We start from the raw sequence: 227,749 nt of genomic DNA, 5'->3' as shown, positions 1-227,749 counted from the left end.
GCGAGAACATACCCTCGCTTGGCGCTTCCTCTTCCTTGACGTGGTGCTCGATTTCTTCGCTCAGCACCGTAACCTTGGCATCATAGAATTCGTCATCAGAGCCCCCGGCCATGATGTCGTTGATCAGCACTTTGGCGCCATCGTGCTCGACATAGGCTTCGTCGAGCAAGTCATCCTCGATCTTTCCACGGAGGGCCGGGTAGAAAATCTCTTCCTCGATCAAGGTATGAATCTTGAGTTCATCGCAGATTTGCTCGGCAATCTGCTGCTTCTTGCCATTGCCGCTGGCATTCTCAAATTTCGAAAACAGCTCTTCAACAACGCGATGGTCGGCTTTGAGCAATGCGATCGCGTCGGAAAACTCTTGTTGCGCCATGCTAAACTCCTCTGCTTCGAACCCGAAGTCTTCCACTGCCCAATCCGCCACCTGCGCGGCTGTTCCCCTTTAAAGGCAAGTTAAGCCGCAGCCTTTCGAGTGGCGCGGAATGCGAATAGAGAAGGCGGACCATGCGCCCAGAAATGCTCAACCCCTTGTTTGCCGAAACCGAGAGCCTCGAGGGCGTTGGGCCCAAGCTGAAGAAACCGCTCGAAAAGCTCGGGCTGACGCGGGTGAGGGACCTCGCCTATCATCTGCCCGACCGCTTCGTGCAAAGGCACGCGGTTGCCGATCTCGACGAGGCGCAGGTGGGCGAACAGATCGTTGTGCCGCTTACTGTCGTCGAGCATCGTGCCAGCCCTAACAGCCGGGCGCCCCATCGGGTCATGGCCCGCGACGCAAAGGGTAATGTCTGTGCGCTGGTCTACTTCGGAAAGGCCTCCTACACCGCCAGGAAACTCTTTCCGCCGGGCGAGAAGCGATGGATCGCCGGGAAGCTTGAGCAGTACGATCAGTGGCTGCAGATCGTTCATCCCGATCACGTTTCCGAGAACAGCGCAGGGCTCCTCGGGCACCTTGTCGAGCCGGTCTATCCGCTCGCCGAGGGACTGACCCAGCCCAAGGTCGCCCATCTCGCCCAACAGGCGCTTCAGCGTGCCCCGGAACTGCCGGAGTGGATAGAGCCAGGCTTGCTTGAGCGCGAGAAGTGGCCGGCCTGGCGCGATGCCCTGGCGCTGGCTCATCGCGGTGAAAACCCCGCGGCGCGAGATCGGCTCGCCTACGACGAACTCCTGGCCAATAGCCTGGCACTGATGCTGGTTCGAGCCGACAACCGCAAGCGTCGGGGGCAGCCACTTACCGGTGATGGACGGTTGCGCGACAAACTGTCGCTGCCGTTCCCGCTGACGGGCGCCCAACGGCGCTCGATCAGCGAGATCGAAGGCGACCTGGGACAGACATCCCCGATGCTGCGCCTGCTGCAGGGTGATGTCGGCGCGGGCAAGACGGTCGTCGCACTGGAAGCCATGTTGATCGCGGTCGAAGGGGGAGCCCAGGCCGCGATGCTGGCACCCACCGAAATTCTCGCGCGCCAGCACTTCGATACGTTGAGGAAGATGGCAGGGCCGACCGGCGTGAACATCGCTCTGTTGACGGGGCGCGACAAAGGCCGGGCGCGGGAATCCCTCCTGATGGGGCTGGTCGATGGGAGCATCGACATCGTCGTCGGCACCCACGCCATCTTCCAGGAGACAGTGTCCTACAAGAACCTGGCGCTTGTAGTGATCGACGAGCAACATCGTTTCGGCGTCGGCCAGCGACTGATGTTGACGCAGAAGGGACGCGTAACTCCCCACTGCCTCGCCATGACGGCGACTCCCATTCCCCGCACGCTCACGCTGGCCCAGTATGGCGAGATGGATGTCAGCCGGCTCGACGAGATGCCGCCCGGTCGGCAGGCCATCGACACTCGGGTGATTGCGATTGATCGGCTGTCCGATGTCGCCGACGGCATCGCTCGGCACCTCGAGACCGGGCAGCAGGCCTATTGGGTCTGCCCAATGGTTCGAGGAAGCGAGCACGAAACGGAAGACCTTGCCGCGGCTGAGGCCCGATTTACGTCGTTGAAGGCGCGTTTCGGTGATGCGGTGGTGCTCGTCCACGGACAACTCAAGCCCGAACTCAAGGACGCCGCTATGGAGCGGTTCGCGTGCGGCGAGGCACGGTTGCTGGTCGCAACGACAGTAATCGAAGTTGGGGTGGACGTTCCGAACGCCACGCTCATGGTAATCGAACAGGCCGAGCGCTTCGGTCTTGCCCAGTTGCACCAGCTTCGCGGCCGGGTAGGCAGAGGGAGCGCAAAGTCGGTTTGCCTGCTTCTTCGGGGCGAGCAATTGAGCGATGTGGGCCGCGAACGACTCGCCCTGATGCGTGAAACGCAGGACGGTTTCCGGCTTGCCGAAGAAGATTTGCGCTTGCGTGGCGGTGGTGAGTTGCTGGGAACGCGTCAGTCCGGGGACACGCCCTTTCGCGTTGCCGATCTCGAACAGATCGAGCGCTTGCTGCCAATGGCCAGCGACGATGCCCGCTTGCTTGTGGAGCGCGACCGTGGCCTCGCCTCGGTGCGTGGTGAGGCGGCGCGGGTGCTGCTCTATCTGTTCGAGCGAGACTGGGGTGTCCAGCTCCTACGCGGAGGCTGAGGCCGAGGTCAGGGGCTGGTAGGAGTGTCGCTGCCGCTGTCGATGAGCAGAAGGCCAAACAGCAGCCCGGCGATGACGACAACCGCAACAAGCATCGTGCTACCGGCGAAGGCGTGGCTGTCCGCAACTTCGGAACCAGTGCGAGCCATCGCAGTCGGGGCGGTCTTGGCCTGCGCCAGGACGGGCGTGCTCGTCATCGAGACTGCCATGAGTGATGTAAGAATGATTCTACCAAGTTTCACGGTCAGTTCCTCTTCCGGGCAGTAATAGAAATCACACCATATTCCGAAACACTTGTTCACCAGATCGCATAGACTTCTTAACAGTTGGTAATTCGTCCTGCTGCACCCCGACGAACCGTGCCAAGTGGAAATCTTCAAACCGGCACGATGGCGCTGAAAGGCAACCAGCGCGCGAACGCCCACGCTTTGTCGTCCAAACCTCTCGGGGAGGCCGATCGGGGTGGCGAAACCGGACCTGCTCCCCATATCGGGACGCGCCAGGAAATTCCGGAATCGAGAGGGTTCACCATGCACGAATATCTCAAGCACTACATCGGCGGCCAATGGGTGCCGAGCACCGGCTCCGAAACCAAGGTGGTAGTAAATCCCGCAACCGAAGAACCGGTCAGTGAAGTCGTGCTCGGAACTCCCGAGGACGTCGATAAAGCCGTGGCCGCGGCGAAGAAGGCGTTTCCGGCCTGGTCCCAAAGCAGCAAGGAAGAACGGCTTGAGCTTCTCGGCAAGATTCAGGCCGAATATGCCAAGCGCGTTCCCGAGATTGCCAAGGCAATCAGCGAAGAGATGGGCGCTCCGATTTCAATCGCGAGCACGGCGCAGTCGGGGTCCGGCCTGGGGCATCTTGGGGCCACCATCGAGGCGCTAAAGAACTTCGAGTTTGTCGAGAACACCGGCAAGAACCACGTGCTGTACGAAGCGGCCGGTATCGTTGCGCTGATCACGCCGTGGAACTGGCCGATGAACCAGATCGTTGCCAAGGTCGCTCCGGCCCTGGCAGCAGGCAATTGCGTGATCCTCAAGCCGAGCGAACAGACCCCCGGCAGTGCGCAGATCTTTGCCGAGATTCTTGACGCGGCCGGCGTTCCGGTAGGCGTGTTCAATCTCGTCCAGGGTGATGGCCCGGGCGTCGGCACGGCACTTGCCAAACATCCCGACATCGACATGATCAGCTTCACCGGCTCCACCCGGGCGGGCATTCAGGTGGCCAAGAACGCGGCCGACACGGTGAAGCGGGTACACCAGGAACTGGGCGGGAAGTCGCCCTTCATCGTTCTCCCCGGCACACCACTCGACGTGGCACTGCCCGGCGGGGCGGGGGGCATTCTGCTCAACTCTGGCCAGTCCTGCGTCGCGCCGACGCGATTCCTGGTCCACAAGGACCAGTACGACGAAGCGATCGACAAGCTCGCCGACATCTTCGGCGCCAAGAGCGTGGACGACCCGGCCAAGGAGGGCGATCACATCGGCCCGGTGGTCAACAAGTCCCAGTTCGAGAAGATTCAGGGCCTGATCGACAAGGGTATCGCCGAAGGCGCCAAGGTTGCCGTCGGCGGCCCGGGCCGTCCGCAGGGCAAGGACAAGGGCTTCTACGTTCAGCCGACGGTGCTGCGAGACGTGACCAACGACATGACTGTCGCTCGCGAAGAGATCTTCGGGCCGGTCCTGGTCGTGATCCCCTACAATGATGTGGACGAGGCGGTCGAGATCGCCAACGACACGCCCTATGGCCTAGGGGCCTATATCGCCGGCAACCCGGCGGATGCAGCTCCGGTCGCGCGCAAAATCCGAGCGGGCTCGGTGTTCGTGAATTCGGGCGGGCTCGACTTCAACAGCCCGTTCGGCGGCTACAAGCAGTCGGGCAACGGCCGCGAGTTCGGCAAGTTTGGGCTCGAAGAGTTCATGGAGAAGAAGTCGCTGATCGGGGAAATTCCGGGTATCGGTTGACCTTCAAGGGGCCAGCCAAGCGCGGATGACGAAGGCGACGAAGCCGAGCACCGCGACGCTGGCCCCCCAGATGGCCGCCATCCACAGGAGCCTTTGCCACAGGGGGGCTTCCTTGGGCCCCGCGGGGTCCATCAGTGGTAGCCCGCCTCGTCCACCTTGCCGCGAAACACCCAGTAGGCCCAACCGGTGTACGCCAGGATCAGCGGCATGGTCAGACCCACGCCGATCAGCATGAACACTTGGCTCCGATGCGGCGCAGCGGCGTCCCAGATCGTAAGGGAGTCGGGCACGACGTAGGGCCACATCGAGATTGCCAGGCCGATCATGCCGAGCAGGAAGATCGCCAGTGACAGCAGGAACGGCATGGCTTCCTGGCGTTTCAGCAGGCCCCGGAACAGCAAGAAGGAAATGATGGCGGTCAGCAAGGGCACTTGGCTGGCAAAGAGAATGTTCGGCATGGTGAACCAGCGCCGGAAATACTGCGCCTCGACGAAGGGGGTATAAAGGCTGATGGCCACGAGGAGCACCAGCGTAGCCACCGCGGCTCCAATGGCGAGGCGATAGGCATGGTCCTGGCCGCTGCCACGGATTTTCCATACCAGCCAACAGGCACCGAGCAAAGCGTAGCCTGCCGTCACCCCGAGGCCGGCCAAAAGGGTGTAGGGCGTGAGCCAGTCCCACCAGCTTCCCGCGTAGGCGCGGTCGACAACTTCGATGCCCTGGAGCAAGGCACCCAGCGTCATCCCCTGTGCCATCGCCGCAACGAGCGAGCCCCCGAAGAAAGCCATGTCCCAGAACGGCCGATGCGCTGGATCGCGCCAGCGGAACTCGAACGCCACGCCGCGGAAGACCAGGGCGAGCAGCATGGCGATTATCAGCGGATAGGTCGCAGGGAGGATTACGGCATAGGCGAGGGGAAACGCGGCCAGCAGTCCGCCTCCGCCGAGTACCAGCCAGGTCTCGTTGCCGTCCCACACCGGCGCGATCGAGTTCATGGCCTGATCGCGTTCGGTGCCCGGCTTGAAGCTGGGGAAGAGGATGCCAATGCCTAGGTCGAAGCCGTCCATCACCACGTAAGCGAAGACCGCGAAAGCGATGATGATCGCCCAGATCACCGTGAGATCCATCATGCGCCCTCCCTGTCGTCAGCTGTAAGCTGTCCCGCGGCGGGCGTGATGCCGGCGGTGCGCACGGGGGCGGGTTCGTGTTCGAGCCCTTCCTCATGCGAATGGGGAGCAGCGTTCATCAGGCGCAGTATGTACCAGGTCCCAACCCCGAAAACGGTGAAATAGACCACGACGAACGCCAGCAGCGATAGGCCGACGGCAGGCGCGTCGAGCGGCGAAACCGAATCGGCCGTGCGAAGCAAGCCGTAGACCGTCCAGGGCTGGCGGCCGACTTCGGTCGTGACCCATCCAGCGATCACGGCGACGAACCCGCTCGGACCCATCACTAGTGCGGCGCGATGGAGCCATGGCCAATCATAGAGCTTGCCTCGCCAACGGGCGAGCAGGCTCCACAGCCCAAGTCCGAGCATCCCAAGTCCGATCCCCACCATGATCCGGAACGACCAGAAGACGATTCCCACAGACGGGTGTAAGTCTTCCGGCACCGTATCGAGCCCTGCCAAAGGGGCATCGAGGGAGTGCTTGAGGATCAGCGAAGAAGCCTTGGGTATCTCGATCGCATAGTGGATCACGTTTGCCTGGCTGTCGGGAATACCGAACAGGATCAGGGGTGCACCGTCAGGATGGCTCTGGAAGTGTCCTTCCATAGCCATGACCTTTACCGGTTGATGCTCCAGCGTGTTGAGCCCGTGCATGTCTCCCGCGAAGATCTGTACCGGCGCCACAAGCGCGGCCATCCACATCGCCATCGAGAACATCTTTCGGGCATGGGCATTGCTCCGGTCGCGGAGCAGGTGCCAGGCGCCGACAGCGCCGACCACCATCGCCGTCGTCAGGTAGGCAGCAATCACGGTGTGAACCAGACGGTAGGGGAAGCTGGGATTGAACACGATCGTCCACCAGCTTGGGCCCGGCAAGAACTGACCGTTGGCCCCAAACTCATGGCCCACGGGCGTCTGCATCCAGCTGTTGACGCTAAGGATCCAGAAGGCCGAGACCGCCGTGCCGAGCGCGACCATGCAGGTCGCGGCGAAGTGCAGCTTCTTGCCGACTTTCTCCATTCCGAACAGCATCACGCCAAGGAAGCCCGCTTCGAGGAAGAAGGCCGTCAGGACTTCGTAAGCCATCAACGGGCCGATCACCGGGCCGGCCCTGTCGGAGAATACCGCCCAGTTGGTGCCGAACTGGTAAGACATGACGATGCCAGACACGACGCCCATCGCGAAGGTAATGGCGAAGATCTTGAGCCAGTATTTGAACAGGTCGAGGTAAAGCGGCTTCCCGGTTTTCAGCCAAAGACCTTCGAGCACTGCCAGATAGCTGGCCAGCCCGATCGAAAATGCCGGAAAGATGAAATGAAAGCTCACCGTGAAGGCGAACTGGAACCGCGCGAGCAGCAGGGCGTCTGCGTTCTCGAACATGAGCGGCTCCATAGCCCCGATGTCGTAGATGGGCAAATTCCGCGAACGCAACGGGTGTTGCAGGAAACGCCTCGGAAATTACCTACCTCGATGGTGGTTGCCTCCTTGGGCGGAGACTCCTACACCGCCCGCAGACCTAACAAGGCAAAGCGCGCTCCTTGATCCTCTCCCCCTTCGAATGGACCATCGCCAAGCGTTACATGTTGCCCGGGCGTGGCGAGGCGGTGATCGCGCTCGTGGCCTCGATCAGCATCGGCGTCGTCATGCTGTCGGTCGCCATGCTGGTGATCGTGATGAGCGTGATGAACGGCTTCCGCGCAGAGTTGCTGGATAAGATCGTCGGCCTCAATGGACATGCCATCATTCAGGCCTACGGCGGTCGGCTTGAGAACTGGGAACAGGTGCTCGAGGACGTGCGCAAGACGCCTGGCGTCACGTCGGCCTCTCCGCTGGTCGACCAACCCTTGATGGTGACCTTCAATGGCCGGGTCGAAGGCGTGCTCTTGCGCGGAAACACGCCCGAAGACATCGCCAAGTTCAAGCCGAACGTGTTGATGGGCGACATCTCTTCGCTGCAGCGGGGCAACGACAAGGTGGCGATTGGTTCGCGTCTGGCGATGAATCTCGGTGCGCGGGTTGGCGACGTCATCACGTTGATCAATCCGCAAGGCCGATCGACCCCGTTTGGCACCATGCCACGGCAGGTTGGTTACACCGTCGGCGCGATTTTCGAGATCGGCGTCTACGATTACGACGAATCCTATGTCGTCATGCCGATACCCAACGCACAAACATTACTGCTGACCGGAAATTCCATCGAGCTGATCGAGGTCAAGACAAGCGATGCCGATCGCGTCGGTGAGATCCTCGCGCCGATCGCGCAAAAGTTGCAGGGCCAAGCCGTGGTGACCGACTGGAAGACGATCAACGCGCAGTTGTTCGAAGCCTTGCAGGTGGAGCGTGTGGCGATGTTCTTCGCGCTCTCGATCATCGTGCTCGTCGCGGCATTTAACATTCTCTCCTCGCTGGTCATGTTGGTCCGCTCCAAGACGCGCGACATCGCGATCCTGCGCACGATGGGGGCGACGCGGAAGAGCCTGCTCAAAATCTTCGTGACGACAGGCTCGGTTATCGGCGCGGTCGGCACTTTGGCGGGTCTCGTCCTGGGCTTCATCGTGCTGTTGTTCCGCCAACCGATCGTAAAGGGGATCGAGCTCGTGACGGGCCAAAACCTTTGGGATCCCTCAATCCGTTTCCTCAGCGAACTGCCTGCCAAGACCGATCCGTTCGAGGTGCTGCTGATTTGCCTCATGGCGATGGGCCTCAGTTTCCTCGCCACGCTCTATCCGGCCTATCGCGCGGCCGGCACCGATCCCGTACAGGTGCTTCGTTATGAGTGAGCCGGTGGTCCGTCTGACTGGTCTGACTCGCTCCTTCGAGCAGGGCGGAGTGCGCATCGACGTGCTTCGCGGCGTGAACCTCACCATCATGCCGGGTGAGATTGTCGCCTTGCTCGGTCCTTCTGGAACCGGAAAATCGACTCTGTTGCAGGCGGTGGGCCTTCTGGAAGGAGGTTTTGGCGGCAAGATCGAACTCGCCGGGGTCGACGCGACTGGCCTTGCATCCGGAGATCGGACAGCGTTGCGTCGCAACCATCTTGGGTTCGTCTATCAGTTCCATCATCTCCTGCCGGACTTTTCGGCGCAGGAAAATGTGATGCTGCCCCAGCTGGTCCGCGGCATTGAGCGCTCGGAGACGGTCGTTCGCGCCCAGGCCTTGCTCAGCGCTCTCGGCCTTGAACACCGTATGACCCATCGGCCGAGCCAGCTGTCCGGCGGAGAGCAGCAACGCGTTGCCGTGGCTCGCGCCTTAGCCAACCGGCCGCTACTGGTGCTCGCCGACGAGCCCACGGGCAATCTCGACGAAGTGACCAGCGATAAGGTTCTCCACGAGTTCCTGGAGCTTGTTCGCGGGCAAGGCAGTGCGGCACTCGTTGCAACCCATAACGAGCGGCTCGCTCAACGCATGGACAGGGTAGTGAGGATCCACGAGGGCGTCCTCGAATAGAAACCAATCGCCCCGGATCGTCGTTGATCTTAAAAGGGAGCGTATCATGACCGATCATCCGAGCACGTTCCGCGCCTTCACCACGAAGGGCGAGGGTGTCGACTGGGAAAGCCGTGCCTCGATCCATTTTAAGGATGACGGCGGAGGGGTGCTCGACGGTATGAAGGCGCTCTATCGCGGCGGCCTGGGTGAAATGGTGGGTCTAATCCGCCGGATGCCGGCTGACCAGCAGGGCCGATACGTGATTCAGATCATGGGCGATCATCGGATTGGCATCGGTGAAATCTTGTCTCTCGCCGCGAGGCCCGATTTTCCCGGCTAGGATCGGTGCATACCGGGGGACAGCCAAAGGATCGCTCTTCCGATTTTCGGTCTGAAGCCTAAATCTCAAAGCATGCCGTTTGCTCCGTTCGTTCCGCTGCGCGTCCTATCCAGTTATTCGATGCTCGAAGGGGCCATCGATCCCAAGGCGATTGCCAAGCTGGCGAAGGAGCGCGGCTTCCCGGCGATTGCGATCTGCGACCGGAACGGCCTTTACGGCACTACGGCCTTTGCATCGGCCTGCAAGGGTGAAGGCATACAGCCTATCGTCGGCACCTTGCTCGGCGTTTCGAGAGATTTGGAGGGGCCAATCGACTACCTCCCCCTCTATGCGCAGGACGAGGCGGGCTGGAACAATCTGTGTCACCTGGTCAGCCGCGCGCATCTCGATCGACCGCTCGAACAAGATCCTCATGTCGTTCTCAGCGATCTTGAAGGCTACACCGATGGCCTGATCGCACTGACTGGCGCGGGTGAGGGTGCGGTTACGCGGCTTCTCGCTGATGGAAAGTCAGAGCGGGCAAAAGGCCATTTGCAGCGGCTTTCCGCGCTTTTCCCCGGGCGGTTGTACATTGAGTTGGCGCGGCGGGGTATGGCGGCGGAGGATGAAGCGGAGGATGCCTTGGTCGATCTCGCCTACGAGCTCGACCTGCCCCTTGTGGCGACGAACCCCGCCAACTTCGGCGAGCCCCACATGCACTCGGCGCACGATGCCATGCTGTGCATCGCAAATTCGACCCATCTCGACAGTGCCGAACGCCCTCGATCGAGCCCGGAGGCTTTCATCAAGTCGGCGGCCATGATGGAGGAGCTTTTCGGCGACTTGCCCGAAGCTACCGCAAACACACTAGTGGTGGCCCAGCGGTGTGCCTTCGCGCCGCCGAAGCGCAAGCCAATCCTGCCCAGCCTTGCGGGAGACCTCGAAGGTGAGGCTCGCATGCTCGCGGCGGATGCAAAGGCGGGGCTTATCGCCCGGCTCGAGCCTTACGAAGGCCTGACTGCCGAAGAGCGGCAGATCTATTTCGATCGCCTCGACTTCGAGGTCGATGTTATCACTCGCATGGGTTTTCCCGGTTACTTCCTGATCGTTGCCGACTTCATCAAGTGGGCCAAGGGACAAGGCATTCCGGTTGGTCCGGGGCGCGGTTCGGGTGCCGGGTCGCTCGTAGCATGGTCGCTGACGATCACCGATCTCGATCCCATTCGCCTGGGTCTGCTGTTCGAACGCTTCCTCAACCCGGAGCGCGTTTCGATGCCGGACTTCGATATCGACTTTTGCGAAACGCGCCGCGGAGAAGTCATCCGTTACGTACAGGAGCGTTACGGGTACGATAAGGTCGCGCAGATCATCACCTTCGGCAAGCTCAAGGCGCGCGCGGTGCTGCGCGACACCGGCCGAATTCTGCAGATGAGTTACGGCCACGTCGACCGGCTGTGCAAAATGGTGCCGAACCATCCAACCGATCCCTGGACGCTGCCTCGCGCGCTCAACGGGGTGAGTGAATTCCGGCGGGAGTACGAGAACGACAACGAAGTGAAGCGCCTCGTCGACCTCGCGATGCAACTCGAGGGTTTCCCCCGCAACTCCTCGACCCACGCGGCGGGCGTTGTGATCGGCGACAGGCCGCTGGCACAGCTCGTGCCGTTATACCGCGATCCCCGGTCAGACATGCCGGTCACGCAGTTCGACATGAAGTTCGTCGAGGATGCGGGCCTGGTGAAGTTCGACTTCCTCGGCCTCAAGACGCTGTCCGTTCTTCGCAAGGCGGTCGACCTGTTGGCGCGGCGTGGGATCGAGGTCGATCTGAGCGCGCTGCCGTGGGACGATGCCCAAGTCTACGATTTGCTCAAACGCGGGGACACAGTCGGCGTGTTCCAGCTCGAATCCGAAGGGATGCGGCGCACACTTTCGGCTGTGAAGCCGACCATGTTCGAAGACATCATCGCGCTGGTTTCACTGTATCGACCTGGCCCGATGGATAACATCCCCCTGTTCGGCAAGCGCAAGAACGGTGAGGTGGCGATCGAATATCCGCATCCGAAACTCGAAGGGATCTTGGCCGAGACCTACGGTATCTTCGTCTACCAGGAACAGGTGATGCAAGCCGCGCAGATCCTGGCGGGTTATTCACTCGGCGACGCGGACTTGCTGCGTCGCGCCATGGGCAAAAAGATTCAGTCCGAGATGGACGCGCAGCGAGCGCGGTTCGTCGAGGGGTGCAAGGAAGTGTCCGGGATCGAGAAGGGCAAGGCTAACGAACTGTTCGATTTGATCGACAAGTTCGCCGGCTACGGCTTCAACAAGAGTCACGCTGCAGCCTACGCATTACTTGCCTATCAGACAGCCTGGCTGAAAACCCACTATCCCGAAGAGTTCTATGCGGGCTCGATGTGCTTCGACATGCACCAGTCCGAAAAGCTGGCGGTGTTCGTCGATGACTTGCGGCGGAACGGGTTCGTGTTGCTGGGCCCGGACATGAATCATTCCGAGGCGGAGTTTACCGTCGAGCAAACCGATATTGGCTACGCAGTCCGCTATGCCCTGGCAGGCATCCGCAATGTCGGCGAGAAGGCCATGGAGCAAGTCGTTGCCGAGCGCGAGGCGAACGGACCATTCAAAAGCCTGGAAGACCTCTTCCGCCGGATGCCCCCAGGCGCGATGAACAGGCGTCAAATCGAAGGGTTGGCCGGGGCCGGTGCCTTCGATGGTCTCGAACCCAACCGGGCCAAGGTCCTCGCCAATGCCGACCGGCTATTGGCAGTCGCAGATGCCGCGGTTCGCGAGCGGACGAGCGGTCAGGGCGGATTATTCGGGGGAGCCGATCATGCCGAACCATCGCTTTTGCTTGCCGATGTCGAGCCCTGGAGCCGTTCGGACCAGATGTCGACCGAACGAGAAAACTTCGGGTTCTACTTCGCTGCTCATCCGGTCCAGCAATTTCGCGCGGTCGCCTCGGCAAACGGGGCGCGAAGCTATGCCGGCCTCATGGAGTCCGGGATCGCGGGAGGTCGCCAATCCGCCGTGATGGCCGCTTTGGTCGAAGGTGTAAGCAAGGGACGTACCCGGAAGGGCAGTGAATTCATTCGGGCCGACTTCTCGGATTCCTCGGGACAATTCACCGCAGCGTGTTTCGAGGAGGGACTCGTCGAGAGTTTCCAGCGATGGGCGGCGGATTCGGTGTGCGTGCTTCTCAACGTCGAGTTGGATTCACCTAGCCCCGACGAACCCCCCAGGATCACTGTCAGGGGAGCTAGACCCTTGGCAGAAGTGAGCAATTCGGCACGGATGCTGTTGATGCTCGATGTCCATAACCTGGAGGCGCTGGGGGAACTTCGCCTCGCGTTGAGCGAGGATAAGGCCGGGAACGGCGAGGGGGGCAGAGGTGAGGTCGTGGCACGATTGCATATCGGCGAGGGCCAAGATGTCTCCATGCGACTAGGCCGCAACTTCCGGCTCGATGGAGAACTGGCAGAGCGGCTAGCGCACGTCGAAGGCCTTGCGAACGTGTCCTTAACCACGCGTCGGGCACAAGCGAGTCTGAGATTAGTCGCCTGAAACCAGGGAGGGAGAAGCGGTGTTCGCCTTATTGAAAGCCATTGTGCTCGGCGCCTTCCTGGCGGGGATCGTGTCACTTTTTATCGGGTCGAGTGGGGCGACGGGCGGAATGCTCAACGTTCGTCAGGTCGTGGTGGCTGATTTCCAGTTCTTCTGGTCGTGGGCCGTCTTTCTGATCGGTGCAGGGCTCTCGTTCGGCATATTCCTGCTGATGGATTGACCGATCGCGAGTTTACGACGGGCGTTCACGCGTTTCCGAAGACCAAAAAGGAAAAGGCCCGGGAAGCAGTGCTTCCCGGGCCAATTTCTTTGCCTTGGATGGTGATTACCGACCCGAACCCGGACCGTAAGTAATCTCCACACGGCGGTTCTGCAGCTCACGCACACCGTCAGCAGTCGGCACGCGAGGCATGGTTTCACCGAACGCCTGGCTGGAGATCCGGGCTGCGGGGATGCCGCGACCGGTCAGATAGTTCTGAACGCTGGTGTTGCGGCGTGCCGAAAGAGCCATGTTGTACTCTTCGGTGCCCGAACGGTCGGTGTGACCGGCCAGCATGATCGAGGCCGTGCCGCAGTTGCTGTACGCGGTGATGGCGTTGTTCAGGATCGTCGCCGCTTCCGGCGTGATGTCATACTTGTCCCAATCGAAGAACACGATGAACGGACCCTGGTTGCAGCGCGCTACCGGCGGCGGAGGCGGCGGAGGCGGCGGCGGGGGAGGTGGCGGGGGAGGCGGCGGCGGCGGGGCCGGCGGCGGCGGCGGCGGCGGTCCACCCCAGTTGTACTTCAGCGTCGCCAGCAGCGAGTGGCTGCTCAGGCCGCTCTTAACCGGAACGTCGGCGAACTGACCCGCGTTCTGCTTGATGCCTTCGACGTTGAAGAACTTGTACTTCAGGCCAAGGTCGATGGTGCTGCTGACCGGCACGCGCAGTTCGGCAACGCCCTGCCAGGCAAAGCCGATATCTTCCGCGTTGATAAAGCCCGGATCGTTAATCTCGGCGTCGACACCGGCGATGCCGAGGCCGGGGCCGAACGAGAACCCGACGTCGTCATTACCGCCAATGTCGATCAGCGTATTGAGCATCGCGCTCATCACGGTGACGTTGCCGTCGGCGACGTCGAGAGTGCCCACCGGCAGCGGGGCAGAAAGCGTCTCAATGTCGAACTTCTTGTAGGCGGCTTCGGTTTCGACCCGCAGGAGGCCGAAGTCGTGACCGATCACGCCCTCGAATTCGAGGTTCCAGTTGTTGCCCGGATCGGCGGTGACGACATCGTCAGTGCCGACAACTTCGTAATCGATCTCGTTTGGAAAGACCACGCCGATACCAATACCGCCGTAGCTGAAGTCGTCTCTCGCGAGAGCCGGCGATGCAATGATCGTCGACGCTGACGCGAGCGCGAGTGCTAATTTGCGCATGTTTTTTATTCCCCTTCGTCGGGCCGTGTGCGGACGGATCCCTATTTCAAGTCTTGAAACAAGCGGCACGACCCTGGCAAGCCCATTATGATGATTGGGTGTGCTCCGAACTCCGTTTATTCCCCTATTGTTGTGAAAAAGCTGCACTTCCGGCGCGTTACCGCAGTGTTGCTAGAGAAGTTGCAACTGACCGTCCAAAGAGGGGGTAACAAATTTGCCGATGTCGAGTTGGAAGCGGTTCATTTCGATACCCGCCCGTTTTTTCGCAATCCGAAAGCGCGCGCGGAATAGGTCCGCCCAGACGCCACTAGGCTTCATCCTGGTGAAAAAATCGGGATCGTTGTCTCGCCCTCCTCGCATCGATCGCACGATCGCCATCACCTTGTCGCCCCGGTCGGGGAAGTGGACCGAAAGCCACTCGCGAAACAGCGGGGCGACCTCGTGGGGAAGACGCAGGGGAATCCAGCCGACCGAGCGCACGCCGATAGCCCCGATCCGGGAGACGATGTCTTCCATGAACTCGTCCGTGATCGCAGGTATGATCGGGGCGATCGAGCAATGAGCGGGGACCTTGGCCTCGACCAGAGATTTCAAAGCTGCCAATCGCTTGCCAGGCGCGGGCGCCCTTGGCTCGAGCAGTCCGGAGAGCCTCGTGTCCAAGGTGGTTACCGAGATCGCCACCGCTATGAGATCGAGCCGCGCCAGTTCGGTTAGGAGATCAAGGTCCTTGAGGACTCGGTCGGACTTGGTCGTAATGGTCACTGGATGACGGGTTGCCAGGCACACCTCGAGCAGAGAGCGGGTAATCCGATATCTTCCCTCGATGGGTTGATAGGGATCCGTGTTGGTTCCCATCGCGATGGGCTTCGGTTTGTATCGTGGCCGTGCCAGGGTCTCGCACAGCAGCTGCGCGGCATTGGGTTTGGCGAACAGCCGGGTCTCAAAATCCAGTCCGGGCGACAGGTCGTGGAACGCATGTGTCGGTCTGGCAAAGCAGTAGATGCAACCGTGCTCGCATCCCCGATAGGCGTTGATCGAGCGATCGAAGCCAATGTCAGGTGATTGGTTGAAGGTGAGAATGGTCTTCGGATGCTCTTCGGTAACTGTGGTGCGGAGCTTCACAGGGGGTCCGTCCAGAATTTCCATGTAGTCCCGCCAATCGCCGTCCTGCTCCCTTTGGGCCAGGCCGAAACGATCGGGAACTGACCCGGATTGGGCACCACGGCCCGGTACGGCAGGATCCAGGCGACGTTCCATAGATGGGAACATACAGGGAACATGAGGGGAGGGCAATTGAAGATCGCAAGGGTGGCCATGTTCTTGCGTTCGGATGACTACGCGCCATATTCACGCGATGGTCTGGGATCTTCGCCGTGCCATGCTGAAGAAGGAGGAATTCGAGTCCGCTCGCCTGATGGACTTCGACTTCCGCCAGCGCATCAGGGCGACGCGCTTGCTCGCCCGGGATCTCAGCCTCGAAGAAAGCGATCTTGTCCGCGATACCGCGGCTCTTGAGGAGAAAGGTCTAATCGACCTTGCCACCGCGCTGACCGGCCGCGATCGCCAGGACATTTCCGAGCGGTACGCGCAGTGCTTCGCCAAGGCCCGGCAGGAGCTCGTTGCCGAGATTGGTGATCCTACGCCTTATCGCCTGGGCTAATGTCTTTTGTCACATATCGAGCCAGAAGACCGGCGTGGCTGCGGCGACGATCGCTAGTGCCTGCATCGCGATCACCTTCATCGTGCCCTTGGGGTCTTGCTCGAACCATCGGATCGCGTGCCAACCGATCAACGGCAACTGCAGGAGCATGAGCAGTTGCCAGAGACGAGCAGTGGAACTCTCGTCGGGGCGGGCAATCCCGTTCTCGACGACCATGTACGGTTCGTGCGGGCCTGTTGTCAGATAGACGAGCAGGAGGCCGGTCGCCGCTCCTGACATCAGCAGTGGCAGCCATGCGCTGGCGGATCGCAAGCTTGAACGTTTCGTCGTATCGCCTTTCGAGGTCATTGCCTTCGCTCCATCTCCATTGCGGGTGATGGCGCGGATGATGCGCACGCATCGGGATGAGCATCATGACGGGGCGATGAGCTTTCGCTGAAATCAGCGAAGGCAGTGCGCTATTTCTCGCGCAAGCGGGGCATCAGCTCGACGAAATTGCAGGGGCGGTTGCGACTGTCGAGTTGCTCGGCGAGAATGCCGTCCCACCCGTCCTTCACTGCGCCGTTCGAACCGGGGAGGGCAAAGAGATAGGTCCCGCGCGCAACTGCGGCGCAGGCGCGCGACTGAACTGTGCTGGTGCCGATGGACTGGTAGCTGATCCAGCGGAACAGCTCTCCAAATCCCTCGATATCCTTTTCCTTGATCCGGTCGATCGCCTCTGGCGTCACGTCGCGGCCGGTCAGACCGGTCCCGCCGGTCGAGACGATGGCATCGATTTGAGGGTCGTCGATCCAGTTGTTGAAGCGGCGAACGATCGCATCGGCGTCATCCTTTTCGATCGCGCGCGCCGCCAGCTTATGACCGGCTGATTGGATGCGCTCCGCCAGGATGTCGCCCGAGGTGTCTTCAGCGGGCCCGCGCGTATCGGAAACGGTGAGAAGAGCGATATTTATCGGCTTGAATTGACGTTCTAAATCTATCGCCATCAGTTGGCCCCGGCAGATAGATAAACGCGACCGCCTCCAGTCTCGTGGCTTCCCGGAAATGCCGGCCAGGCGTTCTGAGCCAGGGAGATGCGGCTTCCTGACAAGGCCTCCGCCTGCCGTTCATACATCCAGTAATTCTTCATCACGATGGAGACGTAGCTGCGGGTTTCCCAATAGGGAATTGATTCCATGTAAAGCAGCGGATCGCCTTGATCGCGAACTTCGTAATTCCAGCGCGTCACCGGTGTGAGGCCGGCGTTGTAAGCCGCGATGATCTTGGGGAGCGCTCCACCGGTTGCCGGACTGTCGCGCAGCATCTCGAGGTTCTGCTGGCCGAAGGCGAGGTTGACGCTCGGGTTGAAGATGTCGACCTGATTGACGCTCATTCCCAGACCTGGAGCGTGTTGGCGCACGGTGATCGGGGTGATTTGCATCAATCCTTGGGCCTTTGCCGGGCTCACCGCTTCTGAACGGAAACTAGATTCCTGCAAGGCGTGAGCATATGCGAGTGCGGGATCGACCCGCCAACCGGTCATGGGCGCCCATTTCGGTGAAGGATACTGAGACGCCGGATGGGCCTGCGCGCCGTTTGGGGCGTTGTTGGCCATGTAGAGCTGTGTCGACGGCAAGCTGAGATCCCGGGCAAGTCGGGAGAGGGCGCCATAGTCACCTGGGTCGCCGATTTGCGCCTGGTGCAACAGGACCTGGCTGCACAACTTGTCGCGACCGATTTCGGCCAGCGCGATCGCGACGCGGACATTGTTGATACCGCCAATGCGCCGCCAATCCTCGTCGGAGAAATCGGCCTTTGCCTGCCGATCGGGCAGCACAGTCCCCAACTGCTCCACCGCCAGCATGCCATAGAGTGTCTCGTCAGCCCCGGCGGAGAGGCGCAGGAATTCCGCGCTGCGTTCTGGCTGGCGGCAGCGCAACGCCGCGCGCCCGGCCCAGTAATAGGCCGCAGCGCGAAGTTCTGTGTTGGAAGCACCGTACGCCGCTCGCTCGAAGGCTTGCCCGGCCTGCTCGCAATCGCCAAGCCGCCAGGCCGCAAGACCCATGGTCCAGTCGCCTTCCGCCACCCACGGGCCGGTACCGGCCCCGACCGTCGCGGCCTGGGCGAAGGCCTGGGTGTCCATGTTCTCGATGTAATAGCTCCACGCGACCTTCTGGCGCCATTCGGCTCGGGCTTCGGGGCTCAGTTGGGCGTCGATGCCATCAAGCAAGAGCCGCGCACCATCCGGGTCATCGTTGGTGATGCGATCCTGGATGGCGGTGCGGATGTCGACGGGCATGGTCCCGTCTTCGATTGAGCGAGGCCGCGTACGCTTGGTCGCGCCGCCCGTCGCATAAAAGCGCTGCTCATAGGGCAACTCGGGCATGGCGGTGGCCCCCCGCGTATAAGCGAGACGTGCAAGACGATCCGCCTGGGGCAAGTCGCGGCCGGTGGCGAACCAGGCTTCGATCCGGGGCAAGTCTACCTTGGGCGAATTGGCCGCGAGATAGATCTCCGCCCGGGCAACCGGATGGAGGATTCCTTCGCGCTGTGACAGCAAGGTTTCGGCGCCAGCCCAATCCTGCTTATCGATTGCCGCGAATACGGCCGCGTAATAGTCGCGAGACTTCTGGTCGAGTTGCCGGGGTGCCTCGCTGCGCGAAACCCGGCCCGAAAAATACTCCCTAGTGGGCTGTGCAGCGGCGGGCACGGCGCACATCACAGTTGCCGCGCCCATGGCGAGCATCAGTTTCCTCATCGCGTGTCCCCGTCCGTCCATTCAAGCCATCGCCGCCAGAGCGAGGCGCGCAGTAAGGGGTGATCAAGCAATCGCCCGGGCGCGTAGCTCGCTAAAAGCGGCAGCGAGCCGCCTTGAATCGCGAATTTGCCGATCGCGGGAGTGCCTTGCGCTGGATCGTGCCCCACGAGCGGTAGAATGCCGGTCCCGAAAACGATCAGTCGGCCAGGATTTACCATTTGGACGTGGTGAGTGATTATCTCACCAAGGCCTTGAGAAGACAGCCGTTCCCAGTCGGGCATATCTATGTGTTGAGGCAGAGCCGAAGCAAAGTAGGCCCGGTCCGGAGACAGTCCCATCGCCTTTACGAAAGAGCCCAGCAGCCTGCCCTGGGGGCCTGCGAGCAGACTGTCGGTGTCGCCAGCTTCGGGCATCGGCACGATTATCATGACGGAGGCGGAGTGATCGCCACGGGGCGGTACCCGCGGCGTAGAGCTGGCTTGGCCAAGGCTTGGCTCCGCTAGCCACCATTGATTGAAGGCCGCGAGTTCGTCCGGCCACGCGCTTCGCTCACCGCCGATGGGTGGAATGGTGGGCTCCGGCGGGGGGACGGGACGGACGGGCACTGCCGCCACGGCTTTTGCAGGTGCCTTCTCGGCGAGCCAAGAAACCGGCTCGTCCCCGAACACCATGTCGACGCCCGCATCGCGCCACCAGGCCTGGGCGGCGGCAATACTGTCTGCGAGTGTCTGGGCGGGGCGGCTGTTCATGTGGTGCGCTCGGGTCTTGACCTGCCGGCATGCGGCGATCAAGTCCCCAAGCCATGCTAACCCCCCAAACAGAATACCGCCGATGAACGCCGAGCATCCAGAACGCGAGGCCATGCCGGTCGACGTGGTGATCGCTGGTGCCGGACCCGCGGGTCTCGCCGCGGCGATCCGCCTGAAGCAGCTCAACGAGGATCTTGAGATCGTCGTGCTCGAGAAGGGGTCCGAAGTCGGTGCTCACATTCTCAGTGGCGCGGTGATCGATCCTCGGGCTCTCGACGAATTGTTGCCCGACTGGCGCGAGAATTGCGATCTTGCCGAAGTGCCCGTGGTCGAGAACCACCATTGGTTCCTGACCAGGAACGGCAAATGGGGCATGCCGCATTTCCTGCTGCCGCCGCTCATGTCGAACGACGGCTGTTTCACCGGCTCGCTTGGCAACCTCTGCCGCTGGTTGGCGGAACGGGCGGAAGCTCTTGGCGTCCAGGTATTTCCCGGCTTCCCGGCCTCCGAAGTGCTGTTCGACGAGAATGGCGCGGTCATGGGCCTGGCGACACAGGACATGGGCGTCGCCGCCGATGGTTCGCACAAGGTGGATTATCAACCGGGAATGGAACTCCACGCCAAATATACTTTGCTGGCGGAAGGTGCGCGGGGTCATCTGACCAAGCGGCTCAAGGCTCATTTTGCGCTAGAGGCGGACAGTGAGCCGCAGGTTTATGGGTTGGGTATCAAGGAGTTGTGGGACATACCCGCGGACCGACATGAACCGGGGCGGGTGATTCACACTCAGGGTTGGCCGCTTTCGGAGAATGACACCTGGGGCGGCGGTTTTCTCTATCACCAAGCCAACGGCCAGGTAGCGCTCGGCTTCGTAACAGCGCTCGATTACGCCAATCCCTACATCAGCCCGTACGAAGAATTCCAGCGCTGGAAGCATCATCCCGCCATTCGAGCGGTCATCGAGGGTGGACGACGCGTCGCCTACGGAGCTCGTGCAATCAACGAGGGCGGGTGGCAGTCAGTGCCCAAACTGGTGTTCCCGGGCGGGGCTTTGATCGGATGCGCTGCCGGGTTTGTGAATGTCCCGCGCATCAAAGGCAGCCACACGGCGATGAAGAGCGGCATACTCGCCGCCGAAGCGATTGCAGAAGCGATCGCCTCCGAACGTGAGAAGGACGAACTGGCCGAGTACGAGAGTGCCGTTCGAACAAGCTGGATAGCCGACGAGCTCAAGCAGGTGCGCAACGCTCAGCCGCTGGTCTCGCGCTTCGGGGATGTACTCGGTACTTTGCTGGCCGGTGCCGACATGTGGTTACGGACGGTGGGCATCCGCCTGCCGTTCTCGCTTGGTCATCATACGGACGCGGGAGAAACTCGGCGCGCCGATCTATATCGGCCGATCGCCTATCCTAAACCCGACGGGAAGGTTTCCTTCGACAGGCTATCATCCGTATTCTTATCCGGCACCAACCACGAGGAAGATCAGCCCTGCCACCTCAAGCTGAAGGATCCGACGATACCCGAACGGGTGGACTGGCCCGTCTATGCCGGGCCTGAGACCCGCTACTGTCCCGCAGGCGTGTACGAGTACGTCGGCGTAGAGGAGGGGGAACCGAGGCTGGTCATCAACGCCCAGAACTGCGTCCACTGCAAGACTTGCGATATCAAAGATCCGCCACAGAACATCGAATGGGTCACGCCGGAAGGCGGCGGTGGTCCCAATTATCCCAATATGTGAGCAGCGGGTTTGCAGCTCTCCGAAACAGCCTACGCCAAGATCAACCTCGCTCTCCATGTCCGGAGGCGGCGAGAGGACGGTTACCACGAACTGGAGACGCTCTTCGCTTTCGTGGACAGCGGCGATCGACTGAGTGCGGCCTCCGCTTCGCGAGATGAGCTGAGGGTGGTTGGTGAGTTCGCCGAGCAACTCACTGATCCTTTGAATAATATTGCGGCAAAGGCCCTGTCGCTCCTTCCGCGCGCGGAGGGGCTTTCGGTGCTCCTGGAAAAGAACCTGCCAGTAGCGGCAGGACTTGGTGGCGGTTCGGCCGATGCTGGCGCGATCTTTCGCCTCGTGCGCCACGCTTACGGTTTGCCTGAGGACTGGGCCGCGCGCGCGGCGAAGCTCGGGGCAGACGTCCCCGCATGTGTAGAAAGCAAAGCCTGCATCGGTCGCGGTACGGGTACCCAGCTCGCACCGGTAGGCAACGATCTCGAAGGAACGACCGTCCTCCTCGTCAATCCCCGCGTGCCGTTATCGACAGGGCCGGTCTTCGCCGCCTGGGACGGTGTGGATCGGGGCGCGCTCCCTTCCGGCTCGGCATCCCAGATAGCCCGTGAGGGGAGAAACGACCTCGAAGCGCCTGCGATCGCGCTGTGTCCGCCGGTTGCCGAGGTTCTCGGCGAACTCCGCGCGGGACCGGCCGACCTAGTTCGCATGAGCGGCTCAGGTGCGACTTGCTTTGCGCTCTACAGCAGTCATGACGTCATGCTCAAAGCCGCGGAAACGCTGGCTTTACGCCGTCCCGACTGGTGGCAGTTGAGAGGAAGTCTGAAGTGACCGAGGAAGCTTACCGTATCCTGGGCACCCCGGTCACCGGCGGCATCCTGGTCGTATCCGATCACGCTTCTAACAGGGTGCCGGAGGATATCGATCTTGGGATCGATCGCGCGCTGCTCGATCAACATGTGGCGATCGACATCGGCGTGGCTCAGGTGGCGGAGCGCCTGGCCGAAACTCCGGGAATTGGAGCCTTCCTTGGGAATGTCAGTCGGCTCGTCTGCGACTTCAACCGTGAAGAAGAGGCATCGGCGGTCATTCCCCACGCCAGCGACGGACATGACATCCCTGGCAACCTGTTCGATATCGCAGGGCGGGAAGAGCGCCTAGCGCGCTTTCATCGCCCCTATCACTCAGCACTGGCCGAGCTGATCAGGCAGGCACCGCCCAGCCTGATCGTCTCGCTGCACAGCTTCACGCCACAACTTACGACGCGTCCCGAGGAGCGACGCCCATGGCAAGTCGGTGTGCTCTACAACGAGCACGATTGGGCCTCCCGCCTGACCATTCCGCTGCTTGAGGCCGAAGGACTCGTCGTCGGTGACCAGCAGCCCTATTCGGGCAAGCTGCTCAACGCGACGATGAACATCCATGCCGAGGCGAACGGCGTGCCATATGTCGGGATCGAGGTTCGCCAAGATCAGATCGCGGACACTGTTGGTCAGATCGCTTGGGCAGAGCGGCTTGGCCGTATCGCCACGTTGGTCAGGCAGGAGCTCGCGAGATAGCCGGGCTTTGCCCGCCGATTGCCGATTTGTTCTTCGACTGCCCCGCCATCTGATATAATGCGCCGCCACTTGTGTTAGCGCCTGTTCCGGAAAGCCAAGCCAATGCCCGCGTATCGTTCCCGTACTTCGACCCATGGCCGCAATATGGCGGGTGCTCGCGGACTGTGGCGCGCCACGGGCATGAAGGACGATGACTTCGGCAAGCCGATCATCGCGGTGGTGAACAGCTTCACCCAGTTTGTGCCGGGACACGTGCACCTCAAGGACCTTGGCCAGCTCGTCGCGCGGGAGATCGAAGCCGCAGGCGGCGTGGCCAAGGAATTCAACACCATCGCGGTCGATGACGGCATCGCCATGGGGCATGACGGGATGCTCTATTCGCTGCCGAGCCGCGACCTCATCGCCGATAGCGTCGAATATATGGTCAACGCTCATTGTGCTGACGCGATGGTGTGCATCTCCAATTGCGACAAGATCACACCCGGCATGTTGATGGCGGCGCTTCGCCTGAATGTCCCGGCCGTGTTTGTCTCTGGCGGCCCGATGGAGGCCGGCAAGGTCATCTTGCGGGGCAAGGAGCATGCGCTCGACCTGGTCGACGCCATGGTCGCCGCTGCCGATGAGCATATGACCGACGAGGAAGTGGCCGCGATCGAGCGTTCGGCCTGCCCGACTTGCGGGTCGTGCTCGGGGATGTTTACCGCCAACTCGATGAATTGCCTCACCGAGGCTCTGGGCCTCTCGTTGCCCGGCAACGGTTCGCAGCTCGCGACACATTCCGACCGGAAGCAGCTGTTTGAGAGGGCCGGCCGGCTCGTGGTGACGCTGGCCCGCCGTTATTACGAGGAGGATGATACGAGCGTCCTGCCGCGTTCTATCGCCAGCTTCTCCGCTTTCGAGAACGCCATGTCGCTCGATATCGCGATGGGCGGATCGACCAATACCGTACTCCACCTGCTCGCGGCCGCGCACGAAGCCGGGGTCGACTTTACGATGACCGACATCGACCGCCTCTCCCGTAAGGTGCCGGTGTTATGCAAGGTCGCGCCAGCCAAGTCCGACGTGCACATGGAAGACGTCCACCGGGCGGGAGGGATCATGTCGATCCTTGGCGAGATGGAGAAGGGCGGCCTGCTCAATACCGCACTGCCGACCGTGCACAGCCCGACGCTGGGCGATGCGTTGGAAGATTGGGACGTGGGCCGCACGCGCAATAACAAGGTCCATGAGTTCTATGCCGCCGCTCCGGGCGGCGTGCCGACGCAGACCGCCTTTAGCCAGTCGCGCCGCTGGGATGCACTCGATCTCGACCGCGAGGGCGGCGTGATCCGTTCGGTCGAGCATGCCTTCAGCAAGGACGGCGGGCTGGCTGTACTTTCGGGCAACATTGCGCTCGACGGTTGCATCGTGAAGACCGCGGGCGTCGATGAGGCGATCCTCAAGTTCTCCGGGCCGGCCAAGGTTTATGAGAGCCAGGACGCGGCCGTGGCCGGGATTCTCGCCGGGCATGTCGTCGCCGGTGATGTGGTGGTGATCCGTTACGAAGGACCTCGCGGCGGACCGGGCATGCAAGAAATGCTCTACCCGACAAGCTACCTCAAGTCGAAGGGGCTGGGCGCGGCTTGCGCGCTGATCACCGATGGGCGCTTTTCGGGAGGCACTTCGGGGCTTTCCATCGGTCATGTCTCACCTGAGGCGGCCGAAGGGGGAGCGATCGGACTGGTGGAAGAGGGCGATCTTATCGAGATCGACATCCCTAACCGCACCATCAACTTGGCCGTTTCCGAAGAGGTCCTTGCCGATCGCCGGGCCGCGATGGAAGCAAAGGGCGATGCCGCCTGGCACCCCCTCAAGCCGCGCCCCCGGCAAGTTTCCCAGGCACTCCAGGCCTACGCCGCGATGACGACGAGCGCCGCGCGCGGTGCCGTGCGAGACGTGAGCCAGATCCAAGGCCGCCGCTGATGCGCAAGGCCGTGAGCGCCGCATTGCTGCTGCTCACGGCCTGCTCTCAGGGAAACAGCGCTCCTCAGTCGGATCCAGAGAGCCTGATCGAGTGCGCCCTTGCCGGCGCGGGCACTTTTGACTGGACATGCGCCATCGAACGTAGCGAAAGTGCCGATGGCCTGATCCTAACGGTCCTCCATCCCGAAGGCGGCTTTCGCCGTTTCACTGTAGCGAACGATGGACGGACTCTCACCGTCGCTGACGGGGCGCAGGTCGCATCGGTCGTACCGGCTGATGACGCGATCGAAGTCGCCGTGGGCCTCGATCGTTATCGCATTCCCCCCAAGGCCCTGAGCCATGACGCGCAGTGACCAGATATTCACTGTCGCCCAGATGCGAGCGGCCGAACAGGCGCTGATAGACCGGGGTGAGAGTGTGGGCTCCTTGATGGAGCGCGCGGGAAAGGGCGTTGCGGATTGGATCTGGCGGATCGCTCATGGAAGGTCCGTTACGGTCCTGTGCGGACCTGGCAACAATGGCGGCGATGGTTATGTAATTGCACAGGAACTTGCTCGTCGCGGAACGCACGTAGTCGTTGTCGCGCCCTCTGAACCTGCGACAGACGCAGCCAGGGCCGCGCGCGAGCGTTATCGGGGAACTTTCGACACGGCGGGGAACGGAGGCGTCCTGGTGGATTGCCTGTTCGGCAGCGGGCTGACTCGGCCGCTCTCGCCGGAGCTAGTCGCGCTCTTGTCGCGGGAAGCGGTTCGCCACTCCGCCCTCTTGGCCGTAGACGTGCCTAGCGGGATAGACAGCGACACCGGCCGGCCTCTCAATGAGGGGTTGCCCGCCAATGACGTCACTGTCGCTTTGGGCGCCTGGAAGTTCGCGCACTGGCTGATGCCGGCCATGGCGGCAATGGGTCAGCGGCGCCTTGTACCGATCGGGGTGGAACCCATCGCGGGAGCTGCCACGCTCCTCACGCGACCGCACCTCTCTGCGCCTGCGATCGACGCGCACAAGTACACTCGCGGGCTGGTGTTGGTGATCGGCGGGGTCATGCCGGGAGCCGCGCAATTGGCCAGCGAAGCGGCCTTGCGCGGGGGAGCCGGCTGCGTGCGCCTCGCCGCACAAGGGCTGCATCCTTCCGCCACGCCCGACCTGGTCCTCAAGCGCGGCCCGCTGGTAGATCTCCTCGCTGATGAGCGCACCACGGCAGTCCTTGCCGGACCGGGCCTCGGGCTCGACGAAACGGCTCGGGTTAAGCTCGGCGAAGTTCTCGCGGCCGACCGGCCCACCGTACTCGATGCCGATGCGTTGACCTTGCTGCGCCCCCGGCACTGCGAGAGCCGCTCAGCCGCCTTGATCCTCACGCCGCACCTAGGCGAAATGGCGCGGCTTTGCGAGAGCTTCGGGATCGACGAGGGTAACAGGATCGATCGTGCCACCAAACTCGCGCAAGCGGCCCAAGCTGTGGTCGTCGCGAAAGGTCCCGATACGCTCATCGCCGCGCCCGATGGACGGCTCGCTTTGGCCCCGCCTGCGACGAGCTGGCTCTCGGTCGCCGGAAGCGGGGACGTTCTCTCGGGCATAGCCGTCAGCCGGCTCGCAGCGGGAGCTGACGGCTTTACCGCAGCCTGCGAGGCGGTTTGGCTCCACGGTGAGGCCGCACGTCTCGCCGGACCCGCATTCACTGCCTCAGGGCTGGCGCGCAACGTTTCGGAAGCCTACGCGGCGACGTTGTGAGTACATCAGAAGAGATCGTTCGCGTCGCGGCCAAAGGGGATGGCGTCACCGCGTCGGGCCGCCACGTCGCCTTGAGTGCGCCGGGAGACCGGGTGCTACCCGATGGCACGCTTGAATTCGGACCGCATCACGCCGAGCCGCCGTGCCGCCACTTCGGTCGCTGCGGAGGTTGCCAGTTGCAGCATCTGGACGAGGAAGTGCTGGCGGGGTTCGTTCGGGACCGAGTGCTTAACGCCGCCGAGGGGCAGGGACTGATCCCCGAACATGTAGCGCCTGTTCACCTGTCGCCGCCGAGCACCAGGCGCCGCGCGACGCTTCGCGCCATCAACGGAGGGGGCAAGCCGTTGATCGGCTTCAACGAAGGCGCTTCGCACCGTGTGGTCGACATGCGCGAATGTCACGTCCTTCACCCGGACCTGTTCGACCTCATTGCTCCCTTGCGCGACATGCTGGCGCCGCGGCGGGACAAGTACGCTGTCGAGATCTCGCTAACGCTCGTGAACCAGGGTGTCGATTGCGCCATCAAGGGGCTGACGCTCGAAGGGCTGGTCCAAACCGAGGCCCTGCTCGACTTCTGTCGCGATCACGGCCTCGCCCGATTGACCTTGGATCAGGGTTATGGCGCGGAGACCTTTTGGGAGCCGGTGCCGGTGACCATCTCCTTCACCGGTTCCGATGTGGCCATGCCGGCCGGTGCGTTCCTGCAGGCGACGGCTGACGGCGAAGCGGCGCTGGTGGGAGCGGCGCGTGAGTGGCTCGCCGAATGCCGCAAGGTGGCCGATCTCTTTGCTGGCCTTGGCACCTTTGCCTTCGCCCTGGCGGGGTCCGCTCGTGTCACTGCCGCGGAGGCTTCGCGCGAGGCGCTGCTCGCCTGCCGCGCTGCCGCAGGGCGCGCCGGCTTGCCGGTTGAGGTTCAGCATCGCGATCTTTTCCGCAATCCTCTGCGTCCTGAGGAGCTCTCCCCGTTCGACGGAGTCGTCCTCGATCCCCCGCGGGCGGGAGCGCGCGAACAAGTGATGCAGCTCGCCGCAAGCGCGGTGCCGCGGATCGTCTATGTGAGCTGCAATCCCTCGAGCTGGGCACGTGATGGACGTGTCCTTGTCGACGCCGGGTATCGCCTGGCCGACCTGAAGCCCGTGGGCCAGTTTCGTTGGTCCAACCACGTCGAACTGGTGAGTTTGTTCGTCCGGTAGTTCCGCTTCCGAACATGATTTTTCGGTTCGCGACTGGGTTCAGCAGAAAAGCGGGGAAAGCGATAGAATGAGGAGCATGAGTGAAGCGCATGCCCATTCAAGAGCTTGTAGGAAAACGGTTTTTTGGGGCTAGGTGCTCAGAGCGGTAACAAGCCGCTGGAACAGCCATTCCCGCGCGTCGGGTTCGACAAACGCATGGCTGGCGCAGTCGCAAGTCGAGAGACGAGGGTCGTGACGGTCCCAATCGGCCAGGAAGGCCTGGGCCGTCCGGTCGCGATCCGCGATGAGGATTCGCACGGGTCCAGCGAAGGCTTCGAGCCCGGCTTTCATCTCCTGGGCAAGTCCTGATGGCGCCGCGGTCGCGGCCGTTGCGCGCTTAAGGCCCGAGGCCAGTTTGCGCAGAGAGACCCCACCGGTGACCAGGCGCAGGACTTCCTTCGGATCGCGCAGCTTCTGCGCATAGCGTGACCGGATGACTTCGGGTGGAGGCGCGCCGTCGTCCTCCTCGATAGTCCAGGGGTTGGCCAGCACCAGAGCGTCACAGCCCGAGCCCGAATTGAGCATCAAGGCGCTCGCCGCATCGCAATTGCCGAAGCCGACGACGCGGGTCAGATCCGGTTTTTCGGTCCTGAACGCGGCGATCGCGGCCGCAAGGTCGGCGCCGCTGTCACGAAACTCCCGGTTAGCGCCACTGCTGTCGCCGATTCCACGGCGATCGTAGCGGAACACCGGGAACCCCGCCGCCGCCAGGCGGGCCGCCAAGTGCGCTTGACCGGCAAAGGCGCCCGAGCGGATCTCGTTGCCTCCACTGACAAGCAGTAAACCTGCCGTTCCCTCGGCATCATCGAGTGTGCCGACGAGGGTGTCATCCTCACAGGAGAAGGTGACATGCCGCCGACTCATGCCAGTAGCTCCGCCACGACGAGTGCGGCGAGAGCGTCGGCCTGGGACGGGTCGTGGTCGGGTTCAGCCCGAAGCCACAGGCCTGCTCCACCGAGATCGCCCTGGGCTATGTTGGTTAGCGCGGCACCGTCAGCGGGTTCCGCCGTTTCTAGTTCCCTGATCATCCGAGGGCCAAGCCGATATCCGGCCAGTTCCAGGCCTTGATGGCGGCCAAGTTCCAGCAGGGCTTCACGGTTTTCCTCGATTCCCGCTTCTTTGCTGGAGATCATACGGGCGCGCACCATGGCCCGCAGGATCGAGGATCCCGTGGCCGGGGCGTAGCGGAGCACCGGCAAGCGGAATGGCGCTACGAGGGCCCCACCACGCAGGGTCAGAACGTGAGTGACGCCGAAGAATGAGGCGGCATCGGTTGCCGCCTCGCGCCAGGTCTCGATCGATTGATATGCGAGCGGGGCCCGGCTCTCGTTGCAACCGGGAAGGTCCGGCAGGACAGAGGCGATGCCCGCCCGTTCAAGCTGGCGCATGACCTCTACGGTGAAATGGCGCAGCTTATTGGCTTCGTCGAACAGCGCGGGCAGGACAAGAATCCGGGTTCCGCCGCTGGCGCCAATCGTCAGCGCGTACTCGTCTTCGCCGGCAGAGCTGGGCCAGGCGGCGAGCACTGGAAGAGATCAGCCGCCGCGGCGCTTGGTCTCGACGAAGCCGAGCAGCGCCCCATAACTCTCGAGCATTTCGCCATCGACCTCGTCATCTTCGATGATGATGTGAAGACGATCCTCGATTTCGGTCAGCAGACCCGCCACAGCCATCGAGTCGAGTTCGGGCAGGTGGCCGAACAGACCCGTGTCGAGGGTGAAGGCCTCGACCCGCTCCGGGCTCAGCCCGAGCACATCGCGCAGCACTTCGCGCAGGATCAGGTCGGTCTCGGAAAACTCGCCCATGGAAACCGGCTCACTCGACATGCACATGGCCCCTTCTTGCGCGGCCCCTACAGAGGGCTTGGCCGCGAAACAAGCTGGCGTAGCAGCGATTTGCCGATTGCCGGCCAGTTGCGGGGATGGCCGACGCGCCAGCAGGTAAGGCGATAGCGAGGGCGAACCTCTTCCATCCAATCGCGTTTGTAAGGGTCATCGCCGGTGCCGAAATCGACCCATTCGACACCATCGCAGTCTATCACGTGCTCGAACAGGGCGGCCGTCAGCGTAGTGCCCGCAGACAGCGGCTTGGCGCTTTCGAGATGGGCGAGCTTATGGATGTAAGCGGTGCCGTGATCGACGGTCCACATCTGCGCGGCAACCACCTCGCCCTCGTAAGATGCGAGACCGAGTCTCAGTCGGCCGGCCTTGCTTTCAGCTTCGGCGAAGCGGCGCAGAAGCGCGGGGTCGCCTTCGATTGGCTTCCAGCTATGAGCGTAAACGGCCTCATAGGAATTCCAGATATCGTCCTGAAATAACGTAGAAAGACTTACCTCAACCCTTTTTGCCTTACGCTTCAAGGTGGTTCGCAAGTGCCCGGGGCGCTCGGCAAGATACTGAGCGTAGGAGCGGCCATTCACCGGCAACCCGTGATTCCAATCGCATCGTTCGCGCTTCACGAACCATCCAGCATTCCGGAACGCGCGCTCGAGGCGAGTGGCGGTGCCGTCCTCGTCCGCTAGCTTCGAGAGAATCACACAGCGGGCTTTTGGCGCGAGGTCGCGGGCGAGCCTTTCGAGCAGGGGCGCCCGCGATGTTCCGTCGGCGGCGAGTTCCGACCACGTAAAGGCGTACCAGTTGCTCAAGTTCTCAAGGCCGTGCGAGCCACGGGTGAGGGCGAGGGCTACGGCATCACGACCATCGCGGGCGAGCGCGATCAAGGGCCTGGCTCCCCCGCGTTCGAGCAGGGTGAACCATTCCGGGCGAGCGAACGGATCGCGGCTCGTCAAAGCTAAGCCTTGCAGATCGTTAACCGTGTCGTGATAGCTGACCGCCGTCACACTTCCGCACTCCAGGAAACCATGAATTCCGCGCCCGATCCAAAGCCCCGGCCCCTCGATCATCTCACCGAATTCGGGCAGGATGAGGCGGCGGCTCTGGTGTTGCGCGGGGCCGTGCTTAGCTGGAAGGACTTAAGAACCCGTGTCGGCCGGATGGCGGCCTGGCTGGCCGAGCGGGTGCCGGAGAAGGGCGCCCGGGTTGCCACCTGGGCGGCCAAGGGCGAACTCACGTGCCTGATGCCACTGGCCGCGGCCCGCGCGGGCCTGGTTCACGTACCGATCAATCCGCTGCTCAAACGCGCGCAGGTCGCTCACATACTGGCCGATAGCGGAGCGGTTCTGCTACTCGCGACCTCTGCAAGGCTGGCGACACTGCAAGACGGTGATCTGGCGAACGCCTGTGACGCGATTGCCGAGGATGCCGCCTTCGTCGCTATCGACGAGTTCGAAGGATGTCTTCGCCCTTCGCAATGGGATGCCGAGGAGTTAGCCGCGCTGCTTTACACGAGCGGCTCAACGGGCCGGCCAAAGGGTGTGATGCTCAGTCATGCCAACATGTGGCTCGGGGCGGTGAGCGTGGCGCATTATCTCGAATTGTCGGCGGACGACGTGACTCTCGCAGTCCTGCCACTGAGCTTCGACTATGGGCAGAACCAGCTGCTCTCCACGTGGTATGAGGGCGGCTGTGTGGTCCCCCTCGACTATCTCACTCCGCGTGACGTCATCAAAGCTTGCGCCCGTCACGGCGTCACGACGCTGGCTGCCGTACCGCCCCTCTGGGTTCAGCTCGTCGAGCAGGACTGGCCCATCGACGCGGTGACGCCAATGCGCCGGCTAACCAATAGCGGGGGGGCGCTCACTCTCGATCTGGTCCGCGCGCTTCGGGGCAAATTCCCTGGGGCCAAGCTGTTCCCGATGTACGGATTAACTGAGGCGTTCCGTTCGACCTACCTCGCTCCGAGCCTGGTCGACAGCCATCCGACTTCGATGGGCAAGGCGATTCCCTTCGCTGAGATCCTCGTCATAGGCGAAGAGGGTGACGTCACGGCGTCAAATGAGGAAGGCGAGCTGGTGCATTGCGGACCTCTGGTCGCTCACGGATATTGGAACGATCCCGCTCGAACGGCCGAGCGGTTCAAGCCGGCTCCGTCGGCGTCGCACTATGGCGGCACGGCAGTATGGTCGGGTGACCGCGTGACGCGCGACGAGAACGGGTTGCTCTATTTCGTCGGCCGCCGCGACGCGATGATCAAGAGTGCGGGGAACCGGATCAGTCCTCAAGAGATCGAAGAGGCGGCCCTAACGAGTGGTTTCGTCGCCGAGGCTGTAGCTCTGGGGGTTCCCGACGAGCGGTTAGGGCAAGCGGTCCATCTCGTGGTCCGCGGGACCCGAGACGAGGAAGGCTTGCGCGCGTCGCTCCGTCGCGATCTTCCCAATTTCATGCAACCGCAGGTCATTCATTGGGTGGAGACCATGCCGCTAAATCCGAACGGCAAGATTGATCGAGCCACCCTTCAGGCGGAGCTGGCGGCATGAAGCCGCTTGGTCCGATCCCAGCGGGGTTCGAGCCGATCGACGGCGAACTCAGCATCGGCGGGCGCACCGTGGGCGCCTGGGTTGAGGAGGCCGGCGGCACGCCGCTGTTCCTGTATTCCCATGATCTCATTCGCCGTCGAGTTGACCTTCTGCGGCGAACGATGCCGGACCGGCTTCGTATTCATTATGCCATAAAAGCAAACTCATATAGGCCTATCCTCGAATTGATGAGAGCCTTGGTCGATGGTTTCGACATAGCCTCGGCCGGGGAACTCCGCATGGCGCTGGAGGCCGGTCAGAATCCAGCACTGATCAGCTTTGCGGGCCCCGGAAAACGCGACGAAGAGCTCGAACTGGCCATCCGGCACGGGGTCACCCTGAACCTCGAGTCCGAGGGCGAAGCTCACCGGGCGCTGGATATCGCGGAGAAACTCGGCGCAACGCCCCGCCTGGCGATCCGAGTGAATCCGAGCTTTGAACTGCGCGGGTCGGGGATGAAGATGGGCGGCGGGGCCAAGCCGTTCGGCATCGATCAGGATCGAGTTGCGCAACTCGCGCGGTCGCTGATCGCCACCGGCGCCGAGTGGCGCGGGTTGCACATCTTCACCGGCAGCCAGGCGCTCGACGCATCGGCGATAATCGAAACGCAGGCCAATGTGCTTGGGCTCGCCGCGCGCCTGACCGGAGAGATCGGTTCGCCGCTACCCCATCTCAACATGGGGGGCGGTTTTGGCATCCCCTATTTCCACGGTGACCAGCCGCTGGACGTCGACGTGGTAGGCGGTGCCCTGGCCGCACGGATCGCGTCGCTTCCCGCTGAGCTCTCCAATACCGAACTGGCTATCGAACTCGGTCGCTACCTCGTCGGAGAGGCTGGCGTTTACCTGGCGCGCATCGTTGACCGTAAGGAGAGCCACGGGCAGGTGTTCCTCGTCACCGACGGGGGCCTGCACCATCAACTGGCGGCCTCAGGCAACTTCGGGACCGTGGTCCGCCGCAACTATCCCGCCGCCATCGCCACGCGCTTTGACGCTGAACCGGTCGAAGAAGCCAACATCGTGGGCTGCCTGTGCACCCCGCTAGACAGGCTTGCCGACCAGGCTCTCGTCCCTCGCGCTGAGGTCGGCGATCTTGTGGCGATCTTCTGTGCGGGGGCCTATGGGGCCAGTGCCAGCCCCTTCACTTTCCTTGGCCAAGGCCCCGCGCACGAGAAGCTCGTTTAGAGTTTCGCCCGCCGCTGTCCCGAACCGGGACGGCGTTTCCGTAACCTGCGAAATCGCGGGCTTTTCGGGTTTAAGACTAACGCAATGTTCACGCTTTCCGGCGATGAGGGGCCTTATCCCCCGGAACGCCGCCAGGCCGGCCGTTCGCCCGACACTGCAAGGACGCAAGGCATGCGCAAGTCATTCGTTGGCCAGTCCCTCGCCATAGCTGCGAGTGCGACGCTTTTTCTGACCGGCTGTGCAAGCAGCGGAGGCGCCCAGTTGGCGCCCGCCAGCTTCGTTTCGGCAGAGGAAGGCCCGGGTGACGAGTACGTCATCGGCCCTCTCGATCAGCTGACCATTCACGTCTGGCGCAATGACGAACTGGGGGCCAAGGTGCAGGTTCGGCCTGACGGGCGGATAACCACGCCGCTGGTCGCTGACATGACGGCGGTCGGCAAGACCCCGACCATGCTGGCCGAGGACATCCGCGTAAAGCTGTCGCAGTATATCTCCGAGCCGTTGGTGACCGTGATCGTCAATGAGTTCGCCGGCACGTTCAGCCAGCAGGTCCGCGTTGTCGGGGCAACGGAAAAGCCGGCTTCGCTGCCCTATCGCGCCAACATGACCCTGCTCGACGCGATGATCGCGGTGGGTGGGCTTAGCGAATTCGCGGCGGGTAACCGGGCGAAGCTCGTCCGCTTCGACAAGGCCAGTGGCAACCAGCAGGAATACAAGCTTCGCCTCGGCGACCTGCTCAAGCAGGGCGACAGCAAGGCCAACGTCATGCTGAAGCCGGGTGACGTGATCATCATCCCCGAGAGCATGTTCTAAGCGGGTTCAGGGGAGGGGTCGGTTGAACGTCATACTCGAAGAATTCCGGGCGGCCCTCTGGACCGTCTGGAACCGTCGCTGGCTGGCGCTGGCGGTGGCCTGGGGCGTGTGCGTCCTGGGATGGTTGGCGATTGCCCTGATCCCGAACAGTTATTCCTCTGAGGCCAAGCTGTTTCTCCAGCTCGATGACGCCCTGGCCGAGCAGATCGGAATAGGCGCTGCCACTCGGCAAAAGGATATCGACCGCGTGCGCGAGACGGTGACGAGCGCGGCCAACCTCGAGAAGATCGTGCGCTCGACCCGCTTGGGCGACAACGTAACCGGCGCGAGCCAGATGGAGAAGGCGGTCAAGGACCTGTCCGAGGACATCAAGATCGTCGCCAACGATAAAAACGTTTTCCAGATCACGGCTACCAGCGGCCGCAGAAGCCTGTCGGACGCGGCCAACGCGCAACTCGCTCACGAGATGGCGCAGCGTCTGGTCGACATTTTCCGCGAGGAGAACCTTGGCGGCAGTCGGGGCGAAATGCGCGAGACTATCGACTTCCTCGACCGGCAGTTGGCCGACCGCCAGCGTGAACTCGAAGAAGCCGAGCAGCGCCGTCTGGCGTTCGAGGCCGAGCATCCCGACCTGATCGGCGGAGCGGCGTCGATTTCGGCTCAGCTCAGTGCCTCGCGCTCGGAGCTCCGCAGCGTCGACGCCGACCTCGCCGCCGCGCAATCCGCCCTGGCGGCTATTGAAGGGCAGCTCGCGGGCACCCCGCGCACGCTGGTGACCAGTGGAACCGGTGGCCCTCGGGCGGCTCTCGCCCAGGCAGAGGCGAACCTTGCGGCACTCGAGAGCCGCGGACTCACTGACAATCATCCTGACGTCGTTGCCGTGAAAAAGCAGATCGCGGCCTTGCGGCCTCAGGCGCAGGGAGCGGCGGCGGATCTAGGCGGAACGCCAAACCCGGCTTTCTCCTCGCTCCAGGCCATGAAAGTCGAACGGCAGGCTAACGTCCAGGCGCTGCAATCCCGGGCTGCGGCGCTGAATTCGGAGATCGCCTCAATTCTAGCGAGCCAGGCCCAGGAACCCGGTGCCGCAGCTGAAGCCCAGCGGATCAGCCGCGACTACGAAGTGCTGCGCGCGCAGTACGACAAACTGCTCCAGGACCGCGAAGAGCTCCGCCTGCGCGGACAAGTCGAGACCGAGCGCAGCGCGATCAAGTTTGAGATCATCGATCCGCCGAGCAGTCCTCGGGTGCCTTCGGCTCCCAACCGTCCGCTGTTGCTGTTCGCGGTGCTGGTGATCGCAATCGGCGCCGGTGGCGGGGCGGCTTTTGCGATGGGACAGGTCAACGGCACTTTCGCTACCGCGGCCAAACTGGAACGCACGTTCGAGCTGCCCGTGATCGGCACGATCTCGCACACGATGACCGACGCGGCCCGCCTGCTGCAACGGCGCAAGCTGAAACGCTTCGTCATGGCTTCCGGGGCGCTCGGCGGCCTGTTCGTGGTTCTCGTGGGTGTCGAGTTCATCCAGCGCAGCATGGTGGCTTGAGGAGCGTCGGATGACTGAACACAGCAAGATCCCGCTTCCCGGACAGCGCGACAGCGGCGGTTCGTTGTTCGAGCGGGCCGAAGGCCTGTTTGGTGCGCCAGGAGAACTCAAGGCGGCGCCGGTTCCGACAGTCCTCGCCCCGCCAGCCAATCGCCCTCGGCGGGCGGTGCCGCCCGGGGTGCCACCCGAGGCGACCGAGATCGTGCCCGAAACACCCGTAGCGGCCACCTCGGCGCCGCGGGCGCTTGCCCAGCGCGTGGAGTTCTCAGGCGGGCAACAGACCATCGACCGTGGTCGACTGCTTGAACAGGGTTTCGTTGTGCCCGATGGGCCGGTGACGGCGCTGGTGGAGGAATTCCGCATCGTGAAGCGCCAACTCCTGCTCGCGATGCGGGCGGAAGGGGCCGGATCGCCTGACAGGCAACGGGTCCTGGTCAGCTCTCCGTTGCCCGGTGAGGGCAAGACCTTCTGTGCCATGAACCTGGCGCTGACCATGGCCGCAGAGAAGGACGCTGAGGTCGTTCTCGTGGATGCCGACTTCGCAAAACCGTCGATCCTCTCGCTGCTGGGCCTTTCGGGCGGTAAGGGACTGATGGACGCGTTGGCCGACCCCTCGGTGCGCGTCGAAGACTGCGTTATCGCCACCGACATTCCAGGGTTCTTCGTCCTTCCCGCTGGGAACCGGACCTCGTCGGACAGTGAGTACCTAGCGAGCGGTAATACGCGTGATTTGCTCGACCGGCTGACAGCCGGGGCTCCCAATCGCGTCGTCATATTCGACTCTCCGCCCGCTCTCGCGGCCTCTCCGGCTGCGGAGCTGGCCAAGTACGTGGGCCAGGCGCTGGTGATCTGCCGTGCGGATCATACTGGGCAGAGAGCGCTGGAAGATGCGCTTTCGCTGCTGTCGATCTGCCCCGACATCAAGCTGCTGTTGAATTCGGCCAATTTCAGCCCGAGCGGACGCCGCTTCGGTGCTTATTATGGATACGGTGGGGATGGGGAGTGAAGCAGTGCGCGCTTCGCCTTGTCCTCGCGCTGGCCGCGCTCGGCCTGTCGGGCGCCGCTGAGGCGGCGGGCAATGGCGCGCTGTCCACCAATGCGGACGGCTACCACACCGAAGTCGTCCCCTACATCGAAGCCGCCCAAGTCGTCAGTGCGCAGATCGATCCGGTGAACGACGTGGTTACCTGGACCAATCTGGCAGTTGGACTGGACGCTTCGATCGTCGGGAAGCGGAGCGCGGCTTCGGTCTCGCTTCGCTATGAACGCCGGATCGGTTGGGACGATGATGATGTCGGAGGTGATACCGTGAGTGGTGTCGCCCGGGCCGGGGTAGCCTTGGCAGAAGGGCTGACGATGGAAGCCGGTGGCTTTGCCGCCCGCACCCGCGTGGAGGCGGACGGATCGACTTCGCTCGGTGGCTTCGTAAGCGACGATTCCACGAGCCAGATCTACTCGGCTTATGCCGGCCCCTCGGTGCATACCATGGTCGATCAGGTGGAGGTGGAGGGGCACTACCGCTTTGGCTACACCAAGGTCGAAGAGCCGGACGCCATTGTCGTCGCGCCCGGTCAGCGGCCCGCCGATATTTTCGACGAGAGCACGATCCATATGGCCCAGGCTCGCGCGGGCATCGGTCCGGACGTGGTCGCCCCTTTCGGATTCGGTGCTGGCGGTGGGTTCACGCAGCAAGATATCTCTAACTTCGATCAGCGTATCCGCGACGCCTATGCCCGCGCCGACGCTATCCTGCCGATTAGCCCCACAGTCGCCCTGGCGGGAGGGGTGGGGCTCGAAAACGTCGAGGTTTCGAGCCGCGATGTCGTTCGCGATGCGTCGGGCAACCCCCTGGCTGGACCGGATGGTCGCTTCGTGACCGATCAAAGCTCGCCTCGTCGGATCGACTACCAGACCGACGGTCTCATCTGGGATGCGGGCGTCATGTGGCGGCCGAGCCGGCGCACGGCGCTCGAGGCCTATGTCGGTCACCGCTATGGCTCAATGAATTACCACGGTACCTTCTCCTATGCGCCCAATTCGCGGGAGAGCTACAACGTCGCGGTTTATGACAACCTGACCAGCTTCGGCGGCGCACTGGTGAACCAGCTCGCGGGCCTTCCGGCCAATTTCGAAGCCTTCGTCAATCCCATCAACGGCCAGGTCGGCGGTTGCGTCGCAAGCCTGGACAACGGGAACTGTCTCGCCAGCGCCCTGGGTTCGCTCCGTTCGTCGGTGTTCAAGAGCCGCGGTGTCATGGCCAGCCATTCGCTCGACCTGGGTCGTACGCGGGTGAGCACGGGCGTGGGCTACGACCAGCGAAAGTACATTCCCGCCGCCGGCAGCGGGATCGACGTCAGCGGGGCGACCGACGAGATGGTCTGGGCCGCGGTCTACGGCACGACCGAACTCGATCTCTATTCGTCGTTCTCGGCAGGCGCGTCGATAAACTGGTTCGACAGTGGCTTTGCAGGCGACGGCAAGTCGACCGGTTATTCTATGTCGATGGCCTACAACCGCGACCTCCTGCGCGGCCTGAGCGGCGTTGCTGCCGTCGGGCTCGATGGTGTGGTCCGCGACAACGTACCCGATTTCCTCGCCGCATCGGCCCTCCTCGGCCTGCGCTATTCCTTTTTTGACCGGTGAACCGGAGGTATCGCAATGTTTGCAGAATTCTACGGCCTGACAGGAAAGCCCTTCCAGCTTACCCCTGACCCAGCCTTCTATTTCCGCAGCGTTACCCATCGCAAGGCGCTGTCATACCTCGGCTATGGCCTGGCACAGGGCGAAGGCTTCATGGTCATCACGGGCGAGGTCGGTGCGGGCAAATCCACGCTGGTCGCGCATCTGATGGGCTCGGTCGATCCGGCACAACTGAGTGTGGCGCAAGTCGTTACGAGCAAGCTCGACGAGAAGGAGATTGTCCACGTCGTCGCCCAGAGCTTCGGTCTCGAAATTCAGGGTCACGACAAAGCGAGCGCGCTCGGCGCCATCGAAGGTTTCCTGCACGACGAGGCGCGGGCGGGCCGCCGCTGTCTCCTGATCGTCGACGAATCCCAGAATCTCTCGGTCTCCGCCCTGGAAGAGCTGCGCATGCTGTCGAACTTCCAGCTAGGCAATCATCCGCTCCTGCAGACCCTTTTGCTTGGCCAGCCCGAGTTCCGTTCGACACTGCAGGGCCATGATGCCCTCGAGCAATTGCGCCAGCGCGTCATCGCTGCGCACCACCTCGAGGCGATGGAGGTTGGCGAGGTCGAGCCTTACATCGCCCATCGCCTGAAGCTCGTGGGCTGGAACGGCAATCCGCAGTTCGAAGAAGCAGTGTTTGCCCAATTGCACGAGGCGAGCGGAGGCATCCCGCGTCGCATCAACCAGATCACCAACCGGCTGTTGCTGCTTGGTGCCGTCGAGCAGTGCAACCTCATCGACACGACAATGCTGCAGGCTGTGGTCAGCGAGATGGAAAGCGAGCGCACGTTCGTCGAAATTCCCGCGCAAGAGGTCACCTGCCCCAAGCCTCTGACCGAGCCTTCCGCGGCGATGGGCGAGCCCGAGCAGTTGGACAGGAGCGAGTTCGAAACCCTGTTGGCAGTGCGGGACGCGCAGATCGTCGAACTGCAGGACGCAGTGATCGAGTTGGCGACCCATCTCAAATCGGCCACCGAAGCTTCCTCTACCCCTGAGGTCACCGCCTTGCGGGATCAAGTGGCGCGCATGGAGGCTCGTCTCTTGGAACAAGAGCAAGCCGTACGACAGACGCTCGGCATGCTCATCGAATGGATGGAAACCGAGATGGATCAGGCGAGGGCGGCCTAAGGGCCGCTCCGGCGCAGGCGACGAACGTGGATGCAGTCACTTCTCCCGACCGACCGATGGAGGTCCCTGTTGAGAGGGCCACCATCGTCAATGGTCTGTCCGTGGATGTCGAGGACTGGTTCCAGGTCGGCGCGTTCGAAAGTGTCATCGAGCGCGGGGATTGGGGGAACCTTGCCGATCGTGTCGATCGCAACGTGCGCGAAATCCTCGACCTGTTCGACGAGGTAGAGGCCAAGGCGACGTTCTTCACTCTGGGCTGGGTGGCGCAGCGCCACGGGGCGCTTCTGCGGGAAGTCGCACAGCGCGGACATGAGATCGCCAGCCACGGGTGGGATCACCGGCGCGTCTTCACCATGGATCGGACCGAGTTCGGGGAAGATATCTCACGGGCTCGTCAGGTCCTGGAGGACGTGACGGGCCTGCGCGTCACCGGCTATCGCGCGCCGAGCTTCTCTCTGGACCGGCGCACGCCCTGGGCGTTCATGGAACTGGCCGAGCAAGGTTACGTCTATTCGTCAAGCGTGGCTCCGGTCCATCATGACCACTATGGCTGGCCCGATGCGCCGCGCTTCGCCTTCCGGCCGCTGCCGTGGAAGCCGTTGATCGAGATTCCGGTAACCACCGCCCTGTTTGGTGGAAAGCGGCTCGCGGCGGGTGGCGGAGGGTTCTTTCGGGTTCTTCCCTATGCCTTCAGCCGCTGGGCGATCCGCCAGGTCAATCGCCGCGACGAGCGTCCGGCAATCTTCTACTTTCATCCGTGGGAAATCGATCCGGGCCAGCCTCGGGTCGCAGGGGCCCCGCTGAAATCGCGACTGCGGCATTATACCAAGCTCGACCAGATGGCGCCCAAGCTCCGCCAGTTGGTGCGGGAGTTTCAATGGGGCCGGATGGATCTCCTCGCCCATAGGGAAAGCGCAAGGCTCGACGCCGATCGGGTCGCGGCGGAGGCGGAATGAACGCACCGTTCGCCTTGACCACAGAACGGGTTCGTCTTGCTGACTTGCGTCAGCCGGATGAGGTCGCGCGGATTGAGGGGTTCGTGGCAGACCTGGGAGGTTGCGTGTTCCACCGCCCTGCGTGGTTGCGAGCGATCGAGCGCGGGACGGGACAGCGCGGGCTTGGGCTCGTGGCAGAGAAGGGCGGCCTTTTGACCGGATGGCTGCCCATGAGCGAAGTTCACTCGCCGGTGTTCGGCCGAATGCTGGCGTCGAGCGGATTTGCGGTCGGGGGTGGTCCTCTTGCCCAGCGGGACGCCACTTCACTCCAATTATGCCGCGCAGCCGAGGAGCTCGCGGCGCGGCGGTCGTGTTCGACGATCGAACTGCGGGGCGGGCTTTCTCCTGACGCCTGGACCCGGCGCAGCGACAGTCACTGTGGTTTCGTGAAAGCACTGGCGTGGGACGACGAAGCCGAGCTCGCCGCGATCCCCCGAAAACAGCGGGCCGAGGTTCGCAAGGGTCTGGAAAACGATCTTGAGATCACCGTCGGCACGCGTCAGGCCGAGTTGACTGCATTCTATTCCACCTTTTCCGAGAGCGTACGCAACCTCGGAACTCCGGTGTTCCCTCGAAAACTATTCGAGGCGGTACTCGATGAACTAGACGCCGACATACTCACGGTTCGCCATCGGAGCGAACCGGTCGCGGGGGTGTTGACCATCTATCATGGCGAGACCGCCATGCCCTATTGGGGCGGCGGCACACGGTCAGCGCGCGGCCTCAGGGCCAACGACCGGATGTATTTCGAACTTATGCTGCATGCCCGAACCCAGGGCTTCATGCAGTTCGACTTTGGGCGCAGCAAGACCGGTAGCGGCAATCACGCCTACAAAAAAAATTGGGGCTTCGAGGCCGAACCTCTGACCTACTCGGCCTGGACCGCGCCCGGCCAGAAGGCGCGCGACGCCGATCCTACCAGCAGCAAGCACGCTGCCCGCATCGCGCTGTGGCGCAAGCTGCCGCTGCCGGTCGCGAACAGCCTCGGCCCAATAATCGCCAGGGGGCTTGGATGAGCGGAGTGCTGTTCCTGGCCCATCGCGTGCCGTTTCCGCCAGACCGCGGAGACAAGATCCGATCGCACCACATCCTCAAGGCGCTATCGAACCTCGGGCCTGTCTACGTCGGCTGCCTTGCGGATACCGCGGCTGAGAGAGCCGGCGAGATGGAGCTGGCCCGAGTCAGCACCAGCTATTGCATGCCGGCGAGGACCAAGCCGCTAGCGCTGGCAGGCCTGGAAGCGCTTTGCTCAGGAAAACCGGTGAGCCTCAAAGCCTTCGAGCACCGCGAACTGGCGCGGTGGGTCCGGTTCATGCTGGCTACCACCGATATCGACACGGTCTACGTCTTCTCGGGCCAGATGGGCCAATATGTCCCCAAAGACTGGACCGGCCGGCTCGTGGTCGATCTTGTCGACGTCGATTCCGCGAAGTTCGAAGCCTATTCCGCCGAGAAGCCCATGCCGATGCGGTGGGTTAACGCTCGCGAGGCCCGGCTGTTGCGCGCCGAAGAGACCCGACTGGCGGCAAGGGCTACGCACACCCTGCTGGTTAGCGATGCGGAAGCGGCTTTGCTGGCGTCGCGCCTACCTGCAGGCGTGAAGGCCAACATTTCGGCGCTCGGCAATGGCATCGACGCGACCACGTTCAATCCCGGCAGGGTGCGAACCCATCCCGCGCTGGTCGAGGGCGCGGCGAATATCGTCTTCACCGGGCAAATGGATTACCCGCCCAACGTCGAAGCGGCCTTGCGCATGATCGATTGCATCATGCCCCGGGTCCTTGCCTCGATGCCTGAAGCAAGGCTGCACATAGTCGGTCGGTCGCCGGCGCCCGAATTGGTCGCCCGGGATGGCGTGTGCCGCTCGCGCGTATGGGGCGAAGTTCCGGACGTGCGCCCGTTCCTGTCCGGAGCCGACCTGGTGCTCGCCCCCCTTTCCATCGCGCGTGGGGTACAGAACAAGGTGTTGGAGGCCATGGCGATGGCGCGGCCCGTGGTACTCACGACCGCCGCGGCCACGGGGGTGCCCGGAGTCGACGGAACGCACTTCGCTGTCGCCGACACCGATCAGGAAATCGCCAGCCGCGCGCTGGGCCTCTTGTCCGATCGAGAGCGGGCGTCACGCATGGGAACGGCCGCACGCGATATCGTGGTGGAGCAACGGAGCTGGCGCGCGATGCTCGAGCCGTTGCCCGCCATCGTTGGTCGCCCGCGAGACCGCAACAGGCGGCGCCATGCCGCGTGAGGTCACGATATCGGATGTGAATGTCTGGGGTGTCTTACCCAGGGCATGGCGCATTCCCCTGCTGCAGTTGACCCTTGCTTGGGTAGGACTGATCGCGCTCACTTGGCCGGACTGGGCGGAGATGGCGCACCAGTGGTGGGATGTCTCGACTTACAATCACATCCTTCTGGTTCCCGCGATCCTGGCTTGGCTGGTTGCAGGACGTTGGCCGGAACTATCGAGCCTCGATCCGAAAGCCTGGTGGCCGGGCTTGGGCTTGCTCGGCGCGGGATTGCTGGCGTGGTCAAGCGGAGTGGCAGCGGACATAAACCTTGTCAGCCAGCTCGGGGCGGTGGTTCTCCTCCAGTCGGCGGTGGTGACGGTGCTGGGCGCCCGGGTAAGCGCCGGGCTGGTCTTCCCGCTCGGCTACATGCTGTTTCTGGTGCCCTTCGGCGATGAGATCGTACCCATCCTTCAGACCATCACGGCCAAGCTTGCGATCGCCCTCACACACGCCAGCGACGTACCGGCGACGATCGAAGGGGTGTTCATCGACACACCCGCGGGTCTGTTCGAAGTGGCCGAGGCTTGCTCGGGCGTGAAGTTTCTCGTTGCGATGATAGCGCTTGGAACGCTCGTGGCTCACCTGTGCTTCGCCAGCCGCAAGCGCCGCTTGGCCTGGCTGGCGGCCGCGGCCGTGGTTCCCGTGCTTGCCAACGGGGTCCGCGCCTGGGGGACGATCTACGTCGCGCAAAGCCGGGGTGTGGAGTTTGCCGCGGGGTTCGACCACATCGTCTACGGCTGGTTCTTCTTTGCAATCGTCATGGGGGTTTTGCTCGCCGCATCCTGGCGGTTCTTTGACCGATCGCCGGAGGATCAACTGGTGGATGCCAAGGCGATCCAGGCTTCACCCTTGCTTTCGGCCTTGGCGAGGCTTGAAATTGGCGGATGGCGGGCGCTGTCGTTCCTGCTGTTTGCCACGGCGGTCACCGTCGCGGCGATGGACCGCGTCGGTCAACTGACCTAACGGTCACGCCTCATGTGCGGGATCGCGGGGATTTTTCATTGCGGCACGATCAAGCCGGTCGATCCAGCGCGGGTCGAAAGGATGTGCGACGCGCTTGTCCACCGTGGGCCTGACGGCGCGGGGGTCTGGACCGCACCTGGCGTAGGGCTCGGCCACCGTCGCCTGTCGATCATCGACCTTGCGGGTTCTCCGCAACCGATGCTCTCCGCCGACGGTCGTTCGGTCATCGTCTTCAACGGCGAGATCTACAATTTTCGCGAACTGCGGACCGAACTCGAAGGCCTGGGTGCGCAGTTTCGGACCAGCGGCGATACTGAAGTGATCTTGGCGGCATACGAACGTTGGGGTGCCGAGTGTCTTTCGCGCCTCCACGGCATGTTCGCCTTTGCGCTTTACGATCTGCGCCAGCAGACGTTGCTCCTTGCCCGCGATCGCCTGGGCGTGAAACCGCTGTTCATGGCACCTCTTTCCGATGGCAGCCTCGCTTTTGCTTCGGAATTGAAGGGCTTGTTGGCGCACCCCTTGCTGCGCCGTGACGTCGACCCTCTTGCGATCGAGGACTACCTGACCTGGGGCTACGTGCCCGATCACCGCTCTATCCTCGCGGGGGTCGAAAAATTGCCCGCGGGCCACTTCCGCTTGCTCAGGCATGACAGGCCCGCCACGCCGCCGGTCAAATGGTGGGACATTAGTTTCGCCCAACGCCACCGCGGTTCGGAGCGAGACCTCGAGGCAGAGCTGCTGCATCACCTGCGCGAGGCCGTCACAAGCCGAATGGCGGCCGACGTTCCCCTCGGCGCGTTCCTGTCAGGGGGAGTGGATTCTTCGAGTGTGGTCGCCCTGATGGCCGAGGCCAGCCGCGATCCGGTGCGCACCTGTTCGATCGGTTTCGATGTGGCGGCGGTCGATGAGACCTCCTATGCGTCGCAGATCGCAGAGCGGTTCGGCACGGATCACCGCGTGCGACGGGTCAGCTCGGAGGACTTCGATGCCCTCGAAACGCTTTCAACCATGTTCGATGAGCCCTTCGCCGACGCTTCGGCTCTGCCGACTTGGCGCGTGTGCCAGCTGGCGCGAGAGAGCGTGACGGTCGCGCTGTCCGGCGACGGGGCCGACGAGGCGATGGCCGGTTATCGCCGACAGGTATTCCATTTCCACGAAGAGAGGATGCGCGGCCTGCTTCCGGCGGGATTTCGCCGGAATGTACTCGGCCCGCTCGGGAGGGCCTATCCTAAAGCGGACTGGGCTCCGCGACCATTACGAGCCAAGGCGACGCTGCTATCCTTGGCGGGTGACGGTTCGTCCGGTTACGCGCTTGGCCTCTCCGTCGTGCCGGCCAAGCTTCGGGAGGGCCTTTACGCTCCGGCGTTAAGGCGATTGCTGGGTGATTACCGCGCCGAGCAGCCGCTGATCGACATGATGAACCAGGCCCCGTCGCAAAGCGGGCTCGACCGCGCGCAATATGCCGATCTCAAGTTCTGGCTGCCTGGAGACATTCTCACCAAGGTCGACCGCACGAGCATGGCGGTCAGCCTCGAGGCGCGTGAGCCGTTGCTCGACCACCGCCTCATCGAATTCGCTGCCGCTCTGCCCGACCGAATGCGAGTGCGGGGAGGGCAGGGCAAGTGGCTGCTGAAGAAGGCCATGCGTCGGTACTTGCCCGATGACATCCTCTATCGTCCCAAGCAGGGCTTCGTGACGCCGATCAAGGAGTGGTTGCGTGGTCCGCTAGCCAACGAGGCCAGGGCGCTTACCGCCAATAGCCCGCTGGCGCGTTCGGAGTGGTTCGACAAGACCCTGTTGGGCGGCCTGGTAGCCGCGCATTCCTCTGGATTGGCCGACAATTCTCGACTGCTTTGGCAGTTGCTGATGCTTGAACGATCGCTCGTTCGTTTGGGCATTTTCGCCTGAAAATACGTAAGACTACGTATTCTCCGTCATGTGCCATTTTAGGAACATGGACTGGGCGGCCCCTGATCCGGCAAATAATTCGTTGCCAATGAGACAAGTGATGATAGCATCCCCTCACATTAAAACGAACAAAAGCGCTGGCACTCCAGTGGGTTGCATGGGGGTATTTTATGGATCGGCTGTCGAGCCAGCTAGATCGTTTGAACGAAAGCCTGTCGGATTCCGACGATAGTGTGATTGGCTTCGGGCCGGGCGAAGAACGTCTTGTCCAGGAAAGCAGCAGGCATCTTCGTATTGACCGGCAACTGTTCGAGTTGTCGGAACTCGATGTACTTTACCAAGGCAATCACGCTGCGCTCTGGACTTTCATGCGTCCGGAGGGGAGGCCCAGCTTTACGCCTTCGATGCTGCATGATTTCGAAGATTGGCAGCGGCTGATCGTTGAGAATTTCGGTTCCGGTCAGGTGCCGTTGCGCTACCTGATCCTCGGCAGCCGTGCTCCGGGCGTGTATTGTTTCGGCGGCGACCTTGAGCTGTTCGAGCGGCTAATCCGCAATCGCGACCGCGACGGCCTGGCCCGCTACGGTTATCGCTGCGTCGAAATCCTTCATCGCAACATGAACGCGCTCGATCTGCCGATGCTGACCATTGGCCTTGTGCAAGGCGCGGCGCTCGGGGGCGGGTTCGAAGCCTTGCTGTCGTTCGACCACATCATTGCCGAACGCAGCGCCACGTTCGGCATGCCGGAAATTTTGTTCGGACTCTTCCCTGGGATGGGAGCGCACGCGATCCTGTCACGCAAGCTTGGTAGCGCGATGGCTGATCGGCTCATTCTTTCGAACCGCACTTACACAGCCGAAGAGATGTACGACCTCGGGGTGGTCCATTACCTGGCCGAAGACGGCGAAGGCGTGGCCGTCTGCGAAGACTTCATTCAGAAATCCGAACGTCGCCATCCGGGCCTCGTGAACGCGCGCAAGGCCATGCGCGTGGCCAGTCCCATCGATCTCCTGGAGCTGAAGCGCATTGTCGACCTTTGGGCCGATGCCGCGCTCCAGCTCACCGATGGAGATCTAAAGGTCATGGGTCGACTGACCCGGGCTCAGCAACGGGTCGGCAACAAAGCCGCCGCCTAACGCCGTCTTCGCCCCTCAGCGGGCGTCGACCATGACCAATTCCACGTCCTCGATCGCTTCGACGGTGATCGCTTCCTCTCCGGTAATGGCGATGCCATCCCGCGGGTTGGCTTCGAGACCGTTGATACGAATCTGCCCCCCGGTCGCTACGAGGTATTGGTGGCGCCAGGGTGACGCTTCGTAAGTCACGGTTTCACCGGCAGGCACTGTGGCGGCGAGGATTTTCGCGTCACTGCGGATCGGCAGGGAGCCATCACCCTCCGGATCACCGCTTGCCAGCACTTCCCAGCGTCCTGCCCGATCGCCTCGCGGAAACTCGCGCTGACCCCAGTCGGGAGCTTCTCCCGCACGGTCGGGCATGATCCAGATCTGGAATAGCGAGGTATCTTCGTCCTCGAGGTTGAACTCGGCGTGGGTAACGCCCGTTCCCGCGCTCATGACCTGTACGTCACCAGCGCCCGTTCGGCCGGTGTTGCCCATGCTGTCCTTGTGGGTGATTGCTCCGTTCCTGACGAACGTGATGATCTCCATGTCGCGGTGCGGATGCGGCGGGAAGCCGCTCTTGGGCGCGATCAGGTCGTCATTCCAGACGCGGATGCGCCCCCAGCCCATTCGCTCAGGATCGTGATAGTCCGCGAAGCTGAAGTGAAAGCGAGTGTCGAGCCAGCCGTGGTTGCGATGCGCCAGCTCGGCGAACGGACGGATTTCGATCATGCCTGGTAATCCACCTCGGCGGGGAGTTATCGCCGGAATGTCAGCTAGGTGGGGGGATCAAAGCCGGTTTCAAGCCCTTGGTCAGGGCAGGCGAGGATCGGCGCTGACCGGCTCATAACGACGCTCTCCCGTCAGAGGATCGATCCAGACTTCGAGCAATTGGCCGGTCTCATCGTCGACAAAGCGCTCGTTGGTCAGTTGCCATGCCGAGGGCGGTACATCGGTCGGCGCCCCGGGCCGCCCGTAACGGCCCTCGAGAGCCAGGCTGGCTATCACGATTGCACCGGTGATTAGCAACCAGAGCCCAGCCCCGCCGCCAGCCAACATCGTCATGAGAGTTCCACCAGCAACAGCCAGTGCTCCCAGGACGAACGCGACGAGGCGAGCGGTGGGGCTCATGCTGGCGCCAGCTTCACAGCGGTACCGTAGGCCACCACCTCGTTCATTGTTTGACCAATCGATCCTGAATCGAAGCGCATCATGACCACCGCGTCAGCCCCCATGAGCTGAGCATTCATGACCAGCCGGTCAATGGCATGACGCCGAGTGTCCTCGACCAGCGCGGTGTATTCCTTGATCTCGCCGCCGACGAGCGAGCGCAATCCGGCGACGACGTTTCCGCTAAGGCCGCGACTGCGGACGACCACGCCAAACACTTGGCCGATCGTCTCTACGGTGCGATGACCCGCGACATTCTCGGTAGTTACGACAAGCCCTTCAATCTCCCCCACAAATGTCTTGCGGGAGCCTATACCTCGCCGTGGCCTTCGGCCATATAGTCGGCACTCTGCATTTCCATGAGCCGGCTCACCGTCCGATCGAATTCGAAGCGTCCGTCCCCGGTCGGATATAGCGCCTCGGGTTTGGCCGCTGCCGAAGCGAGCAGCTTGACCTTGTTCTCGTAGAGCGCGTCGATCAGCGTGACGAAGCGCGCGGCTTCGTTGCGCATTTCCGGACCCATGATCGGGATGCCGACCACGATCACCGTGTGATAGGTCCTCGCCACAGCTAGGTAGTCCGCCGCCCCGCGGGCTTCCCCGCACAATCGCTTGAAGCTGAACACGGCGACGCCCTTGAGGCTCTTTGGGACTCGAAGCGTCCTTCCCCCGCCAACGTCGAGTTCGGCCGAGGGCACGTGCTCCGCATCTTCGGGTGGATAGTCGGTCAGTCGAAAGAAGGCTTCCCGCAAATGCGCGGTGGCGTGCCCGTCGGCCGGAGAATACCAAGTGGCCATCCCACCGAGGCGCTCGAGCCGATAGTCGACGGGCCCATTGAGCTCAATCACGTCGAGCTGCTGCTCAATCAGGGAAATGAAGGGCAGGAAATGTTCGCGGTTGAGGCCGTCCTTGTAGAGGTCCCGGGGAGGGCGGTTCGAGGTCGTGACCACTGTGACGCCCTTGTCACAGATCAGGGCTCGGAACAGGCGGCTCATGATCATCGCGTCGGCGCTGTTGTTGACGACCATCTCGTCGAAAGCGAGGCAGCGCAGGTCCCGTGCCAGCGCTTCCGCGACTTGCGGAATTGGATCGCCGCTTTCGGCCTTCCGCGCTTCGCGCAAGCGCTGGTGGACCTCGATCATGAAGGCGTGGAAGTGAACTCGTCGCTTATCCTCGATCTCCAGGGTTTCGTGGAACAAGTCCATCAGCATGGACTTCCCGCGACCCACGCCGCCCCAGAGGTAAAGGCCCTTCGCTTGGTTCGGCCGGCCAAACAGCCGGCCGAGCAAGCCGCCGCGTTGCACCGCCTCAAGGGCGTGCTGCAGCGCCTCCAGCCGTTCGGCCGCAGCCTTTTGTGCGGGATCCGGCCGAAGTTCGCCCGCAGCTACGAGCGCGCGATAACGTTCAAGCAGTCCGCTCAGGCGTGCCGCTCCGCCAGCATCTTCTTGGTTTCGGCAATCGCCTTGGCAGGGTTGAGGCCCTTGGGGCAGACGTTGGCGCAATTCATGATCGTGTGGCAGCGGTAGAGGCGGAACGGATCCTCCAGCGCGTCGAGGCGCTCACCCGTCATCTCGTCGCGGCTGTCGGCCAACCAGCGATAGGCCTGGAGCAGGATAGCGGGGCCGAGGAACACGTCCGAATTCCACCAGTAACTCGGGCAAGCGGTCGAGCAACAGGCGCAGAGAATGCACTCGTAAAGCCCGTCGAGTTTTTCTCGCTCTTCAGGGCTTTGCAGGCGTTCCTTCCCACTTGGAGTGGTCGAGACGGTCTGCAGCCATGGGCGGATCGATGCATATTGAGCGTAGAACTGGCTGAAGTCGGGGACGAGGTCCTTCACCACTTCCATGTGAGGCAGCGGAGTGACGCGGATTTCGCCAGAGAGATCTTCCATCGAAGTAGTGCAGGCGAGGCCGTTGCGGCCGTTCATGTTCATGGAACAGGATCCGCAGATCCCCTCGCGGCAAGAGCGACGGAAGGTCAGCGTGGGGTCAATCTCGTTCTTTATCTTGATCAGCGCGTCGAGGACCATGGGGCCACATTGGTCGAGGTCGATCTCGAAGGTATCGTAGCGGGGATTCTCACCGCTTTCGGGATCCCACCGATAGATCTTGAACTTGCGCACACGAGCCGCGCCCGGGGCTTTGTGGTCGCGGCCTTTGCCGGTGATCTTGCTGTTTGTCGGAAGCGTGAAGGTGGCCATCGGGAAATCCTGCTGCGTCGCGGCCTATCTAGCCGCTGTTGCGGGCAGGGCAAGCGCTTGGGGCGAAACAGCTGTTGCAAGGAATGCACACTGCCCCTTGCCGGAACCGATGTGGGAAGGACCTCGTTGACGCCTGGACCACAAAGGGATGCATGACGATGTCGAGAATTCCGAATTCCGCCATGCCGCACACCTGGGCCCAGAAACAGGTAGACGAGCGCAAGAGTCCGCACGGCAGCCGAGCCCTGCGGATTGCGGCGCTGGCAGGGGCTGCCTGGCTCGGACTGCGACTTTTGCGGAGCCGGCGTGGCCACGCCTGATTTTGAGCGCTGTTTCCAGCAGTGCGCCGCAGGCGCCGCCCGGCTGACCGACTAGTCGGCCGAGCAGCGCCTGCGATCCTTAAGGGCTATTCCCCAAAAGTGCGCTGCCACCACCCGCGACGCGGCGTTCCGGTGGCTTCTGCTTCCGCTTCACCGCCGTTCGCGTCGTTGGCCGCCTCAGGGGCCGGAGCCGGTTCGGCAGTCGCTTCCGCCTCGGCGGTAGGTTCGGCTTTCTTGCGGCGTGTGCGCTTGGGCTTAGCAGGCTCCTCCGCGACCGGTTCCGGTGCCACTTCGGCGATCTCCGCAGGAGCGGCCTCGACGTCGGCCTGGGCTTCAGCGTCGACCTTCTTGCGGCGCGTGCGCTTGGGCTTGGGCGCCGGTTCCTCGGCGGCTTCCACTGGCGCTTCAGCCAAGGCTTCCACGTCCTCCGCCTTGGGCTCGGCTTTCCGGCGGCGTCCACGCGGCTTGGGAGCCGGGGCTTCGATCTCTTCCGCCGTAGTTTCGGCCGGAAGCGCCTCGGTTACGGCTGCAACCTCTTCCGTTTCCGTTACTTCGCCCTCGGCAGCTTCGCCCTCGGCCTCGGTCCCAGCCTCGCCATCACCGCCACGGCGCCGGCGACGGCCACCGCGACGACGACGCTTGCGGGGACGATCCTCTCCGTCGGGTGTACCTTCGTCGACCGGATGCTGGCTTTCCTCGCCGGCTTCCTCGCCCTCGGTGTCGGGCTGCTGCTCCTCACCTTCCGCCTGGCGATCGTCGAGACGGCTGCGTCCGCGTCCGCCACGGCGACGCCGGCGGCGCTTGCCGCGACCTTCACCATCCGAATCGCGTTCGGGGCGAGCTTCGAAAGCTTCCTCGTCTTCTTCTTCGTATTCTTCAGGTAGGCTGTCGTCCGGCTCCTCGACGATCGGCTCGAAACGAGGCACTGTCGTCGGGCGCGGGCCGGAACTGCCGACCCGCATCTTGGCGCCTTCGTCCTCGCCCTCGGGAATGACTTCCACCGTTACGCCGTAGCGCTCTTCGATCTCGGCAAGATCGGCGCGCTTGGCGTTGAGCAGGTAGATCGCCGCTTCGGTCGAAGCGAAGAGCGAGATCGTGGTGCCCTTGCCCTTGGCCGCTTCGTCCTCGATCAGGCGCAGGGCCGAGAGGCCGGCGCTCGAAGCGGTACGAACGAGGCCGGTGCCGTCGCAGTGCGGGCAGGCCCGCGTAGTGGCTTCGAGCACGCCGGTGCGCAGGCGCTGGCGGCTCATCTCCATCAAGCCGAAGCCCGAAATGCGGCCGACCTGGATGCGGGCACGGTCGTTCTTCAGCGCCTCCTTCATCGCCTTCTCGACCTTACGGATGTTCGATCCGTACTCCATGTCGATGAAGTCGATGACCACGAGGCCAGCCATATCACGCAGGCGCAGCTGGCGGGCGATCTCGCGCGCGGCCTCGAGGTTGGTGTTAAGCGCGGTCGCTTCGATCCCGTGCTCCTTGGTGGAGCGGCCGGAGTTGATGTCGATCGATACCAACGCCTCGGTCGGGTTGATCACGAGGTAGCCGCCGCTCTTCAGCTGCACGACCGGATCGTACATGGCCGAAAGCTGATCTTCCGCTCCGTAACGCTGGAATAGCGGGACAGGGTCGGCGTACTGCTTCACGCGCCGGGCATGGCTCGGCATCAGCAGCTTCATGAACTCCTTGGCCGCGCGATAGCCGCCTTCGCCCTCGACGACGACTTCCTCGATCTCCTTGTTATAGATGTCGCGGATCGCCCGCTTCACCAGGTCTGAGTCCGAATGGATCATCATCGGCGCGCTTGAGGCGAGAGTCTTCTCGCGAATCTCGTCCCACAGGCGCGCAAGGTAGTCGAAGTCGCGCTTGATCTCGGTCTTCGTGCGCTGCAGGCCCGCGGTACGGACGATCAGGCCCATGGACTTGGGCAGGCTGAGTTCGCCCACGATCTGTTTCAGGCGCTTGCGATCAGCCGCGCTCGAGATCTTGCGGCTGATGCCGCCGCCGTGGCCCGAATTGGGCATGAGCACGCAATAGCGGCCAGCGAGGCTGAGGTAAGTGGTGAGGGCTGCACCCTTGTTGCCACGTTCTTCCTTGACCACCTGAACCAGCAGGACCTGGCGGCGCTGGATCACGTCCTGGATCTTGTAGCGACGGCGCAGCGCCTGGCGCTTGGCCCGCAACTCGTCCATTTCTTTGGCGCGCGAGCGTCCCTGACGGCGGCCACGCCCCCGGCGACCGCGCTGGGCATCGCCATCGGATCTCTCGTCATCGCCTTCGTAACGGGCGGCATCGTCAGAGTCTTCGTCGACGTCGTTATCGCCGTTTTCGAGGTGCCCGTCTTCGATCGTCGCGACATCGTCCTTCTCGCTCGTGTCGATTTCCTCGACATGCGAGTGTTCGAGATCGCGGTCGTCACCTTCGGCCTCATCGTCGAACTCGTCCTCGTCGGCACGAAGAGCAGCCTCTTCTTCCGCATGGGCGCGTTCTTCCGCCAGCAGAGCTTCCCGGTCCGCGTGGGGAATTTGATAGTAGTCGGGGTGGATCTCGCTGAAAGCGAGGAACCCGTGGCGATTTCCGCCGAAATCCACAAAGGCCGCCTGTAGAGACGGCTCTACGCGAGTAACCTTGGCTAGATAGATGTTACCTTTGATCTGCTTGTGTTCGGCAGATTCGAAATCGAATTCTTCAATCCGGTTTCCTTTGAGCACCGCCACCCGCGTTTCTTCCGGGTGGCGCGCATCGATCAGCATGCGCGTTGCCATTAAATAGTCTCCAGGCGCGCCCGGCTGCCATGTCCATAGTCCCGCTGGGAATGGCATGGGCCGAAGCGCGCCGATCTGTGTGAATTCCGTCACTTGCCGGACGATAACCGGTTACTTGGACGGAGATAGGATTGGCGCCCTTAGCCAACTTGCGTGCAATGTTGCGGGGGGCGCTGTCGAACGTGTCTGCCGAAATGCGAAGGCGCGGGGGTATTGGCTGCGCCAGAGCGACCGCCATGGCGCAACCTTGCGGCTGCGGACTGGCAATATGGCTCTTGCTTCTCATTATGGCATCAACCTGTAGGCATTGCCGAGACCGCAGAACGGCGGACCGGCGTGGCCGGAAGGCTCAGCTCCCGGTCTCACGTTTGCTAGCATTGGGGGAAAGGCTCGGCAACCTTATTGCGCGCTCGCGCAAATTTCCCTGTTCTCGGAATCAGGGTTTGACTAACGACGGCTTCGGGAATGTCACATCGCCTGCAGATAGCGTTGATCTTCATCGCCCCGCTTCTCGTGCTGGCCGGGCTGCTTGGCGTGGGCGCGTTACTCGGCATGAAAGCGCCTCTCTTGGGGCGCAACTACGTCGTGCGCATGATCCTGCCTGAGCCGGGTGGTGCCGTAGGCTTGCCGGAGATACTCGGCCCTGAGGACGCCAGCCGACCCCTGGTCGTGATCGATGCCGGCCACGGTGGTCATGATCCGGGCGCTAGTGCGGAAGGCCTGCAGGAGAAAGCGATCGCGCTAGGTCTGGCCCGCGCGCTGCGGGACAAGCTATTGCGGGAGGGCGGCATTCGAGTGGCGATGACCCGCGACGACGATAGCTATCTGGTGCTGGAGGAGCGGGCCGAGATTGCCCGACGTCTTGGTGCGGACCTCTTCCTTTCGATCCACGCCGATTCCGCCGGCGACAAGTCCGCGGTAACTGGTGCCAGCGTCTATACTCTTTCCGAACGGGCCTCGAGCGAGGCGGCGGCGCGCTTCGCCGCGAGGGAGAACAGCGTCGACACGGTGAACGGCGTCGAACTCGCGAACCAGGATGCCAGGGTCAACGCTATCCTCATCGACCTCGCCCAGCGGCGTTCGCAGCAAGGGTCCGACGAATTCGCCCGGTTGATCGTCCGGGAAGGGGCGGAGAAACTGAAGTTCAACCCCCAACCCCTCCGCTCGGCAGCGCTCGTCGTGCTCAAATCGCCAGATGTGCCTTCGGCGCTGTTCGAGGCCGGCTTCGTATCCAATCCCGAGGACGCGGGTCGCCTGGCATCTCCCGAAGGTCAGGCACGCTTCGCCGAGGCTATGGCGCAGGCGATCCGCATCTATTTTGCTCGCGAGGCCGGGGCGTAGTCGCGCACAAGCTGTCGCATCGTTCTGGCGCACGACAGAATCCCCATGCTAAGGGGCCGCGCAATGGCCGAGACCGATCAGACCGCAGAACCGTTCCACTACCGCATCCGCCGTGAAGCCGGCGGAGTGATCACGTGGTTTCGCGAGAACTGGCGCGAGAAGCGCTGGTTTCGCCTAGCCGGTTATGGCCTCATCGGACTCGCTGTTCTCTGGTTCGCCGCTTGGCTGATCATTGCTCGTAACCTCCCTGATGCCGAAACCCTGCTCGACTACGAACCGCCGCTGCCTTCCGTAGTGCGCGGCATTGATGGCGAAGTTGTCCACTCGTTCGCGCGCGAACGCAGGGTGCAACTCCAGTACAAGGATTTTCCGGCGCAGTTGGTCAACGCCTACACTTCGGCGGAGGACGAGACCTTCTGGACCCACGGCGGTATCGACTACCCGGGCTTTGCCGGCGCGGTGTTCGACTATGTCAGCAAGATGGGCAGCGGAGAGCGCGCCAAGGGTGGTTCGACGATTACCCAGCAGGTCGCCAAGAACATCCTGATCGGCAACGAATATTCGATCACCCGCAAGCTCAAGGAGATGATTCTCGCCCGGCGCATCGAATCGGTGCTGACCAAGCGCGAGATCATGGAGCTCTATCTCAACGAAATCCCGCTCGGTCGCCGCAGCTTCGGTGTGCAGGCCGCGAGCCGGGCCTATTTCGACAAGGACGTCGGCGATCTCGACCTGCACGAAATGGCCTTCCTCGCCATCCTTCCCAAAGCGCCAGAGCAATACGGCCGCGAGAAGTATCGAGAGCAGGCCATCCAGCGGCGCAACTTCGTCCTCGATGTCATGGCCGAGAACGGCCACATCACCGCTGCTCAGGCCGCCGCGGCCAAGGCGCAACCCCTCGGACTCATCCGCCAGCGACCGGAAGCCAAGTCGGCCGATGCCGGCTATTTCCTCGAGGAAGTCCGGCGCCAGTTGATCGAGCGCTACGGTGAGAAGGCTGAGGACGGGCCGCATAGCGTCTATGCTGGTGGGCTTTGGGTGCGGACTTCGCTCGATACCGAGATGCAGGGCGCGGCGAGTGACGCCTTACGCAAGGGCCTGATGCGTTTCGGTGGCGGGCGTGCATGGCATGGTCCGGTCGCCAAGCTGAACCCCGACGACGGCGACTTGACCGAGCAGCTCGCCAGCAGCAACCTCGGGATCAATTATCAGAATTGGCGGGTCGGCGTTGTGACCGCTCCGGGTCGGATCGGCTTTGCCAACGGAGAAGAAGCTCCGCTGGTGGGGACGCCCGACGCGATCAAGGTCGGCGACGTGACGGCCGTTTCTCCAAGCGGCAATGCCTGGGCTGTCAGGACGGTCCCTGAAGTTTCGGGCGGTTTTCTCGCCCAGGATCCGAACACCGGCCGGATCATGGCCATGCAGGGCGGATTCGACTTCCGGTTGAGCGACTTCAACCGTTCGACCCAGGCGCAACGGCAGCCCGGTTCAACGATCAAGCCCTTCGTATACGCGACAGGCCTCGACAACGGCATGACTCCGGCGACGATGATCCCGGACCAGACCTATTGCTATTACCAGGGCGCGAATTTGGGCGAAAAGTGCTTTCGCAACTTCGGCGGCGAGGGCGGTGGCGAGCACACGATGCGCTGGGGCCTCGAGCAATCGCGCAACCTGATGACCGTCCACATCGCGATGGATGCGGGCATGGAGAATGTCACCCGCACTTTCGAGCGTGTCGGCATCGGAAAATACGGGAACTACCCCTCGTTCGCGCTGGGCGCGGGCGAAACGACCGTCGAGAAGATGGTCAATGCCTATTCAGCGCTGGTCAATCACGGGTTGCAGCACAGCGCCTCGGTGATCGACTACGTGCAGGACAGGAACGGCAAGGTCATCTGGCGTGCGGACGAGCGCGAGTGCGTCGGATGCAACATGGCGAAATGGGACGGCAAGGCGATGCCCCGCATTCGTGAGCAGGGCCGCCAGGTTCTCGACGCGCGCACAGCCTACCAGGTCGTACACATGCTCGAAGGCGTGGTTCAGCGCGGCACGGCGACTGTGCTGCGCGATCTGAAGATGCCGTTGTTCGGAAAGACCGGCACCACCAGCGGCCCGACCGATGTTTGGTTCGTCGGAGGTTCGCCGGACATCGTGGCGGGCGTCTACATTGGTTACGACAAGCCGCGCAGTTTGGGCGGATGGGCGCAGGGTGGCCGCGTGGCCGCGCCGATCTTCAAGGACTTCGTGCTTGAAACCCGAGACAAGTGGCAGGGCCGACCGTTCCTTGCCCCGGCGGGCGTACGCATGGTGAGGATCGACCGCCAGAGCGGGAAGCGCGTTTTCGCTGGATGGCCGACCTCCGAAGATCCCAAAGCTTCGGTGATATGGGAAGCCTTCAAGCCTGACACCGAACCGCGCCGGTCGAGCCGTCAGGACGATGCCGACGCCTTGCGCGAGATGATCCTGGCACAGCTTCGTCGCGGAAATGGTTCGGCGCATGGAGTTGGGGATGACGCAGGCCGATCGCAGAACCAGGAACAAAGCGATTTCGTTGAGGACAGCGGCGGGCTTTATTGACCCGTGCGTGGACTTTGTCCGCGTGGTAATATTCGGTTGCTTCGGCATAACCTTAGGGGCAGCATGAGGCTATTGAGAAGTTCGATGGATTTAGTCCGGCAGAGGAGGCCAATTTAGCCATGACCAAGCGACCCATGCTTTTCGCCGCCGTAGCCGCCGCAATCTTCGCAACGGCGCCCGTGTCCGCGGCCTTGCCGGAAGGATCACGGGTCCCATCGCTGATCACCCAGGGCGCGCTGGACGGGAAGGCGTTCTCGTTCAATTTGCAGCAGGAGCTGCGCAAGGGGCCGGTCGTGCTCTACTTCTTCCCGAAGGCGTTCACGCCGGGGTGCAGCCAGGAAGCTCAGGCCTTCGCTGCCGCCATCGGCGACTTCAAGGCGGCCGGCGCGCAGGTCTTCGGCATGTCGGGCGATTCGGTTGAGGACTTGGCCAAGTTTTCGGAGAAAGAATGTGCCGGCGCGTTCCCCGTCGCGCGGGCTACTCCGTCAAGCATTCAAGCGTTCGACGTGGCGCTGACCATGAACGGCCAGAAGAACGACAATTTGACCAGCCGCACGTCCTACGTGATCGCGCCGGATGGCAAGATCGTCATGGTCCATTCGGACATGGATTGGCGCGAACACGTCAACAAAACCCTCGCCGCGGTTCGCGCGCTGAAAGGTTAGGTGTCCCAAAGCCGATCCGGCTTTGCCGGGCTGAACCGAGGCGTCTCCGGGTCGCTTCCGGGGAAGGGTTCGCATCGCGCCCTTTCCCTGAGCGCCTGCCTCGGCTAGGCGGGCCGCTTTCTGATGGAGACCAAGTGAAATGCGTGCCGAAGGGCAGGCCAACATCGATCGGATCGAAGCGGCGCTGGCGCTCGTCAGACGCTCGCTTGACTGGGATCGCGCGGTTCGCCGCCTCGACGAGCTCAACGCCCGTGTCGAAGACCCGTCGCTGTGGGACAATCCCAAGCGGGCGGAAGAAGTGATGCGCGAGCGCCGGCGGCTCGATGCGGCTATCGGTACCGTCAAGGAAATCACCTCGGAGATGGCCGACGCGGTCGAGTTCGTCGAACTCGGCGAAATGGAAGGCGACGAGGCGGTGGTGTCCGAAGGACTTGCGTCGCTCCAGCGCCTCGCCGACCGGGCCGATGCCGATAAAGTTCAGGCGCTCCTCGCAGGCGAGGCGGACAGCAACGACACTTATCTCGAAATCCACGCTGGCGCGGGCGGGACCGAGAGCCAGGACTGGGCCGAGATGCTGTTGCGCATGTACAGCCGGTGGGCCGAGCGCAAAGGCTACAAGGTCGAGGTCGTCGAATACGGCGCGGGCGAGCAGGCAGGCATCAAGTCCGCCACGCTACAGATCAAGGGTGAGAACGCCTACGGCTATGCCAAGACCGAAAGCGGCGTCCATCGCCTGGTCCGCATCAGCCCTTACGACAGCTCGGCCCGGCGGCACACCTCATTCAGTTCGGTCTGGGTCTATCCGGTGATCGACGACGACATCGAAATCGAAATCAACGACGGCGACCTCAGGATCGATACCTATCGTTCCAGCGGTGCCGGCGGGCAGCACATCAACACCACGGACAGCGCGGTGCGCATCACCCACATTCCGACCGGGATCGTGGTGGCGAGCCAGAACGACCGAAGCCAGCACAAGAACCGCGCAACGGCGATGAACATGCTGAAGGCGCGTCTCTACGAGGCAGAACTAGCCAAGCGCGAGGCCGAAGCTTTGGGCCAGTACCAGGCCAAGACCGAAATTGGCTGGGGCCACCAGATTCGCAGCTATGTGCTTCAGCCGTACCAGATGGTGAAGGACTTGCGCACGGGTGTGACGTCGACTGCGCCCGGGGATGTGCTTGACGGTGAGATCGACGACTTCATTGCCGCCGCGTTGGCGCAGCGGGTTACCGGCGAAGCTGTCGAAGTGGAGGACGTCGACTGACGCCACACGGGATGGGTAGTGCATTCGCCCGATTGGCTTTGGCCACCCTTTTGCTCGTAGGCAATGCTGCTTGCGACAGCTCTCCAGACGACAGCGACAGGCCGGAGACATCACGCGAGTTTCCGCGCGCTTACCGACCGGTATCGCAAGCGGGCAAGCCGGCGGTCACTCCTGAGGAGGCGCGGGACAATCGGAACGAGGCCGCTACGGTCATGGACCTGGCGCATATCGAACCCGGTATGACCGTGGCCGATATCGGCGCAGGTGACGGCTATTACACGGTACGTCTGGCAGAGAGGGTCGGACCGGAAGGGCGCGTTCTGGCGCAGGATATCGATCGTGACGCTCTGGCCCGCCTAGGGCGGCGCGTGGAGGATGAGCGTCTCGACAATGTTTCGATCAAGCTTGGCGCGCCGGACGATCCAAGGCTCCCGCCCAACAGCTTTGACCGTATCTTCCTGGTCGACATGTACCACGAGGTGGAAGAGCCCTATGCGTTCCTTTGGCGCTTGCGGCCGGCTCTAGCCGAAGGTGGGCAGGTGATCGTGGTGGACGTAGGTCGCCAGCACGGAATAAGCCCGGAACTGTTGTTCTGCGAATTCCAGCAGGTTGGCTTTCGATTGGTGGAATTTGTTCGCAAGCCGGAACTTGCCGGGTATTATGCCCGATTTGAAGCCGTGGGCCCGCGGCCGGAACCGGGCGAAATTCAGCCTTGCAAGGGGCAAGGCAACAACAGGGAAGCATCGTCCTGACGGACGACGGTAGGATTTGACAATGAGTTTTAAGGGTTTGAAACCCATCATGTACGCTGGCCGGGAAGTCTGGCCGCTCGTTGAGGGCGGCAAGGGCGTTTCCGCGACCAATCATATGAGCTCCGGCGCTTGGGCGGCCGCGGGCGGAATCGGTACCGTGAGCGCGGTCAACGCCGATAGCTACGACGCGGAAGGCCGGATCATACCGCAGATCTACGATCAGCTCACCCGGACCGAACGGCACGACCAGCTGATCCGCTATGCGATCGACGGTGCGGTAGAGCAGGTTCGTCGTGCCTACGATCTGGCCGGTGGCAAGGGCGCGATCAATATCAACGTGCTGTGGGAAATGGGTGGCGCCCAGCAAGTGCTGGAAGGCGTTCTCGAGCGGACCAAGGGCCTCGTTGCCGGCGTCACCTGCGGCGCGGGCATGCCCTACAAGCTGTCCGAGATCGCCGCGCGCTACAACGTCAACTACTTGCCGATTATCAGCTCAGCCCGTGCGTTCCGCGCGCTGTGGAAGCGCGCCTACCACAAGGTCAGCGAGTTGATGGGGGCCGTGGTTTACGAGGATCCGTGGCTCGCGGGCGGACACAACGGTCTCTCAAACGCCGAAGATCCGCTTAAGCCGGAAGATCCGTTTCCGCGGGTGAAGGCAGTTCGCGAAACCATGCGTGCTGAGGGAATCTCCGACGACGTGCCCATCATCATGGCTGGTGGCGTGTGGTTCTTGCGCGAGTGGGAGCACTGGATCGACAACCCTGAACTCGGCCAGATCGCGTTTCAGTACGGCACGCGGCCGCTGCTGACCGAAGAGAGCCCGATCCCGCAAGGCTGGAAGGACCGCCTGCGCACGCTCGACGAAGGCGACGTGTTGCTGCATCGTTTTTCGCCGACGGGCTTTTATAGCTCGGCCGTGCGCAACCCGTTCCTGCGCTCGCTCGAGGCGCGCAGCGCTCGGCAAATACCCTACTCGCGTGTCCAGGCCGGTGAACACACCGTGCAGCTTGACGCAGGCGTCAAGGGGAAGAACTTCTGGGTTGCTCCCCAGGATCTGGCCCATGCTCGGGAATGGGTTGCCCAGGGTTACACCGAAGCGCTCAAGACGCCCGACGATACGGTCGTCTTCGTGACACCCGCGGAACGGGCCGTTATCCGTGAGGATCAGGCCGCTTGCATGGGCTGCCTGTCGCACTGCGGGTTCTCTTCGTGGAAGGACCACGACGATTACACCACCGGCCGCCTTGCCGACCCGCGCAGCTTCTGCATTCAGAAGACCCTGCAGGACATCGCGCACGGTGGAGATACCGAACAGAACCTGATGTTCGCGGGCCACGCCGCGTTCCGGTTCAAGCAGGACCCGTTCTACTCCAACAACTTCACCCCCACGGTGAAGCAACTGGTCGATCGTATCCTGACCGGGGATTGATTTGGGGAAGGGCGGCCTGACCGGGAGCTATTAAGGATAGTCCCCGGTTGAAGGCCGCCCCTCGTCCCTGTTAGGGAGGCTCGATGCGTCCCTTCGCCGTCTCGGCTATCTCTCTGTTGCTTGCCTCGATCGCCGTTCCTGTGTCCGCGCAGGATCGGGAGGTGCCCTATTGGGCGACGCTCCGTTCCGAAGAAGTGAACATGCGGGTTGGGCCGAGCGAGGCCTTTCCCATCGAATGGGTATATCAACGCGAAGGTCTGCCGGTGAAAGTCATCCGCCTGCGGGAAGGCTGGCGCCTGGTGGAAGATCCGGACGGTGAACGCGGATGGATAGTGGCTCGCCTGCTCAATCCGAAACGCGGAGCCATTGTCGTAGGCAATGGGCTGGCGGACATTCGCGCGAGTGGCGATTCCGACGCCAAGCTGCTTTGGAAGGTAGAGCCCGGCAATGTCGGTTCACTGGGCGATTGCGATTCGGGTTGGTGCCGAATTGACATTGCCGGTCACAAGGGCTGGATCCGCGAGGATCGCTTGTGGGGCGACGGCGAACCCTGAGGCCGGGACTTCCGCCTCGCGTCCCGCAACGCTTTAACTGACCTTTTTCACCGTCACCGGGTCGCCCGTGTCCGGGGTGGCGACGAACGTGCCGTCAGCTGCCGTTTCACCAAGGACGTAGCAGCGTGTTATCGCGCCTCCCTCGTCAGGATCGAAGCAGGTTTTGCCGTCTACCTCGGCCCAGTTACCCTCTTCAGTCTGCCCACCGAAACGGTCCACATAGCGCCCGTCTTCAGCAAGAGTTGAAGTCCCCTTCGTCCCATCCGCAAGCGTGACCTGGTACGTCCCGGCTGTCGACGTTTCGGAGGGTGGGATGTCCGCGGCCGTAATGGTTTCCGGTTCGTCGGATTCTTCGGCAGCCTGATCGCAAGCTGCGAGAGTTCCGCCCAGGAGGATGGCTGCGAAAACGAGTCGCTTCATGTTTGTCCTTACCTAAGCGCCCAACCCACGGCGTTCTGCACTGCTATCCGGAGGGCGGGAAACGAGCAGTCACCGGCCCGGTCAGGTGACCTTGCGCACTTCAACCGTCAGACCGTCTGCCATGACGCCAGTGAACAGGCCTTTGCTGTCTGGTCGACTGAACCGGTAGCAGCGCTTCGCCGTGCCATCGTCGGGGACAAGGCAGCCCAGTTCACCTTCCTGCCCCCACTTGCCGGTTTCAACCTCGCCGCCGGTCACAGCATTGGAGAAGGTGCCATCAGCGGCGAGCGTATTGACGCCGGACACCCCATCGGAGCGCGTATATGAGTAAGTGCCTGCCTCAAGCTGATAGGGCCCGATTGGCGCTGCCGCAGCTTCCGCCGCCTCTCGCTCCGCCGGTGTTTCGCTTCGGGAGCAAGCGGCCAAGGCAGCCAGTACGCAAACAAGTGCGATCGTTTTCATGGCTTGCCTCCATCTTGGAGAGCCGCGCTCTTATCATGAATCGGCGCGCAAAATGAGTGTTTTCGTAAATCTTTATTGCGCACGTAGTGCGGTCAGAAGGCAATCGCCCAGGCGGTGCTCATAGGCACCGTAAAGGTTAGGCGAGCAATTATGGTCGCACCGGACGAGGGTTATCAGCTGATCTTGCGAACCTCGATAGTTACGCCATCGGCCATTGTTCCGGTGAACTTCCCTTCGGCATCCGGTCGCGTGAAGGTATAGCAGCGCTTGGCCCTGCCTTCGCCGTCCGGGGTCAGGCAGCTAAGGTCGCCTTCCTGGGCCCACTTGCCGGTTTCCACTTCGCCGGTTGATCTGGCGTTTGAGAACGTACCGTCGGCATTGACGGTATTGATACCCGTCAGGCCATCGGAGCGCTTGTAGTCATAGACTCCCGGCTGCAGCGAGAAGGCGGCGGCCGTCCCGGTGGGCGCGGAGGCCACATCGGCCGCCTCGGATTTCGCGGGTGTATTGGATTGTGAGCAGGCGGCTAGGGCAGCGAGCACGCCGATGAACACGAGCTTTTTCATGGCACCCCTCCTGTTTGGAGGGAGCCACGATTAACATGGTTTAGGTTTGCGAAAGAGCGATTTCGCATCACGCGGAGGCGAGGGGCTAAAGCAGCTCGACCGCCACCGCTGTGCCTTCACCCCCGCCAATGCACAGGCTCGCCACGCCACGCTTGAGGCCCTTCTGCCTGAGGGCGTTGAGGAGGGTGACGATGATACGAGTGCCGCTGGCTCCGATCGGATGGCCCAGCGCCGTGGCGCCGCCGTGGATATTGATCTTTTCGTGCGGGATGCCGATGTCGCGCATCGCGAACATGGCGACGCAGGCAAAGGCCTCGTTCACTTCCCACAAGTCGACATCGTCTACCGACCACCCGGCCTCGTCGAGCACCTTGCGGATCGCGCCAACCGGGGCGGTGGTGAAGTCCTTGGGAGCTTGCGCGTGCGCGCCCATGGCGACGATGCGGGCGACCGGCGTCTTGCCTTCGGCTTTCGCCACGCTCTCACGCGTGATGACCACGGCCGCGGCGCCGTCCGATATCGAACTCGAGGTCGCGGCGGTAATGGTACCGTCCTTGGCGAAGGCCGCGCGAAGCTCCGGAATCTTGGCAGGATTGCCCTTGCCGGGCTGTTCATCGGTAGCGACCGTTACATCACCCTTTCGGGTCTTGACCGTGACGGGGACGACCTCATCGGCGAAGGCGCCGCTCTGAATGGCATTGTTAGCCCGGGCCAGCGACTCGATGGCGTATTCGTCCATGTCCTGGCGAGTGAGCTGGTATTCGTCGGCCGTGCATTGAGCGAAGGAGCCCATGGCCTTGCCGGGCTCGTAAGCGTCTTCCAGACCGTCGAGCGCCATGTGATCGTAGACGGTATCATGGCCAAAGCGCGCGCCGGAACGGTGCTTTTTGAGGAGATACGGGGCGTTGGTCATACTCTCCATGCCACCTGCGACGACAAGGTCGACAGTGCCGGAGGCGAGCGCTTCGGCGCCCATGATGACAGTCTGCATGCCGCTGCCGCAGACCTTGTTGACCGTCGTAGCCTCGACCGAATTGGGCAATCCGGCCTTGAGTGCGGCCTGGCGGGCGGGCGCCTGGCCCAGTCCGGCGGGAAGGACGCATCCCATGTAGATCCGATCAATGTCCTCACCGCTTACGCCGGCACGTTCTACCGCGGCCTTCACCGCCGTAGCGCCGAGCTCGGTGGCCTGCACGTCGGCCAACACGCCCTGCATTCCGCCCATCGGGGTGCGGGCATAGGAAAGAATGACGATCGGATCGGAATCATTGAATGAGGGCATGAACGAGGCCTTCTGCTGATGATGTCTCGATAGGTAGTGACGGCCCCGGTGCATGGCAATTGGGGCTTTGCTCAAGCTGACACAAAGGCCCCAAATGACGCCATGATGTCTGCTAGTGAGAGGCATTCGCAGATTAAGAAAATGACTGGCCTTTCGAACCGGTGGCAAGCGTCGGGAACGAACGAATTTTCGCGGAGTCCGGGCCTTGCAGTATCATGGGGCTAGGCCTAGAGGCCCAACCGAATTCCGCCCTTCGATTCATCTTCAGAGGCGTTTGTGGTCGACCTCGAACAATATCTGCCGATTCTGATCTTCCTCCTCATCGCGGGAGGCTTGTCGGCCGCCTTCGTATTCCTCCCGATGGGAGTTGCGCGCCTTACCGGCACGCATAATCCCTCGGCGGAGAAGCTCAGCGAATACGAATGCGGCTTCCCCGCGTTCGAAGATCCGCGCAGCCAGTTCGATGTCAGGTTTTACCTGATTGCGATCCTCTTCATCATTTTCGACCTCGAAGCAGCGTTCTTGTTTCCCTGGGCGGTCAGTCTCGACCTCACCGGATGGCCGGGCTGGATCACTATGATGGTGTTCCTGTTCGAACTGGCGGTGGGCCTTGCTTATGCGTGGAAGAAGGGAGCTCTGGAATGGGAGTGAACCAGCCCGTACCAGCGGCGCAGCCCGGCGATATCCGCACACCCGATGCGGATTTCTTCAATGCGCTTCAGGGAGAGGTCAACGACAAGGGTTTCCTCGTCACCTCGACCGAAGAGTTGTTTCAGTGGGCCCGCACCGGCTCGCTATGGTGGATGACTTTCGGTCTCGCGTGTTGCGCGGTCGAGATGATCCACGTGAACATGCCGCGCTACGACATGGAGCGTTTCGGCGTCGCCCCACGCGCGTCGCCGCGTCAGTCGGACGTCATGATCGTGGCCGGAACGCTGTGCAACAAGATGGCTCCGGCACTGCGCAAGGTCTACGACCAGATGTCGGACCCCAAGTACGTGATCTCCATGGGTAGCTGCGCCAACGGTGGCGGCTATTACCATTACAGCTACAGCGTTGTACGCGGCTGCGACAGGATCGTGCCGGTGGACATCTACGTCCCCGGTTGCCCGCCGACCGCCGAGGCGCTGCTTTACGGCGTGATGCAATTGCAGCGGAAGATCCGCCGCGAAGGAACGATCGAGCGGTAATATGGCGACTGTTCTGCATTCGGCCCCGCGCTTCGCTTCCAACGAAGGCGTGAAGGATACTCTCGGCGCCGCCCTGGGCGACATGCTGCTGGCGTCTAAGGAAGAGCACGGAGAGATCGTGCTCGGCGTCCAGCGTGAGCGGGTCGAGGACGCGCTACGCCTGCTACGGGACGAGCACGACTATCAGCAGCTGATGGAAATCGCCGGCGTCGACTATCCGCAGCGCGAAGAGCGTTTCGAAGTGGTCTACATGCTGCTCTCGCTGACGAAGAACCACCGCATCCTCGTAAAGGTGCGCGCGGCCGAGAATACTCCGGTGCCGACCGTGACCACACTCTGGCCCAACGCCGGTTGGCTCGAGCGCGAGGTGTTCGACCTCTACGGCGTGATCTTTGAAGGCAACACCGACCTTCGCCGGATCCTGACCGACTATGGGTTTGAAGGGCATCCGTTCCGCAAGGACTTCCCGCTCACCGGCTACCAGGAACTACGCTACTCCGAAGAGGAGAAGCGCGTGGTCTACGAGCCGGTCGAGCTGGCGCAGGACTTCCGCAAGTTCGAGTTCATGAGCCCGTGGGAAGGTGCTGACTACGTGCTGCCGGGTGATGAGAAGGCTGCGGTGGCGCCTCCGCCGCCGCCCATCGCTCAGCCGAAAACGACGGACAAGCCGGCTGATACCGGCGCCGGCAAGGCGGCAGACGAAAAGGCCGCGGAGAAGGTGGACAACGGCGCGCCGGTCCAGAAGCGCACGCGCAAGCAGGAGCCTGCCGCCCCCGCAACGACGTCGGATCGCCCCGCGAAGCCCAAGGCGCCGGCCAAGCCGCGCGCCCGCAAGCCGAAGAAGGATGCCGAATGAGCAAGCCGCTCTTCCTCGCTGCGATCGCTGCGCTGGCCCTGGCCGGCTGCTCGCAGAAGAACGACAACGACGACGACTTCGCCTCACGGGTTGGCGCGAACGGTCAGGCTGCTCCGGCCGCGCCGGTTGAGACCACCGCGGTCGTCGGGCCTCCTCCGGTCGGGACCGATGTGCGCACGTTGGACCAGCTAGGTAACATCAGCGGCGTGGACCTGGGCCAGCGGGACGGCGCTTGCACTTTCACCAGCGATGGCACCGAAACCCTCATTGCCGCCGCGCTGTCCAATCCGGCCAGCACCGGACGAGCCGTGGTGCGGGTTGACGGCAAACTCTATCAGTTGGCTTCCAGCGGGGGCCTTCCGGCCATCCGCCAGGGCACTCGCTTCAGCGGGGAAGGGATCACGGTTGACGTCGCAGGGAACGATCAATCGGCGATCCTGACCGTAACCGACACTGCCGGTCAGGTGAGGACCATCGGCGGCAAATGGATTTGCGCATGATGAGCGGTCTGACTTTCGACCAGTCGCCCACCACGGGTGACGAGGTCATCACGAACTACACGATCAATTTCGGTCCGCAGCACCCGGCCGCGCACGGGGTGTTGCGCATGGTCATGGAACTCGACGGGGAGATTATCGAACGTATCGATCCGCACGTGGGCCTGCTCCATCGCGGCACCGAGAAGTTGATCGAATACAAAACCTACCTGCAGGCGCTGCCGTATTTCGATCGGCTCGACTACTGCAGTCCGCTGGCAATGGAGCACAGCTACGTGCTCGCCATCGAGAAGTTGCTCAACCTCGAAGTACCACTGCGCGCGCAGTACCTGCGTGTGCTGTTTGCCGAGCTTACCCGCATCTGCAACCACATGCTCAACATCGGCTCCCACGTGATGGACGTGGGCGCGATGACACCGAACCTGTGGCTGTTCGAGATCCGCGAGGACTGCCTCAATTTCTTCGAGCGGGCCTCCGGCGCACGCATGCACATGGCATGGTATCGCCCCGGCGGCGTGCACCAGGATGTGCCGCTCAAGCTGTTGACCGACATCGCCGACTGGCTCGATACGCGCCTGCCGCGCTTGTTCGAGGACGCGATGAGCCTGGTTATGGACAACCGCATCTTCAAGCAGCGCAACGTCGATATCGCCGTTGTGAGCAAGGAAGATGCCGTGGCCTGGGGCTTTTCCGGCCCGATGATCCGCGCCGCGGGCATTCCGTGGGATTTGCGCAAGAGCCAACCCTACGATGTCTATGACCGGATGGATTTCGAAGTGCCGGTGGGCACCAATTCCGACTGCTACGACCGTTTCATGGTCCGCGTTGAAGAAGTCCGCCAATCGGCCAAGATCATGAAGCAGTGCCTGCGCGAAATGCCCGAAGGCCCAATCGCCAGCAGCGACCGTAAAGTGGTGCCGCCCAAGCGCGCCGAGATGAAGCAGTCGATGGAAGCGCTAATCCACCACTTCAAGCTCTACACCGAAGGCTTCCACGTGCCGGCCGGCGAAGTCTATGTGGCAACCGAGAGCCCCAAGGGGGAATTTGGTGTCTACCTGGTTAGCGACGGAAGCAACAAGCCGTACCGCTGCAAGATCCGCCCGACCGCTTTCAGCCATCTCCAGGCAATGGATTTCATGAGCAAAGGCCACATGCTGCCCGACGCAACCGCCATCCTCGGCGCCATCGACGTAGTGTTCGGGGAGTGCGATCGGTGAACCTCACTCAACTCGAACGCTTGTCCGTGCTCGCCTGCATTTCGGGCCTCGCGCTCGTGGCGATCTTCTTTGCCGCCGAATGGCTCGGCGCGCCCCCGCCTGAATGGCTCCCGATGGTTGTAGCCTCGATCGCCGGGTTCGAGATGTTCATGGTCTTCCAGGCCGTCCGCGACCGCCGCGCTGGAGGTGGCTCGAATGGCTGAGCGTCACATCGAAGCCGATAGCCCGGAACTCCGCGCGCGCTGGGGCAACTTTGCCTGGACGGCCGAGAACGCCGCCAAGGCCAAGGAAGTGGTCTCGCGCTATCCCGAGGGGCGTCAGCGCTCGGCTGTCATGCCGTTGCTCGACCTGGCCCAGCGGCAGGTGGGTGCTGAAACCCAGACCCAGGGTTGGCTGCCGATCCCGGTGATTGAGTTCATCGCACGCGAACTCGACATGCCCGTCGTCCGCGTCCTCGAAGTCGCCACCTTCTACACGATGTATAACCTCGTACCGGTTGGCCGCTATCATGTGCAGGTCTGCGGTACGACGCCCTGCATGCTGCGCGGATCGGACGATATCCTCGCCGCCTGCAAAAAGCGCGGCATGAAGAAGGGCCACACGACCGAGGACGGCCTGTGGACGCTGACCGAGGTCGAATGCATGGGCAACTGCTCAAGCGCGCCGATGGTCCAGATCAACGACGGCAACTACGAAGACCTGACGGTCGAGCGGTTCGATGCCGTACTCGATGCCCTGGCTCGAGGCGAAACGCCGCAGGAAGGCACGCAGGATCCGGCGCGTCATACTGTGGAACCCGTAGGCGCTCTGAGCACGCTCACTGAAATGGCCAAATCCAACCACGATTACCGGAGCGAATGGTGATGGAACTGTTCATCCCGATCGCCGTCGCGCTTGTGGCCGTCGTTGCCGTCTGGAAGCTGTTCAAGGGTCTGATGAAGACGGTTGCTCTCCTGGCGATCCTGACGTTCGCCGGGTTCTACGCCTTTGGTGGAGGGTTCGCCTGATGCTTGCCGACAAGGACCGCATCTTCACCAATCTGTATGGCTATCAGGACTGGCGCCTGAAGGCCGCACAGGCGCGTGGTGACTGGGACGCGACCAAGAGGTTGATGGAAGTCGGTCAGGACGCGATTATCGAAGAGGTGAAGGCCTCCGGCCTGCGCGGACGCGGCGGCGCGGGATTCCCGACTGGCATGAAGTGGTCCTTCATGCCCAAGGAGAGCAAGGACGGCCGTCCGAGCTTTCTCGTCATCAACGCCGACGAATCCGAGCCTGGCTCGTGCAAGGACCGCGAGATCATTCGCCACGATCCGCACAAGCTCATCGAAGGCGCGCTGATCGCCGGTTACGCGATGCGGGCGAGGGCGGCGTACATCTACATTCGCGGTGAATATATCCGGGAGGCCGAGACGCTGTTTTCCGCCGTGGCCGAGGCTTATGCCGCCGGCCTCCTGGGCAAGAACGCAGCCGGTTCGGGTTATGACTTCGACGTCTTCGTCCACCGCGGCGCGGGGGCGTACATCTGCGGCGAAGAGACCGCGATGATCGAGAGCCTGGAAGGCAAGAAGGGCCAGCCCCGCCTCAAGCCGCCGTTCCCGGCCGGTGCCGGCCTTTATGGTTGCCCGACCACGGTCAACAACGTGGAGTCGATTGCGGTCGTGCCGACGATCCTGCGGCGCGGCGCCTCGTGGTTCTCGAGCTTCGGGCGCGAAAACAACAAGGGCACCAAGCTGTTCCAGATCAGCGGCCACGTGGAAAAGCCCTGCGTGGTGGAAGAGGCGATGAGCATTCCCTTCCGCGAGCTGATCGAAAAGCATTGTGGCGGCATTCGTGGCGGTTGGGACAACCTGCTAGCCGTCATCCCCGGCGGTTCGTCGGTGCCGTTGGTTCCCGGCGAGCAAATCATGGACTGCCCGATGGATTTCGACGGCCTGCGCGAGGTCGGCTCCGGCCTTGGAACCGCGGCAGTGATCGTGATGGACAAGTCCACCGACATCGTTCGCGCGATCAGCCGTATTTCCTACTTCTACAAGCATGAGTCATGCGGTCAGTGCACACCCTGCCGTGAAGGTACGGGGTGGATGTGGCGCGTGATGGAGCGTTTGCGCACCGGTGATGCCGATATCGGCGAGATCGACATGCTGCAGCAGGTGACCAAGCAGGTCGAAGGCCACACCATTTGCGCCTTGGGTGATGCGGCCGCGTGGCCGATCCAGGGCCTGATCCGCCACTTCCGCCCAGAGCTGGAACGCCGGATTGCCGAGAACGCGCGGGAGGCCGCAGAGTAATGCCTAAAGTTACCGTAGACGGCATCGAGATCGAGGTCCCCAACGGGGCGACCGTGCTGCAGGCTTGCGAGCTTGCCGGCAAGGAGATCCCGCGCTTCTGCTATCACGAACGCCTGTCGATCGCCGGCAACTGTCGGATGTGCCTGGTCGAGGTCAAACCCGGGCCGCCGAAACCGCAGGCGAGCTGCGCGCTCCCGGCCGCGGAGGGCCAGGAGATCCGCACTGACAGCCAGATGGTCAAGACGGCGCGCGAAGGGGTGATGGAGTTCCTGCTCATCAATCACCCCCTCGATTGTCCGATCTGCGACCAGGGCGGCGAGTGCGACCTGCAAGACCAGTCGATCGCTTATGGCCGCGGTGCCTCTCGCTATGACGAGAACAAGCGGGCGGTGACCGAGAAGTACATGGGGCCCCTGATCAAGACGATCATGACCCGTTGCATCCACTGCACACGCTGCGTGCGGTTCTCGGAAGAGATCGCCGGGGTGGATGAAATCGGCGCGCTCTATCGCGGCGAGGACATGCAGATCACCACCTACCTCGAACAGGCGGCCAAGCATGAGCTTTCGGCCAATGTGATCGACTTGTGCCCGGTCGGCGCGTTGACGAGCCGGCCTTACGCCTACGAAGCGCGGCCGTGGGAACTGACCAAGACACTGTCGATCGACGTGTCGGACGCGGTCGGTTCGAACATCCGCGTCGACAGCCGAGGGCGTGAAGTTCTCCGCGTCCTTCCGCGCACCAATGACGACGTCAACGAGGAATGGATCAGCGACAAGACTCGCTACCAGGTCGAAGGCCTGACCCGCCGTCGCCTCGACAAGGTGTGGATCCGCCGTAAGGGCAAGCTGGAGCAGGCTAGCTGGGACGAGGCCTTCTCGACCATCGCCAAGGCCAAGGCGGGCAGCAGCATTGCCGCGATCGCCGGTGACCTGCTCGATTGTGAGACCATGTTCGCGGCCAAGACATTGCTTGGCGCGCTCGGCTCGACCCTGATCGAAAGCCGACAAGGCGGAATGGCCTATCCGGCCGACAATCTCGCCGCGGTCAATTTCAATTCGACCTTCGCCGGGATCGAGGAAGCCGATGCCGTCCTGATCGTTGGCAGCCAGGTCCGCTGGGAAGCCCCGCTGGTCAATGTTCGCCTGCGCAAGGCCGCCAAACGCGGGGCCAAGGTGTTCATTGTCGGCCCGCATTGGGAAACGACTTACGCGGCTGAGTTCCTGGGAGACAGCCTCGACCAGTTGCAGCAGCTTCCCGCGCACGTCGCTGAGGCGATGCAGCAGGCTTCCAAACCGGCGATCATTATCGGCGGCGGGGGACTGGTTGCGGGTGCGTTGGCTCCGGCCCTGGCGCTTGCCGAGCAGTGGAAGCTGGTCCGCGAGGGCTGGAACGGCTTCAACGTCCTTCATATGGCCGCTGCCCGCATGGGCGCCCTGATGCTCGGCTTCGCGCAGAAGGGCGGGATGGCCGACATCGCCGCAGCCAACCCCAAGGTGGTGCTGGCACTTGGCGCTGACGAGGTCGATTTCAGCCAGTTCCAAAGTTCGCTCAAGGTCTACATCGGCCATCACGGCGACAAGGGTGCGCACGCGGCGGACATCATCCTGCCGGGTAGCGCCTACACCGAAAAGGCGGGCACTTACGTCAACACCGAGGGACGCGTTCAGTTCGCCGACAAGGCCGTGTTCGCTCCCGGTGATGCGCGCGAAGACTGGACGATTCTGCGGGCGCTGGCGGATGCGCTCGGGGTCAGCGTCGGCTTCGACAGCTTCGGTGAACTACGCGCCGCAATGACGGCTGAAGTCCCGGCGCTTGGCGTCGAAGGGCTGGCTGACTATGGCGCCTTGCCGAAGGGCGATGCCAAAGCGAAAGCGACGGGCCAAATCGTCTATCCGATCAAGGACTTCTACATGACCAACGCCATCGCCCGGTCGAGTCCGACCATGCAGCGTTGCTCGGCCGAGCTGTTGCACGGCGAGGACTTCGCGGAGGCGGCGGAATGACCGCTTTCTTCGAATCCCTCGGCATGACTTACGGGTGGGCGTGGTTCGTCGCGACTGTCGCGGGCATTCTGCTCATTGCCCTGCCGCTGATGCTGGCGGTGGCCATGATCATCTACGTCGACCGCAAAATCTGGGCCGCAATGGCCTTGCGCAAGGGCCCGAACGTCGTCGGACCCTTCGGCCTGCTGCAGAGTTTTGCCGACGGTCTCAAGGTGTTCCTGCAGGAAACCATCGTTCCCTCGGCGGCGAACAAGGGCCTGTTCCTGATCGCACCGATCATTACCTTCACCGTTGCTCTGATGGCCTGGGCGGTGATCCCGTTCAACTCGGGCGCAGTGCTGGCGGATATCAACGTCGGCCTGCTCTATATCCTCGCGATCAGTTCGCTGGGAGTTTACGGGGTTGTGATCTCGGGCTGGGCGTCCAACTCGAAATACCCGTTCTTCAGCGCCATGCGCGCCGCTGCTCAGATGATTTCTTATGAAGTCTCGATCGGTTTCGTGTTGATCTGCGTGGTGCTGTGGGCCGGGAGCTTCAACCTCAACGCCATCATCGAAGCACAGCGTGGCCATGGCCTTGGAATCGTGAACGGGTTCTTTTTCAACCTGCTGCTATTTCCGATGTGGGTGGTGTTCCTGATCTCCTCGCTGGCCGAGACCGCCCGTGCGCCGTTCGACCTGACCGAGGCGGAAAGCGAACTCGTCGCCGGCTATCAGACCGAATACTCCTCGATGAGCTTCGCGCTGTTCTGGCTCGGCGAGTACGCCAACGTGTTGCTGATGTGCGCGCTCAACGCCATCCTGTTCTTCGGAGGCTGGCTGCCGCCGCTCGACTGGGCTCCGCTCTACATCATCCCGGGATGGCTTTGGCTTTTCGCCAAGATCTTCTTCTTTTTCTTCGTCTTCTCATGGGTGAAGGCCACTGTCCCACGCTTCCGCTACGATCAGCTGATGCGCCTGGGGTGGAAGGTTTTCCTGCCGCTCAGCCTCATCTTCGTGGTGCTGATCTCCGGCTATCTCATGGCTACCGGACATTTCGCATGACCGTCGCGCAACTCATCAAGTCGTTCACCCTGTGGGAGTTCGTGAAGGCGCATGCCCTCACGCTGAAGTATTTCTTCAAGCCCAAGGCGACGATCAATTATCCGTTCGAAAAGAACCCGCTGAGCCCGCGATTCCGCGGCGAGCATGCGTTGCGGCGCTATCCCAACGGGGAAGAGCGCTGCATCGCCTGCAAGCTGTGCGAGGCCGTCTGCCCGGCGCAGGCGATCACGATCGAGGCGGAACCGCGCGAGGACGGCAGCCGTCGCACCACGCGCTACGACATCGACATGACCAAGTGCATTTACTGCGGCTTCTGTCAGGAAGCCTGCCCGGTTGATGCGATCGTCGAAGGGCCGAACTTCGAATACGCGACCGAAACGCGCGAAGAACTGCTCTACGACAAGGCTAAACTGCTGGCGAACGGGGACAAGTGGGAGCGGGCCATTGCCGCGAACCTTGAAGCCGACGCGCCCTATCGCTAGGCGGCCCGCGATCCATGATCCAGACAATCGCCTTTTATCTCTTCGCCGCCATGGTGATCGCCTCTGGCGCCTTCACCATCCTCGCGCGCAACCCGGTCCATTCGGTGCTGTGGCTGATCCTGGCGTTCTTCAACGCCGCGGGTCTGATGGTCATCGCTGGGGCCGAGTTCATCGCCATGCTGCTGATCATCGTCTACGTAGGGGCGATCGCGGTGTTGTTCCTGTTCGTCGTGATGATGCTCGACATCGATTTCGCCGAACTTCGTGCCGGGTTCATGAAGAACTTCCCGCTCGGTATCCTGATCGCTCTGGTTCTCCTCGCGGAGCTGGTGCTCGGTGTCGGCGCCTATCGCGCGGGCGCGCTACATCTCGGAACCCCTGACGGCAGCGCAGCGCCGCTGCTTGGGCGGAGCAATATCGAGAGCATCGGCGCGTTGCTTTACGGCCGTTACCTGTTCCTGTTCGAAAGCGCCGGCATCATCCTGCTGGTGGCGATGATCGGTGCGATCGTGCTGACTCACCGCGGAGCCCGTGCGGTCCGCGGACAGCAGAATATCTCGAAGCAGATCGCTCGGAAGCCGAGCGAGGCAACCGTCAATACGCGGCCCGAAGTTGGCCAGGGGGTGGAGCTGTGATCGGCATCGAACATTTCGTAGTCGTGAGCTCGATCCTGTTCGTGCTCGGCGTCCTCGGTATCTTCCTCAACCGCAAGAACGTCATCGTCATTCTCATGGCGATCGAACTGATCCTGCTGTCGGTGAACATCAACTTCGTGGCTTTCAGCGCCTTCCTTGGCGACCTGACGGGTCAGATCTTCGCGATGTTCGTGCTGACCGTGGCCGCTGGTGAAGCGGCGATCGGTCTGGCGATCCTCGTCATCTACTTCCGCGGCCGCGGCACGATTGCCGTCGATAGCGTCGACCGGCTGAAGGGCTAAGACGTGCACCCCATTCTGGTTATCGTATTCCTGCCGCTGCTGGCCGCGATTGTTGCCGGTCTCGGCAATCGCATGCTCGGCAATGTAGTTGCCAAGTCGATCACGACGGGCGCCTTGTTCGTTTCCGCGGCGCTCAGCTGGCCGATCTTCATCAGCTACCTCGGCCACGGTGCCGAAGCGACCGTGGTCCCGGTGATGAAGTGGGTCGCCTCGGGCGCGCTGACTTTCGACTGGGCGCTGCGCGTAGATGCTCTGACTGCGGTGATGCTGGTGGTGATCACCAGCGTCTCCGCGCTCGTGCACCTCTATTCCTGGGGTTACATGGCCGAGGACACGGATCAGCCGCGCTTCTTCGCCTATCTCAGCCTGTTCACTTTCGCGATGCTGATGCTCGTGACGGCGGACAACCTGGTGCAGATGTTCTTCGGTTGGGAAGGCGTCGGCCTTGCCAGCTACCTGTTGATCGGTTTCTGGTTCAAGAAGCCGAGCGCCAACGCCGCGGCGATCAAGGCCTTCGTGGTCAACCGCGTGGGCGACCTGGGGTTCATGCTCGGCATCTTTGGGACATTCCTGGTTTTCCAGACGACATCGATCCCAGAAATCCTAGCAGCCGCCCCGGCGATGAAGGGTGTCTCGCACATCACTTTCCTCGGCATGCGGCTCGACACGATGACGATCCTGTGCCTGCTGCTGTTCGTCGGGGCGATGGGCAAGTCGGCCCAGCTCGGCCTGCATACCTGGTTGCCGGACGCGATGGAGGGCCCGACCCCGGTTTCCGCGTTGATCCACGCCGCAACCATGGTCACGGCGGGTGTGTTCATGGTCTGCCGCCTGTCGCCGATGTTCGAGGCCGCGCCGGTGGCGCTGAGCTTCGTGACCTTCATCGGCGCGGCGACCTGCTTGTTTGCGGCCACGGTCGGTACGACTCAGTGGGATATCAAGCGCGTGATCGCCTATTCGACCTGTTCGCAGCTCGGCTACATGTTCTTCGCAGCGGGCGTCGGCGCCTACGGCGCGGCGATGTTCCACCTGTTCACGCACGCTTTCTTCAAGGCCCTTCTGTTCCTTGGAGCGGGTTCGGTGATCCATGCCATGCACCACGAACAGGATATGCGGTATTACGGCGATCTCCGTAAGCACATCCCGATCACCTTCTGGGCGATGTTGGCGGGTACGCTGGCTATCACCGGTGTGGGCATTGCGGGCGTCTTCGGCTTCGCGGGGTTCTATTCGAAGGACGCCATCATCGAGGCGGCGTTCGCCAGTGGTAGCGAGTTTGGTCGCACAGCTTTCTGGCTAGGTGCCTTCGCTGCGCTCCTGACGAGCTTCTATTCCTGGCGCCTGATGTTCCTGACGTTCTGGGGCAAAGCGCGCTGGGCCGACAGCGAGCATATCCAGCACGCCGTGCATGGACAGCATGAGAGCCCGGACGAAGAGCACGGTGACACCACCCATGCCAACGTCCATCCGCACGAAGGAACGGCGGGCTACCATCCGCACGAAAGCCCGTGGTCGATGCTCGTGCCGCTGGTGCTGCTGTCGATCGGCGCGATTTTCGCGGGATACGTGTTCCACCACGCGTTCCTGGAAGATCCCGAATTTTGGAACGGTGCAATCGCCTGGAACGAACACATCATGCATGCGATGCATGAGGTCCCGACCTGGGTGAAGCTCACGGCTACGGTGGTGATGCTGATCGGTCTTGGGCTCGCCTGGCTGGCCTATGGCCGCCAGAGCTCGCTCCCCGGCAAGACCGCCGAACAGCTGGGCCCGGTCTACCGGTTCCTGTACAACAAGTGGTATTTCGACGAGCTCTACAACTTCCTGTTCGTGCGCCCGGCCTTTTGGCTCGGCCGCCAGTTCTGGAAGCGCGGTGACGAAGGGCTGATCGATCGCTTCGGCCCCGATGGTGCGGCCTGGGCGGTGGAAAAGGGTGCCGTGGGTGCTCGCCTGGCCCAATCCGGCAACCTGACCACGTATGCGCTGGTCATGCTGCTCGGCCTTGTCGCCGCGATCAGCTGGGTGCTCGTCTGATGGAGGGCCTTCCGATTCTTTCGCTGATGTTGCTCGTCCCGATGGTTGGGGCGGCTGCGTGCCTGTTCTCTGGCGACAAGGCTGCGCGTGCGATCGCGCTGGCCGCGACGCTGATTAACCTGGCGCTCGGCATCGCGCTCTGGGTCAATTTCGATATCGGCGGTCCGCAGTGGCAGTTCACCGAGCGGGCGCCGATCTTCGCTGGCTTCAGCTGGGCGCTGGGCATCGACGGCATTGCCTTGATGCTAATCGTTCTGAGCGTCTTTTTGATGCCGATCTGCATCCTGGCGAGCGCTTCGATCGACAAGCGGGTCGGCGAATACATGGCCGCCTTCCTGTTCATGGAAACGCTGATGATCGGCGTGTTCGCGGCGCAGGACCTGTACCTGTTCTATATCTTCTTCGAAGCCGGCCTGATCCCGATGTACCTGATCATCGGCATCTGGGGCGGTCAGAACCGGATTTACGCGGCCTACAAGTTCTTCCTCTACACGCTGCTCGGCTCGGTGCTGATGCTGATCGCGATGCTGTGGATGGTGAACGAGGCGGGCACCACCGACATTCCGACGCTGATGGCCTACGACTTCCCGGTGAAGGCGCAGACCTGGCTCTGGCTGGCTTTCTTTGCCAGCTTCGCGGTGAAGATGCCGATGTGGCCCGTCCACACCTGGTTGCCCGACGCCCACGTGCAGGCGCCGACCGCCGGGTCGGTGATCCTGGCAGGCGTTCTGTTGAAGATGGGCGGCTACGGTTTCATCCGTTTCAGCCTGCCGATGTTCCCGGAAGCCAGCTCGCAGTTGATGTGGGTGATCTTCGCGCTGTCGATGATCGCCGTCGTCGTCACCAGCCTGATCGCACTGGTCCAGCACGACATGAAGAAGCTCATCGCCTATTCGTCCGTCGCGCACATGGCTATCGTGACCGTGGGCCTGTTCTCCTTCAACGTGCAGGGCCTTGAAGGCTCGATGATCGTGATGCTGAGCCACGGCCTCGTCTCGGGCGCGCTGTTCCTCTGCGTGGGCGTTATTTACGATCGTCTGCACACTCGCGAGATCGACCGTTACGGCGGCCTCGCGATCAACATGCCGAAGTACGCGCTGTTCTTCATGCTGTTCACGATGGCCAGCATCGGCCTGCCGGGCACCAGCGGCTTCGTCGGCGAGTTCCTGAGCCTTGCCGGGATCTACCAGGTGTCGAGCTGGGTGGCGTTCGTCTGCACAACAGGCATCATCCTCGGTGCGGCCTATATGCTCTATCTCTACAGGCGCATCGCTTTCGGAGAGCAGAAAAACGCCGATGCGGCGGCCATGCCGGACCTGTCGTGGCGCGAATGGCTGATGTTGGGACCGATCGCCGCAGCGGTGCTGTGGATGGGCGTCTATCCCGAGAGCTTCCTGGCTCCGATGCGAGCCGACATCCAGGCACTCGATGCTCGCCTGGCACGCGCTGCGCCCGAAGGCGACGCTCGCCTGACCATAAACAAGACCGCTCCGGCCAAGGCCGCAGCTGAACCTGCCGCGCACGAGGGGGCGCACTGATGGACTTCGTGGCCTCTCTTGGATTGATCCTTCCCGAGCTGATCCTGTCGCTCACGGGCCTCGTGCTGCTGTTGGTGGCGGCGTGGGCCGGTGACAAGGCATCGAGCGCAATCAGCGTTGCCGGTTGCGTGGCGTTGGGCGCGTGCTTCTTCCTCGTGGCTCGGACGGTTTGCGCCGGGGCTTCGGGCCCCGATACCGTGGCGTTCTTCGGGCAGTTCCGGGCGGATGCTTTCGCCGGTTTCGCCAAGCTCATGATCTATGCCGCGAGCGGCGCCGCGTTGGTCGTTGCGCCGGCGTTCTTCGGCCGGACCGGGCAGATGAAAGCCGAGTATCCGGTACTCATCCTGTTCGCGACCGTCGGCATGAGCCTGATGGTTTCGGCGGGCGACTTGCTGACGCTCTACATCGGGCTCGAGATGAACTCGCTCTCGGCCTATGTGCTCGCCGCATTCCTGCGCAACGACAGCCGATCGTCTGAGGCCGGTCTGAAATATTTTGTGCTTGGTGCGCTTGCCAGCGGTATCCTGCTGTTCGGCATGAGCCTGACATACGGCTTCACCGGCACGACCAGCTTCGAAGGCATTCGGGCCGCCGTCGGCGATGGCCTTAATGGCGGTACGCTGTTCGGCCTGGTGTTTGTCTTCGCGGGCCTCGCGTTCAAGATCAGCGCCGTTCCGTTCCACATGTGGACGCCGGACGTCTACGAGGGCGCCCCGACGCCAGTGACCGCCTTTTTTGCGAGCGCCCCGAAGGTTGCAGCCGTCGCGCTTGCGACCCGTGTGGCTATCGAAGCTTTCGGCTCACAGGCCGACGCCTGGCGGCAGGTGGTCATCTTCGCCGCGCTAGCCTCGATCGTGGTCGGTGCTCTGGGCGCTATTGGTCAGTCCAACATCAAGCGCCTGCTCGCCTATTCCTCGATCAACAATGTCGGCTTCATCCTCATCGGCTTGGCTTGCGCTACGCCGAAGGGCGTCAGCGCCTTGCTCGTCTACCTTGCGATCTACGTCGCCATGACGGTGGGCAGCTTCGTCGCGGTCCTGATGATGCGCGCCGAAGACGGTACGCCGATCGAAGGGATTGCGGACTTGGCTGGCCTTTCGCGGACCCGTCCAGCGCTCGCCTGGTGTCTTGCAATGTTGATGTTCAGCCTAGCGGGCATTCCGCCGCTGTTCGGTTTCTGGGGCAAGTTCGTGGTGTTCCAGGCCGCAGTCCAGGCAAACCTAGTTGCCCTGGCGGCCATCGGCATTGCGGCCTCGGTGATCGGTGCGTTCTACTACATCAAGATCGTCAAGATCATGTTCTTCGACGAACCGGCCGACACGATCCGTGGCAAGAGCGACTGGGCCCACTGGGCACTGCTGGCGATCAGCGCGATCGTGGTATCGCCTCTGGGCTACCTTTTGACGGCCTGGCTTGGCAAGTTGGCCGATGGCGCCGCCGCGGCGCTGTTCCTCCTTGCCTGACAAACCTATCCGCATCGAGCTCATCGAACAGACGGGCTCGACCAGCGCCGACCTCCTCCAGCGCCTCGCGGCCCTGGAGCCTGTCGAGGAAGGCATGTGGCTGGTAGCGGAACGGCAGATTGCGGGAAGAGGTCGGCAGGGGCGAAGCTGGCTGGATGGTCCGGGCAACTTCATGGGGTCGACCACGGTTCACATCTACCCTCAGGACCCGCCAGCCCCGACCCTGTCGTTCGCGGCCGCTCTGGCAACCTACGAAGCGGTCCTCACCCATCTGGCGACCCCGCAGGCATTGCAGCTCAAGTGGCCCAATGACTTGCTCCTCGGAGGCGCCAAGATCGCGGGCATTCTACTCGAGAGGTCTGGCAACGTCGCCGTGGTCGGGATCGGCGTGAACCTAACGGCCTCCCCGCAACTGGGTGATCGCAAGACGGGTCATTTGGCCGAACGGGGACCCGCGCCCGACAGGGATGCCTTTGCCCGCGATCTCGCTGCTTCGTTCGACCGTGAGCTCGACCGCTGGCGCCAGTATGGAACCGAACCGCTGTTGAAGCGCTGGCTGGCCGCGGCCCATCCGCTCGGGTCGTCGTTGGCCGTCCATAACGCCGAGGGTGTTCGGGAGACCGGGGAATTCGCCGGCCTTGAACCCGACGGGGCACTTCGCTTGCGGCTTGCCGACGGCGCTGTCCGTGTGGTTCATGCCGGTGATGTGACGATCGAGGGAGGCTGAGCGATGCTGCTCGCGGTCGATGTCGGTAATACCAATGTAGTTTTCGCTTTGTTCGAGGGGCGAGACATACGCACGCGCTGGCGGATCGCGACGGATCCCCGCCGGACGGGCGACGAATACGCGGTGTGGCTGCTTCAGCTTATGGCCATCGAAGGGATCGACCGGAGCGCGATCACGCAGATGATCGTGTCCACCGTGGTGCCTCGGGCGCGGCACAACCTGGAGGTCTTGGGCGAAAAGTACTTTGGCCTCGAACCGCTGATCGCGGGCGAAGGCCGGGCCGCGTGGGATTTCCAGATCGATGTAGACGATCCACGGACGCTCGGGGCGGACCGAGCGGTCAATGCCATAGCTGCCCACGCGGGCTGGCAAGGTGACCTTCTGGTGATCGACTTCGGTACCGCGACGACCTTCGACGTCATCGATTTCAATGGTACCTACAAGGGCGGGATCATCGCCCCCGGCATCAATCTTTCGCTCGATGCCTTGGTGAACAACACCGCCAAGCTGCCCCGGATCGCCATGGAAGCGCCGCGCGGCGAGTCCGTCATCGGGCGCAACACCGAGGACCAGATGTTGATCGGAGTCTTCTGGGGTTACGTCGCGCTGATGGAAGGGTTGATCGCGCGCCTCAAGGCGGAGATCGGCCGTCCCACCAAAGTGATCGCCACCGGGGGCCTGGCGCTTCTGTTCGATGAGCACACTCAGATTTTTGAAGCCGTTGACCCCGACCTGACACTCAAGGGCATGGCCATTCTCGCCGAAAGGGCCACATTGCGTTGAAGAAGAATTTTGCACCTGAAGACGAACTGCTGTTCCTTGCCCTGGGCGGGTCGGGCGAGATCGGCATGAACGTCAATCTTTATGGCTGTCGCGGTAAGTGGCTGATGGTCGACCTCGGCATGAGCTTCGGCGCGGCCGAGTATCCGGGGACCGAGCTGATCTTCGCCGATCCCGAGTTCATCGAGGAACGGACCGAGGATCTGTTGGGCATCGTCCTGACCCACGCTCACGAAGACCATATCGGGGCGGTACCCTATTTCGCCGCCGATCTCGGCGTTCCGCTTTACGCAACGCCGTTCACCGCCGAGTTGGTGCGCCGCAAGCTCGATGAGGCGGGCATTACGGACGAAGTGGAGCTAATCGTGGTCGAGGAAGACCACGGATCGATCAATCTCGGGCCCTTTCAGATCACGTATATCCCGCTCGCCCACTCGATTGCCGAGGGAAATGCCTTGCTGATCGAGACGCCGTTCGGGCGCGTGTTCCACACGGGGGACTGGAAGCTCGATGAGGAACCCCTGATCGGGCAGCCCGCCACGGAAGAGGAACTGACAGCGCTCGGCGACGAGGGCATCCTGGCAATGGTGTGCGATTCCACCAACGTCTTCAATCCATTACCATCAGGTTCCGAAGGCGCAGTTTATCGCGGGCTGTTGGAAGAGGTTCAACGTCACGCGGGCAAGCGAGTGCTGGTCACGACGTTCGCCTCCAACGTCGCGCGATTGCAGACGCTAGGACGGGTCGCGCGCGAGACGGGACGCCAATTGTGCGTGGCCGGGCGATCGCTCGACCGGATGATCGAAGTCTCGCAAGCCAATGGCTATCTGGGCGACCTGCCGGAACCCATAGACTTCGACGCGGCGATGGACCTGCCGCGCGGCAAGGTGCTTATCATCGCCACCGGAGGGCAGGGAGAGCCGAGAGCTGCACTCGCCCGAATTGCCGATGACAGCCACCCGATCAGCCTGACCGAAGGGGACGTGGTGCTGTTCTCGAGCCGGCAGATCCCGGGCAACGAGCTCGCTATCGGCAAGGTCCAGAACCAGCTTGCCGAACGGGGCATCCAGATGGTTTCAGATCGCCAGAGCATGATCCATGTCTCCGGCCACCCGGGTCGTCCCGAGCTGGAGGCGCTATACGGTTGGCTTAAGCCGAAAATTCTGGTGCCGGTCCATGGCGAGATCCGTCACATGCACGAACAGGCGCGCCTCGGCAGTGCCAGCGGAATTCCTGATACGGTGTTTCAGAAGAACGGGGACATCGTCCGCCTGGCTCCGGGAAGACCGGGCAAGCTTGCGTCGGTGCACACGGGCCGGCTCGTACTCGACGGCGAAATAATCGTTCCGGCAGACGGGGAGGCGATCACCACCCGCCGACGCCTGGCGCGCGACGGTCTTGTCATCGTGGCTCTCGACCGGAAGGGCGGGGCGCAGGTCCATGGCCTCGGTTTGCCGCTGGATGAGGACTACGCAGAGTTCGTCGCCGAAGCTGAGGCCGATGTGGCCGAGGCGCTCAAGCGGCTGAAGGGTGCCGCCGCCCGCGATCCTGAAGCGATCTCGGAGGCCGCCCGCCTCGCGGCGAGACGCGCAGCCCAGCGCTGGTCGGGCAAGAAACCGCAGACCAAAGTCCTGCTGCCGTCGGAGTGAATCGATGAACTGGACGTCTGTCGTCGCAATCTACGCGCTGTTTTGGGTCATGAGCGCCTTTCTCCTGCTTCCGTTCGGGATAAGGACCCATGACGAAATCGGGGCCGAAAAAATCCCTGGGCAAGCTGACAGCGCGCCGGCCAACTTCCGCCCCGGCAAGCTGGCGCTGCGGGCGACCGTCCTCGCGGCGGCCTTGTGCGGTCTCTATGTCGCCAACTACGTCTATGGCTGGATCGAGCCCACGGACCTGGACTTCTTCGGAGACTGGGTCGGCTACCCGGAAGAGCAGCGACCCACCGAATAAAGCCGGCCGTCAGGTCCTCAAGCGTTCGATCGCCTGGGCCAAGGCCACGTAGAGCTTGCCCATGTCTGATGACAGCAGGGTGACCGCCATGGCGTGTCCGTCGCGCGTAGAGAGCACGTTGCGCAACATGGCTTCGAAGTCGTGGATGTAGCGATTGACCGTTTCGCGGAAGTCCCCGTCTTCCTGATAGATGTCCGCGATGGCGCGGACTTCCTGAGTATTGAGCAGGCGGACCGCGCGGCGGGTAAAGATCCCGCGGTCGCCGCGCAGATAGCTCGCCCAGGCCGTATCGGTGACATCGGTGTCGAGCGACTTGGTTATGTCGATTGCGCTCGAATTCAGGCTCTCGGTGATCAGCGCCATGCGTCGGGCGAAGTCGTTATCGATCTGCTCTTCGGCACGCTGACGGGCATGAGCGACCCGGCGCTCGAGATTGCCGGCGAGTTCGTTGACGGCCGCGAGCTGATCGCGAAGCTGAACCGTCGTGGCCCGACCGGATTCGCTTGCTTGCCTGGCCGCGGCTTGCAGCTCTTCGATCGCCTCTGACGCGTGGGCGCGCAGGGCCTCGTCGATGGCCGCGCTACTTTCGCTGCCAATGCGCTCAGCCAGAGCGCGAATGGCCTCGGAGTGCTGACCTTGCAGGTTGGCAATCACACCGCCCGTCGCTTGCTCCAGCGCAGCGATCGCCGCCACCAGTTCTTCCCGCGCGTGGTCGGCGAGGCTTTCGGTTGCTCCAGCGAGGTCGGACAGGCGAGATTCGAGGGTCGACAACTGAACCAGGGTGGCCGACCCCTGTTCCTGGGCAGTCGCCACGTGGTCCACCAGCGCGGCACCCTTGTCACCGGCTTCGTTGATCAGTGTCGTCAGCGCCGTAGCCTGCTTCTCGAACGCCTGCAGTCGCCGTTCGGCCTCGCCGAGCGACTGTGGGAGTTTTTCGCCACTATGTTCGGCACTCGAACGGATCAATTCGAGCAAGCGAACACTGTCGTCGGTCAGGCGGATCAGCTCCTTCCCGCTGCTCGCGATCAGGCTCTGGCTTTCGACCAGTCGTTCCACCAATCCGGCGGCGGCCTCGCTCAAGCCATCTTGGGTAAAGCGGCCTTGGCGTTCGAGCCGCTCCATTTCGGCACTCAGACCCGCGAGGCGCTCTGCCAGCGCGTCGCCACGCTCTGCCAGTCCCGCGACATGGGCAAGGTGTTCTTCCTGCCGCTCTGAGATCTGCATGTCGAAAGCTGCCAGGCGTTCCTGCATCGATGCCAGAGCCGCCGCCTCGCGCGCCGATGCTTCGGCGTGACGTTGTTCGAGATGCTGTTGGAAAGCCTGAACTCGATCCACGATCGTGGCATCGATCCGCTCGGCCTCCTCGCTGAGTGCCGCGAGGCGGCTCTGGGCATTTTCCATCGCCTTGGTATCGACCTCGCGCACGCGCTGGATCGCCTCGATCATGCGTTGCTCGAGTTCGGACACGGCGTTCGACCAGGCGGAGGCGGCCTCAGCTTCGCCATTGCGCAAGGATTCCGCGACACGAGCGCCTTCGTCTCGCAACAAGTTCATCCGTTCGCGCAAGGCGGTCAGGGTCGCGTCTTCCGCCAAGTCGTAGTCGTCGCGACGGGCTTGCAGCTCATCGCGTAGAGTATCGGCACGACGGCGGATCGCGGCGAATGCTTCGACCTCGCGGCTGTCCAGCTCGCCGCGGAAGGCTGCGCTGCGCTCGGCCAGGATGGCGAAGCGGTTCGTCGCAATCTCGTCGAGCTGGGCCGCCTGGGCCGTAAAGGCCTGCAGCGCTTCGTCCACCTTCCCGCGCAAGTTCGAGACCTGGCGGCTGCTCGCCTCACCGAATTCGTTCAGACGGTTGAAGCCGGCGACCAGCTCGTCGAGTTGTTCCTTCGCTACCCCACCGGCATGGCCGATCTGGCTGGCAACGTCTCGGGCGGAGTTGGAGATGACCGGCAGATCGTCGCGCAGACGGTCCATATTCTCCAACGCCGTAGTGCTCACCCGGCCGATCGCTTCGACCTGCGCGCCATTGTCCTGGATCAGCGTTTGAAGCCGGTCGGCATTCTGGGACAGGCGATCACTTGCCACGCGGCCAAGGGACTCGAGATCCCGCGACTGGGCGGCGATGAAATCACGCGCCAGGCTGAGTTCCCGATTGACGGTGACGAGGCGGCGTTCGAGCAACGCAGATTCCTGCGACAAGGCCTGCGCGGCTTGGCCAAAGCGAACGGCCTCACGCCGGCTGTTGCGCATGGCCAGGAGCCAAACCCCGATGACAAGCAACACCGGAACCGACCAATCGACGATCCAGTCGGCCCACTGCGCCGGGCTCGCGCCGGTCAGCAGCGCCTCGCGATGAACCCAACCAAAGAAGGCGGTCCAGCCCACGACGGCAAGGCCGGCAACGGCAGGGAGTAGCCGGCCCAGGCGGTCGAAATGCCGGGGCTGTTCATCTTCAACCCACTGCTCGTCAAACGCCTCGGCAATATCGTCGGCGGGAGGATCCTCCGCGGGCTGCGCGATTTGTGCCGCTTCCGCCGCGTTCTCGAGTTGGGTTTCCGGGCCGAACGCCACGAGGTTCTTCCTGCTTGCCATTTTGGTAAACTACCACAGTGCCCTAAGTGATAAACCCCGCCTTAACTATCTTCCACCATGTAGGACAGATGGCTTACGCATCCGGAGATTTTGACTCGAACCTGGCGGCCGCCGCCGGCGACGACCTTGCCTTGCGTGAGGAGCTGCGAAATGCGTTCTTCGAAAGCCTTGGGCAGCAGATCGATTTGCTCGGCCGTTCACGTTGCGACGGGAACTGGGAAGTCGCCGCCATGCGGATCAAAGGGCTCGGCACCAGTTTCCATGTGTCGGAGCTGGTGGACCTTGCCGAGGAAGCGCTCAGTGGTGCACCGGGCGACCCGGCCGCCGTTCGCAAGCTCAGCGCGCTATACAACCACTTCGCCGCCGAACGCTTTAGCTGATATTCTCCTCGCTTGGCAGGCTCGTGGCGACCGCGTAGGTCGGGAGGGCCTGTAGCGGGGAGGTGGAGGGTGCGCGCTGCCCTGATTTCAATTACCGGACAGCCGCGCGACCGGGGCGGTTCTGCCTTGCATGTTGCCGGCAAATCCGTGGCCGAGCGTCAGCTCGAGTTTGCGCTTGCCGCCGGCTGTGAGCGAATAATCGCGCTCGGCAGCCTGCCGGACGTGATCTCGCTTCGCCACGCCGCGGAAGACGCTGGCGCCCAGTTTCTGGCGGTCGGCAACAGTCATGGGCTGCTCGGCACAATTCGAGCGGCCGATGAGCTGATGGTCATCGCACCTGGACTGTTGCCTGACGAGCGGGCCGCGTTGCCGGCCTTGGCCAAAAGCAACGTCGTGCTTGTTCTGCCCGCATCTTCCGGCGTTCCGGCTGGGTTCGAGCGGATCGATCTGGAACGCGCCTGGGCAGGAGCCGCGGTCGTTCCGGGGGGATTGGTCGAACGACTGGCCGAATTGCCCGCTGACGTCGAGGCGACCTCGGCACTCTTGCGAGTGGCCCTTCAGGCACGGGTGCCAGATGCCAAGCTTTCAGATCAGGCACTTACCGATGGGTCCTGGGTGATGGTGGGAGATGGCGGTGACACCGAGACGGTAGGACAGGCTTGGTTGGACCGGCGGCTTAAGGCCAGCGTGTCGCAAGGCTTGTCGGCCCTCCTTGCTGGCAAGGTACTTCGCCCTCTGGCTCCCTGGTTTCTGGCGCGAAAACAGTCGTTTACGAGCCTTTCCGCAGGCGCTTTGGCGCTTCTTTTCGGGGCCGCGGCCGCAAGCTGGTTCGGCTTCTCATCGGCCGGGCTCGCACTCGTGGTTCTCGGAGCGCTGGTCATCCAGTTGGCGTTGGGACTGCTGCCCCTGCTCGACGGCCGCTTCCGTCCTCCGCAGCGGCGGGCAAGCCTGTTCCTTCCTGCCTTCGTCGACGCGGCCCTTCTGGTCTGTTCGGTGCTCGCCATCGATGGGAGCTGGCTGCATCGCCTGTTTCCCCCGGTGGTACTTCTGGCGTCGCTCTATTTGCGACCTCCCGAGGGGACGCCGGGAATTGTCCAAGCGATGGGCGATCGCGCGCTCTTGGCGGGGGTTTTCGCGATTGCCGCAGCGTTTGGCTATGCCGAGGCGGCCATCATGGTGGCGGGATTGACGGTGATTGCACTGAAAACCGCGCGTTTGGGCGCAGTGCACGGATAACGCGGGCTTAACCCTATGCGGATAAGGCGAGCCCATGAACGATGCTCCCATCGCAGGGCATGCCGATGACTCGGTCCAGCACGCGTTGCGTGACGAACTCGTGCGCGGCGATGCGACGCTCGTGCGGGCGCGATCGGTGTTGTTGAATCTGCTGCACATCGAGGGACAAGATCTTTTCAGTGACGAAGTCGTCGCGCGAATCCGGGGAATGTCGCTCGATGTCGCCGGGCAGGTCCTGGCGGCTGAGCAAGATGAGGCGCTTGAACCCATGCATGACGCTGCCCGGCAGGACACCCTGGCCTTGGCGCTCGTGGAAGACCCGGCGTTCCTGGCGCACATCCATACTCTGGTTCTCGAAGCCCAATTGGCCGAACGCCTGCAGTTCCGAATAGGTCTGGATCCGGTTACTCCCGCGCTAATTCAGGACCTTATGGCCTCCGGCAACCCGGAGAAAGCGGCGCTGGCCATGGCCGTGCTCGCCGCGCAAGCTCGCTTCCTGCAGCACTATCGGCGGATGGAGCTGCCAATCGGAGAATTGCCCGGCGATCTGTTTCACCGGGCGCTCATGTTGGGTCGGGTCGATCCCGACGTCGCTGGAGACGGTGAACGAAAGCTCCGCGCAGCTTACGACGAAGGGGCCGCTCGCCTCAGTCTGCTGACGCGCCTCCTTGTGGGGCTGGGGGAGCAGGCAGATCGAGCGCTGGACGTGGACCACGCCGGCGTAGCGATCTTTGCCACAGCTCTGGCCTATCGCTCGGAGCAGGATCGCAGTCTGGCGGTCGTTTCCATGGTCGACAGGCAGCCTGCCCGTCTTAGCCTCGCCTTGCGCGTTGCGGGGCTCGGGGCTCGGGAAGTTCGCATCCAGCTGCTGTCATTGCACCCTGAGGCGGCCATGCCGGCGGGCGTAGAAACCATGCCTGCCGAGATCGCTGCTCTTCTGCTTTCGGCACCCAGGGCCAGCGCGGCTTTCTGAGATGACGGTACGGCGATCGTCTTTCGTAGCTCGCGCAAGAACCGACGGGCGGGACTGGTTGCTCGAAGCAGAAGAACCCTTGGCCACCTTGCAGCTACGCAGTGGCGGAGAGCTTCCGGGCATCATCGCCACGCCTGCCTTGCTGGAGCTGGTACGAAAGTCGCGCCTCTATGGCTTGCGACTTGCACGGCCGATCCGCGCGCAGGACGACCACGAGCAAGTGACAGCCTGGGTGGAGATTTCGCCGGATCCCGAAGGGGAGGGCTGCGTCATCGGCGTGTCGAACTGGCAGATCCTTCCGCTGCAGGATTCCGACGGCCGAGAGGCGTCGCAGCGGCGGAACGGCATCGCGCGTCAGATAGCCGAACTTTCCGCCCGCTTGGGGCCGCGGCAGGACTTGCTGTCGGTCGAAAGCCAGTCTCCCGAGTTGGGCGCGGTCGTCGCAAAAATGCGCGAGGGTCTAGGGCGACCCTGGACTGAATTTGTGGACCTCGAGGGCAATTCGCACGAGCAACCGCTTCACTGGCGCTTGCTGGACGGGGCCCGCCTGCGGATTCCGGGCTCGGTGCGCCATTGGAAGGCGCACCTGATTCCCCTCGGCGCACCCGAGCCGGGAAGCACCGGTTTCGAACTCTATTTCGTAGCCGAAGAGCGGGATGAGGAAGCTTTCGCTTCGGTCCAGGGGCCCGCCGTCGAGGGTCCTGCGCCCGCCTTCAGTGCGGCGATGGGCGGAGAGATAGCGCCCGTTCTGCGGCAGCCGATCGCCCGTATCATCGCCAATGCCGAGACCATTCGCTCGCAACTCGCCGGTCCGCTCGCCGAAGAATACAGCAACTACGCGGCCGACATAACTTCGGCCGGAGAGCATCTGCTAGCCTTGATCGATGACCTGACCGATCTGGAGGTGGTGGAGGACGAGCAGTTCACTACCGCTCCGGATCATGTCGATCTCTCCGATCTCGCTCGCAGAGCCGCCGGAATCCTCGGCATGCGCGCGCGCGAGCGCGGCATTCGTATCGATGCGCCGCAGAAAGGCGAAAAGGTACCGGCGATCGGGGAGTTCAGGCGAGTCTTGCAGATTCTGCTGAATCTGATCGGCAACGCGATCCGCTATTCACCGGAAGGCTCGGTGGTATGGCTACGGGTCGAGACCGAGGGCGAGATCGCGCGCATCGTGGTGGCAGACCAGGGAGAAGGTTTGGCGGAAGCTCAACAGGCCCGGGTGTTCAATAAGTTCGAACGCCTTGGCCGCAGCGGCGATGGCGGGACGGGTCTTGGCCTCTACATTTCACGCAAGCTGGCTCGGGCGATGGGCGGGGAACTGAGCGTCGAAAGCGCGCCCGGACAAGGGGCGCGCTTCGTGCTCGATTTGCCCGCGGACACGCCGATAGCCGCCGACTGAACTCTAAGCCCTCTCCCATTGGGGAGAGGGCTTAGGGAGCTCAGCGCTTTTCGATGGGAATGTAGTCACGCTCCGTCGGGCCAGTGTAGAGCTGGCGCGGGCGGCCGATCTTCTGGCCCGGGTCGGAAATCATCTCATTCCACTGCGCTACCCAGCCCACGGTGCGGGCGAGGGCGAACAGCGCGGTGAACATCGTCGTCGGGAAGCCCATCGCCGATAGGATGATGCCCGAATAGAAGTCGACGTTCGGGAACAGCTTTTTCTCGTGGAAATAGTCGTCGTTGAGGGCGATTTCCTCGAGCTGAAGGGCCGTTTCGAACACCGGATCGGTGACCTTCAAAGCTTCGAATACCTCGCGCACGGTCTTTTGCATGACCGTCGCGCGGGGATCGTAGTTCTTGTAGACGCGGTGGCCGAAGCCCATCAGGCGGAATGGGTCGTTCTTGTCTTTGGCGCGCTCAATATAGTGCTTGATGCGGTCAGGCGTCCCGATCTCGCGCAGCATGTTGAGCGCCGCTTCGTTCGCGCCGCCGTGCGCCGGACCCCACAGACAGGCGATGCCCGCCGCGATGCAGGCGAACGGATTGGCGCCAGATGAACCGGCCAGGCGCACTGTCGAGGTCGAGGCATTCTGTTCGTGGTCTGCGTGAAGGATGAAGATCCGATCCATCGCGCGTTCCACCGCTGGATGCACCTCATAGGGCTCTGCCGGTACGCCGAAAGTCATGCGCAGGAAGTTGGCGGTGTAGCTGAGCGAGTTGTCCGGGTAGAGGAACGGCTGCCCCACCGAATACTTGTACGCCATCGCCGCGATCGTCGGCATCTTGGCGATCAGGCGGTGCGAGCTGACCTTGCGATGGTGCGGATCCGAGATGTCGGTGCTGTCGTGGTAGAAGGCGCTCAGAGCGCCAACCACGCCGCACATGATCGCCATCGGGTGGGCGTCGCGCCGGAACCCTCGGTAGAACGTGGCCAGCTGCTCGTGCAGCATGGTGTGACGGGTGATCGTGCGGGAAAATTCATCGAGTTCCTGGCTGTTCGGCAGTTCGCCGTTGAGCATCAGGTAGGACACTTCCATGAAGCTCGAATGCTCGGCGAGTTGCCCGATCGGATAGCCGCGGTGAAGCAGAATGCCCTCTTCGCCGTCGATATAGGTCAGCGAACTTTCGCAGCTGGCAGTCGAGGTGAAGCCCGGGTCATAGGTGAACATCCCGGTCTGGCCGTAAAGCTTGCGAATATCGAGCACGTCCGGACCGGTAGTGCCCTTCAGTACCGGCAGATCGAAATCCTGGTTCCCGACCGCCAACTTTGCCTGGGTGTCCGCCAAATCTAATCTCCTTGCGATCGCTTGTCTGTCAGCCGGCAGCCTGCGCGTCGATCCGCGCGAGACTTTCCTCTTTGCCGAGGAGGGCCAGCACATCGAAAATTCCGGGCGAAGTGGTTTGCCCCGTCAACGCCGCGCGAAGCGGTTGCGCGAGCTTGCCTAAGCCAAGTCCCTGCGCCTCCGCGTAAGCCTTGAGATTGGCTTCCAAAGCTTCTGTTGTCCAGCCTTCTTCAGCGCGGAGACTCGCCGAAATCCGAGCCAAAAGCGCCCGCGCCTCGTCGGTCAGCAAGGCCTGCGCCTGCTCGTTCATCGTCAGCGGGAGGCTTTTGAACAGGAAGCCGGCTCCGTCGGCCAGCTCGTTCATGTCCCGCGCCCGGGTCTTGAGTACCGGCATCGCTTCGGTCAGCAATGCGACATCGGCCTGCGGCCCGATTTTCGCCGCGACGATTTCGGCCAGGCGCCGATCGTCGGCATGGCGGATGTAATGCCCGTTGAGGCTGAGCAGCTTCTTGATGTCGAAGCGGGACGGCGCCTTGCCCACGCCGCTGAGGTCGAACACCTGCGTCGCTTCCTCGACCGTGAATTCTTCCTGGTCGCCGTGGCCCCACCCGAGCCGCAACAGGTAATTGAACATGGCCTCGGGAAGGATGCCCAGTTCGTCGCGATAGGCATCGACGCCAAGTGCGCCGTGGCGCTTGGATAATTTCGCGCCGTCCTGGCCATGAATAAGCGGAACATGGGAATAGATCGGCTCAGGCCAGCCCATGCCCTTGATTATCGCCAGCTGGCGGAAAGCGTTGTTGAGGTGGTCGTCTCCCCGGACCACGTGGGTAACGCCCATGTCGTGATCGTCCACCACCACGGCGAGCATGTAGGTCGGTGTGCCGTCGGAACGTAGCAGAATGAAGTCGTCCAGCTCGGCGTTCTGCACCGCGACGCGGCCCTGCACGAGGTCCTCAATAACCGTTTCGCCTTCTCGCGGAGCTTTCAGGCGGACGACGAACGCGCCTTCACCTTCGCTCTTGCCGGCATCACGCCAAGGGCTTTCGATACGGAACGGGCGGCGCTCTGCCTGAGCCCGCTCGCGCTGCGCCGCCAGGTCTTCTTGAGACATCCAGCAGCGATAGGCGTGACCCCGCGCGAGCAGCTCGTGCGCCACTTCGGCGTGGCGAGCCCAGAATTGAGATTGGTAGTATTCGTGCCCGTCCCAATCGAGGCCGAGCCAGTGCATGCCGTCGAGAATCGCGGCGATGGCGGCTTCGGTTGAGCGAACGCGGTCGGTGTCTTCGATGCGCAGGAGGAACTTGCCACCGTTACGTCGGGCATAGAGCCAGTTGAACAGGGCAGTCCGCGCGCCGCCGATATGCAGGAATCCAGTCGGCGAGGGCGCGAAGCGGGTGACGATCGGCCGTTCCGGCTGCGTCCCGTTGTCGCTACCGCTTGCCATGATCCACCGCTTCCTCTTCAATAAAATCAATGGGTTCGCCACAGCCATCGCCATGGGTGCCGTTAGAGAACGGCCATGAAGATGCTGCGTTGCAGCGGTCGCCTTGGCGAATACGCGCAAACTTGTCCAGCGCGGGCGATGCGGCAGAGGCTATTCTCGCCCGCGCCGGGTTCGATCGGGGGCCCTGGCTTGCCGTTGCTTTCGGTACGGGAATAGCCTCGTGGTTTGTACTGGACCAGCCGATTGAATGGCTGTCGGCTCTCTTCCTGAGCCTGATCGTCACCCTCGGAGCGGTCGCACTTTGGCGGCTGAACGAGCGGCGTACTCGCCTGCTTGCGGCTCTTATCGGCATGGCGGTGCTCTTCTCGCTGGGCCTTTCGGTGGCTTGGGCGCGGTCGGCGGTGATCGGCGCCGAGGCCCTGCCGCGCCCGGTCTCCACGACCATCGAGGGCCGGGTGCTTGAGCGGATGGAGCAACCCGCAGAACAGCGGATTCGTCTCGTTCTGGCTACTCGCGAACCGGGAGGGACGCGGGCGATAAAGGTGCGGCTCAATGTTCCGCTCGATCGCGATTTGACGGGACTGCATGAGGGAGCACGGCTGCGGGTCCGAGCCAGGCTCATGCCGCCGCAATCGCCCTTGTTGCCCGGAAGCTATGACTTTGCTCGCGTCGCCTGGTTCCAGGGATTAGCCGCTACGGGCAGCATACAGGGAGAAATTGAACTGCTTGAGAAGGCGGATGGCGGCGCGCCGCTGGCGTCTTTGCAGCGGTCCCTTTCGGCGCATGTCCGGTCCCGCCTCGACGGTTCCGTGGGGGCGATCGCGGCTGCCTTCGCCAGCGGGGACCGGGGTGCTATCGCAGCGTCCGATGACGAGGCCATGCGTGACGCCGGGCTTACACACTTACTGTCGATCAGCGGCTTGCACGTCAGTGCGGTGATAGCGGCGGCTTACTTCCTTGCCATCAAGCTGTTCGCCTTGTGGCCCTGGCTGGCGCTGCGAGTGCGTCTGCCGCTGGTGGCCGCGGGAACGGGGGCCTTGGCCGGAGTGGGGTATACCCTCCTGACTGGCGCCGAAGTACCGACGGTGCGCAGTTGTGTCGGTGCCGTTCTTGTGCTCGTTGCCCTGGCGCTTGGACGCGAACCCCTCTCGATGCGAATGGTGGCCGTGACGGCGATCGCGGTGCTGCTGGTATGGCCCGAAGCCTTGGCCGGGCCGAGTTTCCAGATGAGCTTTGCCGCCGTGGTTGCGATCGTAGCCCTTCACAGCGCCGCGCCGGTGCGCGCCTTTCTGGCTCCGCGCGAGGAAAGCTGGCTCGCCTGGAGTCTGCGTCGCGCCCTGATGCTGTTGGTAACCGGCCTGGTAATCGAAATAGCCCTGACGCCCATCGTTCTGTTCCATTTCCACAGGGCTGGCCTTTACGGCGCACTGGCCAACGTGATCGCAATCCCGCTCGTGACCTTCGTGTCGATGCCGCTGATTGCCTTGGCGCTTGTCCTGGATCTTGTGGAAGCAGGCGCGCCCGCCTGGTGGCTTGCCGGACAATCGCTCGAATTGTTGCTGCACGTCGCGCATTTCACGGCCAAGCAACCGGGTGCGGTCAAGCTGATGCCGCAGATGAGTGGTCTGGCCTTCGCGCTCTTCGTGGGCGGAGGATTATGGCTGGCGCTGTGGCGAGGTCGAGCAAGGCTATTGAGCCTGCTCCCAACGTTCGCCGCAATTGGACTGCTGATGGCGACACCCATTCCTGACCTGCTTATCTCGGGCGACGGGCGGCATGTCGGGATAACGGGGGAGGGCGATCAACTGCTCATACTGCGCGAATCCCGGAGCGATTTCGCCCGCGAGAACCTGCTGGAATTGGCGGGAGTAGCAGGCCGGACGGTTTCGCTAGATCAGTGGCCGGGAGCCCAGTGCAGTCGGGACTTCTGCGTTGTCACCCTTCGGCGAGGGCGGCGAGAGTGGCATATCCTCATGAGCCGAAGCCGAGAGGTCGTGACCGAGCGGGCACTCGCCGCGGCCTGTGAGCGGGCCGACGTAGTTGTTTCGGACCGCCGGCTTCCGGCAAGCTGCCGGCCTCGTTGGCTGAAGGCCGACAGGCGACTGCTTGGCGAAACGGGCGGGCTGGCCATCATCTTGGACGGGAAGCAAGTCACTAGCGTCGCCGACAGCCAAGGAGGCCATGGATGGTGGCGGGGAAGCGCTCCTGACCGCAGATAGGTTCAGCGCCGCCTCAACTCAGTGATAACGGCGCAGCAGCCCGGCCAGCTTGCCTTGAACCTGAACCTCGTGGGCCGGATAGACTTGCGGATCATAGGCGCCATTGGCCGGATCGAGGCGGATCATGCCGTTCTCGCGACGCAGATACTTGAGCGTCGCTTCCTCATTGCGAACCAACGCCACGACAATGTCACCGTCCCGCGCAACGTCAGTGCGCTTCACCAAGGCAAAGTCGCCATCGAATATGCCGGCCTCGATCATCGAGTCGCCCGACACCTCGAGCGCATAGTGCTCTCCTGCACCTAGAAGTGCGGCCGGGACGGGCAGGGTCGCCTGACCTTCGAGCGCTTCGATTGGAACACCCGCGGCAATTCGGCCGTGAAGGGGAATCTCGATCACGTCGTTGGCCGGCTTGGGCCGGGAAGCTGGGGGAGGAACTCGGCCGATTACGTCGTTCGCGGACGCGCTTCGAGTCGTCGCGGAGCTCACGTTTTCCGGCTGACGCAAAACTTCGAGCGCACGGGCCCGGTTCGGAAGCCGCCTGATAAAGCCCCGCTCTTCAAGCGCGGATATCAGGCGATGGACCCCCGACTTGCTCTTCAGGTCCAGGGCTTCCTTCATTTCCTCGAACGAGGGAGAGATACCGGTCTCCTCCAGCTTTACCTGGATGTAACGAAGAAGCTCGTGCTGCTTGGCCGTCAACATGGAGGCGCTCTCCCTCAAATGTTCCACTTCGGAACGAACAAGGAACAATTAAGCAACTCTTGCGAACGCGTCAACCCATCCCTCCATTTTGGAGCCAATAGACTGATACGTCATCTCCTGCAGCGGCGGCCGGCGCATCGATCGGTCGCTCTATCAGGGCGTTGGCCGTGGCCAGGGCGCGTAATCCGCTCGAATCTTGTTGGCCCAGTGGGGTGACAAGGCTCCCGACGAGTTGCGCCCTGATGAGTTCGAGTCGAGGACCTCCCGGCGGTAGTGGCGCGGCGGTTCGTGCCTGAAACCGCACTGGCAAGGAGTGGGAGTGGCGCGCCCCCGCGAGTCGTCGCAGGAGCGGCAGGAGGAACAGGAAGGCGGTGACGTAGCTCGACACCGGGTTGCCCGGCAGCCCGAGGACGAAGGCGTCACCCTTGCGCGCGACAAGCAGCGGCTTTCCAGGCTTCATCGCCACGCGCCAGAAGTCGATCGAGGCCCCCCATTCCTCAAGCGCGGGCCTCACCAGATCGTGGTCCCCGATCGAAGCGCCGCCCGACGTAACGATCACGTCGGCACCCTTCGCCGCTGCCAGCGCCTCGGCTAGCGCCTCCCTGCGGTCGGGCACGGGCCCGAGCCGATCGACCGAAACGGATATTGATTGCGCCATGGCGGCTATCATTGCGCCATTGCTGGCGGGCAGGCGATGGTCATCCCACTTGCCCGCTTCCACCGCCAGTTCGTCACCGTTGTCGATCACGGCGACACGGGGCAGGCGGCCCACCTCCAGGCCATCGCCGCCATGTCCCGCCGAAACCGCGAGCGCGAGTTGCGCCGGGCCAATGCGCGTACCGGCTTCAAGGACCGTATCACCGTTCAAAAAGTCGAAACCCTTGCGGCGGATATGCCGGGCCGAGGCCTCGCCATCTGGTGACACGGCAAGGCTGGTGCCATCCCGGTGCGCTTCCTCCTGCAACAGGACGGCGATGGCGCTCCGGGGCATCAGAGCGCCGGTGCTGATCCTCACGGCTTCCCCGGTCTGCAGAGAGCCTTCGAACGGGCGGCCCGCGGCGCTTTCGCCAACAAGGCGCCAGGGACCTACGAGAGGTTCCTGGACGGCATAGCCATCCATGGCGGAAAGGTCGGCCGCCGGCTGCGTTCGCCGGGCACTCAGATCATCCCAGAGGTATCGTCCCAGCGCCTGTTCCGCCGGAACCGTCTCCGGTCCAAGCGGCACGGCAAGCGCGAGGAGCTGGCGTTGCGCCTCAAGCAAGGGCAGCGGCGGGGTCATTCGCCCGCGCCTTCGGCCCTCCACGCGCCGCTCTTGCCGCCGGTCTTTTCGAGGAGGCGAACTTCCCCGATAACCATGCCTTTGTCGATTGCCTTGGCCATGTCGTAGATCGTGAGCAAGGCGATTGCGGCGGCCGTCATGGCTTCCATCTCGACGCCGGTCTTGCCGGTCAGCGAGGCCTGCGCGGTAACACGAATGCCGTCACCTTCGAACGTGAAGTCGACCGTGACCGCGTCGAGCGCCAGTGGGTGGCACAGCGGGATGAGCTCGCCGGTCTTCTTGGCGGCCATGATTCCGGCGATGCGCGCCGCGGCCAGCACGTCGCCCTTGGGCCCGCTGCCCTCCCGGATCGCCGTGAGAGCCTCTGCCGACATAAGAATGCGTCCGGCCGCAATTGCGCTGCGGGCGGTCTGCGGCTTGCCGCCAACGTCGACCATGCGGGCTTGGCCTTGCGAATCCAGATGGGTGAGCTTGTTCATCCGGTCCCGCCCATGACAGAACTGGGACGAGTAGGACAGACCCGCTCGTCAACGAGGGCGAGTAGCACTCCAGTACACCTGCCCGACACCGAACAGCGCGAGGATCGCGCCATAAACGGCCCATTGCGGATCGTTCGCCATGAAGCTGTCGAGGAAGGCGATGTTGAGGCCTTGCAGGACCCAGATGCCACCCATGCAAATCATCAGGACGCCCAACAGCGTGCTGACGGTCTTCATGACCAGATGAAAGATGCCGCCCATTACCATTCTCCCCCGATAACCCGTGAGGATGTTTACGCCACTCGGTGGACAAACGCCAATCGTGTGAATGCCTATATCCGCCGGCTGTCATAAGCCCACTGCAAGAGGGCCTGGCGTTGGCGAGGGCGGCAGAACGGATCTCCGGGCTCGCAGTGTGTTTCGACTTGCCGCACGTGCCGACGGAAGGCGCGCCAACGGGCGATTTGCCGCTCGTCCTCGCCGTCAAGTCTGCGTCCGGAGTAATAGCGGCAATACCACTGGAACCATCCGCGCGGATCGTCGGCGTGGAGCCAACCCTTTTCGCGCCAGACTCTGAGTGAGCTACCCGCTCTGACGCCGAAGTAGTTCAGTGAGCAATCGGGCAGGGCATCCGCGAGCTTGGCCTTGGTGAACCAGGCTGCTGGGAACTCAGCCCGGCAATCGGTCATGTATTTGCCGCAGAACACCCCAAGTTCGAGCATCTCGGCAGGGGTCAGATCTGGCTGGAAATCGGAATCGAAGTCTTCGCCCATCGGGCGCGTGCGGACGTAGCGATACCCGCGTTGCATCAGGTCGTTGACGACGACCTCGGCGGCCAAGTCAGGTCCCCAGCAGCTCTCGGGTGGCCGCGGTCACGTCGGGCTGGCGCATGAGGCTTTCGCCCACGAGGAAGCACCGGACGCTGCTATGCGCGAGCCGTTCCAGGTCGGAGTGGTGGTTGATGCCACTCTCGGCGACGAGGAGCGTACCCTCAGGAGCGAGCGTTGCCAGACGCTCGGTAGTGCCCAGGTCAGTCCGGAAAGTCCGCAGGTCGCGATTATTGACGCCGATAAGCCGCGACCGCAGGCTTGCGGCCCGCTCCATTTCGACCTCGTCATGGACTTCGACCAGTACGTCCATGCCACGCTCCCGAGCCGCGGCTTCGATCTCCGCCATTACGGCATCTTCCAAGGCTGCAACGATGATGAGGATCGCGTCGGCGCCGATCGCACGAGCTTCGGCGACTTGCCAGGGATCGACCATGAAGTCCTTGCGCAGCACGGGCAGGGTACAGGCCGCGCGAGCGTCCATCAGGTAGTCTTCGTGGCCCTGAAAATAGGGCGCATCAGTCAGCACCGACAGGCACGCGGCCCCGCCTTGTTCGTAAGCGACCGCATGTTCGGCGGGGCGAAAATCGGCGCGAATCAGACCCTTCGACGGCGAAGCTTTCTTGATCTCTGCGATCAAGCCGAAACCCGCTGCTGCCTTGGAAGCTAGCGCGGCGTAAAACCCGCGCGGAGCCGATGCGGAGGCGGCGGCGCGGTCCAGGTCGTCCAAAGTCGCCAGCGTCTTGCGCACGGCCACTTCGTCGCGCTTGGTGGCACAGATCTCGGTTAGCTTGTCGGTCATTTCGTGTGGGCCACCCAGCAATCGAGCAGAGTTTTGGCCAGGCCTTTGTCGATCGCCTCGGCCGCTTCTTCGACACCTTCGGTCCAGGTATTCACCTCGCCAGCGACGATTAACGCCCCGGCCGCGTTGAACAAGACCGCGTCGCGATAGGGGCCGGGCTCGCCCGAGAGAAGCTTGCCGAGCTCTGCAGCGTTATGAGCGGGATCACCGCCACGAATGGCATCGATAGGTGCCAGCGCCAGGCCAGCTTCCAAGGGTTCTACCCGCTTCATCCGCACTTCGCCCCCTCGCACCTCAGCCACTTCGTTGCCGCCGGCGAGGCTGAGCTCGTCGAGGCCCTCGTCGCCGGAGATGACCATCGAGTGCTCGGTGCCAAGCCGGGCCAACGCCTCTGCATAGATTGGCACGTAAGCGGGCCGGGCGATGCCGACCAGTTGGCGGCCGACGTTGGCCGGGTTGGCCAGCGGACCCATGAGGTTGAAGATCGTACGACGACCGAGCTTCCGGCGGATCGGCATGATCCGGCCCATCGAAGGATGGTGCTTGCCGGCAAAGAGGAAGCAGATTCCGAGGTCTGCCAGTGTTTCCTCGGCCGTTTCCATCGCCCGGTCTAGGTTCAGCCCGAGCGCTTCGAGCGTGTCTGCCGCGCCAGCTTTCGAGCTGGCCGCGCGGTTGCCATGCTTCGCCACCGGCACGCCGCAAGCCGCGACGACCAGCGAGACAGCGGTGGAGACATTGAGCGTGTGGTGACCATCGCCGCCCGTGCCGCAGACGTCGATCGCGTTCGCCGGGGCCACAACCGGTACGAGACGCGCCCGCATGGCGCGCGCGGCGCCGGCGATCTCTGCCGCTGTCTCACCACGGTCGGAGAGCGCGATCAGGAACTGTGCGATGTCCTCGTCCGACAGCTTGCCGTCGAGCATGGCGCCGAACGCCGCTTCGGCCTCGCTCTCATCGAGCGGGCTATCGACAGGGGGCAAGGCGTTCACGCCGGGACTTTCGCCCTGATGCCGCAAATCTCGAGGAAATTGGCCAGTAGCGCGTGGCCGTGTTCGGTGGCGATGCTCTCCGGATGGAACTGCACGCCGTGGATCGGCAGGTCGCGATGGCGGAAGCCCATGACGGCCGAACCGTCGAGCCCCGGGGTTTCGCTATGAGCATTGACCACCAGGGTCTCAGGAATGTCTTCCACGATCAGCGAGTGGTAGCGTGTGGCGATGAAGGGCGAGGGCAGACCGGCGAAGAGGCCCGTCCCGTCGTGAGTAACGGGCGAGGTCTTTCCATGCATGAGGCCACCGCGAGTCACGCGTCCGCCGAAGTGTTGGCCGATCGCCTGGTGGCCGAGGCACACGCCCAACAAGGGCCGACCCGCATCGGCGCAGGCAGCCACGAGTTCGAGGCTGATGCCCGCTTCGTTGGGGGTGCAGGGGCCGGGCGAGATCAGGAAGCCCTTGGCTCCGCTCGACAACGCCTGGCCCGTGCTAAGCGCGTCGTTGCGGACGACTTCAACCTCGGCGCCCAACTCCATCAGGTAGTGGACCAGGTTGAACGTGAAGCTGTCGTAGTTGTCGATGACCAGGATCATGGCGTCGCCATAGAGCCTGTCCCGCCGCGATGGAAGTGCCGTGACGGAGACGATTTTCCTCGCCGACGCAGGGTCGAAATCTAGGGTCGCTGGTGGATTACGGTGGTGACCCCTACGGGAATCGAACCCGTGTTTCAGCCGTGAGAGGGCCGCGTCCTGACCGCTAGACGAAGGGGCCATGCCTGTCGGCATCGCACCTTCGGTGGTGACCCCTACGGGAATCGAACCCGTGTTTCAGCCGTGAAAGGGCCGCGTCCTAACCGCTAGACGAAGGGGCCACGCCCGAAGGCGAGGCGCGCACTTAGTTGGGGCTGCGGGCGCGGTCAAGCCCGCTCCGAAGCAAAAAACAACTCTTGCGATTAATCCGCCCAGGCGGCGTCCTCGAGATGCAGTTCCGCCTGGCGGCGGCTGCCCCAATCGTCGATCTTGGCGCGCCCTGCCAACCACAGGCGACGGCCCTTGGCGCCGTGGAGCAGCGCTTGACCGAGTTCGCTGCTCGCCATGCGGAAGGCGATCGCCTTGAAGGAGCCGCCATCCTGGCCGCCAGCGACGAGGCGCAGATGATCGTCGCCCACAACGTCTGCCTTGATGAGGTGCACCGGCCCGACTGCGACACGCGGGCCGGGCCACCCCACTCCGAAAGGCCCTGCGCTATCCAGCGTTTCGACCAGCTCAGGCGTGAGCCCGCGCGGCGTTACCGAAATGTCGAGCAGAGTGGAACGGTCGAGCGACGCAGCTGCAACCGCGGCCGAGAGTCGCTCGTCGAGCCATTCGCCCAGAGCCTCGACCTTATCCGCCTCTACCGTCAGACCCGCCGCCATGGCGTGGCCGCCGCCGGCGACCAGCAGACCGCTGTCGCGCGCCCCGATAATTGCCGCACCAAGGTCGACACCGGAAATCGAACGGCCCGAGCCCTTGCCCTGGCCGGTGTCGGGATCGAGTGCGATGACCACAGCGGGCTTGCCGGTCTTTTCCTTGATTCGGCCGGCAACGATGCCAATGACTCCCGGATGCCAGCCTTGACCCGAGAGGGTCAGCACCGCACGGTTATGCTGCGCATCGATGGCCGCTTCCGCCGCCTCCTGCACCGCGAACTCGATGCCTCGCCGCTCGTCGTTCAGTTGCGAAAGCTGGTTGGAGATTTCGCGGGCCTCATCGGGGTCTTCCGTGGTCAGCAACCGAACGCCGAGCGTGGCTTCTCCTACGCGGCCGCCAGCGTTGATTCGCGGCCCGAGGGCGAAACCGCAGTCGCTGCAACTCGGGGCCCGATTGAGCCGGCTTGCGTCGATCAGGGCGGACAGCCCGACATTGGCACGCCGGGCCATGACCTTGAGGCCCTGCGCGACGAAGGCACGGTTGAGACCGTGGATCGCCGCCACGTCGGCCACGGTACCCAGGGCGACGAGATCGAGCAGCGACATGAGGTCAGGTTCCCCCCGACGCGCGAAGAAACCCTGTCGGCGCAAAGTCCGCACGACGGCTACTGCCAGGACGAATGCAACACCCACCGCCGCCAGGTGGCCATGCGCCGCTGCCGTGTCGTTTTCGTCCAGGCGGTTGGGATTGACCAGGGCTAGCGCTCTCGGGAGTTCCGCGGCGCATTTGTGGTGATCGACCACGATGACGTCGATCCCGGCCGCATGGGCCGCGGCAAGAGCGTCGAAGGCCATCGCGCCGCAGTCGACGGTAACCACCAGGCTCGATCCCTCCGCGCCGAGCCGCACCAACGCCTCACCGCTCGGACCGTAGCCTTCGAGCAGGCGATCGGGGATATAGTGCCGCGCTTGGTGGCCGAGCATGCGGAACAGTCGGATCAGCAAAGCGGCGCTGGTGGCGCCGTCGACATCGTAGTCGCCGTAAACCGTAACCGATTCTTTCGCGAGCACCGCCTCGGCAATCCTGTCCGCGGCGATATCCATGTCGTTGAAAATCGATGGATCGGGGAGGAAACTGCGGAGATTCGGGCTCCTGTGCCGCGCAAGGTCATCGCGCGGGACCCCGCGGGCCAGCAGTAGCTGAGTGACGATGTCGTCTTCCAACCCGGCCGCGCCCCCGCCGAGCTCCATGTTGCCGCCGCGCCAGCGCCAGGCTTTGCCAGTGAGGGAGCGTTCGACGCCGAAGACTGCGGGACGGGTTGCCATAAGAGATGCCTAGACCACGGACCCGCCGCTATAAAGCGCCGCACCGAGGCAATCGACAGGCGCTTCGCGCATGGATCCGCGACGTCGTCGGGCAAATGATCCGATCCCGAGACATCTCCTCGCGGCAGACTCGATCTTCGCGAGGTTTCCCGCCACAGTGGCGTTGAAGATATTGAGATGAGACACTTTGATTACGACCCTGCAAAAAGCCGACGTCCCAAGCCCGGTAAGCGCGGCTTCGCTGCTGTTTACTCCAGGAGAGCGACCAGACGCAGCCGCAGTCGCGGAGCTGTCTCGTGGTTGCAGAGAGTTCTCGATAAGCTTTAATCCGACGGAGAGTGGAGGAGTCACCGAACTCCTTTCGGTTGAAGCGCCGGGGACTCCTCCAGCCGACTGGCTGGAGTTGCTCGCCAACGGTCTGACTTTCGATCTCACGGGCCTGAAACCGGGTGCTCCTTCAACAACCCCTGCCAAACGCCATTGTTATGGTTTGCCCCCTCAGATGGCGACCGAGGAACTCGAAGCGATAACTTTGCTGCCGGGACCTCATCTTGCCGGGGGCGAAGCGATGCTCCCGATCGTGCGCTCGCTCGCTTGGCTTACGGGACGCTTGGCGGGGCTTCCCGGTGTGCGGGCGGTCGCCTGGCACCCGGCGGGCTGTTGGTCTGCCCCAGAGCAATTTCGGAGTTCTGTGCAGAGCTGGACCGATGGGGGCCCTTTTCCGATGTTCAGCCTGGCGGGACTCGTTTCCGCACCGGACGGCGGTTTTTTGAGCGATGGCTTGGCCCTGTTCACCGGCCAGGAACTGAGCCTGAGAGAGGCGGAGGTGGGGCAGGCCACTCGTCAGCCCAAAGCCGCACTGCGTTTGGCCCACTGGCTGGTGGAGCATGGTCGTCTAACACAGCCGCAAACGGTTACCGGGCCCGATGGCGACGTCTTGCGCCTCACGCCTTCCCCTGATCATCGCCTTGTTAACGTGGAGAAAAGCTAACCAATCTACCAACGCAAAAAACAGTGAGAGGAGGGAACGATGCTTCGCCATCGCCTGCCATTCAGGGCAGTCAATCGCCGGGGCCATCCAGGCTATGCATCAGGCATGCAGCGACACCATCTGCTCCCCTGTCAACTCCTGTCACGTCGCACTTTCGAGAGGTTCTTCGATGCCATTGGCCGGATACGGCCCTCCTTCGATGATTTTCGGCGGAACGGATTGCTCCTTCCGGCAACGCATGAATCCGCTTTGCGCCTCGGGTTGCCGCTCCATCGCGGGCCGCATCGCAGCTACAATTCGATGGTCATGGATCGCGTCGGCCAGATCGAGGCGGATTGGTCCCGATTGCGGCCCCGTTCTCCGGAGACGGCACGAAGCCAGGCGTTGATGCGGATCGACCTACTTCAGCGAGCGCTCCGGCGGCGATTGCTTCAGGACAGGCGGCCGGCGGTACGACTTAATCGGCTCGATCCGGTGCAGAGCTGGCCCGATTTCACCGCGCTGGATACTCTGGCTGAAGAATTATGGTCGGGAAGTGCCCTGGTGGTTGCGGAGGCTTAGGAAACGATGTCGCGGATAATCGCGGTTGCCCGAGATTCCGAGCATCGCTTCGCCAAGCGGTCAAGCATGTCCATTACCTTGTTGCCGGGTTTGGGGGTTGCCGGAGATGCTCACTGCGGAACGACGGTGCAGCATCGCTCGCGAATCCGTTCGACGCCCGGCGCGCCGAATCTGCGCCAGGTTCATCTCATCCATGCCGAATTGTTCAGCGAACTGACCGCGAGCGGGTTCGAGGTGACCGCGGGCATGTTGGGCGAGAACGTCACCACGACCGGCATCGATCTGCTGTCCCTATCGACAGGCACCCAGTTGCTCCTGGGCGGGCAGGCGATCATCGAACTCACGGGCTTGCGGAATCCTTGCCGCCAGATCGACGACAACATCGCGCCCGGCGCCATGGCCGCCGTCCTCGGGCGGGCGACGGACGGTGCGCTGGTGCGCAAGGCCGGGGTCATGGCGATCGTGTTGGGGGGCGGCCAAGTCCGTCCCGGCGACGCGATCGCCATTCACCACTTGCCGGACCATCACGTTCCGTTGGTTCCGGTCTAGGCCTCGGCGGCGACAGCGGCGTTGGCCGCGCTGAGAATGGCCCTAACGCTTGCCGTCGCCACGTCTTGGTCGATACCGACGCCCCAAACTACGTTGCCGTTGGGAAGCGCGCACTCGAGATAGGCTGCAGCCCGCGCATCGGTACCCTTACCGAGCGCATGTTCGGTGTAGTCGAGCACCTCGATGTTGAGCCCAAAGGTTTGCTGCAGCGTTGCGAGGACCGATGAGACCAGCCCCTTGCCGCGACCGCTGACGCTTTGCTTTTTGCCGGCGACGGTGATCGTGCCGCTGAACAGACGCGTTCCGTCATGCCCGCGAGATTCTTCGTAGTCGACGAGTTCAAACGTCGCGCCTTGATCGGTGAGGAAATAGGCGTCCTGGAAGCTCGCCCAGATATCGTCCGAGTTGAGCTCTCGCCCCAACTCGTCGGCCATGCGCTGAACGTGGCGCGAGAAATCGACCTGCAGGCGCTTGGGCAGCTTCAGCCCCTGGCCCTGCTCCAGCACCCAGGCAAAGCCGCCTTTGCCCGACTGCGAATTCACCCGGATGACCGCCTCGTAATTGCGGCCCAGATCAGCCGGATCGATCGGCAGGTAGGGCACCCGCCAAAGTTCGTCGTTGCGCTGGTCCTGCGCTTCGAAGCCCTTCTTGATCGCGTCCTGGTGGCTGCCGGAAAAGGCCGTGAAGACCAGTTCGCCGCCATAGGGATGGCGCGGGTGGACGGGGAGTTGGTTGCAGTATTCGACAGTCTCGATGATCTCGTCGATGTTCGAGAAGTCCAACCCTGGGTCGATGCCCTGCGTGTACATGTTGAGCCCGACCGTCACCAGGCAGCAGTTGCCGGTGCGCTCGCCATTGCCGAACAGGCAGCCTTCGACGCGGTCGGCGCCCGCCATCAGGCCGAGTTCGGCCGCGGCGACACCGGTGCCGCGGTCGTTGTGGGTGTGCAGACTGATCGCCGCCGCTTGGCGATTGGGCAGGTTGCGGCAGAAGTATTCGATCTGGTCGGCGTAGATGTTGGGTGTCGCCGCTTCGACCGTTGCCGGCAGGTTGAGGATGAGCGGACGTTCGCTGGTCGGCTGCAGCACGTCCATTACCGCCTCGCAGACCTCGAGGCTGAAATCGATTTCGGCAGTCGAAAAGGTCTCCGGCGAGTATTCGAAGTGCCAGTCGGTGTTGGGACGCTTGGCCGCTTCGTCGCGCAGCAGTTTGGCGGCGTTGATAGCGATCTGCTTCACCTCGTCCCGACTCATGCGGAAGACGATCTCGCGCCAGGCGGGGCTCACGGCATTGTAGACGTGGACGATTGCCGTGCGTGCGCCCTCGAGGCTTTCGAACGAGCGCTTGATCAGGTCCTCACGGGCCTGGGTCAGGACCTGGACGGTCACGTCGTCAGGGACGCGGCCCGAACGGACCAGTTCCTGGATGAAATCAAATTCGGTCTGTCCGGCAGCGGGGAAGCCGATCTCGATTTCCTTCACCCCGACCTGGACCAGAAGGTCGAAGAAGCGGTTCTTCTTCACCGCGTCCATCGGGTCGACGATCGCCTGGTTGCCGTCTCGCAAGTCTGTCGAGAGCCAGCGCGGCGGGTGCGTGATGGTACGGTTCGGCCATTGCCGGTCCGGCAGGTTGATGGGGGGGAAGGGCCTGTATTTCCGGCCCGGTTCCTTAAGCATGCTCATGTTCGTGCCTTATCGCGTGAACGCCGCTGGGCAAGAGCCGCGGCGCCGTTTCGACCATTGGTGGTTCGAAAAACCCTTAGGCGTGTGCCCGCGCTAGACGCGCAGGCCAAAGACGCGCCTAAGGGCGCGTAAGTCGAAGCAGCGAAAGGAGCTCGCGACGTTTCATCGTGGCGAGCCTATGCGCGAATGGTTACCAAATGTCCACCCTCAGTCCTCCGGCAGATCCGGGAAAGGCGCCTGCCGCCCGCCCGAACCCGCCGAAGTATCTGCGAAGGCCTACTGCTTTTCGAAGGCGACAGTGATGTCGAGTTCGACTTCGTCCGACACGATCGGAATACCGTACGAGACACCGAAGTCGGAGCGCTTGATCGTGGTTTCGCCTTCGAAGCCGACAGTCAGCTTGTTCGGCGGCATCATCGCGTTGCCGGCACCGGTAAACTTGGCGTCGAGCACGACGGGCTTGGTTACGCCGTTGAGGGTCAGGTCACCGGTAATCTTGGCGTCGGTGCCATTCACTTCGACCTTGGTCGATACGAAGCGCGCCGGCGCCGGCGCCGCACCGAAGAAATCGGCTTTGCCATTATCGCCAGCCGGCTTGAGCAGGTGCTGGGTCAGACCCGCGCTGGCGGTGGTCACCTGCGCAACCGGAATCGTTACGTCGACCTTGGCATTCTGCAGGGCCGCCGGATCGATCGACAATGTGCCGGAGACCGATCCGAAAATACCGAAATAATCGTTGAATCCGAGGTGGTTGACACGCCAACCCACCAGCGAGTGGTTGGGGTCGGCCGCATAAGTTCCGGCCTGAACCAGGCTCGGATCCATCTTTCCAGGCGGCTGCATCGCGCCACCCTGGGCCTGCAAGGTGCCAATGGTCAGCGCCGCGACGCCGGCGGCGGCGAGGGTAAGTGTCAGTTTACGCATGAAGAGTCTCCCCGGGGGTTGTTTGCGCGCAATCTGACGCGACTGCTTCGCAATGTCCACCGGGAACCGAAGCGTAACGGACGCTCCTCGAGAGAAGACACCTAGCCGCAGTGAAAGTGCTTGATCCGCCCGTCTTCGCCAAGTTCGGCGTTCAGCCGTTCCTCGCTGAAATCCATCGTAAGAGCATCGCCCGGCCCGTAGTATCGGATCACCCGCTCACCCACTGCCTTGACGATCTCTGCTTTGACCGTGTCGGTCGGCAGGACATTCAACCAGCGATCGAGCTTTCCGGCACCGCACTTGTCCTCCTCGGGTTCGATGTTTGGCCTCGCGTCGACGGGAGACACCATCGGAGAAGGGGTATCGGTCGAGGCCGTCGGGGCCGACGTTGCCCCCGCGGTGGCTAGGGCTTCGGACGGAGCCTTCTCCCCCTGGCAGCCCGCAAGCGCGGTCAGCAGGCTTATCGCAAGCAATGATCTCATGAAGCACCCTCGTATGTCGGAACCATCCAACCGCGGCGGCGCGCTCGGGTTCCGGCGCGGAACCAGTCGGGGGGTCAAGGCTTAAGGCTTCGATGGGGATCACGCGCTTTGCTCGCACGGGAAGCGCTCGCACGGGATAATTCATGGGTCTGACTCAGTTTTCGAGCCATTTGTTCGAGGCGGGCCTTATTTCCACCCTCCTCCTGTCATCCGCTATTCCGGCCGCGGCCTGTACGCGGATTGTCTATCACGGCGCCAACGACATCGTGATCACGGCCCGGTCGATGGACTGGAAGAGCGACATCCTCAGCAACTTGTGGATCCTCCCTCGCGGAATTGAGCGGAGCGGCCAGGCTGGCCCCAATTCGATCCGCTGGAAGGCGAAATACGGCAGCGTGATCGTCAGCGGCTACGATGTCTCGACCACCGACGGCGTCAACGAGGCCGGGCTGGAGGCCAACCTCCTATGGCTGGTCGAATCCGAATATCCCCACTTCGATGGCACGGGCAAACCCGGACTCACCATCGCCGCCTGGGCTCAGTACGCGCTCGACAACTTCGCCAGTGTTGCCGAAGCCGTCGCGGCGTTGGAGAAGGAGCCGTTTACCATCGTCACCGACAACATTCCCGGCGAGGAGCGGCTGACGACGGTTCACCTGTCGCTATCCGACGCCTCTGGCGACAGCGCTATTGTCGAATACATCGACGGCAAGCAGGTCATTCATCACGGCCGGCAGTATCAGGTGATGACCAATTCCCCGACGTTCGACGATCAACTCGCGATCAACCGCTACTGGGAGACGATCGGCGGAACGGTAATGCTTCCGGGGACCAACCGGGCGGCGGATCGGTTCGCCCGGGCCTCGTTCTATGTGAACGCCATTCCGAAGGACGAAGACCCGAACCGTGCGCTGGCGAGCGTGTTCAGCGTCATTCGCAACACGTCGGTGCCCTATGGCTTGACCACCCCGGAGGAGCCAAACATCTCCTCCACGCGCTGGCGGACGGTGTTCGACCACAAACGCAAGCTCTACTTCTTCGAGTCCGCGTTGACGCCGAACACGTTCTGGGTCGACTTGAAGGGGATAGACTTTTCGGAAGCAACCGGCCGGGTGAAGACGCTCGACCTCGGACCGAACCAGGATCACACCTTTTCGGGTAACGCGACGGCTGAGTTCAAGGAGAGCAAGCCGTTCGAGTTTCTGGGACTGCAGTAGATTGGGAAAATCTTCCCTGTCGCAAGGCGATGGGGAGGGAGACCAGGCGAAGCATGGGGGAGGGGCGAGCGATGCGCCGCTTGCCCCTCCGTCAGTCACCTAGGGTGCCTGCCACCTCCCCATCGGCTACGCCGACAGGGAGGGTTTTCGATACTTAGTTCTTTTCTTGGTCGACCAGCTTGTTGGCGCCGATCCAGGGCATCATCGCGCGCAGCTGGGCACCGGTCTTCTCGATCGGGTGAGCCGCAGCAGCCTTGCGGGCGGCCTTGAGCTCGGGCTGACCGGCGCGATTATCGAGCACGAAGTTCTTCACGAAGCGGCCCGAGGTAATGTCGGCCAGAACGCGCTTCATTTCGGCCTTGGTCTCATCGGTGATGATGCGCGGGCCGGTGGTGATGTCGCCGTATTCGGCGGTGTTCGAGATCGAGTAGCGCATGTTGGCAATGCCGCCCTCATAGAGCAGGTCGACGATCAACTTGGTTTCGTGGAGGCACTCGAAGTAGGCCATCTCCGGCGCGTAGCCGGCTTCGACCAGGGTTTCGAACCCGGCCTGGATCAGATGGGTGATGCCGCCGCACAGAACGGCCTGCTCGCCGAACAGGTCGGTCTCGCACTCTTCCTTGAAGTTGGTCTCGATCACGCCCGAGCGGCCGCCACCGACGCCCGAGGCATAGGCGAGGGCGATGTCATGCGCATTGCCGCTGGCGTCCTGGTGAACCGCGATAAGGCAAGGCACACCGCCGCCCTTCTTGTATTCGCCGCGCACGGTGTGGCCCGGCCCCTTCGGCGCGATCATGATCACGTCGATGTCTTCCGGCGCCTCGATCAGGCCGAAGTGGATGTTGAGGCCGTGGGCGAAGGCGAGAGCCGCGCCCTTCTTCATGTTGCCCTTGAGATCGTTCTCCCAGATCGCCGCCTGGTGCTCGTCAGGGGCGAGGATCATGAGGATGTCGGCCCAGCCAGCGGCTTCCTGGTTGGTCAGCACCTTGAAGCCGGCAGCTTCGGCCTTCTTCGCCGTGGCCGAACCCGGGCGGAGCGCGATGGCGACTTCCTTAACGCCGCTGTCGCGCAGGTTCTGCGCGTGGGCGTGGCCCTGGCTGCCATAACCGATGATGGCGATCTTCTTGTCCGTGACCAGGTTCAGGTCGGCGTCGGCGTCGTAATAAACCTTCATTTTCGTTCCCTCGTCACCCCGGCATACGCGGGGCCAAATAAGCGATGCGTCCGATGGGACGGCGGATAGGCTCCCACTGACGCGGGAGCGACGGAAATTTTCTACGGCCGGCTCAAGCGCCTTCGGCACCCCGCATCATGCCCACAATGCCGGTGCGGCCGACCTCGACCAGGCCGAGCTCGCGCATAAGCGAAACGAACGTGTCGATCTTGCTCGGATCGCCGGTCAGCTCGAAGATGAAGCTCGAGGTCGTGGTGTCGACCACCTTGGCGCGGAACACGTCGGCAAGGCGCAGCGCCTCGACGCGGTTGTCTCCCTTGCCGGCGACCTTCACCAGCGCCAGCTCGCGTTCCACGTGGGCGCCAGATTCAGTCAGGTCGACGACCTTGTGGACGGGCACCAGGCGCTCAAGCTGGGCGGTGATCTGGTCGATCACCGGCGGCGGACCGTTGGTGACGATGGTGATGCGGCTGAGCGCGTGGTCTTCGCTGATGTCGGCCACGGTCAGACTGTCGATATTGTAGCCGCGCGCGGTGAACAGCCCGGCGATCTTGGCCAGGATGCCGGCCTCGTTATCGACGGTGATGGTGAGGACGTGACGCTCGGTATCGCGGTGGTGGATTTTCATTCGTCTCTCTCGGACGCGTCCTTCGACAGGCTTAGGACGAACGGGATTGGGTTGGCGCGGCTGAAGCCGATCATGCTGAGCTTGTCGAAGCGCATCAAACGAGCGCCTTCGCTTCATCGTCCATCGTGCCGGCGACCATGTCGCCATAGAGCAGCATTTCAGTGTGGGCCGCACCGCTCGGGATCATCGGGAAGCAGTTGGCCCCCTTCGACACCTGGCAGTCGACCATGACCGGACCATCGTGGGCCATCATGGCCTTGATGCCTTCGTCGAGCTCGCTCTCCTGCGTAATGCGAATGCCCTTCCAGCCGTAGCTTTCGGCGAGCTTCACGAAGTCGGGCAGGCTGTCCGAATACGAGTTCGAATAGCGACTTTCGTACGTCAGTTCCTGCCACTGGCGGACCATGCCCATGTACTCATTGTTGAGGATGAACACCTTGACCGGCAGCCGGAACTGGCTGGCGGTGCCGAGCTCCTGGATGTTCATCTGGATCGAAGCTTCGCCCGCGATGTCGATCACCAGCGAGTCTGGATTACCGAGCTGCGCGCCGATCGCCGCCGGCAGGCCATAACCCATCGTGCCGAGGCCGCCGCTGGTCAGCCACTTGTTCGGTCCGAAGAAACCGAAGTACTGTGCTGCCCACATCTGGTGCTGGCCGACCTCGGTGGTGATGATCGGATCCTTGTCGCGGGTGAGGGCGAACAGCCGCTCGATGGCATGCTGCGGCATGATCTCGTCGACGCGCTTGGGATAGGCGAGGCTGTCGCGGCCACGCCAGCCGTCGATGCGCGCCTTCCATTCGCCGAGGTCTCGCGACTTGCGATTGCCCCAGGCGGTGATGAGTTGCTCCAGCACCGTCGCGCAATCGCCGACAATGCCGAGGTCGACCGGGATCACCTTGTTGATCGAGGCGCGGTCGATGTCGATGTGGATCTTCTTCGAGCCCGGCGAAAACGCGTCGAGCCGTCCGGTGACTCGGTCATCGAAGCGGGCGCCGATGTTCACCATCACGTCGCACTCGTTCATCGCCAGGTTGGCTTCGTAAGTGCCATGCATCCCGAGCATGCCGAGCCAGTCTGCGTGATCGGCCGGGAAGGCGCCGAGACCCATCAGGGTCGACGTGACCGGCGCGCCGGTGAGCTTCTGGAACTCGCGCAGCAGCTGGGTGGCGCGCGGACCGGAATTGATCACGCCGCCGCCGGTATAGAGTACGGGGCGTTCCGCCTTCGCGATCAGTTCGATGGCCTCGGCGATCTCGTCTGCCGCGGCAACGGTGCGCGGCGAATAGCGCTTCGGGCGCTGCGGCGGCGCGTCGCTGAGCGTGGCGGTGGCGACCTGGACGTTTTTGGGGATGTCGATCACGACCGGGCCGGGACGGCCGGTGGTGGCGATCTCAAACGCCTCGTCGATCGTCGCGGCGAGTTCCGACGGATCCTTAACCAGGTAGTTGTGCTTGGTGCAGTGGCGCGTGAGGCCGATGGTGTCGGCCTCCTGGAACGCGTCGGTGCCGATCAGGTTGGTGGCGACCTGTCCGGTGATGACGACCAGGGGGATCGAATCCATGAACGCGTCGGCGATGCCGGTGATTGCGTTGGTCGCGCCCGGACCCGAGGTGACGAGTACGACGCCCGGCTTACCCGTCGAACGGGCATAGCCCTCGGCCGCATGCGCTGCTCCGGCTTCATGCCGCACGAGAATGTGGCGAATGCGGTTGTCGGAGAATAGCTCGTCATAGATCGGCAGGACGGCGCCGCCCGGGTAGCCGAACACGAATTCGACGCCCTGACGGACCAGGCTTTCGATCAATATCGCAGCGCCGCTGCGTTCTTCGGACACGGTAACTTCCTTCCATTGGCCGCCTATCGGCCTTCCTCAAAAAACGGACCCGGCGCGATTGCCTCGCGCCGGGCCGCTCCTCTCGAGATTGGTGAGGATACGATCCTCTTCGAGAGGGGCTGCTAAGGGACATGAAATGTCATGTCAACCCCAAATATCGGAATAATATTTCAAACAAGGGCGGAGTGGGGGAATTTTCATTCGCCACCCTTCGCCAATCTTCCGGAGGCTGGTTGCGGAACCAGGTGTATTGGCGTTTCGCGTAGTTGCGCGTCGCCTGACGCCCCTGCGCGATGGCTTCGTCCAGCGAGTGTTCCCTGCGCAAATACCCCGCGATCTCGGGCACCCCGATAGCCCGCATGACCGGGCTCAGGGGATGGAGGGAGCGGGCGAGAAGCGCCTCGACCTCTTCGATCGCTCCGTTTTCGAGCATGCGGGTGAACCGCTGGTCGCAGCGCTCGTACAAGCGCTCCCGTTCCGGCAGCAGGATCAGGGGAAAGAGCTCGATCGCCGCAGCGATGCCGCCCTCGCGCCGGGTCTGCCAGTGCAAAAGAGGCCGTCCAGTCGAGCGGACAACCTCCAACGCGCGGGCAATGCGCGTGGTGTCGCCGGGATTGAGGACTGCGGCGCGTTCGGGATCTTCCTGCTGCAGCGCCCCATAGGCCTCGCCGACAGGAAGGGACCGGACGGCTTCGCGCACCGCCGGGTCGATTGGCGGAACCGGCGCGATGCCGTCCAGCAGGGTACGGATATAGAGACCAGTGCCTCCGACGAGGATCGGCAAGGCTCCCACCCCGTGGGCCGCCTCTATTTCGCGTTTCGCATCGTGGGCCCAGTCCGCCGCCGAACAGGGCTCGGTTCCCTCCCTGGTTCCGAACAGTCGGTGCTCGACACCGCGCATCTCTTCGGGGGAGGGGCGGGCACTCAGGACACGGAGGTCACGATAAACTTGCGCGCTGTCGGCATTGATCACGACGGCGCGATTGCCCCGTTTCTCGAGATCGAGCGCCAGCTCCACCGCCAGATCGCTCTTGCCGCTGGCGGTCGGCCCTGCAATGAGCGCGACCGCTTTTCTAACCGGAGATTGCCCGTTGCTCATCGCGAGGCTGATAGCAGACCACGCCACCCTTGAAGCAAGCCTCGATGCAGCCACCGCTGCATTGGCGACTCAGGGGCAAGCCTTGGCAGAGGCGCGCATGCTTGATGCTTGCAGCGACGTGCTGGAATTGATGCTGCCTGGCAATGATGCGACCGGCCTGCGCAGCGTGCTCGATGCTCACTTCCCGAAGTCCGATGCCGTGATCGCCCGCGACGAGTTCCGTATCCCACATCTCTTCGTGTCCGACATGGATTCGACCATGATCGGCCAGGAATGCATCGATGAACTGGCCGACTTCGCCGGCATCAAGGAAAAGATCGCCGCTATCACCGAGCGGGCGATGCAAGGCGAACTCGATTTCGAGAGCGCGCTACGCGAGCGGGTCGGATTGCTTTCTGGGCTGGAAGAATCGGCGATTTCCAGGTGTCTGGTTGAACGGATCGTCCCCATGCCCGGCGCACGGACATTGGTGGCGACGCTCAAGCACCATGGTTGCCGGACAGTTCTCGTGACGGGCGGGTTTCATCACTTCGCTGATCCGGTGGCCGAAGACCTCGGATTCGAACGCGTGGTCGCGAACCGTCTGGCGGTGTCGCAGGACAGGCTGTCCGGGCAACTGGTTGGCGGGATCACCGACTCGTCGGTGAAGGCACGCGTTCTGCAGGAGGAGATGTCGCTACTTGGCGCCAGCGCGGTCAGCCTGGCCACGGGCGACGGCGCCAACGACATCCCGATGCTTGAAGCGGCGACCTACGGCGTGGCCTATCACGCCAAGCCCAAGGCCCGCGAAGCCGCCAATGGCTGGATCGACCGCGGCGACCTGACGAGCCTTCTTAAGCTCCTGGATATCCACGAACGCGACTGGGTAATGGGCTGAGGCCTCCCCGCGAGGGGAGGGGCAGCGTTCACTGCTCCATCCACTCCCGGAAGAAACTCTCGTTCGCGTCGCGCAATTTCGCCAGCGGCACGCCAAACAGGCTGTCGCCGGTCACCGTGCCGATGTGGCGAACCCCCGAGGAAGCGGTATCCGCATCGCGGGTGCCCTTGGCGAGCTGTTCCTGGAAAGCGGTCACGTCAGGCACGGTGAGGAGATACCGCCCTTGATCCTCGCCAAACCACCAGGCGGTGGGTGAATAGTCAGGGTGCGCTTCGACTTCGGCACCAAAGCCTCCGGCCAGCGCCATCTCGGCGAGGGCCACGGCAATGCCGCCATCGGAAATGTCGTGCACCGCGCTGACTAATCCGGCCTCGATCAATTCACGGATGAACTCGCCCGAGTTCTTCTCCAGCGTCAGATCGACCGGCGGAGCATCGCCGTCCTCGCGGCCGTGGATCTCACGCAGCCACAGCGATTGTCCGAGATGGCCGCGCACGGGATTCGGAGCAGCCCAGAATTCCCGGCCCATGAGGTAGATGGACTCGCCTTCGGCCTTGAAGGCGATGGTTGCCGACTTGTCGTAATCGGCCAGCAGCCCCACGCCACCAATCGCAGGAGTCGGCAAGATGGCGCTACCGCCGCCCGTTGCCTTGCTCTCGTTGTAGAGCGAGACGTTGCCGCTCACGATCGGATAATCGAGCACCTGGCAGGCTGCGGCCATACCTTCGAGGCAACCGACGATCTGAGCCATGATCTCCGGACGCTGCGGGTTGGCGAAATTCAGGCAGTTGGTGATCGCCAGCGGCTTGCCGCCGACGGCTGAAATGTTGCGATAGGTCTCCGCCACCGCCTGCTTACCGCCTTCGTAAGGATCGGCATAGCAATAGCGCGGAGTGCAATCGGTGCTGATCGCGAGCGCCTTCTTCGTGTCGTGCACACGCACGACCGCCGCATCGCCGCCTGACTTCTGCAGCGTGTCGGCACCTACCTGGCTATCGTACTGTTCGTAAATCCAGCGCCGGCTGGCGAGGTCGGGGCAGGCCATGAGCTTGAGCAGGTCCGCGCCGATGTCGGTGCTTTCCGGAACGTCGCCAAGCGGCTTCACCTTGGCCCAGGCCTTGTATTCCTCGGCGCTAACGTAGGGCCGTTCGTAGAGCGGAGCTTCGTCGGCGAGCGGAGCGAGCGGTATGTCGCACACGACCTCGCCATTCCACTCGAGCACCATGTGGCCGGTGTCGGTCACCTCGCCGATCACCGCGAAGTCGAGCTCCCACTTATGGAAGATCGCCTCGGCCTCGGCTTCGCGGCCCGGCTTGAGTACCATGAGCATGCGCTCCTGGCTCTCGCTCAACATCATCTCGTAGGGCGTCATGCCGGTTTCGCGGCAGGGCACCTTGTTCATGTCGAGCCGGATGCCCGCGCCGCCCTTACTGGCCATCTCGACCGACGAGGAGGTGAGTCCGGCAGCGCCCATGTCCTGGATGGCGACGATCGCATCGGTCGCCATGAGTTCGAGGCAGGCCTCGATCAACAGTTTCTCGGTGAAGGGATCGCCCACCTGCACGGTTGGGCGCTTGGCATCCGAGTCTTCCCCGAAGTCCGCGCTGGCCATGGTCGCGCCGTGGATGCCGTCACGGCCGGTCTTTGAACCGACATAGACGATCGGATTGCCGACGCCGGTCGCGGCCGAATAGAAAATCTTATCGGTATCGGCGACGCCCACCGTCATCGCGTTGACCAGGATGTTGCCGTCATAGGCCGAGTGGAAGTTGGTCTCTCCACCGACGGTCGGCACACCGACGCAGTTGCCATATCCGCCAATGCCCGCGACCACGCCCTGGACGAGATGCTTCATCTTCGGGTGATCCGGGCGCCCGAAACGCAACGCGTTCAAGTTGGCGACCGGGCGGGCGCCCATGGTGAACACGTCGCGCAGGATCCCGCCGACACCCGTCGCGGCGCCCTGGTAGGGCTCGATATAGCTCGGGTGGTTGTGGCTCTCCATCTTGAAGATCGCCGCCTGGCCATCGCCGATATCGATGATGCCGGCGTTCTCGCCTGGACCGCATATCACCCACGGCGCGGAGGTCGGGAGCTTCTTCAAGTGGAAGCGCGAGCTCTTGTAGGAGCAGTGCTCGCTCCACATGACAGAGAAGATTCCGAGCTCGACCAGGTTGGGCTCGCGGCCCAATGCCTTCAGGACGTGCTCGTACTCTTCGGAGTTGAGGCCATGCTGTTCGACGATTTCGGGGGTGATCTGAGACATGGTTGCCGCCCTTAGCGAGCGCGGGAGAGTCGCGCTAGACCGACTCTGGTGCGGAGAGTGCAATCCCGTTCAGACCTGTTGGCAGTGCGCTTGACCCCCGGCCCTATCACCGCCAAACCACGAAGCATGGAGGAGCAGGGACCCGAAATCGGCGCAATGAGCTTCGAAGAAGCGTTGCGTGCGCTCGAAGACGTCGTGCGCAGGCTTGAGACGGGCGATGTCCCGCTCGAAGAATCGATCAGCCTCTACGAGCGCGGAGAGCAGTTGCGCCGACATTGCCAGGCACGGCTCGACGCAGCTCAGGCGCGGATCGAGAAGATCGTGGCGGGTCCGGACGGCAAGGCCACCGGGACCGTGCCCTTCGACGCCGGTTGAGGCGGAGCGGACCATGGGACTGGTTCTCGCAGACAGCTTGCTCAAACAGGAGCTCGAGCGTGTTCAGGCGGACGTCGACGGGGCGTTCGACGGCTTGCTCCCGACGCCCGAGGACAGTCGCGCCCGACTGGTCGAGGCAATGCGCTATGCTGTGATTGGCGGCGGTAAGCGCGTGCGGCCTTTCCTGCTGATAACGACGGCAGGGATGTACGGCGTCTCGAGGACGGCCGCCGTGCGCGCGGGTTGTGCGATCGAGGCAATTCACGCTTACTCGTTGGTCCACGACGATTTGCCCTGCATGGACAACGACGATGTGCGCCACGGCAAGCCCACGGTGCACAAGGCCTACGACGTGGCGACGGCGGTGCTAGCCGGTGACGCCCTCCATGCTCTCGCGTTCGAGATCCTCGGCGATCCGGTCACCAGCAATGATCCCTTCACCAGGGCCGAGCTGGTCCACGCTCTCGCCGCTGCCAGCGGGCACAACGGCATGGCGGGCGGACAGATGATGGACATGCTGGCCGAAGGCGCCGATTTCGATTTGCGCACGGTCACCCGACTGCAACAGCTCAAGACCGGCGCCTTGCTGAGCGCGGCGGTTGAGATGGGGGCGATTCTCGGCAAAGTTCCGGAGGAGGGCAGGGGATACCTTCGCGCTTATGCCCGCGACATTGGCTTGGCCTTCCAGATCGCAGACGACTTGCTCGACCACGAAGGTGACGAGGCCAAGGCCGGCAAGACACTGCGCAAGGATGAAGGACAGGGCAAGGCGACGTTCGTTTCGTTGATGGGAGCGGAGCAAGCCCGCCACCAGGCCAAGGCGCTGAGCGAGCAGGCCGTGGGCCATCTTGCCAGCCATGGCCAGGAAGCCGATTTGCTGCGCGAACTGGCCCGCTTCGTGGTGGAGCGCGATCGTTGAGCAGCCGAGTCGGACTTTATCCCGGGACGTTCGATCCGGTTACGCTCGGCCACACGGACATTATCCGCCGCGGCGCCAAGCTGGTCGACAGGCTGATCATCGGCGTCACCACCAATCCGAGCAAGGACCCGATGTTCACGCCCGAGGAACGGATCGAGATGGTCCGGGCCGAAGTGGCGGGGCAGGGCCTCGCCAATGTTGAGGTCAAGGGCTTCAACGCCTTGCTGATGAAGTTCGCCGAGAAAGAAGAGGCGGACCTGATCATCCGCGGCCTGCGGGCGGTCGCGGACTTCGAGTACGAGTACCAGATGGCCGGTATGAACCAGCAGCTCAACGACCGGATCGAGACCGTCTTCCTGATGGCCGATGTGTCGCTGCAGCCGATCGCGTCCAGGCTGGTCAAGGAAATCGCGCTGTTCGGCGGGGACATCGCCCCGTTCGTCAGCCCCCCGGTGCGCGAGCTGGTCAATGCGCGGGTCGCGAAGCTCGGCCGCAGGGGTGAGATTTAGGCTGTAGACCCCAGCCGTTCATTGAACTGTCAGCGGCTTATGGCTAGACGCTGCCCAATCTTCAGGAATTGTCGGACCCAATGACAAATCGCCTTCTTGCCGCGGCGCTCGCTTTCATGGCGGCCTCCACTTCCGTTCCAGTGTTTGCCCAGGATGCAGCCGCGCCCGCCGCGCCGGCTCCTGTCCAGGCGATTCCGCTGACGGTGAACCTCGACCAGTCGGTGGATAAGGAGAACATCCTCTATCTGGACCTGTCGAACAACCAGCGCGTGGCGATCCGCTTGATGCCGCAGTGGGCACCCCATCACGTCGAGCGCATCAAGCAACTGACGCGCCAGGGCTTCTACGATGGAATCATCTTCCACCGCGTGATCGACGGCTTCATGGCGCAGACCGGCGATCCCACGGGAACGGGCCAGGGCGGTTCCGACCTTCCGAACCTATCGGCCGAATTCAACCGGTTGCCGCATGTCCGCGGAACCGTATCAATGGCGCGTGCTCAGGATAAGGACAGCGCCAACAGCCAGTTCTTCATCGTGTTCTATCCGCGCTTTTCGCTCGACAAGAACTACACCAACTTCGGCCGTGTGATCGCCGGGATGGACGCGGTTGACGCGATCGAGCGTGGCGAGCCGCCCGAGCATCCCACATACATCGTCCAGGCGTCGATTGCGGCCGACAACAAGCCCCCGAAGTATGCTCCGGCGCCGCAAGTCGAACCGCTGGCCCCAGACTTGAACCAGATCGATCTGCGCAACCCGGCGTCGAACTAAGTCTCGACGCTCCACGGTGGCCCGGTTAGGGCGCCCGGCATGCGTGTTGACCTGTTCGATTTCGAGCTTCCCCCGGAGCGGATCGCTTTGCGTCCGGCTCGGCCGCGTGACGCCGCGCGATTGCTGCTCATCCCTGGAAAAGGCGAGCTCGGCAACCTGGCCGTGCGCGATCTTCCGGGCCTGCTACGCGCGGGCGATGTACTCGTCTTCAACGACACGCGGGTCATCCCGGCGCAACTTGAAGGCCGAAGAGGAGAAGCCCGGATCGGCGCAACGCTGCACAAACGCCTCGACCTGCGACGCTGGCAAGCTTTCATCCGCAATGCCAAAAGGCTGCGCGAGGGCGATGTCGTGGAGTTCGCCGCGGGAGTGACGGCGACGGCCGAGGAGCGCCACCCCGACGGTAGCTGGACCTTGGCCTTCGGAGGCGCGGAACCGGTCGAAGTCCTGCTGGAGCGAGCCGGGCAACTGCCGCTCCCGCCCTACATCGCAGGCAAGCGACCGACCGACGAGGCAGACCTCGAGGATTATCAGACGATCTTTGCCCGCGAGGCCGGGGCGGTAGCGGCGCCGACCGCGGCGCTCCACTTCACCCCCGAGCTCCTGGCGGCACTCGATGAGGCCGGAGTGGTGCGCGAGACGCTGACACTCCATGTCGGTGCCGGCACCTTTCTGCCCGTAAAGGCTGACGATACCGAGGCCCATGCCATGCATGCGGAATGGGGACGCATAGATGCCCCCACCGCGGAACGTCTTAACACCACGCGTCGAGCGGGCGGGCGCTTGATCGCGGTCGGTACGACGAGCCTGCGTCTGATCGAGAGCGCAGCGTCGGAAGACGGGACGATAGAGCCTTTCGAAGGCGACACCTCTATCTTCATCACGCCGGGCTACCGCTTCCGCGCAATCGACGGTCTCATGACAAACTTCCACTTGCCGCGCTCGACGCTGTTCATGCTGGTCAGCGCCCTGATGGGGCTGGAACGAATGCAAGCGGCCTATGCCCACGCCATCGCGGAATCGTACCGGTTTTACAGCTACGGCGATGCAAGCTTGCTACTGCCCGGTGAAGAATAGGAAGACTGGGTTGTAAAAAGTAACCGGCGCGCCATCTTCGCCGGGCTTTGGACAACCCGATTCTCGATATCCGGAACCTATCCAAGACCTACAAGGGCGGAACCACCGCGCTTGCGGGCGTCGACCTGCAGATCCGCAAGGGCGAAATCTTCGCGCTCCTCGGGCCCAACGGCGCGGGCAAGACCACGCTGATCGGCGCCGTCTGCGGCTTGCTTCGGCCGAGCAGCGGAACCATCGAGGCGTTCGGCAAGGATGCGATGCGCCAGTGGCGCGACGTGCGGCGCCGCATCGGGCTGGTGCCGCAGGAACTGGCCTTCGACATGTTCGCCCAGGTCGATCACTCGGTGCAATATTCCCAGGGCCTGTTCGGATCGGCCCGGAACGACGCACACATCGAAGAGGTTCTGCGTTCGCTTAGCTTGTGGGACAAGCGCACGGCAAAGATCCGCGAACTCTCTGGCGGCATGAAGCGCCGCGTGATGATCGCGAAGGCCTTGAGTCACGATCCGGAACTCCTCTTCCTCGACGAGCCAACCGCCGGTGTCGATGTCGAACTGCGGCGCGATATGTGGCGCCAGATCGGCACCCTGCGTGACCGCGGCACAACCATCATTCTGACAACCCACTACATCGAGGAAGCCCAGGAAATGGCCGATCGTGTGGGGGTCATCAACAAGGGGCGCTTGCTGCTGGTGGACGAAAAGGCCGCGATCATGGCCAAGCTCGGGAGCACAGAGGCGCGCGTAAGTCTGTCTCAGGCAGTCGATATCATTCCCCCCGCGCTCGCCGCCTATCCGCTCTCGCTCGAAAATGGAGGTAGAACGCTGGTCTACCGCGGCGGCGACGGCACCGGGAAGGGTAAGCGCGAGGTGGCCGAACTGGTCCGCGCGTTGGTAACCCAGGGCATCGCCTTCGAAGGTATCGAAACGCGCGAATCCAGTCTGGAGGATATTTTCGTCGACTTGGTCGAGCGCGGTGAGGTGCCCGCATGAACGCGCGGGGGGCCTTCGCGATCTTTCATAATGAGCTGCTGCGGTTCTTCCGCACGGCCTTCGGCTCGATCGTCTCTCCGGTCCTGACCACTTCGCTCTATTTCATCGTCTTCGGCGCGGCGATGGGCAGCCAGATCAAGGAAATCAATGGAGTGCCCTACGGGGCGTTCATTGTCCCTGGGTTGCTCATGCTCACCCTGCTGAGCGAGAGCACGTCTAACGCCAGCTTTGGCATTTACATGCCGCGCTTCACGGGGGCGATTTACGAGTTGCTCAGCGCACCCGTGGGGGTGGCGGAGACCCTTCTGGGCTTCGTCGGCGCCGCCGCGATGAAATCGCTGATCATCGCGGGGATCATCCTGCTGACGGCCCTGCTCTTCGTCGACTATACGATCGCTCATCCTGTCTACGCTGTTGGTTACGTGATCCTGGTCGCGGCGGCCTTTTCCTTGTTTGGCTTCATTCTCGGGATCTGGGCCGACGGGTTCGAGCGACTGCAGATCGTGCCGATGTTGATCTTGACGCCCCTGACGTTCCTTGGCGGCACCTTCTACTCAATCGAGATGCTGAGCGAGCCGTGGCGTACGGTCGCGCAATTCAATCCGATCTTCTACCTGATCAACGGCTTGCGCTGGACCTTTACCGGCGCATCCGACGTCCCAATCGGACTGGCCCTTACGGCAACCCTCGGCTTTGTGACGCTATGCATCGCCGTCATCGCTTTCATCTTCCGGACGGGCTGGCGCCTGCGCGGTTGAGGCACGCTCTACTGATTTTCAGCTAGCCGGGTTCGGGTTCCGCCTGATGTCCCCAGGCGGTCGTCCCGCTTAGCAGAGAGGGCATGGGCTGCAGGGGGACCCTTTTTCACGCCACACTCGCTGCGGTCCTGCTGGCAGCCGGCGGAACCGCGCGTGCAGAAATCCCTGAAGCCGTCGTCAAGGTGATCGCTGCTGCGGAAGCGACCGGTGACCCGGCCAAGACCAAGACGGTCTACGACATGGTCCGCGCTGCTTATCCGGATCTCAAGGATGAGCTCGACCTGATGGAGCAGCAGGGCAAGGCCAGGGTCGCCTCCGCGGCGGAGGCGAAGAAGGTCCAGGCGAGACAGGAAACTTCCGAGTCCGGGTTTTTTACTCACTGGGATGGCCGCGGTGAGATCGGGGCGAAGCACTCGACCGGCAATAGCGACGAGATCGGTCTCACCGCTTCGCTGCTCCTTCGCCGCACGGGTGTCATCTGGCGCCATAAGCTGACGGCGCGGGCCGAGTTCGAGAGCACCGATGGCGATACGACCACCGAAAACTACTTCTTGGCCTATCAGCCCAGCTACGAAATAGGTGACGACCTTTTCATCTACGCGCTCGCCCAATACGAACGAGATCCGATCCAGAGTTTCTCAGCAAGATATTCGGTGTCGGGCGGGTTGGGGTACCGGCCGTTCGAACGGCCCGACTTGCGCGTCGAAGTGAAAGCGGGGCCGGCCTGGCGAGAGATCCACTACATTCCCGAAGGTGGCAACTCGCACTTTGCGATTCACGTGGCGGCCGATTTCGAATGGCGGATCGCGACCAATCTCAAGTTCACGGAAACGACGGGCGCCTACATTCAGGCCGGAAACCAGACGTTCTATTCGCACACCGGGTTGGAGAGTGGAGTGGGCAAAGGGCTGAAGGCGCGCCTATCATACAGCTTCGAGTACGACACCGCGTTGCCCAACAACGTGAAGGACGTCGACACGCTGTCGCGCTTTACCTTGCTCTACGATTTCTGACCGCGCTTCGTCGAACTGGCGCGCGCTTTTGTCCTTGTGGGCTAGCGGCTGCGCGATTGAGGCGTTAGCAGGCAGGGCATGAGCAGGCGTGCGTCACTTCCCCTTGCCCTAGTTCTTGTCTGTGCTGCATCCCCGGCTCTGGCCGAATTGCCGCCGTCCGTTCGGGCCATGATCGATGCGGCGATAGCATCGGGCAATGAACAGACCGCGTCCGCGGTCATAGCCCTGGCAAAGCAGACTAATCCAGACGACGTGGCTGAGATCGACGTGATCGAGGCTGCCTACAAGGAACAGCTCGCGGCCGCCCGTGCAACCAAGGCGGAAGCGCAACAGGCGGCGATCCGCAAGGCGGGTCCGTTGGACATGTGGAAAGGCCGGGGCGAGGTCGGAGCCTTCCGTTCGACCGGCAACACGGACAACCTCGGCTTGTCGCTTGCCGTCACTCTCGATCGCAAGGGCGTGGACTGGACGCACAGGCTGCGTGGCACCGCCGACTATCAGCAGTCGAATGGATCGACGACGCGTGAGCAGTATTTTGCCTCTTATGAACCCCGGTACCAGATCAACGATGGCCTCTTCGCTTATGGACTGGCCCAGTATGAGCGGGACGAGTTCCAGGGATACTACGGACGTTATGCGCTCTCGGGAGGCTTGGGCTATCGTGTGGTGGCCAATGGAGCGGTTAACTTGTCTGTAAAGGCGGGCCCCGCCTATCGACGCACCGACTATGTCATCGGCGGTGCCGAAGACAGCCTCGCAGCGCTCGCCGGTATAGATTTCAACTGGAAGATCAACGACCGCCTCAGCCTGACTCACGATGCAAATGCCGTCGCCGAGAGCGGTGGCGAGGCTACGGTGTTCTTGGATTCATCGAACACCAGCCTCAACTTCGTGACGGGGCTCGATGCCAAGATCAGCAATCGGTTAAGCACCCGCCTGTCCTATTCGCTCGACTATAACAGCAATCCTCCACTCAATTCGGTTTCGACCGATACCCTCTCTCGCTTCACGCTCGTCTATGGCTTCTGAACCTTCGCGTTTCGCATTCACCGTCGAGGCGCGCGACGGAAAGGCTCGTACTGGGCGTATCATAATGCGCCGTGGTGAGATCCGGACACCGGCGTTCATGCCGGTCGGCACGGCGGCGACGGTCAAGGCGATGAAGCCCGAAGCCGTCCGCGCGACCGGGGCCGACGTGATCCTCGGCAACACCTACCATCTCATGCTTCGGCCCGGGGCCGAGCGCGTGGCCAAACTCGGCGGGTTGCACAAGTTCATGAATTGGCATCGGCCCATTCTGACGGATAGCGGTGGTTACCAGGTCATGAGCCTGTCGGACTTGCGCAAGCTGACCGAAGAAGGCGTCGAGTTTCGCAGTCATCTCGACGGTTCAAAGCATATGCTGAGCCCCGAACGGTCGATGGAGATTCAGCGCTTGCTTGGATCCGATATCGTCATGTGCTTCGACGAATGTCCGAAGACGGAGCGTCCGCGCGATGAGATCGCCGCTTCGATGGAACTCTCGATGCGTTGGGCGCAGCGCAGCCGCGATGCTTTTGACGCTGGTGGGGAGCATGCTGCGGGCGCCGCGCTTTTCGGCATCCAGCAAGGTGCGCTTGACGAGGAACTGCGGCAACGAAGTGCTGAGGCGCTCCAGGCCATCGGCTTTGACGGCTACGCCATCGGCGGGCTTGCGGTGGGCGAGGGGCAGGAAGCCATGTTCGCGACGCTCGACTTCGCTCCGGGGCAACTGCCCGAGAACGCGCCTCGATATCTCATGGGGGTCGGCAAGCCGGATGACCTGGTCGGCGCCGTGGAGCGCGGGGTGGACATGTTCGACTGTGTCCTGCCCACGCGTTCGGGCCGTAACGGCCAAGCCTTTACCTGGTCCGGGCCGCTCAACCTACGCAACGCGAAGCACGCGGAAGACACAGGACCGCTCGACGAACGCTGCACCTGTCCGACCTGCGCGACATACTCGCGAGCCTACCTACACCATTTACAGAAGTCCGGTGAGATCCTGGGCGCCATGCTCGTGACCGAGCACAATCTCAGCTTCTATCAGCAGTTGATGTCAGGGATGCGGGAAGCGATCAGGGAAGGGCGGTTCGCCGACTTCGCGGCCGATTTCCGGCGCCACTACCTCTCAAGCTGAGAGGCGGACGCCGTTTCCAGGCGCGTGCCAGGATAGGCGACAAATCGGCCGCTTCGTGGGTCGAGAAATCCGGCGCCGATCGCACTCGCGAAACGCTGTGCGAGACGGAGGTCGTTGTACCATTTGCCGATGCGGTGGGGGGTTACAAAACGGAACTTGGTCATTGTGCCTTCACAACGGACGGCCCGGAGTCCGGTTCCAAACCTGATTAAGATCAACCAGATACAAAAAGGGCGGCCCCGGAGGGCCGCCCTTCAGGTGTTTCGTATGTGAAAACCGATTAGCGCGAGTAGAACTCGACGACCAGGTTCGGTTCCATCGTGACCGGATAGGGCACTTCGTCGAGCTTCGGCACGCGGGTGAAGGTCACCTTGTCGGTGCCGTCAGTCGCGACGTAGTCGGGAATATCACGTTCCGGCAGGCTCTGCGCTTCGATGATCAGCGCCATTTCCTTGGCCTTGGAGCCCAGGCTGACGACGTCGCCCGGCAAGACCTTGCGGCTGGCGATGTTGCACTTCACGCCGTTCACGCGGATGTGGCCGTGGCTCACGATCTGGCGGGCGGCGAAAATGGTCGGCGCGAACTTGGCGCGGTACACAACCATGTCCAGACGCTGCTCGAGCAGGCCAATCAGGTTCTGGCCGGTGTCGCCCTTCATCGCAGCGGCCTTTTTGTAGGTCGCCTTGAACTGCTTTTCGGTGACGTCGCCGTAGTAGCCCTTGAGCTTCTGCTTGGCCCGCAGCTGCAGGCCGAAATCGCTCATCTTGCCCTTGCGGCGCTGGCCGTGCTGACCCGGGCCATACGAGCGGCGGTTCACCGGGGACGAAGGACGGCCCCAGATGTTCTCGCCCATGCGACGGTCAAGTTTATGCTTGGCGCTTTTGCGCTTCGACATTCAGTCGTACTCCAATTTGCAATCGCCGCCACAGCGGCAGCGCTTCAACCCGGTATCGCACCGGCAGACCAGTTGCCTGCCGCGGCCGCCGCTTCACCGGGATGCGGGGCCAATCGCGAGCGGCGCCCTTGGCCGCTCGATCACCAAAAGTCAATCGTTGCGAACGATCCGGGCGCTAGTATCCACTTCAGGCCCCGGGGTTGTCGTAGATACGCTGGCCGCCGCTGGCGCTACCCTGCATTTCGTCCAGGCCTTTCTTGGTCCTGTTGGTCAGCTCACGCCATTGCGCAGCGGTCAGGCAAATTCGTGTCGTTCGCGTGAGCGAGCCGGTCATCTTTTCGCTCCGGCAGATCTTCTTTTCTTCCTTGGCCTGTTCGGCCTGCTGCTCTTGCGCAGACACGGAAACGGTCGTCAGCGCCGCAAGCGCCGCCGCGGATATCCAAAAGCCCTTCATTCAAAATCCTATCCCGAAAAAGCGTTGTTTTCCCTTCGAGGACAGGGATAGCGATTTTGCGACCACTGGCAACGCGCGTCATCCGGCCGGGCCGGAATTCAATCTCTCGGGGTCGACTTTTCGATCGCCGAAAGTACCCCGCGCAAGGTTCGCACTTCGAGGTGGTTCCAGCCGGGTTTGGTGAGCACGTTGCGCAAGGTGCGGCGAGTGGCCGCGGCACGGCTTTTGGGAAAGAAATAGCCGCGAGGTTCCAGCAAGGCCTCAAAATGGCCGATGAGCCCCTCGAGCTCGTCTTGTGGAGCGGGTGGAAGCAGCTCTTCCATCGTAGGCTGAACGAGTTCGCGGCCCCTCGACCACTCGTACGCGCAGAGAATTACGGCCTGGGCCAGGTTCAAAGAGCCAAATTCGGGGTTGATCGGCACGGTTATGATCGCCCGTGCGACCGCGACATCGTCGGTTTCCAATCCCGATCGCTCGGGACCGAAAAGAATCGCACTACGCCCTTCATTGACGTGGATTTCGCCAGCGGCCTCATGGGGCGTTAACACGGGTTTGGTGACACCCCGCTTGCGCACGGTCGTCGCGTAGACGTGGGCACAATCAGACACCGCCTCTGCCACGCTCTCGAAAACCCGGGCGCCCGCCAGCACCACGTCCGCGCCGGACGCTGCCGGGCCCGCGGCAGGATTCGGCCAACCATCCCGCGGCGTGACGAGACGCATTTCGGTCAACCCGAAGTTGAGCATCGCTCGTGCCGCCTTGCCGATGTTCTCGCCCAATTGCGGCCTGACGAGGACGATGACCGGCGGTTCAGGAGTTCCCGACATCACGCACGCTACTGGCAAATTCCTCGAAATCACGAGCCTCGGAGAAGTCGCGGTAGACTGAGGCGAAACGGATGTAGGCAACAGAGTCGAGTTGCCGCAAACCCTCCATGACCATTTCGCCGATAAGCGACGAAGGGATCTCGGTCTCACCCGCCGTTTCGACTTGCCGCTGGATGCCCGATACGAGCTGGTCGATCCGCTCCTGTTCGACGCTGCGCTTGCGGCAGGCGAGGGCTACCGACTGCTCCACCTTGCTGCGGTTGAACGGCTCGCGCTTGCCTTCGCTCTTGATGACTATGACTTCGCGCAACTGCACACGCTCGAAAGTCGTGAATCGGCCACCGCAGCTGTCACACTGACGGCGTCGGCGGATGGCCGTGTTGTCTTCGGTCGGGCGCGAATCCTTTACCTGGCTGTCTTCATGCGCGCAGAAGGGACAACGCAATTACGGTCGAAGCCTCTTGTAGAGCATGAATCCGGCACCAGCGATGAGCCCGAGCGGCCAGGTGACCACGGGGAGGAGACCGCCCGCAACGGCGCCGATCGCCGCGCCAACGACGACCGGCTTGGTCGAGGGATGTGCCGCCCCTTCCTTGGCCATGGCCTTTATCTCGGCAGTTGCGTCAGCAATCAGGTCTTCACCGCGGCGTGGCTCGTTAGGGTCGGACATCGCTTACCTCCCGGGATAGACTGGGAACGCTTCACAAAGTTCATTCACACGGCGGCGGACGCTTTCTTCCACCTGTGCGTCGCCTACATCGCCATTCCGGCGCATACCTTCAAGGACTTCGGCGATCAGACCGCCGACCTTGCGGAACTCGGCCGGGCCGAAACCGCGAGTGGTGCCGGCCGGCGTGCCCAGGCGGACGCCCGAGGTTTTAGTCGGCGGCAGCGGATCGAACGGGATAGCGTTCTTGTTGCAAGTGAGGAAAGCGCGGTCGAGGCCGGTTTCGGCCGCCTTGCCGGTCACTTCCTTGGGGCTCAGGTCCACCAGCATCAGGTGGTTGTCCGTGCCGCCCGAAACGATATTCAGACCATGCTCCTCGAGGCTCGCGGCGAGCGCCTTGGCGTTCTCGACCACCGAGCGGGCGTAGATCTTGAACTCGGGACGCAACGCCTCTCCGAAGGCAACCGCCTTGGCCGCGATCACGTGGACCAGCGGGCCGCCCTGCATGCCCGGGAAGACCGCGGTGTTGAACTTCTTGGCCAGCGCCTCGTCGTTCGTGAGAATGACGCCCGAACGCGGGCCGCGCAGGCTCTTGTGCGTGGTGGTGGTCACGACATGCGCGTGAGGGAAGGGCGTGGGGTGCGCGCCGCCGGCAACGAGGCCGGAGAAGTGCGACATGTCGACCAGCAGGTAAGCACCCACTTCGTCGGCGATCTCGCGGAAGGCGGCAAAGTCCCAGTGGCGCGGATACGCCGTCGCACCGGCAATGATCAGCTTCGGCTTGTGCTCGTGGGCCAGGCGGCGAACCTCGTCCATGTCGAGGCGCTGATCCTCGCGGCGGACGCCATAGGGCACTGCGTTGAACCACTTGCCGCTCATATTGACGGGCGAACCGTGGGTGAGATGGCCGCCCGCGGCGAGGTCCAGACCCATGAAGGTGTCGCCCGGCGTGAGCAGGGCGAGGAACACCGCCTGGTTCATCTGGCTGCCCGAGTTGGGCTGCACGTTGGCGAAATCGCATCCGAACAGCGCCTTCGCGCGCTCGATCGCCAAGGTTTCGACTTGATCGGCGTACTCACAACCGCCGTAATAGCGACGGCCGGGATAACCCTCTGCGTATTTGTTGGTGAAGACCGAACCTGTCGCCTCCAGCACGGCCGGGCTGGCGATGTTCTCGCTCGCGATCAGTTCGATCCGGTCGCGCTGGCGGCCGAGTTCGCGGCCGATGATCGCGGCGACTTCGGGGTCGGCATCATCAAGGCTGTCATGCCAGAACCGGTACAGCGGATCGGCACTGGCGGCGTTGGTAGCGGAACTCATAGGTCAGGCGTCCTGCGGCAATTGCGAGAGTTTTTCGACACGCCGGACATGGCGGTCGCCGGCGAAGGGGGCGGTGAGGAAGGCGGTGACGCAAGCCTTGGCCATCTCGATCCCGATCAGGCGGGCGCCGAGGGCGATCACGTTGGCGTCGTTATGCGTGCGGGAAAAGCCGGCCGATACCGGCTCCGAAACCAGCGCGCAGCGGATGGCCGGATGGCGGTTGGCCGCAATCGAGATGCCGATGCCGCTGCCGCAGAGGGCAATGCCACGCTCCGAATTACCGGCCGCGACGTGTTCGGCCAGCTTGTATCCGTAGTCCGGATAGTCGACCGAATCCGCGCTGTTGGTACCGAGGTCGGCCACCTCGTGGCCCTGTTCGGCCAGCCAGGCAGCGAGTTCCGCCTTCAGTTCGAAAGCGGCGTGGTCAGAGGCGAGGGCGATTTTCATGCGTGGCACATAGTGCGTGCCTGCCCGCCGTTCCACCGCAAATCCGCTTTCTCCCCATCCAGCGCTGCTATAGTCACTCGCGGATGACCGAAGACGACTACCACCGCTACATCAAGGCCTTCAACGCGCGGGATTATTCCTCCCTTGAAACGTTTTTCACTGATGACTTCGCCCTTGAGAACGCCGGGTTCCGAGTCGAGGGCAAGAAGGCCTTCCGGGAGTTCTACGCCTTCTTCCACGAGTTTTGCCGGGAGGAAGTGATCTTCAAGGGCTTCTATCCCGGCAAGGAGGGATTCGTTTCGAACGTGATCATTCGTTTTACCGGCCTGAAGGATCTTTCGCCGGACGTGCTGGCCGAGAAGGGCTATTCCGGAATGACCCCGGTGCCGGCCGGAATCTCGGTCGATGTCGAGTTCCTGATCCTTTACCTGCTCGATCCCTCGGGCCTGATCCGCTTCATCAAGGGAGCGGTGTGGGTACCGGCAGTCTGAGTGGAAGCGGGAAAATCAAAGCCCCGGCGCCTTGTGGGCGTCGGGGCTCCTGATGGCTTCTTCAACTTAATGAAGGAGCTTCATCATCATCAGTTGATTTCACATCAACTGGTAAGACATTTAACGGCCGTTCCACGGGACGGTTCCCACCCCTGACAAATTTTTTTGCCGAGGGATTTCAATGGCTCAAATCACCGAATATCGCAGCGAGCACTTCGATGGTGTGCGGGACTTGTGGGAAGAAGTGTTCCCCAACGACCCCCCGTGGAACCGGGCCGAGCGCGCACTTCCCGAGAAGCTCGCCTTGCAGCCGGAGCTCCTGTTGGTCGCCCTCCTGGATCGGGCGGTGATCGGCACGGTCATGGCCGGTTACGACGGTCACCGCGGGTGGCTCTACTCGGTTGCGGTCAAACCGTCTCACCAGCGCCAGGGCGTCGGCTCGCAGTTGGTCAGGGAGGCTGAGCGGCGGCTTACAGCCCTGGGCTGTGGGAAGATCAACCTGCAGGTGAGGGCAGACAACGAGGCCGTCACTGCATTCTACCGACGGCATGGCTACGAAGTGGAAGAGCGCGTCAGCATGGGCAAGCGCCTCACGTCCTGATCCCGGCTCGGCAGCAAAAGAAAACCCCGCCGAAGCGGGGCTTTCGATCTTACTGGTCCAGGAACGAACGCATCTTGCGCGACCGGCTCGGGTGCTTGAGCTTCCTCAACGCCTTTGCCTCGATCTGACGGATACGTTCGCGGGTGACCGAGAACTGCTGGCCGACTTCCTCGAGCGTATGATCGGTATTCATGCCGATACCGAAGCGCATGCGCAGCACTCGCTCTTCGCGCGGCGTGAGCGACGCCAGCACGCGGGTGACCGTTTCCTTGAGGTTCGCCTGGATCGCGGCATCGACCGGGATAACCGCATTCTTGTCCTCAATGAAATCGCCCAGGTGGCTGTCTTCCTCGTCGCCGATCGGGGTTTCGAGAGAGATGGGCTCCTTGGCGATCTTCATCACCTTGCGAACCTTTTCGAGCGGCATCGAAAGACGCTCGGCCATTTCTTCCGGAGTGGGCTCTCGGCCCTGCTCGTGGAGGAACTGACGTGAGGTGCGCACCAGCTTGTTGATCGTCTCGATCATGTGGACCGGGATACGAATCGTGCGGGCCTGGTCGGCGATCGAGCGGGTGATCGCCTGCCGAATCCACCAGGTGGCGTAAGTGCTGAACTTGTAGCCCCGGCGGTACTCGAACTTGTCGACCGCCTTCATCAGACCGATGTTCCCTTCCTGGATCAGGTCGAGGAACTGCAGGCCACGGTTGGTGTATTTCTTGGCGATCGAGATCACGAGACGGAGGTTGGCCTCGACCATCTCCTTCTTCGCGATGCGAGCCTCGCGCTCGCCCTTCTGGACCATGTTCACGATCCGGCGGAACTCGTTCAGGCTCATGCCGGTCTGGCTGGCGATGTCGGCGATCTCAGCGCGAATGCGTTCGACCGGCTCGGCTTCCTCATCGGCGAAGGCGGCCCACTTCTTGTCCTTCTTGGACATCGCCTGCAGCCAGCCCTCGTCGAGCTCGTGACCCACATATTCGCCCAGGAAGTCGGCCCGCTTGACCTTGTGCCGCTCCGCCAGGCGGAGCATCTGCCCGCCAAGCGTCGTCAGTCGGCGATTGAAGGCATAGAGGTTATCGACCAGGAATTCGATCTTGGTCGCGTGGAACTGCACGCTCTCGACCTCGGCCGTAAGCTGCTCGCGAAGCTCCTCGTATTTCTTTTCCTTGGCCTTCGGGAATTCCTCCCCGCGTCCCAGCACGTCGACTCGCTCGGCCTGGATCTTCTCGAACTTCTTGAACAGGTCGGTGATCCGGCCGAACCGCTCGAGCGCTTCGGGCTTGAGGGCCGCTTCCATCTGCGCGAGGCTGAGGGTGTTGTCTTCCTCGTCTTCCTCTTCGCGACGGCGCTGGCGGGGCTCGCCGTTCTCGTCCTCGTCGCCTTCTTCCTCTTCTTCCTCGACCTCTTCTTCTTCCTTGTAGGTCGGGCCGGCGGTCTCTTCGCTGATCTCGCCGCTATCGTCCTCGTTCTCTTCCTCCATCTTCTCGACGGGGGGTTCTTTCGACAACATGGCATCGAGATCGAGGATCTCGCGCAGCTGCATCTCGCCGTTGTTCAGCGCTTCGGACCAGGTGATGATGGCGTGGAAGGTGATCGGGCTCTCGCACAGGCCCATGATCATCGTGTCGCGACCGGCCTCGATCCGCTTGGCAATGGCGATCTCGCCTTCGCGGCTGAGCAGCTCGACCGCGCCCATTTCGCGCAAATACATGCGCACCGGGTCGTCGGTGCGCTCGGTCGTTTCCTTCTTCTTCTTTTCGGGAACGTGGCCGGAGGCATCCTCTTCGGCGTCGTCCTCGTCCTCGGCGGCATTGGCATCGTCCGAACCGCCTTCTTCCTCGGCCGCGTCATCGTCATTCTCGACGATGTTCACGCCCATTTCGGAGATCGCGGACATAACGTCCTCGATCTGCTCGCTGGACATCTGGTCCTGCGGCAAGGCCTCGTTCAGCTCGTCGACGGTTATATAGCCACGACGCTTCGCCTTCGCGATGAGCTTCTTGATCGAAGCCTCGTTGAGGTCGATCAGCGGAGCGTCTTCGGTGTTCGCGGAGGTGTCTTCGGACGACATAGTATCCAACTTAACCCATTTCCTTTTCGTCGGACTCGGTAGAATCCGGGCCGGCCGCCTGATCTTGTAACGCCGCTGCGGCGGCGCGTTTCCGGGCCATGTGCCCGAGTCGCGATTCGATTTCCAGCTTTCGTTCACGTAGCCGCTGCTGCTCGGCAAAGGCGCCTTCGGGATCGGTCTCGAATCGGGCCGTCGCTGCGACGATCGCAGCTTCGAGCGCCGGCTTCTCCACCAGCAGGGCAACAGCTTCGGCGAGTTCCTCGCGCGCGGCCTGCGGATCGGTGCCTTCCACGAGGAAGGAATAGGGTGCATTATCCGGCGGCGGCGTTTGGATGCCAGGGGCGGATATAGTGCGGTTGCGCCCCGCTTCAAGCGTGTCCGACAGTTCGAGCAGAGTCTCGACCGCGCCGGCAAGTTTCGGCTCGTGCGCGGTAAGTCCCAGCAGAGCCTCTGCATGTCGGGCGATTTGGTCTGGATGCCGGACGAGCCCGGCGACCACGGCCTGGGCGAGAGTGTCGCGCCGGTTGGCCTTGGCGGTGCGGCGCAGTTCCTCGGACGCGCCCTCTCGCATAGGGAAGGCAGAGTTCTTCCCAAAGGGCCTCGCGCGATTGCCGCTCTCGCGTCTGGCCGGCTCGCGCCGGGGAAAAGCGAACGCGGAGAACCTGTCGAGCAAGTCACGCCGATAGAGCGAGCGGATATCGGTGTCCTGGATGGCTTCGGTGTGTTCGACCAGTCGCGCCTTAAGGCCCGCCTTGTCCTCCGGGGACGAGAGGGGGGCGGCCTCGCGTTCGTGTGTCCACAGGGTATCGAGCAGGCTGGCGGGCTCGGCAAGAAGGCGATCCATGGCGTCCCGGCCCCGGGCACGGATTAGGTCGTCGGGGTCCATCCCTCCCGGCAGGCTGACGAACTGCAGCGAATGACCGGGGCGCAACATGGGCAGGGCGCGGGTGGCAGCCCGCATCGCCGCGCGCTTGCCGGCTGCATCGCCATCGAAGCAAAGGACGGGTTTCTCCTCGAGCCGCCACAGCAGTTCGATCTGTTGCTCGGTCAGCGCGGTGCCCATCGGCGCGACCGCATCCTCGATCCCGGCGGCGGCAAGGGCGATCACGTCCATGTAGCCCTCGACGACGACTACCCGTTTGGACTGGCGGGAGGCGGGACCGGCACGGTTCAGGTTGTAGAGGGTGCGCCCCTTGTCGAACAACGGGGTGTCCGGCGAGTTGAGGTACTTCGGCGCGTCCTTCTTCTCCTTGTCGAGAATTCGTCCGCCGAAAGCGATGACCCGCCCACGCGCATCCTGGATCGGCAGCATCAGGCGGGCGCGAAACCGGTCGTAGGGATCTTTGTCGTCCACCAGTATTCGCAAGCCGGCTTCGACCAGCATGGCATCGTCGAACTGCGACAAGGCCTGCTTCATCGCCGTCCGGCTGTCGGGCGCATAACCGAACCCGAAGCGCTCGATCGTCCGCTCGTTGAAGCCGCGCGACTTCAGGTACTCTCTGGCCTTGGCCCCCTCCGTCGAACGCAAGTTCTCCTCAAACCAATTCTGCGCGGCGGCCATGACGTCGTGCAAGCCGGCACGCTCTTCTGCCCGTTGCGCTTCACGCGGGTCGGGGCGCGGGACTTCCATCCCGGCTTGCGACGCGAGCTCCTTGACCGCGTCCATGAAGGAAAGACCGCGCTGGTCGGTCATCCAGCGGATCACATCGCCGTGCGCCCCGCAGCCGAAGCAGTGGTAGAAGCCCTTTTCGTCGCTGACGGTGAAGCTTGGCGACTTCTCGTTATGGAAGGGACAACAGGCCTTCCACTCGCGCCCGGCCTTCTGCAACTTGGTCGTGCGCATGACCACGCTGGACAGCGTGACGCGCGACCGCAGTTCGTCGAGCCATTGGGGTGAGAGCGCCATGAGAGGTGCAGCCTACGCTCCGCCGGCGATTCACGCCAGCGGGCGCTCCCGAAGCGGCTTGTGGATTCGGGGGATTAGGAGAGGCTCTCTTTCACCCAGCCGCTAGCCCGGCCCATGTCGAGCACGGTGCCATGGCGCGCCTTCAGCTCGGCCATCACGCCGCCCATGTCCTTCATGCCTGTCGCGCCAAGCTCGGCCTTGATCGCTTCGATCGCGGCCTTCGTCTCCGCCTCGTCCATCTGCCTGGGGAGGAATTCCTCGATCACCGCCAGTTCGCCACGCTCCACCGCGGCGAGTTCCTCGCGGCCGCCTTGCTCGAACATCTGGATCGATTCGCGGCGCTGCTTGGCCATTTTCTGCAGCGTGTCGATCACCAGGGCGTCGTCCTCCATCGGCTTGGCCGCGGTACGCTGCTCGATGTCGCGGTCCTTGATCTTGGCCAGGATCAGGCGGACGGCGGCAAGGCGGTCCTTCTCACCGGCTTTCATCGCCGAAATCTGGGCCTGCTTGAGATCATCGCGGAGCATGGTGGTGGTCTTTCCGGTGCAAGAAACAATGTTGGGCTCGATTAGCGACATATTTCGTCTCTGCACAGGTTGACGCGGAAGGGGGTGGGGTCTAGCGGCCACGACTTAGCACTTACTGCCGGAACGAACTGAACTCGGAGAGCCCATGGCCCAGTCCGCCCCTTCGCATGCGCAACCGAAAGGCGCGACTGGAGTCCTTGTCCTCGCCGATGGAACGGTGATTTGGGGCAAGGGCTTCGGCGCGTCCGGAATCGCGGTTGGCGAAGTCTGCTTCAACACTGCAATGACCGGATACCAGGAGGTGATGACCGATCCCTCCTATGCGGCGCAGATCGTCACTTTCACTTTCCCGCACATCGGCAACGTCGGCGCCAACCCTGAGGACATCGAATCGATGGTCGATGGGGCGGTCGGCTGCGTGGTGCGCGAGGAAGTCACCCGCCATTCGAACTTCCGCGCCGAGCGTGAATTCGTCGAATGGATGTCCGATCACGGCAAGATCGGCTTGTCGGGCGTCGATACCCGGGCGCTCACTCGCCGCATCCGCCTGCAAGGCGCTCCAAACGCTGTGATCGCGCACGATCCTAAGGGTGAGTTTGACGTTCCCGCGCTGATCAAGCGTGCGCAGGAATGGCCAGGGCTCGAGGGCATGGACCTTGCCAAGATCGTCAGCCGCGAAATCAGCGAAGGCTGGGAAGGCGGATCGTGGGAGTTGGGCAAGGGTTACGGGGCCGTCGCCGATGAGGGGAAGCCCCACGTCGTAGCCATCGACTACGGGTCCAAGGACAACATCTTCCGCAACCTCGTGAAGGCGGGGGCAAGAGTCACTGTGGTGCCGGCGGAGACCGCGCTGGCCAGCATTCTCGAACTCAAGCCCGACGGGGTATTCCTCTCCAATGGCCCCGGCGATCCGGCGGCGACAGGCGAATACGCCGTGCCGACGATCCGGGCACTGCTCGATCAGGATATGCCGATCTTCGGCATTTGCCTCGGTCACCAGATGCTTGGCATTGCGGCGGGTGCTTCGACCAGCAAGATGCACCAGGGCCATCGCGGTGCTAACCATCCGGTGAAGCGGATTGAGGACGGCGTTGTCGAGATCACCAGCATGAACCACGGTTTTGCGGTCGATAACCGGTCGTTGCCGGCGAACGTCGAAGAGACCCATGTCTCGCTGTTCGATGGTTCGAACTGCGGGATCTCGATCAAGGGCAAGAAGGCGTTCGGAGTGCAATATCACCCCGAGGCGAGCCCGGGGCCGCACGACAGCTTCTACCTGTTCGAAAAGTTCGTAGGGATGTTGGAGAGGCGAGCATGATGACGATCGTCGGAAACTCTACCCGTAAAGCCCCCCTGATTGGATCGAAGCAGCCCTAATGCCCAAACGTACTGACATCTCCTCGATCCTCGTCATCGGTGCCGGCCCGATCATCATCGGTCAGGCCTGCGAGTTCGACTATTCCGGCACTCAGGCAATCAAGGCGTTGAAGGAGGAGGGCTACCGCGTGGTCCTCGTCAACTCCAACCCGGCGACGATCATGACCGATCCGGAATTCGCCGACGCGACCTATGTCGAACCGATCACGCCTGAGATCGTAGCCAAGATCATCGAGAAGGAGCGACCCGACGCGTTGCTGCCGACGATGGGTGGCCAGACCGCGCTCAATTGCGCGCTGGCGCTCTACAACGACGGCACGCTCGACAAGTACGGCGTGACCATGATCGGCGCCAACGCCGACGCGATCGACAAGGCCGAGAACCGCCAGCGCTTCCGCGAGGCGATGGACAAGATCGGGCTCGAAAGCGCCCGTTCCGGCCTCGCGCATAGCGTCGACGAGGCTTACCAGGTACTCGAACGGACCGGTCTTCCCTCGATCATTCGCCCCAGCTTTACGCTTGGCGGCACCGGTGGCGGCGTGGCCTACAACCGCGCCGAGTTCGAGGCGATCGTCCGCTCGGGCCTCGACGCCAGCCCCACCACGGAAGTCCTGATCGAGGAATCGTTGCTCGGGTGGAAGGAGTACGAGATGGAGGTCGTGCGCGACAAGCACGACAATGCCATCATCATCTGCTCGATCGAAAACGTCGATCCGATGGGCGTCCACACGGGCGACTCGATCACTGTCGCTCCGGCGCTGACGCTGACCGACAAGGAATACCAAATCATGCGCAGCGCGAGCCTTGCCGTGCTGCGGGAAATCGGCGTTGAAACAGGGGGTTCGAACGTCCAGTTCGCAGTCAATCCCAAGGATGGCCGCCTGATCGTGATCGAGATGAACCCGCGAGTTTCGCGGTCCTCGGCACTGGCTTCGAAGGCCACCGGCTTCCCGATCGCCCGCGTCGCCGCCAAGTTGGCGGTCGGCTACACACTCGACGAGATCACTAACGAGATCACGGGCGCAACGCCCGCGGCATTCGAGCCGACGATTGACTACGTGGTTACCAAGATCCCCCGTTTTGCCTTCGAAAAGTTCAAGGGCGCCAAGGCCGAACTTTCGACGGCGATGAAGTCGGTCGGCGAGGTCATGGCGATCGGCCGTAACTTCAAGGAAAGCCTGCAGAAAGCGCTCCGTGGTCTCGAAACAGGGCTGGACGGCTTTAACCGCGTGCTTGAACTCGAAGGCGCCGGACGCGAGGAAATCGTCGCCGCGCTGGCCCAGCAGACGCCCGATCGCTTGCTCAAGGTAGGCCAGGCATTCCGCGAAGGCTTCACCGTCGAGGAAGTCCAGGCAATCACGCATTACGACCCTTGGTTCCTGCGTCACATTTGCGAGATCGTTGCCGAAGAGGCGATCATTAGCCGCGAAGGCTTGCCGAACGACGCGGACGGCCTCCGCCGCCTCAAGGCCATGGGCTTTTCCGACAAACGCCTCGCCACGCTGGCCGTTCGTTCCGTCGGTGTCGCGGGAGGTCTGGCCGAAACCCAGGCCCGGCGCTCGGGCCTGCTGCACGATGCGCTAGTGGCCATGGCTGGTGCGACTAGCGAGGACGAAGTGCGCGCGCTGCGTCACCGTCTCGGCGTGCTGCCAGTGTTCAAGCGCATCGATAGCTGCGCGGCCGAGTTCGAGGCGATCACGCCCTACATGTATTCGACCTACGAGGCGCCGAGCTTCGGCCAGGCGGAGGACGAGGCTGATCCGAGCGACCGACGCAAGATCGTCATCCTTGGTGGCGGTCCGAACCGGATCGGGCAGGGCATTGAGTTCGACTACTGCTGCGTCCACGCCTGCTTCGCGTTGAGCGAGGCCGGGTTCGAGACGATCATGGTCAACTGCAATCCTGAGACGGTCTCGACCGACTACGACACTTCGGATCGTCTCTATTTTGAGCCGCTAACGGCCGAGGATGTGCTCGAGATTCTACGCGTGGAGCAATCCAGGGGGGAATTGGTCGGGGTGATCGTCCAGTTCGGCGGCCAGACACCTCTCAAGCTGGCGGATACGCTGGAAGCTGCAGGAATTCCGATCCTCGGCACCTCGCCGGACGCCATCGACCTCGCCGAAGACCGCGAGCGTTTCGCCCAGTTGGTCGACAAGCTCGGTCTCAAGCAGCCGATGAACGGCATCGCCCGCAGCCGCGACGAGGCGGCCGCTGTCGCCGCGAGGATTGGTTATCCGGTGCTGCTCCGTCCGAGTTACGTGCTCGGGGGGCGCGCCATGGAGATCGTCGATTCCGAAGCGCAGCTCGATTCGTACATCGCCACGGCGGTCAACGTTTCGGGCGACAGCCCAGTGCTGATCGACCAGTACCTGCGGGACGCGATCGAATGCGATGTCGACGCGCTGTGCGATGGCGAGAAGGTCGTTGTGGCCGGTGTCATGCAACACATCGAGGAAGCCGGCGTCCACTCGGGCGACAGCGCGGCGACTCTGCCGCCATACAGCCTCTCCGACGAAATCGTCGCGGAGATGGAGCGCCAGGCCGAAGCGTTGGCACTGGCGCTGGGCGTCAAGGGCCTGATGAATGTCCAGTTCGCGGTGAAGGATGGCGTGGTCTACCTGATCGAGGTGAACCCCCGCGCGAGCCGCACGGTGCCGTTCGTCGCCAAGGCGATCGGCTTGCCCATTGCCAAGCTGGCATCGCGCGTCATGGCTGGCGAGAAGCTCGCCGATCTGCCGCCGATCGACTGGCGGATAGACTACATGACGGTGAAGGAAGCGGTGTTCCCGTTTGCGCGCTTCCCGGGGTCCGACCCGGTGCTGACGCCGGAAATGAAGTCCACCGGCGAAGTCATGGGAATCGATCGGGATTTCCCGACCGCCTACATCAAGTCGCAGCTTGGCGAAGGGACATGGCTGCCCGAGTCCGGGACGCTGTTTGTATCGGTGAAGGACAGCGACAAGCCGCACATTCTTCCTGCTGTTAAACAGCTGGTGGAGAAGGGTTTCGACATCGTCGCGACGGGTGGGACTGCCCAGTACCTGGCCGAAGCAGGCGTACCGGTTACGCGGGTCAACAAGGTGGCTGAAGGACGGCCGCACATCGTCGACAAGATCATCGACGGTGATGTGGCGCTGATCTTCAACACCACCGAGGGTTGGCAGAGCCACAAGGACAGCCAGTCGATCCGCGCGTCGGCTCTAACCGCCAAGGTTCCCTATTACACGACGGCTGCGGCATCCGCGGCGGTGGCGAAGGCCATTACCTCGGTTAGGGTTAGCGACCTTGAAGTGCGTTCATTGCAAGACTATTATAGCTGAGACGTTTCCCCCGACATTCGAAACCTGGCGAAACCGCCGACCGTGCGGGGATGGGTTTCTTTGACGGGGCAATGAGGACGGACAGGGAAGACCATGGAAAGAGTGCCGATGCTGGCGGAAGGCTACGAAAAGCTTACCGCCGACCTCCAGGTTTTGCGGCAGGAGCGGCCGAAGATCGTTGACGCGATCGAGGAAGCCCGCGCACACGGTGATCTTTCGGAGAACGCCGAATACCACGCCGCCAAAGAACGCCAGGGTCAGGTCGAGGCGCAGATCGCCGAGATCGAAGACCGTGTTTCGCGTGCGCAGATCATCGATCCTTCGACGCTTTCTGGCGACCGGATCGTGTTCGGCGCCACGGTCACGGTGCTGGATGACGACGACAAACCCCAGCGTTACCAGATCGTCGGGCAGACAGAGGCCGATGTGCGCCAGGGCCGCATCTCGTACGATTCCCCGCTCGGCCGCGCGCTGATCGGTAAGCAGGTCGGTGACGAAGTCGAAGTGACGGTGCCCTCGGGCGACCGCTTCTACCAAGTGGAAAAGATCGAGTTCGTCTGATCGAATTTCCCTCCCGCCTGAGCGCCATGTTCAGAAGGGAGGGAAAATTCGGTTAGCTCGCCGGCAGCTCGGGTTCGAGCAGGCGGTGGAGGTGGACGATCACGTACTTCATTTCCGCATCGTCAACTGTTCGCTGGGCACACGCACGCCAGGCTTCTTCGGCCGCGGCGTAGTTGGGATAGATTCCCACGATATCCAGTTCGTTGAGGTTCTGGAACTCGACACCTTGCGGATCGACCACTCGGCCGCCCATGACCAGGTGTAGAAGTTGCTTCCCCATCAAAAATGCCCTTTCGCCCATATGAGTCGGTTTCACCCGTTACTTAGGGCGGGGAGGCATCGCAACCCAACCGATCAGTCTATCTGTCGCGCCATGCTTGGCTGAGCCGCTTGCCGGCATCGCGAGCCGCCAAAGCGGCACTCTCACCTAGCTTGCCTGCCTTTCCGGCCGCGTCCCGACCGAAATCGAGCGCGCCATCGCCTACACCGTCAAACTTGTCCGCCCCAGCCTTGGCGGCCTGGCCCGCTGCCGACATCGCTTGCTGGGCGTAGGCCAGCGCCAACTGGGCTCCGACTACCGCGAGGCCCGAAGCCCGGCTCGCCGCCTTGGTTGCGACCTCGCGTGTTGGCGAGCGCTTGAACAGGGTGCTGATCAGCGCCCCGACGACCACGGCACCGGCGACCGTCGCGATCGGGTGCTCCTTGGCGAAGCTGAATACCTTGTCCTTGGCCTCGATAGCCTTCTCGCCCGCGCGGTCGACGACGGTCGTGGTGTTTTCGCCCTTGGTCCGCTGTTTGACGCGCGCCTGTCCGGTTGCGACCTTCTGCTTGAGGGTCTGGCGCTTGGCATCGGTCATCGTCTGTAACTCCCCGTGAAATCTGGTCTTAGGCGGAACGGCTGTCCGGCTCGACAAGTTCCGCATCTTCCTCTTCGCCGTCGTCAAACAGGCGGCCGAGCGCGTCTATGATGGGGCCGCGGGCAAACCACAGCACCACCGCGGCCACCGCGGCGGCGATTTTGCCTCGGTTTTCCTCGGCATAGTCGACGGCGTCTTCGATCATGTCGGCCGTGCCTTCGCCGATGCGGTCCTTGATCCGCGTGCCGATCCCGCGTTCGGCGATGTCGGCACGGATCAGGGCGAGATCGGCCTTGAACAAGCCGAGCGCCGCGTCACGCAGCATTCGGTCTTCCCCCAGACGGTGCTCGATATCGCTCATCGCCGCTCTCCATCAGGGCCTTCGATCGCGGCCATGACCTTGCTCCAGCGCTTTCCGGCGGTCCTGACGCAAAGTATCGCCGCGATGGCCAGCAACGCCACAACCACGGCGCTAGCTCCCCAGGCGGTAATCAAGGGAGTAAGCGCGATGATGAGGCCGACGGTCAGCCCGATGAGAGCGAGAAAGGCCAGGACCGCGGCAACGGCCCCGAATATCACGGCACCCTTCGCCCGATCCGCGACATAGGCGGCGCGGGTCTTCTGAAAGACCAGCTCGGCTTCGAGGTACGTCTTGCCGTCTTCGATGAGCGCTTCGACATCTTCACGCAGAGACCGGTCGTCCGGTTCCCCTAACGCGCTGTCCTGTGCTTCATCGTCTGACGGCAACGACGCTTCCTCGTCCCGATCGATCGGGACGAGTTCTTCTCCACCCCCCGGCAGATTCACCGCCGAAACAGACGTGCCAGCAGGAAGCCCGCAGCCGCGGCAATGCCGATGGCGACGCCAGGGCTCTTCCGCACGAACTCGCGCGCGTCGTCGCCCAGCTGATCAAGGCTCTTCTGGTCCAGCGCCTGGCCGGTCTCCTGCAACTTCTGGGACGCCGTGCGGGCATAGTCGCCGTACTTGGCTCCCAGGTTCTGCTCGATCGTGCCGGCATTGTCGGCCACCAGACGGCTGAGGCTTGTCAACGCCCCGCTGGCGCCCTTCTTGCCGTCGTTGGCAAGTTCGGCTGCCTTGGTCTTGGCTTCCGCGGCCCAGTCGCCACCGGTCGTTGAGGCCTGGCTGCGATAGGCCGACGCCCGTTCGCGCGCTTCAGCGCCCAGGGCCATAGCCCCGGCGCGGGCTTCTTCAAGCGCGGCGTTGAAGCGTGACTTGGCCTCGGCGGTATTCGAGGTTTCGAGAGCCGTGCCGTTGATCTCGGTCTTCTTGGCCGAGCTCTTGCGTGGCTTGGCGGTGTTGGCAGCAGTCTCGGCCATGATTTCCCTTTCCATTCGCCCAGAAGATCGGGCAACTCTTATCCAATTCTTGGCAGGTTTGCGATCCCCGCCAACTCCGGAATCGAACGCGGCTTGCACCTCTTGGTTCCGCCGCATAGGACGCCTCGACCTCCACGATATTGGGGGTGTCTTACTGAAATGCAACACCCGCCCTGGAGCTTAGAATGACCGCCATCCTCGACATCCACGCTCGCGAAATCCTCGATAGCCGCGGCAATCCGACGGTCGAGGTCGACGTCTGGCTTGAGGACGGCAGTTTCGGGCGTGCCGCGGTTCCTTCCGGCGCGTCGACCGGCGCGCACGAGGCGGTGGAGGTGCGCGATGGCGACAAGGGGCGCTACCTTGGCAAGGGCGTTACCAAGGCGGTTGCCGCGGTGAATGGCGAGATCGCGGAAGCGCTGCTCGGCTTTGATGCGGAGGACCAGCGCGAGGTCGATCTTGCGATGCTTGCACTCGACGGCACGCCGAACAAGGCCCGCCTGGGCGCCAATGCAATCCTCGGGACAAGCCTGGCCGTCGCCAAGGCCGCAGCCAGCGCGCGGGGCATGCCCTTGTGGGCCTATGTCGGCGGAGTGTCAGCGCACGTCCTGCCGGTGCCGATGATGAACATCATCAATGGCGGCGAGCATGCCGACAACCCGATCGACTTCCAGGAATTCATGGTCATGCCGGTGGGCGCACCGACTCTGGCCGAAGCGGTCCGCTGGGGTTCCGAGATATTCCACACGCTGAAGAAGGGCCTGCACCAGAAGGGCCTGGCGACGGCGGTCGGGGACGAAGGTGGCTTCGCGCCGAACCTTGCCAGCACTCGTGACGCGCTCGACTTCATCATGGCTTCCGTAGAGCAGGCGGGGTTCAAGCCCGGCAGCGACGTCGTGCTCGCGCTCGACTGCGCTTCGACCGAATTCTTCAAGAACGGCAAGTACGAGATAAGCGGGGAAGGGCTGAGCCTCTCACCGGCCGAGTTCGCCGACTATCTCGCCGATCTGACCCAAGCCTATCCGATCCGTTCGATCGAGGACGGCATGAGCGAAGACGACTTCGAAGGCTGGAAGGCGTTGACCGACAAGATCGGTGACCGGGTCCAGCTCGTCGGCGACGACCTCTTCGTGACCAACCCGGAACGCCTGCGGATGGGTATCGGGAAGGGGCTGGCGAACTCGCTGCTGGTGAAGGTCAATCAGATCGGCACCCTGACCGAGACCCTCCAGGCAGTCGATATTGCGCACCGCGCCGGATACACCGCCGTGATGAGCCACCGCTCGGGCGAGACCGAGGATTCGACAATTGCCGATCTCGCCGTGGCGACCAACTGCGGGCAGATCAAGACGGGCTCGCTCGCCCGGTCCGACCGGCTCGCCAAGTACAACCAGCTCATCCGTATCGAGGAAGAGCTGGGTGATAGCGCCCACTACGCCGGACTGGGCTGCTTCGGGAGGCTTGCCGTTTAGCTTGCCAAGCCGTCGCGCTTAACGTCTAATCCCCTCGGGACGCGGGGGGATTGACGGATGGCGTCAACTGCTTCGACCGGGTCGGTGCCTCGCACGCGCGGGGACCGCTTTCTCGACACCGTCGAGCGCCTCGGCAACTCGCTGCCCGATCCGGTGGCGATCTTCGCGTTTATCATCGTGGTGCTCGTTGCCATCTCGGCTGCCGGCGCGGGCATGGGCTGGACAGCGGTCAACCCGGCAACCGGCGAGACGCTGGCGGCCAAGAGCTTGCTCTCCGAAGAGCTGGTCCGTCAGTTGCTGACAGAGATGCCGCGGACCTATACCGGCTTCCCGCCGCTCGGCCTGGTACTGACGATCATGCTCGGAGCCGGGGTGGCCGAGAAGTCCGGGCTGCTTTCGGCGCTGATCCGCAAGGCGGTGCGAGGCATTTCGGACCGTCTGTTGTCGCCCGCGGTGATCCTGCTCGGCATGCTCACGGTCCATGCGGTCGACGCAGGGTACCTGGTCTATATCCCCCTCGCGGGAGTTGTTTTCGCCAATGCCGGGCGCAACCCCGTGCTCGGCCTGATCCTGGGCTTCGTCGGCTGCGCCACGGGCCTTGCGGGTAACCTGTTGCCAGGACAGTACGACGTGCTGATCCTCGGGATAACCCAAACCGGGGCCGCGTTGCTTGAGCCGAGCTGGACGATGAATCCGCTCGGCAATTGGTGGTTTCTAATTGCAATCGCGGTGGCTTTCGTAGGCCTTGGCTGGCTTATCGCCGCGAAGATCGTCGGCCCGCGGCTCGAAGCGTGGAGCGGCGAGGAGGGCCAGGTGCAACCCGCGCCGTCTGAACTCACGCCCGAGGAGCGCAAGGGCCTTCGCGCGGCGGGCTTGACCGCGCTGCTCGTGGTCCTGGCCACTGCCGCGCTGATCTTCACGCCGGGTTTCAGGCCGCTCTACGATATGTCGGCCGAGCCGGGAGAGCGCATCGTCCCTTTCTACCGCTCGATCGCCGCGATCCTCTTCGTCCTGCTGCTCGGCTGCGGCTGGGCCTTCGGCAAGGGCGCCGGGACGATCAAAGGTCATCGGGACGTCATCCGGTTCATGGCCGAGGGCCTGGAAGGGATGTTGCCGTACCTGGTTATCGCCTTTTTCGCGGCGCACTTCGTGGCGATGTTTGGCTGGTCCAACCTGGCTCCCATCACCGCGATCAACGGATCGGAGTTCCTGCGCTCGCTCAACGCACCGCCTGCGCTACTGCTGCCGATGCTGACCACGGCATCGGCCTGGCTCGATTTCCTGATCGCTTCGGGTTCTGCCAAATGGACCGCCATGGCGCCGGTTGCGGTGCCGATGCTGATGTTGCTCGACATCTCGCCCGAAATGACCACGGCGGCCTATCGCGTGGGCGACACCGTGACCAACCTGATTTCGCCGCTCAATCCCTACTTCGTGCTGGTGTTGATCTACTGCCAGCGCTGGAACCCGAAAATGCGGCTCGGCACCTTGCTGTCGGCGACCTTGCCCTTTGCGATCGCCTTCTACCTCGCAGGGTCGTTGATCGTGGCGGGCTGGGTGGCGTTCGACTTGCCCCTCGGCCCCGGAACGCGCGTCGGCTTCGAGCTGGCCGCCGCCCGTTGACCATCGACCAAGGACCTATCGGCGTCGACGGACGTTTCTTGCGGCAGTCGCCCCGGGACTCTATGCAGTTCCATTAGAAACTAGAATGCGCCTCGGTTCGCGCCTCACGGGAAAGCACTTCATGAAAACTCGCCTCGCTGCCGCCCTCCTGCTGGGCGTTGCCACCCTCACGCTCGGCCCGGTCGCCTGCAATATGGTTGAAGGCGAGACGGAAGCAGTCACTCCGGGCACCGAGGTTGGCATCAACCTCATGGCCATGAACACCGCCATAAAGCCGGGTGACGATTTCTACGGTTACGCCAACGAAGGCTGGATGAAAGCGAACGAGATCCCCGCGGACCGTTCGAGCATCGGCGCATTTTGGGTCGCGGACCAGCAGACTGAGAAGAACCTCGAGGTCTTGCTGGCGGACCTTGAGAAGTCGGAGCCTGAGGCCGGTACCGACGCGGCTCGGGTCAAGGCGTATTACGACGCGTTCCTCGACACGGCGACGATCGACAAGCTCGGGATGGAGCCCGTCCAGGCCGACCTGCAGCGCATCGCCGCGATCAAGGACAAGACCGCGCTCGCGCGCGAACTGGGCGGCAATGTGCGGGCCGACGTCGACCCGCTCAACGCTACCAACTTCGAGACCGAGAACCTGTTCGGCGTGTTCGTGACGCAGGCGCTCGTTGGCGGGGAGGTCATGCCCTACATCCTCCAGGGCGGGCTAGGCATGCCCGAGCGCGAGTACTACCTCTCGTCCGAGCCTGACATGAAGGCCAACCAGGCGGCTTACCGCAAGTACGTCGCCGACTTGCTCACGGCCGCCGGCATTGCCGATGCAGCGGCAAAGGCGCAGCGGATCTACGACCTTGAGGTCAAGATTGCCCGCGCTCATTCGACGCGAGAGGAAAGCGACGACTGGCAGGTGGCCAAAGCCGTCTGGACCCCGGCGGACTTCGCCAAGAAGGCGCCTGGGCTCGACTGGAAGAGCTTCTTCGACGCCGCCCAGCTAGGCAGCCAACAGAAATTCAACGCTTACCATGCCAACGCCATCCCCAAGATCGCGGCACTTGTCGGCTCCGAGCCGCTCGAGGCCTGGAAGGACTGGCTGACCTTCCATCAGATCAACCAGAACACTGCCGTCCTGCCAAGCAAGCTCGATCAACTGAGCTTCGCCTTCTACGGCACCCAGCTCACCGGAGCGGAGCAAGCGCGGCCACGTGAGAAGCGCGCGCTTTCGGCTGTCAACGCGAACATCGGCGATGCGCTCGGCAAGCTCTACACCGATAAGTATTTCCCGGCCTCCGCCAAGGCGGAAATCCAGTCGATGGTTGAGAACATCAAGGCGGCGTTCTCCAAGCGAATCGACGCGATTGAGTGGATGGCGCCGGAAACCAAGGCCGAGGCCAAGGCCAAGGTGGAGTCGATGGACGTCGGCGTCGGCTATCCGGACACCTGGACCGACTATTCCTCGCTAAAACTCGATCCCGGCACCGCCTATGCCAACAAGCAGGCTGCGGAGAAGCTGCGCTACCAGCAACAGCTCGCCAAGATCGGCAAGCCGCTCGACAAGCGCGAATGGTGGATGAACGCGCAGCTGGTCAACGCAGTGAACCTGCCGGTGCAGAACGCGCTCAACTTCCCGGCGGCCATTTTGCAGCGGCCGTTCTTCGATCCCAAGGCCGACCCGGCGTTCAACTACGGCGCCATCGGTGCAGTCATCGGCCACGAGATCAGCCACAGCTTCGACAACAACGGGGCGGAGTTCGACTCCACCGGCGCGATGCGCAACTGGTGGACCGACGCCGACCGCGCGCAGTTCGATAAGGCAGGCAAGGCGCTTTCGGACCAATACGATCTTTACGAGCCGTTCCCTGGCCTTCACGTTCGCGGCGGCCTCACCCTTGGCGAGAACATTGCCGACGTGGCCGGCCTCGCTGCGGCATTCGACGCCTACCACGCGTCGCTGGGTGGCAAGCCGGCGGCGGATATCGACGGGTTCACGGGCGATCAGCGGTTCTTCATCGCCTATGCCCAGTCCTGGGCGACCAAGATGCGTGAAGCAGCCATGCGCCAGCGTATCGCCACCGACGGCCACGCCCCTGGCCAGTATCGCGCGCTGACCGTCCGCAATCTCGACGCCTGGTACGACGCCTTCGGAGTTAAGCCGGGCGACAAGCTCTACCTTCCGCCCGAGCAGCGCGTGCGCATCTGGTAAGCAGAGTTCCTCCCTGTCCGCAGAGCGGATGGGGAGGGAGACCACGGCGGTGCATCCGTCGTGGTGGCGGGGCTGCAGCGCCTGGCCCCTCCATTAGCGACTTCGTCGTCTGCCACCTCCCCATCGCTTCGCGACAAGGAGGATTTGAGGTTCTCGGTCCTTCTGCTACCCGATGCAGGCTGCAAGGCGGACAGGGCCGTTGAAAGGCAAACCGAAGCGATCGATGCTGTGGTTGATTGCACAATGGGTCGCCGCCAGTGTCGCGGTCTTCGCGCTCGGCGTCCTGATCATTCGTCTCGCCAACCCTCTGCCGCCCCTGGAACCGCGACCGGCCTCGCGCCACTACACCGAGACCGCTGACACACCGCTGGGTCAAGGTGTTGCCGATCTGCGCTCCGGGCATGGCGAGGACTCGGGCATTCACATGCTGATCGACGGGTACGACGCCTTCGCTGCCCGCGTCCTGCTCGCCCGCGCGGCCACGCGCACGCTCGATGTGCAGTATTACATCTGGCACAAGGACCTGTCTGGCACTCTGATGCTCGAAGCCATGCTCGATGCCGCCGAGCGGGGCGTGCGAGTGCGTATGCTGCTCGACGACAACGGCATCGCCGGCATGGACCACGTCCTCGCCGCGCTCGACCGCCATCCGAACATCGAGATCCGGCTGTTCAATCCCTTCGTCATCCGCAAGCCGAAGATGGTCGGTTATGCGACCGACTTCTTCCGGCTCAACAGGCGTATGCACAACAAGGGAATCATCGCCGACAACCAGGCCGCCGTGATCGGCGGGCGGAACGTCGGCGACGAGTACTTCTCCGCGGCCGAAGGCGGGCTGTTCGCCGATCTCGACGTGCTCGCGATCGGCCCGGTGGTAGACCATGTGTCGGCCGATTTCGACCGGTACTGGGCCAGTCAGTCGGCCTATCCGGCCGAGCGCATTCTCTCACCACCCTCCGATTCCGATCCCGACCTCATCCACCGTAACGCCTCGCTGGTCGAAACTAGCGCGGCGGCGCGTGAATACGTGGCGGCGATCAAGGAACTTCCCTTCATCGCGCAAGTCCTCGACGGCACACTCCCGTTCGCCTGGGCTCCGGTGCGCATGCTCAGCGACGACCCCGCCAAAGGCGTGGGCAAGGGCAAGGAGGACGGTCTCCTGATGAATACGCTTCACAAGGCTATCGGCGATCCCAGCAGCGAACTGCGCCTCATCTCCGGTTACTTTGTTCCGACCCAGGCAGGCGTCGATGAATTGGGACGCCTGGCTGAGCGGGGCGTCGACACGGCGGTCTTTACGAACGCCTTCGAGGCCAGCGACGTGTGGATCGTTCATGCAGGCTACGCCCATTACCGGCGCGAGATGCTGGAGAAGGGCGTCCGCGTGTTCGAAATGCGGGCCAGCGCGGTGGACGGCATCGACGACAGAAGGCGTCGCCTCACCTCGATGGGCTCAGGCAGCGGTCGGCGCTCCGACGGCGGGCCCGTGTTACGCTCTTCCGCGACAACCCTCCATGCCAAGACCTTCGCAGTCGACCGGCAGAAATTGTTCATCGGCTCGTTCAACTTCGATCCGCGCTCGATGCATCTCAACACCGAGCAAGGCTTCGTGATCGAAAGCCCGGCGCTGGCCGGCGCCGTGTCGGATTCATTCGACAGCCTGATCCCCGGGAACGCTTACGAGATCGTCCTGACGGACGATGGCGAACTCAACTGGATCGAGCGCCGCGACGGTCTCACTATCGTTCACACGAAGGAACCCGGCACGACGGCGTTCCAGCGTGGCGGGATCTGGCTCCTATCCCGCCTGCCGATCGAATGGTTGCTGTAAGCCCGCTCAGAACAGCCGGGTGATAAGGTAGAACAGCGCTCCGACCAGGCCCGAGGCCGGGATGGTGATGATCCAGGCCATCATGACGTTGCGGGCAATGCCCCAGCGGACCGACGAGGCCCGCCTGGCTACGCCTGCGCCGATGATCGAACCCGTGATGGTGTGCGTGGTCGATACCGGAATACCGAGCGTGGACGCCGAAAACACGACGATCGATCCGGCCAGCGAAGCGCTGAAGCCCTGATGCTGCGAGAGTTTGGTAATGCGCGAGCCCATCGTCTCGATGATCTTCCAGCCACCGGTCATCGTACCCAGCGCGATGGCGAGGTAGCAGGAGATCGCCACCCAGTGTGGTACCTCGAATTCGCCGTGCAGATTGCCCGTCGAATAGAGGAGCACGGTGATGATCCCCATCGTCTTCTGCGCGTCGTTCAGGCCGTGGCTGAGCGAGTAGGCCGCCGACGAAACGAGGTGCAGCCCACGAAACGTTCGTTCCGCGTTGACGGCAGTGGCTTTTTGCAGACCCCAGCTGCTGGCGAGCATGACGAACATCGCCAGGAACATGCCGATTGTCGGCGAGAGCACGATGGCGAGCAGGGTCTTGTTGAGACCCGACCACTGAATCCCCTCGATCCCCGCATGAGCCACGCCGGCGCCGACGAGACCCCCGACGAGCGCATGGCTGCTCGACGAAGGAATGCCTTTGAGCCAGGTAACGACATTCCAGAACATCGCTCCAACCAGTGCGCCGAAGATCACCGCCGGGGTGACGACATCCTTGTCGATCAGGCCCTTGCCGATGGTTTCGGCCACCGCGTGCAAGCTCGGGATGGCGATGGTGAGGAAGTAGGCTGCGAAGTTGAAGAACGCTGCAAACAGCACGGCTCTGACTGGCGACAGCAGCCGCGTGGCCACCACGGTCGCGATCGAGTTGGCGGCGTCGTGAAGGCCATTGAGGAAGTCGAACGCGAGCGCGATGAGGATGAGGCCGACAAGGAGCGGAAAGGCCAGTTCGTGCATGGCGTGTCAGCCTGTCAGGCGTGTTCGATCACGATGCCGTCGATCTCGTCGGCCACGTCCTCAAAGGCGTCGGTGATGCGTTCGAGGTGTTTGTAGACCTCGCGATCGGTCACGAACTGCAGGGTGTTGCTGGCTCCATGCTCGCGCAGGGCGCGCTTCAGGCCGGCAGCATGGATGGCATCGGCGTGGCTCTCCATGCGGACCAGGCGTTCGGTCAGCTCATGCAGGCGGCCCGCATTCCTGCCGACATCGCGCAGCAACGGAATGGCTTCGGCCGTGACGCGGGCGGCGTCGACGATGATGGCCACCATGTCTTTCATTTCCTGCGGGATTGCGGTCACCTCATAGAGGCCAATGGCATTCGCCGTGGCCTGCATTTCATCGACCGTGTCGTCCATGGCGCTAATGAGTGATGCGATCGAGCCGCGGTCGAACGGGGTGAGGAAGGTCTGGCGCACCGTTTGCAGCACCGTGCGATTGAGCTCATCCGCGTCGTGTTCGCGTTCGTTGATTTCGCGGATGTGATCCGGCTCAGTCGGGTTGTCGAGCAATCGCGCCGTGGCATCGGCCGCAGCCAGGATGATTGCCGCATGGGCTTCGAACATTTCGAAGAAATTGCCTGTCTTCGGAAGCAGGCGTTGGAACCAGCCAAACATGGCATCCATCCTTGATTTGCGAACTACGGTATCGAACAAGGTTGCCCGTCGCGCTGCGGCCATGAATTCGGACGGCGCGAACGAGCGGATCAGGTTACGGAGATCTTCTTCCTCGACGGCTTCGGCGGCTTCGCTGAGACTGAACCAGCGCCGTTCGCGCTCCCCCTGTTCCTTCCAGCGCACCAGCTCCTCGGTCACCGCCAACGGAAAGACATCGACGTCGAGCATCAATGTCGCGCCATTCCGCTGGCGCTTGCGATAGCGATAGCTGCCAAGCGGCGTCGGGCAGGCCGCGCCGCGAACGCCGGCTTCGTCTTCGGCTTCCCTGGCCGCGCTGACATGGGGCGGATCGGCGCTGGCGTTGCCTTTGGGTATGACCCATCGACCGCGCGCGCCACGTGTCGTTACCAGCATCAGACGGACAGGCGAGTCCGCCGCCGGTCCCTCGATGAGGTAAGGCAAGGCTGCAATCTGGCGAATGGGCTACGGTCTCCTGTTGTCGCGCGCTTAGTGTCACAAGGCTGTCACATCAACACGGCGACGCGCGCAGGAGCATCATTTCCACTGCTGGGTGACGCTTCATCGCGTCAAAATCTTCGCAGTCGGTGCCTATTTCAGCTTGTAGCGGCGCCAAGACGGTCAAGCTGATCCTCCGTCAGCTCCAGCTCCAGCGCTTCGAACTGAACGTCGAGCTGCCCGGGCTCGCGCGCGCTGGCGATGGGCGCGGCGATGCCGGGTTGCCTGAGCAGCCAGGCGAGGGCGACCGCGCCGTGGCTGGCCCCGGTCTCAGAGACCACGGCGTCGAGGGCCGGGAGGACGGTCAGGCCCTTGTCGAAGAAGCGCTCAATGCTCGATCCGCGGTTGTGCCGTTCGAGGTCCGCGCGGGTGCGATACTTGCCGGTGAGGAACCCGGCGGCGAGGCCGAACCAGGGAAGCATCGCAATTCCACGCTCAAGGCAGAGTTGCTGCAGCTCCTGTGGATATTCGTCGCGCATCACGAGATTGTATTCATTTTGCAGGACGGTGAACCCGGTCATCCCACTGGCATGTGTGATGTCGGTAATGGCCCGGAGACGTTCGGCGTTGAAGTTCGAGGCGCCGAGCTCGCGAACGAGGCCCTGCTTGGCCAGCGCATCGAAACCGGCGGCAACTTGCTCTTGCGGAGTTTCGCTCTCGTCCCGGTGCGCGTAGTATAGATCTACATAGTCGGTTTGGAGCCGTTCAAGCGACTTTTGGAGTTCGTCAGCCACCTTATCCGGCGCCAGGTCACCAGGCTTGCCGAACATGCCGGTCTTGGTGGCGATACGCATTTCCGAGCGCACGCCACGGCTCTTCAGCCAGTTCCCGATCACCGCTTCGCTTTCGCCGCCAACGTGTCCTGGCGCCCAGACCGAATAGCCCTGGGCCGTGTCGACCATGCGCCCGCCAGCTTCGTAGAATCGGTCAAGCACTGCAAAGCTCGTGGCCTCGTCGGAGGTCCAGCCAAAGACGTTACCGCCAAGGACGAGCGGAATTCCGTTAATCGACCAATGACTTGTCATGCAAACTTCTCCCGGATTGCGAGCAGGGCGAGGGCCGCTTCGGCGGCACCGGCTCCCTTGTTGAGCTGGGCAGGATCGGCGCGGACAATCGCCTGCGCTTCGTTCTCGACCGTGAGGATGCCATTGCCGACGGCGAGCCCGTCCATGGTCAACGCCATGATACCGCGCGCACTCTCGCCGGCGACGATCTCGAAGTGGAAAGTCTCGCCCCGGATAACCACCCCGAGCGCGACGAAACCTTCATAGCGGCCGCTCTCAGCGGCGGAAGCGATGGCGCCCGGAACCTCGAGCGCTCCCGGCACGGTCAGAATTTCGACCTGGTGTCCGGCATTTTCGAGCGCCTCGCGCGCACCCGCGATCAGCATGTCGTTGAGGTGCTCGTAGAAGCGGGCTTCGACGATCAGGAAGCGGGCCATCGTTACTCCGGAAATTGCCTTCGACTGCGCCCGCGAGCCGCATCGCGGTTCGGGCGTGACCTCCTTAGTCGTCCACGGCGCGGGCACAAGCGCGGCGACTATCTCGTATCGAACAGATTCTTGCTCGAGAGCTTGTGGACGTGAACGGATCGACGGCTCATTGTGCGGCACACGCGAATGACCGTCCATGCGGCGGCAGGGGGGAAATGAGTTGGAACGCAAGACTCAGATCGTGGTGGTCGGGGGCGGTGCGGGCGGACTTGAACTGGTCCGCCGTCTTGGCGCCCGATACGGCCGCAAACGCCACGACATCATCTTGTTGGAGAAGAACCGGACTCATATCTGGAAGCCCCTGCTTCACGAGGTCGCGGCAGGCTCGCTAGATGCCAACCTGGATGAGGTCGGCTACCGCAGCCACTGCCATCGCTGGGGCTACCGCTATTTCCTCGGCACGCTCGAAAGCGTGGATCGGGCGAGGCAGCAGGTGATCATCGCGCCGCTGCTCGATGAGGATGGCAGTGAAATCATCGCCCGGCACACGATCCGCTACGATTACCTCGTGATTGCCATAGGCTCGATTTCGAATGACTTCGGAACCCCGGGGGTGGCCGAAAACTGTATGCGCCTGGACGATCGGACCGGCGCAGATCGCTTTCGCAACCGGCTTCTGGATCACTGCTTGCGGGTATCCCGGGAGATGACCGAGGATCCCTCATGCGATGCCCATGTACGCATCGTCATCGTAGGTGGCGGGGCGACAGGTGTCGAACTCGCCGCTGAGCTCTACAATGCCGCCGCGGCCCTAAAGTACTATGGCCTGGAAGTCTTCGATGAGAGCCGGCTTCAGATTACCCTGATCGAAGCCGGTCCGCGCATTCTCCCGGCTCTTCCCGAACGTCTCGCCGAAGCGGCGCAGGCCGAACTGGAAGCTCTGGGGGTCCGTGTTCTCACGAACGTGCGGGTAACCGAGGCCGCGCCTCACGTGATTGTGACGGAGAGCGGCGAGCGGATCGAGGGTGATTTGCTGGTCTGGGCCGCCGGCGTAAAAGCATCGCCGGTCCTGGCGAACCTCGATCTCGAAACCAACCGGATCAATCAGCTCGTCGTGAAGGAGACCCTCCAGACCACGCGAGATCCGCGAATCTTCGCCATGGGGGACTGTTGTTCCTGTATGCTTCCGGGCCGAACCGCGCCGGTACCGCCCAGGGCGCAGGCCGCTCACCAAATGGCGCGGACCGTGTTCGACAACCTCGTCCGGGACATGAATGGAAAACCGCTCAAACCCTTCGTCTATCACGATCACGGATCGCTCGTCTCACTGAGCCGCTTCTCGACCGTCGGCAGCCTGATGGGGAGCTTGGTTGGGGGAAGGATGGCCATCGAGGGACGCCTGGCGCGGCTAGTTTATACATCGCTCTATCGGATGCACCTCGTCGCGATCCACGGATGGCTGAAGGGGTCGGCCCTCATCCTTGTGGGGCAGGTCAATCGTATCGTGCGTCCGAGGCTCAAATTGCATTGAGCGCCAGCGTGCGGCCGATCACACCGAGGCGATCGGCCTTTCGCCCACAATCGACAGGTCGTAGCCCTCGAGTCCCACGAGCGAGTGGCGGGTATTGGTCAGCAGGATCATGTCGTGAACCCCCAATTCCGCCAGGATCTGCGCGCCCACGCCGTAATCGCGTTGCTCGGAAGGCATATCGCCATCGTCGATCGGCTCGCTGCGTTCCAGCGCGCGGATGGCGCTGCTAGCATGGCCAGGGGAGGGGCGATTGATCAGCACGACCACACCCGCGCCTTCCTCACCGATGATCCGCATCGCCCCTTCAAGCAGCCCCTGCCGTTCGGTGTCGTGGGCAAAGACGTCGTCGAACACAGACAGGGCATGCATGCGCACCAGGGTCGGCTTCGTGGGATCGATGTGCCCCTTCACCAAGGCCATGGTCTCGCCCTTGGTCGCCTTGTTGTAGAAGCTGATCGCTCGCCAGTCGCCGCCCCACAAGCTCGTGAAACGGCTCTCGGCGCGCTTTTCAACCAGGTGGTCGTGCCGCCGACGATAGGCGATCAGATCGCGGATCGTGCCGATCTTGAGACCATGCATGCGACCGAAGCGGATGAGATCGTCGAGGCGCGCCATCGTGCCGTCCTCGGCCATGATCTCGCAGATCACGCCGGAGGGATTGAGGCCCGCGAGACGCGAGATGTCGACAGCCGCTTCGGTATGTCCCGCGCGGACAAGGACGCCGCCTTCGCGCGCGACGAGCGGAAACACGTGACCAGGACTGACGATGTCGTCCGCACCCTTGCTGGCGTCGATGGCCACGGAGATCGTCCGCGCCCGATCCCCGGCACTGATGCCCGTGGTGACACCCTCGCGCGCCTCTATCGAAGTGGTGAAGGCGGTTTCCATACGGCTGCGGTTGTTACGGCTCATCGGCTGGAGACCCAAAGTCTCGACCCGCGGTTGACCGAGGGCAAGGCAGATGAGGCCGCGGCCGTGGGTTGCCATGAAATTGACGGCATCGGGCGTTGCCATTTGCGCCGGAATGATCAGGTCGCCCTCGTTCTCGCGGTCCTCATCGTCGACCAGGATGAACATGCGGCCGTTACGGGCTTCGTCGATGATCTGTTCGATAGGCACGAGGATCGGCGTGTCGTCGTTCGCGGAGAGAAAGCGGTCCAGCTTCCCCAGAGTGTCGGCCGTCGGGTTCCAGGTTGGCTCGGTGCAGTCACGCAGGGTATTGGCGTGGAGGCCCGCAGCGCGGGCGAGGCCCGCCCGCGTCATGCGTCCGTTGCTGACGAGATCGCGGACTCGATCGATGATTGAAGCGTTCATGGAGTCGGTATATCACATTATGATGTGATGGCAATTGGGCTCATCACATTCACTTGCTGGATCGGAGTTGAACTCTTGAAACACGCCCAGGCGGCGTCGCCGTCACAAAAGCTGTGCAGTGGCCTCGACATGAGTTTCACACAGCCCCGCTTGCGTGATCAAAGTTGCCGCCGCATGGAGTCGTTGTGACCGAGCCTAACCAGAACCGCGAGGACCTTCTCGATTCTTTCCGTTCCGCCATGCGGCACGTCGCCGCGACCGTTTACGCGGTGACAACCGGGCATGGCGGCGATCGCTTTGGGATTCTGGCGACAGCGGTGAGTTCGCTGAGTTTCGATCCGCCTTCCTTGCTGGTGTGCGTCAATCGCACGGCCTCGCTCCATGCTCCGCTCGCGACGGCGGACACGTTTTGCGTCAACGTCCTGGGTCTCGGAAACCGGGACGTGGCGGAGCACTTCATGAAGGATCGTGCGCTGGATCGGTTCGCAGTCGGGGCTTGGGAAGAAGCCTATGGCGTGCCGGTTCTCGCCACGGCGCAGTCAAGCATCATTTGCCGCCGGGTCCACTGCCACGACTTCGGTACGCACTCGATCTTCATCGGGGAGCTGATTGCCGCGACCCATCGTGAAGACGCGACACCGCTGACCTATTATGACCGGCAATACATCGACATCAGCCAGGCGCCTGGTCGGGGTTGCGCGCAGGGTTGAGTTAGTCGAACGGCCGATCACGCCGCGCCAGCAAGTGCCCCGGAAAACTCGGTCCTGCGCCGGCGACGAGATAGTCCGAAATCTCCCGCTCGATCAACACCGCCCGTGCTTCCGCCGAGGGATAGACCCGGCTCCGGGTCAGCCCGCCTGACGTGCGCTGACCCAGGCTGGAGCGCCAGAATTTCGGAGCGATGCGGGGATCGTAACCAGCGTTGGCGAGAAGATGGACCGCCATCCGGTCAGCTTCCACCTCGACTTGCCGGTTGAGCTGCTGATTTCGCCCGAACTCGCCGAAGAACCCCTTGTCGACACCCGCGGCCTTCAACCGGCGACGGTGTTCGAGCACGACGTGAGCGAGTTCGTGGGCAAAGACGACTGCCAGTTCTTCATCGGTCGCGACCGCCGCCAGCCCGTAGTTGACCTGGATGACCCGTCCGTCGGATCGACCGTTGAGCCCGTCGGCGACCCTGATCTCGACCAACACGCGGCATCCGGGTTTCGCATCGAGCGAAACGGCCTGTTCCTGTCCCTGACGTACGATCTCTAGCCGAACCGGGCCTTGGGCCGGTTGTTCGGCCAAAGCCGCGAAGGCCGTATCACGCACCGGTGACTTACCGTCTGCCTTCATTCCCGCTGTCGGGGTTGTGCCGATCGCGGCCAGGCCGTCCGTAGGTCGAAGGGTCGCCTCAGCGGGCGACCCCGGAACAACGGCAGACACGGCAATCGGACCGTTGACGAAGGCGGCGTCCTGTCCGCCCTTCGTGTATTGATCGAGGCTGTGCAGGATCATGCCGGTCAGCGGCATCTGCTGTCGGCATAGCTCATGGTTGGCGCCCATTAGCCGTTCGGCAATTGTCGCCAGGCGGACGTCCTGCTGCAGAAGGGCGTCAAGCGAGGCCGCTTCCTGGGCCGCGGCCTGCGAGCTGCACGCCAGGGCCGTGGCAAGGGCCAGTAATTCACGGAACAAACGCATCAACCGAGCAGTGCCCTGACTTCGCCAAGCGAACGTGCGCCGAGCATGGCCATGGTTCGCGTCGTTTCCGCCCTGAGCAGGTCGAGCGCGCGCGTAACCCCGGCTTCGCCTGCGGCGCTCAGGCCGTAGAGCGGCGCCCGTCCCGCGAGCACAGCGTCGGCGCCGAGAGCCACGGCCTTGATAATGTCGCTACCGCGCCGAACGCCACTGTCCAGAAACACGGTCATCTTGCCTCCGACTGCGGAGACGATTTCCGGCAGCGCCTCGATCGAGGCGATAGAGGAATCGAGCGCTCGGCCGCCATGGTTTGAAACCACAACGCCATCGGCCCCAAGCGCCAATGCCTGCCTGGCGTCGTCGGGATGAAGCACCCCTTTGAGGATGAGCTTCCCTGGCCAGCGGTCGCGCAAGTCCTTCACCCCGTCCCAGTCGAGATCGTCCTGTTTGAACAGCGCTCCGGGAGGCGCGCCCTTGGTTATCTTGGCTCGCAGGCGGTCGGGCAGGTTAGCCTGGGTCGGAATACCGCCGCTAACCGAGTAGCGCCCCATTACGCCGGCCAGCCAACGCGGATGCGTCAATACGTCGAGGGTGTTGCGGGCGTTGAGCTTGAAAGGCGTGCCGAATCCGTTGCGGTGAATATATTCGCGGTTGGGTGGAACCGGCAGGTCGAGCGTGACGAAGAGCGCTTCGCACCCTAGCTCATGCGCGCGCTGGACAACGTCGAAGGACAACGCACGGTCCTCCCACAAGTAGAGCTGGAACCACAACCGTCCGCCCGCGACGGCAATCTGTTCGAGATCCATCGTGCTGGCACTGGAGATGGTGAACGGCAGGCCCGCCTTGGCCGCCGCCCGGGCGAGGGCAAGGTCTCCCTGGTACCACATCAGGCCTGCGGCCCCGGTCGGGGCGAGGGCGAGGGGCAGGGGAGTCGCCTGCCCGAAGATCTGCGCGCTGGTATCGATCGCGTGGACGCCACGCAGGACGCGTGGTCGAAAGGTCACCTGCTCGAACGCGGCGCGGTTGCGGGCCATGCCGGCTTCGTCTTCGACGCCGCGCTCGAGGTATTCCCAGATGCCGTGAGGCAACCGCCGCCGGGCCCGCTCGCGCAAGTCCGCGATGTTGTAGCAGGCGAGGTCGCCCTTCACCTCAGAGTCAGCCCCGTCCGAGGAACGGGAGGTCGATCTGGACGACCATGCCCTCGTAGAAGTTGAGGTGGTCGGGGATGTCGCACATGTGGATGATCACGTCGGCGATATCCTTCGGCGAAGCGGCGAAGTTCTCCGGCAGCTTGACTGCACCTGGCGCGATCTCGGTCGCGACGATGCCGGGGTGGAAGATCGAGGCGGCGATATTGTGCTCGCGCCCGTCGATTGCGAGCGAGCGCGTCAGACCATCGAGACCCCACTTGCTCGCGGCATAGGCCGGGCTGTGGGGCCGCGGCACGCGGGCCGAGATCGAGCCGATGTTGATGATCCGCCCACGGCCCTTGCCTTTCATCACGCGGAAGGCCGCGCGGCTGCAGAGGAAGGCCGAGGTGAGGTTGGTCGTGAGCACCTGCTCCCAGGTTTCGAGCGACATCTCGTCGACCGGTGTGCTGTCGGCAACCCCAGCGTTGTTGATCACCACGTCGACGGTGCCGAAGCGCTCGACCGCCTGGGCGAAGAGGTTGTCGACTGCGCCTTCGCTGGTGACATCGGTAGCGACGGCGAGCGCTTCGCCGCCCATCGCCTCAAGACGCTCGACCAGCGCAGCCAAGCGCTCGACCCGACGAGCTGCGAGCACGACTTTGGCGCCCTTCTCGACAAACGAAACGGCACAGGCTTCACCGATTCCCGAACTGGCGCCGGTCACGACCGCGACCCGGCCCTGCAGAATGCTCAACAGTCATCCCCTTCATGAGTATGTTTCGCCCGACCGCTTAACCAAGCTGGCGCCTCAGCGGAACCATCAATTCGAATCCTGCCAATTTGAATCTGGGGTTGCCTTCCGCGCCGCTTGAGTCAATCTTCCCACCTACGGGATCACCTTGGGCTCCATGACGGGAGGCAACCAAGGAGAGGATCATGGATGCCATCGGCAGCGGTGCGAGAGTCATCGCGCTCGTCGGCCCCGCAGGCGCTGGAAAGACCAGCCTGGCAGAGGCGCTGTTGCATGCAGCCGGCGCGATACCCCGGCTCGGCTCGGTCGAGTCCGGCACGTCGCTAGGCGATGCCAGTGCCGAAGCGCGCGCCCGGGGAGGGTCGACCGAGCTCAATCTCATGCGCTTCAACTGGGCGGGTGACGATTACATCCTGCTCGATGCTCCCGGATCGGTCGGTTTCGCGGCGGAGGCCGATGCGGCTCTCGATATTGCCGACCTGGCACTGGTCGTCCTGCCACCCGAACCCGAACGCGCGGCGCTCGCCGAACCCCTGCTGCGCGACATAGAAGCCCGCGGAGTTCCCCATGCAATTTTCGTCAATAAAATCGACAAAGCTCATGGAACTCTCGAAGACCTCCTCGAATCCCTCGAACCGCTGAGCAAGGCCGCGCTGGTCGCCCGGCAGATCCCCATCAGAAAGGGCGAGGAGGTGGTCGGCTTCGTCGATCTCGCCCTCGACCGCGCCTACAAATACCGCGCCGGACAGGCGTCGGAGCTGGTTCCGTTGCCGCCCGAGTTGGAGGACTCCGAGAGCAAAGCCCGGTTTCATCTGCTCGAACAGTTGGCGGACCATGACGACGCCCTTCTAGAGCAATTGCTCAGCGACGAGACTCCCGACCTCGCGACGGTGTTCGGCGACCTCAAGCGCGAAACGGCAGAGGGGCTCGTCGTCCCGGTCATGTTCGGCTCAGCGGTCAACGGCTTCGGCGTGCGCCGCCTGCTCAAGGCCCTGCGCCACGATACGCCCTCGGCCAGCGCAACCGCGGAACGATTGCTGATCGAGGGGCCCGTGATCGAGGTCTTCAAGGTTTCGAACGAGACCGCCGTGGGGCGCCTTTCGCTCGCCCGGATATTCGGCAAACCCCTCAACGAGGGCACCGAACTGAACTCCTCAACCGGAGACGGTCATCGGGCCGGCGCCTTGTTCGGTCTTCACGGAGGGGGCACGATCAGGCTCAAGCGCGGCGAACCAGGCGATGTCGTCGGAATTGCCAAAGCCGACGCGGTCCACGCGGGTCATCGCCTGTCTGAAGGCGTCACACCTTCGGCGCCGGAACAGCGCGCCAAGCGCACCCCCAACTCCGCCCTTTCGATCGGCGTGAAGGACCATAAGGACGAGGTGCGCCTCTCCACCGCCCTGGCGAAGTTGCTTGAAGAGGATCTGGGGCTAGCCTGCGAAACGAATGAGGAAACTCACGAGACCCTTCTGCGCGGGATCAACGAAGAACACCTCGCCCTCGCGCTCGATCGGTTGAAACGACGCTACGGGTTACCTGTAGAGGCCAGGCAAGCCGCGGTTCTGATCCGGGAGACGATTCGCAAGAGCGCCACCCAGCGCGGGCGGCACAAGAAGCAATCCGGCGGTCACGGACAGTATGGAGACGTGGTGATCGAGGTCCGCCCGTTGCCCAGGGGCGAAGGCTTTCGCTTTGAAGAAAAGATCTCTGGCGGCGTGGTTCCCAAGCAATGGATCCCCGCGGTTGAGCATGGCGTGCGTGACGCCATGTTGAAAGGGCCGCTCGGACACCCCGTCGTCGATGTCGCGGTGACGCTGGTCGACGGTTCGTACCACAGCGTCGACAGCTCGGAGCTCGCCTTCCGCATGGCTGGACGGATCGCGATGTCCGAAGCGCTTGCCGCTTGCGCACCCTACTTGCTCGAACCGATTGATCAGGTGACCATCGCAACGCCCGGCAGCGCAACGTCGCGTATCACCTCGGCCCTGGCGAGCCACAGGGCTCGCGTGCTTGGAATGACCCCCCGCGAGGGATGGTCGCGATGGGACACGATCGAAGCCATGGTGCCCGAGGCGGAGCTAGCCGCCCTGCACAAGGACATTCGCGCCCTGAGCCAGGGCATGGCCACGTATGACGCCCATTTCGATCACCTCGAGGAAGTGAACGGAAGAGTGGCGGAGGCTATCGCCCAGAGAGCCAGCGAGCCGGCCTGACGGAGGGGGTGATTGCTCGGCCGGGACGCAGCCACGCGCTCCCGCTTCTTCGGCTGTTCGACTGTCGGAGGGGAGGGGATGGTGGACGCACTAGGGCTCGAACCTAGGACCCGCTGATTAAGAGTCAGCTGCTCTACCAACTGAGCTATGCGTCCACTCCCAGGGGCCGGGAAACCCGGACCGCGGTGGCCCCGCGAATCGCGGGAGACGCCCATATAGCGATTGTCGTCGCCGTGAAAAGGGCGTGTTTTGCCTTAGTTGAAACTCGTGCTGCGAGAACGCTGACTCCACCGGTCGATCATCATCAAGGTGCCGATGCAGATCATGTTCGTGAGCATCGACGACCCGCCATGGCTCATGAACGGCAGCGGGATTCCGACCACAGGGGCAAGGCCCATGACCATCAGCAGATTGATGGCGACGTAAAAGAAGATCGTCGCCGTCATGCCGCCCGCCAGGAGCTGGGAGAAGCGATCGGGCGCGTTGCGGGCGACCGTGAGGCCCCAGCGCAGAATGACACCGAAGATCAGCAGCACCAGCAGGCCGCCCACCAATCCCCATTCTTCCGCCATCGTGGCGAAGACGAAGTCGGTGTGAGGTTCGGGCAGGTAGTTGAGGTGGCTCTGCGATCCCTCGCCGAAACCCTTGCCCGTTATGCCCCCTGAACCGATGGCAATCTTCGACTGGGTGATGTGGTAGCCTGTTCCGAGGGGGTCGCTTTCCGGGTCGAGGAACGTCGTAACCCGAGCTCGCTGGTAGTCGTGGAGCGCAAAGAAATAGGCAATCGGAGCGATAACCAGGGCCGCGGCGCCCGCGCCCGCAAACCACTTCCAAGGCAATCCGGCGAGGAACAAGAGAACCCCTGCGCCGAAGCCGATCGCCAACGCCGTCCCAAGGTCAGGTTGCAGGAGCACCAGCCCCATCGGCAGGCCGACGAGTACCCCGGCAGGAAGGAGGGCCCGCCAGGAACCAGTCATGCCTGGCGGAAGAGCGCCATAAAATGTCGCCAGTGTCAGCACGATCACCGGCTTCATGAACTCGGACGGCTGCAAGACGATGAACCCGAGGTCGAGCCAACGCTGGCTGCCGCCGCCGATCGCGCCGAGCAATTCGACCAGGATCAGCAATAGCAGAACGCCGACGTAGGCCGGATAGGCCGCCATCACGACCAACTCTCGAGGCATCAGCCGGATGATCAGGGCCATCGTCAGGAACACGCCGAAGCGAACCAGGTGGGAGGTGGCGAACGGGTGAAACGATCCGCCGGCGGCCGAGTGCAGCACGGTGGCGCCAAAGCAGACCAGGATGACGAGCGGCAGGATAACCCGCCACGGAATGCCGGCCAGTGGCTCGGGAAGGACTGCGAGCTTCATCGCGGTTCGGCTCCGTCAAGGACATCGGGCTCGGGCCGGGGAGCCACGGCCTCGGTGGCCACTCCGGCCGGCTGGGCCGCCGCGGCGCGAGCTTCGGCATCGACGAGCCGCGCAATAGTCGCCTGGTCTTCGGGCACCGGCGGCACATCGATGCCCGCCGCTGCCGCCCGGCGGGCATACTCGGCGTCAAAGCGTTCCTTGGCCGTGCCGCCCCACTGCTGCTCCATCGCGTGGAGCGCCTCGAGCCCCTTGGCCGGGTCGAACAGGAAGGTCATGACGTCCCGCGCAATCGGATAGGCCGCGCCGGAGCCGCCGCCGTGCTCGATCACTACCGCCCCGGCATAACGCGGCTTGTCGAACGGGGCGAAGAAGATGAACAAGCCATGGTCGCGGTGTTTCCAAATCCCGCCCTTGCCGCTGCCGATGTTGAGCCCGACCACCTGGGCCGTACCGGTCTTGCCGGCCATCAGGACATTCTCGATCGGCAACCTCGCCCGGCCTGCGGTGCCGGGGCCGTTGACCACGTCGCTCATCGCTTTCTGGATGATCTGCACGTGGTCGCCGTGGAAATCCATGCTGTCGAAGTGCGGGGTCTTACCGTCGAGGATCAGCCGCGGCATGATCTTGTTACCGGTGGCTAGGCGCGAGGCCATGATCGCCAGCTGCAAGGGATTGGCGAGCATGTAGCCTTGGCCGATCGTCGCATTGACCGTGTCGTACGACTGCCAAGGCTTGCCGTATTTCTTGAGCTTCCAGGCCGGGTCGGGAACCGTACCGAAAAACTGGCTGGCGACCGGAAGCTGAAATTCCTGCCCCATGCCCAGGCGCTTGGCCATCGGCGCAATCACGTCCATCCCGAGCCGCTGGGCGAAGTGATAGAAATACACGTCGCACGACTGGTAAATGCCCTTGGACATGTTGACCGAGCCGTGGCCGCGGCGGTTCCAGCAGTGGAACACGCGGTTGCCAACCCGCAAGCCGCCACCACACCCGACGGTCTCGTTAGGGTCCAGGCCCGCTTCAAGGAAGGACATCGCCACCATGGGCTTGACCGTCGAACCAGGTGGATAGAGTCCCTTGAGTACCTTGTTACGCAGCGGAACTCGCTCGTTCTCGCTGAGCATCTGATATTCGACGCGCCCGATACCATCGGAAAAGCTGTTAGGGTCGAAACTTGGCATCGAGGCCATGCACAGCAAGTCGCCGCTCGCGCAGTCGATCACCACGACTGAGCCGCTCTCAAGCCCGAGCCGGCGGGCGGCATAGTCTTGCAAGGGTCCGTCGATCGTAAGCTGGATCGGCTTGCCCTGGACATCCTCGCGCGTGTCGAGATCGCGGACGATCCGGCCTGAGGCGGTGACTTCGACACGGCGAGCACCCGGCTCACCGCGCAGGACCTGTTCGAACTGCTTCTCGAGCCCGTCCTTCCCGAGCTTAAAGCCAGGAGTCACCAGCAGCGGTACCGGCTCCTTTTCGTATTCCTCTTTCGCCGCAGTGCCGACGTATCCTATCAAGTGGCCGACCGAGGGCCCGGTGGGGTAAAAGCGTGAAAAACCCCGCTGGGGGACTACGCCCGGCAGTTCCGGCAGGCGTACGCTGACGGCGGCGAAAGTGTCATAGTCGAGACCGTCGGCCACCTGGACGGGCTGGAAGCCGGCGGCCTTGTCGATCTTGTCGCGCAAATCCTGAAGCTCGACCGGGGTGAAGTTCAGCAGCTCTCCAAGCGTAGTGATCTCCGCGTCGGCGTCCTTGAGCCGGTCCGGGATGATGTCGACCCGAAAGTCGGCGCGATTGGAGGCGAGGGGAGAGCCGTTGCGGTCGAGAATCCAGCCTCTGCGCGGCGGAATCAGGGTCAGGTTCACCCGATTGCTCTCCGCCTCCATCTCGTACTTCTCGTTCTCGGCAACGGCGATGTAGCCCATCCGCGCCGCGAGCAGCAGGCCGACGCCTCCCTGGACCGCGCCGAGGACAAAGGTCCGGCGGTGGAAGGATTCGGCTAGCAATCGTGATGAGAACTTGGGGCGCATACCTCAGGCAATACGCCGCACGCGCATTAGGCGCAGGCGATCCAGCAGGGCGACCAGACGGGCAACGATGGGAAACAGCATGATCGAGATCAGTAGTTGGGGGGCGATGACTGTGAGTTGTACCATCGTCAGCTTGGCTCCGGAAACAAGCGCCGAGATGGCAAGGTATGGCACGATGATGGCCGTCGCGGTTAACCAATCGAGCCAAAAGTTGCGCCACGGGAAGCGGATCTCGACCAGTTCGATGACGAACAAGGCCAGCGAGAAGAGCAGGATGCCGCTGCCGAAAGGCTGACCGGAATAGAGATCGTCGAACAACCCGAGCGGGAAACCGGCCCAAAGCGGTAGCAGACCCGGTCTCAGCAAGCGCCAGGCGAGCATCAGCATCAGCCCGAGCGGCGGCAGGACCGGGGCAGCCGAAATCACCGGAAGCCAGGGCGTTAGCGATCCGAGCAGGATCGAGGCCCATGGCAAGCCGTAAGCCAGCAGCGGCGACTGGTCCCGATTGATGCGGCTTCCGAAAGGATCGCGCCGTGACTTGGGATTGAGGGTTTCCATCAATCCTCCTGCGCCGCCTTTTCCTCCAAGCGGTCCGCAGCTTCGATCGCCTTTTGCTGCCAGACGGGTTCGACCAGCACGACATCGGTCGCCGCCGGATTGCTCAGCAATTGAGCGATAGCACCGTCACGGGTGATCTCGGTCGCCAGAGCGACGGCGATTCCCGGGCGAAACAGACCACCCGCACCCGAGGTGACGAAGACATCGCCCTTCTTGATCGGGTTCACTCCCAGGTTGACCAGGCGAAGGCGCAGAGATCCGTCGGAGCGCCCCTCTGCAAACGCGACGACGTTGTCCGTCGCGCGGCGAACCGGCACCATGCTTTCGCTGTCTGTCAGCAAGAGCACTCGTGAACTCATGGCACCAGCTTCGACGACGCGCCCGACCAGGCCCATCGGCGAGGTGACCGGCATTCCCGGTTTGACGCCATCGCGGGTGCCGGCCGAGATATAGGCGATCCGTCGCGCGCTCGAGGAGGTTGAGCCGATCAAGCGCGCGGTGGCGACGGGCCGGATCTCGCCTTCGGCCATGCGAAGCGCCGCCTTGAGGCGGGCGTTCTCCTGGCGCAGAGCCTCAGCCTCGGCCAGCTTCACCCGAGCGATCTTGGCTTCTTCCTCAAGTTTCGCGTTCCGGCTTCCTGCGCGGTAATACCCGGCAACCGCGTCGAACACGTTCTTGCCGCCCGTGCGTCCCGCCGCGCCGACCTCTCCTATAGGCGCCGCCGCGTCCGAAGCCATCGAGCGCAGGCCGTTAAAGGTTTCGGGACGAAGCAAGGAAATGGCCAGGAGAGCAGCACCCACGAGGATCCCCACTCCGGCCAGGACATAGCCCGTGAACAGGCCGAGCTGGGCCTTCTTATTGCTTCCGGAACGGCGGCTTGAGGGCGGTGCCATTGCCGCCATCCCCCTCTAGTTCGCAGTAACGATCAGGCGGTCATCAGCACGCCGCGATAGACCGGGTCTTCCATCGCCCGGCCGGTACCAAGGGCGACGCAGGATAATGGATCTTCCGCAACGCTGACCGGCAGCCCGGTCTCTTCCCTCAGGTGATCGTCGAGGCCCCGGATCAGTGCGCCACCTCCGGTCAAGACAATACCCTGGTCGACGATGTCTGCCGCGAGTTCGGGCGCGGTGTTCTCAAGCGCGATTCGCACGCCTTCGACGATCGCCCCGATAGGTTCGCTAAGCGCTTCGGCGATGTTTGCCTGATTGATCGTGATTTCCTTCGGAACGCCGTTCACCAGATCGCGGCCCTTGAGCGTGATCTGCTCGCCCACGCCGTCTTCGGGCACGGTCGCGATGCCATAGTCCTTCTTGATCCGTTCGGCCGTGGCTTCGCCGATCAGCAGGTTGTGATGTCGGCGGACGTAAGAGACGATCGCTTCGTCCATCTTGTCGCCACCAGTGCGGACCGAAGTCGTGTAGGCCAGGCCGCGCAGGCTGAGCACCGCCACTTCCGTGGTGCCGCCACCGATGTCGACGACCATGGAGCCGACCGGCTCGGTCACCGGCATGTCGGCACCGATTGCCGCAGCCATCGGTTCGAGGATGAGGAAGACTTCCGAAGCGCCGGCGTTCGAGGCTGCGTCACGGATCGCGCGCCGTTCAACCGAGGTCGAACCCGACGGTACGCAGATCACGATCTCTGGCGGGCTGAACATGCTGGTGCGCTTGCCCGTCACCTTGCGGATGAAGTGCTTGATCATCTCTTCGGCGATTTCGATATCGGCGATGACCCCGTCGCGCAGCGGGCGGATCGCCTCGATGCTGTCGGGGGTCTTGCCCATCATCAGCTTGGCATCGTCGCCGACGGCCTTGACCCGCTTGACGCCGTTGATCGTCTCGATCGCGACCACCGACGGTTCATTCAGGACGATGCCGCGATCCTGCACGTAGACCAGCGTGTTCGCGGTCCCGAGGTCGATTGCCATGTTCTGAGAGCCGAATTTGAACAACCTGGAAAAGAACGATCCCATCGAAAAACCCGTGCCTTGCCGCTGGAGTGGAATGACAGATCCGACGGGCGGGGCGGTGTGCGCCAGCCGGAAGTGCGGGGGTGCTTAGCTTGAAGTCGTAGCAAAGGCCAAAAATTTGTGTCGTTACCCACGCGGTTTTGCACTGCTTGGCTCGAATTGCCTCCAGTTCGGCGTTACTGGCCCGTAAATGCCAATCATTCGCCGCCTGCCTGAAGCGCTGATCAACCGTATCGCCGCCGGCGAGGTGGTCGAGCGGCCGGCCTCCGCGCTGAAAGAGCTGATCGAAAACGCCATCGATGCGGGAGCTACCCGCATATCCATCAGGATCGAAGAAGGCGGGCTCGCGCTGCTGGAAGTGACGGACGATGGCTGCGGCATGGGGCCGGAGGAAATGGCCCTCGCGCTCGAACGTCATGCGACATCCAAGCTTCCCGACGAAGCCATCGAACAAGTCGCAACCCTTGGGTTCCGGGGGGAGGCGCTGCCCTCTATCGCCAGCGTCGCCCGCCTGACGCTCGAGAGCCGGGTCAGGGGAGTCGAGCAGGGCTGGAAGCGCGTGGTCGATCACGGCGCGCTGGTTGAGGAAGGCCCCGCCGCGCTGCCTCCGGGCACTCGCGTTCGTGTTGAGCAACTGTTCGGCAAGGTACCGGCTCGCCGCAAGTTCCTGCGTTCGGCCCGGAGCGAATACGCCGCTTGCCTCGATATCGTCAGGCGGCTGGCGATGGCGCGGCCCGACGTGGGCTTCACGCTCGAACATGGTGGGCGACGTATCCTCGGCCTGCAAGGCGGTGAAGGGCTCGAAGCCCGCGTCGCCCAGATCGTCGACCGCGCGCTCGCCGACAATGGCGTGACGATTGGGCTCGAACGCGGAACCATGCGGCTGAGTGGCCTGGCGGGGTTGCCTACCTTCAATCGCGGCGTGGCCGACCATCAGTATCTGTTCGTCAACGGACGTCCTGTGAAGGACCGGCTGCTGATCGGAGCGGTTCGAGGTGCCTACTCGGGCATGCTGGCTCACGACAGACACGCGGTGCTGGCCCTGTTCCTCGAACTCGATCCTGAAGATCTCGACGTCAACGTGCACCCGGCGAAGACCGAAGTTCGCTTTCGTGACGCACCTTCCGTTCGCGGGTTCATCGTTTCGGGTTTGCGAGACGCTCTGTCGACCGGCGACAAGCGCAGCGCGCAAGCGCCCGACGCTTCTGCGATGGCGCGTTGGCAGGTAGAGCCGTCCGCGCCTGAGCCGGAGCCGCGCCTGAGTTCGATCTTCACTGGCCGTGACTGGTCCTCGCCCGGCTCGTCGGTCCGGCAGCCCTCGAGCCCGTGGAACACGCACGTCGCCGAGATATTCGACGCGCCACAAGGAAGAGCGGAAGTCGCCGAGCCCCTGCCTGAGGAAACCGAGAATTTCCCTCTCGGAATCGCCCGCGGCCAGGTTGCGCAAACTTATATCGTTGCCGAGGCGACCGACGGCCTGGTGATTGTCGATCAGCATGCGGCGCACGAACGTCTGGTTCTCGAACGGCTCCGCGCGGCTCGTGGCACGGGCGAGGGGGCAAGCCAGGCGCTGCTGATGCCCGAGGTCGTCGAGCTGGACGAACCCGCGTGCGACCGGCTCGAAGACAAGGCTGGCGACTTTGCCGAGCTTGGCCTGTCCATCGAGAGGTTCGGCCCCGGAGCCATGCTCGTACGAGCCGTCCCCGCGATCCTGGCCAAGGCCGACCCCGCCGCGTTGCTGCAGGATCTCGCCGACGATCTGGCCCAGCATGGCGAAAGTTTGCTATTAGGGGAGCGGATCGAACATGTGTTGGCCACCATGGCCTGTCATGGTTCGGTTCGGGCAGGCCGTACGCTGTCGGTGCCGGAAATGAACGCACTGCTCCGCGAAATGGAGCGGACGCCGCGGTCCGGGCAGTGCAATCATGGCCGCCCGACTTGGGTCAAGCTGTCGATGGGGGACGTCGAAAAGCTGTTCGGGAGACATTGATGCGGGGCGGATTGGCAATTGGAACGGCAGCAATGCTGCTTGCGGGGTGTGGAAACAGCTCCACGCCTGAAGAACAGGCGCTGAAAGATGCTCGCGATGTCGCGATGGTCGAAGCCGCGAACAAAGCCGAACCACCGCTCGAACTCGTGACGCCTGAGCCGATTCTGCTTCCCGACCTGGAACGCTATGACCTCTACGGCGATGCGTGCAATTACGCTCCTGGCACAAGCCTAGGGACGCGAGTGGTCGCTCGGGAGGCCGACGCCTTCGTCAAGATCGACGGCGAGGTTCAGCGGTTCGCTGCCGACCCGGGCTCGCGCGAGCTGCCTCTGGGCACCCGAACCCTCTACAACGGCAAGGAATTTTCGCTGCAGCTGGAGATCAGAGGCGAGGGAGAAGCCACCCCGGACGGTAAGACGAACTACGAAGGCACAGTGACCTTGCGCGACCCGCACGGCCGGCCCGTTTATGAAGGAACCGGCCTCGCCCAGTGTGGCGGCTAGCGCACGCGTTTGACGTAGACGTGATTGTCGCTCCGCCGCTCAAGCTTGAAGTTGTCGCTGGCCGCCTTCATCAGGTCCGACAGCCGCTTGAACCCATGGTTTCGCACGTCGAAGCTTGAACGGTTACCGGCGATCTGCCCGACTTCCTGCAAGCGGGCAAAGCCGTTCTCGTCCCTGCTCGCGGCCTTCCACGCATCGCCGAGCAATTCGATCAGGTCCTGATCGATCTGCCGGCTCTCCACGGGAGGAATGTCGTCTTCGTGCTCTTGAGTGCGTATCAGCTGGTCGACGTCGATGTAGCGGGTGCAGGCGGTCTTGAACGCTTCGGGCGCCTTGTCGCTGCCGAAGCCATAAACCAGCAAGCCGTCCTGCCGCAGCCGCGTGACCAGAGGCGTGAAGTCGCTGTCGGAACTCATGATGCCGAATCCGTCGACTTTTCCACGATAGAGAAGGTCGATGGCGTCGATGGTCATCGCCATGTCGGTCGCGTTCTTGCCCTTGGTGAGGTCGAACTGCTGCATTGGTTGCAGGCCATAGCGATGGGTGATCTGGTTCCACTTCGCCAGGGCCGGCTTGGCCCAGTTGCCGTAAGCGCGGCGGATGTTCACTTGCCCCAGTTCCGCGAGGACAGTGAGCACCGGGTCGATTCCCGCGTGGCTCGCGTTGTCGGCGTCGATCAGTAGGGCGATATTCTTGAGCGGGGTGTCCAGCATGGCGCGTCTAATGAGCCGCCGTGGCGCGGCGTGCAAGTCAGGCTGGCGAGAACTTGCCGGTACGTTCGTCGAGCAAGTGCAACACGCCGTCCGAAATGGCGAAGAAGGCGCCGCGTAGCGTCAGGTCGTGGCGCTTCTCCTTCTCGCGCACACAGGCGAAGGTGCGTAGATTTTCCAGGCTGACCTTCACCGCGGCCTGTTCCATGGCGCGTTCGGCCTCACGGCCTGTGGTGCCAAATTCCCGAGCGATCGGGTCGCGCGCCTCGTCAAGCAGCTCGATCCAGTCGGCGATGAAGCCGCCCTTGCCGGGCTCGGTGCCGCGCAATTCCTGCGTCAGCGCTACCTTGCAGCCTCCGCACATGCCATGACCCATGACGACGATCTCGCGCACCTTGAGCACCTGGACGGCAAACTCGAGCGCGGCCGAGACGCCGTGGTGACCCGAGGCGGTCTCGAACGGAGGGACCAGCGCGGCGACATTGCGAACGACGAAGATTTCTCCCGGCCGCACGTCGAATATCTGCGACGGATCCACCCGGCTGTCTGAGCAGGCGATCACCATGACCCGAGGGGACTGACTTTCACGCAGCGTCGCCCATCGTTCCCGCTCCGGCTTCCAGCCATGTTCCCGGAAGCGGCGGTAGCCTTGGAGCAGCTCGGCGAGTTCGGTTGTTGGCACGATCATGCTCGCCCCATGCCGCGCGCCATTGCCAGTGGCAAGGCACATGCCTAAGTGCGCACTCTATGAACGACCTTTCCGCCGCTCCCCGCCCGGAACGTCAGCGCAAGCCCGACTGGATCCGGGTCAAGGCCCCAGTCAGCAAGGGCTACCATGAGACGCGCACCCTCATGCGGGAACTCAACCTCAACACGGTATGCGAAGAAGCAGCCTGCCCGAATATCGGTGAGTGCTGGACCAAGAAGCACGCGACGGTGATGATCCTGGGCGACGTCTGCACGCGGGCCTGCGCCTTCTGCAACGTCAAGACCGGTATGCCGCGCAAGGTGGATCCGCTGGAGCCGGAGCATGTCGCAGCAGCGGCGGCAAGACTGGGGCTCGAGCATATTGTTGTCACGTCCGTCGATCGCGACGACCTGCCGGACGGCGGGGCGGGGCAATTCGTCAAAGTGATCGAGGCGCTGCGGCGGAATACACCCTCGACAACGATCGAGATTCTGACACCTGACTTCCGCGGCAAGATGCGCCCTGCCGTCGAAGCGATTTGTGCCGCCGGACCAGATGTTTACAACCACAACCTCGAAACTGTGCCACGCCTCTACCCGACTATTCGGCCTGGCGCGCGCTATTACGCTTCGTTGAGGCTGCTCGAAGAAGTGAAACGTCACGATCCGATGATCTTCACCAAGTCGGGCATCATGCTGGGCCTGGGTGAAGAACGGCTTGAAGTGCACCAGGTGATGGATGACATGCGCAGCGCCGAGGTCGATTTCCTGACCATGGGGCAATACCTCCAACCGACACCGAAGCACGCCAAGGTGGCGGACTTCGTCACCCCTCAGGTGTTCGGAGCCTATGGTGCGATCGCGCGCGCCAAGGGTTTTCTCCAGGTTGCCTCCAGCCCGCTAACCCGATCGAGCTACCATGCGGGCGACGATTTCGCTCAGATGAAGGCGGCCCGCGAGGCCAAGCTGGCCGCTCGAAAAGCCTGATGCCCGGTATCCGTGAAACACGCACGCTGCCCTACAGCGCGGAGCAGATGTTCGACCTCGTGGCCGACGTTGCCCACTATCCAGATTTTCTGCCCTGGGTAGTCGCCACCCGCGTTCGTTCGGACGACGGCAAGGAGATGGTTGCCGACATGCTGGTAGGCTTCAAGGCCTTGCGGGAGAAGTTCACGTCTCGCGTGATCAAGGACCGCCCCGGCCGCCTGGAAGTATTCTACGTCGACGGGCCGATGCGCGACCTCGACAATGTCTGGCACTTCCGCTCAACCCCGGACGGCGGGTGCGAGCTCGATTTCTGCGTGGAGTTCAGCTTCAAGAACAAGATGTTCGAGATGCTGGCCGGGCAGTACTTCGACCGCGCCTTCCGCAAGATGGTGGCCGCGTTCGAAACGCGCGCGGCCGAACTCTACGGCAGCAGCAATTCGAGCGCGCAAAGCGTCGCCTGAAGCCGGACTCCGCCGCGGTCCTGACCCTCGTAAAACTGTGATTCGGCATCGGGCGTATCGTTGCCTCGGATAGCGCGAGCAAAAACGACCGTGCCGACCGGCTTCTGCGCCGTGCCGCCTTCGGGGCCGGCGATACCGCTGATGGCGACCGCAACGTCGGCGTCGCTCCGCTCGAGCGCACCGCGCGCCATCGCGAAGACGCAAGCCACCGAAACGGCGCCGAACGCGTCGATAATGTCGCTGGGAACGCCCAGAGATTGCTGCTTGGCTTCGTTGGAATAGGTTACAAATCCGCGATCGAGCACCTTGGATGACCCCGGAATCTCGGTAATCGCTGCGGCAACCAGGCCACCCGTGCAGCTTTCGGCGACCGCGACGGTACGGCCGAGCGCGGCGTTTTCTTCAACCACCCTGCGGGCAAGAGTGGTGATCTCGTCGGGAAGAAGAAACTCGCTCATGACAATCGCGAGCACACCGGCAGCTGATCGGGATCGACCAGGCCCACCACGGCGCCAAGCACGCTGCCCGCGATTTCGGGATCGATCGGAGCCATCGCCTCTATTACCCACTCGATACGGCTACAGTTCCTGGCTTCGATCTTGGCCGCGACTTCCTGCACGATCAGGGCATCGACCAGCGGACGAACCGCGCTATCGGGGAGGGCGGCTAGCGTACCGAGATTCTGGCGGCTTTGGGTCGCGCCCTGCCTTCCGCCAAGCCATTTGATGATGCCGGACTTCGCCTTCGGCCAGACCCGGGTCTGCAACGCAGAGTAACGCCGGCCGAGCGAATCTCCGCTACGGGCAAGATAGCCCTCCTGCGACAATTCGCTGCCGCATTTGAGGCGCACGGCCTGCAGCACGCCGGGGGTGCTGTAGATCGCGATCGCCCCGATCTCCGCCTGGGTGACGCAGGACTGCTGCGCGCTGGCGAGTACTGGCTGAAACGCCAGCGCGGCCGCAACCGCGACGGCTGCCAGCCTTTGTCCTCCAAACATGGGTCTTAAGTCCTTTCCAGCGGAACCAACGTGGCCACCGCCTGGGCAGCAATGCCTTCGCCGCGACCGGTGAAGCCCAGTCGCTCCGTCGTCGTGGCCTTCACGCTGACCGCCTCTATCCTGACCCCGAGCAGCTCGGCAAGCCGCGTCCGCATGGCGTCACGGTAGGGTCCCACTTTGGGAGCTTCGCAGATAAGCGTGACGTCGACGTTGCCAATCTGGAATCCAGCGCGAAGCGCCAACTCGACCGCGTGCTCCACAAATTGGCTCGACGGAGCGCCCCGCCACTGGGGGTCGTTCGGAGGGAAATGCGTGCCGATGTCCCCGGCACCAACCGCACCGAGGACGGCATCCACCACTGCATGAAGGGCAACATCGGCGTCGCTATGTCCCGCGAGGCCATGGGAATGTTTGATCCGGACGCCGCAGAGCCAGAGTTCTTCGCCCTCCACCAGGCGATGAACGTCAAATCCCGTGCCGGTACGAGGATAGGTTAGGGCGATCATGAAATCCTCGGCAAATGTCAGCTTCCTGAGCCGCTCGTCACCCTCGACAAGGGCAACGGCAAGCCCCGCCGCTCTTGCTACCTGCGCGTCGTCACCAGCAGTCGTTTCGCCCTGCCACGCGCGGTGAGCCGAGAGGATGTCGGGGTAGCGAAAGGCCTGCGGCGTCTGGACCCTGCGCAGTCGCTCGCGAGGGGCGCTGTCGGCCATCAGGCCGTTCGCGTCCATCGCAAGGCTATCGACGACAGGCAGGACCGGAATCGCCCCAGGCCGACCTTCCAGCGCATCGAGAAGGCGATCGATGACAGCCGGGGGACAGTCCGGACGAGCAGCGTCGTGAATCATGACGAGTTCCGGAGGACTGGACACCATCGCTTCCAGCGCCGCCCTGACCGAGTCTTGCCGCGTAATCCCACCGGCGACCAACACTATGTCCGGCAAGCCAGCAAGCGCCTGCGCGGCCATCTCTTCATGCCCGGCCGCAATTGCCACGATGATTGGGCCAGCGCCGGTCGCCAGCAAGGTCTCGGCAGAATGCCGCACAAGGGGCTTGCCCCGCCACAAGGCGAACTGCTTGGGCACCGGCTGTCCGGCGCGAATGCCCTGACCAGCGGCGACTATCACCGCGGCGTAGCGTGCTGTCGTGGGGGTGCCCATCGTAGGGCGGGCCGCTAGCGGGTTGCGGCACCCCTCGCAATCCACTATGCGCTGCCTGATTTTTAGGCACACACTCCCGCAATGACGAACTTACCCCTCCCTCCGGCTCTCAAGCCGATCGATATCGGCCCGGTGCGGATCGATTGTCCGGTGATCCTGGCGCCGATGACGGGCGTCACCGACATGCCATTCCGCACGCTCGTGCGCCGCTACGGCTCGGGCCTCAACGTCACCGAGATGATTGCCAGCCCGGCGATGATCCGCGAGACTCGGCAGAGCCTGCAAAAGGCCGCTTGGCATCCCATCGAGACTCCTGTCTCGCTCCAGCTCGCTGGCTGCAGTCCGACCGAAATGGCCGAGGCGGCCAAGCTCAATGAAGATCGCGGCGCCGCGATCATCGACATCAACATGGGCTGTCCGGTGAAAAAGGTGGTCAACGGCGAAGCTGGCAGCGCGCTGATGCGCGACCTGCCGCTCGCAGCGAGCCTGATCGAGGCGACCGTCAAGGCCGTGTCGGTGCCGGTCACGGTCAAGATGCGGATGGGCTGGGATCACACGAGCCTCAATGCGCCCGAACTGGCCCACATCGCCGAGGATCTTGGTGCGAAATTGATTACGGTGCACGGGCGCACGCGCAATCAGATGTACAAAGGCGAGGCCGACTGGGCTTTCGTGCGCAAGGTGAAGGACGCTGTGTCGTTGCCGGTCATCGTCAACGGCGACATCTGCGGGGTGGAGGACAGCGCCCGCGCACTGGAACAATCGGGTGCCGATGGCGTGATGATCGGCCGCGGCGCCTATGGTAAGCCCTGGCTGCTTGGCCAAGTCATGCACTGGTGGCGGACCGGAGAGGCGGTGCCGACGCCCGGCATCGACGAACAGTACGCGCTGCTGGTCGAACACTACCGGTCCGTGCTCGACCATTATGGGGCCGAGACAGGCGTCAAGATCGCCCGCAAACACCTGGGTTGGTACACCAAGGGCCTTCCGGGCTCAGCCGAGTTCAGAAACTACGTGAACTTCATCGACGATCACGAGCAAGTGCTTGGGGAAATTGCTCGCTTCTACGAACCTTTCCTGCGCCGGGAAGCTGCGTGATCCAAGTCGAGCCGGGCACACCCGATCCCAGAGAACAGATAGCGGGTCTGACCTTCGGCCTCATTCTGCTGGCGCCCGATCTTACCATTGCGCAGGTAAATCCCGGTGGCGAGAACCTGATCGGCCGAAGCGCCCGTCGGCTTGTGGGTGTGCCGTTGCTCGATGTGATCTCGTTTCCCGACAGCCAGATCGCGGAGAGGCTTCGCGGCGAGGAGACCCAGCTGGTGGCTCGGGGTGTGCCGATCACGGTCGAAGGCCGATCCGCGTTGATAAACCTGACGGTATCGGCCTTGCCGGCGCACCCGGGCTGGCGAGTGGTAACCCTTTCCGATGCCGGGCAGGAAGAGCGCATGGGGGAAGAAGATCGCGCCGTGGCCCTGCGTGGCCCGGCGGTGCTTGCGCATGAGATCAAGAACCCGCTCTCGGCCATTCGCGGTGCTGCCCAACTCGTCGCCCGCAAGTTGGAGGAGGGCGACCGAAAGCTCACCGACCTGATCACCGACGAGGTTGACCGCATTGCCCAGCTCATCGACCGGATGCAGCGCCTCGGACGCGAGCAACCAGAGCCCGTGGCGCCGTTCAATCTCCACGCCGCGGTGAGGCGAGCGTGCGACACCGTCAGCGCCGCAAGCGATGACGAAATCCGCATCCGCGAAGAATTCGACCCTTCGCTGCCGCCGGTCCTCGCCAACGAGGGAGCGTTGGTCCAGGTCCTGATCAACCTGATCGGCAATGCCCGCGATGCCTCCCAGGGGCAGAAGGCTCCGGAGATCATCATCCGGACGCGCTTCGTCAGTGGACTGGCGCGAAACGTCATGCGCCTTGGCCGACCGGTCAAGCTGCCGATCGAGATCCAGGTCAGCGACAACGGGCCGGGCATCGATCCGGCACTGCGCGATCACATTTTCGAGCCGTTCGTCTCGAGCAAGAAGAACGGCCAGGGCCTGGGGCTGGCACTAGTCAACAAGCTGGTGCGCGACATGGACGGTCGTATCGGTCACGAACGCGATGCCACCGGCGGGTGGACGCATTTCCGCGTGCATCTGCCCATGGCGAAATAGGAAGGAAAGAGCATGGCGAGACGCGCCCTGCTGGTCGAAGACGACGTATCGATCGCCACGGTCATTACGGCGGCACTCGAGGCCGAGGCTTTCACCGTGGACCGCTGCGACAGCATCGCCGGCCGCGACAAATTGCTGGGCAAGGGTAGCTACGAGGTCATGCTGACCGATGTTGTCCTGACCGATGGCGACGGGATCGAAACGCTGGGTGAAGTTCACCGCGCCTACCCAGAAATGCCCGTCATAATCCTGTCGGCACAGAACACTCTCGATACTGCGGTCCGCGCCACGGATACGGGCGCGTTCGAGTATTTCCCCAAACCGTTCGACCTGGATGAACTGGTCCGCGCCGCCTGCCAGGCCGCTGACGCGCGCGGAAGCAGCGGCCCCAGCGGGGACGAGGCAGGGGAGGGCTTGCCGTTAATAGGCCGCAGCCAGGCGATGCAGGACGTCTATCGCATGATCACCCGCGTGCTGCGGAATGATCTCACCGTGTTGATCCTCGGCGAATCCGGCACTGGCAAGGAACTCGTGGCCGAGGCGATCCACGAGCTTGGTTCCCGACGGACCGGGCCGTTCGTGGCGGTCAACACCGCAGCAATTCCGCGCGAACTGATCGAGAGCGAGCTCTTCGGGCACGAGAAGGGTGCCTTCACCGGCGCCGTCAATCGGTCCATCGGCAAATTCGAGCAGGCCAACGGCGGGACGCTGTTCCTTGACGAAATCGGCGACATGCCCCCCGAAGCACAGACTCGGCTGTTGCGCGCGCTGCAGTCGGGCAGAATCCGCCGCGTCGGTGGGCGCGAAGAGATCGCTATCGACGTGCGCATTATCTCGGCGACCAATCGCGACCTCGTGCCGATGATCTCTGCAGGCAGCTTCCGCGAGGATCTCTACTATCGCCTCAATGTGGTGCCGATCGACCTACCGCCGTTGCGAGAGCGCAAGGGCGACGTCGAACCCCTGGCGCGCCACTTTCTCCGCCAGGCCGCGGAGGAGGGACTCCCGGCGCGTCGCCTGTCAAAAGAAGCGGCCAACCTGCTCGAGGCGCAACCTTGGCGAGGCAATGTAAGGGAATTGCGCAACTTCGTGTTTCGCGCGGCGCTCCTTTCGCGTGAAGAGGAGCTGGACACGGCTATCGTTCGTCAACTGCTGGCAGATCGGCCCACGGCCGAGCCCACTCGGGAGGCTAGCTTCGACAGCGCGCTCGCGTCTTGGCTGACGCGCGGCAAGCCGGCACCCGGGGCGCTCTATCACGAGGCCCTCGCAGCGTTCGAGGTCCCCTTGTTCGAACACGCGCTGCTGGAAACGGGTGGCAACCAGCTACGGGCGGCACAATTGCTGGGAATCAACCGCAACACGCTCCGAAAGCGGCTCGACGACCTGCAAATCGATCCGGAACGCTTCTCACGCCGGGGATAGGCTCTCGGTTCGGCGAAAAACCCCTTGCATTTTTGCAACAGGACCGTTGTAACTCTGCAACGATGGACGACCCCCCCGGTCCTGTAGCGGGCTCAGATAGGCCCATTCGCGTACCCCGTTGGTGGCGGCGTGGAATGGTTCACGCCCGGCGGGTGAACGTTTATCTTTGGCTTGAGGTCGTTTTCGGGGCGACATTGGTTGTCATGCTGGCGAGCTCCTGGCTGGCGCTCAATAGTTCTAACCAGGATCGACTCGTCCCCTCCGCTCAGGCCGCAGCGATGCTGGTTGGGTCGCTGATCCCGGCGATGGCGCTGCTGGTGCTGCTCGGGCGGCGCCTGGCGATCCGCAGGGCGGGCGACACCACCGCACGGCTTCACGTCAATCTGGTGTTCTTCTTTTCGCTGGTGGCGGCCGTCCCGACGCTGTTTGTCGCGGTCTTTGCCAGCGTGTTGTTCCAGTCCGGCGTGGGCTTCTGGTTCTCCGACGATTCACGGGGAATGCTCGAGAACGCCAATCGGCTGGCTCGCGGCTATTACGAGCAAAACCAGGAAGAAATCGGCAAGACCACGGTCGCCATGACCGAGGACCTGCGATACGTCCTGGGCAGGGTCGCCTTCAGCAGCGACGATTTTGTCGAGCAGTTCTATCTTCAGGTTCTGGCGCGCGAACTCAACGAAAGCGCGATCCTGCGGCTTCAGCCGAACGGCGAGTTGATCACCGAAGTGATCGCCGACCCAGACGAAGACAGCGCCCGGCAACGCATCTCGCCTGAGACACTGAAGCGCCTGTCGAGCGGCGAGCCCGTGGTGGTCACGGCTCGCCAGGACAGCATTGAGGCGGTTGCCCCCGTCGACTTAAAAGCCGGAATCTTTCTCTATGCAGAAAGGAACTTACGCGCCGATGCGATGAGCCAGTGGCAACAGGCAAGAACGGTTCTGAGGAATTACGAGGACTTCACCCGGCGCGCACGAGTGCTCCAGGTTCAGTTCAATCTCGCTCTGTTCGGCATGTCTCTGGCGCTTGTTGGCCTGGCGGTATGGTTCGCGCTTCGCTTTGCGGATCGGCAGGTCAAGCCGCTCACCCAGCTTGTGACAGCCGCCCGCGAGGTAGGTGCGGGCAACTATTCCCTAAGGGTCGCCGGGCGCACGGGTCCCGACGAGATCGGCCTGCTCAACCGCGCGTTCAATCGCATGACCGAACAGATCGAACGGCAGACCACAGCCCTGATGGGCGTCAATCGCCAGTTGGCCGAGCGCCGCGCCTTTACCGAGGCGGTCATCCAGTCGATCACGGCGGGAATTGTCTCGGTCGATACCGAAGGGCAAGTCGCCCTGATGAACAATTCGGCGCAAACCCTCTTGCTCGACCGCGTCGGCCCGATGCCGCTCGGCGTCAATCTCGCAGAAGTTGCGCCGCAGATCGCCACACTCCTGCGCAGTGGAGCCAGCAGTGGTGTCGTGCAGTACCGCAAGGGCGGCGAATTGCTGACGCTCGCGGTCAACATCGCCCCGACCTCAGATGGCCACGTGATCACCTTCGAGGACATTACGCGCCAATTGATCGATCAGCGCCAAGCCGCATGGTCGGATGTCGCGCGGCGTATCGCGCACGAAATCAAGAACCCGCTAACCCCGATCCAGCTCGCGACCGAACGCATCAAGCGTCGCTATCGCAAGCAGATAGAGCAGGACGGCGAGCTGTTCGAGGAACTGACCGGCACGATTATCCGTCAGGTCGGCGAGTTGCGCCGCATGGTGGACGAATTTTCCTCCTTTGCGCGCCTGCCCAAGCCGGTATTCCGACAGGAAGACGCTGTCGATCTCGTCCGCCAGGCTCTGTTTCTGCAAGAAGTCGGGCACCCGGAGATCGATTACGGGTTCTCGATGTCCGGTGAAATTCCTCCAATCGCTTGCGACAGGCACCAGTTCGGCCAGGCGATGACCAACGTACTCAAGAATGCCGCCGAAGCGATTGAGGCAAGAGCTCGCGATGCCGGGCCGGACTACCGCGGCCGGATTGCCGTCGCGGTAGAAGACGGCGAGCAGCAGGTGACGATCCGCGTCAGCGATAACGGTATCGGGCTCCCGCAAGGTGGCGAGCGCATCATGGAGCCCTACGTCACGACGCGCGAGAAAGGTACCGGCTTGGGCCTCGCGATCGTCAAGAAGATCGTCGAAGAGCATGGCGGTGAGTTGAACTTCTCCTCCGCTTCCGACGGAGGCACTTGCGCGACGCTTCGCTTCGCGCGCGACCCTATGGCGGCCGGCGCCAGAACCGAGGCGGCCGAGTGAGCCTGCAAATGGAGATGAACTGATGGCCCTCGACATCCTCGTAGTGGATGACGAACAGGATATTCGCGAACTGGTCGCGGGCGTATTGACCGACGAGGGATACGGATGCCGAACGGCCGGCGACAGCACCACCGCGCTGCGCATGGTCGACGAGTTGCGACCGAGCTTGGTTCTGCTCGACGTCTGGCTTCATGGCAGCCCGATGGACGGCCTCGAAGTTCTCGACGCGATCAAGGCGCGAGAGCCGCAGTTGCCGGTCATCATCTTTTCCGGCCATGGCAACATCGACACAGCCGTATCGGCTATCGGCCGGGGAGCGGTGGACTTCATCGAAAAGCCGTTCGAGGCCGAGCGCCTTCTACTTCTCGTCGCCCGGGCCACCGAAACCGAACGGTTGCAACGCGAAAACGCCCGGCTGCGGGAAGGGATAGCGCTGGCCGAAGAGTTCACTGGCAATTCCAGCGCGATCAACCAGGTTCGCGCTACGCTCAAGCGCGTCGCCAACACCGGCAGCCGCGTTCTGATCACTGGCCCTGCCGGCTCGGGCAAGGAAGTGGCCGCGCGCCTGCTCCATGCCTGGAGTCCCCGAGCCGATAAGGCCTTCGTCACCGTGAATTCGGCACGGATCACGCCTGAACGATTCGAACAGGAATTGTTCGGCGAAGAGGCCGACGGCAAGCTGGTCCGTGCCGGTCTTCTGGAGATGGCGGACGGTGGCACTCTCTACCTGGATGAAGTGGCTGACATGCCGATGAGCACGCAGGCCCGCATCCTTCGCGTGCTGACCGAACAGAGCTTCGTCAGAGCTGGCGGCAATCGTCAGATCAGGGTCGATGTGCGCGTTGTCTCATCGACCGCCCGCGACTTGGAAAAGGAGATCGGCGAGAAGCGGTTTAGGGAAGACCTGTTCTATCGCCTGAACGTAGTTCCAGTTGCCGTACCCTCGCTTTCGGAGCGGCGGGAAGACATTCCTGTCCTCGCGGAGCATTTCTTCACCCGGTACGCTCGCGAACAAGGACTCCCGGTTCCGGCGATATCGACCGAAGCGATGGCAGCCCTTCAGGCTTACGATTGGCCAGGCAACGTTCGCCAGCTTCGCAACGTCGTCGAACGCACCGTCATCCTGGCACCCCGCGACCGGATGGAGCGGATCGAGCCGGACATGCTTCCCGGAGAGATAACCGGCGGCTCGGCGGACAATGGCTCAGGTATCTCCACGCTGATGGGGGTCCCCTTGCGCGAGGCGCGAGAGAGTTTCGAGCGTGAATACCTGCGCATCCAGATCCGCCGATTTTCGGGGAACATCTCGAAGACCGCGGGTTTCATCGGGATGGAGCGCTCGGCGCTTCACCGCAAGCTGAAGCTCCTGGGAATGAGCGAGCGTCATGAAATTGAAAACGAGTGATAATACCTGTCACTAGGTGAAAGTTGGTATTTACGGGACGCCAAGCTCCCGCCTAGATTGAGTGAAACTTGTCGGCAGCGCTTCGTGCGAAGGCCAGAACGTGGACCGCAAAGCGGCCACCAACAAAAGGAGTCAGTTGAATGGCCAAGGAAAAGCTGAGTGCGCGACCGCGACCTGTACCGGAACCGGCGCCCGCCCCAGCAGCAACCGGAATGAGGCCGGCCAATCTCCAGGACCAGTTCCTCAACAACCTCCGGCGGGAAAAGACACCCGTGACCATGTTCCTGGTCAAGGGCGTCAAGCTCCAGGGCATCGTCACTTGGTTCGACAACTTTTCTATCCTGCTCCGCCGGGATGGCCAGTCGCAGCTGGTATACAAGCATGCCATTTCGACCATCATGCCCGGCCAGCCCGTCGACGCATCCCAATTCGAGGCGTCGGGTGACGGAGGGCGCAAACAGCGCCTGCTGCAAGACGTTTTCCTGTCGCGCGTCCGCGATGCCGGCGTCCAGGTCACGATGTTCCTGGTCAACGGGGTGATGTTGCAGGGACGGATCGCCGCTTACGATTTGTTCTGCATGTTGCTCGAACGCGAAGGTTATGTGCAACTCGCCTACAAGCACGCGGTTTCCACCATTCAGCCAGCGGCGCCGGTCGACCTTACGACCGATTTTGACGGCGACGAAGATTCGGAGGCCTAGGCCAGACGGCCTGGGACACACTCACTGATTGTCGATGACGAGTTCGAAGGCGAAGTAACCCGCGGGGCGCGGGCCTTGGTTGTATGTCCGGACATTCGCCGCCGAGGACGCCAGGCGGAGGATCCGGAGGCCCGCCTCGAAGAGGCCAGAGGGCTGGCGATGGCGATCGGAATCGTCGTCGTCGAGGCTTTCACCGTTCCCGTGCGCGATGTGCGGGCTGGAACGTTGTTCGGCGAAGGCCAGATCGATCGCATCGCCACCGCGTGCGAGCAGGATCAGGCCGAACTGGTGATTATCGACGGGGCGCTCTCGGCCATCCAGCAACGCAACCTCGAGGAACGGCTCAAGCGCAAGGTCATCGACAGAACCGGCTTGATCCTCGAAATCTTCGGAGAGCGCGCGGCTACTGCCGAAGGTCGACTGCAAGTCGAGTTGGCGCATCTCGACTATCAGCAAAGCCGTCTGGTTCGCAGTTGGACTCACCTAGAACGGCAACGCGGCGGTTTCGGATTCCTGGGCGGTCCGGGTGAAACGCAGATCGAGGCCGATCGACGCTTGATCCGCGCTCGCATGGGCAAACTGCGCCGGGACCTTGAGCAGGTTCGCAAGACCCGCGCCCTCCATCGCGAACGAAGGGGTAGGGCACCCTGGCCGGTGATCGCGCTTGTAGGCTATACCAACGCCGGAAAGTCGACACTTTTCAATCGGATGACCGGGGCTGACGTCATGGCGGAGGATTTGCTCTTCGCCACTTTGGACCCAGCCATGCGCGCGGTTCGACTGCCCGGTATCGACAAGGCAATTCTGTCGGACACAGTGGGCTTTATCTCCGACCTTCCAACGCAGCTCGTTGCCGCATTTCGCGCCACGCTTGAGGAGGTCACCGCCGCAGACTTGATTGTTCATGTGCGCGACATGGCCAATCCGGACAACTCGGCCCAAAAGGGACAGGTGCTCCATGTCCTCGAGGAATTGGGCGTCATCGGCGCCGAGGAAAACGGGGAAGGGGGCGGCATCCCCATTCTCGAGGCGTGGAACAAGCTCGACCTGCTTGACGCGCACCAGCGCGACGACTTGCTGGATGCGGCCGAGGAAAACCCCGATGTGGTGTTGATCTCGGCGCACACAGGGGAAGGGGTTGAAGCCCTTGAAGCGCGCGTGGCCTCGCTCTTGACCGAAGGTCACCGCAGGTACCGCGTCGAACTGCCCTTGTCCGATGGGGCCGGTGCGGCCTGGCTGCATCAAAACGGCGAAGTCCTCGAACACGGTATCGAAGGCGATCAAGCCTGGTACGAGGTCCGGCTTTCACCGGGTGACATGGACCGCTTCAGAGCGCGCGAGCGGGCGTGACAGCCTCAGACAGCGGATACGAGGCCTAGTGTAATTTTTCCGCGAGGCCAGGAAGGCGGGGCCAAACCTGGGCCGAGCGGCATCCAGCAGTCAGTCGCGCTTTTCCTCCCGCTTCACCTGTTGCCAGAGCGCTTCCTGCCGATCGAGATCGAGTTCGGCGAACCTGCCATTGGCCAACAATTCCATGGCCCGATATCGCCGCTCGAACTTCGCATTGGCCGAACGCAGAGCTTCCTCGGCCGAGATTCCATAGGCACGTACCAGGTTGACCGCGGCGAAGAGCAAATCACCCGCTTCTTCAACCTGTGTCTCGGCCGATGCGTCGCGCAGTTCTTCGATCTCCTCGTTCAGTTTCCCTGCAGGACCTTCCGGATCCGGCCAGTCGAAGCCTTGGGAAGCGGCGCGCTTCTGTAGCTTCTCGGCCCGAAGCAAGGCGGGCAAGGCCAGTGCCACCCCATCAAGCGCGCTGTCCGCGCCCTTGTGCGCGCGTTCTGCGGCCTTCAGCGCCTCCCAACCAGGGCGCTTCGCGTCCGCGGACGCCACCTCAAATATATGCGGATGGCGCGCTTCCATCTTGTCGGAGATCGCGCGAGCTACATCCTCGAACGCAAACAGACCGGCTTCCTCTGCAATGCGCGCATGGAATACGACCTGCAGCAGCAAGTCACCGAGCTCACCCGGCAGTTCCTCTATATCGTCTCGCGCAATCACATCGGCAACTTCATAGGCCTCTTCAATCGTATAAGGTGCGATTGTCGAAAAGGTCTGAGCGACGTCCCATTCACAGCCGTGCTCCGGATCGCGGAGCTGGGCCATAATGGAGAGTAGGCGGTTGAGCTGGTCTGACATGTTGGGATGATAATATATATTATGTTAAATAGGAATTGCGGCGGTCACGGGGTCAGCGCCCTATCGCCGAAAAGAACGCCGCGACCAGCAGGACGATCGAACCCCAAGCCAAAGCCATGACTATGGTTTTCTTCGCGCCTATGCGATGCGCGCGATAGGAACCGGCGGCAAGCACGAGCCAGCCAACTAGCGCGATCATGGAAACCCAGGCGTACGCGTTCATGCGACAAGCTCCATGCCATCGTATCCCACCAGCACGCCTGGCGGGACTTCCCGGGAGAGTTCGGCATAGTCCATGCTCTTATCGAGATGAGTCAAAACGGCCGTTTTGGCTCCGGACAATTCCACAAGCTTTAGCGCGGTGCCCAAGCCCGCATGGGTCGGATGGGGTTCACGGCGAAGGCAGTCGGTTACCAGGATGTCGATACCGTAAAACAGGTCCACCATCTCGCTGGTAATCTCCGCGAAGTCCGTCGCATAACCGATTGATTTACCGTCAGCTTCGAACCGAAATCCGGTACTCGTAATGGGACCGTGCGGCATTTCTACCGAGCCGACAGCAAAACCCTGGTGGATCTTTACCAGCTCGAGTGTCTCCAGTTGGACTATGGTCGGATACCCGTCGCGACCGGAAAAGACGTAACCAAATCGCTGGCGCAGACGACGAGCGGTATCGCCAGAGGCGAAGCCCGGCAACGGCGCGCTCCGGTGAAAACGCATCGGGCGCAAGTCATCGATACCGTGGCAATGGTCTGCGTGGTCGTGAGTCCAGAAAACGGCGTCGACCTTGTCGATATTGTTGCTCAACAACTGCTGACGGAGATCCGGCGAAGTATCGACGAGCAACCGCGCGCCCTCGTTGCTTTCCACCACGATGGAAACGCGGGTCCGCCGGTTTTTCGGCTCGTTGGGGTCGCATTCACCCCAATCGTTGCCAATGCGCGGAACGCCGGTCGAGGTTCCGGATCCGAGCACCAGGAGCTTCACGGCGCAGCCTTGCTGAACAGGGCGTAAAAGTTGCGAGTCGTGTTGCTCGCAAGCTCCTCAAGGCTTTCGCCACGCAGTCGCGCCACGAACTCGGCTGTATCGCGAACATAGGCGGGCTCGCACGGCCTCCCCCGATGGGGCACAGGCGCAAGGAAGGGACTGTCGGTTTCGACCAAGATCCTGTCCGAGGGAATTTCAGCTGCAAATTCCTGCAGTTCGCGAGCGTTCTTGAACGTCACTATACCTGAGATTGAGATCGTCAGTCCCAGCTCCAACACCTTGCGCCCGAATTCGGCCGACGCCGTGAAGCAGTGGATCAGAGCGGGGAAGGAGCCCTTCCCCAATTCGTCGGCCAGAATTGCCAGCGTGTCGGCTTCGGCATCGCGCGTATGAATGATGATGGGCAGACCTGTCTTCCGGGCCACCGCTATGTGGGTGCGGAACAGCTGTTGCTGCACAGCGCGGTCCGACTTGTCGTAATAGTAGTCGAGCCCGCTTTCCCCGATTCCGATGACTCGCGGATGGTTGGCTGCCTCAAGCAAGGCCCCCTCGCCAAGGTCGGAATGCTGATCGGCCTCATGCGGATGAATGCCGATGCTGGCCCACACGTCGGGCTCGCGCTCCGCAGTGGCAACGATCGCCTCCCATTCCCGCTGCCGGGTCGAGATATTGAGAAAGGCCCCAACTCCAGCCTCACGGGCCCTCTTGAGCGCGTCGGCCTGGTCTTCCACCAAGCCTTTGTAGTTGAGGTGGCAATGGCTATCGACCAACATCAGGCCGCAGCCTCTTCCGGGAGTTCGAGCCGCGGGAACACGGGAGTCGGATTGACTACGCGGATCGGCCCCATGGCAGGGTCGTTGGCAAGTGCCGCAAAGTTGCGTGCGTCTGCTGGAACAGACAATGCGTCCAGCATCTTGGCAGATGCTCTTGGGGTCACCGGCGAGATGGCGACGGCAAGATCGCGAATGCAGCCACATAGCGTGGCCAGAACCCGTTCCATGCGTGCCGGGTCAGTTTTGCGAAGTGCCCAGGGCGCCTGTTCGTCGACATAGGCATTGCAGGCGAAGACTGCCTGCATCCATGCCTCCAGCCCGGACGCGAAGGCCAAGGCTTCAAAGGCTGCGGGCAATTCTACCGAACAGGCGCGCGCAACCTTGTCTCGCAAAGCCCGGTCGGCCTCGATCACCGGGGCTTCGGCCGTGAAACCCCCGCCGCAGTTCTTGGCGATAAAGCTCATCACTCGTTGGGCCAGGTTACCGAAACTATTGGCGAGCTCGGCATTGTTACGGCTCACGATCGCCTCGTGCGACCAGGATCCGTCCTGTCCAAAGCTGAATTCGCGTAGCAGGAAATAGCGCAGAGTATCGACGCCGTAACGATCCGCCAGTTCGCCGGGATCGGTCACATTGCCGAGTGTCTTCGACTCCTTCACGCCCCGGTTGAGCAGGAATCCGTGAGCAAACACCGCCTTGGGCAACGGCAGGCCGGCGCTCATGAGGAACGCCGGCCAATAGACCGCGTGAAAACGGACGATGTCCTTGCCGATCAGGTGGAGGTTCGCCGGCCAGAACTTGCGGAACTCAGCCGTATCGTCTGGATAGCCAACGCCTGTCAGGTAATTGGTCAGCGCGTCGACCCAGACGTACATCACATGGTTTTCGTGTCCCGGAACCTTGACGCCCCAATCGAAGCTGGTGCGGCTGACCGAGAGGTCGCGCAGCCCCCCCTCGACGAAACGCTGAACCTCGTTACGGCGGGTTTCCGGCCGTACAAACTCAGGATCGGAGCGGTAGAGCTCCAGCAGGGGTTCCTGGTAACGCGAGAGTCGGAAGAACCAACTTTCTTCTACGGTCCATTCGACTGGCGTGCCTTGGGGTGAGAGTTTCTCACCTCCCTCCCCTTCGACCAGTTCGCTTTCGTCATAGTACGCCTCGTCACGGACCGAGTACCAACCTTCGTAACGATCTAGATAAAGGTCGCCACTGGCTTCCATCGCTTGCCAGAGCGCCTGGCTCGCGCGGTGGTGATCGGCTTCGCTCGTACGGAAGAATCGATCGTAAGTGATATCAAGCTTGTCGAACAGATCTCGGAAATAACTCGACATTTCGTCCGCAAGCTCACGCGGCGTGACACCCAGATCGCGAGCCTTCTGCGCCATCTTGAGGCCATGCTCGTCGGTGCCCGTCTGAAACCGGACCTCACGGCCGCGCAGCCGCTGGAAGCGGGCCATGACATCGGCCGCAATCGTTTCGTAGGCGTGCCCGATGTGCGGACGGCCGTTGGGATAATGGATTGCGGTAGTAAGATAGTAGGGCTCAACCATAGGCTGGCTCACTAGGGACGGCGACCGAGGCGAGCAAGGTGCCGATTTCCATCACCAGCAGTCCAGGATCGTAATTGTAGGTCGGAGCCTGGGCTCCGAGACGGACCAGTTCAGCGTGGACATCCGTCAACAGCGGGATCGAGTGTCGGGTCGCGCCGGCCATGCCCTCCGCAACGACCGCGCGGGCCAGGTCGATCACGGCCAACTGGCGCTTGCGGTCAGGGCGGGCCCCCAAAGTCTCCGCCAACTTGCCACGGCGCTCGAAGTTGGCGTCACCTTTCTCGGCAATCTCTCGCATAATGCGGTACATCGCGCCCAGATCGAGCTGCACGAATTCGAGTGCCGCCCCCGGCGAGCCAGCGGAGGCCGCGAGGGCCGCATCCCTCGTCGACTGGTCCGCCTCTGGCGCCTCGCGGGCAAGGATCGAATTTACTTGCTCGTTCGCGAGTTTGGGGAAAAGCAAAGTCCTGCATCGCGAGCGGATGGTCGGCAGAAGCCGACCGGGCCGATGCGCGATAAGCATGAAGAAGCTTCCGACTGGCGGTTCCTCCAAGCTTTTGAGCAAGGCGTTGGCAGCCCCCTTTTCAAGCTCGTCCGCAGGGTCGATTATAATGACCCTTCTGCTGCCCAGCGTTGGGCGAGTGGTGAGCCGCTGCTGCATCCCGCGGACTTGTTCGACCGAGATGTTGCGCTTGGTTTGGTAGGGCTTCCCCTCCTCTCGCTTCTTCTCGTCGTCGGAGGTTGCGGGGAGCGGTTCGAGCTGGATGATGTCGGGATGGCTACCGACTGGCTGAGCGGTTCCAGGCTCGGCTACCAGTTCGCGTGCGGCCTGAAGAGCAAAGGTGGCCTTCCCGAGCCCTCGAGGGCCCGCCAAAATCCACCCGTGGTGAAGACGCGGTCCCGCGGTCGCCGAACGCCATTCGCGCCACGGCTCCTCGTGCCCGGCCAAAGTCACCGGCTGCGATCCAGGAGCGGGGAAAGAGCCTGCATGACTTGCCGATGGGTCTCCTCAAGCGTGCCGTTCCCGTCGATCCGCGCAAATCTTCCAGATTCCGCGTCCGCGATACGAGCAAAGGCGGCACCGACATCGTCGTGGAAACTGGCGTCACGCCCTCCGATAGCATCAGCCATTCCGCGATCTCGCCTGTCCAAGCGAGCGGCCACTTCTTCAGGCAGGACTTCGATAAGATAGGTGAGGTCTGGCAGAAGGCCGCCCGATCCGATCCGGTGAAGGGTGAGGATGTCCTCGTCAGGCAGGCCCCCTCCCCCGCCCTGATAGGCGCGCGAGGAATCGAGAAACCGGTCGCACACGACCCAGGTACCAACCTCAAGCGCCGGACGGATCACCTGCTCGACATGATCGGCCCGCGCAGCCGCGAACAAGAGCGCTTCGGCTCGGGCCTGCCATCCACCCCCTGGAGGATGCAATAGCATCTCGCGAATGGCCTCGGCACCGGCGGTGCCGCCAGGTTCGCGCGTCTGGATCACTTCGAGGCCTTGTTCGCGCAGAGCATTGGCTAAAAGCTTCGCCTGGGTCGATTTGCCGGCCCCTTCACCGCCCTCGAATGCAATGAAGCGACCCCGCTTCACGTCGCCAGTCCCGCTATGCCGTTCACCAGGCGGCGAAACACACCAGCCTGTTCAACGTCCTCGGCGGCGACAAGCGGCACGTCGTGCGGTTGCTGCCCAGGCAACGTCACGCGCAGCCAGGCGACCTCCTGCCCAGCCTTGATCGGCGCTTCGATAGGCCCGCGATAGCGCACTGAGAGGGTCGCGGTCGCCTTGCTGCCATTCGGAACGCTGGCGAGTACCGGACCCTTTGTCTTAAGCTTGACCGCGTTGCTCGATCCGTTCTGAACCCGAGCTTCGCCCACGGTGACGTCGTCTGCAAGGATCTTGCGGCTCTCGAAAGCGCCGAAACCCCAGTTCATCAGATTTCGCGCGGTCGTATTGCGGATGTTGGGTGTCGGCGCCCCGGCGATGACCATGACCAGTCGTCGCCCGTCGCGCTGTGCGGAGCCGAGAAAGTTGTAGCCGGCCTGCCGAGTGAAACCCGTCTTGATGCCGTCCGCACCATCGACCACCCCGGTTATCGGATCGTGATTGGCTTGGGTAATGTCACGGTAGCTCATGCCGCGGTGACCGATATATTGATGATAAAGCCCAGGATAACGCGTGATCATCGCTTCGGCCAGAAGCGCAAGGTCGTGAGCGCTGGTATAGGTGCGTCCTTCGTCCGGCCACCCGTTGGGAGTGCCGAAATGCGTATCGCGCATGCCCAGTTCGGCAGCGTTCGCGTTCATCATCTTGAGCCAGGCGTCCTGCGTGCCTGCAGCAGCAAGCGACAGGACGACGGCTCCATCGTTTGCCGAAACCGTTGTCACGCCTAGCAGTAGCTGCCCCACAGTGACGACGTCGCCAGCCCTGAGGAACATCGACGAGCCTTCGCCGGACCACAATTCGGCCACTTCCTTGCTCACCGTGACCGGCATGTCCGACTTGAGCTTACCCTGCGCGAGCAGGCCAAAAGCCGTGTAGGCCGTCATCACCTTCGTGACCGAGGCCGGGACAAAGCGACGGTTCGGCTCGCGCGAATAGAGCGTTTGGCCGCTCGACATGTCGAACAGTAGGACGACCGGTATATCTTCATGCACCGGAGCCGCCACCGACGAAGTCAGCACCAAGGGAGAAGCGGGCTCGTCGAGCGAGGCCGCCGGGAACGCGGTGCAGACAAGCGCCGCACTTGCGATCAGTCGTAGAGTCGAGAGTTTCAAATGCGCTCCAACCGCCGGAACGGCAGGCGCCTTGCGCAATCAGCCGCTCATCTAGATTCGGGCGTTGCTATAACCCGCGGTCTCACCCTTGACGAGCGAGGCTTCGGCTTCTCCACGAAAGGTGACTGCATAACGCCCTCAATGCGACATCAGCGGGCAATCTCATCAGCTAGCAGCCCCACACTCATCGCGTAGTAGTTCGAGCAGTTGTATTCGAGGATCACGCGATAGTTCTGAGTGATGAGGTAGCTCGGCGCTGCCGGCCCATCGGGCTCGAACAGTGACGCCATGACGTCATCGCCTATCGGCGCCTGCGGAATGACGCCCAGTTCGCGCCACTCTCCCACGGTCTTCCATTGGCTGTGGCGAATATGGACGCGGGGGCAGATCGGCGAGACCATCCGGGTCTGGATCGAGGACCGATCCACGCTGTTCGGCGCATAGGCGCGCACGGCCCAGGGCTGTCCCCGCCGCCAACCGGCGTCACGGAAATAGTTAGCGATCGAGTGGAGTGTGTCTACTTCACTGGTCCAGATGTCCCGATCGCCATCGCCGTCGCCGTCGACTGCGAGCCGCAAATAGACACTAGGCAGGAACTGCGGATTCCCAAATGCCCCGGCCCAACTGCCGACCAAGGTCGACCGCGGAACTCCGGTGTCGGCAATTTTGAGGACGTCGATCAACTCGCGCTCGAAAAGCTCGCGCCTCCGCCCTTCCCAGGCCAGCGTGGCCAACGAGCGCACCAGGTCGAAGCTGCCGCGCACTGCACCGTAGCTGGTTTCATGGCCCCAAATGGCGATCACGATCGGCTCGGGAACGCCGTATCGTGCGGTTACGTCGGCAGCGTAAGGATACAGCCGCGCGTAAGCCCGTCGGCCCCCTTCGATCCGGGCGGTCGAGTTGTGGTCGCGGATATAAGGCGCGAGTGGCGGGAACGTGTTGCTCGTGGTCCCGCCTGAAACGTTGTCACGATCAAGGGCAATGACCCGCTCGTTCGGTGTCAGGCCATAGAGCATACTGATCGAACGCTCGCTCACCCCTTCCGCTCGCGCCTTGGCGGCGACTTGCTGCATGTAGCCTTCGAACGAGCTGTCCTGCGCACAGGCCGGCAAGGCCGCGATCAGGAGAGCCAGTGAGGCGGAAAGGACGGGGAGAAAACGACGCAGCACCATGGACCCATCTTGGCATGAGCCGGCCCACAAGGGAATCCCCAAAGGCGCGGCGCCGCGATGGAATGTTCCACCACGGCGCCGCGTTACGTCGTTGGCTTACTTGGATTTCACTACCGGCAGGTGATCGAGGTTCGGCCACATGTTGGGATTGCTCTTCACCATTTCAGCGAAGGGAGTGAACCCACAGTTATTGTCACCCTTGCAGTTGGTGATCGTGTGGATGAAGCGGATCTTTCCGTCCTCGATGCGGAATACGTGCGCATCGGGGCGCTTGTTCGGTCCCATCTTCAGGAATACCGCGACAGTGCCGTAGACGGGATCGATCACATACCGGCGTTCTGTCATATCGATGTTGTCGGGAACCCCGACATTGCAAGTGTCCTCGGCCGTTCCCTTGCCGGTGTAGACGCTGCCTTCCAGGCGGGCGCAAGGCGTTCCCCAAGGCACCTGCACGCTCTTGTCCTTGAACAGGTCGAGATAGGCGTCAGCGGCCGCCTTGATTTCCTCGCGCGTGTTGCGTCGGGCTTCGGGAATTTCGCTCCAATCTTCGCGCTGGGCATAATAGAGCGTCTTCTCCGCGTTGAAGAGCCAGTCGTCCTGATCAGCGACGATAACGTCGAAGCCGTTGATCGTCCCCCCACGGGAGTTGACGATTGTGGCCAACACGTAAGGGTGCTCGGGATTGGTGATGATGCTTTCCACATACACCGAGCAGCTCGCGGTGTCGTAGAACGCCCGGTCCCAGTCGACTTTTTGCGGCGTCGCGATCACGCCACCGTAGGTCATCGACGAGAGCTCGAAGTTCTCGTTGTAGTTCACCCACTCGCCCATCGGCCGCATGTGCATGATCGCCTGCCCGCTGGCCTGCGCGGCGCGGTACTGTTCGGCGACTTCCGTGAGACGTTCGCGGGTGCAGCCCGCCTGGGCTAATGCCGGGCTAGCGACGGTTACAGCAACTAGCGCTCCGAGCGCACCAACGACCAAACGCTTCATGATGATCTGGCTCCCCTCAATCCCTGCCACGGCGCGAGGCGTGGCTACTTCTCTCTTTTTCCCAGCCTATCGCATGGCCGCAGTGGAGTCACGGGGTGACAGATCGAACAATCGACGCTAGCCGGGCGCAGTTGGACAGGTGGCCGAGTGGTTTAAGGCAGCGGTCTTGAAAACCGCCGTGGGTGCAAGCCCACCGTGGGTTCGAATCCCACCCTGTCCGCCACTTCGCGCCGAACAAGATGACTTTGTCGCCCGCGTAAGCGGAGTTCCATGGTCGCTGTCCAACAGACCTTGTCTTAGGCGGGACGCAAGGGTCTCGAGCCAACACGGGACTATATGCGCGATGGGTGGCGAGCGAACTGTCTGCCAACGGCCCAAAGCGAGACGCTCGAGAAGGCAAGGCCGTTGGATCACCCGTTCTCAGGTTCTGCCGAGGCACAAGCTGTCGCGGCGCAAAATGCAGGGACGCGCACGGTGAAAGTGCTTCCCTGACCTTCGCCCTTGCTGTCGACCGAGATTGTCCCTCCGTGAAGCTCTACGAGTTGCTTTACGAGAGCTAGCCCGATGCCAAGTCCCCCTTCGGACTGCTGACGATGGGCTTCGATTTGGCCAAAAATCTCGAAGATCCGCAGCTGCAGCTCAGCAGGAATGCCTAGCCCGTCGTCTTCGACTGCAATCTCCGCCCATTTATCATCACAAGACGCTTTAAGAACAATCGATCCACCGGAAGGTGTGTATTTTATGGCATTGCTGAGTAAGTTCGAAACAACCTGCGTCATTCGAACAAAATCGGCATCTAGGACGATAGGATACTCGGGGATTTCCAGAGAAAACCCGTGGCCGCTTGACTTCAAGTTCTCTTGATTGAGATCGATCGCTTGTTGTAACAGGGGGCGGAGTTCGATCCGCTCCTTTTGCAGGGAAATCTTCCCCTCTGTTATCCGCGAAATGTCCAGCAGATCTTCGACCAGGCGCGACAGATGGTGAACCCGGCGACGCATCTCGTCGCGAATTCCGACCGTTCTTTGGGTACCTTCGTGCCGTTCGAGCAGAGTTAGTCCGCCGTGCAGCGCCGCCACCGGATTACGCAGTTCGTGAGCTAGTACCGCCAGAAATTCATTCTTCCGCCGGTCTGCGGCGAGAAGACCCTGCGACGCCGTCTCGAGCTTGTCGCGCTGGTTGGCTACTATCTGTCGTTGACGATGCAGGTCAAAGAAGACCTCTGCCTTGCTCCGCAAGACGTCAGCTTCGATGGGTTTCTGAATGAAGTCGACCGCTCCCGCCTCATACCCGCGAAACCGGCGCTGGGCATCGGCAGTGCCTGCGGTCACGAAGATGATCGGGATGTGCTTGGTGCGTTCGTTCCCGCGCATGAATTCCGCGAGCTCGAAGCCATCCATGTTCGGCATGTGGACGTCTAGCAGGGCGAGCGCAACGTCATGGCGCAGCAGTAGCTCCAGGGCTTCTTCTCCGGAGCGGGCTTTCAGCAAAACAACGTCGTCGCCCTTGAGTATCGCTCCTAGCGAAAGCAGGTTTTCCTCAAGATCATCGACCAACAGAAAATGGACGGGGGGCATCTGGTTCATGATCTTCCAAGCTCACGAAGGAGAAATGGCGCGATGGCGTCGAGCGCCATGACATGCGCCTCGGGGCATTTGCGTATGGCCGCCCGAGGCATGGTCTCGGCATAGGCGCCCGCAGGATCTTCAACGATCACGGTGCCGTGGGCTGACGCGATGGCCTGGGCTCCGCTGGAACCGTCTTCGTTCGCGCCCGTCAGCACTACCCCGACGAGGCCCGCGCCATAGGCTTCGGCCGCGCTCTCGAAGAGAACGTCGATCGAAGGCCGTGAGTGCTGTACCGGTTCGTCGGCAGACAGTGCGAGCGTACCGCCCTCTTCCACTAGCAAGTGGTAATTTGATGGTGCGAAGTACACGATACCGCGCTCAGCCGGCTCCTTATCCTCGACCTCGCGAACCGACATCTGGCATTTTGCGGCAAAAAGCGGGCTCAAGAAGTTGCTGCGGTCGGACGGAATGTGGACCACGATCAGGATCGGGGCGGGAAAATCAGCCGGTAGCGCGGGAAGGATCACGGACAGGGCCTCAATTGCCCCCGCGGAAGCCCCGATCACGATCGCTCTTTCGGGCGCGTCATTCATGGTTCACGCCTCTGGTAGATCTTCTCAGTTCGGGCGAAATCGGAAAACGAACTCGCGTGGTCCGAGAACCGGATGCTCTCTTTCGCGCCCAGACCCAGAAATCCGTTGCGCACTAGCGAGTCACGAAAGAGACCCAGAGCGCGATCCTGCAGCGTCCTGTCGAAGTAGATGAGCACGTTTCGGCATGAGATGAGATGCATTTCAGCAAAGACCGCGTCGGTAACCAGACTGTGGTCCGAAAAAACCACACGCTCACGCAAGGTTTTGTCGAAGACGGCTCCACCGTATCCAGTCGAGTAATAGTCAGAGAGGGAGGTTTTGCCTCCTGCTGCGCGATGGTTTTCGGTGAAACCTGCTATCCGGTCCAGCGAGTAAATTCCGCGTGCCGCGGTCTCCAACGCATCCGGACTTATGTCTGTGGCATAGAAGATCGTTCGGTCTTCCAAGCCCTCTTCACGGAACAAGATGGCGTAAGAGTGCAGTTCCTCTCCTCCGCTGCAGCCCGCAATCCAGACCTTAAGCGACGGATAAGTTCGTAAGTGCGGGACCACCTTTTCACGGATCGCGAGGAAAAATGATGGGTCGCGAAACATCTCGCTCACTTGCACGGTCAAATAGCCGAGGATCCGCGACAGCATGGTCTCGTCGTGCAGGAGCGCTTCCTGCATGGCTGAAAAGGTGTCGAACTGAAGTTGCTTTTTCGCCTGGCGAAGGCGCCTGCGCACGGAGGCCTGCGCATAATGACGAAAGTCATAATGATAGCGCAGGTGGATGGCCTCTAGCAGCAGGCGCATCTCGATATCTTCGATGGAATCCGACACGATGTTGTCTTCTACCGCGGCATCCAGACCCGCACGAGCGACAGCAACCGGTCAACATCGAGCGGCTTGGCCATGTAGTCACTCGCGCCGGCCTCGATGCAACGCTGTTGATCGTCGGGCATCGCCTTTGCCGTTAGCATGATGATCGGAAGCTTCTTCCAGCGTCCGTCCTGACGAATTTCACGGGTCGCGGTCAGGCCGTCCATCACCGGCATCATCACATCCATGAGCACAAGGTCGATCTCATTTCCATTGCTCCGCGCCGCGTTATCAAGCGCTTCGATCGCCTCACGCCCATTTCGTGCAATAGCGATGCTCGCCCCTCGAGGTTCCAGGATATTGGTCAGCGAATAGACATTTCTCACGTCATCCTCGACGATCAGGATACGCCGCCCTTCCAGAATCGCGTCGCGATTGCGCGCCTGCTGGATCATCTTCTGTTGCTCGGGCGGCAGGTCCGTCACGACCTGGTGAAGGAAGAGCGATACTTCGTCGAGCAGCCGCTCGGGCGAACGGGCGCCCTTGATAATAATGGAATCGGAATAACGGCGAAGGCGCTGCTCCTCTTCGCTTGAGAGATCGCGCCCTGTGTAGACGATTACCGGCGGAAAACTGAAATCGGCGTCTTCTCGCAACCGCTCCAGCAACGCGAAACCCGACGCGTCCGGCAATGTCAGGTCGAGCACCAGGCAGTCGAAAGTCTCGGTGCGCAGTCTTTCCAGACATTCGCTCGCGGTCCCGACGCCGACCGTTTCCACGTCCCCGCTTGCAAGGAGTTGCGCCACGGCATCGCGCTGCACAGAGTCGTCCTCCACGATCAGGATCCGCCTCGCGTTCCTGGCTAGCTTCGACGAGAGCGCCTCCAGAACCGCCGAAAGCTTCTCTCTGCTAACCGGCTTCACCAGATAGCCGATGGCGCCCAGCGATAGCGCGGTTTGCGTATGATCGCTGGCGGAGACGACATGTACAGGGATGTGACGGGTGCTCACGTCGCGCTTGAGCCGGTCGAGAACCGCCAGGCCGGATTGATCGGGTAGCCCGACGTCAAGGACAACCGCGCTCGGTTTGAACTGCCTGGCAAGCCCCAAGGCCTCTTCGGCAGTCCCGGCAATCAGACATTGAAAGCTCATTTCATGCGCGAGGTCACGCACGATGGCGGCAAAACTACTGTCGTCTTCCACAACGAGCAGGATGCGGCGGTCGCTGCTCAAACTTTCGCGGTCGTCGTCCAGTCGGCGGGGAAGAACCTTCGGCACCTGAACCGGCTCCCCCTGCGGCGGCGCCTCGGCAGCTAAAGGCTGGACAGGGGACATCGCCGACGACGGTGCCAGTGCCGGATCGTATGCCAGCGGTATCGAAAGGGTGAACCGGCTTCCCTCACCGTACGTACTTGTCAACTCGATGCTGCCCCCAAGCAGTCGGGCGAGCTCTCTCGAAATCGCGAGGCCCAGCCCGGTTCCACCGTACTTGCGACTGATCGTTCCATCGGCTTGGCGGAAGGCCTCGAAGATCTCGCGCTGCTGGTCTTCGGGAATGCCGATGCCCGTATCGGAGACGGCCAACGTGAGCCTCTCTTCTCCCGCGCGACCGATTTCCAATCGGACCCCTCCGGCCTCGGTAAACTTGAAAGCGTTTGAAAGAAGGTTTTTGAGTATCTGCTCAAGGCGTTGGCGGTCGGTATCAATGGTCGCTGGGGCATTCTCGGCGATACTCACGCCAAATGTCAGCTGGCCCTCGTCTGCCACGGGCTCGAACAGCTGGCGCATGTCGGTCGCAAGCCGCTCGAGCGACACAGTTTCGGGGTGCACTTCAACGTGACCGGCCTCGATCTTGGAGAGATCGAGAATATCGTTGATCAGGGACAGCAGATCATTGCCTGACGCGTGAATCGTGCGAGCATATTTGACCTGCTCGTCATTCAAATTACCCGCGGAATTGTCGCCGAGCAGCTTAGAGAGGATCAGCAGCGAATTGAGCGGCGTGCGCAGTTCGTGGGACATGTTCGCCAGGAAGTCGGACTTGTAGCGGCTGGCTTGCTCGAGTTCGCGGGCCTTGAGCTCGACCGCCGCATTCGCGCGGACCAGATCATCACGCTGGCCTTCCAATTGTTGCGTCTGCTCCTCGAGCTGGGAGTTGGTTTGCTCAAGCTCGACCTGTTGCTGCTCAAGCCGTGCCTGTGATTCCTTGAGCGCTCGGCCCTGCTCTTCCAGCTCCTCGTTCGATACTCGAAGCTCTTCGCTTTGGGTCTGGAGTTCTTCCGACTGCCGCTGCGTTTCCTCCAGCAGCTTTTGAAGGTCGGCCCGAAAGCGCGCAGAACGAAGCGCGGTTCCGATCGACGATGAGGCTTGTTCCAAGAAGCCCAGCACACGAGAATCCGGAGCCTGGAGGAAGCCGAGTTCGAGCACTCCTTCCACGGCGTCGTCGGCGATGGCTGGAAAAATGACGAGGTATCGCGGTTTGTCGCGTCCCAGCGCCGACCCGATCGTGAGATATCCGTCAGGAATGTCGCTCAGCTGCACGACGTTGCGATCGGCCGCAACTTGTCCGAGCAGCCCTTCGCCGATCGAAAACTGTTCGACCACCTGCGCGTCGCCGGGAACCCCTCTCAGCGCGAGGCGCCTATACGCGCCGTCATCGCCTGCAAAAATGACACCGCCCTGGGCATTGAGATATTCGGACAGCGTCTGGAGGACAGCCTCGCCCAGCTGCATTGAAGTTTGCTCTCCAAGCATCGCCGCGGCTAGATCGGCTTGGCCCGTTTGCTGCCATCGCTGAAGTTCACGTGCGGCTGTGCTTCGGCGCAAAAGGAAGCCAATCGCCAAAGTGAGCCCTATACCGAGTATTCCGGCGAGGACACCTGTCAGCCAGGCCGATTGATAGGCTCTTTCCATTTCATCGATGCGCAGGAGTCGGAGCCGGGTTTCCTCCTGCTGCATCTCATCAAGCTGGCCGCGTATGGCATCCATCTCGGCCTTTCCGCGATCGGTCGCGACAAGTGCGGCCGCGGCGGCGAAACCGGAATTGCGCCGCGTCTCGATGGTGTCCTTTAGCTCCGTGAGCTTGGCTTCCGTGCGTCCTCGCAACACGGCCAAATGGCGCTGTTGGGCGGGATTGTCGCTAATGAGTTCGCCAATGTTATCAAGCTGCCCCGATACGCGCGCGATCGCCTCGTTGTAGGGAACAAGATAGTCTTCCCTTCCGGTGAGGAGAAAACCTCGCTGTCCGGTCTCGGCGTCTTGGAGGCTGGAAATCAGCTCATCGAGCGAAGTAATGACAGTGTGGGTGTGTTGAACCCGGGCCGCGCCGTCGCGCAGCATACTGACGTTGAGAGCCGTAATCGCGCTGCTCGCCACGAAAAACAGTACAGCCAACACGAGCGCCAACCCGGCTGACAAGTTCACGCCTGACTTCGGTGTAGCAAAGGTGCGTGAAAATGAGCGCGGCATAATTTGGTCCTGGGCTGTGACCGGGCTGCTCTAGCGGCAAAAAACCGCAACGAGCAATTGCTTTGGCCTAGGAATACAGGACCTTAACTTAGATTATATCAGGGGAAGCTGCCTTCAATGCCATGCAGCCTCGTCGAGACTGGCGCGACGGTCACGAACTGACCTACAGCTTTTCGCGGGGCTAACGTCCAAAGCAAAATGTCCCCGGTCGGCCAGTTCCGGCGAGCTCACCTTGCAAGGATGTTGTGGCTAGTCGTGAGCCGCTCGCGAATATCCGTTTATGGCTTAAGCCCAAGGAACTGAACGCCAGCTCGGCCGCCATGACTTTCCACGTTCGGCCTGAAACCTACCGAATTATTTTCCGCACCCCTCGTTTATGCTATGGCAAGCAAAGAAAAGAAGGGATGGGGAGGACACATGACGAACCGTTATCTGCAAACCGCTTCTTGCGGCGCATTAGTGCTTGCGAGCGTCATGGCGGCGTCACCCGCGCTGGCTCAGGATCAGACCCCAGAAGAAGCGGCGCCGGGCGAGATCGCCACCGGGAATACAATCGTGGTTACCGGACTGCGCCGCACCGACGAACTGCAGAATACCCCCGCCGCCATAACAGCCTTCTCACAGGAAACGATCGAGAACGCCCGCATCACTCGACCGATCGACTTCATCAGCCTGACGCCCAACGTGAATCTCGTCGAGACGCAAAACGCCGGCAATGCCTTCATCGTGATCCGGGGGATCACCCAAGCCCGCAACAGTGAACCATCGGTCGCCGTGGTTGTCGACGGGGTGCAGCAGGTCAATCCGGCTCAGTTCAATCAGGATCTGTTCGACATCCAGCAGATCGAGGTTCTCAGGGGGCCGCAAGGCGGTCTCTATGGCCGCAACGCCATCGGTGGCGCCATTATCATCCAGACCAGGCAGCCCACAGAAGAGTTCGAGGGCAAGATCACCGCGGGTGTCGACAACGGCTTCGGGTGGTACGCACGCGGCTCCGTCAGCGGGCCCCTCGGCACCGAAGCCGTCAAGTTCCGCCTGGCGGGGCAGTACTACGATACCGACGGGTTCATCCCCAACACCTACCTCGGTGAAGATGCCGACCCGTACAAGAACATGGCGTTGCGCGGGAACCTGCTGTTTGACCTAGGCAGCGGCTGGGAAGTGGACTTGCGCGGTTCGATGGATTTGCTGCGCACCCAGGCACTGTATTTCAATATCGTGACCGACGTGAACGACACCAGTCTTCCGGTTCGGGTCAACAATGCCGGTCAGAACGATCGCGACATCTACAACGTTGCGGCCAAGATTTCTTACGAAAACGAAAACTTCACGGCGACCTCGATCACTTCCTACGACACCGTCAGCGAGATTCTCACCGGCGACGCGTTCGATTTCCTGCCGATACCGGAATCGTTCTTCTTCAAGCTGTTCGAATCCATTTTTGGCCCGGGCAACGGGTTCGACCTCAACCAGAGCCAATTCCTCGACGTCGAGGCCATTAGTCAGGAACTGCGCTTCCAGTCTCCGGACGACCAGAAGCTGTTCTGGATGTTCGGCGGCTACATGATCGCGACCGACCGCTTCATTTCGACGGGCAACATGGTCGATACCGGTCAGGGTGTCTTCCCGGTATACCGCACGCCGAGTACAAACCCGGCCAATCCGCAATTTTCCTATCTGGCGGATTCCCAGGACAACTTTGCCTGGGCCGGCTTCGCCAATCTCGGTTATGAATTCTCCGATCAGTTCCGGATCGACGCCTCGCTGCGATACGATCGCGACCATCGTGAAAACACGACACTCACTCCACCCGGTTTCATGAACGGCCCCGGACAGCCCAACGGCACCACCGGAGAAGTTCGCGAAGAGACGTTCGACGCCTGGCAGCCCAAGGTTACGCTGACCTATATGCCGAACGCGGACATCACGCTTTACGGGGGTTATTCAAAAGGCTTTCGCAGCGGCGGCTTCAACCAAACGGGCGTAGGCGGTGTTGCCGCCGCCAATGGTATCGTCGGGGTGGGCGACATCTTCCAGGCGGAAGTTGCCCAAACGCTAGAGGCCGGTTTCAAGAGCCAGCTGTTCGACAATGTGCTTACCTTGAATGGCGCGGTGTTCACGACAGAAACGAAGAACAGCTACTTTTTCGTGTTCCTGGCCGCCAACTCGACGCAGAATCTCGGCAATGTGCCCAAGGCCCGCATCGACGGCTTCGAGCTCGAGGCGTTCGTTCGCCCCGCCCCCGATCTCCAGCTCAACGCCGCGCTCGGCATGACATGGAGTGACATCAAGGAGTTCCCGGATCCCGACTTCATCGGTAACGAGTTACCGCTGATCTCGCGCTCGACGATAAATCTCGGTGCGCAATGGACCCCGCATCTCAGCGACACGATCGGTGGCTTGCTCCGGATTGACTATCGCCGCACGGGCAAGACCTGGTGGGACGTGCCAAACTCCACCGTGCGCGATCCCATCGATCTGGTGGACGTGCGGGCCGGAATTGATGGGGAACAGTGGGGTTTGTTCGCCTTCGCGAAGAACCTCTTCAACGAAGAGTACAACGCCGAGTTTTCGCCTGGCGGCTTCGTGTTCAAGGCTCGCCCACGGGTTTACGGTGCAGAGGCCACTTACAAGTTCTGAGCCCATGGAAGCCTGCTGGCAGCGAACCGCGGGCCAATTCGCCGATCGTCATCAATCCGACTGGAACCTGTCATATCCTGCCGATAAAGCCCGGGGCGAATGACCCAGCGTCGAAAAGTCCCCTTTGCCGGAATTGTGATCGCGCTCCTTACCGGAGCGGTGATGGCCTTTGCGGGTACGAATATCCTGCTTGTCCTGGCAGCGATGCTGGTTTGGATCGCGTCATTCTGGCTGGCCGCCACTCCCCCGCCGGTCTCGCTTCCGCAACAGCGCGAGGGCGTGCAGCTCACCGCGACGGGTATGGCCGATCTCATCGAACACTCGGGGCTTCCCATGTTCATGCTCGATGGCGAGCGGATCGTCGTCGCGAATGCAGCGGCCAGGGAGGCCGTCGGATCGCATACATTGGGCCAGGACGCGCGCGTGCTGTTTCGCCATCCTACCGCCGTCGAGCTCCTGTCTGAACCAAACGGCGGCAGCGCGACGATCGAGGGGCTGACGGGTCCGGGCAGTAGCTGGCAGATGTCGCGACAGCCGATCGATGGCCGTTATTCGCTGATCGAACTCGTCAATCGCACTGCAGAAATCGACGTCAGCCGCGCGCACACCGATTTCGTGGCCAACGCGAGCCACGAGCTGCGCACCCCCCTCGCCTCGATCATCGGTTACGTCGAAACCTTGGTTGACGAGGGTGCAGACCTGCCAGCGGAACAGGCCAAGCGCTTCCACGTCACGGTTCTGCGCGAAGCCAAGCGCCTGCAGAGCCTGGTCAGCGATCTCATGTCGCTCTCACGTGTCGAGGCCGAGAAGCACGATCACCCGCGCGAAAAGCTCGATTTCGTCGGGCTCGCCCAGCGGTCGGCACGCGATGGCGCCGGACTCGATCGCCAGGACCGGCTCGATCTTGCCGGACTCGAGGGAGAAATCCTCGTTCGAGCCGACGAGAAACAGCTCGAACAGCTGGTCCGCAACCTGGTCGACAATGCGCTTAAGTATGGCGAGCAGGGCACGCCGGTTTCGGTAGCCATCGAGCGCGGCGAACGTGACATGGCGGTGCTGACCGTGCGCGACCGTGGCGAAGGCATCCCCGCAGAACACATCCCGCACCTCACTAGGCGCTTTTACCGAACCGATCCCGGTCGCAGCAGGGCGGCCGGCGGTACCGGCCTTGGTCTTGCGATCGTGAAGCACATCGTCGAACGACACCGCGGTCGGCTGGACATAGCAAGCCGTGTCGGAGAGGGGACGACGGTTACAGTTTCGCTGCCCATCGCGGACTGAAGCAACTCCAGGCCACCCCAATCGTGGTACGGCTGGGGACAACCGGAAGGAGTGTCATCGTACTGTAATAGTCCGGTCATAGCGCGGTTATGTAACAGACACGTTAGCAAACGGACTTCACCGCAATGCGCTCATTACTGCCGGTCCTTCTGGCTGGTTCCGCCCTAGTCGCACCCGGACCTGCGGTCGCCCAGTCGCAGGAGGTCGCCGACCTCCAGCAGAAGATCGCCGCAATGCAGGCCGAAATCGCGCGGCTTGCGGGGCAAGTAGCAGAACTGCAGGCTCGCGAGCAGCCGCAAGACGATGCCGGCCCGTCGGTTCAGGCAGCGGACGCTGCTCAAGCGACAGCGTCGCCCGTGCCCGCAACCCCACAGCAGGAAACCAAGGTTTCCTGGAAGGGCGGGCCCGAAGTCTCGGCACCCGGAGGCTGGTCGTTCAAACCACGCGGACGGCTGCAGCTGGATAGCGCCATCATTGACGCCCCGGCCTCGGTGAACGCCGGCGACGGCCTTGGATTCGGCACGGAAGTTCGCCGCGCCTTTCTGGGTGTTGAAGGCACGCTCCCAGGCAACTTCGGATACCGCATGGAAGTAGACGTCGCTTCGTCAGGGGTCGAACTCACCGACGTCTTCCTGACGTACAAGCCGACCGACAAGCTTACTTTCACGCTCGGGCACCAGAAGGCGTTCTGGGGATTGGAAGAGCTTACAAGCGACCTGTTCACTTCAATGCTGGAAAGGGCCGCGTTCAATTCGGCCTTCAACTTCGAACGGCGCGTAGGGCTTAGCGGGGTCTACTCGAACAAGGACCTCCTGGTGCAGCTCGGGGCGTTTTCCGCCAACGCCGAAGACCTCACCTCTGACGGCAACAACAGCTACAGCTTCGACGGGCGGATCGTCTACGCGCCCAAGATTGGCGAAGGCCGGCTTCACGTCGGCGGATCCGCGCACTTCCGCGACCTCAACGATTCGGCGACGTCAGTGCGCTACCGGGCGCGGCCCTTCTTCCACACGACCGACGTTCGTCTGGTCGATACCGGCAACATCCCGGCAACCGGAGAGCGAAGCTTCGGTGCGGAACTCGCCTACGTGCAGGGGCCGTTCCACGCGACAGTCGAAGGCCATCAGATCACGCCGCTGCGTCCGGGCCTCAGCAATCCGACTTTCCGGGGCGGCTACGCCGAAATCGGCATGCTGCTGACGGGCGACGCGACCGTATACAAGGGCGGTATCTACGATCGGATCCGGCCGAAGAGCCCGGTGTCCGCCGGAGGCATCGGCGCCGTTCAAATGAACCTGCGCTACGACAGGATCGACCTCAACGACGAAGACGTCGCCGGAGGCCTGCAGCAGGCCGCGGGTCTGTCGGCGATCTGGATCCCGGAAGACTACGTGCGCTTCATCCTCAACTATGGGCACCTCTGGGTCAGCGACGCCGCGGTCCTCGCGGGGGCAGATCCGGACTACCAGGTCGACACCTTCGGAGTGCGTGCGCAGTTCGACTTCTGACACCGAAAATGTCCGGCATATGACCGGTTCTTGTCTTAAAGCTGTAACACCCAGGCCGTAGCCACCCGCCGATCTTGGAAGGGACCTATCATGACGAATAAATGGCGCTTTTCGGTCGCCACCCTGTGCGCGGCCTCACTTGCGGCATGTAGCGGTGGAGCAAGCGACACGCGCGATTCAGTGCGGGCCGTCGGATCCTCGACCGTTTATCCGTTCGCCAAGCTCGTTGCGGAAAACTTCGCCCGCTCGAACCCTGACTTCAAATCGCCGATCATCGAATCCACCGGCACCGGCGGCGGCATCAGCCTGTTCTGCGCCGGCGTGGGCGCCAACACGCCCGATATAGCCAACGCCTCGCGCCGCATGAAGGCCAGCGAGTTCGCCACTTGCCAGACCAATGGCGTCAAGGAGATCACCGAGATCCAGGTGGGTCTCGACGGACTCGCCTTTGCTTCGGCAAAGGGCGGCATTGACATGAATCTGACGCCGGAAATCGTCTATCGCGCGTTGGCCGCCAAGCCCTTCGGCAAGGAGCAGACTGCGCGCACCTGGCACGATGTCGATCCCTCGCTGCCGAACAAGCCGATCCTCGTCTACGGTCCCCCGTCGACTTCCGGCACGCGCGATGCGCTCAAGGAGCTGATCCTGGTCCACGGCTGCGAGACCAACGCGGAGATGAAGGCGCTCAAGGACACCGACAAGGACAAGCACGAGAAGCTCTGCACCGAAGTGCGTTCAGATGGCGCCTACGTGGATCAGGGCGAGCAGGACAACCTCATCGTGCAGAAGATCGAGGGTAACCCCGATGCGATTGGCGTGTTCGGCTTCTCCTATCTTGAGGAGAATCTGGACAAGGTCCATGGCCTGCGCATGAACGGTGTGGAACCGACTTATGCGAATATCGCCAGCTTCGAATATCCGGGTGCACGGCCGCTGTTCATCTACGTCAAGAACGCGCACCTCGATGCGATCCGCGGCTTGCGTGAGTTCGTGGCCGAATGGGCCAAGTCATGGGGTCGCGACGGCCCGCTGACGGCGATCGGCCTAGTGACGAACCCCGACGACGTGGCCGCGCGCAGTCAGGCTGCCTCGACGGCGTTCACAGCCTTGAACGGTTCGGAACTAAAGTAAGGTCGGGAATAGCGATGCCGCCCAGCCTTCTGCTCCTCCTTGCTCTTGGGCTCGGACTTGCCGGTTGGCTGGCGGCGCGCGCGCGCGCGTGGAGCTTCCGGCGCGCCAAACCCGGCGTGAGACTGGCGGCGCTTCCTTCGTATCACGCCTGGTATGTCGCGCTGTGGGTGGTTGTGCCGGTCATGCTCTTTGCGTTGACCTGGAACGTCATCGCGCCCCAGCTCGTCAATCAAGCCGTGCTGGCGAGTCCCGCAGCCGCCGACTTGCCCCCCTTCGGCATGCAGCGAGAAACAATGCTGGCCGAGGCGCGCAATGTGGCTTCGGGAGCGGCGCCTGCCGTGTTCAACCCTGGCGCGCGCGGTCTGGTCGAACCGTTCCGCGATGCGCTCACTCGCTATAACCTGATCGGCCTCGCCATAACCCTGATCCTCGCCTTCGGAACGGGAACCTGGGCGTTCCTGCGGTTGAGGCCGGACTTCACCGCCCGGACGCGGGTGGAGCGCATGGTGATGGTCGTGCTCTTGCTCGCCTCGCTCGTGGCGATCCTGACCACCTTCGGCATCTTCCTGAGCCTCGTGGTCGAAACGACTCGCTTCTTCGGTATGATCAGTCCGGAAGAGTTCCTCTTCGGCACGCATTGGGGCCCCGACCCGATGAGCAGTGCCACGAACCCCGATCCGTCCCGCTACGGCGCGCTGCCGCTGTTCTGGGGAACGCTCTATATCGGTGCAATCATCGCCATGCTCGTGGCCATTCCGCTGGGCATGATGTGCGCGGTTTACCTGACCCAATACGCCGCACCGAAATGGCGGAAGGTACTCAAGCCGGCACTGGAGTTGCTCGCGGGTGTCCCGACGGTGGTCTACGGTTACTTCGCGGCTCTGACTGTGGCGCCCTTTGTCCGCGACGTGGCGAAGTCAGTCGGCATTGCCAACGCATCCAGCGAAAGCGCGCTCGCCGCGGGCCTGGTCATGGGGGTGATGATCATCCCCTTCGTTTCTTCGATGGCGGATGATTCCATCGCGGCGGTCCCTCAGGCCATGCGCGACGGGAGCCTGGCAATGGGTGCTACCACCAACGAAACGATCCGCCGCGTTCTGGTTCCCGCTGCCCTCCCCGGTATCGTGGCCGGCGTGATGCTCGCGATCAGCCGCGCGATCGGCGAAACGATGATCGTGGTCATGGCCGCGGGAGCGGCTGCGAACCTCTCGATCAATCCGCTCGAGGCGATGACCACCGTGACGTTCCAGATCGTCGCCATGCTGACCGGCGAAGGCAGCTTCGATCATCCCGCCACCTTGAGCGCCTTTGCCCTTGGCTTCGTGTTGTTCATGGTGACGCTGGCCCTCAACTTCATCGCCCTGCGCGTGGTTAAACGGTTCCGCGAAGCTTATGAGTGAGCGCCTCTCCCCCACGCGCACGCCCGCCTTCGAAGCGCGGCTGAAGAAGCGCTATGCGGCCGAACGGCGGTTCCGCTTTGCCGGCCTCGCCGCGATCCTGCTGTCGGTCGCCGTGCTGGTGTTCTTGCTGGCCTCGATGCTGATCAACGGCATCGGTGGCTTCCAACGCACCGTGATCGCAACGCCTGTGGACTTTACCAGCGTCGGTCTGAGCATGCCGCCCGGGCAACTTGACCGGAATGCCGCCATTCGGGCGCTCGAGAGCCAGGGGCTGCCCGATCTCGTTCGTTTCAGCGCGGAGTCGGCTTTTGGGGAAGAAACCGCCCGCCAGATAAGCAACGATGCCTGGCGCGTAGTGGCAGATCGCGTCGTCGCGGATCCGAGCTTGCTGGCCAGGAAGGCGGAGTTCGCCTTGCCCGTGGGCAAGAACCTCGCGGCAGGCTTTGCCGGCGAAGGTTCACCGGAAATGCAGGCGCTGGCCAAAAAGCTCGCCGCCGAAGGCAAGCTCACAAAAGCGTTCGACATCGGCTTCCTCACCCGCTCTGACGCGACCGATCCACAACAAGTCGGTATCTGGGCTGCGCTCAAGGGTTCGATGCTGACCATGCTGGTGACGCTGGCGTTCGCCTTTCCCATCGGCGTGCTGGCTGCACTTTACCTCGAAGAATATGCGCCTCGGAACCGCTGGACCGATCTTATCGAGGTGTCGATTAATAACCTCGCCGCCGTGCCGTCGATCATCTTTGGCCTGCTAGGCCTCGCCGTCTTCCTCACGATCTTCCCGAACATGCGCTCGGCCCCGCTGATCGGCGGCATGACGCTAGCGCTGATGACGATGCCGGTGATAGTCATCTCTGGCCGCAACGCGATCTCGGCCGTGCCGCCTTCGATCCGTGACGGGGCGATGGCACTGGGCGCGTCGCCGATCCAGGTCGTATTTCACCACGTGTTGCCCTTGGCTCTGCCCGGTATCATGACCGGTACGATCATCGGCATGGCGCGCGCGCTCGGCGAGACGGCACCGCTGCTGATGATCGGAATGCGCGCTTTCGTGGCGACACCACCCCACGGCTTCACCGATCCAGCAACCGTACTGCCGGTTCAAATCTTCCTGTGGTCGGATGAAATCGACCGCGGATTTGTCGAGCGCACCAGCGCTGCGATTATCGTGCTATTGCTGTTCCTGCTGCTGATGAATGGCGTAGCCATCTATTTGCGCAACCGCTTCGAGAAGAGATGGTGATCCAGGAAAAACTTTCCACCGAGCCCAAGATGCGAACCCGCGATGTCTCCATTTTCTACGGAGACAAAAAGGCGGTCGACTCCGTGTCGATCGATATCCCGACGGAGTTCGTGACCGCCTTCATCGGTCCTTCGGGCTGCGGCAAGTCGACCTTCCTTCGCGCGCTCAACCGCATGAACGACACGATCGCCAGCGCACGCGTCGACGGTCGTATCGAACTCGACGGAGAGGACATCTACCATTCCTCGATGGACGTGGTGCAACTTCGCGCGCGCGTGGGCATGGTTTTCCAGAAGCCTAACCCCTTCCCCAAGTCCATCTTCGAGAACGTAGCCTACGGCCCGCGCATCCACGGCCTCGCCGAAGGCCGGACGGAGCTTCAAGAAATCGTCGAGAAGTCCCTTCGCCGCGCGGGCTTGTGGGAGGAGGTCAAGGATCGTCTCGAGGAATCCGGCACCGCGCTTTCGGGCGGCCAACAGCAGCGGCTTTGCATCGCCCGCGCGATCGCCGTGCAGCCGGAAGTGATCCTGATGGACGAGCCGTGCTCGGCGCTCGACCCGATTGCCACTGCCAAGATCGAGGAGCTGATCGACGAACTGCGCGGACGCTATGCGATCGTGATTGTCACCCACTCGATGCAACAGGCAGCCCGCGTCTCGCAGCGGACCGCATTCTTCCACCTCGGCCGGATGGTCGAATACGGACACACCTCGGACATCTTCACCAATCCGACCGAAGAGCGGACCAAGGACTACATCACGGGTAGGTACGGGTAATGGCAGAGCATACCGTCAAGGCTTTCGACGACGATATTACCCGCTTGCGCGGGCTGATTGCCGAGATGGGCGGCATTGCCGAGCTGGCCATCGCCGAGGCCATGCAGGCGCTGCTCAGCGGCGACGAGGAACTGGGGAAAGCAGTCGTCGAGCGGGATCAGAAGCTCGACGCGCTGGAGAGCGAAGTGGACGCGATGGCTGTGCGTACCCTGGCCCTGCGCGCCCCCATGGCCGACGATTTGCGCGAGATCATCGCAGCGCTCAAGATCGCCGGCGTGCTCGAGCGGATTGGCGATTACGCCAAGAACATTGCCAAGCGCGTGGGCAAGATCGAGGGCCGAAACCGGTTCGAGCCCCTCACCTTGCTTCCCGCCATGAACGAAGTGGCAGCGGAAATGGTGCACGACGTGCTGACCGCTTTCGCCGCCCGCGACCCCGTGCTCGCCCGCGAGGTGATAGAGCGCGACGCCAAGGTCGATGCGTTCTACGACAGCATCTTCCGCAACTTCGTGAGCTACATGGTCGAAAACCCGTCGACCATCAGTTCCGCTGCCCAACTTCTGTTCGTTGCCCGCAACATCGAACGGATCGGCGACCATGCGACCAACGTTGCGGAAATGGTGCATTTCGCCGCGCTTGGCACTTATCCGCCGGATCGAAACTAATTGTCATAAGCCGGTAATATTGGGGGGCTTTAGGACGGATCGATGTCAGAACCAAAGCTCCTGCTGGTCGAGGACGACGCCGCCCTCGCCGAACTCCTCGAATATCGCTTCAAGGCCGAGGGCTACAACGTCCGCACAACCGCGGACGGTGACGACGCCATGGTCATGGCGTCTGAGGCTGTACCCGATCTGGTAATCCTCGACTGGATGATCGAAGGCACTAGCGGCATCGAAGTATGCCGCCGCCTGCGGCGCCAGCAATCTACCGCGCACGTGCCAATAATCATGCTCACCGCCCGCGAGGCCGAGGACGACAGGGTTCGCGGACTGGAGACTGGCGCGGACGATTACCTCACCAAGCCCTTCTCGCCGCGCGAACTGCTCGCCCGTGTGGCGGCTGTGCTGCGACGGGTGCGACCGGCCCTGGCGGGCGAGACCATCCGGGTCGGCGACCTGCAGCTTGATCCCGTGGCTCATCGCGTCGAGCGCCGGGGGCGCCAGCTTAGGCTAGGACCGACGGAATATCGGCTGCTCAAATTTCTCATGGAACACCCACGCCGGGTGTTCTCGCGCGGCCAGCTGCTCGACGCAGTCTGGGGAAACGACAGCGATATCGAAGAGCGTACCGTGGACGTGCACATCCGCCGCCTGCGCCTGGCGGTGTCAGTGCCCGGGCTCGCCGATCCGATTCGGACTGTTCGCTCGGCCGGCTACGCGATGGAGCCGGTTTAAGCCGCTAGGCCGGTTGATCCTCTTCTTCGGGGATTTGCTCCGCCCTTTGCAACTTATGACTGTTTTTTGGGTCGCCCTGACGCGCGACAGTGGGGCGCTTCTGAACCGCATGGCCGTGTCTCAAGCTGGGATTGGTGCTTGCGTCGAACAGACCCTGTTCGGATTCGATCTCGTATTCCATCGGGCGCTCTCCTCACCCAAAGAACGCCTCGCAAAATCGGGCGTTCCGGGTGAAGAAAGCAAATGCGACGAACGGTTTCCCGCGCGTCAGATGTGCAGCGCGCGGCCGTAAGCGGCGAGCACGCTTTCATGCATTGATTCCGAGATCGTCGGGTGCGGGAAGATCGTGTTCATGAGCTCCGCCTCGGTTGTTTCGAGCACCTTGCCAATCGTGTAGCCCTGGATCATCTCCGTCACCTCGGCCCCAACCATGTGCGCGCCAAGTAGCTCGCCGGTCTTGGCGTCGAACACCGTCTTCACGAAACCTTCGGCCTCGCCCAGTGCGATGGCCTTTCCGTTACCGATGAACGGGAAGGTACCCGCCTTGACGGTGTAGCCAGCTTCCTTCGCCTTGGCTTCAGTCATGCCGACGCTGGCGATCTGCGGGTGGCAGTAGGTGCAGCCCGGGATAGCGTTGCGCTCCAGGGGGTGCGGGTGAACGTCCTTGTTGCCGAGTTCCTGCGCGATCGCCTCAACGGCGGTAACACCCTCGTGGCTCGCCTTGTGTGCCAGCCATGGACCGGGAGCGCAGTCGCCGATGGCCCAGATACCCTTGGTCTTGGTCCGTCCATAGGGATCGATCTGGATGAAACCCCGATCCATCTCGACCAGCTTTTCCAGCCCGATGTTCTCGGTATTCGGAACGATCCCGATCGCGACGATCACGTGGCTATATTCGCCGCTTTCGACCTTCCCGTCCTTACCCTTGACCTTGGCGGACACACTATTCGGGCCAACCTTGAGTTCCTCCAGGGCCGCAGCGGTCTTGATCGTCATGCCTTGTTTGGTCAGCGACTTCTCGAGAAAGGCAGACACGTCCGCATCCTCTACCGGCACGATACGATCCAGCATTTCTACCACGGTCACTTCGGCGCCCATGTCGTTGTAGAAGCTGGCGAACTCGATCCCGATCGCCCCCGAGCCGATGACCAGGAGCTTGGTTGGCATTTCGCTCGGCGTCATTGCGTGGCGGTAGGTCCACACGCGCTTTCCGTCAGCCGGAGCGAAGGGCAGGTCGCGCGCACGGGCGCCAGTGGCGACGATGATGTGCTTGGCGGTAAGGGTCTCGGTGCCCTTCTCCCCCTTAACTTCCACCGTGTTAGCATTCTTGAAGCTGCCGGTGCCGAAATGGACCGCGATCTTGTTCTTCTTCATCAGGTGCGTGACGCCCTGATTGAGCTGCTTGGCCACGCCGCGGCTACGTTTCACGACAGCCTCAATATCGGCCTCTATCCCCTTGGCAACCAAGCCATAATCCTTGGCGTGCTGCATGTAGTGATATATCTCGGCAGAGCGCAACAAGGCCTTGGTGGGGATGCAGCCCCAGTTGAGGCAGATTCCGCCGAGTAACTCGCGCTCGACGATCGCGGTCTTCAGTCCCAGCTGGGCCGCGCGGATCGCCGCGACGTAGCCGCCAGGGCCGGAACCAAGGACGATAACATCGTAATTCTCAGCCACTTCGGCTTGCTCCTAACCGTCTACCGGGCGCGGGTGCCCGTTGTCGTCTATGGCGACGAAGGTGAACTTCGCTTCCGTCACCTTCATGGCTTGCTCGCCCGTTCGTTCGCGCCGCCAGGCCTCGACGCCGATGATCATGCTGGTGCGGCCGACGCGTTCGATCTCGGTATAGACCGAAACCTCGTCGCCGACCTTGACGGGCTGGTGGAATACCATGCCATCCATCGCCACGGTCACCGCCCGCCCCTTCGCCCGGCGCGCAGCCGTGAGACCCGCGGCGCTATCCATCACGCTGAGCAGCCAACCGCCGAAGATGTCACCATAGGCATTGGTATCCGCCGGCATGGCGGTGACGCGGATGGCGGGATCGCGGTGCTGGGTCATTCCTTGGCCCCTGCTGGACAGCGCTTAGGCCACCAGCCCCAGCGGCTTTTCGACCAGTTCCTTGAACGCCTTCATAAAGGCCGCCCCGTCGGCCCCGTCGATGGCACGGTGATCGAAGCTGCCGGTGGCGCTCATCACAGTGGCGATCTGCAGCGAGTCGTCGATCACGTAGGGTCGCTTTTCGCCTGCGCCGATGGCCATGATCATGGCCTGGGGCGGGTTGATGATCGCTTCGAACTGCTTGATCCCGTACATGCCCATGTTGCTGAGCGAGGCGGTACCACCCTGGTATTCGCTCGGGGCCAGCTTGCCCTCTCGAGCGCGGGCCGCGAGGTCCTTCATCTCGCTGGCGATGGCGCTGATGGTCTTGTTGCCCGCGTCCGCCACGATCGGAGTGATCAGGCCGCCCGGGATCGAGACCGCGACCGAGATATCAGCACGGCTGAACTTGAGCAGCGTATCACCGGTGAACTGCACATTGCAGCTCGGCACCTGCAGCAGCGCCTGCGCCAGGGCCTTGATCAGCATGTCGTTGACCGAGAGTTTCACCCCACGGGCTTCGAGTGCGGAGTTGAGTTCGGCCCTCAGCTTGAGCAGCGCGTCGAGGCGAATGTCCACCGTGAGGTAGATATGCGGAACCTGCTGCTTCGATTCGGTAAGGCGGCGCGCGATGGTCTTGCGCATGCCGCTGAGCTTTTCCTCGACATGGGGAATGCCGAAGTCCTGCGCGCCGGCGGGCGCATGGGCTGCGAGGACAGGAGCAGCCGCGGGTGCCGCACCGGGCTTGGCGCCTTCGACGTCCGCTTTCACAATACGGCCGTTCGGGCCCGAGCCCTTTACGCCGGCAAGGTCGATGCCCTTCTCGGCCGCGATCCGCTTGGCGAGTGGCGACGCGATCACGCGGTCGCCCGATTGCTTGGCCACGGTCGCCGAAGCGGCCTTTGCTGGAGCTGGAGCGCTAACTGGAGCTTGAGCCGGGGCCGGTGCCGCGACAGGGGCAGAAGCCGCCTTGGCTTCCTCGACCGCAGGTGCCTTGGCTTTCGACAGATCTTCACCTTCCTCGGCCAGGGTCGCAATCACGGTGCCGACCTTAACCCCTTCGGTTCCCTCGGGCACGGAGATGTCGGCAATGATCCCTTCATCGACGGCTTCGAACTCCATCGTCGCCTTGTCGGTCTCGATCTCGGCCATGATGTCGCCGGAGCTGACTTTATCGCCAACCTTGACCAGCCACTTGGCGAGCGTGCCCTCCTCCATGGTTGGCGAGAGGGCGGGCATCTTGATGGCGATCGGCATGGCGGTTCGCGGTTTCCTTCCGGAGGGCTAAAGCGAATTCGTCTAAAGCCAATTTGTGAGGCCGGAGCAAGGTCCTTGCGCGACCAGGGGTTTCATCAGATATCGCGCGGCAGGGGGATGTAAGGCAATGCGCGTCTATCTGGTGGTCATTGACGATACGCAGGAAGCGCATAGCGCCTTGCGTTTTGCGGCGCGCCGCGCGGCGGACACCAACGGCACGGTTCACTTGCTGGCCCTCGTTCCCAAGCAAGAATTCAGCGCTTTCGGCCAGGTCCAGGCCACGATCGAAGAGGAGGCGCGCGACCGCGCCGAGGTTCTGGCAAACAGCGCTGGCGGCGAACTGATGAGCGAAAGCGGCATGATGCCGCAGATTGCCGTGCGCGTCGGCGATGCGACGACGGTGATCAAGGAATACCTGCAGGAGCATCCCGAGGTTGCCGCGCTTGTCCTGGGCGCTGCCGTCGAGTCTGGTCCAGGCCCGCTGGTGACTCACTTCTCCGCCATCGCCGGGGGTTTGCCTTGTCCGCTGTTCGTCGTGCCCGGCGGGCTGAGCGAAGAAGAGATCGATCGCATCAGCTGAGAAACGTCCCTCTCCCAGAGGAGAGGTCCGTCCTATTTCTTCCGCCCTCGGCCCTGATGACGAATGTTGCCTGGGCGTCCGCGCTGCCCTTGCGGAGGCTTGAAACGGCCCTTCTTCTTCGCTTCCGGCCTCGCACCGCGCGGCTCGATGCGCTGGCCGCCATCGCTACCCAGTGGCTCGAACTTGAGCGCGCCGGTCAACGGATTGGCCTCACCCAAGCGCAATTCGACCATGTCTCCGACGGCAAAACGAGTACCGCTATCCTCGCCGATCAGCGCCCTCGCCCCTTCATCGTAGCGGAAATACTCGCGGCCAAGCGACGAAACCGGCACCAGCCCGTCGCCACCCAGGCCGACGATGGTCGCGAAGAAGCCGAAGCTCTGCACGCCAGTAATTCTTGTCTTGAACGTCTCGCCAACGCGCCCGGAAAGCCAGGCGGCGACATAGCGGTCGATCGTGTCGCGCTCCGCCTCCATGGCCCGGCGTTCGGTCTGGCTGATTGCATCAGTGACCTTGGATAGGTCCTCGCGGTCCTTGTCCGACAGCCCGCTGGAAGGAGGCAAGTTACCCTTGGGCTTGGGCTGTTCGAGGTGGAAGGAATCGACCAGCGCCCGATGGACGAGGAGGTCGGCATAACGGCGGATCGGCGAGGTGAAGTGGGCGTAGCTGCCAAGTGACAGCCCGAAGTGCCCGGCATTCTGCGGACCGTAATAGGCCTGCGTCTGGCTGCGCAACACAGCCTCCATCACCAGCGCCTTTTCGCCTTCGTCGGCGATATCCTTGATCATCCGGTTGAACAGGCTCGGCGTGATGACCTGGCCGAGCGCGAGCTTCTTGCCGATGCTGGCGAAGTAGTCGCGAAGCGCTATCAGCTTCTCGCGGCTCGGTGGCTCGTGAACGCGATAGACAACCGGCGAAGCCTTGCTTTCGAGTGCCTTGGCAGCGGCCACGTTGGCCGCGATCATGAAATCCTCGACCACGCGGTGCGCGTCGAGCCGTTCCCGAATGGCAATTTCTGCGATGCGCCCTCGCTCGTCGAGGATGACGCGGCGCTCGGGCAGTTCGAGTTCAAGCGGATCGCGCGCCTCTCGAGCCCTGTGCAAAGCGCGCCAGGCGGCCCAGAGGTTCTGGAGGCTCTCATCCGCCTGTCCGGAATCGATCCGTGCCTGCGCGTCCTCGTAAGCGATAACCTCGGAAATGCGCACCAGTGCGCGGGTGAAGCGCCAGTCCTTCACCCGGCCGTTCGAATCGATATGAAGGTGGCAGGCCATCGCCGCGCGGTCTGCCCCTTCCTTGAGCGAGCAGACGTCCGCGCTAAGCACCTCGGGGAGCATCGGGACGACGCGATCGGGGAAATAGACCGAATTGCCGCGCCGGCGCGCTTCGCGGTCGGTCATGCCGCCGGGTCGCACGTAGAAGCTGACGTCGGCGATCGCGACCAGGGCGTTGAAGCCGCCTTCTCCGTCGGGCTCCGCCCAGATCGCATCGTCATGGTCGCGCGCGTCGGCCGGGTCGATGGCAACGATGGGCAGGTGTCGCAAATCCTCGCGCTGGTCCTCGCTCAGGGGTAACTTTGCGGCAAGCTCCGCCTCGGCCAGCGCTTCCTCGCGGAAGGTGTCCGGGATTCCGTACTTGTGGATCGCGATCAGGCTGTACGAGCGCGGCGCGAGCGGATCACCGAGCACCTCGACCACCTTGACGCCCGCGCGCGGCGAGCGCCCGGCGGGTTCGGCCAGCACGAGTTGCCCCGCCTCGGCCCCACCAAGATCGGCGATAGGTGAGGAATTGCGCACCCGCTTGTCGACCGGCGCGAGCCAGCCCTTGCCCGACCCGTCCAACTCGACCACGCCGAGAATCGCATCGTCGCGGGCGGGCAGCTTCTTCATCGAATGGGCGGTCCAACCGCCGCCGGTTTCTTCGGTACGAGCCAGCACGCGGTCACCGACCTTGAGTGCCGCCTGCTTCTTACCCTCGATCACTCGTAGGCGTGGCGGCGGAGTGGCATCGTCGGGATGCCAGGTGTCGGGAATAGCAATCGCCTCCCCATCGTCGACATCGACCACCCGTAACACGGTGACCTTGGGTACGCCGCCCATGCGGTGGAAGGCGGTTTTCTTGCCGTCGATCAAACCTTCCTCGGCCATGTCCTTGAGCAAGCGCTTGAGCGCGATCCGCTCCTGGCCCTTGAGACCAAACGCCTTGCCGATCTCCCGCTTGCCCGCCGGAGCATCGGACGTTTGGATGAATTCGAGGATTTGCTCGCGCGAAGGCAAGCCGGGGACAATTTTGCGCGGCATTGCCGCTATATGGGCGCAGCCTCAGTCGCCCACAAGCGGAGCGAACGCGCCGCCGGGGACAGCGCTGGCGATCGGACCTTCCGAACCGTCGGCAGCGATCGAACTGACACCGAAAAGCCAGTCATCGCCTCTTACGCCTTCGAGCTTAGCTTCGGTCTGGACAGCACCGGTCACTATCGGCGCCGCCTCCCATCCCGGAGCATCGGTTCGCCGACGCCAGATATTATATGAAACCGCGCCGGGCACCGAAGCCCACCGGATCGTGGTGAATGTCTGCACGGCCGCCTCGGCGGTCGAAGATGGGGGGAGAGGCGCCTTGGCGAGCGCATCCAGAGCGCGAACATTCAAGCGGGTGACTTTGGCCAGATAGGGGAAATCCATCTCGTCGATGGTGTCGCCGTAGGTCACACCGTTTTCGATTCGCAGGTCCTGATGTTGATGGTGGTAGTCTTCGACAGCGACCGAGAAGCGCACGGCCGGATAACCCTTGTCGAGGAACGGCAGTTGGTCGCCACCTCGTCCCATCCGGTCGGTCCGCCAGACTTGCCGCACGACGAGGTCGTTCCCGTCGGCAAGACCGGCAATGTAGCGCGAAAGATTACGACCGGGGCTGTCGTTCTCACCCCCAAAGCGCGCCATGGCATCGAGGGTTTCCTTGTTCACATCGGCGCGCGGCCCCTCCGAAAAGACGCGGACATGCGCCGCGTCGCAGAACCCATCCGATCCGCACGAACCCCCAACGATGTCGTTATTGAGCACCGCCTTCACGGTCCAGCCCTGCTCCGCGGCATAGTCTGCCAGGAGTTGCCCTCCGTAGAGCCCCTGCTCTTCTCCCGAGAGCAACGCGTAGACGATAGTAGTGGGATATTTGTGCTGCGAGAGTACCCGCGCCGCCTCGATCACCAGCGCTGTACCCGACCCGTCGTCATTGGCTCCCGGCGCGTCACTCGTTGCATCCATGACATCGGTTACGCGGCTATCGATGTGTCCCTGAACAATGACCACCTCGCTGGGCCGCTCGGTACCGCGCTGGATCGCAACCACGTTCACGAGCCGCGTCGGCTGGGGCACCCGCGTTCCGGAAATCATGCGTTCGGGAAGGACGATCTCCAGGCAATCGTTGCACGCCTTGCTCGCCGCCCGGAATTGCTGTTCGCCCCAGGCGCGCGCAGCGCCTATCCCGCGTTTGGGATCGTCTTGTGCCGACAGGGTGTGTCGTGTTCCGAAACCAACCAGTGCCTCGACATCGGAGCGCAAGCGCGTTTCCGACACCGCCTCCTCCTGGGCAAAAGCGGGGACAGCCAGGAAGGCGGCGGCGAGCGGAAGGAGAAGGCGCATCCGTTACCTATTCCGGCCCCGCGTTGTTGAGGCAAGCGAAAGCGCCCGGCAGCCCGCCAACCAGGGATCAATAGGAACGCGCGACGTAGATTCGCTCGACCGCGGACTCGCCCGTGAAGACACACTTGCCATTGGCGGGCGCGGCGTCGAGCGGGACGTTGCGGAAGGTAAGCTTCAGCGCCTTGAGCCGTTCCACGACCTTGTCGAGCGCTTCGCCCGTCGGCCGCGACCACTGGACTTCGACCCAGCCCGGGAACTTACGGTCTTCGCTGAAGTAGGCGGCGAGAGCCTCGAAGCTTTCGACATCGCGGACGATATTGGCCTCGCGCCGGTCGGTGGCTTCAGTGAGAAGACCCTGCTGGATATCCTCAAGCAAGCCCCCAATCGCTGCTCCGACCGCATCCCTTGAAGGCGTCTGGAATGCCGGCTTGCCATCCGCGCCCCACAGAGCGTCACGGCGCAGAAGGCTTACTGTCTCGCCATCCATGTCGCGCGGGCCGACCTCGATGATCACCGGGGCGCCTTTGCGCACCCAGTCCCACCGCTTGGCGGCAGCTTTGCCTGGACGTGAGTCGAGCAGGACGCGGATCTTTTCATCGAGCGCGCTCTGTGCGGCAATCGATGCGCGCAAGGCATCGCAATAGTCGAGCAGGGCTTGATCGCCCTCATTCTCACGGAGCATCGGCAGGATCACGACCTGGAATGGCGCGATGGCCGGGGGTACCCGCAAGCCGTCATCATCACCGTGAGTCATGATCACGCCGCCGATCATGCGCGTCGAGACACCCCAGCTGGTGGTATGCGCGAGTTGCTGGCCGCCCTCACGATCCTGAAAGCGAATATTGGCCGCGTCGGCAAAACTCGTGCCGAGATAGTGGGAGGTTCCGGCCTGGAGCGCCTTGCCGTCCTGCATCATGGCCTCGATTGACCAGGTCTCGACTGCACCCGGGAAGCGCTCATTCTCCGGCTTCTCGCCCGCGATCACGGGGAGTGCGAGCTGCTGCTCGGCGAAATCGCGATACATCTCCAGAGCCCGCATCGTCTCGCGCTTGGCATCTTCGCGGCTTTCGTGGGCCGTGTGCCCTTCTTGCCAGAGGAATTCGCTGGTGCGCAGGAACATACGGGTGCGCATTTCCCAGCGCACCACGTTGGCCCACTGGTTGAGCAAGAGGGGCAAGTCGCGCCAGGACTGAACCCAGCGGCTCATCGCATCGCCGATGATGGTCTCGGACGTCGGCCGCACCACGAGCGGCTCCTCAAGCTTGGCCTCGGGATCGGGTATAAGCCCGCCCTTCCCATCGGCGATCAGCCTGTGGTGGGTGACGACCGCCATTTCCTTGGCAAAGCCTTCGACATGCGCGGCCTCTCGCACGAAATTGCCGAGCGGAATGAACAGGGGGAAGTAAGCATTCTGCACCCCGGCCGCCTTGATGCGATCATCGAGCAGACGTTGCATCCGCTCCCAGATGCCGTAGCCCCAGGGCTTGATCACCATGCATCCTCGCACGCCCGATTCCTCGGCCATGTCGGCGGCTGAAATAACTTCCTGATACCACTGAGCGAAATCGTCTTCGCGCTTGATGGTCAGGGCGTGGCGAATGGCGGACATGGGACTACCTGCAGTGAATTGTTCGCCCGGCCCCTAGAGCCTAACCTGCCAGGAGGGAAGCTTCCGAGGGCACCGAGGAGCCGGTAATCGCCACTTGCGTGCGGCGGCTATTTGCCCAGTTCGTCCAGCTTTTTCTGCATAGCCGCCATTTGCGCCTTGAGCGCCTCCAACTCATCGCCAGAAGTTGGCGCGGGCTTGGGCGTTGCCTGAGGTTGGGCTGCTCCCGCGCCGACATTGTTACCCGGAATGAAAGCCCCGGCAGCGGCTTTGAACATCGCCATGTTGCTCTCGGCGAGTTTGGCCAATGCGTCGGGCCCCATGCTCGCGGTCCAGGTCTCCTGGATCTTGCGCTGATTGTTGCGGAAGTTTTCCATCGTCGCTTCGAGATAATGCGGCATCAGCGACTGCATCGAATTGCCGTACATCGCGATCAACTGGCGCAGGAAGCTGATCGGGAGCATCTGCTCTCCGCTGGCTTCCTCTTCCATGATGATCTGAGTCAGGATCGCGTGAGTGATGTCCGCGCCGGTCTTCGCATCGAGAACCTGAAAATCGATGCCGTTGCGCGTCATTCGCGAAAGGTCCTCGAGCGTGATGTAGCTCGACGACTGCGTATTGTAGAGCCGCCTGTTGGCGTACTTCTTGATAATGACGGGATCTGCGCCGGCCGCCGCTTCATCCATCAATCTTCTCCATTCTGCCCCCGATTGCGGCATTTTGCACTTGCAACAAGAATTGTGCAACGGGACGGTCGATAATTATTCTCGCAGGTATCGGCGACCCAGGGTCGTAAGTAATTCATATTGCGAAAGTCCCGTGATCGCAGAGGCTTCCGGAAGACTATATGGCACGTCGAGCCAGTCACCTTCACAAATGTTAGGTGCACTGCGGCAATCTACCACAACCATATCCATCGACACTCGGCCAAGTAGCGGCAAGTCCGATCCCTGAAACCGCAAGCGACCCCGTCCTGACCAGCAGCGCAGGAATCCGTCGGCATAGCCAAGGGATACGGTGGCGACGCGCATGGGCTCCCCAGCAGTGAAGGTGGCGTTGTAGCCAACGCTGTCTCCGGCCGCGAGATCGCGCACCTGCAACACCGCGGCCTGTGGACGGACTACTTGCCTGATCACGCCGTCGAGTTCAGGCCGCGGAACGCCACCATAAAGCGCGATGCCGGGCCGCGTCAGATCGAAAGCGTAGTCGCTTCCAAGGGCAATCCCCGCGCTGTTGGCGAGACTGCGCGACTTGGCGGGGATCTGCCTCGACACGTCTTCGAACGCGGCGAGCTGGCGCGCGTTTTGCGCCACGTCTTCGTCCGCCGAAGCGAGATGCGACAGCAGCGCGTTGATCTCGAGTTGCGCCAGCAAGGGGTCAGCAAGGGCCTCGAGGGGTAAACCAAGCCGATTGATGCCGGTGTCGACCATCAGGTCGCAGGGGCCACCGCCATTGTCGAGCCACAGCCGCGCCTGGTGCAGGCTATTGATGACCGGTCTAACCCCCGTCGCGCGCGCGAACTGGGCGTCTTCGGAGCGGATCGGCCCGTGCAACACCGCGACCGAGCCCGGCGCGACGTGGCGCAATACCTCGGGCACCTCACTCCAGTGGGCTACAAAGAAGTCGGCCGCGCCCGCCTCGCGTAGAATGGGCACGACCTTGTCGACGCCTAGACCATAGGCATTTGCCTTTACCGCCGCCCCGGCCCTCGCCGAGTGGGATAGCTTGTCCAAGGCTCGCCAATTGGTGGCCAAGGCGTCGCTGTCGAGTTGGAGGCGAAGTGTGGGAGGCGGCAGATCAGGTGAGTTCATCGGAAAAATCGCGTGGTGGACCGGAAGGGAGACCCCATACAGCGACCACTAGCGCGACAACCAGCAAGACCCAAGTGTACCAAAGCCCCGAGAAGATATTCCCTGTCAGTGCCACGATCGATCCGGCGATCAAGGGCAGGAACCCTCCGAAGTAACCGGTGCCGATGTGATAGGGGATCGACATCGAGCTGTAGCGTATCTGGGGCGGAAACATCTCGGACAGCAACGCGGCAACTGGACCGAACGTAGCGCCGGAGAGCGATCCCAGACCCACGAGAATCACCCAGATGCCGACCATGTTCGCAACGGGCGGCACCTGCTTCTCAAGGTTGTAGCCGTTCTGGGTCAGCCATTCGCGCATGGCCGAGCGGCGCGCGTCGCGATCGGACCAGGCCTCCTGATCGAGCGAGAAGACGGACTGCCCCGCTGACAACTGCAAGGTGGGCGCGGCAACGACGTCATAAGCGATGCCGATCGCGGTCAGGTCTTCCAGCAGCTGGCCGCACTTGGTGGCCTGCTTGGAAGCAAAGGGATTGAAGTCGCACTGCGGGCCCGAGATGACCACCGGGGCGTTGCGCGCACTCTCGGCCAGTTGGGGATTGGCTAGGGCGGCGATACCCCAGAACGCAGGGAACAGCGCCACCAGGGTAACGAAGTAGCCCCATACGATCGGCTTCTTGCGCCCGACCCTGTCCGACAGCCATCCGAAGTAGACGAAGAAGATCACCGCCACGAGCGATGCGGTGCCGACCAGGAGTTCGGCCACGGTGTCGTCCACCCGCATCGGTCCCTTGAGGAACGACAGCGCCGAGAACAACGCGGTGTAGAAGATGATCGTCAGGCCGCAGGCCACGCCGAACAGGGCGACAAAGATGCGCCGCTTGTTGCCGGGATAAGTAAAGCTTTCGATGAACGGATTGCGCGAGGTCCTGCCCTCGGTTTTCATGGCCTTGAACACCGGGCTTTCGTTGAGCTTGAGGCGCATCCATAGCGAAACGGCGAGCAAGGCGATCGAGAGGAGGAAAGGCACTCGCCAGCCCCACTCCTTGAAAGCGTCCTCGGGAATGAGGAAGCGGCAAGCGAGGACTACAAGCAGGCTCAGCACGAAGCCACCGATCACACTCGCCTGGATAAAGCTCGTGAAGAATCCGCGCCGACCCGGAGGCGAATGCTCGGCGACATAAATCGCTGCCCCTCCGTATTCGCCCCCCAGCGCCAAGCCCTGAAGAATACGCAGGAGCAGAACGATCAACGGCGCCGCGAGCCCGATCGTTTCGGCGCTCGGCACCATGCCGACACCGGCTGTCGCCACGCCCATGAGCGTCACCGTGACGAGGAACGTATACTTCCGCCCCAGCCTGTCCCCGAGATAGCCAAACAGGACCGCACCGAGGGGCCGGAAGCCGAACCCGACGGCGAAACCCGCCCACGTCAGAAGCAGCGAGAGTGTCTCATTGTCGGCGGGGAAGAACGCGTGACTGATATAGGCGGCAAGCGTGCCGTAGATGAAAAAATCGTACCACTCGAATACCGTGCCGATCGACGAAGCGCCAATGACGAGACGGATTTCCTTGGTGCTCGGTTCTGCAACCTGCGGCGCTGCCGAAATGCTAGCCATTACTCCCCCATTTTTCAATTTTCCCACTTTTCCAGTGGGTTAGTTAGCATTGGACTGGAGTGCTGGAAAGGGCGGCCAGCGCGGCCTTCCATGGCAAGAGGATAGCCCCGTGCCGGGCGGGATAGCCGCGGGCCGCGTCAATCAGCGCGAGGTCGGGCCATCCGGGCTGGGCTCCTTCCCCGGCGATCCAGGCTTCAAGCTGCTGAAGATCTCTTGTCAGGCGATCTGCGTCCCGACCGTGAGCGTGGCGGGCAAATATGGCGGCAGAGGCCTGGCCCACGGCGCAGGCGCGCACTCGCATACCCAGCCGGCCGATTGCCCCATTGTCCTCAAGAGCGACATCCATCGCGAGAGTACTTCCGCAAGTCGGCGACCTGGCCTCGCCATGCAGCGGGGCATTTTCCAGGGGAGGCCAAGTACTCAACTCGACCGCGAGGGCCAGCAACTCGGGCGTATAGAGGCGAGCGGAACTCATGGCGCTCAATCCGGGCTTTCCTCCACGTCCTGTCCCGAACTCAACAGGGCTTCTTCCCGCTCCTGTATCAGCTTTACCATTGCATCGGCACTGGCGCTAACGAAGGGGTAGGTGCGCGCTGTCGTCATCCAGGTGGGACGGCCCCCCACCCCCCAGATGGAATCGTAGCCCAGCACGAGCAGCGAGAATGCGATGATCACGATCACCACGCCCTTGACCGCGCCGAACCCGAAGCCAAGCACGCGATCGAATGGGCCGAGCACCGAGTTCCGGCTCGCGCGTCCGATCCGCCCTGCAATGAGCCGGACCAGGATATAGGGAACGAGCAGCAGGAGCACGAACGCCAGGACCGCCGCACCCGAGGGTGTCCCGATGTATGAGTAGAGAGCACTCGTAAGGTCGGTATGGAGGAAGCGGATGGCAATCACCGCCAGAATCCACGCCCCGAGCGAAAGGACTTCCTGCACGAAGCCGCGCATGAAGCCGCCAACCGCCCCCACGCCGACGATCAGCAGGACCAAAATATCGAAACCCGTCATCGGTGCCGAATCTAAGCCGAGCCGATTATCCGGTCAACGAGCTTGGGAAGACTTTCCAGCCCGAAATAACGCAGGCCGGCGAGGTCCTTAAGCCCGTCCTCCGGACCGCATCCCGTGTCGAATCCAAGCTTGGACGCCTCACGCAGCCGCAGGCCCGCATGAGCGACCGGGCGCACTTCTCCGGAGAGCGATACTTCACCAAACCAGATCGCCCGCAAAGGTAGCGGCTTATCCGCCAAAGCCGAGACGAGCGCCGCCGCCACCGCAAGGTCCGCCGCCGGATCGGTCAGGCGATAGCCACCAGCGACGTTGAGATAGACCTCCGCCGACGAGAAACTCAGCCCGCAACGCGCCTCGAGCACGGCGAGCAACATGGCGAGCCTGCCGCTGTCCCACCCGACAACCGCACGCCGCGGCGTGGCACCCGATTGCAGGCGAACGATAAGCGCCTGGACCTCGACAAGAACCGGCCTCGTTCCCTCCAGCGCTGGAAAGACCGAGCTGCCCGCTAACGGCTGCTCCCGGCCGGACAGGAACAGCATCGACGGGTTCGACACTTCGGCGAGCCCGTGCCCCTCCATCGCGAATACGCCGATTTCCTCAACAGCACCGAAGCGATTCTTGAGCGCGCGCAGGATCCGGTACTGGTGGCTGCGCTCCCCCTCAAAACTCATCACCACGTCGACCATGTGTTCGAGCACGCGCGGGCCCGCAATCGTGCCATCCTTTGTGACGTGACCGACAAGCACCAGCGCGACGCCATTTTCCTTGGCATAGCGGATCAGCTCGAACGCGCTCGCGCGGACCTGGCTTACCGAGCCGGGAGCGCCTTCGATCGTGTCCGAGTGCATCGTCTGAATCGAATCGACCACCAGCAGCGCTGGAGGCGGCGCGGAATTGAGGGTCGTGAGGATGTCGCGCACCGAAGTGGCCGCGGCGAGCCCCAGCGGCGCGCCAGCGAGGCCCAGCCTCGCCGCCCGCAACCGCACCTGGCCGGTGGCTTCCTCGCCACTGATGTAGACTGTCGGGGCGCCCGACTTGGCCATCGCCGCCGCAGCCTGGAGGAGCAGCGTCGACTTTCCGATGCCAGGCTCACCGCCCATGAGGATCGCTGAGCCGGGGACAATCCCGCCGCCCAGGGCCCTGTCGAATTCCGCGAGGCCGGTGCTCCGACGGACTAGCGGTTCAGATGGAGCGTCGAGCGCTTCGAGCACCACGGGGCGCCCGCCGGTCGACAAGTCATGACGCATGGAGAACACCGTTCCCGGTGCTTCCTCCACCAATGTGTTCCATTGTGAGCAGTCGACGCACTGACCCTGCCAGCGTGTCGCGACACTCCCGCATTCGGTGCAGACATAGCGGCGTTTGGGCTTGGCCATGCCTCAGAGGTATCCGGAACGAAAAGGGAACGCAAGAGGCGTTCCGCTGATCCCCCCTATTTCACTCAGCCCTTTAGCGCGCTCTTCAGTTTAGCGAAGAAGCCCGCACTTTCAGGACATTCTTCCCCCGTCTCGGTCTCCTGGAATTCTCGCAGGAGTTCCTTTTGACGGGCACTGAGCTTGGT

General features: G+C 62.8%; 215 protein-coding genes and 4 tRNA genes (2 of these 219 cut by a window edge). 110 read left to right on the top strand and 109 right to left on the bottom strand.

The genetic code is table 11. The features are described 5' to 3' along the window. A protein-coding gene (locus KK137_RS06275) for a hemerythrin domain-containing protein (RefSeq protein WP_214536030.1) crosses the window boundary here: on the bottom strand, nt 1-376 show its 5' portion. 137 nt of this gene lie to the left of the window's left edge; the window shows 376 of its 513 coding nt (coding positions 1-376); the start codon lies at nt 374-376; its stop codon lies off the left edge, out of view. Between the two features lie 131 nt (nt 377-507). Between KK137_RS06275 and recG the strand changes: the two genes are divergently transcribed. Continuing rightward, nucleotides 508-2,574 (top strand): ATP-dependent DNA helicase RecG, encoded by a 2,067-nt coding sequence (gene recG / locus KK137_RS06270; protein WP_214535302.1) that lies wholly within the window; start codon nt 508-510, stop codon nt 2,572-2,574. Nucleotides 2,575-2,582: 8 nt separating this feature from the next. Here recG and KK137_RS06265 read toward each other — a convergent pair whose 3' ends face one another. Next, nucleotides 2,583-2,771: a hypothetical protein gene (locus tag KK137_RS06265; RefSeq protein ID WP_214535301.1), complete on the bottom strand. Its 189-nt coding sequence runs from the start codon at nt 2,769-2,771 to the stop codon at nt 2,583-2,585. 333 nt (nt 2,772-3,104) lie between these two features. Here KK137_RS06265 and KK137_RS06260 point away from each other — a divergent pair, with 333 nt between their 5' ends. Then, the gene (locus KK137_RS06260) at nt 3,105-4,538 is read left to right on the top strand and encodes an aldehyde dehydrogenase family protein (protein ID WP_214536029.1); all 1,434 of its coding nucleotides are present in this window, start codon (nt 3,105-3,107) and stop codon (nt 4,536-4,538) included. Nucleotides 4,539-4,541: 3 nt separating this feature from the next. On the opposite strand, the gene KK137_RS06255 is transcribed toward KK137_RS06260, so the two are convergent. Genes KK137_RS06255 through KK137_RS06245 form a run of 3 tightly spaced genes read right to left on the bottom strand, consistent with a single transcriptional unit; the run spans nt 4,542 to nt 7,086 of the window. Beyond that, a complete protein-coding gene (locus tag KK137_RS06255; RefSeq protein WP_214535300.1) occupies nt 4,542-4,670 on the bottom strand; it encodes a DUF2474 domain-containing protein in 129 nt (42 codons plus the stop codon). Then, on the bottom strand, nt 4,670-5,668 hold the full coding sequence (cydB, locus tag KK137_RS06250; RefSeq protein ID WP_250893604.1) for a cytochrome d ubiquinol oxidase subunit II: 999 nt from the start codon (nt 5,666-5,668) through the stop codon (nt 4,670-4,672). The genes KK137_RS06255 and cydB overlap by 1 nt, the downstream gene beginning before the upstream one ends. Beyond that, nucleotides 5,665-7,086 (bottom strand): cytochrome ubiquinol oxidase subunit I, encoded by a 1,422-nt coding sequence (locus KK137_RS06245; RefSeq protein WP_214535299.1) that lies wholly within the window; start codon nt 7,084-7,086, stop codon nt 5,665-5,667. The genes cydB and KK137_RS06245 overlap by 4 nt, the downstream gene beginning before the upstream one ends. Nucleotides 7,087-7,244: 158 nt before the next feature. Between KK137_RS06245 and KK137_RS06240 the strand changes: the two genes are divergently transcribed. From KK137_RS06240 to KK137_RS06220, 5 genes are all read left to right on the top strand, one after another. After that, nucleotides 7,245-8,486: a lipoprotein-releasing ABC transporter permease subunit gene (locus KK137_RS06240; RefSeq protein ID WP_214535298.1), complete on the top strand. Its 1,242-nt coding sequence runs from the start codon at nt 7,245-7,247 to the stop codon at nt 8,484-8,486. After that, complete coding sequence (locus tag KK137_RS06235; protein WP_214535297.1) at nt 8,479-9,153, top strand: ABC transporter ATP-binding protein; 675 nt, start codon at nt 8,479-8,481, stop codon at nt 9,151-9,153. Before KK137_RS06240 ends, KK137_RS06235 begins: the two co-directional genes overlap by 8 nt. Before the next feature lie 46 nt (nt 9,154-9,199). Next, on the top strand, nt 9,200-9,475 hold the full coding sequence (locus KK137_RS06230) for a hypothetical protein (RefSeq protein WP_214535296.1): 276 nt from the start codon (nt 9,200-9,202) through the stop codon (nt 9,473-9,475). Between the two features lie 72 nt (nt 9,476-9,547). After that, the gene (gene dnaE / locus KK137_RS06225) at nt 9,548-13,030 is read left to right on the top strand and encodes a DNA polymerase III subunit alpha (protein ID WP_214535295.1); all 3,483 of its coding nucleotides are present in this window, start codon (nt 9,548-9,550) and stop codon (nt 13,028-13,030) included. A gap of 19 nt (nt 13,031-13,049) precedes the next feature. After that, on the top strand, nt 13,050-13,250 hold the full coding sequence (locus KK137_RS06220; RefSeq protein ID WP_214535294.1) for a hypothetical protein: 201 nt from the start codon (nt 13,050-13,052) through the stop codon (nt 13,248-13,250). A gap of 105 nt (nt 13,251-13,355) precedes the next feature. Here the strand turns inward: KK137_RS06220 and KK137_RS06215 are convergent, their stop codons facing one another. Both KK137_RS06215 and KK137_RS06210 read right to left on the bottom strand, forming a co-directional pair. Then, nucleotides 13,356-14,447 carry an OmpA family protein gene (locus tag KK137_RS06215; RefSeq protein ID WP_214535293.1) on the bottom strand — a complete coding sequence of 364 codons (1,092 nt, stop codon included), beginning with the start codon at nt 14,445-14,447 and terminating at the stop codon, nt 13,356-13,358. A 171-nt stretch (nt 14,448-14,618) separates the two neighbouring features. Then, nucleotides 14,619-15,704 (bottom strand): PA0069 family radical SAM protein, encoded by a 1,086-nt coding sequence (locus KK137_RS06210; RefSeq protein WP_214535292.1) that lies wholly within the window; start codon nt 15,702-15,704, stop codon nt 14,619-14,621. A 73-nt stretch (nt 15,705-15,777) separates the two neighbouring features. Between KK137_RS06210 and KK137_RS06205 the strand changes: the two genes are divergently transcribed. Further along, the gene (locus tag KK137_RS06205; RefSeq protein WP_250893603.1) at nt 15,778-16,107 is read left to right on the top strand and encodes a hypothetical protein; all 330 of its coding nucleotides are present in this window, start codon (nt 15,778-15,780) and stop codon (nt 16,105-16,107) included. A gap of 9 nt (nt 16,108-16,116) precedes the next feature. Here the strand turns inward: KK137_RS06205 and KK137_RS06200 are convergent, their stop codons facing one another. From KK137_RS06200 to KK137_RS06185, 4 genes are all read right to left on the bottom strand, one after another. After that, a complete protein-coding gene (locus tag KK137_RS06200) occupies nt 16,117-16,386 on the bottom strand; it encodes a hypothetical protein (protein ID WP_214535291.1) in 270 nt (89 codons plus the stop codon). 179 nt (nt 16,387-16,565) lie between these two features. After that, on the bottom strand, nt 16,566-17,093 hold the full coding sequence (gene moaB / locus KK137_RS06195; protein ID WP_214535290.1) for a molybdenum cofactor biosynthesis protein B: 528 nt from the start codon (nt 17,091-17,093) through the stop codon (nt 16,566-16,568). Continuing rightward, nucleotides 17,093-18,844 (bottom strand): lytic transglycosylase domain-containing protein, encoded by a 1,752-nt coding sequence (locus KK137_RS06190; protein ID WP_214535289.1) that lies wholly within the window; start codon nt 18,842-18,844, stop codon nt 17,093-17,095. The genes moaB and KK137_RS06190 overlap by 1 nt, the downstream gene beginning before the upstream one ends. Further along, nucleotides 18,841-19,593: a uracil-DNA glycosylase family protein gene (locus tag KK137_RS06185; protein WP_214535288.1), complete on the bottom strand. Its 753-nt coding sequence runs from the start codon at nt 19,591-19,593 to the stop codon at nt 18,841-18,843. The genes KK137_RS06190 and KK137_RS06185 overlap by 4 nt, the downstream gene beginning before the upstream one ends. An 82-nt stretch (nt 19,594-19,675) precedes the next feature. Here KK137_RS06185 and KK137_RS06180 point away from each other — a divergent pair, with 82 nt between their 5' ends. From KK137_RS06180 to KK137_RS06150, 7 genes are all read left to right on the top strand, one after another. Beyond that, on the top strand, nt 19,676-21,331 hold the full coding sequence (locus tag KK137_RS06180; protein WP_250893602.1) for an electron transfer flavoprotein-ubiquinone oxidoreductase: 1,656 nt from the start codon (nt 19,676-19,678) through the stop codon (nt 21,329-21,331). A 9-nt stretch (nt 21,332-21,340) separates the two neighbouring features. Beyond that, nucleotides 21,341-22,153, top strand: coding sequence for a 4-(cytidine 5'-diphospho)-2-C-methyl-D-erythritol kinase (locus KK137_RS06175; RefSeq protein WP_214535287.1), 813 nt, complete (start codon nt 21,341-21,343; stop codon nt 22,151-22,153). Beyond that, a complete protein-coding gene (locus KK137_RS06170) occupies nt 22,150-22,881 on the top strand; it encodes an N-formylglutamate amidohydrolase (RefSeq protein ID WP_214535286.1) in 732 nt (243 codons plus the stop codon). The genes KK137_RS06175 and KK137_RS06170 overlap by 4 nt, the downstream gene beginning before the upstream one ends. Nucleotides 22,882-22,983: 102 nt before the next feature. After that, the gene (ilvD, locus tag KK137_RS06165; RefSeq protein ID WP_214535285.1) at nt 22,984-24,843 is read left to right on the top strand and encodes a dihydroxy-acid dehydratase; all 1,860 of its coding nucleotides are present in this window, start codon (nt 22,984-22,986) and stop codon (nt 24,841-24,843) included. Then, complete coding sequence (locus KK137_RS06160) at nt 24,843-25,196, top strand: hypothetical protein (RefSeq protein ID WP_214535284.1); 354 nt, start codon at nt 24,843-24,845, stop codon at nt 25,194-25,196. Before ilvD ends, KK137_RS06160 begins: the two co-directional genes overlap by 1 nt. Then, the gene (locus KK137_RS06155; RefSeq protein ID WP_214535283.1) at nt 25,183-26,571 is read left to right on the top strand and encodes an NAD(P)H-hydrate dehydratase; all 1,389 of its coding nucleotides are present in this window, start codon (nt 25,183-25,185) and stop codon (nt 26,569-26,571) included. The genes KK137_RS06160 and KK137_RS06155 overlap by 14 nt, the downstream gene beginning before the upstream one ends. Beyond that, a complete protein-coding gene (locus KK137_RS06150) occupies nt 26,568-27,764 on the top strand; it encodes a class I SAM-dependent RNA methyltransferase (RefSeq protein ID WP_214535282.1) in 1,197 nt (398 codons plus the stop codon). The genes KK137_RS06155 and KK137_RS06150 overlap by 4 nt, the downstream gene beginning before the upstream one ends. Before the next feature lie 129 nt (nt 27,765-27,893). Here the strand turns inward: KK137_RS06150 and KK137_RS06145 are convergent, their stop codons facing one another. Genes KK137_RS06145 through KK137_RS06130 form a run of 4 tightly spaced genes read right to left on the bottom strand, consistent with a single transcriptional unit; the run spans nt 27,894 to nt 30,642 of the window. Then, nucleotides 27,894-28,667 (bottom strand): hydrolase 1, exosortase A system-associated, encoded by a 774-nt coding sequence (locus KK137_RS06145; RefSeq protein ID WP_214535281.1) that lies wholly within the window; start codon nt 28,665-28,667, stop codon nt 27,894-27,896. Then, entirely contained in the window at nt 28,664-29,329 is a 666-nt protein-coding gene (locus tag KK137_RS06140; RefSeq protein WP_338027988.1) for an alpha/beta hydrolase family protein, read from the bottom strand. The genes KK137_RS06145 and KK137_RS06140 overlap by 4 nt, the downstream gene beginning before the upstream one ends. Before the next feature lie 9 nt (nt 29,330-29,338). Further along, nucleotides 29,339-29,629, bottom strand: a complete 291-nt coding sequence (locus KK137_RS06135; RefSeq protein WP_214535280.1) for an acyl carrier protein — start codon at nt 29,627-29,629, stop codon at nt 29,339-29,341. A gap of 26 nt (nt 29,630-29,655) precedes the next feature. Then, nucleotides 29,656-30,642, bottom strand: coding sequence for a GNAT family N-acetyltransferase (locus tag KK137_RS06130; protein ID WP_338027987.1), 987 nt, complete (start codon nt 30,640-30,642; stop codon nt 29,656-29,658). Between the two features lie 21 nt (nt 30,643-30,663). Between KK137_RS06130 and KK137_RS06125 the strand changes: the two genes are divergently transcribed. The 13 genes from KK137_RS06125 to KK137_RS06065 all read left to right on the top strand — a co-directional run bounded on the left by KK137_RS06125 (nt 30,664) and on the right by KK137_RS06065 (nt 46,863). Continuing rightward, nucleotides 30,664-32,178: an acyl-CoA ligase (AMP-forming), exosortase A system-associated gene (locus KK137_RS06125; RefSeq protein WP_214535278.1), complete on the top strand. Its 1,515-nt coding sequence runs from the start codon at nt 30,664-30,666 to the stop codon at nt 32,176-32,178. Further along, nucleotides 32,175-33,401: a pyridoxal-dependent decarboxylase, exosortase A system-associated gene (locus tag KK137_RS06120; RefSeq protein WP_214535277.1), complete on the top strand. Its 1,227-nt coding sequence runs from the start codon at nt 32,175-32,177 to the stop codon at nt 33,399-33,401. Before KK137_RS06125 ends, KK137_RS06120 begins: the two co-directional genes overlap by 4 nt. A gap of 171 nt (nt 33,402-33,572) precedes the next feature. Then, entirely contained in the window at nt 33,573-34,214 is a 642-nt protein-coding gene (locus KK137_RS06115; protein WP_214535276.1) for an XrtA/PEP-CTERM system exopolysaccharide export protein, read from the top strand. A 22-nt stretch (nt 34,215-34,236) separates the two neighbouring features. Then, the gene (locus tag KK137_RS06110; protein ID WP_214535275.1) at nt 34,237-35,757 is read left to right on the top strand and encodes an XrtA system polysaccharide chain length determinant; all 1,521 of its coding nucleotides are present in this window, start codon (nt 34,237-34,239) and stop codon (nt 35,755-35,757) included. Between the two features lie 10 nt (nt 35,758-35,767). After that, nucleotides 35,768-36,763 carry a P-loop NTPase family protein gene (locus KK137_RS06105; RefSeq protein ID WP_214535274.1) on the top strand — a complete coding sequence of 332 codons (996 nt, stop codon included), beginning with the start codon at nt 35,768-35,770 and terminating at the stop codon, nt 36,761-36,763. Next, nucleotides 36,760-38,400, top strand: a complete 1,641-nt coding sequence (locus tag KK137_RS06100; RefSeq protein WP_214535273.1) for a preprotein translocase subunit YajC — start codon at nt 36,760-36,762, stop codon at nt 38,398-38,400. The genes KK137_RS06105 and KK137_RS06100 overlap by 4 nt, the downstream gene beginning before the upstream one ends. Before the next feature lie 15 nt (nt 38,401-38,415). After that, the gene (locus KK137_RS06095; protein WP_214535272.1) at nt 38,416-39,570 is read left to right on the top strand and encodes an XrtA/PEP-CTERM system-associated ATPase; all 1,155 of its coding nucleotides are present in this window, start codon (nt 38,416-38,418) and stop codon (nt 39,568-39,570) included. 56 nt (nt 39,571-39,626) lie between these two features. Beyond that, on the top strand, nt 39,627-40,526 hold the full coding sequence (locus KK137_RS06090) for an XrtA system polysaccharide deacetylase (protein WP_214536023.1): 900 nt from the start codon (nt 39,627-39,629) through the stop codon (nt 40,524-40,526). Further along, nucleotides 40,523-41,581 carry a FemAB family XrtA/PEP-CTERM system-associated protein gene (locus tag KK137_RS06085; RefSeq protein WP_214535271.1) on the top strand — a complete coding sequence of 353 codons (1,059 nt, stop codon included), beginning with the start codon at nt 40,523-40,525 and terminating at the stop codon, nt 41,579-41,581. Before KK137_RS06090 ends, KK137_RS06085 begins: the two co-directional genes overlap by 4 nt. Further along, a complete protein-coding gene (locus tag KK137_RS06080) occupies nt 41,578-42,810 on the top strand; it encodes a TIGR03087 family PEP-CTERM/XrtA system glycosyltransferase (RefSeq protein WP_214535270.1) in 1,233 nt (410 codons plus the stop codon). Before KK137_RS06085 ends, KK137_RS06080 begins: the two co-directional genes overlap by 4 nt. Further along, entirely contained in the window at nt 42,800-43,816 is a 1,017-nt protein-coding gene (gene xrtA, locus KK137_RS06075; RefSeq protein WP_214535269.1) for an exosortase A, read from the top strand. The genes KK137_RS06080 and xrtA overlap by 11 nt, the downstream gene beginning before the upstream one ends. A gap of 12 nt (nt 43,817-43,828) precedes the next feature. Continuing rightward, entirely contained in the window at nt 43,829-45,727 is a 1,899-nt protein-coding gene (locus tag KK137_RS06070) for an XrtA/PEP-CTERM system amidotransferase (RefSeq protein ID WP_214535268.1), read from the top strand. A gap of 170 nt (nt 45,728-45,897) precedes the next feature. After that, entirely contained in the window at nt 45,898-46,863 is a 966-nt protein-coding gene (locus KK137_RS06065; protein WP_214535267.1) for a crotonase/enoyl-CoA hydratase family protein, read from the top strand. A gap of 15 nt (nt 46,864-46,878) precedes the next feature. Here KK137_RS06065 and KK137_RS06060 read toward each other — a convergent pair whose 3' ends face one another. The 6 genes from KK137_RS06060 to KK137_RS06035 form a co-directional block, all read right to left on the bottom strand. After that, nucleotides 46,879-47,577, bottom strand: a complete 699-nt coding sequence (locus KK137_RS06060; protein WP_214535266.1) for a pirin family protein — start codon at nt 47,575-47,577, stop codon at nt 46,879-46,881. Nucleotides 47,578-47,658: 81 nt separating this feature from the next. Beyond that, nucleotides 47,659-47,976 carry a hypothetical protein gene (locus KK137_RS06055; RefSeq protein ID WP_214535265.1) on the bottom strand — a complete coding sequence of 106 codons (318 nt, stop codon included), beginning with the start codon at nt 47,974-47,976 and terminating at the stop codon, nt 47,659-47,661. After that, nucleotides 47,973-48,308: a heavy metal-binding domain-containing protein gene (locus KK137_RS06050; RefSeq protein ID WP_214535264.1), complete on the bottom strand. Its 336-nt coding sequence runs from the start codon at nt 48,306-48,308 to the stop codon at nt 47,973-47,975. The genes KK137_RS06055 and KK137_RS06050 overlap by 4 nt, the downstream gene beginning before the upstream one ends. Nucleotides 48,309-48,325: 17 nt before the next feature. After that, entirely contained in the window at nt 48,326-49,435 is a 1,110-nt protein-coding gene (zapE, locus tag KK137_RS06045; protein ID WP_214536021.1) for a cell division protein ZapE, read from the bottom strand. Continuing rightward, nucleotides 49,432-50,214: a succinate dehydrogenase iron-sulfur subunit gene (locus KK137_RS06040; protein WP_214535263.1), complete on the bottom strand. Its 783-nt coding sequence runs from the start codon at nt 50,212-50,214 to the stop codon at nt 49,432-49,434. The genes zapE and KK137_RS06040 overlap by 4 nt, the downstream gene beginning before the upstream one ends. 406 nt (nt 50,215-50,620) lie before the next feature. Then, nucleotides 50,621-53,296 (bottom strand): Rne/Rng family ribonuclease, encoded by a 2,676-nt coding sequence (locus tag KK137_RS06035; RefSeq protein WP_214535262.1) that lies wholly within the window; start codon nt 53,294-53,296, stop codon nt 50,621-50,623. Between the two features lie 465 nt (nt 53,297-53,761). Here KK137_RS06035 and KK137_RS06030 point away from each other — a divergent pair, with 465 nt between their 5' ends. The 7 genes from KK137_RS06030 (at nt 53,762) to KK137_RS06000 (ending at nt 61,884) form a co-directional block, all read left to right on the top strand. Further along, nucleotides 53,762-54,637 (top strand): N-acetylmuramoyl-L-alanine amidase family protein, encoded by an 876-nt coding sequence (locus tag KK137_RS06030; RefSeq protein WP_214535261.1) that lies wholly within the window; start codon nt 53,762-53,764, stop codon nt 54,635-54,637. A 63-nt stretch (nt 54,638-54,700) separates the two neighbouring features. After that, entirely contained in the window at nt 54,701-57,217 is a 2,517-nt protein-coding gene (locus KK137_RS06025) for a penicillin-binding protein 1A (RefSeq protein WP_214535260.1), read from the top strand. 119 nt (nt 57,218-57,336) lie between these two features. Beyond that, nucleotides 57,337-57,882, top strand: a complete 546-nt coding sequence (locus tag KK137_RS06020; protein ID WP_250893601.1) for a peroxiredoxin — start codon at nt 57,337-57,339, stop codon at nt 57,880-57,882. A gap of 139 nt (nt 57,883-58,021) precedes the next feature. Further along, entirely contained in the window at nt 58,022-59,149 is a 1,128-nt protein-coding gene (prfB, locus tag KK137_RS06015; RefSeq protein ID WP_214535259.1) for a peptide chain release factor 2, read from the top strand. An 11-nt stretch (nt 59,150-59,160) separates the two neighbouring features. Further along, nucleotides 59,161-59,901 carry a class I SAM-dependent methyltransferase gene (locus KK137_RS06010; protein WP_214535258.1) on the top strand — a complete coding sequence of 247 codons (741 nt, stop codon included), beginning with the start codon at nt 59,161-59,163 and terminating at the stop codon, nt 59,899-59,901. Nucleotides 59,902-59,923: 22 nt separating this feature from the next. Beyond that, nucleotides 59,924-61,330: a nitronate monooxygenase gene (locus tag KK137_RS06005; RefSeq protein WP_214535257.1), complete on the top strand. Its 1,407-nt coding sequence runs from the start codon at nt 59,924-59,926 to the stop codon at nt 61,328-61,330. An 83-nt stretch (nt 61,331-61,413) separates the two neighbouring features. After that, on the top strand, nt 61,414-61,884 hold the full coding sequence (locus tag KK137_RS06000) for an SH3 domain-containing protein (protein WP_214535256.1): 471 nt from the start codon (nt 61,414-61,416) through the stop codon (nt 61,882-61,884). A gap of 33 nt (nt 61,885-61,917) precedes the next feature. Here the strand turns inward: KK137_RS06000 and KK137_RS05995 are convergent, their stop codons facing one another. The 4 genes from KK137_RS05995 to KK137_RS05980 all read right to left on the bottom strand — a co-directional run bounded on the left by KK137_RS05995 (nt 61,918) and on the right by KK137_RS05980 (nt 64,614). Then, entirely contained in the window at nt 61,918-62,304 is a 387-nt protein-coding gene (locus KK137_RS05995; RefSeq protein WP_214535255.1) for a hypothetical protein, read from the bottom strand. Nucleotides 62,305-62,385: 81 nt separating this feature from the next. After that, nucleotides 62,386-62,766, bottom strand: coding sequence for a hypothetical protein (locus KK137_RS05990; protein ID WP_214535254.1), 381 nt, complete (start codon nt 62,764-62,766; stop codon nt 62,386-62,388). Nucleotides 62,767-62,939: 173 nt separating this feature from the next. Continuing rightward, nucleotides 62,940-63,332 (bottom strand): hypothetical protein, encoded by a 393-nt coding sequence (locus KK137_RS05985; protein ID WP_214535253.1) that lies wholly within the window; start codon nt 63,330-63,332, stop codon nt 62,940-62,942. 85 nt (nt 63,333-63,417) lie between these two features. Continuing rightward, on the bottom strand, nt 63,418-64,614 hold the full coding sequence (locus tag KK137_RS05980) for a thiolase family protein (protein WP_214535252.1): 1,197 nt from the start codon (nt 64,612-64,614) through the stop codon (nt 63,418-63,420). Nucleotides 64,615-64,890: 276 nt separating this feature from the next. On the opposite strand from KK137_RS05980, the gene ndhC reads away from it, so the two are divergent. Genes ndhC through KK137_RS05875 form a run of 21 tightly spaced genes read left to right on the top strand, consistent with a single transcriptional unit; the run spans nt 64,891 to nt 83,627 of the window. After that, nucleotides 64,891-65,265, top strand: coding sequence for an NADH-quinone oxidoreductase subunit A (gene ndhC, locus KK137_RS05975; RefSeq protein ID WP_214535251.1), 375 nt, complete (start codon nt 64,891-64,893; stop codon nt 65,263-65,265). Continuing rightward, nucleotides 65,256-65,804, top strand: a complete 549-nt coding sequence (locus KK137_RS05970) for a NuoB/complex I 20 kDa subunit family protein (protein WP_214535250.1) — start codon at nt 65,256-65,258, stop codon at nt 65,802-65,804. The genes ndhC and KK137_RS05970 overlap by 10 nt, the downstream gene beginning before the upstream one ends. A 1-nt stretch (nt 65,805) precedes the next feature. Further along, nucleotides 65,806-66,660, top strand: coding sequence for an NADH-quinone oxidoreductase subunit C (locus KK137_RS05965; RefSeq protein ID WP_214535249.1), 855 nt, complete (start codon nt 65,806-65,808; stop codon nt 66,658-66,660). After that, a complete protein-coding gene (locus KK137_RS05960; RefSeq protein WP_214535248.1) occupies nt 66,657-67,160 on the top strand; it encodes a hypothetical protein in 504 nt (167 codons plus the stop codon). Before KK137_RS05965 ends, KK137_RS05960 begins: the two co-directional genes overlap by 4 nt. Then, entirely contained in the window at nt 67,157-68,374 is a 1,218-nt protein-coding gene (locus KK137_RS05955; RefSeq protein ID WP_214536011.1) for an NADH-quinone oxidoreductase subunit D, read from the top strand. Before KK137_RS05960 ends, KK137_RS05955 begins: the two co-directional genes overlap by 4 nt. Then, nucleotides 68,371-68,577, top strand: a complete 207-nt coding sequence (locus tag KK137_RS05950) for a hypothetical protein (RefSeq protein ID WP_214535247.1) — start codon at nt 68,371-68,373, stop codon at nt 68,575-68,577. The genes KK137_RS05955 and KK137_RS05950 overlap by 4 nt, the downstream gene beginning before the upstream one ends. After that, nucleotides 68,570-69,238, top strand: coding sequence for a complex I 24 kDa subunit family protein (locus KK137_RS05945; protein ID WP_214535246.1), 669 nt, complete (start codon nt 68,570-68,572; stop codon nt 69,236-69,238). Before KK137_RS05950 ends, KK137_RS05945 begins: the two co-directional genes overlap by 8 nt. Next, the gene (locus tag KK137_RS05940) at nt 69,238-69,381 is read left to right on the top strand and encodes a hypothetical protein (RefSeq protein ID WP_214535245.1); all 144 of its coding nucleotides are present in this window, start codon (nt 69,238-69,240) and stop codon (nt 69,379-69,381) included. The genes KK137_RS05945 and KK137_RS05940 overlap by 1 nt, the downstream gene beginning before the upstream one ends. After that, nucleotides 69,381-70,664: an NADH-quinone oxidoreductase subunit NuoF gene (nuoF, locus tag KK137_RS05935; RefSeq protein ID WP_214535244.1), complete on the top strand. Its 1,284-nt coding sequence runs from the start codon at nt 69,381-69,383 to the stop codon at nt 70,662-70,664. The genes KK137_RS05940 and nuoF overlap by 1 nt, the downstream gene beginning before the upstream one ends. Beyond that, nucleotides 70,664-72,670, top strand: a complete 2,007-nt coding sequence (gene nuoG / locus KK137_RS05930; protein WP_214535243.1) for an NADH-quinone oxidoreductase subunit NuoG — start codon at nt 70,664-70,666, stop codon at nt 72,668-72,670. The genes nuoF and nuoG overlap by 1 nt, the downstream gene beginning before the upstream one ends. Beyond that, a complete protein-coding gene (gene nuoH / locus KK137_RS05925; RefSeq protein WP_214535242.1) occupies nt 72,667-73,713 on the top strand; it encodes an NADH-quinone oxidoreductase subunit NuoH in 1,047 nt (348 codons plus the stop codon). Before nuoG ends, nuoH begins: the two co-directional genes overlap by 4 nt. Beyond that, nucleotides 73,710-74,195 carry an NADH-quinone oxidoreductase subunit NuoI gene (gene nuoI / locus KK137_RS05920; RefSeq protein ID WP_214535241.1) on the top strand — a complete coding sequence of 162 codons (486 nt, stop codon included), beginning with the start codon at nt 73,710-73,712 and terminating at the stop codon, nt 74,193-74,195. Before nuoH ends, nuoI begins: the two co-directional genes overlap by 4 nt. A 14-nt stretch (nt 74,196-74,209) precedes the next feature. Next, nucleotides 74,210-74,830, top strand: coding sequence for an NADH-quinone oxidoreductase subunit J (locus KK137_RS05915; protein ID WP_214535240.1), 621 nt, complete (start codon nt 74,210-74,212; stop codon nt 74,828-74,830). Beyond that, the gene (gene nuoK / locus KK137_RS05910; RefSeq protein ID WP_055919502.1) at nt 74,827-75,132 is read left to right on the top strand and encodes an NADH-quinone oxidoreductase subunit NuoK; all 306 of its coding nucleotides are present in this window, start codon (nt 74,827-74,829) and stop codon (nt 75,130-75,132) included. Before KK137_RS05915 ends, nuoK begins: the two co-directional genes overlap by 4 nt. Before the next feature lie 3 nt (nt 75,133-75,135). Beyond that, nucleotides 75,136-77,166 (top strand): NADH-quinone oxidoreductase subunit L, encoded by a 2,031-nt coding sequence (gene nuoL / locus KK137_RS05905; RefSeq protein ID WP_214535239.1) that lies wholly within the window; start codon nt 75,136-75,138, stop codon nt 77,164-77,166. Beyond that, on the top strand, nt 77,166-78,704 hold the full coding sequence (locus tag KK137_RS05900) for an NADH-quinone oxidoreductase subunit M (protein ID WP_214535238.1): 1,539 nt from the start codon (nt 77,166-77,168) through the stop codon (nt 78,702-78,704). Before nuoL ends, KK137_RS05900 begins: the two co-directional genes overlap by 1 nt. Next, entirely contained in the window at nt 78,704-80,167 is a 1,464-nt protein-coding gene (gene nuoN, locus KK137_RS05895) for an NADH-quinone oxidoreductase subunit NuoN (protein WP_214535237.1), read from the top strand. The genes KK137_RS05900 and nuoN overlap by 1 nt, the downstream gene beginning before the upstream one ends. After that, on the top strand, nt 80,160-80,894 hold the full coding sequence (locus tag KK137_RS05890) for a biotin--[acetyl-CoA-carboxylase] ligase (RefSeq protein WP_250893600.1): 735 nt from the start codon (nt 80,160-80,162) through the stop codon (nt 80,892-80,894). Before nuoN ends, KK137_RS05890 begins: the two co-directional genes overlap by 8 nt. Nucleotides 80,895-80,897: 3 nt before the next feature. Then, nucleotides 80,898-81,677 (top strand): type III pantothenate kinase, encoded by a 780-nt coding sequence (locus tag KK137_RS05885; protein ID WP_214535235.1) that lies wholly within the window; start codon nt 80,898-80,900, stop codon nt 81,675-81,677. Continuing rightward, the gene (locus tag KK137_RS05880) at nt 81,674-83,323 is read left to right on the top strand and encodes a ribonuclease J (protein WP_250893599.1); all 1,650 of its coding nucleotides are present in this window, start codon (nt 81,674-81,676) and stop codon (nt 83,321-83,323) included. Before KK137_RS05885 ends, KK137_RS05880 begins: the two co-directional genes overlap by 4 nt. A gap of 4 nt (nt 83,324-83,327) precedes the next feature. Continuing rightward, nucleotides 83,328-83,627 (top strand): DUF1467 family protein, encoded by a 300-nt coding sequence (locus KK137_RS05875; protein WP_214535234.1) that lies wholly within the window; start codon nt 83,328-83,330, stop codon nt 83,625-83,627. 9 nt (nt 83,628-83,636) lie between these two features. On the opposite strand, the gene KK137_RS05870 is transcribed toward KK137_RS05875, so the two are convergent. After that, the gene (locus KK137_RS05870; protein WP_214535233.1) at nt 83,637-86,219 is read right to left on the bottom strand and encodes an ATPase; all 2,583 of its coding nucleotides are present in this window, start codon (nt 86,217-86,219) and stop codon (nt 83,637-83,639) included. A 68-nt stretch (nt 86,220-86,287) separates the two neighbouring features. On the opposite strand from KK137_RS05870, the gene KK137_RS05865 reads away from it, so the two are divergent. The 4 genes from KK137_RS05865 to KK137_RS05850 all read left to right on the top strand — a co-directional run bounded on the left by KK137_RS05865 (nt 86,288) and on the right by KK137_RS05850 (nt 90,210). Next, a complete protein-coding gene (locus KK137_RS05865; protein ID WP_214535232.1) occupies nt 86,288-86,599 on the top strand; it encodes an Hpt domain-containing protein in 312 nt (103 codons plus the stop codon). A gap of 69 nt (nt 86,600-86,668) precedes the next feature. Continuing rightward, complete coding sequence (locus tag KK137_RS05860) at nt 86,669-87,835, top strand: hypothetical protein (RefSeq protein WP_214535231.1); 1,167 nt, start codon at nt 86,669-86,671, stop codon at nt 87,833-87,835. Nucleotides 87,836-87,869: 34 nt separating this feature from the next. Continuing rightward, the gene (locus KK137_RS05855; protein ID WP_214535230.1) at nt 87,870-88,808 is read left to right on the top strand and encodes a hypothetical protein; all 939 of its coding nucleotides are present in this window, start codon (nt 87,870-87,872) and stop codon (nt 88,806-88,808) included. Between the two features lie 58 nt (nt 88,809-88,866). Beyond that, nucleotides 88,867-90,210, top strand: a complete 1,344-nt coding sequence (locus KK137_RS05850; protein WP_338027985.1) for a sensor histidine kinase — start codon at nt 88,867-88,869, stop codon at nt 90,208-90,210. Nucleotides 90,211-90,250: 40 nt separating this feature from the next. On the opposite strand, the gene KK137_RS05845 is transcribed toward KK137_RS05850, so the two are convergent. Beyond that, a complete protein-coding gene (locus KK137_RS05845) occupies nt 90,251-91,537 on the bottom strand; it encodes a citrate synthase (RefSeq protein ID WP_250893598.1) in 1,287 nt (428 codons plus the stop codon). 28 nt (nt 91,538-91,565) lie between these two features. Next, nucleotides 91,566-92,981 (bottom strand): glutamate--tRNA ligase, encoded by a 1,416-nt coding sequence (gene gltX / locus KK137_RS05840; RefSeq protein ID WP_214535227.1) that lies wholly within the window; start codon nt 92,979-92,981, stop codon nt 91,566-91,568. Between the two features lie 122 nt (nt 92,982-93,103). On the opposite strand from gltX, the gene KK137_RS05835 reads away from it, so the two are divergent. Beyond that, a complete protein-coding gene (locus tag KK137_RS05835; protein ID WP_338027984.1) occupies nt 93,104-95,200 on the top strand; it encodes a ComEC/Rec2 family competence protein in 2,097 nt (698 codons plus the stop codon). An 18-nt stretch (nt 95,201-95,218) separates the two neighbouring features. Here the strand turns inward: KK137_RS05835 and lexA are convergent, their stop codons facing one another. The 11 genes from lexA to recJ all read right to left on the bottom strand — a co-directional run bounded on the left by lexA (nt 95,219) and on the right by recJ (nt 103,018). Beyond that, nucleotides 95,219-95,905: a transcriptional repressor LexA gene (lexA, locus tag KK137_RS05830; RefSeq protein ID WP_214535225.1), complete on the bottom strand. Its 687-nt coding sequence runs from the start codon at nt 95,903-95,905 to the stop codon at nt 95,219-95,221. A gap of 70 nt (nt 95,906-95,975) precedes the next feature. Beyond that, complete coding sequence (locus KK137_RS05825) at nt 95,976-97,184, bottom strand: molybdopterin molybdotransferase MoeA (RefSeq protein WP_214535224.1); 1,209 nt, start codon at nt 97,182-97,184, stop codon at nt 95,976-95,978. Further along, on the bottom strand, nt 97,181-97,663 hold the full coding sequence (gene moaC / locus KK137_RS05820) for a cyclic pyranopterin monophosphate synthase MoaC (RefSeq protein ID WP_214535223.1): 483 nt from the start codon (nt 97,661-97,663) through the stop codon (nt 97,181-97,183). Before moaC ends, KK137_RS05825 begins: the two co-directional genes overlap by 4 nt. 48 nt (nt 97,664-97,711) lie before the next feature. Next, the gene (locus tag KK137_RS05815) at nt 97,712-97,924 is read right to left on the bottom strand and encodes a hypothetical protein (RefSeq protein WP_250893597.1); all 213 of its coding nucleotides are present in this window, start codon (nt 97,922-97,924) and stop codon (nt 97,712-97,714) included. A gap of 71 nt (nt 97,925-97,995) precedes the next feature. After that, complete coding sequence (locus tag KK137_RS05810; RefSeq protein ID WP_214535222.1) at nt 97,996-98,502, bottom strand: hypothetical protein; 507 nt, start codon at nt 98,500-98,502, stop codon at nt 97,996-97,998. A gap of 1 nt (nt 98,503) precedes the next feature. Continuing rightward, complete coding sequence (gene trpC, locus KK137_RS05805; RefSeq protein ID WP_214535221.1) at nt 98,504-99,292, bottom strand: indole-3-glycerol phosphate synthase TrpC; 789 nt, start codon at nt 99,290-99,292, stop codon at nt 98,504-98,506. Then, nucleotides 99,289-100,281: an anthranilate phosphoribosyltransferase gene (gene trpD / locus KK137_RS05800; RefSeq protein ID WP_214535220.1), complete on the bottom strand. Its 993-nt coding sequence runs from the start codon at nt 100,279-100,281 to the stop codon at nt 99,289-99,291. The genes trpC and trpD overlap by 4 nt, the downstream gene beginning before the upstream one ends. Then, entirely contained in the window at nt 100,278-100,877 is a 600-nt protein-coding gene (locus tag KK137_RS05795) for an anthranilate synthase component II (RefSeq protein ID WP_214535219.1), read from the bottom strand. The genes trpD and KK137_RS05795 overlap by 4 nt, the downstream gene beginning before the upstream one ends. A gap of 103 nt (nt 100,878-100,980) precedes the next feature. Next, nucleotides 100,981-101,055: transfer RNA gene (locus KK137_RS05790), tRNA-Glu, on the bottom strand. Between the two features lie 25 nt (nt 101,056-101,080). Next, nucleotides 101,081-101,155: transfer RNA gene (locus tag KK137_RS05785), tRNA-Glu, on the bottom strand. Between the two features lie 81 nt (nt 101,156-101,236). Continuing rightward, the gene (gene recJ / locus KK137_RS05780; RefSeq protein ID WP_214535218.1) at nt 101,237-103,018 is read right to left on the bottom strand and encodes a single-stranded-DNA-specific exonuclease RecJ; all 1,782 of its coding nucleotides are present in this window, start codon (nt 103,016-103,018) and stop codon (nt 101,237-101,239) included. Nucleotides 103,019-103,742: 724 nt separating this feature from the next. Between recJ and KK137_RS05775 the strand changes: the two genes are divergently transcribed. The 3 genes from KK137_RS05775 to KK137_RS05765 all read left to right on the top strand — a co-directional run bounded on the left by KK137_RS05775 (nt 103,743) and on the right by KK137_RS05765 (nt 105,119). Beyond that, nucleotides 103,743-104,009: a hypothetical protein gene (locus KK137_RS05775; RefSeq protein ID WP_214535217.1), complete on the top strand. Its 267-nt coding sequence runs from the start codon at nt 103,743-103,745 to the stop codon at nt 104,007-104,009. A 39-nt stretch (nt 104,010-104,048) separates the two neighbouring features. Then, complete coding sequence (locus KK137_RS05770) at nt 104,049-104,570, top strand: AHH domain-containing protein (protein WP_214535216.1); 522 nt, start codon at nt 104,049-104,051, stop codon at nt 104,568-104,570. Between the two features lie 66 nt (nt 104,571-104,636). Then, nucleotides 104,637-105,119 (top strand): MOSC domain-containing protein, encoded by a 483-nt coding sequence (locus KK137_RS05765; RefSeq protein ID WP_214535215.1) that lies wholly within the window; start codon nt 104,637-104,639, stop codon nt 105,117-105,119. Here KK137_RS05765 and leuA read toward each other — a convergent pair. The 3 genes from leuA to KK137_RS05750 all read right to left on the bottom strand — a co-directional run bounded on the left by leuA (nt 105,116) and on the right by KK137_RS05750 (nt 108,207). Further along, nucleotides 105,116-106,801 (bottom strand): 2-isopropylmalate synthase, encoded by a 1,686-nt coding sequence (gene leuA, locus KK137_RS05760; RefSeq protein WP_214535214.1) that lies wholly within the window; start codon nt 106,799-106,801, stop codon nt 105,116-105,118. The genes KK137_RS05765 and leuA overlap by 4 nt on opposite strands. 276 nt (nt 106,802-107,077) lie before the next feature. Next, a complete protein-coding gene (locus KK137_RS05755; RefSeq protein WP_214535213.1) occupies nt 107,078-107,725 on the bottom strand; it encodes a YceI family protein in 648 nt (215 codons plus the stop codon). 101 nt (nt 107,726-107,826) lie between these two features. After that, nucleotides 107,827-108,207: an I78 family peptidase inhibitor gene (locus KK137_RS05750; protein WP_214535212.1), complete on the bottom strand. Its 381-nt coding sequence runs from the start codon at nt 108,205-108,207 to the stop codon at nt 107,827-107,829. Between the two features lie 143 nt (nt 108,208-108,350). Here KK137_RS05750 and KK137_RS05745 point away from each other — a divergent pair, with 143 nt between their 5' ends. Beyond that, nucleotides 108,351-109,424 (top strand): linear amide C-N hydrolase, encoded by a 1,074-nt coding sequence (locus tag KK137_RS05745; protein WP_214535211.1) that lies wholly within the window; start codon nt 108,351-108,353, stop codon nt 109,422-109,424. A gap of 154 nt (nt 109,425-109,578) precedes the next feature. On the opposite strand, the gene ilvC is transcribed toward KK137_RS05745, so the two are convergent. The 4 genes from ilvC to miaA all read right to left on the bottom strand — a co-directional run bounded on the left by ilvC (nt 109,579) and on the right by miaA (nt 114,162). Then, nucleotides 109,579-110,598 (bottom strand): ketol-acid reductoisomerase, encoded by a 1,020-nt coding sequence (gene ilvC / locus KK137_RS05740; RefSeq protein WP_214535210.1) that lies wholly within the window; start codon nt 110,596-110,598, stop codon nt 109,579-109,581. A gap of 112 nt (nt 110,599-110,710) precedes the next feature. Next, nucleotides 110,711-111,226: an acetolactate synthase small subunit gene (gene ilvN / locus KK137_RS05735; RefSeq protein ID WP_214535209.1), complete on the bottom strand. Its 516-nt coding sequence runs from the start codon at nt 111,224-111,226 to the stop codon at nt 110,711-110,713. Between the two features lie 94 nt (nt 111,227-111,320). Further along, on the bottom strand, nt 111,321-113,063 hold the full coding sequence (ilvB, locus tag KK137_RS05730) for a biosynthetic-type acetolactate synthase large subunit (RefSeq protein ID WP_214535208.1): 1,743 nt from the start codon (nt 113,061-113,063) through the stop codon (nt 111,321-111,323). Nucleotides 113,064-113,202: 139 nt separating this feature from the next. Next, entirely contained in the window at nt 113,203-114,162 is a 960-nt protein-coding gene (miaA, locus tag KK137_RS05725; protein WP_214535207.1) for a tRNA (adenosine(37)-N6)-dimethylallyltransferase MiaA, read from the bottom strand. Here miaA and serB point away from each other — a divergent pair. Next, nucleotides 114,119-115,039 (top strand): phosphoserine phosphatase SerB, encoded by a 921-nt coding sequence (gene serB / locus KK137_RS05720; RefSeq protein WP_214535206.1) that lies wholly within the window; start codon nt 114,119-114,121, stop codon nt 115,037-115,039. The two genes, miaA and serB, sit on opposite strands and share 44 nt — an antisense overlap. A gap of 28 nt (nt 115,040-115,067) precedes the next feature. Here the strand turns inward: serB and purL are convergent, their stop codons facing one another. Further along, nucleotides 115,068-117,305, bottom strand: a complete 2,238-nt coding sequence (purL, locus tag KK137_RS05715) for a phosphoribosylformylglycinamidine synthase subunit PurL (protein WP_214535205.1) — start codon at nt 117,303-117,305, stop codon at nt 115,068-115,070. Between the two features lie 126 nt (nt 117,306-117,431). On the opposite strand from purL, the gene KK137_RS05710 reads away from it, so the two are divergent. From KK137_RS05710 to tgt, 10 genes are all read left to right on the top strand, one after another. After that, nucleotides 117,432-117,680: an exodeoxyribonuclease VII small subunit gene (locus KK137_RS05710; RefSeq protein WP_214535204.1), complete on the top strand. Its 249-nt coding sequence runs from the start codon at nt 117,432-117,434 to the stop codon at nt 117,678-117,680. A gap of 13 nt (nt 117,681-117,693) precedes the next feature. Next, nucleotides 117,694-118,599 carry a polyprenyl synthetase family protein gene (locus KK137_RS05705; protein ID WP_214535203.1) on the top strand — a complete coding sequence of 302 codons (906 nt, stop codon included), beginning with the start codon at nt 117,694-117,696 and terminating at the stop codon, nt 118,597-118,599. Further along, the gene (gene coaD / locus KK137_RS05700) at nt 118,596-119,108 is read left to right on the top strand and encodes a pantetheine-phosphate adenylyltransferase (RefSeq protein ID WP_214535202.1); all 513 of its coding nucleotides are present in this window, start codon (nt 118,596-118,598) and stop codon (nt 119,106-119,108) included. The genes KK137_RS05705 and coaD overlap by 4 nt, the downstream gene beginning before the upstream one ends. 80 nt (nt 119,109-119,188) lie before the next feature. Next, the gene (locus KK137_RS05695) at nt 119,189-119,881 is read left to right on the top strand and encodes a peptidylprolyl isomerase (RefSeq protein WP_214535201.1); all 693 of its coding nucleotides are present in this window, start codon (nt 119,189-119,191) and stop codon (nt 119,879-119,881) included. A gap of 39 nt (nt 119,882-119,920) precedes the next feature. After that, entirely contained in the window at nt 119,921-120,958 is a 1,038-nt protein-coding gene (gene queA / locus KK137_RS05690) for a tRNA preQ1(34) S-adenosylmethionine ribosyltransferase-isomerase QueA (RefSeq protein ID WP_214535200.1), read from the top strand. A 47-nt stretch (nt 120,959-121,005) separates the two neighbouring features. Further along, complete coding sequence (locus tag KK137_RS05685) at nt 121,006-121,950, top strand: ABC transporter ATP-binding protein (protein ID WP_214535199.1); 945 nt, start codon at nt 121,006-121,008, stop codon at nt 121,948-121,950. Next, nucleotides 121,947-122,708, top strand: a complete 762-nt coding sequence (locus tag KK137_RS05680) for an ABC transporter permease (RefSeq protein ID WP_214535198.1) — start codon at nt 121,947-121,949, stop codon at nt 122,706-122,708. The genes KK137_RS05685 and KK137_RS05680 overlap by 4 nt, the downstream gene beginning before the upstream one ends. Before the next feature lie 83 nt (nt 122,709-122,791). Next, the gene (locus KK137_RS05675) at nt 122,792-123,721 is read left to right on the top strand and encodes a DUF481 domain-containing protein (RefSeq protein ID WP_214535197.1); all 930 of its coding nucleotides are present in this window, start codon (nt 122,792-122,794) and stop codon (nt 123,719-123,721) included. A 78-nt stretch (nt 123,722-123,799) separates the two neighbouring features. Continuing rightward, the gene (locus KK137_RS05670) at nt 123,800-124,750 is read left to right on the top strand and encodes a DUF481 domain-containing protein (RefSeq protein ID WP_214535196.1); all 951 of its coding nucleotides are present in this window, start codon (nt 123,800-123,802) and stop codon (nt 124,748-124,750) included. Then, nucleotides 124,740-125,876 carry a tRNA guanosine(34) transglycosylase Tgt gene (gene tgt / locus KK137_RS05665; RefSeq protein WP_214535195.1) on the top strand — a complete coding sequence of 379 codons (1,137 nt, stop codon included), beginning with the start codon at nt 124,740-124,742 and terminating at the stop codon, nt 125,874-125,876. The genes KK137_RS05670 and tgt overlap by 11 nt, the downstream gene beginning before the upstream one ends. 280 nt (nt 125,877-126,156) lie before the next feature. Here the strand turns inward: tgt and rpsD are convergent, their stop codons facing one another. The 7 genes from rpsD to rpiB all read right to left on the bottom strand — a co-directional run bounded on the left by rpsD (nt 126,157) and on the right by rpiB (nt 130,486). Next, nucleotides 126,157-126,771, bottom strand: coding sequence for a 30S ribosomal protein S4 (rpsD, locus tag KK137_RS05660; protein WP_214535194.1), 615 nt, complete (start codon nt 126,769-126,771; stop codon nt 126,157-126,159). A 187-nt stretch (nt 126,772-126,958) separates the two neighbouring features. Further along, nucleotides 126,959-127,225, bottom strand: coding sequence for a hypothetical protein (locus KK137_RS05655; protein WP_214535193.1), 267 nt, complete (start codon nt 127,223-127,225; stop codon nt 126,959-126,961). A gap of 98 nt (nt 127,226-127,323) precedes the next feature. Further along, complete coding sequence (locus KK137_RS05650; protein ID WP_214535192.1) at nt 127,324-128,052, bottom strand: RNA methyltransferase; 729 nt, start codon at nt 128,050-128,052, stop codon at nt 127,324-127,326. Next, the gene (gene nrdR / locus KK137_RS05645; RefSeq protein WP_214535191.1) at nt 128,036-128,497 is read right to left on the bottom strand and encodes a transcriptional regulator NrdR; all 462 of its coding nucleotides are present in this window, start codon (nt 128,495-128,497) and stop codon (nt 128,036-128,038) included. The genes KK137_RS05650 and nrdR overlap by 17 nt, the downstream gene beginning before the upstream one ends. Continuing rightward, nucleotides 128,498-128,722, bottom strand: a complete 225-nt coding sequence (locus KK137_RS05640) for a hypothetical protein (protein ID WP_214535190.1) — start codon at nt 128,720-128,722, stop codon at nt 128,498-128,500. 3 nt (nt 128,723-128,725) lie between these two features. Further along, nucleotides 128,726-130,039 (bottom strand): serine hydroxymethyltransferase, encoded by a 1,314-nt coding sequence (gene glyA / locus KK137_RS05635; protein ID WP_214535189.1) that lies wholly within the window; start codon nt 130,037-130,039, stop codon nt 128,726-128,728. Nucleotides 130,040-130,042: 3 nt separating this feature from the next. Further along, on the bottom strand, nt 130,043-130,486 hold the full coding sequence (gene rpiB / locus KK137_RS05630; RefSeq protein WP_214535188.1) for a ribose 5-phosphate isomerase B: 444 nt from the start codon (nt 130,484-130,486) through the stop codon (nt 130,043-130,045). A gap of 83 nt (nt 130,487-130,569) precedes the next feature. Here rpiB and KK137_RS05625 point away from each other — a divergent pair, with 83 nt between their 5' ends. Together KK137_RS05625 and KK137_RS05620 are read left to right on the top strand one after the other, a co-directional pair. Continuing rightward, complete coding sequence (locus KK137_RS05625; protein ID WP_214535187.1) at nt 130,570-130,977, top strand: nuclear transport factor 2 family protein; 408 nt, start codon at nt 130,570-130,572, stop codon at nt 130,975-130,977. Between the two features lie 181 nt (nt 130,978-131,158). Then, a complete protein-coding gene (locus tag KK137_RS05620; protein ID WP_214535186.1) occupies nt 131,159-131,578 on the top strand; it encodes a GNAT family acetyltransferase in 420 nt (139 codons plus the stop codon). A gap of 49 nt (nt 131,579-131,627) precedes the next feature. On the opposite strand, the gene rpoD is transcribed toward KK137_RS05620, so the two are convergent. The 3 genes from rpoD to KK137_RS05605 form a co-directional block, all read right to left on the bottom strand. After that, nucleotides 131,628-133,649 (bottom strand): RNA polymerase sigma factor RpoD, encoded by a 2,022-nt coding sequence (rpoD, locus tag KK137_RS05615; RefSeq protein WP_214536006.1) that lies wholly within the window; start codon nt 133,647-133,649, stop codon nt 131,628-131,630. 10 nt (nt 133,650-133,659) lie between these two features. Further along, nucleotides 133,660-135,555, bottom strand: a complete 1,896-nt coding sequence (dnaG, locus tag KK137_RS05610) for a DNA primase (protein ID WP_214535185.1) — start codon at nt 135,553-135,555, stop codon at nt 133,660-133,662. Nucleotides 135,556-135,629: 74 nt separating this feature from the next. After that, nucleotides 135,630-136,082: a GatB/YqeY domain-containing protein gene (locus KK137_RS05605; protein WP_214535184.1), complete on the bottom strand. Its 453-nt coding sequence runs from the start codon at nt 136,080-136,082 to the stop codon at nt 135,630-135,632. 145 nt (nt 136,083-136,227) lie between these two features. On the opposite strand from KK137_RS05605, the gene carA reads away from it, so the two are divergent. The 3 genes from carA to greA all read left to right on the top strand — a co-directional run bounded on the left by carA (nt 136,228) and on the right by greA (nt 141,343). Next, nucleotides 136,228-137,400 carry a glutamine-hydrolyzing carbamoyl-phosphate synthase small subunit gene (carA, locus tag KK137_RS05600; RefSeq protein WP_214535183.1) on the top strand — a complete coding sequence of 391 codons (1,173 nt, stop codon included), beginning with the start codon at nt 136,228-136,230 and terminating at the stop codon, nt 137,398-137,400. A gap of 58 nt (nt 137,401-137,458) precedes the next feature. Beyond that, nucleotides 137,459-140,782 (top strand): carbamoyl-phosphate synthase large subunit, encoded by a 3,324-nt coding sequence (gene carB / locus KK137_RS05595; RefSeq protein ID WP_214535182.1) that lies wholly within the window; start codon nt 137,459-137,461, stop codon nt 140,780-140,782. A gap of 93 nt (nt 140,783-140,875) precedes the next feature. Further along, complete coding sequence (gene greA, locus KK137_RS05590; RefSeq protein WP_214535181.1) at nt 140,876-141,343, top strand: transcription elongation factor GreA; 468 nt, start codon at nt 140,876-140,878, stop codon at nt 141,341-141,343. 52 nt (nt 141,344-141,395) lie between these two features. Here the strand turns inward: greA and KK137_RS05585 are convergent, their stop codons facing one another. From KK137_RS05585 to KK137_RS05565, 5 genes are all read right to left on the bottom strand, one after another. After that, nucleotides 141,396-141,623: a DUF4170 domain-containing protein gene (locus tag KK137_RS05585; RefSeq protein ID WP_214535180.1), complete on the bottom strand. Its 228-nt coding sequence runs from the start codon at nt 141,621-141,623 to the stop codon at nt 141,396-141,398. Between the two features lie 79 nt (nt 141,624-141,702). Then, the gene (locus tag KK137_RS05580) at nt 141,703-142,200 is read right to left on the bottom strand and encodes a hypothetical protein (RefSeq protein ID WP_214535179.1); all 498 of its coding nucleotides are present in this window, start codon (nt 142,198-142,200) and stop codon (nt 141,703-141,705) included. A gap of 28 nt (nt 142,201-142,228) precedes the next feature. Beyond that, nucleotides 142,229-142,561, bottom strand: coding sequence for a hypothetical protein (locus KK137_RS05575; RefSeq protein ID WP_214535178.1), 333 nt, complete (start codon nt 142,559-142,561; stop codon nt 142,229-142,231). Continuing rightward, nucleotides 142,558-143,007, bottom strand: coding sequence for a phage holin family protein (locus tag KK137_RS05570; protein ID WP_338027983.1), 450 nt, complete (start codon nt 143,005-143,007; stop codon nt 142,558-142,560). Before KK137_RS05570 ends, KK137_RS05575 begins: the two co-directional genes overlap by 4 nt. Further along, complete coding sequence (locus KK137_RS05565; protein WP_250893596.1) at nt 143,004-143,537, bottom strand: hypothetical protein; 534 nt, start codon at nt 143,535-143,537, stop codon at nt 143,004-143,006. The genes KK137_RS05570 and KK137_RS05565 overlap by 4 nt, the downstream gene beginning before the upstream one ends. Before the next feature lie 185 nt (nt 143,538-143,722). On the opposite strand from KK137_RS05565, the gene eno reads away from it, so the two are divergent. From eno to KK137_RS05545, 4 genes are all read left to right on the top strand, one after another. Continuing rightward, on the top strand, nt 143,723-145,009 hold the full coding sequence (eno, locus tag KK137_RS05560; protein WP_214535177.1) for a phosphopyruvate hydratase: 1,287 nt from the start codon (nt 143,723-143,725) through the stop codon (nt 145,007-145,009). A gap of 57 nt (nt 145,010-145,066) precedes the next feature. After that, nucleotides 145,067-146,632, top strand: a complete 1,566-nt coding sequence (locus KK137_RS05555) for an AbgT family transporter (RefSeq protein WP_214535175.1) — start codon at nt 145,067-145,069, stop codon at nt 146,630-146,632. A gap of 121 nt (nt 146,633-146,753) precedes the next feature. Beyond that, nucleotides 146,754-148,835 carry a M13 family metallopeptidase gene (locus KK137_RS05550; RefSeq protein ID WP_214535174.1) on the top strand — a complete coding sequence of 694 codons (2,082 nt, stop codon included), beginning with the start codon at nt 146,754-146,756 and terminating at the stop codon, nt 148,833-148,835. Between the two features lie 199 nt (nt 148,836-149,034). Next, nucleotides 149,035-150,666, top strand: a complete 1,632-nt coding sequence (locus tag KK137_RS05545; RefSeq protein WP_250893595.1) for a phospholipase D family protein — start codon at nt 149,035-149,037, stop codon at nt 150,664-150,666. Nucleotides 150,667-150,672: 6 nt separating this feature from the next. On the opposite strand, the gene KK137_RS05540 is transcribed toward KK137_RS05545, so the two are convergent. The 4 genes from KK137_RS05540 to ribH all read right to left on the bottom strand — a co-directional run bounded on the left by KK137_RS05540 (nt 150,673) and on the right by ribH (nt 154,299). Beyond that, nucleotides 150,673-151,686 (bottom strand): inorganic phosphate transporter, encoded by a 1,014-nt coding sequence (locus KK137_RS05540; RefSeq protein ID WP_214535172.1) that lies wholly within the window; start codon nt 151,684-151,686, stop codon nt 150,673-150,675. A 14-nt stretch (nt 151,687-151,700) separates the two neighbouring features. Next, entirely contained in the window at nt 151,701-152,759 is a 1,059-nt protein-coding gene (locus KK137_RS05535) for a DUF47 family protein (RefSeq protein WP_250893738.1), read from the bottom strand. 197 nt (nt 152,760-152,956) lie between these two features. Beyond that, nucleotides 152,957-153,883: an aldo/keto reductase gene (locus KK137_RS05530; protein ID WP_214535168.1), complete on the bottom strand. Its 927-nt coding sequence runs from the start codon at nt 153,881-153,883 to the stop codon at nt 152,957-152,959. Next, nucleotides 153,880-154,299, bottom strand: coding sequence for a 6,7-dimethyl-8-ribityllumazine synthase (ribH, locus tag KK137_RS05525; protein WP_214535162.1), 420 nt, complete (start codon nt 154,297-154,299; stop codon nt 153,880-153,882). Before ribH ends, KK137_RS05530 begins: the two co-directional genes overlap by 4 nt. A gap of 187 nt (nt 154,300-154,486) precedes the next feature. Here ribH and KK137_RS05520 point away from each other — a divergent pair, with 187 nt between their 5' ends. Continuing rightward, on the top strand, nt 154,487-155,821 hold the full coding sequence (locus KK137_RS05520; RefSeq protein WP_214535160.1) for an NAD(P)/FAD-dependent oxidoreductase: 1,335 nt from the start codon (nt 154,487-154,489) through the stop codon (nt 155,819-155,821). An 18-nt stretch (nt 155,822-155,839) separates the two neighbouring features. Here KK137_RS05520 and ribB read toward each other — a convergent pair whose 3' ends face one another. Further along, nucleotides 155,840-157,135, bottom strand: a complete 1,296-nt coding sequence (gene ribB, locus KK137_RS05515) for a 3,4-dihydroxy-2-butanone-4-phosphate synthase (RefSeq protein WP_214535158.1) — start codon at nt 157,133-157,135, stop codon at nt 155,840-155,842. Nucleotides 157,136-157,320: 185 nt separating this feature from the next. On the opposite strand from ribB, the gene KK137_RS05510 reads away from it, so the two are divergent. Next, complete coding sequence (locus tag KK137_RS05510; RefSeq protein ID WP_214535156.1) at nt 157,321-157,845, top strand: flavin reductase family protein; 525 nt, start codon at nt 157,321-157,323, stop codon at nt 157,843-157,845. Between the two features lies 1 nt (nt 157,846). On the opposite strand, the gene KK137_RS05505 is transcribed toward KK137_RS05510, so the two are convergent. Genes KK137_RS05505 through KK137_RS05495 form a run of 3 tightly spaced genes read right to left on the bottom strand, consistent with a single transcriptional unit; the run spans nt 157,847 to nt 160,699 of the window. Then, complete coding sequence (locus KK137_RS05505; protein ID WP_214535154.1) at nt 157,847-158,818, bottom strand: M48 family metallopeptidase; 972 nt, start codon at nt 158,816-158,818, stop codon at nt 157,847-157,849. Beyond that, nucleotides 158,818-159,963 carry an alpha-hydroxy acid oxidase gene (locus tag KK137_RS05500; RefSeq protein WP_214535153.1) on the bottom strand — a complete coding sequence of 382 codons (1,146 nt, stop codon included), beginning with the start codon at nt 159,961-159,963 and terminating at the stop codon, nt 158,818-158,820. Before KK137_RS05500 ends, KK137_RS05505 begins: the two co-directional genes overlap by 1 nt. Before the next feature lie 7 nt (nt 159,964-159,970). Next, nucleotides 159,971-160,699, bottom strand: a complete 729-nt coding sequence (locus KK137_RS05495) for an SDR family oxidoreductase (RefSeq protein ID WP_214535151.1) — start codon at nt 160,697-160,699, stop codon at nt 159,971-159,973. 182 nt (nt 160,700-160,881) lie between these two features. On the opposite strand from KK137_RS05495, the gene KK137_RS05490 reads away from it, so the two are divergent. Continuing rightward, complete coding sequence (locus KK137_RS05490) at nt 160,882-162,909, top strand: elongation factor G (RefSeq protein WP_214535149.1); 2,028 nt, start codon at nt 160,882-160,884, stop codon at nt 162,907-162,909. Nucleotides 162,910-162,988: 79 nt separating this feature from the next. On the opposite strand, the gene KK137_RS05485 is transcribed toward KK137_RS05490, so the two are convergent. The 6 genes from KK137_RS05485 to KK137_RS05460 form a co-directional block, all read right to left on the bottom strand. Next, a tRNA-Lys gene (locus tag KK137_RS05485) sits at nt 162,989-163,064 on the bottom strand. Nucleotides 163,065-163,163: 99 nt separating this feature from the next. Continuing rightward, entirely contained in the window at nt 163,164-164,282 is a 1,119-nt protein-coding gene (gene rodA, locus KK137_RS05480) for a rod shape-determining protein RodA (protein WP_214535147.1), read from the bottom strand. Then, nucleotides 164,279-166,309, bottom strand: a complete 2,031-nt coding sequence (gene mrdA / locus KK137_RS05475; RefSeq protein ID WP_214535146.1) for a penicillin-binding protein 2 — start codon at nt 166,307-166,309, stop codon at nt 164,279-164,281. Before mrdA ends, rodA begins: the two co-directional genes overlap by 4 nt. A gap of 3 nt (nt 166,310-166,312) precedes the next feature. Beyond that, nucleotides 166,313-166,867 (bottom strand): rod shape-determining protein MreD, encoded by a 555-nt coding sequence (gene mreD / locus KK137_RS05470; protein WP_214535144.1) that lies wholly within the window; start codon nt 166,865-166,867, stop codon nt 166,313-166,315. Next, nucleotides 166,867-167,760, bottom strand: coding sequence for a rod shape-determining protein MreC (gene mreC, locus KK137_RS05465; protein WP_214535142.1), 894 nt, complete (start codon nt 167,758-167,760; stop codon nt 166,867-166,869). Before mreC ends, mreD begins: the two co-directional genes overlap by 1 nt. Nucleotides 167,761-167,792: 32 nt before the next feature. Next, nucleotides 167,793-168,842 (bottom strand): rod shape-determining protein, encoded by a 1,050-nt coding sequence (locus tag KK137_RS05460; RefSeq protein WP_055919259.1) that lies wholly within the window; start codon nt 168,840-168,842, stop codon nt 167,793-167,795. A gap of 187 nt (nt 168,843-169,029) precedes the next feature. Here KK137_RS05460 and mutL point away from each other — a divergent pair, with 187 nt between their 5' ends. Next, on the top strand, nt 169,030-170,829 hold the full coding sequence (gene mutL, locus KK137_RS05455; protein ID WP_214535141.1) for a DNA mismatch repair endonuclease MutL: 1,800 nt from the start codon (nt 169,030-169,032) through the stop codon (nt 170,827-170,829). Between the two features lie 32 nt (nt 170,830-170,861). After that, nucleotides 170,862-171,332, top strand: coding sequence for a hypothetical protein (locus tag KK137_RS05450; protein WP_214535139.1), 471 nt, complete (start codon nt 170,862-170,864; stop codon nt 171,330-171,332). On the opposite strand, the gene KK137_RS05445 is transcribed toward KK137_RS05450, so the two are convergent. Continuing rightward, nucleotides 171,329-172,045: an NYN domain-containing protein gene (locus tag KK137_RS05445; RefSeq protein WP_214535137.1), complete on the bottom strand. Its 717-nt coding sequence runs from the start codon at nt 172,043-172,045 to the stop codon at nt 171,329-171,331. The two genes, KK137_RS05450 and KK137_RS05445, sit on opposite strands and share 4 nt — an antisense overlap. A gap of 37 nt (nt 172,046-172,082) precedes the next feature. After that, entirely contained in the window at nt 172,083-172,730 is a 648-nt protein-coding gene (locus KK137_RS05440) for a carbonic anhydrase (RefSeq protein WP_214535135.1), read from the bottom strand. Nucleotides 172,731-172,789: 59 nt separating this feature from the next. Between KK137_RS05440 and lipA the strand changes: the two genes are divergently transcribed. Both lipA and KK137_RS05430 read left to right on the top strand, forming a co-directional pair. Further along, entirely contained in the window at nt 172,790-173,716 is a 927-nt protein-coding gene (lipA, locus tag KK137_RS05435; RefSeq protein ID WP_214535134.1) for a lipoyl synthase, read from the top strand. Next, the gene (locus KK137_RS05430) at nt 173,716-174,177 is read left to right on the top strand and encodes a type II toxin-antitoxin system RatA family toxin (protein WP_214535132.1); all 462 of its coding nucleotides are present in this window, start codon (nt 173,716-173,718) and stop codon (nt 174,175-174,177) included. Before lipA ends, KK137_RS05430 begins: the two co-directional genes overlap by 1 nt. Here the strand turns inward: KK137_RS05430 and KK137_RS05425 are convergent. The 3 genes from KK137_RS05425 to KK137_RS05415 are packed head-to-tail and all read right to left on the bottom strand — an operon-like array spanning nt 174,138 to nt 176,334. Beyond that, entirely contained in the window at nt 174,138-174,635 is a 498-nt protein-coding gene (locus KK137_RS05425) for a CinA family protein (protein WP_214535130.1), read from the bottom strand. The genes KK137_RS05430 and KK137_RS05425 overlap by 40 nt on opposite strands. Next, nucleotides 174,632-175,174 carry a hypothetical protein gene (locus KK137_RS05420; RefSeq protein WP_214535128.1) on the bottom strand — a complete coding sequence of 181 codons (543 nt, stop codon included), beginning with the start codon at nt 175,172-175,174 and terminating at the stop codon, nt 174,632-174,634. Before KK137_RS05420 ends, KK137_RS05425 begins: the two co-directional genes overlap by 4 nt. A gap of 5 nt (nt 175,175-175,179) precedes the next feature. Further along, entirely contained in the window at nt 175,180-176,334 is a 1,155-nt protein-coding gene (locus KK137_RS05415; RefSeq protein WP_214535126.1) for a bifunctional 2-C-methyl-D-erythritol 4-phosphate cytidylyltransferase/2-C-methyl-D-erythritol 2,4-cyclodiphosphate synthase, read from the bottom strand. A gap of 81 nt (nt 176,335-176,415) precedes the next feature. Between KK137_RS05415 and dusB the strand changes: the two genes are divergently transcribed. The 7 genes from dusB to hflX all read left to right on the top strand — a co-directional run bounded on the left by dusB (nt 176,416) and on the right by hflX (nt 185,662). Continuing rightward, nucleotides 176,416-177,432 carry a tRNA dihydrouridine synthase DusB gene (gene dusB, locus KK137_RS05410; protein ID WP_214535124.1) on the top strand — a complete coding sequence of 339 codons (1,017 nt, stop codon included), beginning with the start codon at nt 176,416-176,418 and terminating at the stop codon, nt 177,430-177,432. Further along, entirely contained in the window at nt 177,429-178,493 is a 1,065-nt protein-coding gene (locus KK137_RS05405; RefSeq protein WP_338027982.1) for a two-component system sensor histidine kinase NtrB, read from the top strand. The genes dusB and KK137_RS05405 overlap by 4 nt, the downstream gene beginning before the upstream one ends. Before the next feature lie 12 nt (nt 178,494-178,505). Next, a complete protein-coding gene (locus KK137_RS05400; RefSeq protein ID WP_214535122.1) occupies nt 178,506-179,915 on the top strand; it encodes a sigma-54-dependent transcriptional regulator in 1,410 nt (469 codons plus the stop codon). Between the two features lie 134 nt (nt 179,916-180,049). Next, the gene (locus tag KK137_RS05395) at nt 180,050-182,206 is read left to right on the top strand and encodes a sensor histidine kinase (protein WP_250893593.1); all 2,157 of its coding nucleotides are present in this window, start codon (nt 180,050-180,052) and stop codon (nt 182,204-182,206) included. A 22-nt stretch (nt 182,207-182,228) separates the two neighbouring features. Beyond that, on the top strand, nt 182,229-183,611 hold the full coding sequence (gene ntrX, locus KK137_RS05390; RefSeq protein WP_214535119.1) for a nitrogen assimilation response regulator NtrX: 1,383 nt from the start codon (nt 182,229-182,231) through the stop codon (nt 183,609-183,611). Nucleotides 183,612-183,751: 140 nt separating this feature from the next. After that, nucleotides 183,752-184,312, top strand: coding sequence for an RNA chaperone Hfq (gene hfq / locus KK137_RS05385; RefSeq protein ID WP_214535117.1), 561 nt, complete (start codon nt 183,752-183,754; stop codon nt 184,310-184,312). A 27-nt stretch (nt 184,313-184,339) separates the two neighbouring features. Next, the gene (gene hflX, locus KK137_RS05380; protein WP_338028025.1) at nt 184,340-185,662 is read left to right on the top strand and encodes a GTPase HflX; all 1,323 of its coding nucleotides are present in this window, start codon (nt 184,340-184,342) and stop codon (nt 185,660-185,662) included. 90 nt (nt 185,663-185,752) lie between these two features. Here the strand turns inward: hflX and mazG are convergent, their stop codons facing one another. The 10 genes from mazG to KK137_RS05330 all read right to left on the bottom strand — a co-directional run bounded on the left by mazG (nt 185,753) and on the right by KK137_RS05330 (nt 194,760). Beyond that, nucleotides 185,753-186,511 (bottom strand): nucleoside triphosphate pyrophosphohydrolase, encoded by a 759-nt coding sequence (mazG, locus tag KK137_RS05375; RefSeq protein ID WP_214535114.1) that lies wholly within the window; start codon nt 186,509-186,511, stop codon nt 185,753-185,755. Nucleotides 186,512-186,563: 52 nt separating this feature from the next. Next, the gene (locus KK137_RS05370; RefSeq protein WP_214535112.1) at nt 186,564-186,734 is read right to left on the bottom strand and encodes a hypothetical protein; all 171 of its coding nucleotides are present in this window, start codon (nt 186,732-186,734) and stop codon (nt 186,564-186,566) included. After that, complete coding sequence (locus KK137_RS05365; RefSeq protein ID WP_214535111.1) at nt 186,731-187,498, bottom strand: MBL fold metallo-hydrolase; 768 nt, start codon at nt 187,496-187,498, stop codon at nt 186,731-186,733. Before KK137_RS05365 ends, KK137_RS05370 begins: the two co-directional genes overlap by 4 nt. After that, the gene (locus KK137_RS05360) at nt 187,495-188,271 is read right to left on the bottom strand and encodes a TatD family hydrolase (protein ID WP_214535110.1); all 777 of its coding nucleotides are present in this window, start codon (nt 188,269-188,271) and stop codon (nt 187,495-187,497) included. Before KK137_RS05360 ends, KK137_RS05365 begins: the two co-directional genes overlap by 4 nt. Further along, a complete protein-coding gene (metG, locus tag KK137_RS05355; protein WP_214535109.1) occupies nt 188,271-189,821 on the bottom strand; it encodes a methionine--tRNA ligase in 1,551 nt (516 codons plus the stop codon). Before metG ends, KK137_RS05360 begins: the two co-directional genes overlap by 1 nt. Continuing rightward, the gene (locus KK137_RS05350) at nt 189,814-190,776 is read right to left on the bottom strand and encodes an AAA family ATPase (RefSeq protein WP_214535108.1); all 963 of its coding nucleotides are present in this window, start codon (nt 190,774-190,776) and stop codon (nt 189,814-189,816) included. The genes metG and KK137_RS05350 overlap by 8 nt, the downstream gene beginning before the upstream one ends. After that, nucleotides 190,773-191,411: a dTMP kinase gene (tmk, locus tag KK137_RS05345; protein ID WP_214535107.1), complete on the bottom strand. Its 639-nt coding sequence runs from the start codon at nt 191,409-191,411 to the stop codon at nt 190,773-190,775. The genes KK137_RS05350 and tmk overlap by 4 nt, the downstream gene beginning before the upstream one ends. Continuing rightward, nucleotides 191,408-192,595, bottom strand: coding sequence for a D-alanyl-D-alanine carboxypeptidase family protein (locus KK137_RS05340; RefSeq protein ID WP_250893591.1), 1,188 nt, complete (start codon nt 192,593-192,595; stop codon nt 191,408-191,410). Before KK137_RS05340 ends, tmk begins: the two co-directional genes overlap by 4 nt. A 149-nt stretch (nt 192,596-192,744) precedes the next feature. Beyond that, nucleotides 192,745-193,767: a lytic murein transglycosylase gene (locus tag KK137_RS05335; RefSeq protein WP_214535106.1), complete on the bottom strand. Its 1,023-nt coding sequence runs from the start codon at nt 193,765-193,767 to the stop codon at nt 192,745-192,747. Nucleotides 193,768-193,863: 96 nt separating this feature from the next. Then, entirely contained in the window at nt 193,864-194,760 is an 897-nt protein-coding gene (locus KK137_RS05330; protein ID WP_214535105.1) for a DUF8021 domain-containing protein, read from the bottom strand. Between the two features lie 133 nt (nt 194,761-194,893). Between KK137_RS05330 and KK137_RS05325 the strand changes: the two genes are divergently transcribed. Next, nucleotides 194,894-194,983: transfer RNA gene (locus KK137_RS05325), tRNA-Ser, on the top strand. Between the two features lie 187 nt (nt 194,984-195,170). Here KK137_RS05325 and KK137_RS05320 read toward each other — a convergent pair. The 4 genes from KK137_RS05320 to KK137_RS05305 are packed head-to-tail and all read right to left on the bottom strand — an operon-like array spanning nt 195,171 to nt 201,188. After that, on the bottom strand, nt 195,171-196,346 hold the full coding sequence (locus tag KK137_RS05320) for a hybrid sensor histidine kinase/response regulator (RefSeq protein WP_214535103.1): 1,176 nt from the start codon (nt 196,344-196,346) through the stop codon (nt 195,171-195,173). Then, nucleotides 196,343-196,921, bottom strand: coding sequence for a chemotaxis protein CheB (locus KK137_RS05315; RefSeq protein ID WP_214535102.1), 579 nt, complete (start codon nt 196,919-196,921; stop codon nt 196,343-196,345). Before KK137_RS05315 ends, KK137_RS05320 begins: the two co-directional genes overlap by 4 nt. After that, entirely contained in the window at nt 196,918-197,715 is a 798-nt protein-coding gene (locus KK137_RS05310; protein ID WP_214535997.1) for a CheR family methyltransferase, read from the bottom strand. Before KK137_RS05310 ends, KK137_RS05315 begins: the two co-directional genes overlap by 4 nt. 38 nt (nt 197,716-197,753) lie before the next feature. Beyond that, nucleotides 197,754-201,188, bottom strand: a complete 3,435-nt coding sequence (locus KK137_RS05305; RefSeq protein WP_214535100.1) for a response regulator — start codon at nt 201,186-201,188, stop codon at nt 197,754-197,756. 474 nt (nt 201,189-201,662) lie between these two features. Here KK137_RS05305 and KK137_RS05300 point away from each other — a divergent pair, with 474 nt between their 5' ends. From KK137_RS05300 to phoB, 9 genes are all read left to right on the top strand, one after another. Continuing rightward, on the top strand, nt 201,663-203,828 hold the full coding sequence (locus KK137_RS05300) for a TonB-dependent receptor (protein ID WP_214535098.1): 2,166 nt from the start codon (nt 201,663-201,665) through the stop codon (nt 203,826-203,828). 99 nt (nt 203,829-203,927) lie between these two features. Beyond that, nucleotides 203,928-205,109, top strand: a complete 1,182-nt coding sequence (locus KK137_RS05295; RefSeq protein ID WP_250893590.1) for a sensor histidine kinase — start codon at nt 203,928-203,930, stop codon at nt 205,107-205,109. Between the two features lie 125 nt (nt 205,110-205,234). Further along, nucleotides 205,235-206,617 carry an OprO/OprP family phosphate-selective porin gene (locus KK137_RS05290; protein WP_214535096.1) on the top strand — a complete coding sequence of 461 codons (1,383 nt, stop codon included), beginning with the start codon at nt 205,235-205,237 and terminating at the stop codon, nt 206,615-206,617. Nucleotides 206,618-206,707: 90 nt separating this feature from the next. Continuing rightward, complete coding sequence (locus KK137_RS05285) at nt 206,708-207,748, top strand: substrate-binding domain-containing protein (protein ID WP_214535094.1); 1,041 nt, start codon at nt 206,708-206,710, stop codon at nt 207,746-207,748. A gap of 14 nt (nt 207,749-207,762) precedes the next feature. Then, complete coding sequence (gene pstC / locus KK137_RS05280; protein WP_214535093.1) at nt 207,763-209,148, top strand: phosphate ABC transporter permease subunit PstC; 1,386 nt, start codon at nt 207,763-207,765, stop codon at nt 209,146-209,148. Beyond that, a complete protein-coding gene (pstA, locus tag KK137_RS05275; protein WP_214535092.1) occupies nt 209,141-210,391 on the top strand; it encodes a phosphate ABC transporter permease PstA in 1,251 nt (416 codons plus the stop codon). Before pstC ends, pstA begins: the two co-directional genes overlap by 8 nt. Nucleotides 210,392-210,420: 29 nt before the next feature. Next, entirely contained in the window at nt 210,421-211,167 is a 747-nt protein-coding gene (gene pstB, locus KK137_RS05270) for a phosphate ABC transporter ATP-binding protein PstB (RefSeq protein ID WP_420829322.1), read from the top strand. Beyond that, a complete protein-coding gene (phoU, locus tag KK137_RS05265) occupies nt 211,167-211,832 on the top strand; it encodes a phosphate signaling complex protein PhoU (RefSeq protein WP_214535089.1) in 666 nt (221 codons plus the stop codon). The genes pstB and phoU overlap by 1 nt, the downstream gene beginning before the upstream one ends. Before the next feature lie 42 nt (nt 211,833-211,874). Next, nucleotides 211,875-212,564, top strand: a complete 690-nt coding sequence (phoB, locus tag KK137_RS05260; RefSeq protein WP_214535087.1) for a phosphate regulon transcriptional regulator PhoB — start codon at nt 211,875-211,877, stop codon at nt 212,562-212,564. A gap of 4 nt (nt 212,565-212,568) precedes the next feature. On the opposite strand, the gene KK137_RS05255 is transcribed toward phoB, so the two are convergent. The 4 genes from KK137_RS05255 to KK137_RS05240 form a co-directional block, all read right to left on the bottom strand. Continuing rightward, on the bottom strand, nt 212,569-212,745 hold the full coding sequence (locus KK137_RS05255) for a hypothetical protein (protein WP_214535085.1): 177 nt from the start codon (nt 212,743-212,745) through the stop codon (nt 212,569-212,571). An 86-nt stretch (nt 212,746-212,831) separates the two neighbouring features. Next, nucleotides 212,832-214,241 (bottom strand): dihydrolipoyl dehydrogenase, encoded by a 1,410-nt coding sequence (gene lpdA / locus KK137_RS05250; RefSeq protein WP_214535083.1) that lies wholly within the window; start codon nt 214,239-214,241, stop codon nt 212,832-212,834. Between the two features lie 12 nt (nt 214,242-214,253). Then, the gene (locus KK137_RS05245; RefSeq protein ID WP_214535082.1) at nt 214,254-214,625 is read right to left on the bottom strand and encodes an acyl-CoA thioesterase; all 372 of its coding nucleotides are present in this window, start codon (nt 214,623-214,625) and stop codon (nt 214,254-214,256) included. Nucleotides 214,626-214,649: 24 nt separating this feature from the next. After that, on the bottom strand, nt 214,650-215,921 hold the full coding sequence (locus KK137_RS05240) for a pyruvate dehydrogenase complex dihydrolipoamide acetyltransferase (protein ID WP_214535081.1): 1,272 nt from the start codon (nt 215,919-215,921) through the stop codon (nt 214,650-214,652). Between the two features lie 127 nt (nt 215,922-216,048). Between KK137_RS05240 and KK137_RS05235 the strand changes: the two genes are divergently transcribed. Then, entirely contained in the window at nt 216,049-216,501 is a 453-nt protein-coding gene (locus KK137_RS05235; protein ID WP_214535080.1) for a universal stress protein, read from the top strand. Between the two features lie 32 nt (nt 216,502-216,533). On the opposite strand, the gene KK137_RS05230 is transcribed toward KK137_RS05235, so the two are convergent. The 10 genes from KK137_RS05230 to dnaJ form a co-directional block, all read right to left on the bottom strand. Then, nucleotides 216,534-218,798 carry a ribonuclease R family protein gene (locus tag KK137_RS05230; RefSeq protein ID WP_214535079.1) on the bottom strand — a complete coding sequence of 755 codons (2,265 nt, stop codon included), beginning with the start codon at nt 218,796-218,798 and terminating at the stop codon, nt 216,534-216,536. 21 nt (nt 218,799-218,819) lie between these two features. After that, nucleotides 218,820-220,136, bottom strand: coding sequence for a M28 family peptidase (locus tag KK137_RS05225; protein WP_214535078.1), 1,317 nt, complete (start codon nt 220,134-220,136; stop codon nt 218,820-218,822). Nucleotides 220,137-220,203: 67 nt separating this feature from the next. Further along, nucleotides 220,204-221,745, bottom strand: a complete 1,542-nt coding sequence (locus tag KK137_RS05220; protein ID WP_214535077.1) for an aminoacyl--tRNA ligase-related protein — start codon at nt 221,743-221,745, stop codon at nt 220,204-220,206. Between the two features lie 107 nt (nt 221,746-221,852). Further along, complete coding sequence (gene phaR, locus KK137_RS05215) at nt 221,853-222,428, bottom strand: polyhydroxyalkanoate synthesis repressor PhaR (RefSeq protein ID WP_214535075.1); 576 nt, start codon at nt 222,426-222,428, stop codon at nt 221,853-221,855. A gap of 75 nt (nt 222,429-222,503) precedes the next feature. Continuing rightward, on the bottom strand, nt 222,504-223,553 hold the full coding sequence (gene alr, locus KK137_RS05210; protein ID WP_214535074.1) for an alanine racemase: 1,050 nt from the start codon (nt 223,551-223,553) through the stop codon (nt 222,504-222,506). After that, entirely contained in the window at nt 223,540-225,171 is a 1,632-nt protein-coding gene (locus KK137_RS05205) for an MFS transporter (protein ID WP_214535073.1), read from the bottom strand. Before KK137_RS05205 ends, alr begins: the two co-directional genes overlap by 14 nt. A gap of 43 nt (nt 225,172-225,214) precedes the next feature. Continuing rightward, complete coding sequence (locus KK137_RS05200; RefSeq protein ID WP_214535071.1) at nt 225,215-225,646, bottom strand: iron-sulfur cluster assembly scaffold protein; 432 nt, start codon at nt 225,644-225,646, stop codon at nt 225,215-225,217. 5 nt (nt 225,647-225,651) lie between these two features. After that, the gene (locus KK137_RS05195) at nt 225,652-226,185 is read right to left on the bottom strand and encodes a CvpA family protein (protein ID WP_214535069.1); all 534 of its coding nucleotides are present in this window, start codon (nt 226,183-226,185) and stop codon (nt 225,652-225,654) included. Between the two features lie 11 nt (nt 226,186-226,196). Beyond that, nucleotides 226,197-227,564: a DNA repair protein RadA gene (gene radA / locus KK137_RS05190; protein WP_214535068.1), complete on the bottom strand. Its 1,368-nt coding sequence runs from the start codon at nt 227,562-227,564 to the stop codon at nt 226,197-226,199. A gap of 65 nt (nt 227,565-227,629) precedes the next feature. Beyond that, nucleotides 227,630-227,749: the 3' end of a molecular chaperone DnaJ gene (dnaJ, locus tag KK137_RS05185; RefSeq protein ID WP_214535066.1), read on the bottom strand. Its footprint extends 990 nt past the window's final position; 120 of the gene's 1,110 nt are visible here — the last part of the coding sequence; the start codon falls outside the window, past its right edge — the gene reads right to left on this strand; the stop codon is at nt 227,630-227,632.

The sequence above is a fragment of the Croceibacterium selenioxidans genome, from assembly GCF_018599195.1.
In the GTDB taxonomy this organism is placed as follows: Bacteria; Pseudomonadota; Alphaproteobacteria; order Sphingomonadales; family Sphingomonadaceae; genus Croceibacterium_A; species Croceibacterium_A selenioxidans.
This window is presented reverse-complemented; position numbering and strand designations above follow the sequence as displayed.

What these genes read in the sequence shown, in the direction of transcription:
- nuoG (WP_214535243.1), top strand. Translation starts at nt 70,664, where the DNA reads ATGCCTAAAGTTACCGTAGACGGCATCGAGATCGAGGTCCCCAACGGG.
- KK137_RS05450 (WP_214535139.1), top strand. Translation starts at nt 170,862, where the DNA reads ATGCTGCTTGCGGGGTGTGGAAACAGCTCCACGCCTGAAGAACAGGCG.
- KK137_RS05745 (WP_214535211.1), top strand. Translation starts at nt 108,351, where the DNA reads ATGGGTCTGACTCAGTTTTCGAGCCATTTGTTCGAGGCGGGCCTTATT.
- KK137_RS05980 (WP_214535252.1), bottom strand. Translation starts at nt 64,614, where the DNA reads ATGCCCTCATTCAATGATTCCGATCCGATCGTCATTCTTTCCTATGCC.
- KK137_RS05955 (WP_214536011.1), top strand. Translation starts at nt 67,157, where the DNA reads ATGATGAGCGGTCTGACTTTCGACCAGTCGCCCACCACGGGTGACGAG.
- eno (WP_214535177.1), top strand. Translation starts at nt 143,723, where the DNA reads ATGACCGCCATCCTCGACATCCACGCTCGCGAAATCCTCGATAGCCGC.
- ntrX (WP_214535119.1), top strand. Translation starts at nt 182,229, where the DNA reads ATGGCCCTCGACATCCTCGTAGTGGATGACGAACAGGATATTCGCGAA.
- nuoF (WP_214535244.1), top strand. Translation starts at nt 69,381, where the DNA reads ATGCTTGCCGACAAGGACCGCATCTTCACCAATCTGTATGGCTATCAG.
- dusB (WP_214535124.1), top strand. Translation starts at nt 176,416, where the DNA reads ATGACGAACTTACCCCTCCCTCCGGCTCTCAAGCCGATCGATATCGGC.
- KK137_RS06090 (WP_214536023.1), top strand. Translation starts at nt 39,627, where the DNA reads ATGGAGGTCCCTGTTGAGAGGGCCACCATCGTCAATGGTCTGTCCGTG.
- ribB (WP_214535158.1), bottom strand. Translation starts at nt 157,135, where the DNA reads ATGAACGCTTCAATCATCGATCGAGTCCGCGATCTCGTCAGCAACGGA.
- dnaE (WP_214535295.1), top strand. Translation starts at nt 9,548, where the DNA reads ATGCCGTTTGCTCCGTTCGTTCCGCTGCGCGTCCTATCCAGTTATTCG.
- KK137_RS06265 (WP_214535301.1), bottom strand. Translation starts at nt 2,771, where the DNA reads ATGACGAGCACGCCCGTCCTGGCGCAGGCCAAGACCGCCCCGACTGCG.
- KK137_RS06200 (WP_214535291.1), bottom strand. Translation starts at nt 16,386, where the DNA reads ATGTCAGGAGCGGCGACCGGCCTCCTGCTCGTCTATCTGACAACAGGC.
- KK137_RS05220 (WP_214535077.1), bottom strand. Translation starts at nt 221,745, where the DNA reads ATGTCCGCCATTCGCCACGCCCTGACCATCAAGCGCGAAGACGATTTC.
- KK137_RS05675 (WP_214535197.1), top strand. Translation starts at nt 122,792, where the DNA reads ATGGGCTGCAGGGGGACCCTTTTTCACGCCACACTCGCTGCGGTCCTG.
- rpoD (WP_214536006.1), bottom strand. Translation starts at nt 133,649, where the DNA reads ATGTCGTCCGAAGACACCTCCGCGAACACCGAAGACGCTCCGCTGATC.
- KK137_RS06120 (WP_214535277.1), top strand. Translation starts at nt 32,175, where the DNA reads ATGAAGCCGCTTGGTCCGATCCCAGCGGGGTTCGAGCCGATCGACGGC.
- KK137_RS06230 (WP_214535296.1), top strand. Translation starts at nt 9,200, where the DNA reads ATGACCGATCATCCGAGCACGTTCCGCGCCTTCACCACGAAGGGCGAG.
- metG (WP_214535109.1), bottom strand. Translation starts at nt 189,821, where the DNA reads ATGGTTGAGCCCTACTATCTTACTACCGCAATCCATTATCCCAACGGC.
- ilvD (WP_214535285.1), top strand. Translation starts at nt 22,984, where the DNA reads ATGCCCGCGTATCGTTCCCGTACTTCGACCCATGGCCGCAATATGGCG.
- KK137_RS05825 (WP_214535224.1), bottom strand. Translation starts at nt 97,184, where the DNA reads ATGACCCCGCCGCTGCCCTTGCTTGAGGCGCAACGCCAGCTCCTCGCG.
- KK137_RS05960 (WP_214535248.1), top strand. Translation starts at nt 66,657, where the DNA reads ATGAGCAAGCCGCTCTTCCTCGCTGCGATCGCTGCGCTGGCCCTGGCC.
- KK137_RS06000 (WP_214535256.1), top strand. Translation starts at nt 61,414, where the DNA reads ATGCGTCCCTTCGCCGTCTCGGCTATCTCTCTGTTGCTTGCCTCGATC.
- KK137_RS06135 (WP_214535280.1), bottom strand. Translation starts at nt 29,629, where the DNA reads ATGTCGAGTGAGCCGGTTTCCATGGGCGAGTTTTCCGAGACCGACCTG.
- KK137_RS06095 (WP_214535272.1), top strand. Translation starts at nt 38,416, where the DNA reads ATGTTTGCAGAATTCTACGGCCTGACAGGAAAGCCCTTCCAGCTTACC.
- KK137_RS05200 (WP_214535071.1), bottom strand. Translation starts at nt 225,646, where the DNA reads ATGAGTTCCGCTCGCCTCTATACGCCCGAGTTGCTGGCCCTCGCGGTC.
- miaA (WP_214535207.1), bottom strand. Translation starts at nt 114,162, where the DNA reads ATGAGCAACGGGCAATCTCCGGTTAGAAAAGCGGTCGCGCTCATTGCA.
- KK137_RS06060 (WP_214535266.1), bottom strand. Translation starts at nt 47,577, where the DNA reads ATGATCGAAATCCGTCCGTTCGCCGAGCTGGCGCATCGCAACCACGGC.
- KK137_RS06010 (WP_214535258.1), top strand. Translation starts at nt 59,161, where the DNA reads ATGGGTAGTGCATTCGCCCGATTGGCTTTGGCCACCCTTTTGCTCGTA.
- KK137_RS05755 (WP_214535213.1), bottom strand. Translation starts at nt 107,725, where the DNA reads ATGCGTAAACTGACACTTACCCTCGCCGCCGCCGGCGTCGCGGCGCTG.
- dnaG (WP_214535185.1), bottom strand. Translation starts at nt 135,555, where the DNA reads ATGGCGCTCTCACCCCAATGGCTCGACGAACTGCGGTCGCGCGTCACG.
- KK137_RS05650 (WP_214535192.1), bottom strand. Translation starts at nt 128,052, where the DNA reads ATGTCGGGAACTCCTGAACCGCCGGTCATCGTCCTCGTCAGGCCGCAA.
- KK137_RS05205 (WP_214535073.1), bottom strand. Translation starts at nt 225,171, where the DNA reads ATGGCTAGCATTTCGGCAGCGCCGCAGGTTGCAGAACCGAGCACCAAG.
- KK137_RS05750 (WP_214535212.1), bottom strand. Translation starts at nt 108,207, where the DNA reads ATGAGATCATTGCTTGCGATAAGCCTGCTGACCGCGCTTGCGGGCTGC.
- mrdA (WP_214535146.1), bottom strand. Translation starts at nt 166,309, where the DNA reads ATGCGCCCCAAGTTCTCATCACGATTGCTAGCCGAATCCTTCCACCGC.
- recG (WP_214535302.1), top strand. Translation starts at nt 508, where the DNA reads ATGCGCCCAGAAATGCTCAACCCCTTGTTTGCCGAAACCGAGAGCCTC.
- glyA (WP_214535189.1), bottom strand. Translation starts at nt 130,039, where the DNA reads ATGAGTTCCGCTACCAACGCCGCCAGTGCCGATCCGCTGTACCGGTTC.
- KK137_RS05995 (WP_214535255.1), bottom strand. Translation starts at nt 62,304, where the DNA reads ATGAAGCGACTCGTTTTCGCAGCCATCCTCCTGGGCGGAACTCTCGCA.
- phoU (WP_214535089.1), top strand. Translation starts at nt 211,167, where the DNA reads ATGGCAGAGCATACCGTCAAGGCTTTCGACGACGATATTACCCGCTTG.
- KK137_RS06205 (WP_250893603.1), top strand. Translation starts at nt 15,778, where the DNA reads ATGACTACGCGCCATATTCACGCGATGGTCTGGGATCTTCGCCGTGCC.
- KK137_RS05670 (WP_214535196.1), top strand. Translation starts at nt 123,800, where the DNA reads ATGAGCAGGCGTGCGTCACTTCCCCTTGCCCTAGTTCTTGTCTGTGCT.
- greA (WP_214535181.1), top strand. Translation starts at nt 140,876, where the DNA reads ATGGAAAGAGTGCCGATGCTGGCGGAAGGCTACGAAAAGCTTACCGCC.
- pstC (WP_214535093.1), top strand. Translation starts at nt 207,763, where the DNA reads ATGCCGCCCAGCCTTCTGCTCCTCCTTGCTCTTGGGCTCGGACTTGCC.
- KK137_RS05295 (WP_250893590.1), top strand. Translation starts at nt 203,928, where the DNA reads ATGACCCAGCGTCGAAAAGTCCCCTTTGCCGGAATTGTGATCGCGCTC.
- KK137_RS06245 (WP_214535299.1), bottom strand. Translation starts at nt 7,086, where the DNA reads ATGTTCGAGAACGCAGACGCCCTGCTGCTCGCGCGGTTCCAGTTCGCC.
- KK137_RS05550 (WP_214535174.1), top strand. Translation starts at nt 146,754, where the DNA reads ATGAAAACTCGCCTCGCTGCCGCCCTCCTGCTGGGCGTTGCCACCCTC.
- KK137_RS05245 (WP_214535082.1), bottom strand. Translation starts at nt 214,625, where the DNA reads ATGACCCAGCACCGCGATCCCGCCATCCGCGTCACCGCCATGCCGGCG.
- nuoH (WP_214535242.1), top strand. Translation starts at nt 72,667, where the DNA reads ATGACCGCTTTCTTCGAATCCCTCGGCATGACTTACGGGTGGGCGTGG.
- leuA (WP_214535214.1), bottom strand. Translation starts at nt 106,801, where the DNA reads ATGAGCATGCTTAAGGAACCGGGCCGGAAATACAGGCCCTTCCCCCCC.
- purL (WP_214535205.1), bottom strand. Translation starts at nt 117,305, where the DNA reads ATGTCTCAGATCACCCCCGAAATCGTCGAACAGCATGGCCTCAACTCC.
- KK137_RS05710 (WP_214535204.1), top strand. Translation starts at nt 117,432, where the DNA reads ATGGAGGAGCAGGGACCCGAAATCGGCGCAATGAGCTTCGAAGAAGCG.
- phoB (WP_214535087.1), top strand. Translation starts at nt 211,875, where the DNA reads ATGTCAGAACCAAAGCTCCTGCTGGTCGAGGACGACGCCGCCCTCGCC.
- KK137_RS05680 (WP_214535198.1), top strand. Translation starts at nt 121,947, where the DNA reads ATGAACGCGCGGGGGGCCTTCGCGATCTTTCATAATGAGCTGCTGCGG.
- KK137_RS05695 (WP_214535201.1), top strand. Translation starts at nt 119,189, where the DNA reads ATGACAAATCGCCTTCTTGCCGCGGCGCTCGCTTTCATGGCGGCCTCC.
- ilvN (WP_214535209.1), bottom strand. Translation starts at nt 111,226, where the DNA reads ATGAAAATCCACCACCGCGATACCGAGCGTCACGTCCTCACCATCACC.
- KK137_RS05915 (WP_214535240.1), top strand. Translation starts at nt 74,210, where the DNA reads ATGATCCAGACAATCGCCTTTTATCTCTTCGCCGCCATGGTGATCGCC.
- KK137_RS06005 (WP_214535257.1), top strand. Translation starts at nt 59,924, where the DNA reads ATGAGTTTTAAGGGTTTGAAACCCATCATGTACGCTGGCCGGGAAGTC.
- tgt (WP_214535195.1), top strand. Translation starts at nt 124,740, where the DNA reads ATGGCTTCTGAACCTTCGCGTTTCGCATTCACCGTCGAGGCGCGCGAC.
- KK137_RS05965 (WP_214535249.1), top strand. Translation starts at nt 65,806, where the DNA reads ATGGCGACTGTTCTGCATTCGGCCCCGCGCTTCGCTTCCAACGAAGGC.
- KK137_RS05855 (WP_214535230.1), top strand. Translation starts at nt 87,870, where the DNA reads ATGAACGATGCTCCCATCGCAGGGCATGCCGATGACTCGGTCCAGCAC.
- KK137_RS05815 (WP_250893597.1), bottom strand. Translation starts at nt 97,924, where the DNA reads ATGGGCGGCATCTTTCATCTGGTCATGAAGACCGTCAGCACGCTGTTG.
- KK137_RS06260 (WP_214536029.1), top strand. Translation starts at nt 3,105, where the DNA reads ATGCACGAATATCTCAAGCACTACATCGGCGGCCAATGGGTGCCGAGC.
- KK137_RS06065 (WP_214535267.1), top strand. Translation starts at nt 45,898, where the DNA reads ATGGATCGGCTGTCGAGCCAGCTAGATCGTTTGAACGAAAGCCTGTCG.
- pstA (WP_214535092.1), top strand. Translation starts at nt 209,141, where the DNA reads ATGAGTGAGCGCCTCTCCCCCACGCGCACGCCCGCCTTCGAAGCGCGG.
- KK137_RS05310 (WP_214535997.1), bottom strand. Translation starts at nt 197,715, where the DNA reads ATGCGCCTGCTGCTAGAGGCCATCCACCTGCGCTATCATTATGACTTT.
- KK137_RS05395 (WP_250893593.1), top strand. Translation starts at nt 180,050, where the DNA reads ATGGTTCACGCCCGGCGGGTGAACGTTTATCTTTGGCTTGAGGTCGTT.
- KK137_RS05460 (WP_055919259.1), bottom strand. Translation starts at nt 168,842, where the DNA reads ATGGGATCGTTCTTTTCCAGGTTGTTCAAATTCGGCTCTCAGAACATG.
- KK137_RS06215 (WP_214535293.1), bottom strand. Translation starts at nt 14,447, where the DNA reads ATGCGCAAATTAGCACTCGCGCTCGCGTCAGCGTCGACGATCATTGCA.
- KK137_RS05900 (WP_214535238.1), top strand. Translation starts at nt 77,166, where the DNA reads ATGGAGGGCCTTCCGATTCTTTCGCTGATGTTGCTCGTCCCGATGGTT.
- KK137_RS05195 (WP_214535069.1), bottom strand. Translation starts at nt 226,185, where the DNA reads ATGACGGGTTTCGATATTTTGGTCCTGCTGATCGTCGGCGTGGGGGCG.
- KK137_RS06030 (WP_214535261.1), top strand. Translation starts at nt 53,762, where the DNA reads ATGTCACATCGCCTGCAGATAGCGTTGATCTTCATCGCCCCGCTTCTC.
- KK137_RS05300 (WP_214535098.1), top strand. Translation starts at nt 201,663, where the DNA reads ATGGCGGCGTCACCCGCGCTGGCTCAGGATCAGACCCCAGAAGAAGCG.
- KK137_RS06020 (WP_250893601.1), top strand. Translation starts at nt 57,337, where the DNA reads ATGACCAAGCGACCCATGCTTTTCGCCGCCGTAGCCGCCGCAATCTTC.
- KK137_RS05315 (WP_214535102.1), bottom strand. Translation starts at nt 196,921, where the DNA reads ATGAATGACGCGCCCGAAAGAGCGATCGTGATCGGGGCTTCCGCGGGG.
- KK137_RS05580 (WP_214535179.1), bottom strand. Translation starts at nt 142,200, where the DNA reads ATGACCGATGCCAAGCGCCAGACCCTCAAGCAGAAGGTCGCAACCGGA.
- KK137_RS05770 (WP_214535216.1), top strand. Translation starts at nt 104,049, where the DNA reads ATGCTTCGCCATCGCCTGCCATTCAGGGCAGTCAATCGCCGGGGCCAT.
- KK137_RS05505 (WP_214535154.1), bottom strand. Translation starts at nt 158,818, where the DNA reads ATGCGTTTGTTCCGTGAATTACTGGCCCTTGCCACGGCCCTGGCGTGC.
- KK137_RS06080 (WP_214535270.1), top strand. Translation starts at nt 41,578, where the DNA reads ATGAGCGGAGTGCTGTTCCTGGCCCATCGCGTGCCGTTTCCGCCAGAC.
- KK137_RS05705 (WP_214535203.1), top strand. Translation starts at nt 117,694, where the DNA reads ATGGGACTGGTTCTCGCAGACAGCTTGCTCAAACAGGAGCTCGAGCGT.
- nuoN (WP_214535237.1), top strand. Translation starts at nt 78,704, where the DNA reads ATGGACTTCGTGGCCTCTCTTGGATTGATCCTTCCCGAGCTGATCCTG.
- alr (WP_214535074.1), bottom strand. Translation starts at nt 223,553, where the DNA reads ATGAACTCACCTGATCTGCCGCCTCCCACACTTCGCCTCCAACTCGAC.
- KK137_RS05335 (WP_214535106.1), bottom strand. Translation starts at nt 193,767, where the DNA reads ATGGTGCTGCGTCGTTTTCTCCCCGTCCTTTCCGCCTCACTGGCTCTC.
- gltX (WP_214535227.1), bottom strand. Translation starts at nt 92,981, where the DNA reads ATGGCAAGCGGTAGCGACAACGGGACGCAGCCGGAACGGCCGATCGTC.
- KK137_RS06235 (WP_214535297.1), top strand. Translation starts at nt 8,479, where the DNA reads ATGAGTGAGCCGGTGGTCCGTCTGACTGGTCTGACTCGCTCCTTCGAG.
- KK137_RS05240 (WP_214535081.1), bottom strand. Translation starts at nt 215,921, where the DNA reads ATGCCGATCGCCATCAAGATGCCCGCCCTCTCGCCAACCATGGAGGAG.
- KK137_RS05400 (WP_214535122.1), top strand. Translation starts at nt 178,506, where the DNA reads ATGGCGAGACGCGCCCTGCTGGTCGAAGACGACGTATCGATCGCCACG.
- KK137_RS06115 (WP_214535276.1), top strand. Translation starts at nt 33,573, where the DNA reads ATGCGCAAGTCATTCGTTGGCCAGTCCCTCGCCATAGCTGCGAGTGCG.
- lipA (WP_214535134.1), top strand. Translation starts at nt 172,790, where the DNA reads ATGAACGACCTTTCCGCCGCTCCCCGCCCGGAACGTCAGCGCAAGCCC.
- lexA (WP_214535225.1), bottom strand. Translation starts at nt 95,905, where the DNA reads ATGTTGACGGCCAAGCAGCACGAGCTTCTTCGTTACATCCAGGTAAAG.
- KK137_RS06125 (WP_214535278.1), top strand. Translation starts at nt 30,664, where the DNA reads ATGAATTCCGCGCCCGATCCAAAGCCCCGGCCCCTCGATCATCTCACC.
- KK137_RS05990 (WP_214535254.1), bottom strand. Translation starts at nt 62,766, where the DNA reads ATGAAAACGATCGCACTTGTTTGCGTACTGGCTGCCTTGGCCGCTTGC.
- KK137_RS05620 (WP_214535186.1), top strand. Translation starts at nt 131,159, where the DNA reads ATGGCTCAAATCACCGAATATCGCAGCGAGCACTTCGATGGTGTGCGG.
- KK137_RS05235 (WP_214535080.1), top strand. Translation starts at nt 216,049, where the DNA reads ATGCGCGTCTATCTGGTGGTCATTGACGATACGCAGGAAGCGCATAGC.
- KK137_RS05255 (WP_214535085.1), bottom strand. Translation starts at nt 212,745, where the DNA reads ATGGAATACGAGATCGAATCCGAACAGGGTCTGTTCGACGCAAGCACC.
- KK137_RS05555 (WP_214535175.1), top strand. Translation starts at nt 145,067, where the DNA reads ATGGCGTCAACTGCTTCGACCGGGTCGGTGCCTCGCACGCGCGGGGAC.
- KK137_RS06055 (WP_214535265.1), bottom strand. Translation starts at nt 47,976, where the DNA reads ATGAGCCCCACCGCTCGCCTCGTCGCGTTCGTCCTGGGAGCACTGGCT.
- KK137_RS06040 (WP_214535263.1), bottom strand. Translation starts at nt 50,214, where the DNA reads ATGGCCACCTTCACGCTTCCGACAAACAGCAAGATCACCGGCAAAGGC.
- KK137_RS06180 (WP_250893602.1), top strand. Translation starts at nt 19,676, where the DNA reads ATGAACGCCGAGCATCCAGAACGCGAGGCCATGCCGGTCGACGTGGTG.
- KK137_RS05290 (WP_214535096.1), top strand. Translation starts at nt 205,235, where the DNA reads ATGCGCTCATTACTGCCGGTCCTTCTGGCTGGTTCCGCCCTAGTCGCA.
- hfq (WP_214535117.1), top strand. Translation starts at nt 183,752, where the DNA reads ATGGCCAAGGAAAAGCTGAGTGCGCGACCGCGACCTGTACCGGAACCG.
- prfB (WP_214535259.1), top strand. Translation starts at nt 58,022, where the DNA reads ATGCGTGCCGAAGGGCAGGCCAACATCGATCGGATCGAAGCGGCGCTG.
- KK137_RS05765 (WP_214535215.1), top strand. Translation starts at nt 104,637, where the DNA reads ATGTCCATTACCTTGTTGCCGGGTTTGGGGGTTGCCGGAGATGCTCAC.
- KK137_RS05445 (WP_214535137.1), bottom strand. Translation starts at nt 172,045, where the DNA reads ATGCTGGACACCCCGCTCAAGAATATCGCCCTACTGATCGACGCCGAC.
- KK137_RS05230 (WP_214535079.1), bottom strand. Translation starts at nt 218,798, where the DNA reads ATGCCGCGCAAAATTGTCCCCGGCTTGCCTTCGCGCGAGCAAATCCTC.
- moaC (WP_214535223.1), bottom strand. Translation starts at nt 97,663, where the DNA reads ATGAACAAGCTCACCCATCTGGATTCGCAAGGCCAAGCCCGCATGGTC.
- radA (WP_214535068.1), bottom strand. Translation starts at nt 227,564, where the DNA reads ATGGCCAAGCCCAAACGCCGCTATGTCTGCACCGAATGCGGGAGTGTC.
- xrtA (WP_214535269.1), top strand. Translation starts at nt 42,800, where the DNA reads ATGCCGCGTGAGGTCACGATATCGGATGTGAATGTCTGGGGTGTCTTA.
- KK137_RS05285 (WP_214535094.1), top strand. Translation starts at nt 206,708, where the DNA reads ATGACGAATAAATGGCGCTTTTCGGTCGCCACCCTGTGCGCGGCCTCA.
- phaR (WP_214535075.1), bottom strand. Translation starts at nt 222,428, where the DNA reads ATGGATGAAGCGGCGGCCGGCGCAGATCCCGTCATTATCAAGAAGTAC.
- KK137_RS05795 (WP_214535219.1), bottom strand. Translation starts at nt 100,877, where the DNA reads ATGATCCTGGTCATCGACAACTACGACAGCTTCACGTTCAACCTGGTC.
- moaB (WP_214535290.1), bottom strand. Translation starts at nt 17,093, where the DNA reads ATGGCGATAGATTTAGAACGTCAATTCAAGCCGATAAATATCGCTCTT.
- KK137_RS06105 (WP_214535274.1), top strand. Translation starts at nt 35,768, where the DNA reads ATGACTGAACACAGCAAGATCCCGCTTCCCGGACAGCGCGACAGCGGC.
- mreD (WP_214535144.1), bottom strand. Translation starts at nt 166,867, where the DNA reads ATGGAAACCCTCAATCCCAAGTCACGGCGCGATCCTTTCGGAAGCCGC.
- KK137_RS05415 (WP_214535126.1), bottom strand. Translation starts at nt 176,334, where the DNA reads ATGGGCACCCCCACGACAGCACGCTACGCCGCGGTGATAGTCGCCGCT.
- KK137_RS06160 (WP_214535284.1), top strand. Translation starts at nt 24,843, where the DNA reads ATGCGCAAGGCCGTGAGCGCCGCATTGCTGCTGCTCACGGCCTGCTCT.
- KK137_RS05605 (WP_214535184.1), bottom strand. Translation starts at nt 136,082, where the DNA reads ATGCTCCGCGATGATCTCAAGCAGGCCCAGATTTCGGCGATGAAAGCC.
- KK137_RS06145 (WP_214535281.1), bottom strand. Translation starts at nt 28,667, where the DNA reads ATGAGTCGGCGGCATGTCACCTTCTCCTGTGAGGATGACACCCTCGTC.
- KK137_RS06155 (WP_214535283.1), top strand. Translation starts at nt 25,183, where the DNA reads ATGACGCGCAGTGACCAGATATTCACTGTCGCCCAGATGCGAGCGGCC.
- mazG (WP_214535114.1), bottom strand. Translation starts at nt 186,511, where the DNA reads ATGTCAGACCAGCTCAACCGCCTACTCTCCATTATGGCCCAGCTCCGC.
- KK137_RS06035 (WP_214535262.1), bottom strand. Translation starts at nt 53,296, where the DNA reads ATGGCAACGCGCATGCTGATCGATGCGCGCCACCCGGAAGAAACGCGG.
- mreC (WP_214535142.1), bottom strand. Translation starts at nt 167,760, where the DNA reads ATGGCACCGCCCTCAAGCCGCCGTTCCGGAAGCAATAAGAAGGCCCAG.
- carA (WP_214535183.1), top strand. Translation starts at nt 136,228, where the DNA reads ATGGCCCAGTCCGCCCCTTCGCATGCGCAACCGAAAGGCGCGACTGGA.
- KK137_RS05430 (WP_214535132.1), top strand. Translation starts at nt 173,716, where the DNA reads ATGCCCGGTATCCGTGAAACACGCACGCTGCCCTACAGCGCGGAGCAG.
- pstB (WP_420829322.1), top strand. Translation starts at nt 210,421, where the DNA reads ATGCGAACCCGCGATGTCTCCATTTTCTACGGAGACAAAAAGGCGGTC.
- KK137_RS05945 (WP_214535246.1), top strand. Translation starts at nt 68,570, where the DNA reads ATGGCTGAGCGTCACATCGAAGCCGATAGCCCGGAACTCCGCGCGCGC.
- KK137_RS05370 (WP_214535112.1), bottom strand. Translation starts at nt 186,734, where the DNA reads ATGAACGCGTACGCCTGGGTTTCCATGATCGCGCTAGTTGGCTGGCTC.
- KK137_RS06255 (WP_214535300.1), bottom strand. Translation starts at nt 4,670, where the DNA reads ATGGACCCCGCGGGGCCCAAGGAAGCCCCCCTGTGGCAAAGGCTCCTG.
- KK137_RS05575 (WP_214535178.1), bottom strand. Translation starts at nt 142,561, where the DNA reads ATGAGCGATATCGAGCACCGTCTGGGGGAAGACCGAATGCTGCGTGAC.
- KK137_RS05970 (WP_214535250.1), top strand. Translation starts at nt 65,256, where the DNA reads ATGGGAGTGAACCAGCCCGTACCAGCGGCGCAGCCCGGCGATATCCGC.
- KK137_RS05490 (WP_214535149.1), top strand. Translation starts at nt 160,882, where the DNA reads ATGGATGCCATCGGCAGCGGTGCGAGAGTCATCGCGCTCGTCGGCCCC.
- nuoI (WP_214535241.1), top strand. Translation starts at nt 73,710, where the DNA reads ATGACCGTCGCGCAACTCATCAAGTCGTTCACCCTGTGGGAGTTCGTG.
- KK137_RS05775 (WP_214535217.1), top strand. Translation starts at nt 103,743, where the DNA reads ATGTTCAGCCTGGCGGGACTCGTTTCCGCACCGGACGGCGGTTTTTTG.
- KK137_RS05655 (WP_214535193.1), bottom strand. Translation starts at nt 127,225, where the DNA reads ATGAAGGGCTTTTGGATATCCGCGGCGGCGCTTGCGGCGCTGACGACC.
- rpiB (WP_214535188.1), bottom strand. Translation starts at nt 130,486, where the DNA reads ATGAAAATCGCCCTCGCCTCTGACCACGCCGCTTTCGAACTGAAGGCG.
- ilvC (WP_214535210.1), bottom strand. Translation starts at nt 110,598, where the DNA reads ATGAAGGTTTATTACGACGCCGACGCCGACCTGAACCTGGTCACGGAC.
- KK137_RS05565 (WP_250893596.1), bottom strand. Translation starts at nt 143,537, where the DNA reads ATGGCCGAGACTGCTGCCAACACCGCCAAGCCACGCAAGAGCTCGGCC.
- KK137_RS05865 (WP_214535232.1), top strand. Translation starts at nt 86,288, where the DNA reads ATGGCTTACGCATCCGGAGATTTTGACTCGAACCTGGCGGCCGCCGCC.
- rpsD (WP_214535194.1), bottom strand. Translation starts at nt 126,771, where the DNA reads ATGTCGAAGCGCAAAAGCGCCAAGCATAAACTTGACCGTCGCATGGGC.
- KK137_RS06210 (WP_214535292.1), bottom strand. Translation starts at nt 15,704, where the DNA reads ATGGAACGTCGCCTGGATCCTGCCGTACCGGGCCGTGGTGCCCAATCC.
- KK137_RS05225 (WP_214535078.1), bottom strand. Translation starts at nt 220,136, where the DNA reads ATGCGCCTTCTCCTTCCGCTCGCCGCCGCCTTCCTGGCTGTCCCCGCT.
- KK137_RS06190 (WP_214535289.1), bottom strand. Translation starts at nt 18,844, where the DNA reads ATGAGGAAACTGATGCTCGCCATGGGCGCGGCAACTGTGATGTGCGCC.
- rodA (WP_214535147.1), bottom strand. Translation starts at nt 164,282, where the DNA reads ATGAAGCTCGCAGTCCTTCCCGAGCCACTGGCCGGCATTCCGTGGCGG.
- KK137_RS05440 (WP_214535135.1), bottom strand. Translation starts at nt 172,730, where the DNA reads ATGATCGTGCCAACAACCGAACTCGCCGAGCTGCTCCAAGGCTACCGC.
- KK137_RS05305 (WP_214535100.1), bottom strand. Translation starts at nt 201,188, where the DNA reads ATGCCGCGCTCATTTTCACGCACCTTTGCTACACCGAAGTCAGGCGTG.
- KK137_RS05530 (WP_214535168.1), bottom strand. Translation starts at nt 153,883, where the DNA reads ATGACAAGTCATTGGTCGATTAACGGAATTCCGCTCGTCCTTGGCGGT.
- KK137_RS05625 (WP_214535187.1), top strand. Translation starts at nt 130,570, where the DNA reads ATGACCGAAGACGACTACCACCGCTACATCAAGGCCTTCAACGCGCGG.
- ribH (WP_214535162.1), bottom strand. Translation starts at nt 154,299, where the DNA reads ATGGCCCGCTTCCTGATCGTCGAAGCCCGCTTCTACGAGCACCTCAAC.
- KK137_RS05330 (WP_214535105.1), bottom strand. Translation starts at nt 194,760, where the DNA reads ATGAAGCGTTTGGTCGTTGGTGCGCTCGGAGCGCTAGTTGCTGTAACC.
- KK137_RS05320 (WP_214535103.1), bottom strand. Translation starts at nt 196,346, where the DNA reads ATGAACCAGATGCCCCCCGTCCATTTTCTGTTGGTCGATGATCTTGAG.
- KK137_RS05425 (WP_214535130.1), bottom strand. Translation starts at nt 174,635, where the DNA reads ATGAGCGAGTTTCTTCTTCCCGACGAGATCACCACTCTTGCCCGCAGG.
- KK137_RS06085 (WP_214535271.1), top strand. Translation starts at nt 40,523, where the DNA reads ATGAACGCACCGTTCGCCTTGACCACAGAACGGGTTCGTCTTGCTGAC.
- KK137_RS05875 (WP_214535234.1), top strand. Translation starts at nt 83,328, where the DNA reads ATGAACTGGACGTCTGTCGTCGCAATCTACGCGCTGTTTTGGGTCATG.
- KK137_RS05985 (WP_214535253.1), bottom strand. Translation starts at nt 63,332, where the DNA reads ATGAAAAAGCTCGTGTTCATCGGCGTGCTCGCTGCCCTAGCCGCCTGC.
- KK137_RS05940 (WP_214535245.1), top strand. Translation starts at nt 69,238, where the DNA reads ATGGAACTGTTCATCCCGATCGCCGTCGCGCTTGTGGCCGTCGTTGCC.
- KK137_RS06025 (WP_214535260.1), top strand. Translation starts at nt 54,701, where the DNA reads ATGGCCGAGACCGATCAGACCGCAGAACCGTTCCACTACCGCATCCGC.
- carB (WP_214535182.1), top strand. Translation starts at nt 137,459, where the DNA reads ATGCCCAAACGTACTGACATCTCCTCGATCCTCGTCATCGGTGCCGGC.
- KK137_RS05520 (WP_214535160.1), top strand. Translation starts at nt 154,487, where the DNA reads ATGCGGCGGCAGGGGGGAAATGAGTTGGAACGCAAGACTCAGATCGTG.
- KK137_RS05420 (WP_214535128.1), bottom strand. Translation starts at nt 175,174, where the DNA reads ATGTTTGGAGGACAAAGGCTGGCAGCCGTCGCGGTTGCGGCCGCGCTG.
- KK137_RS05360 (WP_214535110.1), bottom strand. Translation starts at nt 188,271, where the DNA reads ATGTTGGTCGATAGCCATTGCCACCTCAACTACAAAGGCTTGGTGGAA.
- queA (WP_214535200.1), top strand. Translation starts at nt 119,921, where the DNA reads ATGCGTGTTGACCTGTTCGATTTCGAGCTTCCCCCGGAGCGGATCGCT.
- KK137_RS05585 (WP_214535180.1), bottom strand. Translation starts at nt 141,623, where the DNA reads ATGGGGAAGCAACTTCTACACCTGGTCATGGGCGGCCGAGTGGTCGAT.
- trpC (WP_214535221.1), bottom strand. Translation starts at nt 99,292, where the DNA reads ATGACCGACAAGCTAACCGAGATCTGTGCCACCAAGCGCGACGAAGTG.
- mutL (WP_214535141.1), top strand. Translation starts at nt 169,030, where the DNA reads ATGCCAATCATTCGCCGCCTGCCTGAAGCGCTGATCAACCGTATCGCC.
- KK137_RS06070 (WP_214535268.1), top strand. Translation starts at nt 43,829, where the DNA reads ATGTGCGGGATCGCGGGGATTTTTCATTGCGGCACGATCAAGCCGGTC.
- serB (WP_214535206.1), top strand. Translation starts at nt 114,119, where the DNA reads ATGAGCGCGACCGCTTTTCTAACCGGAGATTGCCCGTTGCTCATCGCG.
- KK137_RS06185 (WP_214535288.1), bottom strand. Translation starts at nt 19,593, where the DNA reads ATGAACAGCCGCCCCGCCCAGACACTCGCAGACAGTATTGCCGCCGCC.
- KK137_RS05870 (WP_214535233.1), bottom strand. Translation starts at nt 86,219, where the DNA reads ATGGCAAGCAGGAAGAACCTCGTGGCGTTCGGCCCGGAAACCCAACTC.
- KK137_RS05640 (WP_214535190.1), bottom strand. Translation starts at nt 128,722, where the DNA reads ATGTCCGACCCTAACGAGCCACGCCGCGGTGAAGACCTGATTGCTGAC.
- KK137_RS05540 (WP_214535172.1), bottom strand. Translation starts at nt 151,686, where the DNA reads ATGCACGAACTGGCCTTTCCGCTCCTTGTCGGCCTCATCCTCATCGCG.
- cydB (WP_250893604.1), bottom strand. Translation starts at nt 5,668, where the DNA reads ATGATGGATCTCACGGTGATCTGGGCGATCATCATCGCTTTCGCGGTC.
- KK137_RS05885 (WP_214535235.1), top strand. Translation starts at nt 80,898, where the DNA reads ATGCTGCTCGCGGTCGATGTCGGTAATACCAATGTAGTTTTCGCTTTG.
- recJ (WP_214535218.1), bottom strand. Translation starts at nt 103,018, where the DNA reads ATGGCAACCCGTCCCGCAGTCTTCGGCGTCGAACGCTCCCTCACTGGC.